207 protein-coding genes, 1 tRNA gene and 4 pseudogenes (2 of these 212 cut by a window edge) are annotated in these 227834 nt (G+C 64.6%); 103 read left to right on the top strand and 109 right to left on the bottom strand.

Translation table 11 applies throughout. The features are described from left to right. A protein-coding gene (locus MTX23_RS34455) for a [protein-PII] uridylyltransferase (protein WP_280974517.1) crosses the window boundary here: on the bottom strand, window positions 1–248 show its 5' portion. Its footprint begins 2545 nt before the window's first position; 248 of the gene's 2793 nt are visible here — the first part of the coding sequence; the start codon lies at window positions 246–248; its stop codon lies beyond the left edge, outside the window. Window positions 249–445: 197 nt separating this feature from the next. Here MTX23_RS34455 and MTX23_RS34450 point away from each other — a divergent pair. From MTX23_RS34450 to MTX23_RS34440, 3 genes and pseudogenes are all read left to right on the top strand, one after another. Next, window positions 446–694, top strand: a pseudogene (locus tag MTX23_RS34450) (aliphatic sulfonates ABC transporter substrate-binding protein); the annotation flags it as partial. Between the two features lie 54 nt (window positions 695–748). Beyond that, window positions 749–1258: an OsmC family protein gene (locus MTX23_RS34445; protein WP_280974516.1), complete on the top strand. Its 510-nt coding sequence runs from the start codon at window positions 749–751 to the stop codon at window positions 1256–1258. Between the two features lie 208 nt (window positions 1259–1466). After that, window positions 1467–2267 (top strand): hypothetical protein, encoded by an 801-nt coding sequence (locus MTX23_RS34440; RefSeq protein WP_280974515.1) that lies wholly within the window; start codon window positions 1467–1469, stop codon window positions 2265–2267. Between the two features lie 140 nt (window positions 2268–2407). Here MTX23_RS34440 and mutS read toward each other — a convergent pair whose 3' ends face one another. Then, window positions 2408–5134: a DNA mismatch repair protein MutS gene (mutS, locus tag MTX23_RS34435; protein ID WP_280974514.1), complete on the bottom strand. Its 2727-nt coding sequence runs from the start codon at window positions 5132–5134 to the stop codon at window positions 2408–2410. Window positions 5135–5348: 214 nt separating this feature from the next. On the opposite strand from mutS, the gene pcaF reads away from it, so the two are divergent. The 8 genes from pcaF to MTX23_RS34395 all read left to right on the top strand — a co-directional run bounded on the left by pcaF (window position 5349) and on the right by MTX23_RS34395 (window position 12135). Further along, complete coding sequence (gene pcaF / locus MTX23_RS34430) at window positions 5349–6557, top strand: 3-oxoadipyl-CoA thiolase (RefSeq protein WP_280974513.1); 1209 nt, start codon at window positions 5349–5351, stop codon at window positions 6555–6557. Between the two features lie 106 nt (window positions 6558–6663). Next, window positions 6664–7365, top strand: a complete 702-nt coding sequence (pcaH, locus tag MTX23_RS34425; RefSeq protein ID WP_280974512.1) for a protocatechuate 3,4-dioxygenase subunit beta — start codon at window positions 6664–6666, stop codon at window positions 7363–7365. Further along, window positions 7366–7968, top strand: a complete 603-nt coding sequence (pcaG, locus tag MTX23_RS34420) for a protocatechuate 3,4-dioxygenase subunit alpha (RefSeq protein ID WP_280974511.1) — start codon at window positions 7366–7368, stop codon at window positions 7966–7968. Between the two features lie 210 nt (window positions 7969–8178). Continuing rightward, a protein-coding gene (locus MTX23_RS34415) for an IS630 family transposase (protein ID WP_280971795.1) occupies window positions 8179–9245 on the top strand; the annotation gives its coding sequence in 2 pieces (ribosomal slippage) (window positions 8179–8665 and window positions 8665–9245; 1068 coding nt in all). Between the two features lie 35 nt (window positions 9246–9280). Next, the gene (locus MTX23_RS34410) at window positions 9281–9604 is read left to right on the top strand and encodes a metalloregulator ArsR/SmtB family transcription factor (protein ID WP_280974510.1); all 324 of its coding nucleotides are present in this window, start codon (window positions 9281–9283) and stop codon (window positions 9602–9604) included. Between the two features lie 10 nt (window positions 9605–9614). Further along, complete coding sequence (locus tag MTX23_RS34405; RefSeq protein ID WP_280974509.1) at window positions 9615–10079, top strand: SRPBCC domain-containing protein; 465 nt, start codon at window positions 9615–9617, stop codon at window positions 10077–10079. Between the two features lie 22 nt (window positions 10080–10101). Further along, window positions 10102–10947, top strand: a complete 846-nt coding sequence (locus MTX23_RS34400) for a shikimate dehydrogenase (RefSeq protein WP_280974508.1) — start codon at window positions 10102–10104, stop codon at window positions 10945–10947. A gap of 18 nt (window positions 10948–10965) precedes the next feature. Continuing rightward, complete coding sequence (locus MTX23_RS34395) at window positions 10966–12135, top strand: Gfo/Idh/MocA family oxidoreductase (RefSeq protein ID WP_280974507.1); 1170 nt, start codon at window positions 10966–10968, stop codon at window positions 12133–12135. A gap of 214 nt (window positions 12136–12349) precedes the next feature. Here MTX23_RS34395 and MTX23_RS34390 read toward each other — a convergent pair whose 3' ends face one another. From MTX23_RS34390 to MTX23_RS34375, 4 genes are all read right to left on the bottom strand, one after another. After that, complete coding sequence (locus MTX23_RS34390) at window positions 12350–13660, bottom strand: ABC transporter substrate-binding protein (RefSeq protein WP_280974506.1); 1311 nt, start codon at window positions 13658–13660, stop codon at window positions 12350–12352. A gap of 291 nt (window positions 13661–13951) precedes the next feature. Further along, entirely contained in the window at window positions 13952–15508 is a 1557-nt protein-coding gene (locus MTX23_RS34385) for an MDR family MFS transporter (RefSeq protein ID WP_280974505.1), read from the bottom strand. An 88-nt stretch (window positions 15509–15596) separates the two neighbouring features. Beyond that, window positions 15597–16760, bottom strand: a complete 1164-nt coding sequence (locus tag MTX23_RS34380; RefSeq protein WP_280974503.1) for an HlyD family secretion protein — start codon at window positions 16758–16760, stop codon at window positions 15597–15599. Beyond that, window positions 16753–17232 (bottom strand): MarR family transcriptional regulator, encoded by a 480-nt coding sequence (locus MTX23_RS34375; protein ID WP_280974502.1) that lies wholly within the window; start codon window positions 17230–17232, stop codon window positions 16753–16755. Before MTX23_RS34375 ends, MTX23_RS34380 begins: the two co-directional genes overlap by 8 nt. Before the next feature lie 158 nt (window positions 17233–17390). On the opposite strand from MTX23_RS34375, the gene MTX23_RS34370 reads away from it, so the two are divergent. From MTX23_RS34370 to MTX23_RS34360, 3 genes are all read left to right on the top strand, one after another. Further along, window positions 17391–17879, top strand: a complete 489-nt coding sequence (locus MTX23_RS34370) for a transcriptional repressor (protein WP_280974501.1) — start codon at window positions 17391–17393, stop codon at window positions 17877–17879. 252 nt (window positions 17880–18131) lie between these two features. Continuing rightward, window positions 18132–19088, top strand: a complete 957-nt coding sequence (locus MTX23_RS34365; protein ID WP_280974500.1) for a DMT family transporter — start codon at window positions 18132–18134, stop codon at window positions 19086–19088. 581 nt (window positions 19089–19669) lie between these two features. Beyond that, window positions 19670–20638 (top strand): IS481 family transposase, encoded by a 969-nt coding sequence (locus tag MTX23_RS34360; RefSeq protein ID WP_280972113.1) that lies wholly within the window; start codon window positions 19670–19672, stop codon window positions 20636–20638. Between the two features lie 415 nt (window positions 20639–21053). On the opposite strand, the gene MTX23_RS34355 is transcribed toward MTX23_RS34360, so the two are convergent. Further along, a complete protein-coding gene (locus MTX23_RS34355) occupies window positions 21054–21929 on the bottom strand; it encodes a sulfurtransferase (protein ID WP_280974499.1) in 876 nt (291 codons plus the stop codon). A 258-nt stretch (window positions 21930–22187) separates the two neighbouring features. On the opposite strand from MTX23_RS34355, the gene ispG reads away from it, so the two are divergent. The 3 genes from ispG to MTX23_RS34340 all read left to right on the top strand — a co-directional run bounded on the left by ispG (window position 22188) and on the right by MTX23_RS34340 (window position 25903). Continuing rightward, window positions 22188–23477 (top strand): flavodoxin-dependent (E)-4-hydroxy-3-methylbut-2-enyl-diphosphate synthase, encoded by a 1290-nt coding sequence (gene ispG / locus MTX23_RS34350; protein WP_280974498.1) that lies wholly within the window; start codon window positions 22188–22190, stop codon window positions 23475–23477. A gap of 135 nt (window positions 23478–23612) precedes the next feature. Next, window positions 23613–24506 carry a TauD/TfdA family dioxygenase gene (locus MTX23_RS34345; protein WP_280974496.1) on the top strand — a complete coding sequence of 298 codons (894 nt, stop codon included), beginning with the start codon at window positions 23613–23615 and terminating at the stop codon, window positions 24504–24506. Window positions 24507–24562: 56 nt separating this feature from the next. Beyond that, entirely contained in the window at window positions 24563–25903 is a 1341-nt protein-coding gene (locus tag MTX23_RS34340; protein ID WP_280974495.1) for a Rieske 2Fe-2S domain-containing protein, read from the top strand. A gap of 9 nt (window positions 25904–25912) precedes the next feature. On the opposite strand, the gene MTX23_RS34335 is transcribed toward MTX23_RS34340, so the two are convergent. From MTX23_RS34335 to MTX23_RS34320, 4 genes are all read right to left on the bottom strand, one after another. Then, on the bottom strand, window positions 25913–27520 hold the full coding sequence (locus tag MTX23_RS34335) for a Na+/H+ antiporter (RefSeq protein ID WP_280974494.1): 1608 nt from the start codon (window positions 27518–27520) through the stop codon (window positions 25913–25915). 153 nt (window positions 27521–27673) lie between these two features. Beyond that, entirely contained in the window at window positions 27674–28048 is a 375-nt protein-coding gene (locus tag MTX23_RS34330) for a nuclear transport factor 2 family protein (RefSeq protein WP_280974493.1), read from the bottom strand. Between the two features lie 185 nt (window positions 28049–28233). After that, window positions 28234–28914: a DUF1345 domain-containing protein gene (locus MTX23_RS34325; protein ID WP_280974492.1), complete on the bottom strand. Its 681-nt coding sequence runs from the start codon at window positions 28912–28914 to the stop codon at window positions 28234–28236. 8 nt (window positions 28915–28922) lie between these two features. Continuing rightward, window positions 28923–29843 carry a polyprenyl synthetase family protein gene (locus MTX23_RS34320; protein WP_280974491.1) on the bottom strand — a complete coding sequence of 307 codons (921 nt, stop codon included), beginning with the start codon at window positions 29841–29843 and terminating at the stop codon, window positions 28923–28925. A gap of 179 nt (window positions 29844–30022) precedes the next feature. On the opposite strand from MTX23_RS34320, the gene mtgA reads away from it, so the two are divergent. The 3 genes from mtgA (at window position 30023) to MTX23_RS34305 (ending at window position 31811) form a co-directional block, all read left to right on the top strand. Then, window positions 30023–30694, top strand: coding sequence for a monofunctional biosynthetic peptidoglycan transglycosylase (gene mtgA / locus MTX23_RS34315; protein WP_280978318.1), 672 nt, complete (start codon window positions 30023–30025; stop codon window positions 30692–30694). A gap of 155 nt (window positions 30695–30849) precedes the next feature. Continuing rightward, entirely contained in the window at window positions 30850–31035 is a 186-nt protein-coding gene (gene rpmF, locus MTX23_RS34310; protein ID WP_044536294.1) for a 50S ribosomal protein L32, read from the top strand. Between the two features lie 140 nt (window positions 31036–31175). Further along, window positions 31176–31811, top strand: a complete 636-nt coding sequence (locus MTX23_RS34305) for a hypothetical protein (protein WP_280974490.1) — start codon at window positions 31176–31178, stop codon at window positions 31809–31811. A 10-nt stretch (window positions 31812–31821) separates the two neighbouring features. Here MTX23_RS34305 and MTX23_RS34300 read toward each other — a convergent pair whose 3' ends face one another. Then, the gene (locus tag MTX23_RS34300; RefSeq protein WP_280974489.1) at window positions 31822–32106 is read right to left on the bottom strand and encodes a hypothetical protein; all 285 of its coding nucleotides are present in this window, start codon (window positions 32104–32106) and stop codon (window positions 31822–31824) included. A gap of 218 nt (window positions 32107–32324) precedes the next feature. On the opposite strand from MTX23_RS34300, the gene MTX23_RS34295 reads away from it, so the two are divergent. After that, window positions 32325–34016 (top strand): bifunctional diguanylate cyclase/phosphodiesterase, encoded by a 1692-nt coding sequence (locus tag MTX23_RS34295; RefSeq protein ID WP_280974488.1) that lies wholly within the window; start codon window positions 32325–32327, stop codon window positions 34014–34016. Window positions 34017–34200: 184 nt separating this feature from the next. Here the strand turns inward: MTX23_RS34295 and phaR are convergent, their stop codons facing one another. Beyond that, window positions 34201–34788, bottom strand: a complete 588-nt coding sequence (gene phaR, locus MTX23_RS34290) for a polyhydroxyalkanoate synthesis repressor PhaR (protein ID WP_280974487.1) — start codon at window positions 34786–34788, stop codon at window positions 34201–34203. A 314-nt stretch (window positions 34789–35102) separates the two neighbouring features. Between phaR and MTX23_RS34285 the strand changes: the two genes are divergently transcribed. From MTX23_RS34285 to MTX23_RS34275, 3 genes are all read left to right on the top strand, one after another. Further along, entirely contained in the window at window positions 35103–36281 is a 1179-nt protein-coding gene (locus tag MTX23_RS34285; RefSeq protein ID WP_280974486.1) for an acetyl-CoA C-acetyltransferase, read from the top strand. A gap of 171 nt (window positions 36282–36452) precedes the next feature. Then, complete coding sequence (gene phbB / locus MTX23_RS34280) at window positions 36453–37178, top strand: acetoacetyl-CoA reductase (protein ID WP_280974485.1); 726 nt, start codon at window positions 36453–36455, stop codon at window positions 37176–37178. Between the two features lie 172 nt (window positions 37179–37350). Beyond that, on the top strand, window positions 37351–38223 hold the full coding sequence (locus tag MTX23_RS34275) for an EamA family transporter (RefSeq protein WP_280974484.1): 873 nt from the start codon (window positions 37351–37353) through the stop codon (window positions 38221–38223). Between the two features lie 27 nt (window positions 38224–38250). Here the strand turns inward: MTX23_RS34275 and MTX23_RS34270 are convergent, their stop codons facing one another. Both MTX23_RS34270 and gloB read right to left on the bottom strand, forming a co-directional pair. After that, entirely contained in the window at window positions 38251–38685 is a 435-nt protein-coding gene (locus MTX23_RS34270; protein ID WP_280974483.1) for a cupin domain-containing protein, read from the bottom strand. Further along, on the bottom strand, window positions 38685–39452 hold the full coding sequence (gene gloB / locus MTX23_RS34265; protein WP_280974482.1) for a hydroxyacylglutathione hydrolase: 768 nt from the start codon (window positions 39450–39452) through the stop codon (window positions 38685–38687). The genes MTX23_RS34270 and gloB overlap by 1 nt, the downstream gene beginning before the upstream one ends. Before the next feature lie 231 nt (window positions 39453–39683). On the opposite strand from gloB, the gene MTX23_RS34260 reads away from it, so the two are divergent. Beyond that, entirely contained in the window at window positions 39684–40454 is a 771-nt protein-coding gene (locus MTX23_RS34260; RefSeq protein ID WP_280974481.1) for a methyltransferase domain-containing protein, read from the top strand. 136 nt (window positions 40455–40590) lie between these two features. On the opposite strand, the gene MTX23_RS34255 is transcribed toward MTX23_RS34260, so the two are convergent. Both MTX23_RS34255 and prmC read right to left on the bottom strand, forming a co-directional pair. Further along, window positions 40591–41283 carry a DUF4167 domain-containing protein gene (locus MTX23_RS34255; RefSeq protein ID WP_280974480.1) on the bottom strand — a complete coding sequence of 231 codons (693 nt, stop codon included), beginning with the start codon at window positions 41281–41283 and terminating at the stop codon, window positions 40591–40593. Between the two features lie 440 nt (window positions 41284–41723). After that, window positions 41724–42614, bottom strand: a complete 891-nt coding sequence (prmC, locus tag MTX23_RS34250) for a peptide chain release factor N(5)-glutamine methyltransferase (protein ID WP_280974479.1) — start codon at window positions 42612–42614, stop codon at window positions 41724–41726. Window positions 42615–42719: 105 nt separating this feature from the next. On the opposite strand from prmC, the gene MTX23_RS34245 reads away from it, so the two are divergent. After that, window positions 42720–43145 carry an HIT family protein gene (locus tag MTX23_RS34245; protein ID WP_280978317.1) on the top strand — a complete coding sequence of 142 codons (426 nt, stop codon included), beginning with the start codon at window positions 42720–42722 and terminating at the stop codon, window positions 43143–43145. 13 nt (window positions 43146–43158) lie between these two features. Here the strand turns inward: MTX23_RS34245 and MTX23_RS34240 are convergent, their stop codons facing one another. From MTX23_RS34240 to MTX23_RS34225, 4 genes are all read right to left on the bottom strand, one after another. Then, complete coding sequence (locus tag MTX23_RS34240) at window positions 43159–43857, bottom strand: ABC transporter ATP-binding protein (RefSeq protein ID WP_280974478.1); 699 nt, start codon at window positions 43855–43857, stop codon at window positions 43159–43161. Beyond that, entirely contained in the window at window positions 43854–45713 is a 1860-nt protein-coding gene (locus tag MTX23_RS34235; RefSeq protein ID WP_280974477.1) for a branched-chain amino acid ABC transporter ATP-binding protein/permease, read from the bottom strand. The genes MTX23_RS34240 and MTX23_RS34235 overlap by 4 nt, the downstream gene beginning before the upstream one ends. A 13-nt stretch (window positions 45714–45726) precedes the next feature. Continuing rightward, the gene (locus MTX23_RS34230; RefSeq protein ID WP_280974476.1) at window positions 45727–46602 is read right to left on the bottom strand and encodes a branched-chain amino acid ABC transporter permease; all 876 of its coding nucleotides are present in this window, start codon (window positions 46600–46602) and stop codon (window positions 45727–45729) included. Between the two features lie 113 nt (window positions 46603–46715). Then, window positions 46716–48071 (bottom strand): substrate-binding protein, encoded by a 1356-nt coding sequence (locus MTX23_RS34225; RefSeq protein WP_280974475.1) that lies wholly within the window; start codon window positions 48069–48071, stop codon window positions 46716–46718. 215 nt (window positions 48072–48286) lie between these two features. Between MTX23_RS34225 and MTX23_RS34220 the strand changes: the two genes are divergently transcribed. After that, window positions 48287–48772 (top strand): hypothetical protein, encoded by a 486-nt coding sequence (locus MTX23_RS34220; RefSeq protein WP_280974474.1) that lies wholly within the window; start codon window positions 48287–48289, stop codon window positions 48770–48772. Between the two features lie 244 nt (window positions 48773–49016). Further along, entirely contained in the window at window positions 49017–49487 is a 471-nt protein-coding gene (locus tag MTX23_RS34215) for a MarR family transcriptional regulator (RefSeq protein WP_280974473.1), read from the top strand. A gap of 33 nt (window positions 49488–49520) precedes the next feature. On the opposite strand, the gene prfA is transcribed toward MTX23_RS34215, so the two are convergent. The 3 genes from prfA to MTX23_RS34200 all read right to left on the bottom strand — a co-directional run bounded on the left by prfA (window position 49521) and on the right by MTX23_RS34200 (window position 54598). Beyond that, window positions 49521–50600 carry a peptide chain release factor 1 gene (prfA, locus tag MTX23_RS34210; RefSeq protein WP_280974472.1) on the bottom strand — a complete coding sequence of 360 codons (1080 nt, stop codon included), beginning with the start codon at window positions 50598–50600 and terminating at the stop codon, window positions 49521–49523. A 56-nt stretch (window positions 50601–50656) separates the two neighbouring features. Further along, complete coding sequence (gene ptsP / locus MTX23_RS34205; protein ID WP_280974471.1) at window positions 50657–52924, bottom strand: phosphoenolpyruvate--protein phosphotransferase; 2268 nt, start codon at window positions 52922–52924, stop codon at window positions 50657–50659. 417 nt (window positions 52925–53341) lie between these two features. Continuing rightward, window positions 53342–54598, bottom strand: coding sequence for an aspartate kinase (locus tag MTX23_RS34200; protein WP_280974470.1), 1257 nt, complete (start codon window positions 54596–54598; stop codon window positions 53342–53344). Window positions 54599–54771: 173 nt separating this feature from the next. Here MTX23_RS34200 and MTX23_RS34195 point away from each other — a divergent pair, with 173 nt between their 5' ends. The 3 genes from MTX23_RS34195 (at window position 54772) to MTX23_RS34185 (ending at window position 57067) form a co-directional block, all read left to right on the top strand. Continuing rightward, window positions 54772–55239, top strand: coding sequence for a PH domain-containing protein (locus tag MTX23_RS34195; RefSeq protein ID WP_280974469.1), 468 nt, complete (start codon window positions 54772–54774; stop codon window positions 55237–55239). A gap of 14 nt (window positions 55240–55253) precedes the next feature. Then, window positions 55254–56012 carry a bifunctional 2-polyprenyl-6-hydroxyphenol methylase/3-demethylubiquinol 3-O-methyltransferase UbiG gene (gene ubiG / locus MTX23_RS34190; protein ID WP_280974468.1) on the top strand — a complete coding sequence of 253 codons (759 nt, stop codon included), beginning with the start codon at window positions 55254–55256 and terminating at the stop codon, window positions 56010–56012. 155 nt (window positions 56013–56167) lie between these two features. Then, entirely contained in the window at window positions 56168–57067 is a 900-nt protein-coding gene (locus tag MTX23_RS34185) for a DMT family transporter (RefSeq protein WP_280974467.1), read from the top strand. Window positions 57068–57133: 66 nt separating this feature from the next. Here the strand turns inward: MTX23_RS34185 and MTX23_RS34180 are convergent, their stop codons facing one another. The 5 genes from MTX23_RS34180 to MTX23_RS34160 all read right to left on the bottom strand — a co-directional run bounded on the left by MTX23_RS34180 (window position 57134) and on the right by MTX23_RS34160 (window position 60200). Then, entirely contained in the window at window positions 57134–57574 is a 441-nt protein-coding gene (locus MTX23_RS34180; RefSeq protein ID WP_280974466.1) for an EamA family transporter, read from the bottom strand. Window positions 57575–57743: 169 nt separating this feature from the next. After that, window positions 57744–58214, bottom strand: coding sequence for a DUF1178 family protein (locus MTX23_RS34175; protein WP_280974465.1), 471 nt, complete (start codon window positions 58212–58214; stop codon window positions 57744–57746). Continuing rightward, complete coding sequence (locus MTX23_RS34170) at window positions 58211–59089, bottom strand: carbon-nitrogen hydrolase family protein (protein WP_280974464.1); 879 nt, start codon at window positions 59087–59089, stop codon at window positions 58211–58213. Before MTX23_RS34170 ends, MTX23_RS34175 begins: the two co-directional genes overlap by 4 nt. Continuing rightward, a complete protein-coding gene (grxC, locus tag MTX23_RS34165; protein ID WP_280974463.1) occupies window positions 59089–59361 on the bottom strand; it encodes a glutaredoxin 3 in 273 nt (90 codons plus the stop codon). The genes MTX23_RS34170 and grxC overlap by 1 nt, the downstream gene beginning before the upstream one ends. 29 nt (window positions 59362–59390) lie before the next feature. Beyond that, window positions 59391–60200: a ComF family protein gene (locus MTX23_RS34160; RefSeq protein WP_280974462.1), complete on the bottom strand. Its 810-nt coding sequence runs from the start codon at window positions 60198–60200 to the stop codon at window positions 59391–59393. Between the two features lie 76 nt (window positions 60201–60276). On the opposite strand from MTX23_RS34160, the gene MTX23_RS34155 reads away from it, so the two are divergent. Next, window positions 60277–61119, top strand: coding sequence for a methyltransferase domain-containing protein (locus MTX23_RS34155; protein ID WP_280974461.1), 843 nt, complete (start codon window positions 60277–60279; stop codon window positions 61117–61119). Window positions 61120–61327: 208 nt separating this feature from the next. Here MTX23_RS34155 and MTX23_RS34150 read toward each other — a convergent pair whose 3' ends face one another. Continuing rightward, a complete protein-coding gene (locus MTX23_RS34150; protein ID WP_280974460.1) occupies window positions 61328–61738 on the bottom strand; it encodes a (deoxy)nucleoside triphosphate pyrophosphohydrolase in 411 nt (136 codons plus the stop codon). 166 nt (window positions 61739–61904) lie between these two features. On the opposite strand from MTX23_RS34150, the gene MTX23_RS34145 reads away from it, so the two are divergent. After that, on the top strand, window positions 61905–63254 hold the full coding sequence (locus MTX23_RS34145) for a TadE/TadG family type IV pilus assembly protein (RefSeq protein ID WP_280974459.1): 1350 nt from the start codon (window positions 61905–61907) through the stop codon (window positions 63252–63254). Between the two features lie 181 nt (window positions 63255–63435). On the opposite strand, the gene argJ is transcribed toward MTX23_RS34145, so the two are convergent. After that, entirely contained in the window at window positions 63436–64677 is a 1242-nt protein-coding gene (gene argJ / locus MTX23_RS34140) for a bifunctional glutamate N-acetyltransferase/amino-acid acetyltransferase ArgJ (RefSeq protein WP_280974458.1), read from the bottom strand. A gap of 260 nt (window positions 64678–64937) precedes the next feature. Between argJ and MTX23_RS34135 the strand changes: the two genes are divergently transcribed. Next, window positions 64938–65966, top strand: a complete 1029-nt coding sequence (locus tag MTX23_RS34135) for an IS110 family transposase (RefSeq protein ID WP_280973967.1) — start codon at window positions 64938–64940, stop codon at window positions 65964–65966. A gap of 411 nt (window positions 65967–66377) precedes the next feature. Here the strand turns inward: MTX23_RS34135 and MTX23_RS34130 are convergent, their stop codons facing one another. Then, the gene (locus MTX23_RS34130) at window positions 66378–67313 is read right to left on the bottom strand and encodes a peptidylprolyl isomerase (protein WP_280974457.1); all 936 of its coding nucleotides are present in this window, start codon (window positions 67311–67313) and stop codon (window positions 66378–66380) included. A 343-nt stretch (window positions 67314–67656) separates the two neighbouring features. Here MTX23_RS34130 and secA point away from each other — a divergent pair, with 343 nt between their 5' ends. Further along, entirely contained in the window at window positions 67657–70524 is a 2868-nt protein-coding gene (secA, locus tag MTX23_RS34125; protein ID WP_280974455.1) for a preprotein translocase subunit SecA, read from the top strand. A 282-nt stretch (window positions 70525–70806) separates the two neighbouring features. Here secA and MTX23_RS34120 read toward each other — a convergent pair whose 3' ends face one another. Next, complete coding sequence (locus tag MTX23_RS34120; protein WP_280974454.1) at window positions 70807–71244, bottom strand: VOC family protein; 438 nt, start codon at window positions 71242–71244, stop codon at window positions 70807–70809. Window positions 71245–71506: 262 nt separating this feature from the next. Here MTX23_RS34120 and MTX23_RS34115 point away from each other — a divergent pair, with 262 nt between their 5' ends. Both MTX23_RS34115 and MTX23_RS34110 read left to right on the top strand, forming a co-directional pair. Continuing rightward, window positions 71507–71785: a metal/formaldehyde-sensitive transcriptional repressor gene (locus MTX23_RS34115; protein ID WP_280974453.1), complete on the top strand. Its 279-nt coding sequence runs from the start codon at window positions 71507–71509 to the stop codon at window positions 71783–71785. A gap of 4 nt (window positions 71786–71789) precedes the next feature. Continuing rightward, on the top strand, window positions 71790–72854 hold the full coding sequence (locus tag MTX23_RS34110) for a nickel/cobalt efflux transporter (RefSeq protein ID WP_280974452.1): 1065 nt from the start codon (window positions 71790–71792) through the stop codon (window positions 72852–72854). A gap of 38 nt (window positions 72855–72892) precedes the next feature. On the opposite strand, the gene MTX23_RS34105 is transcribed toward MTX23_RS34110, so the two are convergent. Further along, window positions 72893–73336, bottom strand: a complete 444-nt coding sequence (locus tag MTX23_RS34105) for a MarR family transcriptional regulator (protein WP_280974451.1) — start codon at window positions 73334–73336, stop codon at window positions 72893–72895. 182 nt (window positions 73337–73518) lie between these two features. Between MTX23_RS34105 and MTX23_RS34100 the strand changes: the two genes are divergently transcribed. The 8 genes from MTX23_RS34100 (at window position 73519) to MTX23_RS34065 (ending at window position 82384) form a co-directional block, all read left to right on the top strand. After that, window positions 73519–74703, top strand: a complete 1185-nt coding sequence (locus tag MTX23_RS34100) for a substrate-binding domain-containing protein (protein ID WP_280974450.1) — start codon at window positions 73519–73521, stop codon at window positions 74701–74703. Window positions 74704–74788: 85 nt separating this feature from the next. Continuing rightward, a complete protein-coding gene (locus MTX23_RS34095) occupies window positions 74789–75970 on the top strand; it encodes a substrate-binding domain-containing protein (protein ID WP_280974449.1) in 1182 nt (393 codons plus the stop codon). A 257-nt stretch (window positions 75971–76227) separates the two neighbouring features. Further along, on the top strand, window positions 76228–77742 hold the full coding sequence (locus MTX23_RS34090; RefSeq protein ID WP_280974448.1) for an amidase: 1515 nt from the start codon (window positions 76228–76230) through the stop codon (window positions 77740–77742). 42 nt (window positions 77743–77784) lie between these two features. Further along, window positions 77785–78642, top strand: a complete 858-nt coding sequence (locus MTX23_RS34085) for a branched-chain amino acid ABC transporter permease (protein ID WP_280974447.1) — start codon at window positions 77785–77787, stop codon at window positions 78640–78642. A 4-nt stretch (window positions 78643–78646) separates the two neighbouring features. Beyond that, the gene (locus MTX23_RS34080; RefSeq protein ID WP_280974446.1) at window positions 78647–79867 is read left to right on the top strand and encodes a substrate-binding protein; all 1221 of its coding nucleotides are present in this window, start codon (window positions 78647–78649) and stop codon (window positions 79865–79867) included. A gap of 7 nt (window positions 79868–79874) precedes the next feature. Then, window positions 79875–80969, top strand: a complete 1095-nt coding sequence (locus MTX23_RS34075) for a branched-chain amino acid ABC transporter permease (protein ID WP_280974445.1) — start codon at window positions 79875–79877, stop codon at window positions 80967–80969. Then, the gene (locus MTX23_RS34070; RefSeq protein WP_280974444.1) at window positions 80956–81690 is read left to right on the top strand and encodes an ABC transporter ATP-binding protein; all 735 of its coding nucleotides are present in this window, start codon (window positions 80956–80958) and stop codon (window positions 81688–81690) included. Before MTX23_RS34075 ends, MTX23_RS34070 begins: the two co-directional genes overlap by 14 nt. Further along, window positions 81683–82384, top strand: a complete 702-nt coding sequence (locus MTX23_RS34065) for an ABC transporter ATP-binding protein (protein WP_280974443.1) — start codon at window positions 81683–81685, stop codon at window positions 82382–82384. The genes MTX23_RS34070 and MTX23_RS34065 overlap by 8 nt, the downstream gene beginning before the upstream one ends. A 44-nt stretch (window positions 82385–82428) precedes the next feature. Here the strand turns inward: MTX23_RS34065 and MTX23_RS34060 are convergent, their stop codons facing one another. The 5 genes from MTX23_RS34060 to MTX23_RS34040 all read right to left on the bottom strand — a co-directional run bounded on the left by MTX23_RS34060 (window position 82429) and on the right by MTX23_RS34040 (window position 87956). Continuing rightward, window positions 82429–82827, bottom strand: a complete 399-nt coding sequence (locus tag MTX23_RS34060) for a nuclear transport factor 2 family protein (RefSeq protein ID WP_280974442.1) — start codon at window positions 82825–82827, stop codon at window positions 82429–82431. Between the two features lie 1139 nt (window positions 82828–83966). Beyond that, window positions 83967–85424 (bottom strand): murein L,D-transpeptidase family protein, encoded by a 1458-nt coding sequence (locus tag MTX23_RS34055; protein ID WP_280974441.1) that lies wholly within the window; start codon window positions 85422–85424, stop codon window positions 83967–83969. Between the two features lie 227 nt (window positions 85425–85651). Further along, on the bottom strand, window positions 85652–86614 hold the full coding sequence (locus MTX23_RS34050) for an acetyl-CoA carboxylase carboxyltransferase subunit alpha (RefSeq protein WP_280974440.1): 963 nt from the start codon (window positions 86612–86614) through the stop codon (window positions 85652–85654). Window positions 86615–86805: 191 nt separating this feature from the next. Continuing rightward, on the bottom strand, window positions 86806–87792 hold the full coding sequence (gene xerD / locus MTX23_RS34045) for a site-specific tyrosine recombinase XerD (protein ID WP_280974439.1): 987 nt from the start codon (window positions 87790–87792) through the stop codon (window positions 86806–86808). Between the two features lie 17 nt (window positions 87793–87809). Then, complete coding sequence (locus MTX23_RS34040) at window positions 87810–87956, bottom strand: histidine kinase (RefSeq protein ID WP_066509010.1); 147 nt, start codon at window positions 87954–87956, stop codon at window positions 87810–87812. 143 nt (window positions 87957–88099) lie between these two features. Between MTX23_RS34040 and MTX23_RS34035 the strand changes: the two genes are divergently transcribed. From MTX23_RS34035 to MTX23_RS34025, 3 genes are all read left to right on the top strand, one after another. Next, on the top strand, window positions 88100–88732 hold the full coding sequence (locus MTX23_RS34035; protein ID WP_280974437.1) for a shikimate kinase: 633 nt from the start codon (window positions 88100–88102) through the stop codon (window positions 88730–88732). After that, the gene (gene aroB, locus MTX23_RS34030; RefSeq protein WP_280974432.1) at window positions 88729–89874 is read left to right on the top strand and encodes a 3-dehydroquinate synthase; all 1146 of its coding nucleotides are present in this window, start codon (window positions 88729–88731) and stop codon (window positions 89872–89874) included. The genes MTX23_RS34035 and aroB overlap by 4 nt, the downstream gene beginning before the upstream one ends. Before the next feature lie 90 nt (window positions 89875–89964). Next, a complete protein-coding gene (locus tag MTX23_RS34025; protein WP_280974431.1) occupies window positions 89965–91275 on the top strand; it encodes an HlyC/CorC family transporter in 1311 nt (436 codons plus the stop codon). Window positions 91276–91403: 128 nt separating this feature from the next. Here the strand turns inward: MTX23_RS34025 and MTX23_RS34020 are convergent, their stop codons facing one another. Together MTX23_RS34020 and MTX23_RS34015 are read right to left on the bottom strand one after the other, a co-directional pair. Beyond that, entirely contained in the window at window positions 91404–91853 is a 450-nt protein-coding gene (locus MTX23_RS34020) for a hypothetical protein (protein ID WP_280974430.1), read from the bottom strand. Window positions 91854–91981: 128 nt separating this feature from the next. Further along, window positions 91982–92257: a BolA family protein gene (locus MTX23_RS34015; protein WP_280974429.1), complete on the bottom strand. Its 276-nt coding sequence runs from the start codon at window positions 92255–92257 to the stop codon at window positions 91982–91984. Window positions 92258–92365: 108 nt separating this feature from the next. Between MTX23_RS34015 and MTX23_RS34010 the strand changes: the two genes are divergently transcribed. Then, the gene (locus tag MTX23_RS34010; protein WP_280974428.1) at window positions 92366–93004 is read left to right on the top strand and encodes a DnaJ domain-containing protein; all 639 of its coding nucleotides are present in this window, start codon (window positions 92366–92368) and stop codon (window positions 93002–93004) included. Window positions 93005–93121: 117 nt separating this feature from the next. Here MTX23_RS34010 and MTX23_RS34005 read toward each other — a convergent pair whose 3' ends face one another. Further along, a complete protein-coding gene (locus MTX23_RS34005; protein WP_280974427.1) occupies window positions 93122–94216 on the bottom strand; it encodes a citrate synthase/methylcitrate synthase in 1095 nt (364 codons plus the stop codon). A 75-nt stretch (window positions 94217–94291) separates the two neighbouring features. Here MTX23_RS34005 and MTX23_RS34000 point away from each other — a divergent pair, with 75 nt between their 5' ends. Continuing rightward, a complete protein-coding gene (locus MTX23_RS34000; protein WP_280974426.1) occupies window positions 94292–95515 on the top strand; it encodes a citrate synthase family protein in 1224 nt (407 codons plus the stop codon). A 13-nt stretch (window positions 95516–95528) separates the two neighbouring features. On the opposite strand, the gene MTX23_RS33995 is transcribed toward MTX23_RS34000, so the two are convergent. Beyond that, the gene (locus tag MTX23_RS33995) at window positions 95529–96188 is read right to left on the bottom strand and encodes a DedA family protein (protein WP_280974424.1); all 660 of its coding nucleotides are present in this window, start codon (window positions 96186–96188) and stop codon (window positions 95529–95531) included. A 291-nt stretch (window positions 96189–96479) separates the two neighbouring features. Here MTX23_RS33995 and cobS point away from each other — a divergent pair, with 291 nt between their 5' ends. The 5 genes and pseudogenes from cobS to MTX23_RS33970 all read left to right on the top strand — a co-directional run. Continuing rightward, complete coding sequence (cobS, locus tag MTX23_RS33990; protein ID WP_280974423.1) at window positions 96480–97478, top strand: cobaltochelatase subunit CobS; 999 nt, start codon at window positions 96480–96482, stop codon at window positions 97476–97478. Window positions 97479–97619: 141 nt separating this feature from the next. After that, on the top strand, window positions 97620–99515 hold the full coding sequence (cobT, locus tag MTX23_RS33985) for a cobaltochelatase subunit CobT (protein ID WP_280974422.1): 1896 nt from the start codon (window positions 97620–97622) through the stop codon (window positions 99513–99515). 3 nt (window positions 99516–99518) lie between these two features. Then, window positions 99519–100592, top strand: a complete 1074-nt coding sequence (locus tag MTX23_RS33980) for an esterase-like activity of phytase family protein (protein WP_280974421.1) — start codon at window positions 99519–99521, stop codon at window positions 100590–100592. A 136-nt stretch (window positions 100593–100728) separates the two neighbouring features. Beyond that, complete coding sequence (locus MTX23_RS33975) at window positions 100729–101841, top strand: NADH:flavin oxidoreductase/NADH oxidase (protein ID WP_280974420.1); 1113 nt, start codon at window positions 100729–100731, stop codon at window positions 101839–101841. A gap of 81 nt (window positions 101842–101922) precedes the next feature. Next, a pseudogene (locus tag MTX23_RS33970) lies at window positions 101923–102087 on the top strand (alkane 1-monooxygenase); the annotation flags it as partial. Window positions 102088–102183: 96 nt separating this feature from the next. Here the strand turns inward: MTX23_RS33970 and MTX23_RS33965 are convergent. Together MTX23_RS33965 and MTX23_RS33960 are read right to left on the bottom strand one after the other, a co-directional pair. Continuing rightward, a complete protein-coding gene (locus tag MTX23_RS33965; protein ID WP_280974419.1) occupies window positions 102184–104451 on the bottom strand; it encodes a DUF2235 domain-containing protein in 2268 nt (755 codons plus the stop codon). Between the two features lie 101 nt (window positions 104452–104552). After that, window positions 104553–106235 carry a phospholipase D-like domain-containing protein gene (locus tag MTX23_RS33960; protein ID WP_280974418.1) on the bottom strand — a complete coding sequence of 561 codons (1683 nt, stop codon included), beginning with the start codon at window positions 106233–106235 and terminating at the stop codon, window positions 104553–104555. 271 nt (window positions 106236–106506) lie between these two features. On the opposite strand from MTX23_RS33960, the gene MTX23_RS33955 reads away from it, so the two are divergent. After that, complete coding sequence (locus MTX23_RS33955; protein ID WP_280974417.1) at window positions 106507–106926, top strand: hypothetical protein; 420 nt, start codon at window positions 106507–106509, stop codon at window positions 106924–106926. A 3-nt stretch (window positions 106927–106929) separates the two neighbouring features. On the opposite strand, the gene MTX23_RS33950 is transcribed toward MTX23_RS33955, so the two are convergent. Beyond that, complete coding sequence (locus MTX23_RS33950; protein WP_280974416.1) at window positions 106930–107439, bottom strand: TetR/AcrR family transcriptional regulator; 510 nt, start codon at window positions 107437–107439, stop codon at window positions 106930–106932. 160 nt (window positions 107440–107599) lie between these two features. On the opposite strand from MTX23_RS33950, the gene MTX23_RS33945 reads away from it, so the two are divergent. The 3 genes from MTX23_RS33945 (at window position 107600) to MTX23_RS33935 (ending at window position 112677) form a co-directional block, all read left to right on the top strand. Continuing rightward, window positions 107600–107857: a hypothetical protein gene (locus MTX23_RS33945; protein WP_280974415.1), complete on the top strand. Its 258-nt coding sequence runs from the start codon at window positions 107600–107602 to the stop codon at window positions 107855–107857. Between the two features lie 307 nt (window positions 107858–108164). Next, complete coding sequence (locus MTX23_RS33940) at window positions 108165–111653, top strand: acyl-[ACP]--phospholipid O-acyltransferase (protein WP_280974414.1); 3489 nt, start codon at window positions 108165–108167, stop codon at window positions 111651–111653. Between the two features lie 61 nt (window positions 111654–111714). Further along, a complete protein-coding gene (locus MTX23_RS33935) occupies window positions 111715–112677 on the top strand; it encodes an alpha/beta hydrolase (RefSeq protein ID WP_280974413.1) in 963 nt (320 codons plus the stop codon). A gap of 180 nt (window positions 112678–112857) precedes the next feature. On the opposite strand, the gene MTX23_RS33930 is transcribed toward MTX23_RS33935, so the two are convergent. From MTX23_RS33930 to rpmB, 6 genes and pseudogenes are all read right to left on the bottom strand, one after another. Beyond that, window positions 112858–114063: an ABC transporter substrate-binding protein gene (locus MTX23_RS33930; RefSeq protein WP_280974412.1), complete on the bottom strand. Its 1206-nt coding sequence runs from the start codon at window positions 114061–114063 to the stop codon at window positions 112858–112860. Between the two features lie 357 nt (window positions 114064–114420). Beyond that, complete coding sequence (locus MTX23_RS33925) at window positions 114421–114639, bottom strand: hypothetical protein (RefSeq protein WP_280974411.1); 219 nt, start codon at window positions 114637–114639, stop codon at window positions 114421–114423. A gap of 1306 nt (window positions 114640–115945) precedes the next feature. Continuing rightward, window positions 115946–116676, bottom strand: a pseudogene (locus MTX23_RS36510) (DUF3644 domain-containing protein). Between the two features lie 442 nt (window positions 116677–117118). Next, complete coding sequence (locus MTX23_RS33910; protein ID WP_280974408.1) at window positions 117119–118810, bottom strand: adenylosuccinate synthetase; 1692 nt, start codon at window positions 118808–118810, stop codon at window positions 117119–117121. A gap of 50 nt (window positions 118811–118860) precedes the next feature. Continuing rightward, complete coding sequence (locus MTX23_RS33905) at window positions 118861–119586, bottom strand: hypothetical protein (RefSeq protein WP_280974407.1); 726 nt, start codon at window positions 119584–119586, stop codon at window positions 118861–118863. Window positions 119587–119751: 165 nt separating this feature from the next. Further along, window positions 119752–120060, bottom strand: a complete 309-nt coding sequence (gene rpmB / locus MTX23_RS33900; protein WP_280974406.1) for a 50S ribosomal protein L28 — start codon at window positions 120058–120060, stop codon at window positions 119752–119754. Window positions 120061–120504: 444 nt separating this feature from the next. Between rpmB and MTX23_RS33895 the strand changes: the two genes are divergently transcribed. The 5 genes from MTX23_RS33895 (at window position 120505) to MTX23_RS33875 (ending at window position 127384) form a co-directional block, all read left to right on the top strand. Beyond that, window positions 120505–121290, top strand: a complete 786-nt coding sequence (locus MTX23_RS33895; protein ID WP_280978316.1) for a DUF3108 domain-containing protein — start codon at window positions 120505–120507, stop codon at window positions 121288–121290. Window positions 121291–121971: 681 nt separating this feature from the next. Then, a complete protein-coding gene (locus MTX23_RS33890; RefSeq protein ID WP_280974405.1) occupies window positions 121972–125427 on the top strand; it encodes a helicase-related protein in 3456 nt (1151 codons plus the stop codon). Between the two features lie 9 nt (window positions 125428–125436). Next, window positions 125437–125706, top strand: a complete 270-nt coding sequence (locus tag MTX23_RS33885) for an RNA-binding S4 domain-containing protein (RefSeq protein ID WP_280974404.1) — start codon at window positions 125437–125439, stop codon at window positions 125704–125706. A gap of 127 nt (window positions 125707–125833) precedes the next feature. Then, on the top strand, window positions 125834–126172 hold the full coding sequence (fdxA, locus tag MTX23_RS33880; protein ID WP_280974403.1) for a ferredoxin FdxA: 339 nt from the start codon (window positions 125834–125836) through the stop codon (window positions 126170–126172). Between the two features lie 399 nt (window positions 126173–126571). Beyond that, window positions 126572–127384 (top strand): CarD family transcriptional regulator, encoded by an 813-nt coding sequence (locus MTX23_RS33875; protein ID WP_280974402.1) that lies wholly within the window; start codon window positions 126572–126574, stop codon window positions 127382–127384. 202 nt (window positions 127385–127586) lie between these two features. Here the strand turns inward: MTX23_RS33875 and MTX23_RS33870 are convergent, their stop codons facing one another. The 3 genes from MTX23_RS33870 to MTX23_RS33860 form a co-directional block, all read right to left on the bottom strand. Next, the gene (locus MTX23_RS33870; protein ID WP_280974401.1) at window positions 127587–128006 is read right to left on the bottom strand and encodes a hypothetical protein; all 420 of its coding nucleotides are present in this window, start codon (window positions 128004–128006) and stop codon (window positions 127587–127589) included. Window positions 128007–128152: 146 nt separating this feature from the next. Further along, window positions 128153–129100: a retron St85 family RNA-directed DNA polymerase gene (locus tag MTX23_RS33865; protein WP_280974400.1), complete on the bottom strand. Its 948-nt coding sequence runs from the start codon at window positions 129098–129100 to the stop codon at window positions 128153–128155. Then, window positions 129097–130044 (bottom strand): retron St85 family effector protein, encoded by a 948-nt coding sequence (locus MTX23_RS33860; protein WP_280974399.1) that lies wholly within the window; start codon window positions 130042–130044, stop codon window positions 129097–129099. Before MTX23_RS33860 ends, MTX23_RS33865 begins: the two co-directional genes overlap by 4 nt. Before the next feature lie 397 nt (window positions 130045–130441). Between MTX23_RS33860 and MTX23_RS33855 the strand changes: the two genes are divergently transcribed. Further along, window positions 130442–130945, top strand: a complete 504-nt coding sequence (locus MTX23_RS33855) for a hypothetical protein (protein ID WP_280974398.1) — start codon at window positions 130442–130444, stop codon at window positions 130943–130945. A gap of 253 nt (window positions 130946–131198) precedes the next feature. On the opposite strand, the gene MTX23_RS33850 is transcribed toward MTX23_RS33855, so the two are convergent. From MTX23_RS33850 to cyoA, 7 genes are read right to left on the bottom strand one after another with little or no spacing between them, the layout of a single operon-like run. Next, complete coding sequence (locus tag MTX23_RS33850) at window positions 131199–131735, bottom strand: response regulator transcription factor (RefSeq protein ID WP_280974397.1); 537 nt, start codon at window positions 131733–131735, stop codon at window positions 131199–131201. Next, the gene (locus MTX23_RS33845; RefSeq protein ID WP_280990714.1) at window positions 131725–133080 is read right to left on the bottom strand and encodes an ATP-binding protein; all 1356 of its coding nucleotides are present in this window, start codon (window positions 133078–133080) and stop codon (window positions 131725–131727) included. The genes MTX23_RS33850 and MTX23_RS33845 overlap by 11 nt, the downstream gene beginning before the upstream one ends. A 7-nt stretch (window positions 133081–133087) precedes the next feature. Next, the gene (locus MTX23_RS33840) at window positions 133088–133906 is read right to left on the bottom strand and encodes an SURF1 family protein (RefSeq protein ID WP_280978315.1); all 819 of its coding nucleotides are present in this window, start codon (window positions 133904–133906) and stop codon (window positions 133088–133090) included. Window positions 133907–133908: 2 nt separating this feature from the next. Continuing rightward, window positions 133909–134301, bottom strand: a complete 393-nt coding sequence (gene cyoD / locus MTX23_RS33835; RefSeq protein ID WP_280974395.1) for a cytochrome o ubiquinol oxidase subunit IV — start codon at window positions 134299–134301, stop codon at window positions 133909–133911. Continuing rightward, complete coding sequence (gene cyoC / locus MTX23_RS33830) at window positions 134298–134927, bottom strand: cytochrome o ubiquinol oxidase subunit III (protein WP_280974394.1); 630 nt, start codon at window positions 134925–134927, stop codon at window positions 134298–134300. Before cyoC ends, cyoD begins: the two co-directional genes overlap by 4 nt. Further along, window positions 134924–136933 carry a cytochrome o ubiquinol oxidase subunit I gene (cyoB, locus tag MTX23_RS33825; protein ID WP_280974393.1) on the bottom strand — a complete coding sequence of 670 codons (2010 nt, stop codon included), beginning with the start codon at window positions 136931–136933 and terminating at the stop codon, window positions 134924–134926. The genes cyoC and cyoB overlap by 4 nt, the downstream gene beginning before the upstream one ends. Window positions 136934–136942: 9 nt before the next feature. Continuing rightward, a complete protein-coding gene (gene cyoA / locus MTX23_RS33820) occupies window positions 136943–138109 on the bottom strand; it encodes a ubiquinol oxidase subunit II (RefSeq protein ID WP_280974392.1) in 1167 nt (388 codons plus the stop codon). Window positions 138110–138299: 190 nt separating this feature from the next. Between cyoA and MTX23_RS33815 the strand changes: the two genes are divergently transcribed. Beyond that, complete coding sequence (locus tag MTX23_RS33815) at window positions 138300–139592, top strand: MFS transporter (RefSeq protein ID WP_280978314.1); 1293 nt, start codon at window positions 138300–138302, stop codon at window positions 139590–139592. Window positions 139593–139742: 150 nt separating this feature from the next. On the opposite strand, the gene MTX23_RS33810 is transcribed toward MTX23_RS33815, so the two are convergent. Both MTX23_RS33810 and MTX23_RS33805 read right to left on the bottom strand, forming a co-directional pair. Further along, the gene (locus tag MTX23_RS33810; RefSeq protein ID WP_280978313.1) at window positions 139743–141158 is read right to left on the bottom strand and encodes a M48 family metalloprotease; all 1416 of its coding nucleotides are present in this window, start codon (window positions 141156–141158) and stop codon (window positions 139743–139745) included. A gap of 141 nt (window positions 141159–141299) precedes the next feature. Further along, window positions 141300–142166, bottom strand: a complete 867-nt coding sequence (locus MTX23_RS33805; protein ID WP_280974391.1) for a thermonuclease family protein — start codon at window positions 142164–142166, stop codon at window positions 141300–141302. A 73-nt stretch (window positions 142167–142239) separates the two neighbouring features. Here MTX23_RS33805 and MTX23_RS33800 point away from each other — a divergent pair, with 73 nt between their 5' ends. From MTX23_RS33800 to MTX23_RS33785, 4 genes are all read left to right on the top strand, one after another. Next, entirely contained in the window at window positions 142240–143445 is a 1206-nt protein-coding gene (locus tag MTX23_RS33800; RefSeq protein WP_280974390.1) for an ABC transporter substrate-binding protein, read from the top strand. A 154-nt stretch (window positions 143446–143599) separates the two neighbouring features. Further along, the gene (locus MTX23_RS33795; protein ID WP_280974389.1) at window positions 143600–144394 is read left to right on the top strand and encodes an enoyl-CoA hydratase; all 795 of its coding nucleotides are present in this window, start codon (window positions 143600–143602) and stop codon (window positions 144392–144394) included. A gap of 3 nt (window positions 144395–144397) precedes the next feature. Then, complete coding sequence (locus tag MTX23_RS33790; RefSeq protein ID WP_280974388.1) at window positions 144398–145147, top strand: hypothetical protein; 750 nt, start codon at window positions 144398–144400, stop codon at window positions 145145–145147. A gap of 301 nt (window positions 145148–145448) precedes the next feature. Beyond that, the gene (locus tag MTX23_RS33785; RefSeq protein ID WP_280978312.1) at window positions 145449–147563 is read left to right on the top strand and encodes an acetate--CoA ligase family protein; all 2115 of its coding nucleotides are present in this window, start codon (window positions 145449–145451) and stop codon (window positions 147561–147563) included. Between the two features lie 160 nt (window positions 147564–147723). On the opposite strand, the gene MTX23_RS33780 is transcribed toward MTX23_RS33785, so the two are convergent. The 8 genes from MTX23_RS33780 to MTX23_RS33745 form a co-directional block, all read right to left on the bottom strand. Then, the gene (locus MTX23_RS33780) at window positions 147724–148524 is read right to left on the bottom strand and encodes an enoyl-CoA hydratase/isomerase family protein (protein WP_280974387.1); all 801 of its coding nucleotides are present in this window, start codon (window positions 148522–148524) and stop codon (window positions 147724–147726) included. A gap of 197 nt (window positions 148525–148721) precedes the next feature. After that, window positions 148722–149882 (bottom strand): acyl-CoA dehydrogenase family protein, encoded by a 1161-nt coding sequence (locus MTX23_RS33775; protein ID WP_280974386.1) that lies wholly within the window; start codon window positions 149880–149882, stop codon window positions 148722–148724. 23 nt (window positions 149883–149905) lie between these two features. Further along, complete coding sequence (locus MTX23_RS33770; RefSeq protein ID WP_280974385.1) at window positions 149906–150973, bottom strand: acyl-CoA dehydrogenase family protein; 1068 nt, start codon at window positions 150971–150973, stop codon at window positions 149906–149908. Beyond that, entirely contained in the window at window positions 150960–151199 is a 240-nt protein-coding gene (locus MTX23_RS33765) for a hypothetical protein (RefSeq protein WP_280974384.1), read from the bottom strand. The genes MTX23_RS33770 and MTX23_RS33765 overlap by 14 nt, the downstream gene beginning before the upstream one ends. 4 nt (window positions 151200–151203) lie before the next feature. Next, the gene (locus tag MTX23_RS33760; RefSeq protein ID WP_280974383.1) at window positions 151204–152040 is read right to left on the bottom strand and encodes a helix-turn-helix domain-containing protein; all 837 of its coding nucleotides are present in this window, start codon (window positions 152038–152040) and stop codon (window positions 151204–151206) included. A gap of 8 nt (window positions 152041–152048) precedes the next feature. Then, window positions 152049–153182: an NADH:flavin oxidoreductase/NADH oxidase gene (locus MTX23_RS33755; RefSeq protein ID WP_280974382.1), complete on the bottom strand. Its 1134-nt coding sequence runs from the start codon at window positions 153180–153182 to the stop codon at window positions 152049–152051. Window positions 153183–153226: 44 nt separating this feature from the next. Further along, on the bottom strand, window positions 153227–154441 hold the full coding sequence (locus tag MTX23_RS33750; protein WP_280974381.1) for an ABC transporter substrate-binding protein: 1215 nt from the start codon (window positions 154439–154441) through the stop codon (window positions 153227–153229). 15 nt (window positions 154442–154456) lie between these two features. Beyond that, window positions 154457–156085: an AMP-binding protein gene (locus tag MTX23_RS33745; protein WP_280974380.1), complete on the bottom strand. Its 1629-nt coding sequence runs from the start codon at window positions 156083–156085 to the stop codon at window positions 154457–154459. Between the two features lie 178 nt (window positions 156086–156263). On the opposite strand from MTX23_RS33745, the gene MTX23_RS33740 reads away from it, so the two are divergent. Together MTX23_RS33740 and MTX23_RS33735 are read left to right on the top strand one after the other, a co-directional pair. Next, on the top strand, window positions 156264–157028 hold the full coding sequence (locus tag MTX23_RS33740) for an N-acyl homoserine lactonase family protein (protein ID WP_280974379.1): 765 nt from the start codon (window positions 156264–156266) through the stop codon (window positions 157026–157028). An 89-nt stretch (window positions 157029–157117) separates the two neighbouring features. Then, window positions 157118–157900, top strand: coding sequence for an SDR family oxidoreductase (locus tag MTX23_RS33735; RefSeq protein ID WP_280974378.1), 783 nt, complete (start codon window positions 157118–157120; stop codon window positions 157898–157900). Between the two features lie 155 nt (window positions 157901–158055). Here the strand turns inward: MTX23_RS33735 and MTX23_RS33730 are convergent, their stop codons facing one another. Both MTX23_RS33730 and MTX23_RS33725 read right to left on the bottom strand, forming a co-directional pair. Then, the gene (locus MTX23_RS33730) at window positions 158056–158334 is read right to left on the bottom strand and encodes a GlsB/YeaQ/YmgE family stress response membrane protein (RefSeq protein WP_280974377.1); all 279 of its coding nucleotides are present in this window, start codon (window positions 158332–158334) and stop codon (window positions 158056–158058) included. A gap of 38 nt (window positions 158335–158372) precedes the next feature. Then, window positions 158373–158975: a YidB family protein gene (locus MTX23_RS33725; RefSeq protein WP_280974375.1), complete on the bottom strand. Its 603-nt coding sequence runs from the start codon at window positions 158973–158975 to the stop codon at window positions 158373–158375. A 151-nt stretch (window positions 158976–159126) separates the two neighbouring features. On the opposite strand from MTX23_RS33725, the gene MTX23_RS33720 reads away from it, so the two are divergent. Genes MTX23_RS33720 through MTX23_RS33710 form a run of 3 tightly spaced genes read left to right on the top strand, consistent with a single transcriptional unit; the run spans window position 159127 to window position 160851 of the window. Continuing rightward, window positions 159127–160131 (top strand): 2-dehydropantoate 2-reductase, encoded by a 1005-nt coding sequence (locus MTX23_RS33720; RefSeq protein WP_280978311.1) that lies wholly within the window; start codon window positions 159127–159129, stop codon window positions 160129–160131. Between the two features lie 47 nt (window positions 160132–160178). Continuing rightward, the gene (locus tag MTX23_RS33715) at window positions 160179–160385 is read left to right on the top strand and encodes a hypothetical protein (protein ID WP_280974374.1); all 207 of its coding nucleotides are present in this window, start codon (window positions 160179–160181) and stop codon (window positions 160383–160385) included. 43 nt (window positions 160386–160428) lie between these two features. After that, window positions 160429–160851 (top strand): CAP domain-containing protein, encoded by a 423-nt coding sequence (locus MTX23_RS33710; RefSeq protein ID WP_280990713.1) that lies wholly within the window; start codon window positions 160429–160431, stop codon window positions 160849–160851. Window positions 160852–160931: 80 nt separating this feature from the next. Here MTX23_RS33710 and MTX23_RS33705 read toward each other — a convergent pair whose 3' ends face one another. Both MTX23_RS33705 and MTX23_RS33700 read right to left on the bottom strand, forming a co-directional pair. Next, window positions 160932–161594, bottom strand: coding sequence for a hypothetical protein (locus tag MTX23_RS33705; RefSeq protein ID WP_280978310.1), 663 nt, complete (start codon window positions 161592–161594; stop codon window positions 160932–160934). Between the two features lie 275 nt (window positions 161595–161869). Beyond that, window positions 161870–162967 (bottom strand): hypothetical protein, encoded by a 1098-nt coding sequence (locus tag MTX23_RS33700; protein WP_280974372.1) that lies wholly within the window; start codon window positions 162965–162967, stop codon window positions 161870–161872. A gap of 291 nt (window positions 162968–163258) precedes the next feature. Here MTX23_RS33700 and MTX23_RS33695 point away from each other — a divergent pair, with 291 nt between their 5' ends. Next, window positions 163259–163396 (top strand): hypothetical protein, encoded by a 138-nt coding sequence (locus tag MTX23_RS33695; protein ID WP_280974371.1) that lies wholly within the window; start codon window positions 163259–163261, stop codon window positions 163394–163396. A gap of 136 nt (window positions 163397–163532) precedes the next feature. Next, window positions 163533–163609: transfer RNA gene (locus MTX23_RS33690), tRNA-Arg, on the top strand. 682 nt (window positions 163610–164291) lie between these two features. Here MTX23_RS33690 and MTX23_RS33685 read toward each other — a convergent pair. Continuing rightward, a complete protein-coding gene (locus MTX23_RS33685; protein ID WP_280974370.1) occupies window positions 164292–164693 on the bottom strand; it encodes a hypothetical protein in 402 nt (133 codons plus the stop codon). A gap of 679 nt (window positions 164694–165372) precedes the next feature. On the opposite strand from MTX23_RS33685, the gene MTX23_RS33680 reads away from it, so the two are divergent. Next, window positions 165373–165705, top strand: a complete 333-nt coding sequence (locus MTX23_RS33680; RefSeq protein ID WP_280974369.1) for a hypothetical protein — start codon at window positions 165373–165375, stop codon at window positions 165703–165705. A gap of 206 nt (window positions 165706–165911) precedes the next feature. Here MTX23_RS33680 and MTX23_RS33675 read toward each other — a convergent pair. Then, window positions 165912–166395: pseudogene (locus MTX23_RS33675) on the bottom strand (helix-turn-helix domain-containing protein). A 194-nt stretch (window positions 166396–166589) separates the two neighbouring features. Between MTX23_RS33675 and MTX23_RS33670 the strand changes: the two are divergent. Genes MTX23_RS33670 through MTX23_RS33620 form a run of 11 tightly spaced genes read left to right on the top strand, consistent with a single transcriptional unit; the run spans window position 166590 to window position 176553 of the window. Further along, window positions 166590–167228, top strand: coding sequence for a 2-hydroxychromene-2-carboxylate isomerase (locus tag MTX23_RS33670; protein ID WP_280974368.1), 639 nt, complete (start codon window positions 166590–166592; stop codon window positions 167226–167228). A gap of 46 nt (window positions 167229–167274) precedes the next feature. Next, entirely contained in the window at window positions 167275–167628 is a 354-nt protein-coding gene (locus MTX23_RS33665; protein ID WP_280974367.1) for a hypothetical protein, read from the top strand. 44 nt (window positions 167629–167672) lie between these two features. After that, window positions 167673–168410, top strand: a complete 738-nt coding sequence (locus tag MTX23_RS33660; RefSeq protein ID WP_280974366.1) for an SDR family oxidoreductase — start codon at window positions 167673–167675, stop codon at window positions 168408–168410. Between the two features lie 12 nt (window positions 168411–168422). Beyond that, window positions 168423–169604, top strand: a complete 1182-nt coding sequence (locus MTX23_RS33655) for an acyl-CoA dehydrogenase family protein (protein WP_280974365.1) — start codon at window positions 168423–168425, stop codon at window positions 169602–169604. Between the two features lie 23 nt (window positions 169605–169627). Further along, the gene (locus MTX23_RS33650; protein WP_280974364.1) at window positions 169628–170758 is read left to right on the top strand and encodes an acyl-CoA dehydrogenase family protein; all 1131 of its coding nucleotides are present in this window, start codon (window positions 169628–169630) and stop codon (window positions 170756–170758) included. An 11-nt stretch (window positions 170759–170769) separates the two neighbouring features. After that, window positions 170770–171957, top strand: a complete 1188-nt coding sequence (locus tag MTX23_RS33645) for an acetyl-CoA C-acyltransferase (RefSeq protein WP_280974363.1) — start codon at window positions 170770–170772, stop codon at window positions 171955–171957. A 21-nt stretch (window positions 171958–171978) separates the two neighbouring features. Continuing rightward, the gene (locus tag MTX23_RS33640; RefSeq protein ID WP_280974362.1) at window positions 171979–172989 is read left to right on the top strand and encodes a nitronate monooxygenase family protein; all 1011 of its coding nucleotides are present in this window, start codon (window positions 171979–171981) and stop codon (window positions 172987–172989) included. Between the two features lie 11 nt (window positions 172990–173000). Beyond that, entirely contained in the window at window positions 173001–173774 is a 774-nt protein-coding gene (locus MTX23_RS33635; protein WP_280974361.1) for an enoyl-CoA hydratase-related protein, read from the top strand. A gap of 41 nt (window positions 173775–173815) precedes the next feature. After that, the gene (locus MTX23_RS33630; RefSeq protein WP_280974360.1) at window positions 173816–174976 is read left to right on the top strand and encodes an iron-containing alcohol dehydrogenase; all 1161 of its coding nucleotides are present in this window, start codon (window positions 173816–173818) and stop codon (window positions 174974–174976) included. Between the two features lie 29 nt (window positions 174977–175005). Then, a complete protein-coding gene (locus MTX23_RS33625) occupies window positions 175006–175812 on the top strand; it encodes a glutathione S-transferase (protein ID WP_280974359.1) in 807 nt (268 codons plus the stop codon). A gap of 39 nt (window positions 175813–175851) precedes the next feature. Then, window positions 175852–176553 carry an SDR family NAD(P)-dependent oxidoreductase gene (locus MTX23_RS33620; RefSeq protein WP_280974358.1) on the top strand — a complete coding sequence of 234 codons (702 nt, stop codon included), beginning with the start codon at window positions 175852–175854 and terminating at the stop codon, window positions 176551–176553. A 213-nt stretch (window positions 176554–176766) separates the two neighbouring features. On the opposite strand, the gene MTX23_RS33615 is transcribed toward MTX23_RS33620, so the two are convergent. From MTX23_RS33615 to MTX23_RS33605, 3 genes are read right to left on the bottom strand one after another with little or no spacing between them, the layout of a single operon-like run. Continuing rightward, window positions 176767–177783 carry an ABC transporter substrate-binding protein gene (locus MTX23_RS33615; protein WP_280974357.1) on the bottom strand — a complete coding sequence of 339 codons (1017 nt, stop codon included), beginning with the start codon at window positions 177781–177783 and terminating at the stop codon, window positions 176767–176769. A 51-nt stretch (window positions 177784–177834) separates the two neighbouring features. Then, window positions 177835–178701: an ABC transporter permease gene (locus tag MTX23_RS33610; RefSeq protein WP_280974356.1), complete on the bottom strand. Its 867-nt coding sequence runs from the start codon at window positions 178699–178701 to the stop codon at window positions 177835–177837. Between the two features lie 15 nt (window positions 178702–178716). Next, a complete protein-coding gene (locus MTX23_RS33605) occupies window positions 178717–179496 on the bottom strand; it encodes an ABC transporter ATP-binding protein (protein WP_280974355.1) in 780 nt (259 codons plus the stop codon). Window positions 179497–179613: 117 nt separating this feature from the next. Between MTX23_RS33605 and MTX23_RS33600 the strand changes: the two genes are divergently transcribed. Together MTX23_RS33600 and MTX23_RS33595 are read left to right on the top strand one after the other, a co-directional pair. Then, window positions 179614–180279 carry a response regulator transcription factor gene (locus tag MTX23_RS33600; protein WP_280974354.1) on the top strand — a complete coding sequence of 222 codons (666 nt, stop codon included), beginning with the start codon at window positions 179614–179616 and terminating at the stop codon, window positions 180277–180279. A gap of 46 nt (window positions 180280–180325) precedes the next feature. Continuing rightward, window positions 180326–181627 (top strand): sensor histidine kinase, encoded by a 1302-nt coding sequence (locus MTX23_RS33595; RefSeq protein ID WP_280974353.1) that lies wholly within the window; start codon window positions 180326–180328, stop codon window positions 181625–181627. Between the two features lie 27 nt (window positions 181628–181654). Here MTX23_RS33595 and radC read toward each other — a convergent pair whose 3' ends face one another. Beyond that, window positions 181655–182368 (bottom strand): DNA repair protein RadC, encoded by a 714-nt coding sequence (gene radC, locus MTX23_RS33590; RefSeq protein ID WP_280974352.1) that lies wholly within the window; start codon window positions 182366–182368, stop codon window positions 181655–181657. A gap of 119 nt (window positions 182369–182487) precedes the next feature. Between radC and MTX23_RS33585 the strand changes: the two genes are divergently transcribed. After that, window positions 182488–183207: a DNA-3-methyladenine glycosylase I gene (locus MTX23_RS33585; protein WP_280974351.1), complete on the top strand. Its 720-nt coding sequence runs from the start codon at window positions 182488–182490 to the stop codon at window positions 183205–183207. A gap of 31 nt (window positions 183208–183238) precedes the next feature. Here the strand turns inward: MTX23_RS33585 and map are convergent, their stop codons facing one another. Continuing rightward, complete coding sequence (gene map / locus MTX23_RS33580; RefSeq protein WP_280974350.1) at window positions 183239–184063, bottom strand: type I methionyl aminopeptidase; 825 nt, start codon at window positions 184061–184063, stop codon at window positions 183239–183241. Window positions 184064–184277: 214 nt separating this feature from the next. Then, on the bottom strand, window positions 184278–185594 hold the full coding sequence (locus MTX23_RS33575) for a mechanosensitive ion channel domain-containing protein (protein WP_280974349.1): 1317 nt from the start codon (window positions 185592–185594) through the stop codon (window positions 184278–184280). A 219-nt stretch (window positions 185595–185813) separates the two neighbouring features. Between MTX23_RS33575 and MTX23_RS33570 the strand changes: the two genes are divergently transcribed. Beyond that, window positions 185814–187607: a potassium/proton antiporter gene (locus tag MTX23_RS33570; protein ID WP_280990747.1), complete on the top strand. Its 1794-nt coding sequence runs from the start codon at window positions 185814–185816 to the stop codon at window positions 187605–187607. A gap of 24 nt (window positions 187608–187631) precedes the next feature. Here MTX23_RS33570 and MTX23_RS33565 read toward each other — a convergent pair whose 3' ends face one another. The 6 genes from MTX23_RS33565 to mepA form a co-directional block, all read right to left on the bottom strand. Continuing rightward, window positions 187632–188834: a hypothetical protein gene (locus MTX23_RS33565; protein ID WP_280974347.1), complete on the bottom strand. Its 1203-nt coding sequence runs from the start codon at window positions 188832–188834 to the stop codon at window positions 187632–187634. A gap of 39 nt (window positions 188835–188873) precedes the next feature. Then, the gene (modC, locus tag MTX23_RS33560) at window positions 188874–189545 is read right to left on the bottom strand and encodes a molybdenum ABC transporter ATP-binding protein (RefSeq protein WP_280974346.1); all 672 of its coding nucleotides are present in this window, start codon (window positions 189543–189545) and stop codon (window positions 188874–188876) included. A 2-nt stretch (window positions 189546–189547) separates the two neighbouring features. After that, window positions 189548–190243, bottom strand: a complete 696-nt coding sequence (modB, locus tag MTX23_RS33555; protein WP_280974345.1) for a molybdate ABC transporter permease subunit — start codon at window positions 190241–190243, stop codon at window positions 189548–189550. Between the two features lie 162 nt (window positions 190244–190405). After that, window positions 190406–191191, bottom strand: a complete 786-nt coding sequence (modA, locus tag MTX23_RS33550) for a molybdate ABC transporter substrate-binding protein (RefSeq protein ID WP_280974344.1) — start codon at window positions 191189–191191, stop codon at window positions 190406–190408. A gap of 189 nt (window positions 191192–191380) precedes the next feature. Next, on the bottom strand, window positions 191381–191560 hold the full coding sequence (locus tag MTX23_RS33545; RefSeq protein WP_280978366.1) for a hypothetical protein: 180 nt from the start codon (window positions 191558–191560) through the stop codon (window positions 191381–191383). A gap of 34 nt (window positions 191561–191594) precedes the next feature. After that, the gene (gene mepA, locus MTX23_RS33540; RefSeq protein ID WP_280974343.1) at window positions 191595–192539 is read right to left on the bottom strand and encodes a penicillin-insensitive murein endopeptidase; all 945 of its coding nucleotides are present in this window, start codon (window positions 192537–192539) and stop codon (window positions 191595–191597) included. A gap of 95 nt (window positions 192540–192634) precedes the next feature. Here mepA and MTX23_RS33535 point away from each other — a divergent pair, with 95 nt between their 5' ends. After that, window positions 192635–192778 (top strand): hypothetical protein, encoded by a 144-nt coding sequence (locus tag MTX23_RS33535; RefSeq protein WP_280974342.1) that lies wholly within the window; start codon window positions 192635–192637, stop codon window positions 192776–192778. 287 nt (window positions 192779–193065) lie between these two features. After that, window positions 193066–194958, top strand: coding sequence for an EAL domain-containing protein (locus MTX23_RS33530; protein WP_280974341.1), 1893 nt, complete (start codon window positions 193066–193068; stop codon window positions 194956–194958). Between the two features lie 50 nt (window positions 194959–195008). Here the strand turns inward: MTX23_RS33530 and MTX23_RS33525 are convergent, their stop codons facing one another. Next, window positions 195009–196181, bottom strand: a complete 1173-nt coding sequence (locus tag MTX23_RS33525; RefSeq protein WP_280974340.1) for an acyl-CoA dehydrogenase family protein — start codon at window positions 196179–196181, stop codon at window positions 195009–195011. 261 nt (window positions 196182–196442) lie between these two features. Here MTX23_RS33525 and MTX23_RS33520 point away from each other — a divergent pair, with 261 nt between their 5' ends. After that, complete coding sequence (locus MTX23_RS33520; RefSeq protein WP_280974339.1) at window positions 196443–196889, top strand: isoprenylcysteine carboxylmethyltransferase family protein; 447 nt, start codon at window positions 196443–196445, stop codon at window positions 196887–196889. Window positions 196890–196919: 30 nt separating this feature from the next. On the opposite strand, the gene MTX23_RS33515 is transcribed toward MTX23_RS33520, so the two are convergent. Further along, on the bottom strand, window positions 196920–197252 hold the full coding sequence (locus tag MTX23_RS33515; RefSeq protein ID WP_280974338.1) for a hypothetical protein: 333 nt from the start codon (window positions 197250–197252) through the stop codon (window positions 196920–196922). A gap of 207 nt (window positions 197253–197459) precedes the next feature. Then, entirely contained in the window at window positions 197460–199271 is a 1812-nt protein-coding gene (gene lepA / locus MTX23_RS33510) for a translation elongation factor 4 (protein WP_280974337.1), read from the bottom strand. A 393-nt stretch (window positions 199272–199664) separates the two neighbouring features. Here lepA and MTX23_RS33505 point away from each other — a divergent pair, with 393 nt between their 5' ends. Beyond that, entirely contained in the window at window positions 199665–201263 is a 1599-nt protein-coding gene (locus tag MTX23_RS33505; RefSeq protein WP_280974336.1) for a glycosyltransferase family 39 protein, read from the top strand. A gap of 15 nt (window positions 201264–201278) precedes the next feature. Here the strand turns inward: MTX23_RS33505 and MTX23_RS33500 are convergent, their stop codons facing one another. From MTX23_RS33500 to MTX23_RS33480, 5 genes are all read right to left on the bottom strand, one after another. After that, window positions 201279–201605: an HPr family phosphocarrier protein gene (locus MTX23_RS33500; RefSeq protein WP_280974335.1), complete on the bottom strand. Its 327-nt coding sequence runs from the start codon at window positions 201603–201605 to the stop codon at window positions 201279–201281. Further along, a complete protein-coding gene (locus MTX23_RS33495; protein WP_021076632.1) occupies window positions 201602–202003 on the bottom strand; it encodes a PTS sugar transporter subunit IIA in 402 nt (133 codons plus the stop codon). The genes MTX23_RS33500 and MTX23_RS33495 overlap by 4 nt, the downstream gene beginning before the upstream one ends. 87 nt (window positions 202004–202090) lie before the next feature. Continuing rightward, a complete protein-coding gene (locus MTX23_RS33490) occupies window positions 202091–202657 on the bottom strand; it encodes an HPr kinase/phosphatase C-terminal domain-containing protein (RefSeq protein ID WP_280974332.1) in 567 nt (188 codons plus the stop codon). Beyond that, window positions 202654–204462 (bottom strand): sensor histidine kinase, encoded by a 1809-nt coding sequence (locus MTX23_RS33485; protein WP_280974331.1) that lies wholly within the window; start codon window positions 204460–204462, stop codon window positions 202654–202656. Before MTX23_RS33485 ends, MTX23_RS33490 begins: the two co-directional genes overlap by 4 nt. Window positions 204463–204576: 114 nt before the next feature. Then, window positions 204577–205278, bottom strand: coding sequence for a response regulator transcription factor (locus tag MTX23_RS33480; protein ID WP_139479670.1), 702 nt, complete (start codon window positions 205276–205278; stop codon window positions 204577–204579). 237 nt (window positions 205279–205515) lie between these two features. On the opposite strand from MTX23_RS33480, the gene MTX23_RS33475 reads away from it, so the two are divergent. Further along, on the top strand, window positions 205516–206250 hold the full coding sequence (locus tag MTX23_RS33475) for a DUF2470 domain-containing protein (RefSeq protein ID WP_280974330.1): 735 nt from the start codon (window positions 205516–205518) through the stop codon (window positions 206248–206250). 902 nt (window positions 206251–207152) lie between these two features. Beyond that, window positions 207153–208769, top strand: a complete 1617-nt coding sequence (locus tag MTX23_RS33470) for a phosphoenolpyruvate carboxykinase (RefSeq protein WP_280974329.1) — start codon at window positions 207153–207155, stop codon at window positions 208767–208769. A 192-nt stretch (window positions 208770–208961) separates the two neighbouring features. Here MTX23_RS33470 and rocF read toward each other — a convergent pair whose 3' ends face one another. The 3 genes from rocF to MTX23_RS33455 form a co-directional block, all read right to left on the bottom strand. Next, the gene (gene rocF / locus MTX23_RS33465) at window positions 208962–209939 is read right to left on the bottom strand and encodes an arginase (protein WP_280974328.1); all 978 of its coding nucleotides are present in this window, start codon (window positions 209937–209939) and stop codon (window positions 208962–208964) included. A gap of 184 nt (window positions 209940–210123) precedes the next feature. Further along, window positions 210124–210942 (bottom strand): thioesterase family protein, encoded by an 819-nt coding sequence (locus MTX23_RS33460; RefSeq protein ID WP_280974327.1) that lies wholly within the window; start codon window positions 210940–210942, stop codon window positions 210124–210126. Window positions 210943–211192: 250 nt separating this feature from the next. Next, on the bottom strand, window positions 211193–213703 hold the full coding sequence (locus tag MTX23_RS33455) for a glycogen/starch/alpha-glucan phosphorylase (RefSeq protein WP_280974326.1): 2511 nt from the start codon (window positions 213701–213703) through the stop codon (window positions 211193–211195). A gap of 317 nt (window positions 213704–214020) precedes the next feature. On the opposite strand from MTX23_RS33455, the gene MTX23_RS33450 reads away from it, so the two are divergent. Further along, the gene (locus MTX23_RS33450; protein WP_280974325.1) at window positions 214021–214236 is read left to right on the top strand and encodes a hypothetical protein; all 216 of its coding nucleotides are present in this window, start codon (window positions 214021–214023) and stop codon (window positions 214234–214236) included. A gap of 432 nt (window positions 214237–214668) precedes the next feature. Next, entirely contained in the window at window positions 214669–215100 is a 432-nt protein-coding gene (locus tag MTX23_RS33445; RefSeq protein ID WP_280974324.1) for a hypothetical protein, read from the top strand. A 64-nt stretch (window positions 215101–215164) separates the two neighbouring features. Here the strand turns inward: MTX23_RS33445 and MTX23_RS33440 are convergent, their stop codons facing one another. Together MTX23_RS33440 and pyrE are read right to left on the bottom strand one after the other, a co-directional pair. Next, window positions 215165–215941, bottom strand: coding sequence for a DUF2865 domain-containing protein (locus MTX23_RS33440; protein ID WP_280974323.1), 777 nt, complete (start codon window positions 215939–215941; stop codon window positions 215165–215167). Between the two features lie 209 nt (window positions 215942–216150). Then, window positions 216151–216714, bottom strand: coding sequence for an orotate phosphoribosyltransferase (gene pyrE / locus MTX23_RS33435; protein ID WP_280974322.1), 564 nt, complete (start codon window positions 216712–216714; stop codon window positions 216151–216153). 276 nt (window positions 216715–216990) lie between these two features. On the opposite strand from pyrE, the gene MTX23_RS33430 reads away from it, so the two are divergent. After that, window positions 216991–217617: a glutathione S-transferase family protein gene (locus tag MTX23_RS33430; protein ID WP_280974321.1), complete on the top strand. Its 627-nt coding sequence runs from the start codon at window positions 216991–216993 to the stop codon at window positions 217615–217617. A 118-nt stretch (window positions 217618–217735) separates the two neighbouring features. Here MTX23_RS33430 and MTX23_RS33425 read toward each other — a convergent pair whose 3' ends face one another. The 6 genes from MTX23_RS33425 to MTX23_RS33400 all read right to left on the bottom strand — a co-directional run bounded on the left by MTX23_RS33425 (window position 217736) and on the right by MTX23_RS33400 (window position 226597). Continuing rightward, window positions 217736–218371: a LysE family translocator gene (locus tag MTX23_RS33425; protein ID WP_280974320.1), complete on the bottom strand. Its 636-nt coding sequence runs from the start codon at window positions 218369–218371 to the stop codon at window positions 217736–217738. Window positions 218372–218508: 137 nt separating this feature from the next. Beyond that, a complete protein-coding gene (gene polA, locus MTX23_RS33420; protein WP_280974319.1) occupies window positions 218509–221559 on the bottom strand; it encodes a DNA polymerase I in 3051 nt (1016 codons plus the stop codon). A 251-nt stretch (window positions 221560–221810) separates the two neighbouring features. Further along, a complete protein-coding gene (locus MTX23_RS33415; RefSeq protein WP_280974318.1) occupies window positions 221811–222548 on the bottom strand; it encodes a response regulator in 738 nt (245 codons plus the stop codon). Then, a complete protein-coding gene (locus tag MTX23_RS33410; RefSeq protein WP_280974317.1) occupies window positions 222545–224293 on the bottom strand; it encodes a DUF3369 domain-containing protein in 1749 nt (582 codons plus the stop codon). Before MTX23_RS33410 ends, MTX23_RS33415 begins: the two co-directional genes overlap by 4 nt. Beyond that, window positions 224263–226254: a HAMP domain-containing sensor histidine kinase gene (locus MTX23_RS33405; protein WP_280978309.1), complete on the bottom strand. Its 1992-nt coding sequence runs from the start codon at window positions 226252–226254 to the stop codon at window positions 224263–224265. Before MTX23_RS33405 ends, MTX23_RS33410 begins: the two co-directional genes overlap by 31 nt. A 97-nt stretch (window positions 226255–226351) precedes the next feature. After that, window positions 226352–226597: a hypothetical protein gene (locus MTX23_RS33400; protein ID WP_280974316.1), complete on the bottom strand. Its 246-nt coding sequence runs from the start codon at window positions 226595–226597 to the stop codon at window positions 226352–226354. Window positions 226598–226856: 259 nt separating this feature from the next. Here MTX23_RS33400 and ugpB point away from each other — a divergent pair, with 259 nt between their 5' ends. Then, window positions 226857–227834, top strand: the 5' portion of a protein-coding gene (gene ugpB, locus MTX23_RS33395) for a sn-glycerol-3-phosphate ABC transporter substrate-binding protein UgpB (protein ID WP_280978308.1). The gene runs 261 nt beyond the window's last position; only the first 978 of its 1239 coding nucleotides appear in the window; the start codon lies at window positions 226857–226859; its stop codon lies beyond the right edge, outside the window.

The following is a 227834-nucleotide window of genomic DNA, read 5'->3' as shown; positions in this document are numbered from 1 at the left end:
ATGATCTCGTCCTGCACGAAGCAGAGCCGCTCGGCACAGCGGCGGCCGTGTCGGTCCTTCAACAGCAGCGCCTGCGCCGTGGCGCGCGCCGCGACCAGCTCGGCCTTGAGCAATTGCGCGATCGCGGCGCGGAACTGGTCCTCCCGGCCGGCATGCTTTTCGGCGAGTGCATTGACCGCCGCGGTGATCCGCGCAGTCTCGAAACGATCATCCGCTGCAGGGCGGACCTCTGCTACGACGCTGTCCATGCTTGCATCCGATAACGGACGGAGCGTTTGCTGTCACTGACCAAAGTATAAGGACTGCTGCTCCATGCTGTTTCAGTGGCGCTTCGAACAAGGTCGTTCTCGCGCCGCCTCGCAAAGGGTAGGGATTTTCTCGTTGACCGCAAGACTAACTCATTGAAATAAAAGAGTGTTTCTCTTATCAGGTCAGCAGACGTCGAATGTCATTGTTGTCCCGGCGCGCGCTGGCCGCGCTGTTCGCGGTCTCGGCGCTGCTTCCCGGCGCGGCCTAACGGCATCAGCATCGTCTGGGTGCAGTCGGCCGGGTCCAACAAGGCGCTCGAATTCCTCAATGCCGGCTCGATTTCGGCTCGACCGCGGGCTCGGCCGCGCTGGTGGCGAGGATCAACGGCAACCCGATCAGGTCGATCTATGTCTATTCGCGTCCCGAGCGGACCGCGCTGGTGACAGCGGCGCTCTAAGGCCTTACACCGGCATGAAGAAGAATAACCGGGAGCAGAACCATGGACTCCGCCGAACTCCGCGCAATGCAGGCCCCGATCAAGGAACGCTACAAGGCCGACCCGTCGGCCGCCGTGATCACGCTGAAGGCCAAGGGCTCAATCGATAACGAGAGTATTTCCTGCAAGGTCGAGACCGGCCGCGCGCTCGCGGTCGCCGGCCTCCACCCCGCAACCGGCGGCTCCGGGCTCGAGCTCTGCTCCGGCGACATGCTGCTGGAGGCGCTGGTCGCCTGCGCCGGCGTCACGCTGAAATCGGTCGCGACCGCCGTCGAGGTGCCGCTGAAAGTCGGCACCGTCTTCGCCGAGGGCGATCTCGATTTTCGCGGCACGCTCGGCGTCGACAAGGAGGCGCCGGTCGGCTTCCGCGAGATCCGCCTCCGCTTCGATGTCGGCACCGACGCGCCGCAGGACAAGCTCGACCTGCTGCTGAAGCTCACCGAACGCTATTGCGTGGTCTACCAGACCATCAAGAACGGCCCGAAGGTCATCGTCTCGCTGCAGCGGGTGTGAACTTCTTTATCTTCCTATTGGTCTGACCTCTTGCCCACCTCTGAAAGGGGAGTGGCAACGCGAATGAAATGAGCGCGGGGAGGGGGCCGCTCTCTCCGCGGCGGCACTGCCCGAGCGGAGAGAAGACCCCTCCCCGGATCGCATTCCGCGTTGCTCCATGCGATCCGACCCTCCCCTTCAGGGGATGGCGAGAAAACAAAAACAACGAATGTCGCCCGACCTCCATTTCCTTCTGATCCTCGTGCTGCGCATGGCCATCGCGGCGGCATTCGTGGTCAGCGCGTCCATCATCACGGAGCGTTCGGGACCGGTGATCGGCGCGCTGGTCGCGACCTTGCCGATCTCGGCGGGACCGTCCTACACCTTCCTTGCGCTCGATCATGACGCCACCTTCATCGCCGAGGGCGCGCTGTCGAGCCTGCCGGTCAACGCTGCGACGATCTATATGGGGCTGACCTACGCGGTGCTGGCGCAGCGCTTCAGCATGTGGATCAGCGCCGGCGCCGCGATCGCCCTGTGGCTCGTGCTCGCCACCATCATGCGCCAGTTCGAATGGTCGCTCGCCGGCGGGCTGATCATCAACGCGATCACCTTTGCGATCTGCATTCCGCTGCTGAAACCCTACAGGCATGTCGCCAAGATGCCGCTGATCGCGCGGCGCTGGTACGACATCCCGCTGCGCGCCGCACTGGTCGCAAGCCTGGTCGGGACCGTGGTCACGGCGTCGAGCTGGGTCGGTCCGCGCGTCACCGGCGTGATGGCGCTGTTTCCGATCGTGTTCTCCTCGATGATGCTGATCCTGCATCCGCGCATCGGCGGCCCGGCCACCGCCGCCGTGCTCGCCAACAGCGCCTGGGGCCTGATGGGCTTCGGCCTCGGGGTGGCCGTGCTGCATGTCGCGGTGCTGCAATTCGGCTCCGCGATCGGCCTCTGCTGCGCGCTCGCCACCTGCATCGCGTGGAATCTGGCGCTGTGGTGGAATGGACGGCGGAAGAAGGTACGAAGCTAGCCTCGCGTCATTGCGAGGAGCGAAGCGGCGAAGCAATCCGTCTATCAGCGTATGCGGATCGATGGATTGCTTCGCTTCGCTCGCAATGACGATTGAGAGGGCGTTGCCGGATTTCGCTTCGCTGCATCCGGGCTACGGAATTATCGCTTCGGCAATTTCGCCTGCAGCGCATAGAGCGCCTCCAGCGCCTCGCGCGGCGACATCTCGTCGGGATGCAGCGCCTTCACTGCTTCCACCAGCAAGTCGGCCTCGCTCGGCGGCGCGTCCTCAGTGGCGGCGCGGGAGGGCACGGCGAACAACGGCAGGTCGTCGACCAGCGCGCGCGCGGTCTGGCCGCGGTCCTGTGCTTCCAGTTTCGCCAGCACCGATTTGGCACGCGCGATCACGGCGGGCGGCAATCCTGCAAGCTTCGCGACCTGGATGCCGTAGGAGCGGTCTGCCGAGCCCGGCAGCACCTCGTGCAGGAACACGACGTCGCCCTGCCATTCCTTCACTCGCACCGTGGCATTGAACATCCGCGGCAGCTTGGCCGAGAGCGCGGTCAGCTCGTGGTAATGCGTCGCGAACAGCGTGCGGCAGCGGTTGCTCTCATGCAGATGCTCGATCGCGGCCCAGGCGATCGAGAGACCGTCGAAGGTCGCAGTCCCACGGCCGATCTCGTCGAGGATGACCAGCGACCGCTCGCTCGCCTGATTGAGGATCACGGCGGTCTCGACCATCTCGACCATGAAGGTCGAGCGCCCGCGCGCCAGATCATCGGCCGCACCGACACGCGAGAACAGGCGGTCGACGATGCCGAGCCGCGCGCGCGACGCCGGAACGAACGAGCCGATCTGCGCCAGCAGCGCGATCAGTGCGTTCTGGCGCAGGAAGGTCGACTTACCGGCCATGTTCGGACCGGTGATCAGCCAGAGCTGGCCGGATTTCTGTCCCGGCGCGGGGGACAGATCGCAGGCATTGGCGATGAACGGCTGGCCGTCGCGCTTCAGCGCCTGCTCGACCACCGGATGACGTCCACCCTCGATGGCGAAGCCGAGCGAGCCGTCGACGTCGGGCCGCACGTAATTATCGTCAACGGCGAGCTTGGCCAGCGCGGTCGCGACGTCGAGCATCGCAAAGGCATGCGCGGCGTTGCGCAGATCGTCGCTGGCGGCGAGCGCCATCGCGCTCAGGCGCTCGAAGATTTCCAGTTCGAGGTTGAGCGCGCGCTCGCCGGCGTTGGCGATCTTGGCTTCGGTCTCGCCGAGCTCCGACGTGGTGAAGCGGATCTGTCCGGCCAGGGTCTGGCGATGGATGAAGGTGGCGTTCAAGGGCGGCGCCAGCAGCTTGTCGCCGTGCTGCGCGGTGACCTCGACGAAATAGCCGAGCACATTGTTGTGCCGGATCTTCAGCGTCTTGATGCCGGTGTCCTCGGCGTAGCGTGCCTGCATCGCCGCGACCACGAGGCGCGAGGCATCGCGCAGGTTCCGGCTCTCGTCGAGCGCGGCTTCATAGCCCTCGCGGACGAAGCCGCCGTCGCGCTTGATCAGCGGCAGTTGCTCGCTCAGCGCTCGGGAAAACTCCTGCGCAAGATCACGCGATGGCCGGCGCAGCGCGGCCATCGCGGCCACGATCTCGGCCGGCGGATTGTCCGTCAGCGCGAGCAGCTCGAGGGCCTGGTCGGCGGCCAGGATGCCGTCGCGCAAGGCAGCGAGATCGCGCGGGCCGCCGCGGCCGACCGAGAGCCGCGCCAGTGCGCGCGACATGTCGGGCGCCGCACGCAGCACGGTTCTGACGTCTTCGCGCGCGGCAGAGTCGGCGACGAAGGCCGAGACGGCGTCGAGCCGCCGCGCGATCACGGCAACGTCGGTCAGCGGTGCGGCGAGGCGCTGCGCCAGCAGGCGCGAGCCCGCCGCAGTGACGGTGCAGTCGATCGCATCGAGCAGCGAGCCGCGACGTTCGCCGGCGAGCGTGCGCGTCAGCTCGAGATTGGCGCGGGTTGCGGGATCGATCGCCATCGTGGTGCCGGCGGCCTCGCGCGCCGGCGGCGACAGCGGTGGACGCTTCCCCACCTGGGTGCGGTCGATATAGGTGACCGCGGCGGCCGCGGCGGTTGCCTCCAGTCGCGACATCGCCGAGAGGCCGTCCATGGTCGCGACCGCGAAATAGTCGCACAGCCGCCGCTCGGCGGTGGCGCTGTCGAACACGTCGCGGGTCAGCGGCGTCACCGACGGCAGCTCGCGCAGGGTCGGCGCAAGCTCGGTGTCGCTATAAAGCGCATCGGTGACGATCGCCTCGTTCGGATTGATGCGCGCCAGCGTCGCCGCGAGTTCGGCGGTCGAGCACTCCGTCACCATGAATTCGGAGGTCGAGATGTCGATCCAGGCAAGCCCGAGCCGGTCGGCGCCGGCCGAACCGCGGGCACGGGCGATCGCGATCAGATAGTTGTTGGTGCGGGCGTCGAGCAGCGTGTCCTCGGTCAGGGTGCCCGGCGTCACCAGCCGCACCACGCCGCGGCGGACGACGCTCTTGTTGCCGCGGGCGCGCGCCGCCGCCGGATCCTCGGTCTGCTCGCACACCGCGACGCGATGGCCCGCGCCGATCAGGCGGTGCAGATAATCCTCCGCACGCTCGACCGGCACGCCGCACATCGGGATGTCCATGCCCTGATGCTTGCCGCGCTTGGTCAGGACGATGCCGAGCGCCTTCGAGGCGATCTCGGCATCCTCGAAGAACAGCTCGTAGAAGTCGCCCATCCGGTAGAACAGCAATAGGCCGGGATGGGCCGCCTTGATTTCCAGATACTGTTCCATCATCGGCGTGACGCGCGACGGCGCCTCGGCGGGGGTGGATTCAGGCGGGACCGGGATGGACTGTTGAATTGTCATGAGGGGGCGGAAACTACAGAATTTCGCCGCGCGGTCCTATCCGAGAGGATCGGGTTTTCCACCTTCTCCACGACCTCACATACGACAAGGCATCACGGGAATGCGCTGATGCCACGCAGCCGCGTCAATTGACCTTGCGCGGGCACGCTCCTAAAACTCACCTCAAGTTCCAGCCCATCCAGCGCCTAAGCCACGGCATTCAGGGAGAGATTCAATGCGTGATGTGTTCATTTGCGATGCCGTCCGGACTCCGATCGGCCGCTTTGGCGGTTCGCTTGCCAAGGTTCGCGCCGACGATCTCGCCGCGGCCCCGATCAAGGCGCTGATGGCGAAGCATCCGACGCTCGATTGGTCTGAGGTCGACGAAGTCTTTTTCGGCTGTGCCAACCAGGCCGGTGAGGACAATCGCAACGTCGCGCGCATGGCGCTGCTGCTTGCCGGGATGCCCGACTCGGTTCCCGGCCAGACCTTGAACCGCCTCTGCGCCTCCGGCCTCGATGCGGTCGGCGCCGCCGGCCGCGCCATCCGCGCCGGCGAGATCGATTTCGCGATCGCTGGTGGCGTCGAGTCGATGACGCGCGCGCCCTTCGTGATGGGCAAGGCAGCGGAAGCGTTCTCGCGCTCGGCCGACATCTACGACACCACGATCGGCTGGCGCTTTATCAATCCCCTGATGAAGGCGCAGTACGGCGTCGATGCGATGCCGGAGACCGGCGAGAATGTCGCGGAGGAGTTCCAGGTGTCGCGCGCGGATCAGGACGCGTTCGCGATCCGCTCGCAGCAGCGCGCAGGCGCGGCGATCGCATCGGGTTATTTCGCCGAGGAGATCATCCCGATCCAGGCGCCCGGCGGCAAGGCCGGTCCCATCACCGTCGACAAGGACGAGCATCCGCGCCCCGAGACCACGCTCGAAGGTCTTGCCAAGCTGAAACCGATCGTGCGCAATCCGGGCACGGTGACCGCGGGCAACGCATCCGGCGTCAACGACGGCGCGGCCGCGATGATCCTCGCCTCCGAGGCTGCGGTGAAGAAGCACGGCCTGACGCCGCGCGCAAAAATCCTTGGGCTCGCGTCGGCCGCGGTGCCGCCGCGCATCATGGGCATCGGTCCGGTGCCGGCGACCAAGAAGCTGGTCGAGCGGCTCGGCATCAAGGTCTCGGACTTCGATCTGATCGAGCTCAACGAAGCCTTCGCCTCGCAGGGCATCGCCTGCCTGCGTCAGCTTGGCGTCAAGGAAGATGCCGATTTCGTCAATCCGCATGGCGGCGCGATTGCGCTCGGCCATCCGCTCGGCATGAGCGGCGCGCGGCTGGCGCTGACTGCCGTGCACGGCATGGAGAAGCGGGGCGGGAAGCTTGCCTTGGCAACTATGTGCGTCGGCGTCGGCCAGGGCGTTGCGGTTGCGATCGAAAAGATCAACTAAACCAACATCTTGGAAGGGTTGAAAACAGCCCTTCCCCGAATTGGTTATGTCCTATAATGATCTTCGGCAGGGCTCGCTGGCATGCGAGCCCACGGAGGAATTCGCCATGACCCTTCAATATCCGCTGCAGTCGCTCGCAGCGCATCCGGCGCGGCTGTCACCGGCCTATCGCTCCACAATCAAGCGCGCGCCCTCGAAGCCGTTGATCCCGATGCGGCACACGCTTTCGGAATTGACCGGTCCGGTCTATGGTCATGAGACTGTGCGCGAGCACGACAACGACCTCACCATCCAGCACAAGGGCGAGCCGCTCGGCGAACGCATCATCGTGCACGGCTATGTGCTCGACGAGGATGGCCGCGGCGTGCCCAACACGCTGGTCGAGCTGTGGCAGGCCAATGCCTGCGGCCGCTACATCCACGTCGTCGACCAGCATCCGGCGCCGCTCGATCCGAACTTCACCGGCGCCGGCCGCACCCAGAGCGATGCCAAGGGCTACTACAAGTTTATCACCATCAAGCCCGGCGCCTATCCGTGGGGCAATCATCACAATGCCTGGCGGCCCGCCCACATCCACTTCTCGGTGTTCGGGCATTCCTTCGTCTCGCGTCTGGTGACGCAGATGTATTTTCCCGGCGACCCGCTGTTTCCGTTCGATCCGATCTTCAATTCGGTGACCGACGAAAAGGCGCGGGCGCGGATGATCTCGTCGTTCGATCTCGAGAACACCAAGCCGGAATGGGCGCTCTGCTACCGCTTCGATATCGTGCTGCGCGGGCGCAACGCCACGCCGATGGAGACCAGGTAAGTGTCGAACCAGCGTCCTGATGGCATCACCCCCTCGCAAACCGTCGGCCCTTATTTCAAGTACGGCCTGACGCCGAACGGCGAATACGAATGGAACGACGCCTTCGCCAACAATCTGCTGACGCCGGATGTTTCCGGCGAGCGCATCCGCATCGAGGGCAAGGTGTATGACGGCGACGGCGCCGTGATCCCGGACTGCATGTTGGAGATCTGGCAGGCCGATGCGCAGGGCCGCTTCTCCGATCCGCAGGACAAGCGCGCGCTGCCGAATTCTTCCTTCAAGGGCTTCGGCCGCTGCGGCACCGATGCGAGCGGCGCTTATGTCTTCGACACCATCAAGCCGGGCGTGGTGCCGGATCCCGACGGCAAGCCGCAGGCGCCGCACATCCTGCTCGCGGTGTATGCGCGCGGCATGCTGCTGCATCTCTACACGCGGATCTATTTCGACGACGAAGCCGGCAATGCCAGCGATCCCGTGCTGGCGCTAGTGCCGGCCGATCGTCGCACGACCCTGATCGCCAGGCGCAAGGCGGGTGCGGGCCATATCTACACGCTCGACATCCACCTGCAGGGCGACAACGAGACGGTGTTCTTCGACGTCTAGCGTCGATGGCGTCTGCCGTCGCGCCGTCGGCGGCGGCGCACACAAATCCAGCCCTAAGCGTTCCCCAAATCCGCTGCGCGCCTTCGCAGCGGATTTTGTTTGACATGCGCGATCTGTTATACCAACGGCCCCCGGATTTGACTCACATTTGGGATTTCCAAATCAGTGAGTTTCTGAATCGATGTTGCTGCGTAGACAGGAGCAATATCGATGGGGGCAGCGGTAGCGATTACGCGGCTTGATTTGACCGCGGGCGAGCTTCGGAAGGCGGCGCGCAGAGAGAAGAATAGTACGGTAGCGCGGCGGATATTGGCGCTTGCGCTTGTGCTGGAGGGCGCGGACCGCAAGAAGGCAGCCGAAAGTTGCGGGATGGATCGTCAGACCCTGCGGGACTGGGTGCATCGTTATAACGCCGAAGGCTTGGCGGGACTGCGGTCGCGCAAACCGACGGGACCGCGGTCGCGGCTGACGACAGAGCAGCAGGCCGAATTGGCCGCGTTGGTCGAGGCCGGTCCCGATCCTGAGCAGCATGGGGTCGTACGTTGGCGGCGGGTGGATTTGCGCGACGAGCTTGAGCGGCGGTTTGGCGTCAAACTGCACGAACGTTCGGTCGGCAAGGTTCTGGCCAAGCTCGGGTACCGCCGGCTCTCGGTGCGGCCGCGCCATCCGCAAGCCGATGAAGCGGCTCAGGAAGCGTTCAAAAAAACTTTGCTACGACCCTCACGACAACGCTCCCCGCTCACGCCCAAGGCAAGCCGATCGAAATCTGGTTCCAGGACGAGGCGCGGATCGGCCAGCAGGGCACGCTGACACGCGTGTGGGCCAAGCGTGGCTCACGGCCTCGCGCGCCGCGCGATCGACGTTACGATTGGGCTTATCTCTTCGGTGCCGCCTGTCCTCAACGGGGCGTCGCCGCGGGTCTTGTCATGCCGACGGCAAATGCAGAGGCGACGTCACTGCATTTGGAGGCAATCAGCCGCAAAGTTGCACCCGACGCACATGCCGTTCTCGTCTTCGACGGCGCCGGCTATCACAGTGCCGGCACCGTCCGAGCTCCGGAAAATATCACTCTGTTACAGCTGCCGCCTTATGCGCCCGAGCTCAATCCGATTGAAAACGTCTGGCAGTACCTGCGCGCCAACAAGCTCGCCATCACCGTCTTCGACGACTACGACGATATCGTCGCCAAGACCTGCGAAGCCTGGAACTTCTTCGCAAATGATCCAGGTCGCATCGCCTCAATCACAAGCCGCACTTGGGCAACAGTCAATCCTTAGGGCCATTGGTATTATATAGCAGATATGACATAAGCATGACTAACCTCGACGCCGCCTTCTCCGCGCTCGCCGACCCGACGCGCCGGGCGATCCTGGCGCGCCTCGCCTTGGGCGAGGCGACGGTCATGGAGCTGGTCGAGCCATTCGACATGACCCAGCCGGCGATCTCCCGTCATCTCAAGGTGCTCGAGCATGCCGGCCTGATCGTGCGGCGGATCGAGGGCACCAAGCGGCCATGCCGGCTGGCGCCGCAGGCGGTCGCCGAGATCGATCAATGGCTCGGAATGCTGCGGCGTGCGCTGGAAACCAATTACGACCGGCTGGACGGAGTGCTGGCCGCGATGAAGCCCGAAAAGTGAAAGGTCCCCCATGAGCAAGCTGACGCTGAAGACCGAAGGCGACCGTCATGTCGTCGTTGTCAGACGTTTCAAAGCCCCGCCCGAAGCGGTGTACCGCGCGCACACCGAGGCCGAGCTGCTGCAGAAGTGGCTGCTCGGCCCGGAGGGCTGGACCATGCCGGTTTGCATCAGCGATATCAGGCCCGGCGGCAAGATCCGCTACGAATGGACGGACGGCAAGGGCGGCGGATTTCACCTCACCGGCGAATATCTCGAGCTCGAGCCCTTCAGCCGCATTGTCCATGTCGAGCGCATGCACCTGCCCGATCCGACTCCGGACAATCATGTCGAGACCCGCTTCGAGCCCGACGGCAGCGGCACCTTGATGACGATGCGGATGACGCTGCCCGATGCCGAGACGCGCGCAGCGATGCTCGCGACCGGCATGGAGCATGGCATGGAAGCGAGCTATGCTCGGCTCGACGGCATGAGCTGAAAGCTTTCGCATTCGAGGGACGATGCGCGACCGCTTCCTCACAGGTCTGATTGGATATCCCATCGCGCATTCGGCCGCGCCCGCGATGCATGAGCAGGCGGCTAAAGCGCTCGGCGTTCACTGCCACTATCAGCTCATCCAAGTGGCGGCCGCCGGGCGGGACGATCTGCGCGCGATGCTCGACGGTGTCAGGCGGCTCGGCTTCGCCGGCGTCAACGTCACCTTTCCCTACAAGGAAGCCGTCGTCGATCTCTTGGATGAGTTGACGCCGGACGCGCGCGCGATCGGCGCGGTCAACACCATCGTCGTCGACGGCACGCGGCTGGTCGGGCACAACACCGACGCGACAGGCTTTGTACGCGCGATCGAACCGCTGCTCGCGGCCACGCCGCACGGCGCGATCGCGTTGATCGGGGCCGGCGGCGTCGGCAAGGCGATTGGCTTCGCGCTCGCCGGCCTCGGCGTTGGCGACATCAGGATCTTCGATGCCGAACCCGCCAAGGCCGCGCAGCTTGCCCGCCAATTGCAGGGCGGCGTCGCGGTTCGCAGCATCGCGGCCGCGGTCGAAGGTGCCGCCGGCCTGATCAATGCGACGCCCGTAGGCATGCTGCCGAGCCTTGCGTCGCCGGTGCCGGATGAGTTGCTGCATCAGGCGATGTGGGTCGCCGACGCGGTCTACACTCCGCTCTGGACGCCGCTGCTCACCGCGGCGAAGGCCAAAGGCGCCGCCGTGCTGACCGGCCGCGATCTCGCGATCAACGCGGCCGCAGATGCGTTCGCCCTGTTCACGGGGATGACGCCGTCGTCGGATGTCATGGGAATTGCGTTCGACGCCGTGATGGCGGCGCGCTACGCTTCGCCGGCGTGACGCACAGGGGGCATTCCCATGGCGAAAATCAGGATCGGTCTTGCCGGCAGCGGCTTCGTCTCGGAGCTGCACATGGTTGCCTACCGGCGCGTCTATGGCGTCGACGTCGAGGTGAGGGCGGTCGCGGCGCGCGGCGATCACGTCGTCGCGTTCGCCCGCAAGCATCAGATCCCGACCACCTATCGCAGCTTCGCCGAGCTCGTGGCCGACCGTGAGCTCGACGTCATCGACATCTGCACGCCGCCCAATTTGCACGCCGCGATGATCGTCGCGGCGATGCAGGCCGGCAAGCACGTGATCTGCGAGAAGCCGTTCAGCGGCTATTTCGGCCGGGACGGCGACAGAGAGCCGATCGGCAGGCATGTGCCGAAGGCTTTGATGTACCAGCGCGTGATGGAGGAGATGGAGACAACGCGCGCCGCGATCGAGCGAACCGGGAAGCTCTTCATGTATGCCGAGGACTGGATCTACGCACCCGCCGTGACCAAGACCGCGGAGATCATCCGCGCGACAGGCGACAAGATCCTGTTCATGAAGGGCGAGGAGAGCCATTCCGGCTCGCATGCCGCGCACGCCGCGCAATGGGCGACGACCGGCGGCGGCTCGCTGATCCGCATGGGCTGCCATCCGCTGTCGGCGGTGCTCTATCTCAAGCAGGTCGAGGCCCGCGCGCGCGGCGAAACGATCACGGTTGCGAGCGTCACCTGCGACGTCGGCAATGTCACCGCCGGCCTCAAGCCGGAGGAGCGCGCCTTCATCAAGGCCAATCCGGTCGACGTCGAGGATTGGGGCACGCTGACCTTGACCTTCTCCGACGGCACCAAGGCGACGGTGGTCTCCGGCGACATGATCATGGGCGGCGTGCGCAATCTGATCGAGACCTATACGTCAGGCGGCTCATTGTTCGCCAACATCACGCCGAACACGCAGCTGGTGAGCTACCAGGCCTCCGAGGAGAAGCTCGCGTCCGTCTACATCACCGAGAAGGTCGACCGCAAAACCGGCTGGCAATATGTCTGTCTCGAGGAGGAATGGACCCGCGGCTATTTGCAGGAGATCCAGGACTTCATGGAATGCGTCGCCACCGGCCGCCAGCCGCTCGCCGACCTCGCGCTGGCCTATGAGACGACGAAGGTGAACTACGCCGGCTATTGGGCGGCGGATGAGGGCAGGCGGGTGATGTTGTGAGGTGCGGCGAGCGAGATTGGCGGTAGCGCCGCTCTTTCCTTCTCCCCTTTGCGAGAAGGTGGCGCGCGTAAGCGCGCTGGGTGAGGGGTTGTCGCCGCATACGCAAATCGAGAGAGGGGTACGTACCCCTCACCCGGATCGCATCTTTCGATGCGATCCGACCTCTCCCACAAGGGGAGAGGTGACCGCCGATGCGGTTGCAATTTCGTCGCCCCTACGCCGCGTAGATCGAGCTCTTCGGCAGCGGGAACACCGGATCCTGCGTCCTTATGTTGGTCGGCCACACCACCGAGATGTGCTCGCCGGCGTTCTGCATCACGACCGGCGTCGAGCGCTCGTTCTGGCCGGCCAACGGCGTGCCCGGCGGATAGAACTTCACGCCATAGCCCTGGATGGTGCCGCCGGGCGGGATGTCGACGTCGAGCGCCGCCTTGCGGATCGCTTCCGGATCGAAGCCGCCATATTTCTCCTTGGCGACCGGCAGCACGTTGTTGAGCAGGATCCAGGTCTGGTTGAAGCCCATCGAGCAGTGCGGCGGCACATCGGTCGCGTTGGTCTTCGCCTTGTAACGCTCGACCATGATCTTGGTGAGATCGCCGACCCCCGGCGCCAGCTTGGCGGGATCGAGCAGCTGCGCCGGCACCGGATCGATGTTGCAGAAATTGTCGATGTCGGCGCCGAAGGTCGCGCGCAGCTTGTCGAGCTGGCTGTAGCCCGCGCCGGCGCCGAACAGCATCTTGAACTTCAGCCCGCTCTCGCGCGCCTGGCGCAGGAACAGGGTGATGTCGGGGTTGTAGCCGGCGTGCGAGATGATGTCCGCTTTCGCGCGCTTGAGCTTGGTCACCAGCACGGAGAGATCGGGCGCTGAGGCCGAATAGCCTTCCTTGAGCACGATTTGCAGCCCGGCTTGCTTCGCAAACGCCTCGTCGGCGGCGGCGACGCCGACCCCATAGGGGCCGTCCTCGTGGATCAGCGCGACCTTGACGTCCTTCGGCTCCATGCCGAGCTTGGCCTTGGTGTGCTCGGCGAGGAAGCCCGCAAAGGCCTGGCCGTACTGGTCGGAATGGATCTGCGCGCGGAAGACATATCGCAGGTTCCGGTCCTTGAAGACCGCGGTCGAAACTGCCGTCGTGATCCAGAGGATCTTCTTGTGCTGCTCGACCTTGGCGGCGAGCGGCACCGCATGCGCGCTGGAGTACACGCCCGCGATGATGTCGAGCTTCTCCTGGTTGATCAGCCGCTCGACCTCGTTGATCGCGACGTCGGCCTTGCTCTGTGAATCGACCTTGACGGTGGCGACCTTGAACTTGCCGCCGATGCCGCCCCGCTCGTTGCAGAGCTCGATCGCGATGTCGGTGCCAACAGATGAGGCGACGGAACCTCCCGCCGCGAATGGGCCGGTCATGTCATAGACCGAGCCGATGCGCACCGTTTCGGCCTGGGCCTGCGCGCGTGTCCAATCGAAGCTGAAGGCAGCGGCGGCGGCCGCAGACGTCTTCAGCAGCGTCCTGCGTGAAGTCGGCATGGTGTCCTCCCCATTGCAATCGTCATTCTTGACGGATTTTTGCTTGTTGTTTGAGAAGTATTGGGAGCGCGCGGCGGAAAGTCAACGCGATTGCGGTGCGTCCCGTCTCGTTCGTTAGGAGGAGCGTTGGGCTTGCTAAGCTGTCATCGCCGGGCTTGACCGGGCGATCCAGTAATCCAGAGACAGTTGTGATTGAACCGATAAGCCGCGGCGTACTGGATCGCCCGCCTTCGCGGGCGATGACACGGAAAAGGACGTCTGGCCGTGCGATCGGGGCGCGGACGACGGCGTCTACTCCATCACCGCCGCATGGTCCGACGGCCCGGACTGGTTGCGCAGCGTGGTCTTGGTCGAGCTGATCAGGATCGCCAGTGGCAGCGAAACCAGGATGAAGATCATCATCAGCTGGTAGTCGTGCGCGAAGGCGATGATCTCCGCCTGCAGCTTGACCATTACGTCGGCCAGCGCGCGTCCGGTGTTGGTGTTCAGGTTGAGCTTGGCGGCGACGTCGGGCATCTGCAGCGCGTGGTTGAACGGATTGATGTGCTCCGACAGGATCGCGTAGGTGCGGCGGCTGCCCTGGGTCAATTCGGCGGTGACCAGCGAAATGCCGATCGAGCTCGCCATGTTGCGCACCAGCGTCAGCATCGAAGTGCCGTCGGTGCGCAGATAAGCGGGCAGCGTCAGGAATGAGGCGGTGGAGAGCGGCACGAAGACGAGGCCGAAGCCGAAGCCTTGCACGATGTTCCAGGTCACGATCTCTGGCACACCGGTCTGGTCGGTCCAGCCGCTCATGTAGAATAGCGAGATCACGATCAGCGCGAGGCCGGCGATGATCAGCGTACGCGCCTCGATATACTTCATCAGGCGGCCGACGATCATCATCGCAACCAGGGTGCCGCTGCCGCGGGTCGCCAGCAGCAGTCCGGCGGTGATGATCGGATAGCCGATCACGTTCTGCAGGTAGGGCGAGGCCAGCGCCATGGTCGAATAGAGCGACAGCGAGATCACGATCATGAAGACGCTGCCGGTGACGAAGTTCTTGTCCTTGTACAGCGCGAACTGCACGAAGGGGCTCGAGGTCGTCAGCGAATGCGCGAAGAAGTAATAGAAGCCGACGCCGGAAATGATGAACTCGGCGATGATCTCGTTGGATTCGAACCAGTCGAGCTGCTCGCCGCGGTCGAGCGCGAGCTGCAGCGCGCCGACGCCGACCGCGAGCGCGATGAAGCCGAACCAGTCGAACCGCCGCGTCCGGTCCTGCTTGGTCTCGTCCATGAAGATGATCTGGCCGAGCACCGTCAGCAGCCCGAACGGCAGGTTGACGAAGAACACCCAGTGCCAGGAATAGGTTTCGGTGAGCCAGGCGCCGAGCGAGGGGCCCATGATCGGGCCCAGCATCACCCCCATGCCCCAGATCGCCATCGCGGTGGCGCGTTCCTGCAGCGAGTAGGAGTCGAGCATGACAGCCTGCGACAGCGGTACCAGCGCCGCGCCGAACACGCCCTGCAACAGGCGGAACAGCACCATCTGGTTGATGTCCTGCGCGAGCCCGCACAGCACCGAGGCGATGGTGAAGCCGGCCGAGCAGATGATGAAGATGCGCTTGCGCCCGAAGCGGTTGGCGATCCACCCCACCGGCGCGGTCATGATCGCGGCCGCGACGATGTAGGAGGTCAGCACCCAGTTGATCTGGTCCTGCGAGGCCGACAGCGAGCCCTGCATGTAGGGCAGCGCGACATTGGCGATGGTGGTGTCCAGCGCCTGCATGATCGTTGCCGTCATGGCGCAGACCGTCACCATGTTCCGGCGCAGGCCGGGGACGGCGGATGGCAACGGCTCGGTCATTCAGTTCAGTCCTGTTCGATAGCGGCGTAGACCACCTCTCCCACAAGGGGAGAGGTGAAGTGGCGTCAGCGAGCGATCCCGTCCCATCCTACTCCTGCTGGGCGGACGCCGGCGCGAGGCCGAGCAGGCCGGCCAGCGTGCGGCGGTGGTTGGTGTCGATCGTAGCGTAGACACTCATGCCCGCCTTCAGCTTTTTGACGAACGGATCGTCCTTGTCGAAATAGATCCGCACCGGCACGCGCTGCACCACCTTGACGAAGTTGCCGGTGGCGTTCTGCGGCGGCAGGATCGCGAACTGCGCGCCCGTACCGGGCGAGAGCGAGCCGACCGTGCCCTTGAACACGTGATTGGGGAAGGCGTCGACGTCGAGCGTGACCGGCTGGCCCACCGCGACATAGGTGAAGTCGCTTTCCTTCGGGTTGGCGTCGACCCAGGGGTTGTCGACGTCGATCACGGAGAACACCGGCGAGCCCGCGGCGACGAAGCGGCCGAGCTGGATCTGGTCGACCTGAGTCGCGACGCCGTCCATCGGCGCGCGCAGCACGGTGTGATCGAGGTTGCGCTGCGCGTCGTCGAGCTTCGCCTTGGCCGCGGCGTAGGGCGGGAATTGTTCGATCGGCAGGTCGACATTGCCGAGCAGTTGCGTCTTGGCATTGGAGATCTGCTGCCGGATGTACTGCGCGAGGCTCTCGGCGGTGACTTGCGCGTTCGCCGCATTGTCAAGGTCGAGCTGCGAGCCGAAATTCTGCTTCGCCAGCGTCGACTTGCGCTCGACGTCGCGCTTCTTCAATTCGATGCTCTGCTGGGCGAATTCGAGCATCTTGGTGTTGATCTTGATGTTGTCGACCAGGTTGTCGTAGGTCGTCCTGGTCTGGTCGAGCGCCGCCTTGGCCTGCGCGACCGCCAGGCGGTAAGGCACCGGATCGATCTCGAATAGCTCGTCGCCTTTCTTGACGTGCTGGCCTTCCTTCACGACGATCTTGTCGATCTTGCCGGAGATCTCCGGCGTGATCAGCACCTTCTGGGCGCCGACATAGGCGTCGTCGGTACCGACATAGCGGCCGCCATTGAGATAGAACACGATGCCGCCGATCACCGCCACGATCGGCAGCACCACCAGCAGCAGTGTGCGGCGACGGCGACGCAGGCGGGTCATCAGCCTGCGGCGCGGCTTGCGGGTGATCTGTTCGGGCGCGGGCGTTTCCGGATTGCTCTTCTGCTCGGGTGCCAGCTTGAGGACGGTTTCAGCCATAGCGCTGTTCCTTTCGGGAGGAGTCGCTGGCTGGGCTTTGGATGGCATTGCGAACGTTTTCCTTGATCGATTCGAGTTGGCTGAGCAGGCGATGCGCATCAGTGGGATTGATGCCCCCGAGCGCAGTCGTCGTGAGTTCGGAGCGGAGGCCGGCGAGCTTGCCGAGCAGGGGGCGCGCGGCCTTCCTCAGATAGAGGCGGTTGACGCGGCGGTCGTTTTCGTCGCCGCGGCGCTCGATCCAGCCACTGTCGCAGAGCTTGTCGATCAGCCGGGTCAGCGTGATCGGCTGGATATCGAGCTGCTCGGCGAGCTCGGTCTGCTTCAGGCCCTCATTGCGCTCCACCTTGGTCAGGACGGCCCATTGCGCGCGGGTGATGCCATAGCGCGCGGCCTCCTTGTCGGCGTAGACACGGATCAGCCGGAACACCTCGCCAAGCGTAAAAAGGAAATTGGTCTCCACGGACCCGGGCATGCTCCTGCCTCCATAAGCTTGGGATATAATAAGCTTGCTTATTAAATCTGCATGCCAGGTTAACGGAGGGCTGCTCCGCACTGCACACATGGCTGGAGGGGCGGGACGGCCGGCGCGGGCTTTGGGACCGGGCGCAAAAATGTTACGTTTCGGGCCAAATGAGCCTGGCCAAGCCGACATTCCCCGCGCCCGATCACGATCACGGCCGTTGCGCCGCTGACGCGATGACCCATGCCGAGCAGGTGTGCGCCCGCCGGGGGCAGAAATTCACCCCGATCCGTCGCCAGGTGCTGGGGGCGCTGCTGGCCAGCCACCGCCCGCTCGGCGCCTATGAGGTGATCGACGAGCTCGCCAAGTCGATGCCGCGGCCGGCGCCGATCACCGTCTACCGTGCGCTCGACTTCCTGATGGAGAACGGCCTCGTCCACCGCATCGAGAGCCGCAACGCCTTCCTCGCCTGCGCGCACGACCATGACGAGACCTCGATGGTGGCGTTCCTGATCTGCGACCATTGCGGCTCGGTCGGCGAAATCCCCGCCGCACCCGTCGCGCAAAGCCTCACCGCGGCGGCGCGGGCCTCGGGCTTCATCCCGAAACTGTCCGTCGTCGAGATCGCCGGCACCTGCGCGCATTGCCAGAAATCGTAGTGGCTATGCGATTTGGGCCAACAATCACCGCGAAGACGCTGCGCCCCCTCCCCCGCAAGCGGGGGAGGGATGGGGTGGGGGCTCTCTCCACAAGTCGCACTGTGGAGAGAGCCCCCACCCGCATCGCATCTAATGATGCGATGCGACCGCAGAGCGAGCTTCGCTCGTCTCGACCGCCGCAAGCGGGAGAGGTTAGTCAGCGATCCCAATAAGTCACAGAACAACACGGCATCAAGCCGGCCTCGAGGAAACGTGTCGACGCAAGCGATCATCACCAACGCCGCAAGACCAGTCACCGCCGGGCACGGGCTGCCGCCCGGCGCCATCGCGATCATGCTGATGCTGTGCGTGAGCTGGGGCTTCAATCAGCTCGCGGTCAAGCTCGCGCTGCCCGATGTGCCGCCGATGCTGCAGGCGATGATCCGCTCCGCCGGCGCGCTGCCCGTGATGCTGATCGTCGGCTGGATGCGCGGCGTGAAATTTTTCGAACGTGACGGCACGCTGCTGCCCGGCCTTGTCGCCGGGCTGATGTTCGGGGTCGAGTTCGTGCTGATCTTCACCGGGCTGGTCTTCACCTCGGCCTCGCGGGCATCGGTCTTCCTCTACACCGCGCCGTTCTTCGTCGCGCTCGGCTCGCACCAGTTCCTCGGTGAGCGGCTCAGCGCTGTGCAGTGGAGCGGGCTGGCGTTGAGCTTTGCCGGCGTCGCGCTCGCGATCGGCGTGCCGCAGCCCAATGTCGACGCCAAGGTGCTGCTCGGCGACCTCCTGGTGGTCGGCGGCGGCGTGCTGTGGGCGGCGACCACGCTGGTCGCCAAGGGCACCAACTTGCGCAAGGCCGCGCCGGAAAAGGCGCTCGGCTATCAGGCGGCGGTGTCGGTTCCGATCCTCGCGCTCGCCTCCTGGATCTCGGGCGAGCACATCACGCACATGCCGAGCACCTTGTCGATCTCGCTGCTCGTCTATCAGGCGATCTGGGTGGTGGGCTGCACCTTCGTGATCTGGTTTGCGATGGTGAAGACCTATTCGGCGAGCAAGCTCTCGGCCTTCACCTTCATCACGCCGCTGTTCGGCGTGGTCGCGGCCTATTTCATCATGCACGACACGCTGACCGCCGTGTTCGGCGTCGCCGCGCTGCTGGTGATTGCCGGGCTCTATCTCGTCAACAAGCCCGATCCGAAGGTGACGCCGGATCCGAACGTCCCGGCGTGAGTTCTCGCCCTCATTCTCGGCTCGGTCTTCCGCGTCCGCAGGATGACGGTGAGGTGAGCACACCTCTCAGGCTCCCTCTCCCCTTGCGGGAGAGGGTGGGGAGAGGGGTAAGCCGCGGGTGAGATGATCAATGAGGGCAGCGCCCTCGCAAATTGCGTTCGCTTGCCGTCATGACGAATGCGGAGAGGGCGTCGTGTGGCATCCCTCTCCCTAACCTCGAGAGCGAGCTTCAAACTCCCGCAAGGCGAGAGGGAACCCTTCCGCCGGTGCGTCCCTCACGCGCCAATCACTGAGTTGCCCGACGGCGCAAGACCCTTACGCAAAAATATTTCTGTTTTTCGGAAGCGCAACTCAGTGTATGAATAGCCCGTCTCACCCGCCTGAGGGGCGCTTCGCGATCGTCACGAGTGTTGCGGTGAGATGCGGTGGACGCCGACTGCGCGACTGACGAGCATGCGTGAGGCGGACGGTGAAGTCGTGCAGGCCTGACGCCCTAGTTGTGAGCTTTCAGGAGGTTGTCCATCTGGTCTGAACCGAGGAAGCTGAGGCTGCGACGCTTCAGGGTTCCCCGGAGAGACCAGATGAACATCCACAAGAATGCGCCTTTGACGCCAAAAGGTCGAGCGGCGATGGCGCGGAGCGTGATCGAGAGCGGCCTGACGAAGGCCGCCGCCGCGCGCCAATTCAATGTTACGGCGAAGACAGTCGCCAAATGGGTCAAGCGCTTCCGCGCAGAAGGCGTCGATGGTTTGCAGGATCGGTCCTCACGGCCGCATTCCTTGCCAAGCCAAACCCCGGCCGCCACATGCGCCGCTGTCGAGACGTTCCGCCGGCAGCGCCACACCGGCAAGCAGATCGCGCGCGAGGTCGGGGTCTCAGCAGCAACCGTCAGCCGGATCCTGCGCCGGCTCGGTTTGAACCGGCTGGCTGCGCTGGAGCCGGCTGAGCCGATCCGGCGCTATGAGCGCCAGCATCCTGGTGAGCTGATCCACATCGACATCAAAAAGCTCGGCAAGTTCAATCGGATCGGCCATCGGATCACCGGCGATCGACGTGGGGCGAGCAACCTGCGTTCTCGCCGTCAAGGACCAGGTTGGGAATACGTCCATGTTTGCATCGACGATGCGTCGCGGATCGCCTTCAGCCAGGTCATGAAGAACGCGCGAAAGGGCTGTGCCGTCGCCTTCCTCAAGGCGGCGGTGGCCTACTACGTGAGCCTGGGCGTGAAGGTCGAGCGCGTCATGACCGACAACGGCGCGTGCTACAAATCCGCCGCCTTCCGAAAGGCATGTCAGCGCCTCGGCCTCAAGCACATCCGCACCAAGCCCTATACGCCCAAAACCAATGGCAAGGCCGAACGCTTCATTCAGACCAGCCTGCGAGAATGGGCCTACGCGCAGGCCTACAACACCTCAACAGAAAGAGCCGCGGAGCTGCCACGATGGCTTCACCGCTACAACTGGCATCGTCCTCATGGCAGTATCGGCTCAAAGCCGCCGATCAGCAGGCTCGGATTAACCGGGAACAACCTCTTGAGGCTCCACACCTAGTGGCAGGTGTCTCCTCGCAAGATGCGGAACGCATCTTTGCGAAGACGGTGACAACAAAGCCCAGTCTCGCCGGGGCGAGCACGTATAAGCCGTAAACCATCGCGCAGGGAAAGCCGGAGTGTTTTCCGGTTTCACCTGTGGTCCTACCTCCCGAGCTTTCCATTTGCACGGGACCCATGGGTGCGATCGGCACCCGGCTTTCCCTGCGCCCTCTGATCAAGCGAGGGCGGAACGAGAAGCAAAACTCGGACAAATCATGTCGCGAGAACGCGGACGCACGTCATACACGGTCGTCATGCCCCGCGAAGGCGGGTCACCCAGTACGCCGCGGCCTCTCGGCTCAAGCCCCGGCGTCTCTGGAATACTGGGTCACCCGTCTTCGCGGGTGACGACGCCGGACGCTGCTGATCACGTACTACCCCGTCTCGATCGGCAGCGACTCGTCCTTGGCCCATTCGCCCATCGAGCCGTCATAGAGCGTGAGGTTGTGATAGCCGAGCCGATGCAGTTGCAGCAGGTCGACGGTTGCCGAGATGCCGCCGCCGCAATAGGCGATGACGCGCTTGTCCTTGGTGATGCCCTGGGCTGCGAACACAGCCTCGGCCTCCTTCAGCGGCGCGAAGGTCTTGTTCTTGGGATCGACCAAGGTCGCCGCCGGCACGCTGACGCTGCCGGGGATGCGGCCGGGCCGGCCGTAGCGGCTCGGCTCCAGACCTCTGAAGAATTGCGGGCCGAGCGCGTTGACGATCACGGTGTCGTGGTCGGCGGTGGCAGCGAGCACGTCGTGCTTGCCGACGAACAGGTCCGGCTTGGGCCGGGCCGTGAAGGTGGCGGGCGGATAGCCGCCGGCAAGCCCGGTCTCGATGTCGCGCCCTTCCGCGGTCCATTTGTCGATGCCGCCGTCAAGCACCGAGGCGCGCTCGAAACCCAGCGCGCGCAGCATCCACCAGAAGCGGGTTGCCCACATCGCGGTGCCGATGGAATAGAGCACCACGCGGCTATTGGCCGAGATGCCGTGGCGGCCGAACGCGGCCTCGAGCTGCGCGACCGGCGGCATCATGAAGCGCAGCGCGGTATGCGCATCGGAGAATTCGGCCTGCAAATCGAGGAAGTTCGCCCCCGGAATATGCCCGGCCTCGAAGGTCTGCCGGCCCGAGACCACGATATAGGGGACGCCGCTGCCCGCAGGCGCCGGCTCCAGATAGGTGGTGCAGTCGAACAGGCGCAGCTCGGGGCGGGTGAGGATGTCGGCGAGTTCCGCCGTGGTGATCAGCTCGTTATGGTCGGCCATGTCACGTCCTCCCGGCATGCTTTAAGGGAATGCTAAGATGCGCCGGATCACATGAAAAGCCGCGACTTTGCCCTTTGAATCACCCCAATCCGGCCCAATATAGCCGACCATGCAGGACGCCGCTGCATGGCTTGCCTTCGGCCCAATCGGTGTCATAAGCTATTGAATTCACAACGGAAACATGATCTTCGGCTGCGCGATTGCGAAAGCCCACCGTCCCCTTGGTGAATGTCACCAAAACCTGATATTCGAGGCGCCATGAACAAGCCCGAGATTTTGCCGCAAGACGACGTCGCAGGCCCCCAGCCGCGGCACCAAACCACCCAGGTTATGGTCGGTAACGTTGCCGTCGGCGGCGGCGCGCCGATCGTGGTGCAGTCGATGACCAACACCGACACCGCCGATGTCGAGGGCACCATTGCCCAGGTCGCAGCGCTCAGCCGCGCCGGCTCGGAGATGGTCCGCATCACCGTCGACCGCGAGGAGGCTGCGGCCGCGGTTCCGCACATCCGCGACGGCCTGCGCAAGCGCGGCATCACGACGCCGCTGATCGGCGACTTCCACTATATCGGCCACAAGCTGCTCGCTGAATATCCCGCCTGTGCCGAGGCGCTCGACAAGTACCGGATCAATCCGGGCAACGTCGGCTTCAAGAACAAGCGCGACACGCAGTTCGCCGACATCATCGAGATCGCCAACAAGAACAACAAGCCGGTGCGCATCGGCGCCAATTGGGGCTCGCTCGACCAGGAGCTGCTCACCAAGCTGATGGACGAGAACACGGCCTCGCCGAACCCGCGCGATGCCCGCGCGGTGACCCGCGAGGCGATGGTGCAGTCGGCGCTGTTGTCGGCGGCCCGCGCCCAAGAGCTCGGCATGCCCAAGAACAAGATGATCCTGTCGGCGAAGGTTTCCGCCGTGCAGGATCTGATCGCGGTCTATCGGGAGCTGGCGCGCCGCTCTGACTATGCGATCCATCTCGGCCTCACCGAGGCCGGCATGGGCTCGAAGGGCATCGTCGCTTCCTCGGCCGCGCTCGGCATCCTTTTGCAGCAGGGCATCGGCGACACCATCCGCATCTCGCTGACGCCGGAGCCGGGCGGCGATCGCACGCTGGAGGTGCAGGTCGCGCAGGAATTGCTGCAGACCATGGGCTTCCGCACCTTCGTGCCGCTGGTTGCGGCCTGCCCGGGCTGCGGCCGCACCACCTCGACCACGTTCCAGGAGCTGGCGCGCTCGATCCAGGATTTCATCCGCGACGAGATGCCGACCTGGAAGACGAAATATCCCGGCGTCGAGCAGCTCAACGTCGCAGTCATGGGCTGCATCGTCAACGGCCCCGGCGAATCCAAGCATGCCAATATCGGCATCTCGCTGCCGGGCACCGGCGAAGCGCCGGCCGCGCCTGTGTTCGTCGACGGCAAGAAGTTCCGCACCCTGCGCGGCCCGACCATCGCCGCCGAGTTCAAGGCGCTGGTGATCGACTACATCGACCAGCGCTACGGCAACGGCGCCAAGCTGCCGGAGACGGCGGGCGCCGCGGAATAAATTGCGGTGGCGGTAGCCCGGGTGGAGCGAAGCGAAACCCGGGGCACTGCTGCCATGCATGGGCTGATCCCGGATTGCGCTTCGCTCCGTCCGGGCTACGATGTTTCGTAATCAAGAAACATCGGGAGAACGCCCATGAGCTCACTGTCCGGCAAGCAGGGCCCGCGTTACCGGCACCTCGCTGACGAATCCGAGCCCTACGAGACCATCGGCGTCGAGAAATTGACGCCGATCATCGGCGCGGAGATTTCCGGCGTCGATATCGGCAAGCTCGTCGACGGCGATGCGCGCTCCAACCGCCAGATGGACGAGATCCATCGCGCGCTCGCCGAAAACCTCGTCATCTTCTTCCGCGACCAGCACATCACCCCGGCCCAGCATCTCGCCTTCGGCCGCAAGTTCGGCGAGCTGCACGTGCACCCCGCCGCGCCCAACGAGGGCGATCCGGCGCTGATGAAGATCTATGCCGACAAGGATTCGCCGCGCGCCAATGGCGAAGGCTGGCACACCGACGTGTCCTGCGATCTCGAGCCGCCGATGGGCTCGATCCTCTACATCAAGCAGTGCCCGCCGCGCGGCGGCGACACGCTGTTCGCCAACATGTATGCCGCCTATGAGGCGCTGTCGGACCGCATGAAAGCCTATCTCGACGGACTCACCGCGCTGCATGACGGCGAGCAGACCTATCGCGGGCTCTATGCGAACTATGGCGTCGCCGACAAGCAGAGCTATCCGCGCGCCGAGCATCCTGTGGTTCGCACCCATCCGGTGACGGGCAAGAAGGCGCTCTATGTCAACCGCGGCTTCACCCGGTTCATCATCGGCATCCCCCGCGACGAGAGCGACGCTGTTCTGGCCTATCTCTACCAGCATGCGGAGAACCCGCTGTTCCAGTGCCGCTTCCGCTGGACCGAGAACGCGATCGCGTTCTGGGACAACCGCTGCGCTCAGCACCGCGCGATGTGGGACTACTGGCCGCATACCCGCTCCGGCACGCGCGTGACCGTGAAGGGAGAACGGCCGGTGTGAGCCGTTACGCCATCTACGAAGCCAGAAAGGCAACGAGACATCCGGGGAGGTCGTCCATGCTTCGTGCCGAAGACAACAAATTCCTCACCGAGGCAGGTGCGGGAACGGGGATGGGCGAGTTGCTGCGCCGGTTCTGGATTCCGGTGCTGCTCTCGGAAGAACTCCCGGAGCCGGATGGCGACCCGAAGAAGATCGTGGTGCTCGGCGAGGAATTGCTCGCCTTCCGCGACAGCCGCGGCGTGGTCGGCGTCATCGATCAGTACTGTCCGCATCGGGGCGCCAATCTCTGGCTCGGCCGCAACGAGGAATGCGGCATCCGCTGCGTCTATCACGGCTGGAAGTTCGACACCGACGGCGCTTGCGTCGACATGCCGACGTCGTATCCGGACCTCAACGCCAAGGACCTGATCCGCATCAAGTCCTATCCGGTTCGCGAATGGGGCGACATGATCTGGGCCTATATGGGCCCCGCCGATCAAATGCCGGAACTGCCGGCGCTGGAGATGGCGCTGCTGCCGCCGTCGCACCGCTTCGTCAGCAAGAAGTGGCAGGACTGCAACTGGGTGCAGGCTCTGGAGGGCTCGATCGACACCGCGCATTTCACCTTCGCGCATCTCTCCTTCGAGAAGGAGGAGAACGAGATCCTCGACATCAAGCGGCACTTCGTGAATCCGCTGACGCGGGTCGCGACTGACCACATGCGCTGGATCGCCGAGGATCCGCGCCCGGTGATCAAGATCAACCCGCATGATGCCGGCCTCACCGTTGCCGGCGGGCGGCTCACGGGAAGCGACAACATCTATTGGCGCATCGCCCAGTTCCTGATGCCGATCCATTCCTACGCACCGAGCTCGATGCCGGGCGAGAACATCTTCGGCCAGAGCTTCGTGCCGGTCACCGACACCAATTGCTGGATCTACACCTACGCATGGAATCCGCACCGGCCGCTGACCGAGGCGGAGCGCGACGGTTACCGCAACGGCAATGGCGTGATGGCGGTGGTCGACGAGAACTACGTGCCGCTGCGCAACAAGTCGAACAACTATCTGATCGACCGCAAGCTGCAACGGACCAGGAGCTACACCGGTATCAAGGGCGTCTCCGAGCAGGACGCCGCAGTGCAGGACAGCCAGGGGCCGATCGCCGACCGCACCCGCGAGCATCTCGGGCCGACCGATCTCGGCATCATGCACTTCCGCAAGCTGGTACTGGATGCCGCCCGCGCGCTGCAGCAGGGCGAGGCGCCGCCACACGTCAAGCGCCAGGACCGTTACACCGTGCGCTCCGGCGCCTGCGTCACCAGCAAGACGAAGGATCTCGCCGCCGTGATGATCGAACGCTTCGGCCATCCCGCAGGCTTCGTCGGCGGCCCCGGGCAGAACGCGGCAGCGGAGTAGGCGCGAGCGCTACAGCGGAATCCGCCGATACTCGCGGTTGGAGAGGCTCGCTTCCTCAAGGTCGAGGTCGCGCTCGATCCGGCGGCGTGTCTCGTCGGTGATCTTGCCGTCGCGCAGCAGCGCATGGATGAACTTGCGCTCGGAGGAGATCAGCTCGCGCGTCAGCTCCGTGCCGGTCGCGGAGGCGTCGTGCTTGTCCGGGTCGAGGGAGTCGGGCAACTGGCTAAGGCGGATCTCGTGCCGCGAGCGCAACAACTTCACCACCTCATCCGACAATTCGCGATCGTCGGTGATGGCATCGAGCGACTTCAGCGCAGCCGCCAGCGCGTCGCGCCGTGCCGCGATCTCCTGTTCGTGCTCGGCGAGATGCTCGCTGCGGCCGTCCCTGGCGAGGCCGAGCCAGCGCACCACCGGCGGCAAGCCGAGGCCGAGCCCGACCAGCGTCACGAAGATCACGCCGAAAGCGACGAACAGGATCAGGTCGCGGTAGGGGAAGGGATCGCCATTCGGAAGCGCCAGGGGCAGAGCCAGCGCCGCGGCGAGCGACACCGCGCCGCGCACGCCGGTGAAGGCGACCACGAAGACCGCCCGCCAAGACGGCAGCGGATCGCGCTCGCGCACGCGCCGGCTGATCCAGCGCGGGAGGTAGGTGCCGGGGAACACCCAGAGGAAGCGCGCGACGATCACGATGACGGCGACCAGCGCGGTGGCCGCGAGGATGTCGTGCAGCGGAAACGCCTTCGATCGCTCGAACAGCGAGCGCATCTGGAAACCGGTCAGCAGGAACAGCAGGCCCTCGATCAGGTAGATGACGAGGTCCCAGAAGAAGATGCCTTGCAGGCGCGTCGCGGCCGAGATCAGCAGTGGCCCGTTCCAGCTCATATAGAGCCCGCAGGCGACGGTGGCGATCACGCCGGAGCCGCCGAAATGCTCCGGAATCCAGTAGGCGATGTAGGGCGTGATCAGCGACAGCGTGATCTCGACTTGGGGATCGCGGGCCCGGCGGCGTGCGCGCAGGCTGAGCCAGCCAACGGCCGCGCCGAACAGGATCTCGCCGGCGACGATGATGAGGAACGTACCGGTCGCCTTCGGAAGCGAGAACAGCCCGGTCGAGATCGCCGCCACCGCGAAGCGATAGAGGATCAGCGCGGTCGCGTCGTTGGCGAGGCCTTCGCCCTCGAGCACGACCAGGATGCGCCGCGGCATGCCGAGCTTGCGCGCGATCGCGAGCGGCGCGACCACGTCCGGCGGCGCGACGATGGCGCCAAGCAGGAAGCCGACGCTCCAAGGCAGGCCGATCAGATAGTGCGTTGCGGCCGCGACCATGAAAGCCGTGAAGATCACGCAGCCGACCGACAACAGGATGATCGGGCGCAGATTGGCCTTGAACTCGCGCCAGCTCATCGCGACGCTCGCCGAATAGATCAGCGGCGGCAGCACGACCAGCAGCACCAGCTCCGGCGGCAGTTCCACCGACGGCATGCCCGGCACGAAGGCGAGCACGACGCCGACCAGCAGCAGCAGGATCGCCGGGGCAACATTGACCCGGCGCGCCAGCAGCGCGGTTCCCGCCAGCAGACCCAGCAGGGTGAGAAAGATCTGAAACTTGGCTTCCATAAGAGGCTCAATTCGCCCGGAAACCAGCGCCAGTCAATGCGGATCGGCCGGCCGCGGGTCGCCCGAGCCGGTCACAAGGTCGTCGTACGACAGCTGTCAAAGGGAGCCGTACGGCTTACGGGCGATCCGAAGTGGCGGGCGAAACGCCGGCGATCACTCCCGGAGGTCGTAGCGGTAGGATTTCGAGACGATCTGCCAGCCATCGGCGAGCTTCATCGCCACCAGATAGTCGGTGAAGTAGCGCGGCGGCAGCTGGCAGCGAACCTTGATGAAGGCGGTCTTGTCGTCGGAGCGATCGATGGTGACGATGAAGTCCTCGCGCGGCTTGCCTTCCGCCTTCGCCGACGGCCGCTTGCGCACGCGCTCAAGCCAGTCCGGCACGGTCAGCACCTGCAGCTCGCCTTTCTCGACCCAGCGGAGGTCGGCAGACGGATGGAAAATGGTGCCGAGCTTGTCGGCGCTGCCTTCGTAGAGGCCGTCGAAATAGGTCTGCACGACATCTTCGACGCTCGATCGATCTTGGCTCATGGGTTAGTCCTCCCGGCAGGAATTGGCGCTGACAGGATTTAGCCATGAACCACTGAATTGCACCATCTCCGCCGGCAGACCATGTGCGATGTCTAGCTGTGCCGTCTTGTCAGGCCCGGCTGCCATCTCGGTATCGCGGCGGCGGCCCCAGTCTCGGGTCGGCAATGTCGAGGTTTGCAATTAGACTAGATCGCGCTCGCCGCGATGTTCACCATCAAGGCCAGCAGTGCGGTGTTGAACACGAACGAGATGATGCCGTGTACGGTCGCGGTGCGGCGGATGATCCTGTCGGTGATGCCGACATCGGAGACTTGCGCGGTCATGCCTATCACGAACGAGAAATAGACGAAGTCCCAATAGTCGGCCTCGACATGCTCGTCGCCGCTCGGGAACTGCAGGCCGCCGGGTGTCTTGCCGCGATAGAAGTCGTGGGCGTAGTGCAGCGCGAACGCGGTGTGAACCACTGTCCATGACAGGGCGATGGTGACGACCGCAACCGCGATCGCCGCCGGATTGTCCTTCGCCGCGCCGAGCTCGGAGACGATGGCGGCCAGGCTGGCAAACGCGCCAAGGGCCGTCAGCAACAGGATCAGGAACCGCCCATCGTCCTGTACGATCGCATTGCGCTTGATGTGGCCGACGTCGCAGCGCAGCATCATGACATAGGCGAGCACGAGATAGAGCGCGGCGAAGGCGTCCCAGCCGGCGAGCAGGCGCGTGACGGTGCGCGCCGATTCCGGCACCAGCAGCGCCACCAGGATGCCGAAGGCGACCGAGACGAAGGTGCGCGGCCGGCCCACGATAACGCGGACCGGCAGCGGCAGCTTGCGGAAACGAACAAGGCGGGCCTCGAACTCCCTGCTCATTTCGTCGGCTAGTTCTTGCGCTCGGCGACGAAGCGCGACGTCGCCCGCAGCACGTCGCCCCTGGCGCCGAACACCGACAGTGCGGCATCGGCACGTGCAACGAGGTCGCGCACGCGCTGTTTCGCGCCATCGATGCCGAGCTGGGTGACGAAGGTGGTCTTGCCGAGCGCGGCATCCGCGCCGGCCGGCTTGCCGAGTGCTGCCGAGTCGCCCTCGACGTCGAGCAGGTCGTCGGCGATCTGGAAGGCCTCGCCGAGTGCTTTGCCGTAATCGTCGAGCGCCTGGTATTCCTTCTGCGAGGACTGGCCGAGGATCGCTCCGGAGATGCAACCGAAGCGCAACAGCGCGCCGGTCTTCATCTGCTGCAGGCGGGCGACGTCGACCGGTTCGCGGTCGCCGAAGCGGCCTTCGCCAGCGAGGTCGAGGATCTGGCCGCCGGCCATGCCGCCGATGCCGGAGGCGCGCGCCAGCGCGCGGGTCAGGAGCAGGCGGACCGTGGCGTCCTTATGGATCGCGTCGCGGGTGACGATGTCGAAGGCGATGGTGAGCAGCGCGTCGCCGGCGAGGATCGCGGTCGCGTCGTCATAGGCCTTGTGCAGGGTCGGACGGCCACGGCGCAGGTCGGAATTGTCCATCGCCGGCAGATCGTCGTGGATCAGCGAATAGCAATGGATGCATTCGAGCGCCGCTCCGGCCATCAGGGCCGACTCCCGGGGCACCCCAAACACCGCCGCGCTCTCGACCACCAGGAACGGCCGGAGCCGTTTGCCGCCGCCGAGGCTGGAATAACGCATCGCCTCGATCAGCCGCTTCGGACGCACGATCTCGTCGGATTCCGTCGCGTCAGACAGCAATTGCGCGAGCAGGGCTTCGGTATCCTCCGCGGTCTGGTCCAGCCGCTTGGCAAACTCTGCAGTACCGGTCGTCATTAAGAATTGCTCCAGATCGATTTTCGGGCGGACAATCGTTGATGGCACCGGCTTCGTCAATTCCACCCTGCGACGGAATGCGCCTTAAAAGTGCTGGAAAAACCGTGAATTATCATGCGGACGTCGGGTGCCCGGCCCTGTTCTGGCGGGTGGACCGCGTCCCCGCCGGGACCCTTGTTTTGCGCATCGTCCGAATTCTATTGCTGCTTTTGCTGGCCCTGCTGTTGCTGCCGTACCTGGTGACGCCGTTCTACCGCACCGGCCACCCGGTCTCGGCCCTGATGGCGTGGCGGACGCTGAAGGGCGCGCCGGTCACGCGGCATTGGATCGATCTTGGTGCAATTTCACCCTATCTGCCGCGTTCCGTGGTCGGCTCGGAGGACGCCCATTTCTGCACCCACCGCGGCATCGACTGGGGCGCGCTGCGTGAGGTGATCGACGACGCCGAGGACGGCGAGGTGGCGCGCGGCGGATCGACCATCACCCAGCAGGTCGCCAAGAACCTGTTCCTCTGGTCCGGTCGCAGCGTGATCCGCAAGGGCCTGGAATTGCCGCTCGCGCTCTGGATCGATTTCGTGCTGCCCAAGCAGCGGATCCTGGAAATCTACCTCAACATCGCCGAAATGGGGCCGTCCGGGCAGTTTGGTGCCGAAGCCGGTGCACAATACGCCTTCGGGAGGTCGGCGGCCGCCCTGTCGCCGCGCGAGGCGGCGCTTTTGGCAGCAATCCTGCCGAATCCGGTTAAAAGAAGTGCCCGGAACCCGGGCCCCGGGGTACGCCGGCTGTCCGGCACCTATATGGCGCGGGCCAATAAGGTTGGGCGCTGCTGGCGCGAAAATCGCGGCACTTAAGCCGATTTCGGGCGCATTTTGCGTTATCCCACCCTAGATTTACGCGGTCCCTTCCTCTATAAGCGCGGCCTTACCGGCATCGCAGCTTGCGCTCTCAGCGCTGTGCCGTCCGCATTTCGGACGATGCCTCCGCAACACCCCTAGAGGACACCGTTATGGCCGTTCCCAGAAGAAAAACCTCGCCGTCGCGCCGTGGCATGCGCCGTTCGGCCGACGCGCTCAAGACCCCGACCTATGTCGAGGACAAGGACTCCGGCGAACTGCGTCGTCCGCACCACCTCGACCTGAAGACCGGCATGTACAAGGGCCGCCAGGTCCTGAAGGCCAAGAAAGAGTCCTGATCGGACGTCCGGCCTGCGCTGCAATGCTTGCGGCGCTGCGCCTGAATTCGGCCAACGAGTGCGGTCAAGACGGGCGCGTCTGCGGCGAGGCTGATGCATCGCCGTAGTGCTTGGTTCTCCCTGAATAAGGCGCAAGCCCGATGGTCGGTTTTCCGCTGCTCCTGATTCCGCTCGCGGTCTACAACATCATCGTTTTCCTGATGCCCGGCGTGTCCTTCACGGACCCGCTGATCAGGCTGACGTTGATGTCGGGCGAGGAATGGCAGATCACGCTGAGCGACATGCTGCTCGCCGCCGGCGTGCTGCTGTTGCTGCTCGAGGTCATCAAGGCCGCCCGCCCCGGCGCGAAATATCTCACCGATCATCTGCTCTCGCTGATCGTGTTCGGCGCCGCGGCCGCCGAGTTCGTGCTCTGGCCGAAATTCGGCACCTCGACCTACTTCCTGCTCGCGCTGCTTGCGCTGGTCGATTTCATCTCGGGAATTGCGCTGCGCACGCGCCGCCGCGCGCAGGCCGTGCCTGCGGCACCAAGCGCCCATGCCAGCAGGTCCGAGCCGGTGCCGAGCGACACGCTGCAACCCCAGCCTGAGCCGGCCGCTGCGCCCGCACCTGCCGCTGCACCTGCGCCTGGTGCGCCGCCGCCCGCCGCGCCAGTTCCCCCTGCGGCATCGGTCGCGGAATCCGTGCTGCTCGATCAGGCCGCGCCAAAGCCCTCGGTCGCCTCACCGGATCTGCAGCCCGGCAACCAGCCGCCGTCAGATACGCCGAAGCCCTGAAGATTAATCGCTAGATGATCTGCCGGGTCCGCCGCGCGACGCTGCGGCGTTCGCGCAGATGCGGATCGTACGCGCTCTGTGCGTCGGCCAGTGATCCCCGCCGGAGCCTGCGGGTCTGCGGTTCGCGCTCGGCGGTCGCGAGCAACTGGGCGACGAAAGAGGGATCGGCATTGATGAGCGGCACCTTGGGCGCCCAATGGGTCGTCCCGGTCAGCGGGACCAATGCCGTGCAGGGCGCCTTGCGATCGCTCGCGACCTCATCCTCCTCGACATCAGATTGATCGATATCGAACATTGCAACAGGCCCGGGTTAACCGTCACATTTTGGGACATTGCGTCCCTCTGCACCCTTATCACGGCAAGGACCATGCCGAATATGCCGCATCCGTTCCGCGGCGCCGTCAAATGTGGTTTCCGGATTATTTATCAACTTCACCTAGCGTTGGATTTGCCGGAACCACTATCTTTGGGACGTAGAATCACCGCGTGCTGTTCCGAATCGAGGCAAGCCCGATGCCCTCTGTCCCGCCAGCTGCCAGCATCCTCGCCTCGCTCGGCCAGGCAACATTCGCTTGGGATTTGGCGACCGACGCGCTTGCGTGGAGCGACAATGTCGCGGCGGTTTTCCCTGACATACCCGAGGCGGCATTCGCCAGCGGCGCGGAGTTCGCCAGACTGATCGAGCCATCGCCCTCCCTGCGCCGCGAGGCGCTCGGCCTGGCCGCGCCGGCACCAAGCGGCGAAGCGATTCCCTATCGGATCGAATACGGCGTGCGCGCCGTAACCTCCGCGCCCGTGATCTGGATCGAGGAAACCGGCGTCTGGTTTGCGGGCGCCGACGGCCGGCCGGAGCGCGCGCAGGGCATCGTTCGCATCAACAACGAGCGCCACGCCCGCGACGAGCAGCTTCTCAAATTGTCGCGTCACGATCCGCTGACCAACGAGCTCAACCGCACTCATCTGATCGCCTCGCTCGCCGAGACGATCGAGGAGTGTGCGCGCTTCCGCACCTCCTGCGCCTTCATGCTGATCGGCATCGATCATCTGGCGCGGGTCAATGACGCCTTCGGCTTCGACGTCGCGGATGCTGTCATCGCCGAGGTCGCGAAGCGGATTCGCGCGCGGCTGCGCAGCGGCGACATGCTCGGCCGTTTCTCCGGCAACAAGGTCGGTCTGATCCTGCGCAACTGCACGGTCGACGACACCAATGTGGCCGCCGAACGGTTCCTGGCCGCGGTGCGCGACGACGTGGTGCCGACCAAGTCCGGCCCGGTGTCGGTGACGGCCTCGATCGGCGCCGTCACCATCCCGCGGCATGCGAGGTCGGCGGAGGAGGCGGTCAACCGCGCCCAGGAGACGCTGGAGTCCGCCAAGAGCCGCCGGGCCGGATCGTTCGCGATGTGGAAGCCGAATGTCGAGCGCGACGCCCAGCGTCGCGCCAACATCCGCGTCACCGATGAGATCGTCACCGCGCTGAACGAGCGGCGGATCGTGATCGGGTTCGAGCCCGTGGTCGAGGTGCACTCGCGGCAGCCCGCGTTCTATGAATGCCTGGTCCGCATGGAGCAGGAGGACGGCCAGGCGCTGCTCGCGCCTGACATCGTGCCGGTTGCCGAGCGGCTCGGCCTGATCCGGCTGGTCGATCACCGCGTGCTGGAGCTGGCGATTGCCGAACTCGCCGCCGCGCCCGGCGTGCAGCTCAGCCTCAACATCTCGCCCGACACCACGATGGATCCGGACTGGTGGACCACGATCGAATCGCTGATGCGTGCGCATCCCGGCGTCGGCGAGCGGCTGATCGTCGAGATCACCGAGACGGTCGCGATCCAGGACATCGACCACGTCCGCGGCTTCGTCACGCGGCTGAAGAATTTCGGCAGCCGGATCGCGATCGACGATTTCGGCGCGGGCTACACCTCGTTCCGCAACCTGCGCAAGCTCGGTGTCGATCTCGTGAAGATCGACGGCGCCTTCGTGCAGAACATCGTGCACTCGGCCGACGATCGCGCCTTTGTGCAGACGCTGATCGACTTGGCGCGGCGGCTTCAGATCAAGACGGTCGCCGAGTGGGTGCAGGACGAAGAAGCCGCCGTGATGCTTCGCGAGTGGGGCTGCGACTTCATCCAGGGCCGCCTGATCGGCCTCGCGTCACCGGACCGGCCTTGGAGCGGGCCGCCCGAGAAGGCAGTGCCGGCGGCGGGGTAGTTCGAAGTGCCGCTACAAGACCCGTCATCCCCGCGCAACGGCTTCGCCGTTGTCGCTGGAGGAGCCGCGCAGCGGCGTCTCGAAGGATGCACGGCCCGGCCGGTGGCGGTCGTGCTTCGAGACGGCTGTTTCGCAGCCTCCTCAGCGCGACGGACCACAAAGCGCGGAATGCGCGACGAAACGCCTACTCGTCCTTCTTCGGCTGCGACATGCGCTCGAGGCGTTCCTGCATGTCCTTCATCTGGCGGCGAAGGTCGTCGATGTTGCTCTCATCGGGCGCAGGCTCCGGCACCTTCTCCGGCTCCGCATTCGTGCGTTGCGGCACGAACGGCTTGAACATCGAGAAGGTCTGCTGGAACAGCTCCATGTTGCGGCGGACCTGTTCTTCCAGCGGCGCAAACGGTGTGCCGCTCAAGGCACCCGCGATCTGCTTGCGGAACTTCTCCTGCTCTTTCGTCAGCGTTTCGAGCGACTGTTCGAGATATTTCGGCACCACCATCTGCATGCTGTCGCCATAGAAGCGTATCAGCTGGCGGAGGAACGTGGTCGGCAGCAGGTTCTGCCCGGCCTTGTTTTCCTGCTCGAAGATGATTTGCGCGAGCACCGAGCGGGTGATGTCGTCGCCTGTCTTGGCGTCGTAGACGAGGAAATCCTCGCCTTCCTTCACCATCGCGGCGAGATCCTCGAGTGTCACGTAAGTGCTCGTACCGGTATTATAGAGCCGCCGGTTCGCGTATTTCTTGATCGTAGTCGGTTGTTCAGATTTTGCCATGGGCTCACACTTCAAACACCGAAGGATCCGGAACCCGGCAGCACCGCCGCAGGGCTAAATGCAACGCATCGCAGCAAAGGTAAGCATTTTCAAAGCGCTTCGGCTACCGTTTTGTGCGGCACGGTTAATCTCAAAGCATAGGGATTGCTCAGGAAACTGCCAAGGGCGTCAATTTGAATGCGTCGCGGCGCGAATTCGGCCACACTCCGATTGACATGCCTCAACGAGGTTTACAGGATGGGTAGCTAAGAGACAGGCCCGCCAACCGGCCGCCCGCCGTCGAAAAAACCCAGCTACAACCACAGGAGATGTCCATGTCAGACGATGTCGTCATCGTCAGCGCCGCCCGCACCCCGGTCGGCAGCTTCAACGGCGCGTTCGCCACCACCCCCGCCCACGACCTCGGCGCGATCGCCATCAAGGCGGCGCTGGAGCGCGCGGGCGTCGAGCCCGGGCAGGTCTCCGAAGTCATCATGGGCCAGATCCTCACCGCCGCGCAGGGCCAGAATCCGGCCCGCCAGGCCTCGATCTCGGCCGGCATCCCGGTGGAGAGCCCGGCCTGGGGCGTCAACCAGCTCTGCGGCTCGGGCCTGCGCTCGGTCGCCCTCGGCTACCAGGCACTGGTCAATGGCGACTCCTCGATCGTCGTCGCCGGCGGCCAGGAGTCCATGAGCATGGCCCCCCACGCGCAATATCTGCGCGGCGGCGTCAAGATGGGCGGCCTCGAACTGGTCGACACCATGATCAAGGATGGGCTGTGGGATGCCTTCAACGGCTACCACATGGGCAACACCGCCGAGAACGTCGCCAAGCAGTACCAGATCACCCGTTCGCAGCAGGACGAGTTCGCCGTCGGCTCGCAGAACAAGGCCGAGGCCGCGCAGAAGGCGGGCCGGTTCAAGGACGAGATCATTCCGGTCACCATCAAGACCCGCAAGGGTGATGTCGTCGTCGACACCGACGAGTATCCACGCCATGGCGCCACGCTGGACGCGATGGGCAAGCTGCGGCCCGCCTTCGAAAAGGACGGCACCGTGACCGCCGGCAACGCCTCGGGCATCAACGATGGTGCCGCCGCCGTGGTGCTGATGACCGCCAAGGAGGCGGCGCGGCAGGGCAAGAAGCCGCTCGCCCGCATCGTCTCCTGGGGCCAGGCCGGCGTCGACCCCAAGATCATGGGCACCGGCCCGATCCCCGCCTCGCGCGCCGCGCTGAAGAAGGCCGGCTGGAACATTGCCGACCTCGACCTGATCGAGGCCAACGAGGCGTTCGCCGCGCAGGCCTGCGCGGTCAACAAGGACCTCGGCTGGGATACCGCCAAGGTCAACGTCAACGGCGGCGCGATTGCGATCGGTCACCCGATCGGTGCGTCAGGCGCGCGCGTGCTGGTGACCTTGCTGCATGAGATGCAGAAGCGCGATGCCAAGAAGGGCCTCGCGACGCTCTGCATCGGCGGCGGCATGGGCATCGCCATGTGCGTTGCACGCGACTGAACAAAAGGCAGCGGGGCGGGTTAGGTGATGAAAAGATCATCTGTCAACCGCGGCGCGAGCTGATAAATAAGATGCCCGGCCACGCGCCGGGCATTTTTGTTTTGTACGTGAGTGAGTGCAAAAAAGCCGGAGTCATTCCGGCTGTAAAAGACGGCCAAGGAGGAGTCGGACATGGCACGTGTTGCATTGGTGACGGGCGGAACGCGGGGCATCGGAGCTGCGATCAGCAAGGCTCTGAAGGCGGCGGACTACAAGGTGGCGGCGACTTACGGCGGCAATGATGCGGCTGCGGAGAAGTTCAAGGCCGAAACCGGCATCCCCGTGTTCAAATGGGATGTTGCCTCGTTCGACGCCTGCGCGGACGGCGTGAAGAAGGTCGAGGCCGAGCTCGGTTCGGTCGATGTGCTGGTCAACAATGCCGGCATCACCCGCGACACCGCCTTCCACAAGATGACGCTCGAGCAGTGGAATGCCGTCATCAACACCAATCTCGGCTCGCTGTTCAACATGACGCGCCAGGTGATCGAGGGCATGCGCGCCCGCAAGTTCGGCCGTATCATCTCGATCTCCTCGATCAACGGCCAGAAGGGCCAGTTCGGCCAGGTCAATTATTCCGCGGCGAAGGCCGGTGACATCGGCTTCACCAAGGCGCTCGCGATCGAAAACGCCAAGGGCGGCATCACGGTCAACGTGATCGCTCCGGGCTACATCAACACCGAGATGGTGCAGGCGGTGCCGAAGGACGTGCTGGAGAAGAACGTGATTCCGCAGATCCCGGTCAATCGCCTCGGCGAGCCGGAGGAGATCGCGCGCGCGGTCGTATTCCTGGCCGCTGACGATGCCGGGTTCATCACCGGCTCGACGCTGACCATCAATGGTGGTCAATATCACGCGTGACGCGCGAAGCGTCGTCGCGTCGCAGGCGTTATCAATCAAGTCATGGTGCCCGGCCTTGTGCCGGGCATCAACGTCTTTACAAGGGTGTTCCGAACGATGACGTGGATGGCCGCGGCAACTTGAGCGAAGAGATGTTCTGCGCTCGTGCCCGGCCGTGCCGGATCTTGCCCTGATGTCGACTCGTACCGCCACCCTTGCTGGACTGACCGCCATCCTGATGTGGTCGCTCTTGTCGGTCATGACGGTTGCGACCGGGCAGATTCCGGCCTTCCAACTCGCTGCGATGACCTTCGCGATCGGGGCGGCGGTGGCGTTCGCAAGCTTCCTGTTTCGTCCGTCCGCCTTCGCCGCATTGAAGCAGCCGCCGGTCGCCTGGGCCGTCGGCGTCGGCGGCCTGTTCGGCTATCACGCGCTGTATTTCCTGGCGCTGCGCTTCGCGCCGCCGGCGGAAGCAGGCCTGCTCAATTATCTCTGGCCGCTCCTGATCGTGCTGTTCTCCTCGCTGCTGCCGGGTGAGCGGCTCGCGGTCCATCACATCGTCGGGGCGGTGCTGGGCCTGGTCGGCACGGTGCTGCTGTTCGCCGGCAATACCGGGAGCTTCGCGCAGAGCCAGATTCCGGGTTTCGCGGCCGCCTTTGTCGCCGCCTTCGTCTGGGCGACTTACTCGGTGATGTCGCGCCGGCTGAAGGCGGTGCCGACCGATGCGGTGGCCGGCTTCTGCCTCGCCACCGCGATGCTTGCCGCGCTCGTGCATATGATGGCGGAGACCTCGGTGTGGCCCGCGACGCCGCTGCAATGGCTCGCCGTCGTCGGACTTGGCATCGGCCCGGTGGGTGCTGCGTTCTTCGCCTGGGACATCGGCATGAAGCGCGGCGACATCCGCGTGCTTGGCGCTGCATCCTATGCCACGCCGCTATTGTCGACCGCCTTCCTGATCCTCGCGGGCTTCGCCAGACCGAGCGCCAACATCGCCATCGCTGCGATCCTGATCGCGGGCGGTGGTCTGATCGCGGCCAAGGACATGGTGTTGAGAAAGAGGACGTAGGATGGGTAGAGCTTCGCTCTACCCATCCTACGAAGAGGGCTCCCAGCCCTTCGGCGCCAGCTCGAAAATCGCAAACTCGAATCCCGGCGCCACGGTGCAGCCGACCAGCGTCCAGTCTCCGGTGCTTTCCGCGGCCTGCCAGGCACCCGCCGGCACGATAGCCTGCGGCCGTTCGCCGCTGCTGACGTCGGGACCGAGCGTGACCCTGTGCCGGCGGCACCCCTCATGGGCGATCTGCAGGATCAGCGGCGCACCAGCGTAGTAGTGCCAGACCTCGACCGCGTCGATCCGATGCCAGTGCGAGCGCTCGCCGCGCGCGAGCAGGAAGTAGATCGCGGTCGAGCAGGCGCGTCCGCTGCCGTCGCAGCGCTTGTCGCGAAACGTCTCGCGATAATGTCCGCCTTCCGGATGCGGCTTCAGCTCGAGCTGCGCGATGATCTCGGCCGCCGAGGGCTGCGACATCAGGATTTGTTCTTGCGCTCGCGGAGCTCACCGAACACTTCGGCCGGGTCGGCGCCCTTCATGCGGAGCTTCGCCGCGACCGAAGGCTCGTCGGCCCGCAGGAACACGTTGGCCTTCTTCTCGTCGCCGAGCAGCACGGGAATCGTCGGCTTGTTCTCGGCGCGCAGTTTCGTGACCTCCGCGGCGCGGGCCTGCAGCGCCGGATTGTCCGGCTCCACCGTCAGTGCGAACTTGACGTTGGAGGCGGTGTACTCATGGCCGCAATAGAGCCGGAAGTCGTCCGGCAGCGAGCGCAGCTTCTGCAGCGAATCCCACATCATGGGGTAATTGCCTTCGAACACCCGGCCGCATCCGATCGAGAACAGCGTGTCGGCAGCGAACACCGCCTTCTCGCCGTCGAACACGTAGGAGATGTGGTCGAGCGTGTGGCCGGGCGTCTCCACCACGCGCGCCAGCAGGCTGCCGACCTTGATCACGTCGGCATTGGCGGCGCGCAGGTCGACATTGGCGATCTTCGCCGACTTGTCATGCGGGGCGACGACGCGGCAGCCGTATTTCTGCTTCAGCTCGGCGACGCCGCCGACATGGTCGCCATGGTGATGGGTGATCAGGATGTCGGTCAGCGTCCAGCCCTCACGCTCCAGCGCCTTGATGATGGGTGCGGCCTCCGGCGCGTCGATCGACGCCGTGGCCTTGGTCGCGGGGTCGTGGACCAGGTAACCGAAATTGTCGGTGAGGCAGGTAAAGGTACGAATTTCGGCGGCCATGATATCTCCACGAAGTGCTTGGGCGAGGACGCCCGAGCATGATCCGCCTGGGACCGGACCATGCTCTGACGTCTCTCTAGCTGAGCCTGATCCTATCGAAAAAACCGGTTCCCACTTTTTCGGATCATGCTCTAACACGCCAAATATAGGGGTGAAATACGGCGTTAACGCTCCTGCGGCAACGCAATTTTCCGCGCGCCGCGGCCGCAAGCGGCATGTTAGGTTGGACTCATGGACGTCATAGACCTCCGCGACTTCTATTCGCAGCGCCTCGGCATCGTGGCCCGGCAGCTGATCAACCGCGGCATCCGTGAACGCTGGCCCAATGCGGAAGGGCAGCGCGTGCTCGGGCTCGGCTATCCGACGCCCTATCTCGGCCTGTTTCGCGAGTCCTGCGAGCGCTGCATCGCCTTCATGCCGGCGGCCCAGGGTGTGCTGAAATGGCCGACCGGGCGGCCCGCGCTCGCGACCCTGATCGATGAATTCTCGATGCCGCTGCAGGATGCCGCGGTCGACCGCGTGCTGCTGGTGCACGCGCTGGAGATGTCCGACGATCCGGAGCGGCTGTTGCGCGAGGTCTGGCGGGTGCTGGCGCCGTCCGGGCGGCTGATCGCCGTGATCCCGAATCGCCGCGGCGTATGGACGCGCACCGACAACACGCCGTTCGGCCATGGTCGCCCGTATTCGCGCGCGCAGATCACGCAACTGTTGCGGCAGACCTGGTTCACGCCGACGGCATGGGGCGAGGCGCTGTTCATGCCGCCGGTGCAGGGCGGTTGGTTCCTGCGCTCGGCGATGGCATGGGAGCGCGTCGGCGCGGCACTGTCGCTGCCGTTCGCCGGCGTGCATATCGTCGAGGCCAGCAAGCAGGTCTATCGCGCGATTCCCGCGCACCGCGAGCGCACGCGGCTGATCCCGTCGCTGCAGCCGGTGCTGGTGCCGTCGTCGACGGCGACGCGCGGACAAGGCGTTTTCGAGCGAAACGGACGCCGGATCGTGTGAAGAAAACGCACGAGCCCGGAGCTTTGGTTCTGATTCAGTCAGAACCGAGAATGCGCGGGCAACAGCAAAGGCGCAAAAGCAAAGGGCGGGCCGCCTCACGCGTTGCCCGCCCTTTTCTCAAGATTGATCCGAAGCCTTAATCGTTGCCCGGATTGATATCATCGCTCGGCGCCGGCTGCGCGGCCATCTCGGGACGCGGGCCGTGCGGCCGACGGCGGCGGCGCGGGAAGCGTTCGCCACGCTCGCTGCGTTCCCCGCCGCCATTGCCTTCATAGGTGCCGCTGGCCGGCGGCTGTGGGCTTCCGGTGATGAAGGAGGGCAAGCGATCGACACCGCCGGCATCGGCCATCACGGGTTGCGGCTGGCTCTGCGGCTGCGGCTGATATTCGCGCGGCTGCTGCTGGTCGCGCTGGTAGGGCTGCTGGCCGTTGTCGCGCATATAGGGCTGCGGCTGCGGCACGAAGCCCGGCTCCTGACCAAAGCTCGAGTAGCCGTCGTCGTCGCCGTCCTCGGACAGCGTCACTTCGGCGTCGGGGCGCGGCTGCTGCTGGTTCTGCCGGAACTGCTCCTGAGCGGCCGCGATGATCCGGTAATAGTGCTCGGCATGCTGGTAGTAGTTTTCGGCGGCCACGGGGTCGCCGGAGGAGCGCGCGTCGCGGGCAAGTTGGACATATTTCTCGGCCACGTGGGAGGCCGTGCCGCGGATCTTGATGTCGGGTCCGTTCGATTCATACACCCGTGTCAGGGGATTCTGGCCGCGCCGGTTATTGTTGTTGTTATTGTTATTGTTCCGGTTGCGCATCCGCTTGTTATTCTGACCGTTTCTCATCTGTCGCCTTTTATTCCAGCCCTGAAGTTATTGCCGTCCATTGCTACGTTCGATTCGGTGCGCGCTCACGCGCACGGAATCGCACTACCGTTCGAAATTGGCTTCGATTTGCCGACCATCGCGTTCAGCAAAGACGCGTTCCCCAACCGCCGACGACCTCGCCGGCGACCAAATCATTCCGCCCGTCGAGACAGGCGCAGTTCTCTTGCGTAAGTCTTCAAGCGCAATAACAGGCTTTCGTTCGCTTGGCGGTCGAGAGCAGCACGGCTCAGGCTCTTGCGCTCTATGTGACCTGCGTTCTTGGAACCTTTCAATCGGCGGGTTCCCGTCGAGAACCCTGGTCATCACCCGTAGGCTACGGGGCCAGCACCGATGTTATGCCCGGAACGTAGTCGTTCCCGGGGGATATTCCAAGAGGTTTTTTGCGTTCAAATAGGACTTTATCGGGGCAGTCGCCGGGCCGAAACCGCCCGTGGGATGCCCCCGAGATCGGCCCTGGGCAGTCCTGTTGGGGATAATCCCGATGCCGTCATCAGGGCTTCAACGTCGTCGCTCTGGCCGAGACCGACTTCCACAACCAGAACGCCACGTGACGTCAAAAGACCCGTGGATTGCGCAATCAACGCGCGGTAGGCATCGAGCCCGTCCGTGCCGCCATCAAGCGCCGCACGCGGATCATGGTCACGCACTTCGGCGGCGAGACCTTCAATGTCGGTTGTGCGGATATAGGGCGGGTTGGACACGATCAAATCGAACGCGCCTGTGAGACCACTGCTGTAGTCACACATAATCCACGTTGCGCGATCCGCAAGTCCGAGCTCCGCGGCGTTCCGGCTCGCCGTCCGCAGCGCCTCCGTCGAGATATCGGTTCCGAAGCCGCGCGCATGCGGCAGTTCCGAGAGCAGCGCCAGCAGGATCGCGCCGGAGCCCGTGCCGAGATCGGCGATCCGCAGCGCGCGATCGGTCGCGCCGTCGGCGCGCAACAACTCCAGCGCGCGCTCGACCACCGTTTCGGTGTCGGGCCGCGGCACCAGCGTGGCAGCCGAGAGCTTGAGCGGTAGTCCCCAGAACTCCTTCATGCCGAGAATACGGGCAACCGGTTCGCCGGCGAGGCGGCGTTGCGCGAAGGCTTCGAGGCGATCCGATTCGTCCGGCGTGATCGCGCGGCCTGCCGCCGTGATCATGCCGGTCAGATCGAGGCCGAGCGCGGCGCCGACCAGGAGCCGTGCATCGAGCTCGGCGGAGCCGTTGCCGGCGGCCTTGAGGCGCGCGGAGAGCGCGCGCCTGATGATCTCGACGGTCTGGCTGCCATTGTCAGCGGGTTCGCTCATCGCGCGTTGTTAGCCGATGGTCGACGCGGCGTCGATATCACTTGCGCCGTGCGCGGCCGGCGCGCACGGTTGATGTCTGAACGACCCGATCCGGAAGCAACGACCATGACGCCCTATGATGACCAGAACATCTTCGCCAAGATCCTGCGCGGCGAGATCCCGAGCTTCAAGGTCTATGAAAACGACCGGACCTTCGCCTTCCTCGACATCATGCCGCGCTCGCCGGGGCATACGCTGGTGATCCCGAAAGCACGAGCGCGCGGAATCCTCGATATCGCGGAAGATGACCTTGCGGAGGTCGCCCGGTCGGCGAGACGGATCGCCATCGCCGCGATGAAAGCGTTCCATGCGGACGGCATCATCATCCAGCAATTCAGCGAACCCGCCAGCGGCCAGGTGGTCCTTCACCTGCATATGCATGTGATGCCGGTCAAGGACGGCGTGGCGCTGCTGCCGCCCCAGACCCGCAAGGAAGACATGGACGTGCTTGCCGATCATGCCCGGTGGATGATCGCCGCGCTCGGAAACTGAGCTGGACTGTGGCCTAGACCCCGAGATAGCGCTGCAGCACGTCGGGCTGCGCCTTGATCTCCTCCGCGGGTCCCTCATGGACGATATGTCCATTGTTGATGATGTAGATGCGCTCCGCGAGCGCGAGTGTGGCGGCCAGGTTCTGCTCCACCAGCACGATGGTCTGTCCGGTCTCGGCAAGCTCGCGGCATGCCTTCATCAGGTCGCGCACGATGACCGGCGCCAGCCCCTCGAACGGCTCGTCGAGCAGGATGATCTTCGGGTCGCGCACCAGCGCGCGGGCAATCGCCAGCATTTGCTGTTCGCCGCCCGACAGGTCGGTGCCGCGATTGCCCCGGCGCTCCCTGAGCCGCGGAAACATCTCGTAGATGCGGTCGAGCGGCCAGCGCTGCGAGGCGGTCAGCCCGGCGATGACGAGATTCTCCTCGACGCTGAGGCTGCCGAAGATGCGGCGTTCCTCATGGACCAGCTGCATGCCGGCCTGCGCGATCCTGTGGCTCTTCCTGCCGGCGACCTCGGCGCCGTCGAACATCACCGAACCGCTGCGCGGCGTCACCACGCCCATCAAGCTCTTCAGCGTCGTGCTCTTGCCGGCGCCGTTGCGGCCGAGCAGCGCCACCACCTCGTTGCGCTCGACGCGCAGCGAGACGTCGAACAGGATATGAGAATCCCCGTAATAGCTGTTCAGTCCGTTAACCTCGAGCAGGCTCATGCGGCGAGCTCTCCATGCACGCCGCCGAGATAGGCCTCCTGGACGGTCGAGTTGTTCTTGATCTCTTCGGGCGTTCCTTCGACCAGGACGCGGCCTTCCTGCAGCACGGTCACGCGCTCGGCGAGCTCGAACAGCGCGTCCATGTCGTGGTCGATGATGATCATCGTCCGGCCCCGGCTGATCGACTTCAGCAGCTTGACGGTCTCGACGCGCTCGCGCGGGCTCATGCCGGCCAGCGGTTCGTCGAGCAGCAGCAGGCTCGGCGACGTCGCGAGCGCCAGTCCGATCTCGAGCCGGCGCTTTTCGCCATAAGCGAGCTCGGACACCGGCGTGTCCGGCCTCGCCGCGAGATTGACTAGCTCGAGCGTGTGCTGCACCTGCTCGGACAGGCCGGGAATGCTGTCGATGCTGCGGAACAGATCGAGCCGGAACTTACCGCGAAGCGCCGACAGGGCCGCGATCACCAGGTTCTCGCGGACGGTCAGTCCGGCGAACAGCTGGTTGACCTGGTAGCTCTTGGTCAGGCCAAGCTGACACACGTCGGTGACGTTCATTCCGGTGATGTCGCGGCCCTCGAACATGATGGTGCCCGAGGTCGGGTGAACCTCGCAGGTCAGCATCTTGAAGAAGGTCGACTTGCCGGCGCCGTTCGGGCCGATGATGCCGCGCAGCTCGCCATGATTGACCGTGAAATCGATATTGCTGTTGGCGACCAGTCCGCCGTAGCGCTTGGTCAGGCCCCTGGCCTGCAGGATCGGTCCGGACGGATCGGCGGCGGCGCCGTGTCGCGCCGGCATGGGTGCGGCTGTGATCTGCCGGGCGGGGCTGGCTTCGGCGGTCACCGCGCTGTCCAGCGGCGCGCTCTCGTCCGGCGCCTTGCCGCGCCGTCCGGTCAGGAGCCCGTAGAGATCCACGAGGCCGCCGACGATGCCGCGGCGCAGGAAGCACACCAGTAGCACGAAGACGATGCCGAGCACGAGCTTCCAGGCGGCGCCCAGCCCGAGCGTGGCCTGCAGGAAATCCTGCAGCGATAGCCAGACGGCGGCGCCGACCAGCGGCCCAAACAGGGTGCCGCGACCGCCAATCGCCGTCTGCATCACGAGCTGCCCTGAGGTGTCGAAGGTGAAGGCATCGGGCGGCATGAAGGCCTGCAGCACGCCCAACAGGCCGCCGGCAAATCCTGCATAGGCGGCGGCGATCACGAAGGCGGTCAGCTTGTAGCCGTGGATGTTGTGGCCGACCGCCGTCGCCCGCAGCGGGTTGTCGCGGATGGCGCTGAAGATGGCGCCGACCGGCGAGCGGACGATGCGCAGCGCAATCGCGACGCCGATGAAGTAGCACAGCGCCAGGAACTGGTAGAGCGACCAGCCGGTGGTGAAATGCAGCGTGGTGAAGCCGAGATTGAAGCTCGGGGTCGGCACGCCCGGCAGCCCGTTTTCGCCGCCGGTGAAGTCCGACAGCGGATTGAACTCGACGAAGAAGAACACCTCCGCGATCGCGACCGTGATCATGGCGAAGTAGATGCCGGTCCGGCGCAACGCGATCAGGCCGATCAGATAGCCGGTGGCGGCGGCCGCGATCATGCCGATGATGAGCGCAAGCACGACATTCGGGAAGCCGGCCTGGGTCAACAGATACGCCGCGACGAAGCCGCCGGTGCCGTAGAACGCGGATTGGCCGAACGACAACAGGCCGGTGAAGCCGAACAGGATATCGAAGCCGAGGCCGAACAGGCCCCAGACCAGAATCCGGTTCACCGTGTTCGGCGCAAATCCGAGCAGCGGCAGCACGAAAGGCGCGGCGATCAGGCCGATGGCCGTCAGGGTCTCGATCAGGAAGGGGCGCTGTTTCAGCATTGTTGATCCGTCGTCATTCGCGGCCCTGCGTGCCGAGCAGGCCGTGCGGTCGCAGCACGAGCACGAGCGTCATCGCCGCGAACAGCATGACATAGGCGTAGCCTGGGTTGAACATCGAGGTGATGCTGATGATCTCGCCGGCGATCAGGCCGCCGAGGATCGCGCCGGGAAACGAGCCGACGCCGCCGATCACCACCACCACGAAGGTCTCGACCAGGATGTCGTCGCCGACGCCCGGCGTGAGCGAGACCACCGGCGCATTGATGATGCCGGCAAAGCCCGCGGCCATCGCGCCGATGCCGAACACGATCATGAAGACGCGGTAGACGTTGATGCCGAGCGAATCGACCATCACCGAATCCTCGATGCCGGCGCGCACGATCATCCCGAGCCGCGTGCGGTAGAGGACCAGGAACAGCGCGCCGAGCGCGACCGCGACGATGCCGACGACCGCGAGGCGATAGGTCGGATAGAACAGGAAGCCGAGCGAGGTGATGCCCTGCAGCGCCGCCGGCGGTGGCACGACCTGCGACTGGCTGCTGAAGATCAGCCGCACGATCTCGACGAAGCAGATGCCGAGCCCGAACGTGACCAGGAGCTGGTCCTCATGCGGACGGTGATAGAAGTGGCGGATGATGACGCGCTCCATCACCACGCCGAGCACCATCACGAACAGCGATCCCGCGATGACCGCGAGGATGAACGAGCCCGTATAGGTGTAGGCCACGTATCCGGCATAGCCGCCGATCATGAACATCGCCCCGTGGGCGAGATTGAGCACTCCGAGCGTGCCGTAGATGATGGTTAGACCGGAGCTGATCAGTGCCAGCAGCGCGCCGAGCGCGAGGCCGTTGAACAGTTGCGAGACGAAATTCGGCCAGTTGATCATGGCGACACTTCACATGGCCTGCTCAGCGGATGTGTGCCGTCGCAAGCGTTCCGACACAAAACAACGCCGCGGGCGAGTAACTCCGCCCACGGCGCCTAAGTTCCCACGCTTAATCAGGTGTAGTCGCCGAGATGGCAGCCGAATGCGTCCGGCTTCTGCATCAACCCCTCGCCGGGTACGATCTCGATGACCTCGTAATAGTCCTCCTTGTTCTTCATGTCCTTTTCCATCTTGCCCCGGACGATGATGACCGGGCGGACGCACTGGTGATCTTCCGCGCGATAATGGACATCGCCGACCAGCGACGGGAGGGTCTCGCCCTTCTCGTAGGCCTTGATCACGTCGGGCGGATAGAAGCTGCCGGCCTCCTCGACCATGCGGGCCCAGTGCGCGAAGCTGACATAGGCGTTCTCCGCGCCCCACTCCGGCTTGTAGCCGTACTTCTTGTCGAACGCATCGTTGAACATCTTGGCGAGTGGATACTTGTCCTCGATCGTCCACCAGTAGTCGGTCGCGGCATAGACGCCCTGCATCAGGCCGCCGGTCTCGCGGGCGATGAACGGCACCTGGTAGGGCACCACGAGCTTCATCTTGTCGAGCACGCCGAACTGCTTGGCCTGCTGCGTCGACAGCACGGCGTCATGGCCCCAGTTGACGTTGATCAGCACGTCCGCGCCGGAGTTCGCGACGTTAAGCAGATATGACGAGTAGTCGGGCGCGCCGAGCGGCGACACCTGGTTGGTGCTGGTGGTCCAGCCCGCCTGGGCGAGGTAGTCCTGCATCGATTTGGTAACGGTGTGGCCGTAGGTGTAGTCCGGCGTCAGGTAGGCGGCCTTCTTGTTCTTGCCGAACTGCTTGATCAGCACCGGCGCAATCGCCGCCGCCGCGGTCTGACCGAAGAAATCCTGGCGGAAGCCGTAGCGCACGCAGTCCTTGCCGGTGGTGTCGTTCGAGCCCGAGATGCCGCAGACGAAGATTACCTTCTCGCGCTGAGCCAGCTTGTTGAGCGCCACCGCAACCGCGCTGGAGGTGCCGCCGGTGATCATCACGGCCTTGTTCTCGGTGATGAAGCGCTGCTGTGCCTGCACGGCTTCGTTCGGCTTCGCTGCGGAGTCCGCGACGCCGTACTTCAATTCCTTGCCGAGCACGCCCTTGGTGGTCTTCGGCGAGATCTTCTTGATCAGCTCGTGCCCGCTGTTGATGTGCTCGATCGCGAGCTCATAGCCCTTGAGCTCGTCCTCGCCCTGTACTGCATAGGTGCCGGTGCGCGGCACCGAGATTCCGATGAAGACCGAAGAACCGGATGAGCCGGCGGGATAGGTCCCGATCGCCGGATGATCCGCGGCCAATGCCGGTGCGGTAACAGAAGCCGGAAGCACCGTGCCGCCGATCAAGCCCGCGCCGGCCTGCAACAGGGTACGACGCGAAACGTTCAATCCTCCGCCCGGCCGAAACTCCTTGGTGCTCATCGCTTAATATCCTCCAAAGACATGATTATTGGCGCGCATAATCCCCTCGCCGGATCGGTCGACCCACGGCGAAATGCGCCGGCTGCGATGGAGCAGCCCGTTTAGCCTAGCATTGTCCTCCCACACATTTAGTCAATGTCACTTTCGTCGAACTATATCGGTCAACGATATATCGATGATTTACCAATCAGCAGTCGGTCCTGTAATGAGGAGACATGATCGAAGAAACGTCAGAACGGAAGGAAGGTCCCGGAGGCGGCGTCGCTGCGGACCACGGCACCGCGGAGCCGTGCGGCTTGAGCGTTCGTGCGATGAACGTGCTGAAGGAACTGGCGGTCGAGCTCAGAGGCGAGGTGCCGCCGAAGACGGGATGGTCGCCGTCGGACGATCTGCTCCGCGCGCTGACGGCCCGGCATCTTGCGACCGCGCGCAATTGCGGGCCGCAAACGACGCGCGAGATCGTCGATTGGGCGCAGGCGCGCGGGATCTCGATTCCGTCGCCGCACCACACCGGCAAATCGCTGTCGGTGGTGTGGGGCGACCTGATCGAGCGTGCGTCAGCCGGACGTCTCACCAGGAGCGAGATCACCGAAGCGCTGGAGAAATCGATCCGCCGCAGGAGCCCGCGCATTCCCGTCGCCTTCCAGATCGTGCTGCTGAAGATCCTGAGTTCGAGCTACGATCAGTGGCCGCAGCCTTGATGGCGTGCGGAGCGGGCCGAGCTGACGGCTGGAGCATTTTCGGTTCTGATTGAATTCGGAACCGAAGCTCTAGATTTTTGTTTTGACGTGCTTTCTTCACACGAACCAATGTCCACTTCGCTCGAAAACGCTCTAAGTCGTTGAAAACGTGAGCTGCGACAGTGGGCGGGATGGTCTGTTCCGCTTCGTCTTGCTAGCGTCATCCTGTTACCGTCAATCGGCAGGCAGCCAGCACAGGGATGACATGCCTCCATCGAAGCACCGACAAGCGCCGGCCGGAACGACGACGCGCAGTGCTGCAGCCGGGGCGGTCGATTATGAGGCGCTGGCGCGTTTCCGATACCGGCTGCGGGCGTTCCTCGCATTCAGCGAGAATGCGGCGCGGAAGGCCGGACTGACGCCGCAGCAGCATCAGGCGTTGCTCGGCATCAAGGGGTTTGTCCATCCCGGTCCCGCGACCGTCGGCGATATCGCGCGGTTCCTGTTGATCCGGCACCACTCCGCCGTCGAGCTGATGAATCGCATGGCGAAGCTCGGGCTGATCAGCCGCGTTTCCGACCCCACGGATGCCAGGCGCGTTCAGCTCAAGCTGACCAAGAAGGGGGAGCGGAAGCTGCAATCGCTCTCCAAGAAGAATGTCGAGGAGCTTCGGCGTGCCGCGAGCCCGGCGTTGCATCGCTTGCTGAAGTCGTCTCCGCCGCCCGGCGAGCCGTGAACGGCGCTGCCTTCGGCCATCCGGAGGGGCCCGTTACGCCGCCGCGCCCTGCGCTGCGAGTTGCGCGGCCTGATGCTCCGTCGTCAGCGCGTCGATCAGTTCGCCGAGCGCTTCGCCCGAGATGACCTGCGGCAGCTTGTAGAGCGTCAGATTGATGCGGTGGTCGGTGACGCGTCCCTGCGGGAAGTTGTAGGTGCGGATGCGCTCAGAGCGGTCGCCGGAGCCGACCTTCTCCTTGCGGTCGGCCGAGCGCGCGGCTTCGACCCGCTGGCGCTCGGCATCATAGATGCGCGAGCGCAGGATGTTCATCGCCGACGCCCGGTTCTTGTGCTGCGAGCGGCTGTCCTGCATCATCACCACGATCCCGGTCGGGATGTGGGTGATGCGGATCGCCGATTCGGTCTTGTTGACGTGCTGGCCGCCCGCGCCCTGCGCGCGCATGGTCTCGATCCGCAGGTCCTCGTTCTTGATGTCGACATCGACGTCCTCGACCTCCGGGAGCACGGCAACGGTCGCGGCCGAGGTGTGGATGCGGCCCTGCGTCTCGGTGTCGGGCACGCGCTGCACGCGATGCACGCCGGACTCGAATTTCAGCTTCGCGAATGCGCCGCGGCCCTGCACCTCGGCGATGATTTCCTTGTAGCCGCCGACGGTGCCTTCGCTCGCCGAGATCACCTCGACCTTCCAGCCCTGCAGGTTGGCGAAGCGCTCATACATCCGGAACAGGTCGCCCGCGAACAGCGAGGCTTCGTCGCCGCCGGTGCCGGCGCGGATTTCCAGCATCACGTTGCGGTCGTCCATGGCGTCCTTGGGCAACAGCGCGATGCGGATCTTCTGCTCGAGCTCGCCGATGCGTACTTGCAGCGTTTCCAGCTCGGCTTCCGCCATGTTGCGCATCTCGGGATCGGTCGTGGCATCCGCCAGCAGCGCCTCGGCGCCGGCAAGCTCCGATCGCGCGGTGCGATAGGCCTTGACCGCATCGATCAGCGGATTGAGCTCGGACAATTCGCGCGTGATCGCAACGTAGCGCTCGGAATTCACCTGGCCCAGCAGCTCGGCCTCGAGCGAAGCGTGGTGGGCGAGCAGGATATCGAGTTTGGCTTCGGGTAACATGGGCGATTCTCGGAAATTGCGGACGGCGGAAGCGGGCTGACGCGACGAGAGCGTCGCTACAAGATCAGCCCCTCGGCCTCGGCAAACTTCGTCAGCGCCTCGCGGATCGATACGCTGCCGGACGGCGCATCGAGCAGCGGATTGATCATCGCTTCGACCTTCTTGGAGTCGAGGTCGAGGATCATCGCCTTCACCGGGCCATGCGCGGTTGCCGACAGCGACAGCGAGCGGTAACCGAGCGCGATCAGCGCCAGCGCGCCGATCGGCTTCGACGCCATCTCGCCGCACAGCGAGGCGGCTTTCTTCGCAGCTTTGGCCTTGCGCACGATGTCGCGCAGCGCGCGCAGGATCGGCGCAGACAGGATGTCGAAGCGCTCCGAGACCTTGGCGTTGCCGCGGTCGACCGCGAACAGGAACTGGAACAGGTCGTTCGAACCGACCGAGACGAAATCGACCCGCTTGAGCAGCTCGTCGAGCTGATAGAGCAGGGCCGGCACCTCCACCATGGTGCCGACATCGACGCGCTCAGGCAGCGAATGGCCGTGCTGGCGCAGATAGGTCAGCTCGCGCTCGACGATCGCCTTGGCCTGGTCGAACTCGGCGACGTCCGAGATCATCGGGAACATGATCTTCAGCGCGCGGCCGCCGCCCGCGCGCAGCAGTGCACGGATCTGGCCGCGCAGCAGGCCGGGGCGGTCGAGGCCGAGTCGGATCGCGCGCCAGCCAAGCGCGGGATTTTCCTCGATCACCGTCTCCATATAGGGCAGCGCCTTGTCGCCGCCAATGTCGAGCGTGCGGAAGGTGACGGGCTTCGCGCCCGCGGCGTCGAGCACGGTGCGGTAAAGCGCGAGCTGGTCGGTCGAGCGCGGCAGGGTCGGGCTCACCATGAACTGCAATTCGGTGCGGAATAGCCCGATGCCGGCGCTGCCGGTGTCGTCGATATGCGGCAGGTCGATGGTCAGGCCGGCATTGATCAGCAGTTCGATTCTCTGGCCGTCCTTGGTCACGCAGGGCTTGTCGCGCAGCGCAGAATACTGCGCCTGCCGCCGCGCCCGGAAGCGCACGCGTTCGGCGTAAGCGGATTCGATCTCGGTCGAGGGGCGCACATAGATCTCGCCCGAGATACCGTCGACGATAATGGCATCGCCTGGATCGGCGATGCCGGGCGCGTTCGGCACCTCGCCGACCGCGGGGATGCCGAGCGCGCGCGCCACGATCGAGACGTGAGAGTTCGCGGTGCCTTCCTCGAGCACGAGGCCGCGCAGCCGCTTGCGGTCATAATCGAGCAGCGCCGCGGGGCCCATTGCGCGCGCGATCAGGATGGCGTTGTCGGGCAACTGTTCGCGCGACGGCGCGTGATCCTGCCCGACCAGCTGGCGCATCAGGCGATGGCCGAGGTCCTCGAGGTCGTGCAGGCGGTCGCGCAGATAGGGGTCGGTCGAGCGCAGCATGCGCGCGCGGGTGTCGGATTGCACACGTTCGACGGCGGCCTCAGCGGTCAGGCCGGTGGCCACCGCTTCATGCAGCTTGTGCGACCAGCCCTGGTCGTTGGCGAACATGCGGTAGGCTTCCAGCACCTCGCGATGCTCGCCGCCCTCGGCGACATCGCCGCGCTCGAGCAAGCGGTCGAGGTCGGAGCGCAGCTTGAGCAGCGCCGCGTCGAGCCGCTTGATCTCCTTCGGCAGGTCCTCGGCAATGTAATTGGTGATGACGACGCGCGGCTCGTGTAACACGACATGGCCGAGCGCGATGCCGTCCGAGAGGACCGCGCCGGTCTTGTGCAGCGAGTGCCGCGCCGCCGGTTCCAGGCCGGGCTGTGCGAGCGAGGCGAGCTCCCCGGAGGCGATCATCTCCGCCAGCACCATGGCGGTGGTCTGCAGCGCCTCGACCTCTTCCTCGACATAGGTGCGCTTGGCGCGGTTCTGCACCACCAGCACGCCGAGCGTGTTGCCGGCGCGCAGGATCGGCACGCCGAGGAACGAGTGGTAGATCTCTTCGCCGGTCTCCGGGCGGTAGGAGAAGGCCGGATGGCTCTGCGCGTCGGAGAGATTCAGCGGCGTCGCCTCGCTGGCGACGAGGCCGACCAGACCCTCATGCGCGCTGAGCACGGTGCGGTGCACAGCGTCGCGATTCAGGCCTTCGGTGGCATAGAGTTCGAGCGTGTTGTCGACACGCAGCACGTAGCAGGAGCAGACCTCGGCCACCATGTTGGCCGCGATCAGCACCACGATCTTGTCGAGGCGTTCCTGTGCGGAGACTTGCTCCGCCATGGTCTCGCGGAGCCGTCTCAACAGGACGCGGGGGCCTCCCGACGCGCTCCGCATATGCTTCAATTCCTCCCACGAGGCCAGCGAGCGGGATCGTCAGCCGCTGGCGCAAAATTCGCCAAAAACAACAATTTTAGTCATTCGGCGTCGCCGCAAGTGCCGGTCCCGCCGAATCGGGATAGCCAAAACTGTGGCACAGTTTGGGGCAGCCCACCTGATTGGCCGTATAGCCAATCGAGGCTTGCTTTGCCAAGCAAAACGCCTGCCAGTGGCAAATAACGTCTGCGTCAGGCCAATGCTGCGCCCGCTAAGAGAAATTCTAACTCCGGGGCGCGGTTGCTGGAGTGCGGCTGTTCCGACCGCGGCCCAGCCCTCTCCTCATGCCGGGCACTGCCCTGAATCCATCAGATCGCGCATACCGTACTGATATGGATTCCAGGCTCCCGCGGAGCGACGTGGACGGCCGGTGGGCGCCTACGTCTGATCCAGCCCGTACAGCGTGTGCAGGGTACGCACCGCGAGTTCGGTGTAGGCGGCATCGATCAGGACCGAGAACTTGATCTCGGATGTGGTGATGGCGCGGATGTTGATGTTGCGATCGGCGAGCGCCTTGAAGGCCTTCGCGGCGACACCGGCGTGGCTGCGCATGCCGCTGCCGATTACCGAGACCTTGGCGACGTCGGTCGCGGTGTCGAGCCGCGCGTAGCCGATCTTCGCCTTTGCGGACGCGATCGTATCCTTCGCGCGGTTGTAGTCGGCGGCCGGAACGGTGAAAGTGAGGTCGGTGGTCTTGCCGTCCTCGGACACGTTCTGCACGATCATGTCGACGTTGATATTGGCATCCGCGAGCGGACCGAAGATCGCGGCGGCGACGCCGGGCTTGTCCTCGACCTGGCGCACTGAAATCTGGGCTTCGTCCTTCGAGAAGGCGATGCCGGTGACGACGTGCATTTCCATGATTTCCTCCTCGCTGCAGATCAGCGTGCCCGGCGGCTGGTTGGCGTGCGGGTCGATATCCTCAGGCTTGTCGAAGCTGGACCGGACGAAGATCGGCATGTTGTGTACCATGCCGAGCTCCACCGAGCGGACCTGCAGCACCTTGGCGCCCTGTGAGGCCAGTTCCAGCATGTCTTCGAATGCGATCCTGTCGAGCCGGCGCGCCTTAGGCACCACCCGCGGATCGGTGGTATAGACGCCGTCGACATCGGTATAAATGTCGCAGCGGTCGGCATGCAGCGCGGCGGCGATCGCCACCGCCGAGGTGTCCGAGCCGCCGCGGCCCAGCGTGGTGATGCGGCCGGTCTGCGGATTGATGCCCTGGAAGCCGGCGATCACGGCGACTTCCTTGCGCTCCCTGAAGCGGGTGATGATCTCGGCACCGTCGATATCGAGGATGCGCGCCGAGGCGTGTGCGTCCGAGGTCTTGATCGGGATCTGCCAGCCTTGCCAGGAGCGCGCCTGGATGCCGAGGCCCTGCAGCACGATCGCGAGCAGCCCGGAGGTGACCTGTTCGCCGGAGGCGACCACCGCATCATATTCGCGCGCATCGTGCATGGGAGAGGCGTCGGTGCACCAGGCGACCAGCTCGTTGGTCTTGCCTGACATTGCCGAGACGACGACGGCGACCTCATGGCCTGCGTCGACCTCACGCTTCACATGCTGCGCGACGTTGCGGATTCGATCGATATTGGCGACGGACGTACCGCCGAATTTCATCACGAGGCGGCCCATGACGACGCGTCTATTCCTTTAAGAGGATAAGTGGGGTAACCCGCGCCCAAAACCGCAAGCGCGGGGACCGAAAGGCGCGTATACATACCGACGCGCCCGGGGGCAAGCCGGTTCCTGGGGGCGCGTCGGCCGGTTGCGGGCTGTGGCGCAGAGGTGACTCGAAGGCGGATCGGATGGGACGTTACATCGACGAAATCCTGCAGCCAGGCGAAAAGGTGCTGTATTCGACCAATGCGCATTGGATCTTCTATTGGCCGGCCATCGTCGCCTGGATCGTGGCGCTGGTGCTTGCGATCCTGTCGCGGATGACGACCGTGGACGGTCTGGTCCTGCTCTGCCTGGCGGCGGCGGCCGTGGTCGCGGTCGCGGCGCTGTACTGGACCGCCGCGGCCTGGTTCCATCGCTGGACCACGGAAACCGATGTCACCAATTTCCGCGTCGTGCACAAAACCGGCTTCATCAAGCGGCGCACCTTCGAGATGAGCCTCGACAAGGTCGAGAGCGTCGACGTCAACCAGAGCATCCTCGGGCGTATCCTCAACTATGGTGACGTGACCATCCGAGGCGTCGGCGAGGGCGTCGAGACGATCAAGACCATCGCGTCGCCGCTGGCGTTCCGCAGTTCGATCACGGCGCGATAGGGGCGCGCGCAATCATGGCCATGCAGACAAGTCTTTCCTCATCCTCCGCCAGCTCGGTCGATCCGGCCGAGGTCGCGAAATTCTCGAAGCTGTCGGACGAATGGTGGGATCCGCACGGCAAGATGGCGCCGCTGCACAAGATCAACCCGCTGCGCCTGACCTATATCCGCGACGCGGCGTGCCGCAAATTCGAGCGCAACGTCAAGAGCCTGAGCTGCCTGTCGGGCCTGCGCATGCTCGACATCGGCTGCGGCGCCGGGCTGTTGTGCGAGCCGTTCACGCGGCTCGGCGCGCAGGTGATCGGCATCGATCCATCCGCCACCAACATCGCCGCAGCGAAGCTGCATGCCGACAAGGGGCATCTGTCGATCGATTACCGCTGCACCACGGTGGAGGAGATGGACGCGCGCGAGCGCTTCGACATCGTTCTGGCGATGGAGGTGGTCGAGCACGTCACCGACGTCGGCGCCTTCCTCAAGCGCTGCACCGCGATGCTCAAGCCCGGCGGGCTGATGGTGGTCTCGACGCTGAACCGCAACTGGAAGAGCTTTGCGCTGGCGATCGTCGGCGCCGAATATGTGCTGCGCTGGCTGCCGCGCGGCACCCACGACTGGAGCAAGTTCGTCACCCCCGCCGAGCTCGAGCGCTATCTCGCCGACAACGGCCTCACCGTCACCGAGCAGGCCGGTGTGGTCTACAATCCGCTCGCCGACAAATGGAGCATCTCGACCGATATGGACGTGAACTACATGGTGGTGGCGGAGGAGGTTTGAGGCTGCTGGCTATGTTTGGCGGTGCCGTCTCCACACAGGCGACACTGCGTTTGTGGACGCTCCGCAGCCCTGTCATGCGCTGGCTCGGTTGACCGCGTGAGCTCCAATCGGCACGGTGGACCCATACTCCCGCCGGCCCCGATTCCCTTTCGCTTATGTTGACGATCTCCTCGCTCTGGATTCCGTTCACGATCGTCGCCGCGTTCGGGCAGGTGGCGCGCAATGCGATGCAGCGGCACTTGACGGGGCCGCTCGGGACCTGGGGCGCGACCAACATCCGCTTTCTGTTTGGGCTGCCGTTTTCGGTGGTGTTTTTCGCGCTCGCCATCATTGCGACCGGCGATCACGTGCCGTGGCCGCAGGCCGCGTTCTGGCCGTGGCTCGTGGTCGGCGCGCTGAGCCAGATCGTCGGCACCGGCTTCATGCTGCTGGCGATGAACGACCGCTCCTTCGTGGTGACCACGGCCTACATGAAGACCGAGGCGATCCAGACCGCGATCTTCGGCTTCATCTTCCTCGGCGATCATCTGACGACGGCCAAGGTGATCGCGATCGTAATCGCGACCATAGGCGTCGTCATCACGGCGCTGCGGCCCGGCGGCCAGAAGGGGTTTGCGGATCTGCGCCCGACCGCGCTCGGCCTCGGCGCCGCCGCGGTGTTCGCGCTGTCGGCGGTGAGCTTCCGCGGCGCCATCATCACGGTGCCGGGCGTCTCCTTCGTGACGGCGGCGTCCTGTACGCTGATGTGGAGCCTGTTCGTCCAGACGCTGATCCTGTCGGTCTATCTGCTGCTCCGTGCGCCCGAGGTGCTGAGGAAAATCCTCGGCCTGTGGCGGCCCTCGATGTTCGCCGGCTTCATGGGCGCGTTCTCCTCGCAATTCTGGTTCCTGGCCTTCGCGCTCACCGCGGCAGCCAATGTGCGCACGCTGGCCTTGATCGAGGTGCTGTTCGCGCAGGGCGTGGCGTATGTCTCGCTCAAGCAGCCGTTCTCGCTGCGCGAGCTCGCCGGCATCGTCCTGATCGTGATCGGCGTTGCGCTGTTGATTGCCGCTTAGAGATTCTTGTTTTGACGCGCTTTGTTCACGCGAACCGGTATCCACTTCGCTTGAAAACGCTATGTGTCAGCCCTTCGCCGCGATCAGGACCGCGCCTGTCGAGATCAGCGCAATGCCGATCCAGCCGTAGAGCGAGGGCCGCTCGCCGAGGAAGACGACGCCGAACAGCGCCACCAGCACCACGCTCAGCTTGTCGATCGGCGCGACCAGCGTTGCAGGCCCGAGCTTGAGCGCGCGGAAATAGCACAGCCATGACGCACCGGTGCCGAGCCCGGAGAGCAGCAGGAACAGCCAGCTCTTGCCCGAGATCGGTCCCGGATGGGTGAATTGCCCGGTCGCGAACAGGATTGCCGACAGCGTGATGAGCACGAGCACGGTGCGGATCAGGGTGGCGAGATCGGAGTTGATGCCCTCGACGCCGACCTTGGCGAAAATCGCGGTCAGCGCGGCGAACACAGCGGAGAAGAAGGCCCAGACCTGCCAAGTGGAGAGGGTGTCGGGAGGCATTTGCGTCGTTCAGGCGGTTTGGCCCCACCCGTCATTGCGAGCGAAGCGAAGCAATCCATGATGCAACACGCTCGAAGCTGGATTGCTTCGCCGCTGAGTTTATCGTTGGGCCGGCCGAGAGCCGGACCCGTTGGCTCCTCGCAATGACGAGGATAGAGGTAGTTCGCGCCTAGTTCCTGTCTTCTGGCAGCGTCGGCAGCGGTGAGACCTCGACACCTTCGTCGATCAGCGCGCGCGCCTCTTCAGGCGACGCTTCGCCATAGATCGGCCGATGCTCGATATCGCCGTAATGCATCTTGCGCGCTTCGTTGGGGAAGCGGTCGCCGACATTGTCGGCGTTCTTCACGATGTGGTCGCGCAGTTCCTTCAGCTTGGCGCGCAGCTCGCGCTCCTGCGCCATTATCAGCGACGCCGGCTCGCTGGCGGTTGTTTCCGTCGGCGCGGCCGGCGCTGGCTGAGCCGGCTCGCGGCCCTTCTTGCTGATGATCTGCGGCGCCATGATCGCGCGCTCGACCTTGGCCGAGCCGCAGGACGGGCAGTTGATCAGGTGGCGCCGCTCCTGCGATTCATAGGCCGACGAGCTTTGGAACCAGCTCTCGAACTGATGGCCACGCTCGCAGCGCAGGGTGTAGCGGATCATGCCGAGCCCCGGACGAGGTGCAGATGCTCCGGACCGGCCTTGGGGTCGGCGATGCCGAAGCGCCGGCCGTGTTGCAACGAGGGAATGGCCTTGCGCGCGGTCTCGACCTTGGCCGGATCGATCGTGGCGAGGAACACGCCGGGCTCGGCGCCGCCCTCGGCGAGGATCTCACCCCAGGGATCGACGATCAGCGAATGCCCGAACGTCTCGCGCTTGTTCTCGTGCAGGCCGGCTTGCGCAGCGGCGAACACGAAGCAGCCGGTCTCGATGGCGCGGGCGCGGAGCAGGGTGTGCCAGTGCGCTTCGCCGGTCTTGCGGGTGAAGGCGGAGGGCACGGTGAGGAACGAGGCGCCGGCTTCGGCCAGCGCGCGGTAGAGCGCCGGGAAGCGTACGTCGTAGCAGATCGTCAGCCCGATCCGGCCCCACGGCAGGTCCGAGATCACGGCGGTTTCGCCCGGCTGGTAATTGGCCGATTCGCGATAGCTCTCGCCGCCCGGCAGATCGATGTCGAACATGTGGATCTTGTCGTAGCTCGCGAGCACATTGCCCTCGGGCCCGATCAGGAACGAGCGGTTCACCGCCTTCTCGGGCGAGTATCGCAGCGCCAGCGAGCCGATATGCAGGTGAATCTTCAGCTCGGCGGCGAGCTCGCGATAGGCCTGCAGCGACTTGTCGTCCTCTTCGCTTGCCAGGTGCTCGAACAGCGCCTTGCGGTTCAGCTGCATCATGTTGCTGACTTCGGGCGTGAGCACATAGTCGGCGCCCTGCGCCGCCGCCTCGCGGATCAGCCGCATGCCCTGCTCCAGGCTCGGTTCGGGCAGGAGGCCGGTGCGCATCTGCACCATCGCGGCGGTGAAGGTGTTGTCTGTGCTCATCAGGCGCCGCCTCCGTTGGCCAGAAGACCGTCGAGCTTGCCCTCGCGGTCGAGCGCGTAGAGCTCGTCGCAGCCGCCGACATGGGTCTTGCCGATGAAAATCTGCGGGAAGGTCGAACCGGCGCCGGCGCGGCCGTACATCTGGTCGCGGTAGGCCGGGTTGCTGGCGATGTTGAATTCGGTGAACGCGGCGTTCTTGCGCGTCAAAAGCGATTTGGCCGCGGTGCAATAACCGCAGCCCGGGCGGGTGTAGATTTCAATGGCAGCGGTCATGATGCGCTCGGTTGAACCAGAATGTGGGATTATATGGGAGCGCGGTGGCTATCGACAACCCGGGCGAATACCAGCACGTCGACCTGCGCGGCTTTGGCGCGCAGCAGAGCCCGCGCGCAGGCGGTCACCGTGGCGCCGGAGGTCAGCACGTCGTCGATCAGGATGACGCGGCGGCCCTGGATGTCAGCCTTGCGCTCGTCGGCCACCTTGAATGCGCCCTGGACATTGCTGGCGCGTTGCGCACGCGACAGCCCGATCTGCTGCTCGGTGGCGCGGATGCGCCGCAGCGCCCCGGAGGCCATCCGGACGCCGCTCTGGCGCGAGATCACCTTGGCAAGAGCGGCGGACTGGTTGTAGCGGCGGCTCCAGCCGCGCTGCCAATGCAGGGGAACCGGAACCAGCACATCGGCATCGCCCAGCAATTCCTTGCCCGCTCGCGCCATCCAGCGCCCCATGGTGGGAGCAAGATCGGTGCGGTCCTGGTATTTCAGCGCATGCACCAGCGTGCGCGCGACATCGTCATAGCGTACCGCGGCGCGGGCTCTGCTGTAGGCCGGCGGATTGGCGATCGCCTCCATCGACAACAGCTCGGGCCCGGGGTCATAGACGAAGGGAATGCCGAGCCGCGGACAATAAGGCGGCGCGATGAACGACAATTTGGCCCAGCATTCCGCGCAGACACCCTCGCCGGCGACCGGCTCGCGGCAGGACACGCAGAGCGTCGGCAGCGCGATGTCGAGCACTAGCCGCGCCGTCTGCACGCAGGCGCCGCCGGCCGCGCCGAGCGCGCTGCGCAGATGGCTTGCAACGGAGCGTGGGGGTGATGCCTCGGCGTCCATGCGGTGAGGCTAGCGTCGGAGTGGCAAAGGCTCAACCCGCATTGCCTGCGGCCGCGGTCCGGCGTAACCAGCCGGCATGGCACCGAACCCGACGACCGCTCCCATCCTGTTCGACCGCGCGCTGCTCGGCGCGCGGCTTATGCGCGCGCGGCGCGATGGCGCAGTGACGTTTTTGCTCGAGCGCGCCGCTGAGGACATGGCGGATCGGGTGCAGGCGGTGTCGCGCAGCTTTTCCGCTGCGGCGGATGTGTGGACGCCGGGTGACGGCCTTGCGGAGGCGTTGCGCGGGCGCGTCAGTTCGATCAGGCAGGTCGAATTTGCGCCGGAGGAGGCGCTGCCGCTGGCGCCCGAATCGCTCGACCTCGCCGTCTCCGCGCTGGCCTTCCAGTTCGTCAACGACCTGCCCGGCGTGCTGGCGCAGATCCGCCGCGCGTTGAAGCCGGACGGGCTGCTGCTCGCGGCGATGCTCGGCGGCGACACGCTGACCGAGCTGCGGCAGAGCTTTGCCGCGGCGGAGGTGGAATGCGAGGGCGGCGTCTCGCCGCGCGTCGCGCCGTTCGCCGATTTGCGGGACATTGGCGCGCTGCTGCAGCGCGCCGGCTTTGCCCTGCCGGTCACCGATGTCGACCGCGTCGTGGTGCGCTACGCGAGCGCGTTTGCGCTGATGCAGGATTTGAGGCGCATGGGCGCGACCAATATCTTGCGCGAGCGCCGCCGCACTCCGACCCGCCGCGCCACCATGCTGCGCATGGCGCAGATCTATGCCGAACGCTTTGCCGACGCCGACGGCCGCATCCGCGCCACCTTCGACATCGTCTGGCTGTCCGGCTGGGCGCCGCATGAAAGCCAGCCGAAGCCGCTGAAGCCGGGCTCGGCAAAGGCGAGCCTGGAGGCCGCAGTGAAGCGGGTGAAGCGTTAGGGACGCAAGATGCAAGGGCTCCCTCTCCCGCTTGCGGGGGAGGGTTGGGGTGGGGGTGTCGCCGCGTGTTACAGCCTTTGTGTGGAGAAAGCCCCCACCCGGATCGCACCTTTCAGATGCGATCCGACCTCCCCCGCAAGCGGGAGAGGTGCAGTGGCCCACCGCTCGACTGATTCAAACTAACTTCACCCCCAAGGGGGGAGGAAGACTACAGCAACAGATCGATCAGATGCGGCAGCAGCGGGATATCCGCGGGCGGCATCGGGTAGTCGCGGAGCTTGCTGGCGCGCACCCAGGCGAGGTTCTGGCCCTCGCGCGGCACCACCATGCCTTCCCAGCGCCGGCAGATGTAGAGCGGCATCAAGAGGTGGAAGGTCTCGTAGGCGTGGCTGGCAAAGGTCAGCGGCGCGAGGCACGGCTCGCTCACGGTGATGCCGATTTCCTCATGCAGCTCGCGAGTCAAAGTCTGTTCCGGCCGCTCGCCGGGCTCGATCTTGCCGCCCGGAAATTCCCACAGGCCGGCCAGCGCCTTGCCTTCGGGGCGCTGCGCCAGCAGCACACGCTTGTCGGCATCGACAAGCGCGCAGGCGACGACGAGGGTGAGCTTGATATCGGCCATGCGGTGTGATGGTTCGGTTGCGATCTTCAAGCTTTCATTAACCAGCAACGCTCTGCGGGCCAAACGATTTGTTTCCGCTCTTTTTTCTGCGGCCGCGATAAGCTCGCCTTAATTCCGTACCGGCTACGTGAGGGTCCCTCCGCGTTTCCCCCCGTCCACAGAATCCATGCGCATCTTGATCCGGACCCTCAGCCGTTTCCGCCGCGACCGCTCGGGCAACATTGCAATCATCTTCGGCCTTGCCCTGGTCCCGATACTCGTCGCCGTCGGATGTGCGGTCGACTATTCCCGCGCCAACCAGATCCGCAGCAAATTGCTGTCCGCGGCCGATGCGGCGAGCGTCGGAGCGATCGCCAAGGCCTCGCCCGGCTTCATCGCCGCCGGCGCCATGACGTCGGACGGGCCGATCCCGGCGGCCGTCGACGACGCCACCAAGATCTTCAACGGCAACGTGTTCAATCAGAACGGCTTCACGCTCGGCAGCGTGACGCCGACCGTGACCAAGGCCGGCGGCGTCCTTACCTCGACGGTCCAGTTCGCAGCCGATGTCCCGACCATGTTTCTCGGCCTGATCGGCCGCAAGACGGTCAGGGTGACGGGCACGTCGACCGCGACCGCCAACATGCCGCTCTATGTCGATTTCTACCTGCTGCTCGACAATTCGCCGTCGATGGGCGTCGGTGCGACGCCGGCGGACGTGGCGGCGCTGGTCACGGCCACCACCGGCAACAAGTTCAAGCCGAACGACCAGTGCGCATTCGCCTGCCACGACTACACCGATCCCAACAACTACTACAATCTCGCCAAGAAGCTCGGCGTGACGACGCGGATCGACGTGCTGCGCAGCGCGACCCAGCAGTTGATGGACACTGCGGCCGCGACTCAGACCTATTCGAACCAGTTTCGCATGGCGATCTACGACTTCGGGGCGTCCTCGGCGACCTACGGGCTGCGCAGCCTGTTCTCGCTGTCGTCGAGCCTGTCGAGCGCGAAGTCGGCGGCCGGCAACATCGACCTGATGGGCGTCTACGGCAACAACGATTCCTACACTCAGGACAAGGACAGCCAGTTCACCACGATCTTTCCGCAGATCAACAATGCGATTGCCAATCCGGGCGCGGGCACGGCGTCGGCGCCGCTCAAATATCTGTTCTTCGTGTCCGACGGCGTGGCCGATGAACCCAATTCCGCCTGCCTCAAGCCGATCACGGGCACTAACCGCTGCCAGTCGCCGATCAATCCGGCGCTGTGCACTGCGCTCAAGAACCGCGGCATCAAGATCGCGGTGCTCTACACCACCTATCTCGCGCTGCCGACCAACAACTGGTACATGACCTGGATCGACCCGTTCAACCAAGGGCCCTACGGCCCTTCGCCGAACAGCCAGATCGCCCAGAACATGCAGAGCTGCGCCTCGCCCGGGCTCTATTTCGAGGTCAGCCCGACCCAGGGCATCGCGGCGGCGATGAACGCATTGTTTCAGAAGGCCGTCGCCGATGCGCGGATCTCGAGCTGACGCGCCGCCTCGCCTCGCTTGCGGGGAGAGGTCGATCGCATCGCAAGATGCGATCGGGTGAGGGGGAGTCTCCACGAGTTCATCGATCGCCGCATTCGCGGTGAGAGCCGTCAACCCAACCCTCCAAGAGCGAGCTGCGCTCGTTTCGACCCCGCGAAGGGCGGGGAGAGGGAGGAGAGACTTACGACCGATAGTCGCCGTTGATCGCGACATATTCCTTGGTGAGATCGCAGGTCAGCACGCGGTCGCGGCCCTTGCCGAGGCCGAGCGCGACCTTGATCTGGATCTTCGGCGCCTTCATCGCCTCCGACACCTCGGTTTCGTTGTAGGACGGATCGCGCGCGCCGCTCTTGGCGACGCGGATGCCGTTGAAGGAGATCGACAGCTTGTCGCGGTTGGCGGGTTCGCCGGCCTTGCCGACCGCCATCACCACGCGGCCCCAATTGGCGTCCTCGCCGGCGATCGCGGTCTTCACCAGCGGCGAGTTGGCGATCGACATCGCGATCCTGCGGGCCGACGGTTTGGTCGTCGCGCCCTCGACCACGATCTCGACCAGCTTGCGGGCGCCTTCGCCGTCGCGCGCCACCTGTTCTGACAGGTTGGCGAGCACGCCGTGGAACGCCTTGGTGAACGCCTTCAGGCGCGGGTCGCTGGCGCGGGTGATCTTCGGCGCGCCGTCGGCTGCCGCGGCGCCGGTCGCGAAGGCGAGCAGCGTGTCAGAGGTCGAGGTGTCGCCGTCGATGGTGACGGCATTGAAGGTGTCCTCGACGCCGGTCTTGAGCAGCGCTTGCAGCACGGCGGCCGACAGCGGCGCGTCGGTGAAGATGAACGACAGCATGGTCGCCATATCGGGCATGATCATGCCGGCGCCCTTGGCCATGCCGTTGATCGTCACCTTGGCCTTGCCGAGCTTCACGGTCGCGGTGGCGACCTTCGGGAAGGTGTCGGTGGTCATGATCGCCTTTGCCGCGTCCATCCAGTGATCCGGCGTGGCGGTCTCGGCGAGCTTGGCCAGCACGCCGTCGAACTTGGTCGCGTCGAGCGGCTCACCGATCACGCCGGTGGAGGCCAGGAACACTTCGCCGGTCGAGCAACCGACCGCCTTCGCCGCGATCTGCGCGGTCAGCGCGGTGGACTGCTTGCCGGTCTTGCCGGTGAAGGCGTTGGCATTGCCGGAATTGACCACGACGGCGCGCGCCTTGCCGCCTTTCAGCTTGGCGCGACACCATTCGACCGGCGCCGACGGGCATTTCGACTTGGTGAAGACGCCCGCCACCGTGCTGCCCTCATCGAGCAGCGCCAGCAGCACGTCGGTGCGCCCCTTGTAGCGGATGCCGGCGGCCGCGGTCGCAAGCTTCACGCCTGGAATCACGGGCATGTCGGGAACATCAGTCGGGGCGAGTGGAGAGACGGCGGTGGACATGGGAAGGCTTCCGGCTACGGGGAGGGAAGCGCTCCTTATCATTTCGCTCGTCGCAGCGGGAGAGGGCGGACGCAGGTGTCATCAATCGTTCAAGAATCCGTAGATGGGGTAACGGGCCGACGGATATAGCCGCCCGGTCGCGACGGCGCGATGTGGAAGCGCGCTCGCGTGCGGCTTTTCGGGCAGGCGGTCGTCCCTCAAACTGATGGTGTTCAAACGGAGTCGGGCGAGCCCGCTCCAAGCATCATTAAGGGACGACCATGTACCACTATGCAGGAATCGACGTGTCTTTGGAAAGCTCGAGCGTTTGCGTTGTCGATGGCGCGGGCAAGATTTTGCGGGAGGCGAAGGTTGCCAGCGAGCCGGAAGCGCTGATCGCCTGGTTCCGATCGCTGGGCCAGGCGATGGAGCGGATCGGACTGGAGGCCGGTCCGTTGTCGCAATGGCTGTCCACGGCGCTGCGCGCGGCCGGGCTTGCCGTCGAGCTGCTGGAGACCCGGCACGTCCGCGATGCCTTCAAGGCGATGCCGGTGAAGTCGGACCGCAACGATGCCCGCGGCATCGCCCAACTGATGCGGCTCGGCTGGTTCCGGCCGGTCCACTGCAAGTCGATTGAAGCGCAGGAGACGCGGGCGGTTCTGACGGCCCGCAAGCTGCTGCAGTCGAAGCTGCGCGACATCGAGAACAGCGTACGTGGCGTGCTGCGGGGCTTTGGCCTGAAGGTCGGCAAGACCACCGAGCGCACGTTCGCCAACCGGATCCGGGAGCTCGTCGCCGGCCACCCCGGACTTGAGCTGGTGGCGCAGGCCCTGCTCGAAGCCCATGCCGTGTTGCTGCGCGAGTTCAATGGCCTGGACAGACACACCCAGAAGCTCGCCAGATCGCATCCCCCGGCCCGGCTTCTGATGACAACGCCGGCCGTCGGCCCGATCGTGGCGCTCACCTATGCCGCCGCGATCGACGATCCGATCAGGTTCCGTTCCTCGAAGGCGACCGGCGCGCATTTTGGGCTCACCCCGAAGAAGTATCAGTCGGGGCAAACCGACTACACTGCCCGCATCAGCAAGATCGGCGACGCGTCGGTGCGGGAGGCGCTGTACCAGGCCGCCCACGTCATGCTGACCAAGCCGGTCAGGAACTGCTCGGCGCTGAAGAGCTGGGCCATGCGGCTTGCCAAACGTGCGGGCATGCGCAAGGCCAAGGTGGCGCTGGCGCGCAAGCTCGCAGTCATCCTGCATCGGATGCTGGCTGATGCGAAACCCTTCAATCCGATGGCCCACGCAACCTAAGGAAGGAGCCTCAACCGATCTGGGCAGGCCACGACACCAGGCCTTCCCCGAGCGAAGTCCCTTTGCCGGGACGACGGATCCGGTCAGGCCGCCATCCGGGAAGTCGGTTCACAACCACGCTTCCGTAGATTGGCCGGCCGGCTCCTCAATGCACCCCATCAGGCGACGGCCACTGCGCCGATCCCGTACAGAAGCAAGTGCCCGGCAAGTGGACCACGCAAAAAGGGATTGACTAACCAAGGCCCGTTACAGAAGCCCGGATGGAGCGAAGCGCAATCCGGGGCAGCCGTAGCCGTTGATGGGTCTGTCCCGGATTACGCTGCGCTCCATCCGGCTACGAGGCGGCCCAAAAAGCAAATGGCCGGGACAAGCCCGGCCATCGCAATTGCAACGCGGTGAGCGTCCCGAAGCTTACTTCTTCGCCGGCGGCGCCATCTTGTTGTCGGCGGGCTTCGGCGCATCCTTGGCGGCGTCCGCCGGCTTCGCAGCGTCGTCGGGCTTGGCGGTTTCCGTGCGCTCGACCTTGGCGGTCTCACGCAGCTTGGCGACATAGTCGGCCTGGGCCTTGCGGGTCACGTAGGTCTCGATCTGGCCCTTCACCTGGTTGAAGTCGGGCGCCTTGCGGTTCCGCTTCTCCTCGACCTTGATGATGTGCCAGCCGAACTGCGACTTCACCGGATCGGAGATCTTGCCCGGCTCGAGCGAGAAGGCGACCGCGGAGAATTCCGGCACCATCTGCTCCTTGGTGAAGAAGCCGAGGTCGCCGCCGTCGGAGGCGCCGGGGTCCTTGGACTTCTTCTTGGCGAGTTCGGCGAAGTCCGCGCCCTTGTCGAGCTCGGCCTTGATCGCCTTGGCCTCATCCTCGGTCTCGACCAGGATGTGGCGAGCGTGCACCTCCTGCTCGCCGGAGATCTGCTTGGCGGCCTCGTCATAGACCTTCTTCATGGCCTCGTCGGTGGTCGCGGCCTTGCCCTCGGTGGCGAGCAGGCTGTCCATCAGCAGGCGGTTGCGGGCGAAGGCGAGGCGCTTCTTGAACTCGTCGCTGTTCTCGACCTTCTTGTCCTCGGCGGCCTTGGCCACGATCTTCATGTCGATCAGGAAGGACAGCACGTTGTCCTTGCGGGTCGCGGGGTCCATCTGCTGCAGGCTCGGGCCCAGTTCCTCCTCGGCGAGCGCCACGTCGCTGGCGCGAATCTCGGAACCGTTCACCTTCGCGAGCACCGGGTCGGAGTCGGCGGCCCGGGCCGGAAGGCCGGCGGCCAGGAGTGCGACAAGACAGCCCGTCGCGGCCAGGGTGGCCAGGCCGAGGCGCAGGCCAGTTTTCGTTTCCGGGAGCGAGGTGGTCATACAATATCCTTGTCTCAAAGGTGGGAAGCTTGAGCGGGGCGGACACTCGCCCAATCGTGCGTCGTTGGCAACGCGAAAGTCGGGCAAAATGATGAATTCCTTGACATCTTGCCAGCGTTGACAACCCACCGACCGGGCCATATCTCTGACCCATCGTGTCAACGGCGATAGCGCTTATTTTGCTGCGTTTTTGGCCGTTGAACCTTGGATGGCCTGTTTCCCACTCAATTGGCGGATCAGTCCCCGGTTCGGGGCTCGACCCGCAGCGCGTCACGGTGAGTTGACAGGCGATTCGGTGGACCATTTCTGGCTATAACGCAAGACCGAAGAACAGGAATTACGCATGATCGGCGCGCTCGCCCGCAAGTTTTTCGGCTCCGCCAACGACCGTCGGGTCAAGGGATATCAAGCCCGCGTCAACGCCATCAACGCTTTGGAGCCCGAGCTCGTCAAACTGTCCGACGAGCAGCTGAAGGCCCGCACCACCGAATTCAAGCAGCAGCTTGCCAACGGCAAGACGCTGGACGACATCCTGGTTCCGGTGTTCGCGACCGTGCGCGAGGCGGCCAAGCGGACGCTCGGCCAGCGCCATTTCGACGTCCAGCTGATCGGCGGCATGGTGCTGCACGAGGGCGACATCGCCGAGATGAAGACCGGTGAAGGCAAGACGCTGGTCGCAACCCTTGCGGTCTACCTCAACGCGCTCGCCGGCAAGGGCGTCCACGTCGTCACCGTCAACGACTACCTCGCCCGCCGCGACTCCGGCTGGATGGGCCAGATCTATTCGTTCCTCGGGCTGACCACTGGTGTGATCGTGCACGGCCTCGACGATGCCGAGCGCAAGGCGGCCTACGGCTGCGACATCACCTACGGCACCAATAACGAATACGGCTTCGACTATCTGCGCGACAACATGAAGTACCGCCTGGACGACATGGTCCAGCGCGGGCACTATTACGCGATCGTCGACGAAGTGGACTCGATCCTGATCGACGAGGCGCGCACGCCGCTGATCATCTCCGGCCCGCTCGACGACCGCTCCGAGTTCTACAACACCATCGATTCCTTCTTCCCCAAGCTCGACAAGTCCGACTACGAGGTTGACGAGAAGCAGCGCACCGTGACGCTGACCGAAGGCGGCATGGAGAAGATCGAGACCCTGCTGCGCGACGCCGGCCAGCTCAAGGGCGATTCGCTCTATGACGTCGAGAACGTCTCCGTCGTGCACCACATCAACCAGGCGCTGCGTGCGCATACGCTGTTCACGCGCGACAAGGACTACATCGTCCGCGACGGCGAGGTCGTGATCATCGACGAGTTCACCGGCCGCATGATGCCGGGCCGCCGCTACTCCGAAGGCCTGCACCAGGCGCTGGAGGCGAAGGAGCACCAGCCGGTGCAGCCGGAGAACCAGACGCTCGCCTCGATCACTTTCCAGAACTATTTCCGGATGTACGAGAAGCTGTCGGGCATGACCGGCACGGCCGCGACCGAGGCCGACGAATTGTTCGACATCTACAAGCTCGAGGTGGTGGAGATCCCGACCAACCTGCCGGTCGCGCGCCTCGACGAGGACGACGAGGTCTACCGCACGCAGGGGGAAAAATATGCCGCGATCCTCGCCGAGATCGAACGCGCCAACAAGCGGATGCAGCCGGTGCTGGTCGGCACGGCGTCGATCGAGAAGTCGGAAGTGCTCGCCGAGTACCTGAAGAAGCACGGCTACAAGCAGATCGACTTCACCTCCCAATCCGGCATGGAGAAGCTCTATGTCGCCGCGCGCGCCGGCAAGCCGGCCAAGCTGTTCGCGGTGCTGAACGCGCGCTTCCACGAGCAGGAAGCCTATATCGTGGCGGAAGCCGGCGTGCCGGGCGCGATCACGATCGCGACCAACATGGCCGGCCGCGGCACCGACATCAAGCTCGGCGGCTCGCTCGAGATGCGGATCCAGCAGGAGACCGCCGGGATCACCGACGAGGCCGAGAAGGCCACCAGGATCGAGCAGATCAAGGCCGACATCGAGCGCTTCCGCGAGATCGTGCTGAAGGCGGAGGAAGACGTCGAGGTCGAGGCCGCCAAGGGTTCCAAGCCGGCCAAGACCGTGAAGAAGCCGGGCGGCCTCTATATCATCGGCTCCGAACGTCACGAATCTCGCCGCATCGACAACCAGCTGCGCGGCCGCTCCGGCCGTCAAGGCGATCCCGGCCGCTCGAAATTCTTCCTGTCGCTGGAAGACGATCTGATGCGCATCTTCGGCTCCGACCGGCTTGACAGCATGCTGCAGCGGCTCGGCCTGCAGGAAGGCGAGGCCATCATCCATCCCTGGATCAACAAGGCACTCGAGAAGGCGCAGCAGAAGGTCGAGGCGCGCAACTTCGACATCCGCAAGAACCTGCTCAAGTTCGACAACGTCCAGAATGACCAGCGCAAGGTGATCTTCGATCAGCGCGTCGAACTGATGAGGGAGGACAGCGTCGCCGAGACGGTGGCCGACATGCGCCATGCCTTCGTCGAGGACGTCGTCGCCAAGCACATCCCCGAGCATGCCTATGCCGAGCAGTGGGACACCGCTGGGCTGAAGGACGAGCTCAAGCGCGTGCTCGATGTCGACCTGCCGGTCGACGAATGGGCCAAGGAAGAGGGCATCGCCGACGAGGAGCTGCTCACGCGCATCGAGAAGCATGTCGACGAGCACATGGCGGCCAAGGTCGCGCAGTGGGGCCCCGACGTGATGCGTTACGTCGAGAAGACCATCCTGTTGCAGACGCTGGACCATCTCTGGCGCGAGCATCTGATCATGCTCGATCATTTGCGTCAGGTGATCGGCCTGCGCGGCTACGGCCAGCGCGACCCGTTGCAGGAATACAAGACCGAGGCGTTCAACCTCTTCCAGGAGATGAGTGCGCATTTGCGCGAGGCGGTCACCGCGCAGTTGATGCGGGTCGAGATCGTGCCGCCGGAAGAGCCGCCGCAGCCGCTGCCGGCCATGGAAGTGCACAAGCTCGATCCGAACACCGGCGAGGACGAGATGGCGTTTGCGCAGGCCAATTTCGCCCAAGCCAATTTCGCCCAGGCCTCGCTGGTGCCGAAGACCCCGGCCGCCGACCGCGATCCGAACAACCCGGCAAGCTGGGGCAAGGTCGGCCGCAACGAGGATTGCCCCTGCGGCAGCGGCAAGAAGTTCAAGCACTGCCACGGGCGGTACGCGTAAAGCTCGATAATCCCTGATCGAGATCGGTCGCGAGTCGATGTCGCCTCTCCCGCTTGCGGGAAAGGCGGTCGCATATCCTGATTATGTTCGGCGTTCGGTGTCGGCGGTTTGGTTAGTCCACCCACAAACTCGTCATGCCCGGGCTTGTCCTGGGCATCCACGTCTTTGGTTCCAACGTGAAGAAAGACGTGGATGGCCGGGACATAGGCGAGCGGAAGCGCCGTCCTTCAGACGGCTGTGCCCGGCCATGACGACGCGGAAACGTCAGCGCAGATTTCCTGATCAGCCCGCGAACGCCCTGTCGAGATCGGCGATGATGATCTTCTTCATCTTCATCATGGCCTGCATCGCGCGATCGGCCGCCTTGCGGTCGGGGTCGCCGAGGTAGCGGCCGAGCGCGGTGGGCACGACCTGCCAGGACAGGCCGAATCTGTCCTTCAGCCATCCGCAGTTGGATTGCTGGCCGCCATCGGCGGTGAGTCTGGTCCAGAAATAGTCCACCTGCTCCTGCGTCTCGACGCTGATGAAGAACGACACCGCCTCGTTGAACTTGAATTTCGGGCCGCCGTTCAGCGCGTGGAAGCGCTGCCCCTCGAGCTCGAAGCTCGCCATGAAGTCGTTGACGGTCTCGATCCTGGCGTTGGGAAACACCGATTTGTAGAAGGCCACGACCTCGCGGACGTTGCTGTCGAGCCAGAGGAACGGCGTGATCGAAGTCATGAATGATGGTCCTCGTTAACTGGATCAGGTGGGCCGGAACCTTCGCGCGGGAGGCGGGAAGGCGGCGCCTGCGGACGGGGCCCAAGGCGGGCAGGTGGCTCCGTTCGTGCGCGCTTGTCCGAGGACGAACCGGCCGGCGCGCTCCCGACAGGAAGCCGGGCCTTTTTGATGGTGCGGACCGTCGTGTTGATGGCGCCGCCCCGGGGGATGCAAGTGGATTGTCGCTTGACCCATATAGGGTACCCCCCTATATTAGGCTATCATGACGCACACCATCAAGCACAAGTCGAAGCTGATCGGCCGGATCAGGCGTATCAAGGGGCAGATCGAGGCGGTCGAGCGCGCGCTCGAATCCGAGCTCGGCTGCGCCGACGTGCTGATGCTCGTCGCCTCGGTCCGCGGCGCGGTGAACGGCCTGACGGCCGAGCTGCTCGAGGAGCACATTCGTCATCACGTCGTCGATCCCGCGCACGAGCAGGATCCTGCGAAGGCGCAAGGCGCGGCTGACCTGATCGACGTCGTCCGCACCTATCTGAAGTGACGCGATGACCGGCCTTTCCGAACTCCTGCAGCAGGGCTCCGCCCATGCCTGGCTGTTCGTGCCGAGCGCGATTCTGCTCGGCGCGTTGCACGGCATGGAGCCGGGCCATTCCAAGACGATGATGGCGGCGTTCATCATCGCGATACGCGGCACCGTGCTGCAGGCCGCCCTGCTCGGCCTGTCGGCCGCGATCTCGCACACAGCGATCGTATGGGCGGTGGCGCTCGGCGGCCTGTATTTCGGGCGGCAATGGAACGGCGAGCAGAGCGAGGCCTATTTCCAGGTCGCGTCAGCGGTCGTGATCATCGGCATCGCCGCCTGGATAGCCTGGCGAACCTGGCGCGAGCAGAACGGCGAAGACGACCACCATCACCACCATGATGAAACGCAGCGCATCGAGCTCGGCGATGCCGTGCTGACGCTTGCGATCTTCGAGGACGGCGTCCCGCCGCGCTGGCGCATCGAAGCCGAGCGGGGCGCACTGCCATCGCCCGAAGAAGTCATGGTGCAGACGGAACGGCCCGACAGGACCAAGCAGTCGTTCGCGTTCGCCGCCAAGCAGGGCTTCCTCGAAAGCATCGACGAGATTCCCGAACCGCACGCGTTCCAGATGCGATTGTCGCTGCGCGGACGCACCGATGCATTCGAGGCGACCTATGAAGAGCATAACCATTCGCACATGAACCTGGGCGACGAGGACGACGCGCACGCCCGCGAGCATGCGGCCGACATCCGCAAGCGCTTTGCCGGGCGAACCGTGACGACGTGGCAGATCGTGCTGTTCGGCCTGACCGGCGGCCTGATCCCGTGCCCGGCGGCGATCACGGTGCTGTTGCTCTGCATCCAGCTCAAGCAGCTCAGCCTCGGCTTCACGCTGGTGCTGTGCTTCGGGATCGGGCTTGCGATCACGATGGTCTCGGCCGGCGTGCTTGCCGCGTTGAGCATGCGGCACATCGAGCGGCGCTGGACCGGCTTCAGCCGGTTCGCGCGCCACGCGCCTTACGCATCGGCGGTGCTGATCGTGTTCGTCGGATTCTACACCGGATGGTTGGGCTGGAGCGCGATCTAGCGCGTCGCGCGCTCAGCCGACGCAACTAGCGGGCGGCGTCAGTTGGCGCTGCCGATCAGGTTTTCCAGCAGGCGCTTGAGCTCGTTGGTCGACTTGCCGCCGTAGCTCTCGACGATGTGCTCCTCCTGGCTCATGGCCAGCGAGTTCAGCCGGCGGCTCAGCGCTTTGCCGCGGTCGGAGACGAACATCAGCACCTTGCGGCGATCCTTGGGATCCTGGACACGGTAGACCAGGGCATCCGACACCATGCGGTCGATCATCTTGGTCAGGGTCGGATGGTTGAGCAGCACCGCCTCGGCGAGCTCGCCCATCGAATGCCCGTTGCCGTCGGACAGAACCTTCAGGATCCGCCACTGCTCGACCGGCACGCCTTCCTTGCTCAGGCGCGTCTCCAACTGCCGGTTGATCTCCCTGTTCGCTTGCGCGAGCAGGTAGGCGAGATGTTCGGTGATCGGGGAATTTTCTTTCGGCGGTTTGGCCACGGCTACGATCTGGGATCCTGACCCGGTTGAATGAATGTCCGGCAACGCATGCCATTTCTATATGCACTTCAATTGTTGAATATTCAATATTTTCACCTAGGATATTCCCCCAACCAAAGGGGCGGTAGCCGCGGACCGCCCCGCTGGCTGCGTTGCGTCGTGCTTCCCAGACAGGAGTTGGCGTGGTTTCGACGGTTGCTTTCCAGGCATATGGCGGTCTGCCCGTCGCGCCGCCGCTGCTGTTCAGGGATCCGTCGTCATGCGCGGCCGAGCTCGACCTGTCGACCACCAGGCAAGGCTCATCCCGACGCCGCAGCGCGCACAGCAAGCTCAAGGTCGGCAATTTCATCACTTTCTCCGGCTCGCCCGGAATCTGGGGCCCGAGCTCCACCAACAGCGTCCTGCTCGCGGTCGCCGAGATCAACAAGCGCGGCGGCATTCTCGGCCGCGAGATCGAACTGTCGATGTACGATGCCGGCGGCTCGATCGAGGAGGTGGCGCGCCGCGCCAACGCTGCGATCCTCTTCGACGAGGTCGACCTGATCATGGGGTCGCATATCAGCGCGGTCCGCGTCGCCTTGCGCAAGGTCACCCGCAACCGCGTCCCCTATGTCTATACGCCGGTCTATGAAGGCGGCGAACGGACGCCGGGCGTGATGGCGATCGGCGAGACCCCGCGCTGGCAGATGCGGCCGGCGATTCACTGGCTCGCGGATGTCAAGAAGGCGTCGCGCTGGTACCTGATCGGCAGCGACTATGTCTGGCCCTGGCAGTCGCATCGCGCGGTGAAGGCCTATATCGCCGAGTCCGGCGGCCAGGTCGTCGGCGAGGAATTCGTCCCGCTCGGCGAGGACCATCATGAGCCGCATCTGGCGCGCATCCGCGCGGCGCAGCCGGACGTCGTGCTGATCTCGCTGATCGGAACCGACAGCATCACCTTCAACCGTGCCTTCGCCGAAGCCGGGCTCGCTGCCACCACGCTCAGATTCGCCGGGGCGATGGACGAGACCGTGCTGCTCGGCATCGGCGCCGACAACACCGAGAACCTGTTTTGTGCCTCCGGCTATTTCGCCTGCGTCGGCTCGCGCGCCAATGACGACTTCATGGATCGTTATCGCGGGATGTTCGGCCCGCACGCGCCGCCGATCGGCTCGGTCGGGCAGTCCAATTACGAGGGCCTGCGCTTCCTGGAGGCGGCGGCTGAACGCGCCGGAACTCTGGCGATGCGGCCGTTGTCCGCGGCCGCGCGCAACGTGGTCTATCGCGGTGCACGCGGGCCGGTCACCATCCGCAATGGCCGCGCCGAAATGCCGATGTATCTCGCCGAGGCCGACGGTCTCGATTTCAGGCTGGTCAAGGCGATCTGAAAGACTGCATCATGGCCCGCAAGAGGGCGAGTGCCGCGGTCGCCGGCGGAACGTCCCGGGCCCCTGACGCCAGACAGGAGTGGGAGTGCACGCGACGGTCAATTTCCAGGCGCGCAGCGGCCTTGCCGCTCCGCCGTCCCTGCTGCTGCGGAACCTGTCGGCGCCGGCCGATCGGGCGATGTCGCCGGGCGATCGCGCCGTGTTCCGGCAGCGCGGGGCCGACAGGCGGCTTCGCGTCGGCGGCTTCATCTGCTGCACCGGCTCGCCCGGGGTCTGGGGGCCGTCCGCGATCTGCAGCGCGCAGCTTGCCGTCGCCGAGATCAACAAGCGCGGCGGCATCCTCGGCCGCGAGGTCGAGCTCTCGATCTATGACGCCGGCGGAACGCTGGACGAGGTGATCGACCGCGCCGAGCAGGCGATCGCCTTCGACGGCATCGACCTCATGATGGGGCTGCACACCAGCGCGGTGCGGGTCGCGCTGCGCAAGGTGACGCGCAACCGCGTGCCCTATGTCTACACGCCGCTCTATGAAGGCGGCGAGCGGACGACGGGCGTGATGGCGATCGGCGAGACGCCGCGCTGGCAGATGCGGCCGGCGATCCACTGGCTCGCCGAGGCCAAGAAGGCGTCGCGCTGGTATCTGATCGGCAGCGATTATGTCTGGCCGTGGCAGTCGCATCGCGCGGTGAAGGCCTATATCGCCGAATCCGGCGGCCATGTGGTCGGCGAGGAGTTTGTTCCGGTCGGTGAGGACAACCATGCGCCGCATCTGGCGCGAATCCGCGCGGCACGGCCCGACGTCGTGCTGATCTCGCTGATCGGAACCGACAGCATCACCTTCAACCGCGCCTTCGGCGAATGCGGCCTCGGCGCCACCACGCTGCGCCTGGCCGGTGCAATGGACGAGACCGTGCTGCTCGGCATCGGCGCCGACAATTCCGAGGGCCTGTTCTGCGCCTCCGGCTATTTTCCGTCGGTCGGCTCGCGCGCCAACGACGACTTCATGGATCGCTACCGCGCGATGTTCGGTCCCTACGCGCCGCCGATCGGCTCGGTCGGCCAGTCCAATTATGAAGGGCTGCGCTTCCTCGAGGCCGTGGCCAACCACGCCGGCTCGCTGTCCATGGCGCCGTTCTTCGCGGCCTCGCGCAACATTGTCTATGGCGGCGCGCGCGGGCCGGTTATCATCCGTGATGGCCGTGCCGAAATGCCGATGTATCTTGCCGAGGCCGACGGTCTCGACTTCAAGGTGATCCGGACGGTCTGAATTTCTTACCTCTCCCGCTTGCGGGGGAGGTCGTATTGCAGCGCAGTTGCAATACGGGTGGGGGCCTCTCCACGGAATAACTCGCGGCGACACCCCACCCCAACCCTCCCCCGCAAGCGGGAGAGGGAGCTACGAAATAATACTTGAAAAGGAAAATATTTCCGTTTTGAATAGTGCGGCGGGGTGGACGGTTCGCGCGCAACCAGCGCGCCACACGCCTCGCGCCCAGGGGAATCAAGAAGCCTAAGGAGAGCGCCGTGACCGTCGTCCTTCCCACGCCAATGCAACTTCGCGCCGTCGCCGAGCAATGCGGCCTGTCACTGACCGATGAGGACGTGGCCTCGTTCCGCGGCCTGATGCAGGGCTCGATCGATGCCTACAATCTCGTCGCCGCGATGCCGGACGAACTGCCGGAGGTGAAATACCCGCGCACGCCGGGCTATCGCCCGTCGCCCGAGGAAAACCCGCGCAACGCCTGGTACCGCAAGGCGACGGTGAAGGGCGCGTCCTCCGGCAAGCTCAAGGGCAAGACGGTGGCGCTGAAGGACAACATCATGCTGGCCGGCGTGCCCATGACGAACGGCTCGTCGACCCTGGAAGGCTACATCCCCGATTTCGACGCCACCATCGTCACCCGCATGCTCGATGCCGGCGCGGAGATCGCCGGCAAGACTCACTGTGAACACTTCTGCCTGTCCGGCGGCAGCCACACCGGCTCCTACGGGCCGGTGCACAATCCGCACAAGATGGGCTATTCGGCCGGCGGCTCGTCGTCAGGCTCGGGCGTCGTTGTCGCGCTCGGCGAGGTCGACATGGCGATCGGCGGCGACCAGGGCGGCTCGATCCGCATGCCGTCCTCGTTCTGCGGCACCTACGGCATGAAGCCGACCTGGGGGCTCGTGCCCTACACCGGCATCATGCCGATCGAGATCTTCGTCGACCACACCGGCCCGATGACCGCGACGGTGGAAGACAACGCGCTGCTGCTCGAAGTCATCGCCGGCGACGACGGTTACGATCCGCGCATCAAGGCGCCGAAGGTCGAGCAGTACACCAAGGCGCTGGGCGCCGGCGTCAAGGGCATGAAGATCGGCATCCTCAAGGAAGGCTTTGAGCAGCCGAATGCGGAGGCCGCGGTGAGTGAAAGCGTCCAGGAGGCAGCCAAGCGCTTCAAGGATCTCGGCGCCTCGGTCGACACCGTGTCTATCCCGATGCACATGATGGGTCCCGCGATCTGGACGCCGATCGGCACCGAAGGCCTGACCCAGACCATGATGTTCGGCGACGGCTACGGCCTCAGCCGCCCCGACCTCTATTCGACCTCGCTGATGGATTTCCATCGGGGCTGGCGCCGCCAGGCCGACTCGCTGTCGGAGACCGCCAAACTGTTCATGATGCTCGGCACCTACATCAACAACAATTTCGGCCCGCGGTTCTACGGCAAGGCCCTCAACATCTCGCGGCGGCTGACCGCGGCCTACGACAAGGCATTCAAGGATTACGACCTGCTGCTGCTGCCGACCACGCCGATGAAGGCGACGCCGCTGCCGGCACCCAATGCCAGCCGCGAGGAGTATGTCGCCCGCGCGCTCGAGATGATCTCCAACACCGCGCCGTTCGACATCACCCATCACCCCGCGATGTCGCTGCCCTGCGGCATGGTCGACGGGCTGCCGGTCGGGCTGATGCTGGTCGGCCGCATGTTCGAGGAGCAGACCATCTACCGCGCCGCGCATGCCTTCGAGCAGAGCGACGACTGGAAGACGATGTGAGGCGCCGCTTGTCGCAGTCAAAGGCCGGATGGATCGGACACCATGGCTAGCAGCTTTGCCGCGGCGTTCGAGATCGTGAGCTTCGGCGCGATCATCGTGCTGGTCGTGCTGGGGCTCGGCATCATCGCCAGCATGATGGGCATCTTCAACTTCGCGCAGGGCGAGTTCGTCCTGCTCGGAGCCTATGTCACCTATCTGGCATCCGCTCACGGCGCGCCGGTGTGGGCCGGCATGGTCGCCGCGCCCTTCGTCGTTGGCGCGCTCGGCTTCGTGCTGGAGGCGCTGATCATCAGGCGCTTCTACGCCGCGCCGATCGTGGCGATGCTCGGCACCTATGCGCTCGGCCTGATCATCCGCGAGGCCGTGCGCGGGCTGATCGGCGGCTTCTACCTCACGGTGCCGGAGCCGATCGGCGGCTCGATCGACCTCGGCTCGGTGCACATCTCGACCTGGCGCTTCACCATCATCGTGGTCACCCTCGTGGTGATGGGCGCCTGCTATCTCTTGCTGGCGCGCACCTCGTTCGGGTTACGAGTGCGCGCCACGCTGGAGAACCCGGCGCTGGCACGGGCATCCGGGATCTCCACGCCGCTGATCTACGGCGCCACCTTCGCATTCGGCGCGGCGCTGGCGGGGCTCGCCGGCGCGCTGATCGTGCCGGTGTTCAGCCTGTTCGCCGATCTCGGCATCCGCTTCCTGATCCAGGGCTTCGTCGCCGTCATGGTCGGCGGGGTCGGCTCCTTCATCGGACCGGTCGCCGGCGCCGGCGTCATCGGCACGCTCAGCGCCGCGCTGCCATGGATCATGTCGCCCGTGGTCGCCGACGTGCTCGTCTTCGTGCTCGCAATTGCCTTCATCAAGTTCAGGCCGCAGGGCCTCATCTCGGGAAAAGGGGTCTAGTCAGATGTCCATGGATCGCAGCCATCTCACCCGCCGCCGTTTCATGAGCAATTTCGCCTTCGCCACCGGCGCCATCGCGACCGGCGTCGGAAGCTGGGTGGTCAGGCCGGACTGGGCCAACGCCGCAGAGGGCCCGATCAAGGTCGGCATCGCGACCGACCTCACCGGCCCGATCGCCTATGCCGGCAACGCCGATGCCAACGTCGCCAAGATGGTGATCAAGGAGATCAACGCGGCCGGCGGCCTGCTCGGCCGGCCGCTCGAGCTCTATATCGAGGATACCGCGTCGAACGAGTCGGTCGCGGTCGGCAACGTCCGCAAGCTGATCCAGCGCGACAAGGTCGACATGGTGCTGGGCGGCATCACCTCGTCGATGCGCAACGCGATCAAGGATCCGATCGTGGCGCGCGGCAAGACGCTCTACATCTATCCGCAGCTCTACGAGGGCAAAGAGTGCACGCCCTATCTGTTCTGCACCGGGCCGACGCCGGCGCAGCAATGCGACGAGTTCATTCCCTGGCTGATCAAGAACGGCGGCAAGAAGTTCGCGCTGCCGAGCGCCAATTATGTCTGGCCGCACACGCTCAACATCTATGCCCGCAAGGTGATCGAGGCCAACGGCGGCGAGGTGGTGTTCGAGGAGTACTACCCGCTCGACCAGGTCGACTTCTCCGCGACAGTCAACCGCATCGTCTCCAACAAGGTCGACGTCGTCTTCAACACCGTGATCCCGCCGGGCGTCGGTCCGTTCTTCAAGCAACTCTATGAAGCGGGCTTCCTCAAGAGCGGCGGCCGGCTCGCCTGCGTCTACTATGACGAGAACACGCTCAACATAAACCAGGCCAACGAGATCGAGGGGCTGGCGAGCTGTCTCGATTATTTCAAGGTGCTGACCAAGGACGATCCGGTCAGCGCGAGGATCCAGGCGGCCTATGAGAAGGACTTTCCGGGCAACTTCCTGTTCGCCGCCGGCAGCGCCGCGACCGGAACCTATCGCGGCCTCAAACTCTGGGAGGCGGCGGTCAAGGAGGCGGGCAAGGTCGATCGCGAATCCGTTGCGGCGGCGCTCGATCACGCCAAGATCGCCGAGGGGCCCGGAGGACCCGCCGAGATGGTGCCAGGCAAGCGCCACTGCAAGATGAAGATGTATACTGCCGTCGCCAAGAACGGGACCTATGAGGTCGTGGCGCACAGCAACGGCCTCGTCGACCCCAAGGAATGCTGAGCGGCAGATGGCAGCAGCAAAGCAAGCCGTCGCCCGCCTCAGCGAGGGACCGGATGTCGTGACGGGCGAGAGTGCACCGGCCGCAGGCGCGCCGGCGGGACGTGGCGCGGCAGGACGGCAGGTGCTGCCGATCTTGGAAGGGCTGGTGCTGCTGATCGCACTGCTCCTGCCGCTGGTCCTGCAGGATTACCTGACGGTGTTCGCCACCCGCGTGATCATCCTCGCGCTGTTCGCGCTGTCGTTCGATCTGGTGTGGGGTTACGCCGGCATCATGAGCTTTGGCCAGGCGCTGTTCTTCGGCGCGGCCGGCTACGGCGTGGCGCTGATGGCGCGCGATCTCAACATCACCTCGATCTTCCTGATCCTGCCGGCCGGGACGCTGATCGGGCTCACCGCGGCGCTGCTGCTCGGCGGTTTCCTGCTGCTCGGGCGATATCCGGCGAGCGTGATCTTCGTCTCGCTCGGCACGCTCACCGGCTCCTACGCGGCCGACCGGCTGGCGCGCGGCTGGTACTATCTCGGCGGCCAGAACGGCATCCCGTCGATCCCGTCGCTGTCGCTCGGCTCGACCGACATCTCGGAAGGCCCGGTCTATTACTATCTGGCGCTCGGCATCCTCGCCGTCGTCTATCTCCTGTGCCGCTTCCTGGTTCGTTCGCAATTCGGGCTGGCGCTCGCGGGCTTGCGAGAGAACGAGCAGCGCATCGCCTTCTTCGGCTACAAGGCGCAGCATCTGAAGGCGATCGTGTTCGCGATCGGCGGCGCCATCGCAGGGCTCGCCGGCAGCCTCTATGCCTTCCACGAGGGCTTCGTCTGGCCCAACATCCTGGGCGTCGTGTTCTCGACCCAGGTCGTACTCTACGTCCTGTTCGGCGGCTCCGGCACGCTCATCGGTGCCGTCATCGGCACCGTGATCATCGAGGGCGTCAGCTTCTGGCTGTCGGACAATTACCGCGATATCTGGCCGATCATCCTCGGCGTGCTGCTGCTGCTCGTGATCATGTTCCGCCCGCTCGGGCTGATCTCCTTCGTGCTCGGCGAGCGCGAGCGGGTCGGCCGTTTCGGGAAGGCGCCGAAGGAGACGCGCAATGCCGCTCCTTGAGGCGTCAGGCATCAGCAAGGTGTTCGGCAAGCTCACCGCGCTCGACGATGCCGGCCTGACCGTGAGCGAGAACGAGTTTCACGGCCTGATCGGCCCGAACGGCTCGGGCAAGAGCACGCTGATGAAATGCGTCGCCGGCGCTGAGGTGCCGACCGCGGGCAAGGTCAGCTTCATCAATGCCGACATCACGGCGTTCACCCCGACCGAGCGTGCCCGTGCCGGGATGAGCCTCAAGTTCCAGATCACGTCCGTGCTGCCGACTCTGACGCTCTACGACAACATCCTGCTGGCGCTGCAGGCGCAGTCGTCGCTGGTCGATCTGGTGTTCTCGCGGACGCGCCGGCGGCTGCACGACCAGGTGATGACGTTGCTGCAGCAGTTTCGTCTCGCCGATCGCGCCTATCACGCCGCCGCGACCCTGTCGCACGGCCAGCAGCAATGGCTCGAGATCGCGATGGCACTCGCCGGCCGGCCGCGGCTGTTGCTGCTGGACGAGCCGACCGGCGGCATGAGCCTCGAGGAGCGCCGCGTCACCGGTGAGCTGTTGCAGCCGATCAAGCAGCATTGCTCGCTCGTCATCGTCGAACACGATCTGGATTTCATCCGCGACATCTGTGACCGCCTGACCGTGCTCGACCAGGGCAAGGTGCTGGCGACGGGAACGGTCGCGGAGATCCAGAGCAACAAGAGCGTCCAGGAGATCTATCTGCGCCGTGCCTGACCAGTCATTCCTCGATATCAGGCATCTCGACGCCGGCTATGGCCGGAGCCAGGTGCTGTTCGACGTCAATATCGACATCCCCTGGCGCGGTGGCGTCGCCGTGCTCGGCCGCAACGGCGCCGGCAAGACCACGCTGATGAAGACCATCGTCGGCGAGCTTTCGAGCTCGAAGGGCGAATTGTTCTTCGACGGCCGCGACATCACCCGCCGCCGCACCGAGGAGCGTGTGCGCTCGGGCATCGGCTATGTGCCGCAGGAGCATTCGGTGTTCGCGCGGCTGTCGGTGCGCGACAACCTCGCGGTCGGCTCGCTGTTCAACCCGGATGCGCGCGCGGTCGACCGCGTGCTGGCGATTTTCCCGAAGCTCGGTCAGCGCCTCGACCAGCCGGCCGGCACGCTGTCCGGCGGCGAGCGCAAGATGCTGGCGATCGGCCGCGCCATGCTCGGCAATCCCAAGCTGTTGTTGCTGGACGAGCCGACCGAAGGCGTCTGGATCGGCGTGATCGAGGAGATCACCGATCGGCTGATCGAGCTCGCCAGGGAAATCTCCGTCGTCATCGTCGAGCAGCACCTCGATCTCGCGCTGCGCGTCGCCGACTACGCCTATGTGCTGGACCGCGGTCGCGTTGCGCTGCAGGGCGCAGCGAGCGAGGTGCGCAGCAATCCCGAGCTGCTGCGCTATCTCGCGCCGTAGCGCGGCGTCGCCGCAATGACGCCTCAAGCTCATCGCGTCGCGCTTCAATGCGACGACGAGGTCCCGCCCACGCGCTCGACCAGGTGCGCCCGTGAGGGCGAAGGGGCAAATGCATCGGCGAAATACTGCGTTTCGTGGGCGACCAGTCCGTCGCGGAATTCCATGATGCTCACCACGTAGGATGGCCTGTCGTCATAGGTGAGGATGTATTCCGTCACCCAGAGGTCGCCGCCGCCGATCATGCGCTGGATCGTGAAGCGTTTCCTGTTCGGCTGGACTGTCCGGCTCTCCTGGATGTTGCGCCGGCCATGGATCCGCTCGCCCGATTGCGGATAATCAAGCACCGCATCCTCGCGGTAGATTTCATGTTCGCGCTCGAAGTCGCTAGCGTCCGAAGCATCCCAATGGCGCTGCAGCGCCATCCGCACGGCTTGATCATCCATTGCAATCTCCCGGCTGTGCTTCCGGCAGCATTTCACGACCGTTCATGCAGAATCGGCAAGGGCAATCTGAACTTGAAAGATGGTCCATGCAGCGAGGTCGATCGCTCGTTCCTTACTCCGGCTCCCTTCGTCATCCCGGGGCTCGCTAAGCGAGAACTACGATGCGCAATTGCGCATCTGAGAATCCATGGATAAATGGCTTCTAGGCTCGACGCTACGCGTCGCCCGGAATGACAGTGAGGTGAGCACGCTGTTCAGGCTCCCTCCCCCTTGCGGGGGAGGGGTGGGGAGAGGGGTAAGCCCCGGGCGAGATGATCGTGGGAGCTTCGCTTTCCCAACTTTGATCGCATGTCGTTAATCGCACATTGAGAGCGCGCGTCGTGTGACACCCTCTCCCTAACCCTCCCCGCAAGGGGGGAGGGAACCCTTCGGCCGGTGGCTTCCTGACACGCCAATCACTGAGTTGCCCGACGTGGCAAGTCCTCACCGCAAAAATATTTCTGTTTTCCAGAAGTGAAATTCAGTGTATGAATAGCCTGTCTCACCCGCTTGAGGGGCGCTTCGCGATCGTCACGAGTGTTGGGTCGAGATGCGGTGGACGCCGAGCGTGTGACTGACGAGCATACGCAAAGCGGACGGTGAAGTCGTGTGGTCTCGACGCCCCAGTGGCAGGTGTCTCCTCGCACGGCGCCGATGCGCTTTGCGAGGACGGTGACAAAAAAGCCAAGTCTCGCCGGGGAGAGCACGAAGTAAGCCGTAAACCATCGCGCAGGGAAAGCCGGAGTGTTTCCGGTTTCACCTGTGGTCCTACCCCCGGTGCTTTTTTTGTTGCACCGGGCCCATGGGTGCGATCGGCACCCGGCTTTCCCTGCGCCCTCTGTTCAAGAGAGGGAGGACGAAGATGCAAAGCTCGGGCGAAACCCGCCGCGAGAATGCGGACTCACATCTCCTCAGTCGTCATGCCCGCGTATGCGGACATCCAGTACGCTGCGGCCTCTCGGCTCAAGCACTGGCGTCTCTGGAATACTGGGTCACCCGCCTTCGCGGGTGACGACACCGGAAAATCGGCTGTTTGAAATGTGAATCGAGCGTTTCAGCGCGCCGCTTCCTTCGCGAACGGAGCAGGCAAAACGCCGCGCTTACTTCACCGCCGAGAAGCGGTTGTCGAACGAGCTCGACTGCACCACCGGCGCGGAGCCCGCGAGCTGGGTGCTGGCGGTTGCTGCCGGCGCCGGTGCTGCGGCGGCGGTATTGGTGACCGAGGGCTTCAGCGCCGGCTTGGCGGCCTGCCTGGTCTCGTGCTTCACCTCATGCTTGGGCGCCACGCGAACCACCGATTGCGGCTTCGCTTCGGCGACCTTCGGCTTCGCGGGCGCGGGCGGTCGCGCCGCGGTCGCCTGGGATGCGTCGGCGGTGCCGCCGATGCCGACCTTGCGGGCGAAGCTCGAGAAGATGCCTTCGGACTCGCCGGCGGTTGCAACGCGCGTCGATGCCGTGGCCGATGTCGTTGCCACCACAGGTTCGTCCTGCTGGGGCGCGAGATTCGGCTTCGGCGGGTTGACCGTTCCGGGGATCGTGCCGGGCGCACGCGACAGCGCCAGCGATTGTAGGCTCTGGCTGTCGCCGCCGTCGGAGAGACCGGTGCTTCCTTCCGGAATCTTCGAGGCGAAGATCTTGTTCATGCCGCCGTCGATGCCGGTGTTGAGGCGCGCCACCGGCGTGCCCTTGGCGATCAGCCTGGCCATCTCGGCGTCGTCGCGCTGCTCCTTCTCGCGCACGGCGCTCGCGATTTCGTCGGGGATCACATAGGCCGGGCACTTGGCGGAGGCCTCGAACACCGGATCGCGCGTCGCGTTCGGCGGCCGCGCAGCGTCGAAGACGTATTTCTTCTCGCAGAAGTCGACCTTCGGCTCCCGTTTCGTCACCTCGAAATGATCATTGCCGACCTTGATCATCTTCCAGAACGGCATGTTCGGGTTGTTGCGGTGCCTGGCCATGTTGGCCGCCGTCATCCGGAACGGATAGGCTTGAAACTGGAAAGCCTTCTGGCCGCCGAAGAAGGATTCGCGTCCGAGCGCATAGATCTCCGCGATCTGCTCGTCGGTCATCGCGTAGCAGCCGCGCGAAGAGCAGTCGCCATGCACCATCAGCTCCGAGCCGGTGCGGCCAAGCGCGCGGTCGAAGGCGTTGGGATAGCCGGTGTTGAACGAGAGGTAATAGGCCGACTGCGGGTTCATCTGACTCGGACTGATCGAGTAGAACCCCTCCGGCGCCTGACGGTCGCCTTCGCGAATCTTCGGGCCGAGATCGCCGGACCAGCGGCAGATCGGATAGGTCTTGAGCAGCGCGAAGTCGCCGGAACGGGTCTGCTTCCAGACCTCGAGCTCGGCTTCCTGCTTGAACAGGCGGATCAGGATCGGCGACTGCAGATCCATGTCCTTTTCGGCGATGGCGGCGACGAGCTTTGGCGGGACCGGCTGGTTGGCTTTGGCGTTGTTGGCGAGCGAGATCTGGTCGCTGTTACAGCCGGCGAGCAGCACGCTCGCCGCGAGGGCTGCGGATGCCAACAGCGCGCGAACGAGCGTGCGATGAATCAAGTCCAAGCTCCACACCCACCGGGCGATTTTCGCGACCCCAACACGGCGAATATGCCCTGAAGCCATTGTCTAAAATATTAGCCTTCGGTCCCCCTGCTCGCAACCTGAACGGGGGTCACCTGCCTGCAACGTAACAGGCATGGTTCAAGGAACGTTAAACACCCGCGTCCGGCCCAATTGCGGCCAAAATGGGTGATTCGGAGAAAAATCCGCTGAATTCGGGTGGGCTAACCGAGCTTCCGGCCGATATCGAGGAATTTCTGCCGCCGCTGCTTGCGCACCGCATCAGGATCAAGATTTCGTAGGTCGTTGAAGGCCTGGGCGATCGCATCGCCCGTGGTTGCGATCATCGCAGCGGGATCGCGGTGGGCGCCGCCGGCAGGCTCCTTGATGATCTGGTCGATCACGCCGAAGCGCAGCATGTCCTGGGCGGTGATCTTCATGCTGTTGGCGGCTTCCTGCGCCTTGGTGCCGTCGCGCCACAGGATCGAGGAAGCCGCCTCCGGCGAGATCACGCTGTAGATCGCGTGCTCGAGCATCAGGACGCGGTTGGCGGTGGTGATCGCAATCGCGCCGCCCGACATGCCTTCGCCGGTGACGATCGCGACATTGGGCACGCCGAGCGAGAGGCACGCATCCGTCGAGCGTGCGATCGCCTCGGCCTGTCCGCGCTCCTCGGCGCCGATGCCGGGATAGGCTCCGGCGGAATCGACGATCGACAGCACGGGGATGCCGAAACGGTCGGCCATCTCCATCAGCCGTACGGCCTTGCGGTAGCCTTCGGGGCGCGCCATGCCGAAATTGTGCTTGATGCGGCTCTCGGTAGTGGCGCCCTTCTCCTGGCCGACCACGCAGATGCTCTCGCCGCGGAAGCGGCCGAAGCCGCCGATCAGGGCCTCATCGTCGGCGAATTTGCGGTCGCCGGCCATCGGCGTGAATTCTGATATCAGCGCGCCGACGAAGTCGGTGAAATGCGGGCGCTGCGGATGGCGCGCCACCAGTGTCTTCTGCCACGGCGTCAGATTGGCGTAGAGCTCGGTCAGCGCCTGCGCCGCCTTGTCCTCGATCCGCGCGACCTCGTCGCCGATGTCGCTGCCCGAGGCGGCAAGCGCGCGCAACTCGTCGATCTTGGATTCAAGCTCGGCGACGGGTTTTTCGAAGTCGAGATAGCTGCGCATCGGGTCGGGCATCAACTCAATATAAAGAGGAACGGTGCGAGGGGCGAAGCGTTCCGGTGTGGGATAGAGAAGCTTTGTAACTTCAAATGGTTAACGCGCATCCGGGTTGAACGCGCGCGCCAAGTCGCGGGCAGGTGACGCTCTTTCCGCGCAGATGCCGCCGAAGTCAAGGCGGATGACGCGAAGGTATCCGCGTCCGAAGGCTACTTCTCCGCCAGCGGATGCAGGTCGCGGACCATGCTCTTCAGCCGCTCCTCGACCACATGGGTGTAGATCTGGGTGGTCGAGATGTCGGTGTGTCCGAGCAAGGTCTGCACGATGCGCAGGTCCGCGCCATTATGCAGCAGGTGGCTGGCAAAGGCGTGACGGAGCACATGCGGGGAGACCAGTCGCGGCGCGAGGCCGGATGCGGCGGCGAGCTCCTTCAGGTCGCGGGCAAAATGCTGCCGCGTCAGATGGCCGCTCTCGCCGGAGGACGGAAACAGCCATTTCGACGGCGCGGCCTTCTTCTTCTCCGGCTGCATCACCTGCAGCGCCGCGAGATAATCCGCCATCGCCTGGCGCGAGGCGTCGTTGAGCGGCACCAGCCGTTCCTTGTTGCCCTTGCCGCGCACCACGATCATCCGCGCGTCGCGCCGCGCGGCAGAGACCGGCAGCGACACCAGCTCCGAGACCCGCAGACCGGTGGCGTAGAGCACCTCGAGCAGGCAGTGCAGCCGCAGTGCGCGCAGCCGCTGCGCCGGCGAGGCGTCGGTCTGCGTCAGCTCCTTGGCGCGTGTCAGCATGCGGTCGACGTCCGGGATCGACAACACCTTGGGCAGGCCGCGGCCGCGCTTCGGGCCTGACAGGATGGCGGCGGGATCGTCGCCGCGGATCCGCTCGTTGAGCAGAAAGCGGCAGAGGTGCCGCATTGCCGACAGCCGCCGCGCCACGCTCGACGACTTGAAGCCGCGGGTGTCGAGGTCGGCGAGATAGGCGCGGAGCGTCTCGGTATCCGCCCTGGCGAAACTGCCGCCGGCACGGGTGAGGAATTCGGAGAAGTCGGTGAGGTCGCGCCGGTAGGCGTCGAGCGTGTTGGGGCCGGCGCCCTGTTCCGCTGCGAGCATGTCGAGGAACAGCGCGATCAGGTTGGCATCGGAGGCCTTGGCGGGAACCCTGGCAGCAGTCTTGGGAGCAATTCTGGAGCGCATGCCAGGAATCATAGCGCCTATTTCTTGAGGAACTTATCCGGTGGGATGGTCACCGTCATTTCCCGCGGCTTCGGATGCACAAAATTCGCCAGCGCGAAGATGATGCCGTAGCCGATCCCGAAAATCACGGCGACGACCGTCAGGAAGCGGAACAGGCTGGGCATGGAGGCGGCTCGGGCGGCAAATTAACCAATGAAATCATCCAACATGTTCCCCGCGCGGTTGCAAGAGTCGCTGGTAACGGTATCGCCGGGGGTAGTATAGGTGGCTGGAATTCCGGCAATTCGACCGCTAACCGAGCTTTTTGATGTCCGAGATCGCCGCACCGGCACAAGTCCCCCCGACCCTGGAGGCCGACATCGCGGCCGCGCTGGGATCGCGGTCGATCGTGCTGGTCGGCATGATGGGGGCGGGCAAATCGACCATCGGGCGGCGGGTGGCCGCGCGCCTGCGGCTGCCCTTCACCGACGCCGACACCGAGATCGAGACCGCAGCCGGCATGACGATCCCGGAGATTTTCGAGACCCACGGAGAAGCCTATTTCCGCGACGGCGAGGCGCGGGTGATCGCGCGGATCCTCGACCACGGCCCGGTCGTGCTGGCGACCGGCGGCGGCGCCTTCACGCGCGAGGAGACCCGCAACCGGATCAGCGACAAGGCGATCTCGATCTGGCTCAAGGCCGATCCCGATGTCATCATGCGCCGGGTTCGCCGCCGTGCCGACCGCCCGTTGCTGCAGACCGCCGACCCCGAGGCAACCGTCAACCGTCTGCTCGGCGAACGCGAGCCGTTCTACCGGGATGCCGACCTGACGATCGCCTCGCGCGACGTGCCGCATGACCGCATCGTCGAGGAATGCCTGGAGGCTCTGCACGCGCATCTGTGCGGCAGCCGTCCGGCCACAGACCCAACGCAGGATGGATTGAACACCAACTCATGACCGCGCCCCTGAAACATTCCGCTTCCGTTACCGTCGACGTCGCGCTCGGCGACCGCGCCTATGACATCGTCATCGGCCGCGATGTGCTGGCCTCGCTCGGCGCGCGGGTCGCGGCGCTGCGGCCCGGCGTGCGTACTGCCATCGTCACCGACCGCACCGTCGCCAGGCATTGGCTGGAGCCGACCGAGGCCTCGCTCGCTGCCGCGGGCGTCCCGTCGTCGCCAATCATCGTCGAGGAAGGCGAGGGCTCGAAGAGCTATGCCGGGCTGTCGCAGGTCAGCGAAGCGCTGATCTCGGCCAAGATCGAGCGCAACGATCTCGTCATCGCGCTCGGCGGCGGCGTGGTCGGCGACCTCGCCGGTTTCGCGGCGGCAATCCTGCGCCGCGGCGTCGATTTCGTGCAGGTGCCGACATCGCTGCTTGCGCAGGTCGATTCCTCGGTCGGCGGCAAGACCGGCATCAACTCGCCGCAGGGCAAGAACCTGATCGGCGCCTTCCACCAGCCAGTGCTGGTCATCGCCGACACCGCGGTGCTCGACACGCTGTCGCCGCGCCAGTTCCGCGCCGGTTACGCCGAGGTCGCCAAATACGGCATCCTCGGCGACGACGCCTTCTTCGCCTGGCTGGAAAAGAACCACGCCGACATCTTCTCGGGAGGTGCCGCTCGCGAGCACGCGATCGCGACCTCGTGCCGCGCCAAGGCGGCGATCGTCTCCCGCGACGAGCGCGAGACCGGCGAGCGCGCGCTGCTCAATCTCGGCCACACTTTCGGCCATGCGCTGGAGGCCGCGACCGGCTTCTCCGATCGCCTGTTCCACGGCGAGGGCGTCTCGGTCGGCATGGTGCTCGCGGCGCAGTTTTCCGCGCAGCTCGGCATGATCTCGCCCGAGGATGCGACACGGATCGAGCGTCATCTTTCCGCGGTAGGACTGCCGACGCGCCTGCAGGACATCGCGGGCTTTGCGCAGGAGGGGCTTGCCGATGCCGACGCGTTATTGGCGCTGATGGCGCAGGACAAGAAGGTCAAGCGCGGCAAGCTGACCTTCATCCTGCTGGAAGCCGTCGGCCGCGCGGTGATCGCGAACAATGTCGAGCCGGCGCTGGTGCGCGATTTCCTGCAGGCCAAGCTGGCGAAGCACTAGAGCATGATGTGAACCGGGCGGCCGCGTCGGCGACAAGCGGACACGGATCTTCCGGGAGGTCTTGCTCAAAACACTGTTCGGTGAAGCAAGTTGGACTGGATAGCCTTCTCCATCGTGATTTGCTGCCTGCTGGTGTCCGCCTTCTTCTCGGCGAGCGAGACCGCGCTGACGGGCGCCTCGCGCGCCAGCATGTTGCGGCTCTCGAAACAGGGCAACGGCGAGGCTACCGTCGTCTCCAGCCTGATCGCGATGCGCGAGCGGATGATCGGTGCGCTGCTGCTCGGCAACAATATCGCCAATATCGGCGCCTCAGCGCTCGCAACCGGCATCTTCACCGCATGGTTCGGCGACGTCGGCGTGCTCTATGCCACCGGTGTCATGACGGTGCTGGTGGTAATCTTCGCGGAAGTGCTGCCCAAGACCGTCGCCATCAATGCGCCGGACCGGGTGTCGCTGCTGGTCGCGCGCCCGATGCGGCTCACGGTCTTGGTGCTCGGTCCGCTCCTGACCGTCATCGAGGGCATCGTCCGCGCGCTGATGAAGCTGTTCGGCATCAAGATCGGTGCGCATCAGGCCATCCTGTCGCCGACCGAGCGGCTGCGCGGCGCGGTCGATCTGCTGCATCACGAAGGCAAGGTCGAGAAGCTGGACCGCGACATGTTCGGAGGCCTGTTGGACCTGCGCGAGCTGCAGGTCTCCGACGTGATGGTTCACCGCACCGAGATGACCACGATCAACGCCGACCTGCCGCCCGAGGAACTGGTGCGCGAGGTACTGGCGACCGAGTACACCCGCATCCCGCTGTGGCGGGAGAAGCCGGAGAACATCATCGGCGTGCTGCACGCCAAGGATCTGCTGCGCGCCATCCGCGCCAACGACGGCGACACATCCGCGATCGATGCCTCGGCCATTGCGCTGCCGCCCTGGTTCGTGCCGGAGATGCGGCCGGTCTCCGAGCAGTTGAAGGCATTCCGTCGCCGCAAGACCCACTTCGCCCTCGTGGTCGACGAGTATGGCGAGGTCGAGGGCATGGTGACGCTGGAGGACATCCTTGAGGAGATCGTCGGCGACATCTCCGACGAGCACGACGTCGTGGTGGCCGGCGTGCGCGCCCAGCTGGACGGCTCGGTCATGGTCGACGGTTCGGTGCCGATTCGCGACCTCAACCGTGCGATGGACTGGCACCTGCCGGACGAAGAGGCGACCACCGTCGCCGGCCTCGTGATCCACGAAGCGCGGTCGATCCCCGAGCGCGGCCAGAGCTTCACCTTCCACGGCTTCCGCTTCCGTGTCCTCCGCCGCGAGCGCAACCGCATCACCGCGCTGCGCATCGTCCCAATTCCGCGCGAGGCGGGCGAGCTCGACGAGAAGAAGCCGAAGCGGGCCGGGACGGCGTTCTAGTTCGGCAGAGCGTGCGGGGCTGGTGCAGATCCATCACCGTCATGCTGAGGAGCGCGCATTGCGCGCGTCTCCAGCGACAAAGGCGAAGCCTTTGCGCGGGGATGACGGGTCTGGTGAGGGTTGCCGGATTACTCGATGTCGATCGAGATGCCCGAAAGCTTCCACGCGCCGTCGGAGGGGATGAAGCCGAGCTGATACTTCACCTGCTTGGGCGTGGTATCGAAATGGCCCTTCAGTTGCAGCACGCCCCTGTCGTCGATCTTGGCATCCTGGTCCAGGATGATCGGCTTGGCGACGATCGCGTCGAACACGGCGTGCTTGTCGACCAGGTCCTTGAAGATCGTCTTCAGCTTGTCCGGCGGAAACTGGTCGCGGAACGGCTTCGAGATCTTGGCGTGGAACACGGTGAAATTGTCGGCCGCCACCGCGTCGTTGAGTGATACCAGGATACTTTTGATCAGCACTTCCTGGACGAACGGGCTCGGCATATCCAGCGCCGATGCCGGACGCGTCGCGCAGATCAGGAGCAGGCCGGCAGCGGCTGCGATCGACTGGAAGCGTAGCCAGTGAGGGATCATCGAGCGGCCCTTCAATCGGCGGCGATGCGATCCGCAAATTGCCTGCTCGGATATGGAGCAGGTCCATCGCCGGGAGTATCCATCCTCACTAGATGAAAACCGCTGCGGCGTCCCGGGGCAAGTGTGAACTAGCGCCGGTTTTCCCCGGGGGCGCTCGCATGGATCGCCAGGGCGTGCACGGAGGCGGAAAGTTCCTGCGCCAGCGCCGCATTTATCATGCGATGGCGTTCGACCCGGCTCTTCCCTTCGAAGGCCGGCGACACAATATAAAGCCTGAAATGCGTCTCGCCGCCTGGCCGATGGCCGGCATGGCCTTCATGCAGATGTGATTCATCGACGACGTCGAGGCTTTCCGGCAAGAAAGCTTCACGCAACTTGTTTATGATAGAGTCTTTCGTGCTCATGGCGGCGGAGTTAGGTTCGCGACGGCTTTTCGTCAATGGTGCAGCGGGAAACGAGGTCTGCGCAATGTCAAGACTTGAAGAATTGTGCATTGCGTAGTCAAAGACAGCATGCCGATCGATTCATCAAAATTCTTCGACTCCATTCGCATCAAGCCGACCAGGGTGAGTGCGAAGCGCCAGGCGCAGGCTGGCCAAGAGGCGGTCACTTGCGAGTGGGCGGGGTGCCAGAACAAGGGCGCGCACCGCGCCCCGAAGGGCCGTGAGAATTCGCGCGAGTATTGGCACTTCTGTCTCGATCACGTCCGTGAGTACAATCAGTCCTACAATTTCTTCCAGGGCATGAATCCGGAGGACGTCGCGCGCTACCAGAAGGACGCGCTGACCGGCCATCGTCCGACCTGGAAGATGGGAGCCAACAGCGGCGGCAAGAAGGGCGAAGGCGATTTCGACGCCGTGTCCGATCCGTTCCACATGTTCTCCGAGCTCAACGGCCGCGGCCGCTGGCGGCCCGGTCCGGGCGCGCAGGCCAAGCCTGAGATGCGCAAGGTCATGAACGCAGAGCGCAAGGCGCTGCAGGTGATGGGACTCGGCGCCGAGGCGACGCTCGAGGACGTCAAGGCGAAGTACAAGGCGCTGGTGAAGCAGCACCATCCCGACGCCAATGGCGGTGACCGCTCCACCGAAGATCGCCTGATCGAGATCATCAAGGCGTACAACTATTTGAAGACCGTGGTGCGCGAGGCCTGAGCCGCCGCGCGCAGCCCGGATGGAGCGCAGCGTAATCCGGGACTCCTGCATGTGCGGCCGCACCGTTCCCGGATTGTGCGGCGCTCCGTCCGGGCTACGGTGTTTTCCAATAGGCTCTCAGCCCTTCGGCATCGCCCCGACATAGGACGAGCTCGGCCGGATCAGCCGGCCGGTGCGCCGCTGCTCCAGAGCGTGGGCGGTCCAGCCGGCGGCGCGGGCCACAGCGAAGATCGGTGTGAACGCCTGTCGCGGGATGTCCAGCGCATCGAGCAGGATCGCGGTGAAGAACTCGACATTGGTCTCGAGCGGCCGGTCCGGATTCTTATTCCGCAGCGCCTGGCGAATATAGACCTCGACCTCACCGGCGAACGGCAGGTCGGCGCCGTCGGCTTCCAGCCGTTCGATCGCAACCTTCAGCACATCGGCGCGTGGATCGCGCACACGATACACGCGATGACCAAATCCCATCAGCCGCTCGCCGCGCGCTAGCGCGTCGTCGACCCATGGCTTGATGCGTTCGCGCGTGCCGATCGCATCCAGCATCTCCAGCACCGGCTCCGGCGCGCCGCCATGCAGCGGGCCCGTTAACGCGCAATAGCCGCCGGTGATCGCCGCGAACAGATCGGCCTGCGTCGAGGCGATCACGCGCGTGGTGAAGGTCGAGGCGTTCATGCCGTGATCGCAGGCAGTGACGAAATAGGCATCGAGCGCCGCGACCTCGCGCGGTTCGACCTTGCGGTTGAGCAGCATGTGCAGCGTGTCGGCGGCGTGGCTGACATTCGGGTTCGGCGCGATCGGATCGTGACCCTTGGCGCGCTGCACCAGCGCGCCCGCGATCACCGGGAAGGCGCCCACGATGGTCGCCTCATGCTCAAGCCCGTTCTCGCCGCGCAAACCTGCGATCGCGGCGCGGAAGCCGTCGACGATCGACATGCCGCGGGTCGCCGGCAGCAGGTCCGGCAGGCGGGCGAAGGCGCGTTCGCGGGCGGCACCGAGGCTGGCACGGACATTGGCTTCGCTGAGTGCCTTGCCGGTGGCGCCGTTCCAAAGGCGCGCGGCGACGCCCTCGAAGCTCGATTTGCCCGCGAGGTCGGCGACGTGGGCACCGGCGATGATCAATTCGCCGCGCTCGCCGTCGACATGGCTCAGCACGGTCTCGGCGGCGGGAACGCCGTCCAGACCGATCTGGCTCTTGGTGAGATGCATATTCATGGCCCGATCTCCTGTTTCACACTCAGAAAGTCAGGGCTCTCGACGTATTGATCAATCTTGATTATATAAATCAATATGAAAAAATCTGCTGAACTATACCTCTCCGCCCGGGAAGCTGCTGCTGAACTCGCGATCTCGCCGGCCACCCTCTACGCCTATGTCAGCCGCGGCCTGATCCGCTCCGAGCCGTCGCCGGATTCGCGCAGTCACCGCTACCGCGCCGAGGACATCAGGGATTTGAAGGAGCGCCGCGCGCCGTCGCCGGAGCCGCGGGGGTTGCGCAATTTCGACGTGGACCTGCCGGTGATGGATTCGGCGATCGCGACCATCACCGAGCAGGGCCCGATCTATCGCGGCGTCAACTGCGTCGATCTCGCCGAGCGCGACACGCTGGAGCACACCGCGACGCTGCTATGGGACGTCACCGACGTCGATCCGTTCGCGCCCGACAACTGCCCGCACGTCTCGGACGAAATGCGTATGATTGCAGAGGCCGCGCGTCGCGCGGCGCCGATCGACCGGACCGTCGCGGTGCTGGCGCTCGCGACAAGCGCCGATCCCGGAGCCTTCACCCGCGCCCCAGACGGCCGCGCGCTGGTTGGTGCCCGGATCTTGCGGCTCCTCGTCGCGACCATGCTGAACGCGAGAACATCGGCAGAGCCTTTGCATCAGCAGGTGGCCCGGGTCTGGACGCCCGACAACAAACACGCGCCCGATCTGATCCGCCGCGCGCTGGTGCTGCTCGCCGACCACGAACTGAATGCCTCGACCTTCACCGCGCGCTGTGCGGCGTCGACCGGCCTCAATCTCTACGACGCTGTCATCGCGGGTCTCGTGGCGCTCAAGGGTCCGAAACATGGCGGCGCCGGCGTGCTGGCCTCTCATCTGGTCAGGACGCTGATCGACAACGACGTCGCCCCGGTGATCCGCGAGCGTGTCGCGCTCGGCGAACGCTTCGCGGGCTTCGGCCACGGCGTCTACAAGAAGGGCGACCCGCGCGCGATCTCGCTGCTCGATGCACTGACCCGCGCCGGCGCGCCGCGCAAGTTCACGAAGGAGGTGCCGGAGCGGATCGCGGAGGCGACCGGCGAGTTCGTGAACATCGATTATGCGCTGGCCGTGCTGGTGCATTCCTTACGGATGCCCGCCGGCAGCGAGCTTGCGCTGTTTGCGATGTCCCGCAGCGTCGGCTGGATCGCGCATGCCAGCGAACAATTGCAGCATGGCAAGCTGATCAGGCCTCGCGCGCGCTATGTCGGCCCGGCCCCCGGGCGGAGCGGTACGACGAATAGCCTTTAGATACTCAAGATACTTATTTGGACCGTGCCGGTTCGATCAGGCCGCCGCCGTGCCGGCGACGGATGGTCCAGACCGCCAGCGTGATGATCAAGGCGCAGCCTACCACCGCAAATATCCAGAGATGCTTGCCGACATGTCCATGATGCGGCAGACCGGCATAGTCGTGCAGCGCGGTGATGGCGAGCACGCCGGGCAGCACATGCGCCGGCGCCCAGAGCAGGATTGCCGGGATGTTGACGGCGTAGAAGCGCGCTGGCGGCATATCGAGCGCCCCTGCCGTGATCGGGACGAAGGCGCGGATCGGTGGCACGAAGCGGGCAAAGAACACCGCGAGCACGCCCCAACGGTTGAAGAAGGCCTCGCTTTGCGCAACGACCCGCGGATAATTGTTCAGCGGCCAGGACGAGAGGATTTCGCGCTGGCTGCGGTAGCCGATCAGATAGGCGGTGCCGTCGCCGAGTGCCGCGCCGGCTGCGGCGGCCGCGAGCACCGGCCACAATTTCAGATCGCCGCCGGGCACCAGCCCGCTGAGAGCGAGGATGATGGTCGAGCCCGGCACCAGCGAGCCCGCCACCGGGACGGCCTCCAGCAGGGCAGCCAGAAACAGCGTCAGATAGGCAAGCCACGCATGGGCTGAAACGAACGTGATCAGAGGGTCGAGGAAAGAAGTCACAAAAATCCTGTGGTAGCCGTCACATCAATGCAGACCTAACAACTCCCTGCCGGGGGCGAAAGTGCCCGGCGGGACGGGGCGCCGCGGTGATGCGGCGAAAGTACGGCGTGATTCGCAGGGCAGCCTTCCAAAAACCGAACGCCGCCCTATCTTCATGATAGGACAACGGAACTTTGATTGGCCCCCGGGCTTCTGCCAGCCGTTGCTCTCTGCTAGGCTTGTCCGAAGCACCCAATCCGCAGCCAAATGCTTAAATCTGGTTTCGGGACTGCCCGGGACCTCGGAGGATGAATGACGACCGCCGTCCAGACCAAAACGCAGGAACCCGTCGGCTTGCCCGACATGAAGGTGTCGGTCCGGCAGGTCTTCGGGATCGATAGCGACCTGGAAGTTCCCGCTTATTCGGAAGTCGATCCGCACGTGCCGGAATCCGATCCGGACTACCGCTTCGACCGCGCCACCACGCTCGCGATCCTCGCCGGTTTCGCCAAGAACCGCCGTGTGATGGTCACCGGCTATCACGGCACCGGCAAGTCGACCCATATCGAGCAGGTCGCGGCCCGCCTCAACTGGCCCTGCGTGCGCGTCAACCTGGACAGCCACATCAGCCGTATCGATCTCGTCGGCAAGGACGCGATCGTGGTCAAGGAGGGCAAGCAGGTCACCGAGTTCCGCGACGGCATCCTGCCCTGGGCCCTGCAGCACAACATCGCGCTGGTGTTCGACGAATACGACGCCGGCCGTCCGGACGTGATGTTCGTGATCCAGCGCGTGCTGGAAGTCTCGGGCCGCCTGACGCTGCTCGACCAGAACAAGGTCATCAAGCCGCATCCGTCGTTCCGCCTGTTCGCGACCGCCAACACGGTCGGCCTCGGCGACACCTCGGGCCTCTATCACGGCACGCAGCAGATCAACCAGGGCCAGATGGACCGCTGGTCGATCGTCACCACGCTGAACTACCTCGCCCATGACGAGGAAGTGGAAATCGTGCTGGCGAAGGCGCGCCACTACCGCACGCAGGAAGGCCGCGACATCGTCAACAAGATGGTGCGGTTGGCGGACCTCACCCGCAACGCGTTCGCCAATGGCGACCTGTCCACGGTGATGAGCCCGCGCACAGTGATCACCTGGGCGGAGAATGCGGACATCTTCAACGACATCGGCTTCGCGTTCCGCGTCACCTTCCTCAACAAGTGTGACGAGCTGGAGCGGCCGCTGGTCGCAGAGTTCTACCAGCGCTGCTTCAACGTCGAGCTACCGGAATCCTCCGTCAACGTGGCGCTCAGCTGATCCATGCCAACAGTCTCCGTCGAGCGCACGCTTACTCGGACAAAGGTGGCGCTTGGCGGATGGCTCGCTGCGGACGGCGAGACGGTGACGTTGGATTGAGGGGTATCGCGGCATAACGCGCCATTGGTTGACGAAATCGCTATGACAACCTCCAATATCAAATTCCGTCCCGGTTCGAAGGAAGCGCCGACCGAGCCGTTCAAGCGCTCGGTCACCGCGTGTCTGCGCGCCATTGCCAAGAAGCCCGAACTCGAGGTCAGCTTCGCCGCCGAACGCCCGGGACTTGCGCCCGGCAAGGCGCGGCTGCCGGAGCCGGCGCGCAAGATGACCAAGCGTGATGCCGCGATCGTGCGTGGACATGCCGATTCGATCGCGCTGAAGATCGCTTGTCACGATCCCAAGGTGCATCGCAAGCTGATGCCCGGCAATCCGCAGGCGCGCGGGGTGTTCGAGGCGGTCGAGCAGGCACGCGTTGAGGCGATCGGCTCGCGGCGGATGGCCGGCGTGGCGAAGAACCTCACCGCGATGCTCGACGATCATTTCCATCGCGGCAAGTATGACGAGATCACCGATCGCGCGGACGCGCCCCTGTCCGACGCGCTGGCGATGCTGGTGCGCGAGCGCCTCACGGGCCTCGCCCCGCCCGCGGCGGCCAAGAAGATGGTCGATCTCTGGCGCCCGGTGCTTGAGGATAAGATCGGCACGCGACTCGACAAGCTGAGCCGCTTCACTGAGGACCAGGCCAGGTTCGGCGACCTCGTGCATGACCTGTTGTCGGCGCTTGATCTCGGTGACGAACGCGACATGGACACCGACGAGGACGACGAGGACGAGAATTCGGACGGCGACAACGATCAGTCCGGCGCCGAAGGCTCGCCCGATTCCGACGCCGCGCAGGAGATGAGCGCCGACCAGGCTCAGGCAACCGCAGAAGAGATGAGCGAAAGCGCGATGGAAAGCGCGCAAGCCTCCACCAGCGACACGTACGACGACGGCGAACTTGGCGATGACGAAACGCCGGGTGAGGCGACGCGGCCGAACGCGCGCGGCCAAAACGAGCCGCGCGGTCCGGAATATCATGCCTTCGCACCGAAGTTCGACGAGGTGATCGCGGCCGAAGATCTCTGCGATCACGACGAGCTCGAGCGGTTGCGCTCCTATCTCGACAAGCAGCTCGCGCATCTGCAGGGCATCGTGGCGCGGCTCGCCAACCGCCTGCAGCGCCGCCTGATGGCGCAGCAAAACCGTGCCTGGGAGTTCGATCTCGAGGAGGGCATCCTCGATCCCGCCCGGCTGTCGCGCGTCGTGACCGATCCCTATCACCCGCTGTCCTTCATGCATGAGAAGGAGGCGACGTTCCGCGACACCGTGGTGACGCTGCTCTTGGACAACTCCGGCTCGATGCGCGGCCGTCCGATCACCGTCGCCGCCACTTGCGCCGACATCCTGGCGCGCACGCTGGAGCGTTGCGGCGTCAAGGTCGAGATCCTGGGCTTCACCACGCGCGCCTGGAAGGGCGGGCAATCGCGCGAGGCATGGCTTGCCGCCGGCAAGCCGGCCAATCCCGGCCGTCTCAACGACCTCCGCCACATCATCTACAAATCGGCGGACGCGCCGTGGCGGCGCGCGCGCAAGAATCTCGGCCTGATGATGCGCGAGGGCCTCCTGAAGGAAAACATCGACGGCGAGGCGCTGGACTGGGCGCACAAGCGCCTGCTCGCACGCCCCGAGCAGCGCCGCATCTTGATGATGATCTCCGACGGCGCGCCGGTCGACGACTCCACGCTGTCGGTCAATCCCGGCAACTATCTCGAGCGGCACTTGCGCCACATCATCGAGGAGATCGAGACCCGCTCGCCGGTCGAGCTAATCGCGATCGGCATCGGGCACGACGTTACGCGCTATTATCGCCGTGCTGTCACCATCGTGGACGCCGAAGAACTCGGCGGCGCCATCACCGAAAAGCTGGCCGAGCTGTTCAGTGAGACCCACGGCGCCGCCCCCGCGCAGGGTACCCGACGCCGGCTCCACTCGTGAGACATGCGCCCACCCCCTGACCGCCGCCGCTTCCTGCAGGATGTGGCGGCGGCGCTATTGACCGCCGCGCTCCCAAGCCTCGCGCAGGCGCAGAGCGCGACGCAGGCGCCGCCGAAGCGGGCCGCCAAGCCGAGCCCGTATTCCGTCAGCGAGCCAGTCTCGATCGAGGTCAAGGCGCGGCCGCTGCCCTCGTTCGATATCCGCGATCGTGCGCGGACGCGGTTCGGCGCGCTGGAATATCGCAGTGGCCTGATCCTGACCTCGCCGTTTCCCGGCTTCGGCGGGCTGTCCGGCCTGCGGCTCGATCCCAAGGGGGAGCGCTTCATCGCGATCAGCGACAAGGGAAGCTGGTTCACCGGCCGCATCGTCTATCGCGGCCGGGAGATGGTCGGGCTCGACGACGTCGAGGCCGCACCGCTGCTCGGCCCCGACGGCAAGCCGATCACGTCCCGCAACTGGTACGATTCGGAATCGATCGCGCTCGACGGCTCCGTGGTCTATGTCGGGCTCGAGCGCGTCAACCAGGTGCTGCGCTACGATTTCGCCGAGGGCTTTACCCGTGCGCCCGGCGAGGTGGTGCCGACGCCGCCGGCTGTGCGCAAACTTCCCCTCAACAAGGGACTTGAGGCGCTGGTCTTCGTGCCCAAGGGGCTGCCGATTGCCGGCACGTTGATCGCGTTCTCCGAACGCGGGCTCGATCCGAGTGGCAATCTCATGGCCTTTCTTATCGGCGGCAAGACGCCCGGCCAGTTCAGCGTACGGCGCACCGAGAGTTTCGACATCAGCGACGCGGTCTTGCTGCCGTCGGGCGATTTGTTGATCCTGGAGCGGAAATTCTCCTGGATCGGGGGCGTCGGCATCCGCATCCGCCGGCTCGCGCTGTCGGAGATTGTGCCCGGCGCCGTCGTCGACGGTCCGGCGATCTTCAATGCCGATCTCGGCAACGAGATCGACAACATGGAAGGTATCGACGCCCATGTGACGGCGGACGGCGAGACCGTGTTGACCATGGTCTCCGACGACAATTTCTCGCCGATCCAGCGCAACCTGCTGCTGCAGTTCACCCTGATGGAATGAGGTGCCCCCGCAAGGGGATCTCCGCTACCGCATTGCTGATCTGCGCCCGGGCCGTTCGGCGCGCCGGACAGTTGGTGATCGCGCGTGCCGTCTCTATCTTAAGGCGCGCGTTCTCCTTAAGTCCGGATGTCCTTGCATGAGCACCCTGTTCACCCCGATCGAGTTGCGTGGCCTGAAACTGCCAAACCGCATCATGGTCTCGCCGATGTGCCAGTATTCGGCGGTCGACGGCTCGGCCACCGATTGGCATTTCACGCACATCAACATGCTGGCGCTGTCGGGCGCCGCGATGTTCTGCATCGAGGCCACCCATGTCGAGGAGATCGGGCGGATCACGCCGGCGTGCCTCGGCCTGTACAGCGACGCCAACGAGGCGGCGCTGAAGCCGATCCTGGCCTCGGTGCGCAAGCATTCGAAGGCCGCGGTCGCCATGCAGCTTGCCCACGCCGGCCGCAAGGCGTCGAGCCGTCGTCCCTGGGAGGGCGGGCAATTGATCCCGATTGCGGAAGGCGGCTGGCAGACGGTGGGACCATCGGCTGTCCCGCACAAGGACGGCGAGGCGCCGCCGCTGGCGCTGGATGAAGCCGGCCTGAAGCGCATCCGCGATGCGTTTGTAGCAGCTGCCAGGCGCGCCGAGCGACTCGGCATCGAAGCGCTCGAGCTGCACAGCGCGCACGGCTATCTCTTGCACCAGTTTTTGTCGCCGATCGCCAACAAGCGCACCGACCAGTATGGCGGCTCGCTTGAAAACCGGATGCGCTTCCCGCTGGAAGTGTTCGATGCGGTGCGCGCCGCGTTTCCGGACCGCAAGCCGGTCGGCGTGCGGTTGTCGGCGACCGATTGGGTCGAGGGCGGCTGGGACGTCGCGCAGACCATCGCGTACGCCAGGGAATTGCAGAAGCGCGGCGTCGACTGGGTCGATGTCTCCTCCGGTGGTGTCTCGCCGTTGCAGAAGATCCCGCTCGCTCCTGGCTATCAGGTGCCGGCGGCGCAGGCGGTGAGGGAAGCGACCGGCGTCGCCACGATGGCGGTCGGCCTGATCGCGGAAGCGAAGCAGGCGGAAGAGATCGTCGCCTCCGGCAAGGCCGACATGGTCGCGCTTGCCCGCGCCATGCTCTACGACCCGCGCTGGGGCTGGCACGCCGCCGCTGAGCTCGGCGGCGAGGTGAGCGCGCCGCCGCAATACTGGCGCTCGCAACCCTCGACGCAGAAGGCGTTGTTCGGCAAGACCACGTTCGGGGCAAGGTAAGTTGGCCGCGTCGTCATTCCGGGATGGTGCGTCAGCACCCGAACCGGAATCTCGAGATTCCGGGTTCGATGCTGCGCATCGCTCGAGAAGATCTACCGGGAGGTCGGCGGCTTCGGCGTGCTGCTGGTGTTCGGCTTCGACTACAAGCACAAGCCGGAAGCCTGGCGGCGCTCGCTCGATCTGCTCAAGAACGAGGTGATGCCGCGGCCGAAGCATCTCGACGCTTCGCTCGGACGCGCGGCGTAACCCTAAGAGCGGTGAGGCAGAGCGCGGGGCGGCGTTGTTACCCCGCGCGTTATATTCGTCGTCCAGCGACACTGACACAACGCGGGCTGCACCACGTCAGAGCAACTTCACCGTTACCTTCGCTTTACCCTTGTGATCGCGATAGAACCAATTGGAGAGCCACGGCAATCCGAGGACGGCCTCGTTGACAAAGAGGAAGATCTCGCCACTGCGGTCGGCCGTGAACCTTGCCTTGTAGACTTGCGGGTCGGTGCTCGGCACAGGCGCCGGATCCAGAAAATACTCGTCGACTCCGGTTTCTCCGACGCGCGCGTTCAGCCTGTACCATGGCCGGAACAGGATGCGCCGCAAGAAGATCGTCGCGTATCCGCGCCAGCGCTTTGAACGCTCGATGGTCGAGGTCCGGTATCCGACCGGTGTGACCGTGCGTTCGCCGTCCTCCCAGGGATCCGTCATGGTGATCGCGATTTCGTACTTGAAACCGGTGCGCACCTTGAGCCCGGTCGGCGCGCAGATCGCGGTGGTGTTGAAGTCGGCGGCGTCCTGCGGAACGCCCGTGTCGACGGCGACAAGCTTGTCGGCCGCTGTCCCCTGGCAGAATGCGCCCATCGAGTCCGCTGCGTTGAACAGAAAATGGCTGAGCAACGTTGCGCCGAACCAGACAATGGCGACGGCGAGCAGGAACGGCACGACGTGTCGTTTCCCGACATTGAGGATCCACTGATAGATCGCGCTGGTGCGGAACTTGTAGATCGAATCATGCATGAGCCCGGAGAGTGGAGCCGGGTTCACGCGATCATGCCAGATGATCCGCATCCTGTCGCTGATCGTTGCGCTGAGCGAGTTGCCCACTGCCATCAGCACGACAACAGCGATGATCCCGCCGGCGAACCATTCCGGATTGCCTGCGTACCAATCGGTCCACCAATGAAACGAATTGGGCAGGAACGATTCGACGAAGCGCACCAACTCGGAAATCATCCTGAAGGAGGAGTTGAATTCGTGCTCCTTGTGCTGGTTGTGGAACAGCCAGAACGCCGCCAGGTGCAGCGATGCCGCCAGCGTGGCGAAGTACGCGATCCGGCGCATCCAGACGTAGTTCCAAAGCCTCTCCTGGGCCGCATGACGTGCCGGCGCGCCAGCCGGCGTTTCGAACGTTCCGGCGCCCAGAGGTGTGATCTGGCCGCTCCGGGAGACGATAACATAGTTGGGCGGCAGCCCGATCGGAGCGTAGGCATTGCAGCCGCTATCGATCCGCTCGAACACGCTTTCGTGGATCTTGGGCGTTGGCACGCTGACGCCGACGTAAGGATCGTTGCAGAGATCGGCGACCTTGCGCGGACCGTATCGGTAGTAGGCGCCGAGCCCCGCGCGCGAATCGTACAGCCGGCCGTCCTTGTCCTCGGATGACCTGATCGATTTGATCGCGTCGGGATCGGCAACGGGCGCGCTCTTGAAGACGAGACCGCGCTTGACGGCTTCGTCGACCAGCCATGCCAAAGGCACGAACGCGACGGCATCGTCCGGATAGCCGCCACCAACATTGGCATGCATGCCCACGAACCATACCTGGACGAGGCGCTCGCCATCGATGGTGGGCGGCACGGGTGGTGCGGGCTGTCCTGGCTCCTGCTCGGTCCAAAGCACCGGATGAAAGGTCGTGCGCTCGTCGTCGAGCGCCAGCGCGTGCCGCGCCCAATTGACGCGTGGGCTGAGAATGCGGTTCGGCAGTTCGAGCGGCCACACCCAATTGCTGATGCCGCGCGTCATCTCGTCGATGGGCAGGCCGTAAGCCGCGACGGTATCCCAGATGCCGATGAACTCGATCGTCGGGATCAGCTTCCGCGCGACCCTTGCATACGGCTTGTTGCCCTGAAGGCGGTCAAGCACCGGCACGAGGACGTAGTCGCGAATGGCCCGGAATAGCACCTCGATGCGCCATACCGAGTGGTAACCCTTGGCGCGATAGGCGCGGTAGGCCTTCACCGCTCCGTCGTGCAGCTCGGATTCGGTCTCGGCGACGATCAGGCCCTGATCGAGGATCAGCGCGGCGAGCACGCGCACGGTGAATGCACCACGGCTGAATCCGAACAGGAAGATCTTCGAATGGTTCTGATGGTCGTAGTTGCGGCAGATAAACTTGTACGCGTCCAGGATATTGCGCTTGAGGCCGTAGCCGAAGGCGCCGCCCAGAATGGCGAGCGGAACGAAAGACGACGTGCCGACGCCGTCGTCATATTTGGCGGCCTGGCTGTTGCTCTGCAGGTCGAGCGCCTGAAAGATCCGCCAGACATTGGTGCGCCAGACGCTGGAGGCGGCATTGCCGGTACCATCAGACAGAATGATGATCTTGGGACTGGCCATTGAAATGCACTCGTTGAAAAGAACTGAACGAACAGGTCGTTGTGGGACGGCCACGCCGTCCCGCGTTTCGTGTCATGAGCCGAGCGCGGCGATGTCCACGGCTACGTCGTGCCGAGCCAGAACCGCGTCTCGGTTCCCGCCCAGCCTTTGCCGATGCGGCTGCTCAACCAGGTATCGCTGCGCTTCAGTCCCTTGTCCTTCTGGCCTTCAGCCGTATTGCGCCAGGCTTGCCAGCGATACTGGCTGTAGATGCTGACGATGCGCGCGGCATAGGTCAGCGCCAGCTGCGAATCGCCGCGGATGATGATGAGGTTGTCGTCGTTCTTGGTGCTGGCGCGGTCGCTGAAATTGTGTGAGCCCGTCATGACGACCGGGTTCTTGCCTGCGGGGTCGAGCACGATCACCTTGCTGTGCACGGCGATCATGAACTTGCCCGTGTTCGTGATCTCGCGTTCCCACCAGTCCGCGGTCTTGTCGATTCCGGCCGGCCGGATCACGTCGGCGATCTGTTTGCCCTTGAAGACCTGCTGCTGACCGTCGCTGGTCAAGAGTTGCAGTTGATCCTTCGGGCTGTCCTTGCCCTGCGCCGGGAAATTGTTGAGCACGCCGCGCACATAGAGGCTCTTGTCCTGCGCCTTCTCCAGGATCGGGCCTAGCAGGCCGTTGTTGCCCGGATTGAGCATCAGGCACACCGCGCCATGCTCGGCGTCCTCGATCATCCTGGTGGCCTCCTTGAGGTCACCGCTCTTGGTGGTCGGCGTGAACCAGACGCTGATATCAGAGTTGCCGATCGTGAACGGCCACTCCCGATCACCCGCCGTCGCCAGCGCCTTCGGAGACTTGCTGCCGTCCGCGTAGATCATCTTCCAATGATCATGATAAGCGGCGGCGATCTTGTCGTCGGTGATCTCGAGCCCGTTGTTGTTCTGGGTGCAGAGCCCGGTACGCGTCCAGTTGGTGCTGCCGGTCCAGACCACCTGCGGCTTTTGCGCGCCGTCGCAGAACACCGCGAACTTGTTGTGGGCGTAGCGGCTCGGCGCGATCTTGCGGCGAACGATGTCGACGCCGGCCTTCTTCAGCACTCCGGCGTTCTTCTCGGTGTCCTTCGCCGTGGCGTCGGACTTGCCGGTGCTGTTGCCGAGCACGACATGGGCCTTGCCCTTCAGCGCACTTAGCGCGGCGATCAGTTCGGGGTCGTTGAGCTCGTAAAGCGCGAGATAGACGTCGCGCTTCTTCGCCTTCGCATCGGCCAGCAGCGCGAGCAGGCGGGCACCGAGCTGTCCCTTGAGGAAGTCGCGGATCTTGTTGCCCTTGGTGGAGATCGCCTTGTCCAGCGTCTGCGCCGGTTTGCGGTCCTGACCGATCGCACGCGACAGCCATTGCGCCGAGATCGTGCCGCGGTTGAACCACGGCTTCAGCGGGCCCGACGGCATAGCGGAGACATAATCGGTCCATGTCGACGGCGCGTTGGCCGCGGGCTTGACCTTGCTGTCACCGTCCTTGAGGACCGGGACCACACCGTAGCGAACCGGCGCATCACTTGGGGCAAGGAAATCGGTCCAGTTCGTCTTCTGCACCGGCCATTCTGTGCTCGGCCGATGCTCGCCGTTCTTGTGGCCTTGCGCCTGATCCTCGAATCCGACCCAGGTGTCGACAACGCTGTCGCTCTTGCCCTTCTGCTGGCGATACAGCGCGAAGCCGAGGCAGTTCGGGATCATGGCCGACACCTCCCAGACCACGAAGATGCCGTCAGTGGTTGGAAAAGCCTGAATTCTTGCAATCACGGTGATGCCTCCGAATCGCTGTCGAGAAATATCCGGTCAATATGAATTGGACGCGTCGGCTCCTTCGGAGATCCTTGGCCTCGTATCGGTCGCGTTGCTGCACCGCTAGCAAAGGAAGTATGGCGGTTAATCTGCAACCCTGTCTGTAGGCTGGATCACAGATTGATGACGTGCCGGTTGGGGCGAAGTCGCGCTCATGTGAGCCACTCGCGCCTTTCAAGGCCGGGAAAAACGGCCTAACCTGTTAGCTGCAACCGGTGAGGGCAGCACCATGCGAGCCCGCGTACGGAAATTCGCACATATCCTGGAACGTCTCGGCCTTGCCATGGCAGGAGCAGCGAGCGGCCTGTTCGTGGCGGTCCATGTCGGGTCGAGCGTCTCGGCGCTGACCTCTCAGGCGTTCCTGCTCATCATGATGCTCTGCGGCGCCGTCGGCTTCTATCTCGGCATCGACACGCCGCAGCTCGCCTTTCGTCCCTTGGACGGCAAGACGCCGCGCAAGATCGATGCGGCGGAGTTCCTCAGCGCGGTCGGGACCTTCCTCGCGACGCTGGTCGCATTCTTCTCGGTCGGCGTGATCGTGCTGCGCGGCGAGCCCGATTTTGCCTGGACCGCCGCCGTCATGGTCGGTTGGGTGCTCGGCGTTGCCATGCAGATTGTCGCCGGCACGATTGCGCGCAGGCGCGCGTGAACGTCAGTCGCGCGCCAGGCCGAGCCCTGCGAGATGCGTGTCGATGAATTGCGCGAGCCGCTCGCGCAGCTGCGCAGGCGGCACCGCGACCATGCGCTCCTCGAGCCCCAGTGAAATGATGCCGTGAACCGCGGAGAACATCATCCGCGATAGCAGCGCCACATCCTCGGAATCGCGATCGGGCAACAGCCGCGCCAGCGGCGCGTGCATCAGCGCGAACGCATCCATCACCATCGTAAGGATATCTTCCGGGAACGGCCGGTCGCCCTCCATGCGGTGCTCGAACAGGGAACGCAACAGATTGGCGCGCTCGGTCGCGAAGCCGAGATAGGCATCGGCGAGCCCGTGCAGCTGGCGGAGGGGATCGTCGGCCGGAATTGTCTTGAGCCGGGCGGTTAGCGCCTGAACCGTCTCGCGGTTCACCGTGAGGATCAGGCCGTCGAAGTCGCCGAACTCGTTATAGACGCTGCCGATGGAGCAGCCGGCGGCTTCGGCAACATCGCGAACCTTCAATGATCTCAGACCCTTAGTGGCGATCAAGCGGCGTGCGATGTCAATCAGCAAAGCGCGCCGCTGAATCCTTTTGCGCTCTCGTCGAGATCTTCTTGAACAATGTTCATTTTCGCACTATCAAGGTTGAGCGTTGCTCAAGTTTACATCGGAGACCACTCAAATGCAGACGCTAGCACTTCAACTGACCACCACCTTCGCCGACGATGCGATCGGGTTCGCGAAGGGCCTTGGCCGCATCGTCGTCCACCTCGCGACCGCACCGGTCGAGCGTATCGCCCGCGCCTGCGACGTGGCAGGGGTTCTGGAGCAGCGGTGCGCCCGACCGCGCGCGCTGAGCGGCGCGTCGTCGAGCGGCCACGGCCGCAATCCGCGCAAGCGCTCGCTGTCGCCGTTCGCCGGCTTGAGCGAATTGACGTGAGCACAACGCACAGCCGCCGGCGACCCGGCAATTGTCATCGAATTCTCAACAAAGCACTCACCATGTCCCCGCACACCCCTGTCTCCCCCGGTCGGTCGTACGCCCGCGAAAGGTCTCGTACATCCCTGCCGGGCAATGTCGCGGCGTCCCGGCCCGGCGCGGGTGATTTTGCGCCGGTTCGAACCGATACGTTGCGAAGCAGACTAAAGATCGCGGCATCCGCCTCATTCCCACATCGCTAGCCATCCCCTGACACGCCTGCTTGCAGACCCTTCGGCGCCCCACGCCCGAACACAAGGAAACGGTCATGATAAAGCAACTGATGTCGTCCCGCCGCTTCGCGCCGCTGTTCTGGGCCCAGTTCTGCTCGGCATTGAACGACAACGTGCTGAAGAACGCGCTGGTCATCATCCTGCTTTACGGCGCGACCACAGGCCAGGGCCCGACTCTGGTCACGATCGCCGGTGCCGTCTTCATCTTTCCGTTCTTCGTGCTGTCGGCGCTCGGCGGCGAACTTGCGGACAAATACGTCAAGTCGGTCGTCGCGCGCCGCCTGAAATTCTTCGAGATCTTCGCCGCGGCCTTCGCGGCCACCGGTTTCTTCATGCATTCGATCCCGCTGCTGTTCGTCGCGCTGGCGCTGTTCGGCGTGGTCGCCGCGCTGTTCGGGCCGGTGAAATACGCCATCCTGCCGGATCAGCTTTCGGTGTCGGAACTCGCCACCGGCAACGCGCTGGTCGAGGGCGCGACCTTCATGGCGATCCTGATCGGCACCATCGCCGGCGGCCTGTTCGTCGCGGAGGCGAGCCACATGGGCTGGATCTGCACCGCCGTGGTCGGCCTCTCGGGGCTGTCCTGGGGCTTTGCGTCGCGCATTCCGGTGACGCAGCCCTCCGCGCCTGATCTGCCGATCACGGCCAATCCCTGGACCTCGACGGTGCGGCTGTTGAAATCGCTCTATGCCGAGCCGCGGCTGTGGGACGGCATGCTGATCGTGTCCTGGTTCTGGATGGTCGGCGCGATCGTGCTGTCGCTGCTGCCCGCGCTGATCAAGGAGGGTGTCGGCGGCACCGAGGGCGTCGTCACGCTGTGCCTTGCGATCTTCGCGATCGGCATCGCCGCCGGCTCCCTGTTCGCCGCGCAGCTCAGCCATGTCAGGCCGAATCTCGCGCTGGTGCCGATCGGTGCCATCGTGATGGGCGTGGTCGGGCTCGACCTCGCCTGGGCGATCGCCACCACCTCGCTTGGTAAGGACGTCACTGCGGCCGCGTTTGCGACCTCGCTCAGTGGCTTGCGGATGCTCGTCGATTTCTTCCTGTTCGCCTTCGGCGGCGGCCTGTTCGTGGTGCCGTCCTTCGCCGCGGTGCAGGCCTGGACTGCGCCGTCCGAGCGCGCCCGCATCATCGCCGCCGGCAATATCCTGCAGGCCGGCTTCATGGTCGCTGGCGCCCTGTTCGTGGCGCTGCTGCAGGCCGCAGGGCTTGCGATCGCCTGGATCTTCTTCGGCCTCGCCATAGCGAGCTTCGGCACCGTGTGGTTCGTGCTCGGCAAGTGGGGCAAGGAAGGCGTGCGCGATTTCGGCGCGCTGTTGTTCCGCGCGCTGTTCCGCCTCGAAGTGCGCGGCATGGAGAACCTGCCGCCGGCGGGCACGCGCATGCTGATCGCGCCCAACCATGTCAGCCTGGTCGATGGTCCGCTGCTGCACGCCATGCTGCCGATCGACGCGAGCTTCGCCGTCGACACCGGCATCTCCAAGGCCTGGTGGGCCAGGCCGTTCCTGAAGATGATCAAGCACTACACGATGGATCCGACCAAGCCGCTGGCCGCGCGCGACCTGATCAAGCTGGTCGCCGCCGGCGAGCCGGTCGTGATCTTCCCCGAGGGACGGATCACCGTCTCCGGCTCGCTGATGAAGGTCTATGACGGCACCGCGATGATCGCCGACAAGGCCGATGCGGTCGTCGTCCCGGTCCGCATCGAGGGCGCGCAGCGCTCGCATCTCAGCTATCTCAGGAACGGCGAGATCAAGCGCTCCTGGTTCCCCAAGGTGACGATCTCGATCCTGCCGCCGGTGAAGCTGCCGATCGATCAGTCGTTGAAGGGTAAGGCACGCCGGAATGCCGCCGGCGCCGCGCTGCAGGACGTGATGATCGACGCCATGGTCAAGAATGCGATGCTCGACCAGACGCTGTTCGAAGGCCTCGGCCACGCCTACCGCGATCGCGACACCGGAAAGCCGATCATCGAGGACGCGCTCGGCACCAGGCTGACCTACCGCAAGCTGATCCTCGGCGCGCAGGTGCTGAGCCGCAAGCTCGACCAGGGCACCTCGGTTGGCGAGAATGTCGGCGTGCTGCTGCCGAACTCGGCCGGCGTCGCGGTCGTATTCATGGCGCTGCAGAGCATCGGCCGCGTGCCGGCGATGCTGAATTTCTCGGCGGGCCCGGTCAATGTGCTGGCCGCGATGAAGGCCGCGCAGGTGAAGACCGTGCTGACCTCGAAGGCGTTCATCGAGAAGGGCAAGCTCGACAAGCTGATCGCCGCGATCGCCGAGCAGGCCCGCGTGGTCTATCTCGAGGACGTCAAGGCAGGCATCGGCTTGGTCGACAAGCTGCAGGGCTTTCGCGCCGGCACCGCGCCGCGCGTCGCCCGCAAGGCGAACGATCCCGCGGTCGTGCTGTTCACCTCGGGTTCGGAAGGCACGCCGAAAGGCGTCGTGCTCTCCCACCGCAACATCCTCGCCAACGCGGCGCAGGCGCTGGCGCGGGTCGATGCCAATGCCAATGACAAGGTGTTCAACGTGCTGCCGGTGTTCCACTCGTTTGGTCTGACCGGCGGCATGATGATGCCGATCCTCGGCGGCATCCCGATCTTCATGTATCCGTCGCCGCTGCATTACCGGATCGTGCCCGAGCTGATCTACCAGACCGGCGCGACCATCCTGTTCGGCACCGACACCTTCCTCACCGGCTATGCGCGCTCGGCGCACGCCTATGACTTCCGCACGCTGCGGCTGGTGATCGCCGGGGCCGAAGCGGTGAAGGAGCGCACGCGGCAGATCTACATGGAGCGTTATGGCATCCGCATCCTCGAGGGCTACGGCGTCACCGAAACCGCGCCGGTGCTGGCGATGAACACGCCGATGGCGAACCGCCAGGGCACCGTCGGCCGCATCTCGCCGCTGATGCAATACCGGCTCGATCCGGTCCCCGGCATCGAGGAAGGCGGCCGCCTGTCGGTGCGTGGCCCGAACGTCATGCTCGGCTACCTCCGCGCGGAAAATCCCGGCGTGCTCGAGCAGCTCGCCGAGGGCTGGCACGACACCGGCGACATCGTCACGGTCGACGCGCAGGGCTTCATCGCCATCAAGGGCCGCGCCAAGCGCTTCGCCAAAATCGCCGGCGAAATGGTCTCGCTGTCGGCGGTCGAGTCCATGGCGGCCGCGCTGTGGCCGCAGGCGGCCTCGATTGCGGTGTCGATTCCTGACGCGCGCAAAGGTGAACGCATCGTGCTGCTCACCACGCAGCAGGATGCCGACCGCGCCGCGATGCAGCGCCAGGCGAAAGCGACCGGCGCCTCCGAGCTCGCCGTGCCTGCCGACATCCGCGTCGTCGACAAGGTGCCGCTGCTCGGCACCGGCAAGACCGACTATGTCGGCGCCACTGCGCTCGCCAAGGAGCTCGCGGAGCAACTTGCTGCGGCCGCACCTGCAGCGCAGGCCGAACCGTCTCATTCCGCGCCGCGGGATGAGCCGGCCCAGATTGAGCCGGAGCCGTTGCAGCAGCACGTCGCATGAGTATTGTGCTTTCCGGGAGCATGTTGTCAGATGAGCCAACTGCTCCTGAGAAAGCATCCTCATGCCCCTCCCGCTCGATCCCGTCATTGAGACGATCATTCCGCTGCTGCCGCTGCGCGATCCCGCGACCATGACGCCAAAGGGCGCGCGCGATTCGTTGCGGGCGCTGGCCGATGCGCGGGCTGCGGTGCCACCGCCGCCGGTCGATGTGGCGCGCGACATTGAGGTGCAGGGCGCCGCCGGCAAGCTCGCCGCGCGGCTCTATCGCAACGGCAGCGGACGCGCGCCGACCGTGATCTTCTTCCACGGCGGCGGCTGGGTCGCCGGCGATCTCGAGACGCATGATCGCCAGGCGCGCAACCTGGTGATCGAGACCGGCGCCGTGGTGATCTCGGTCGATTACCGCCGCCCGCCGGAGACGCGCTTCCCCGGCGCGTTCGACGATGCATTCGCTTCCATCCGCGACGTGATCGCGCGTCTCGGCGAATTCGGCGGCGATCCGCAGCGCATCGGCGTCGCCGGCGATTCCGCGGGCGGCAATCTTGCCGCTACCACTGCGCTCGCCTGCCGCGATGCCGGCATCAAGCTTGCCGGGCAGCTCTTGGTCTATCCCGTCACCGATGTCGTCGGCAATTTCGCCGACGCGGCGGAGAACGCCAGGTATCCGTCGCGCACCGAGAATGCGGAGGGCTACTTCCTGTCGCGCGCGGTGATGGAGTGGTTCTGCGGGCACTATCTCGCCGACAAGGCTGACGGCACCGACTGGCGCGTCTCGCCGCTGCGCGCCAAAAGCCTCGCCAGCGTCGCGCCGGCCGTGGTCACGACAGCCTGGTTCGATCCGCTGCGTGACGAGGGCCACGCCTACGCCAAGGCGCTTAAGGCCGCCGGCGTGCCGGTGACGTATCATTCCGGCGAAGGCCTCATCCACGGCTATTTCGGCCTCGGCGACGCCTCGGAGGCTGCGCGCGCCGAAGCGCGACGCGCGCGGGCCGATTTCAAGGTGCTGTTGGAGAAGGGGGTGTAACTCTCCAGTCGTCCCGGCGAAGGCCGGGACCCATAACCACCACAGCCTGTTGTTGCAACGGGCTGTGGCCCCAGCGTCGCGCCACACCATCCGGTCGGGGTAATGGGTCCCGGCTCCCGTGCGCAATTGCGCACTAGGCCGGGACGACGATGTGGAGAGGCCAGCCTTAAATCGCTCCCCTCAATCACTCCCGATCGTGTCGCCGAATAGCTCCCAGGTCTCGCCGTTGAACTTCTGCAACCGCATCGCCTGAATCGGGAAGTAGTCGGTCGGCGAGGTCTTGATCTTGATGCCGGGCAAGAGCATCGGCAGCGTGGTGTCGAGGTTGGCGGCCTGCTTCATGATGTTCTCATGGGTGAGGTCGTCGCCGCACTGCTTCAGCACCTGCACGGTCGCCTCCGCCACCACATAGCCGTAGACGATCAGCTGGTCCTGCAGATTGCCTTCGGGGAAGTACGTCTTCATGAAGTCCTGCCAGGCGATGACGTCCGGATCCGTCTTCCACTGCGGATCGTTGGGATCCTTCAGCGAGTAGGACGAGATGATGCCCTTGGAGTATTCGAAGCCGGCCGGCTTCAGCACCGAGGACACCGAGGTCGAGGTCGCCGCGAGGAAGAACATGTCGGGCTTCCAGCCGATCTCGCCGATCTTCTTGATCGCCTGCGCCGCCTGCTTGGGGATCGCGTGCATGAACAGCACGTTGGCGCCGGAGGATTTCAGCTTCACGATCTGGCTGTCGACCGTCGGATCGGTCGATTCATAGGTCGCTTCCGCCACCACCATTTTCGCGGTGTTCTCCGGCCCCAGCCCCTTCTTGAAGCCGTTGCCGTAGTCCTTGCCGGCGTCGTCGTTCTGGTAGAACAGCGCGATTTTGGCGTCCGGCTTGTTGGCCAGCACATATTTCGCATAGACCGCGGTCTCGGCCTGGTACGACGGCTGGAAGCCGATCGTCCACGGATAATGCGCGTAGTCGCCCCACAGCGTGGCGCCGGCGCCGACGAACAGCTGCGGCACCTTCTTGTCGTTGAGATATTTGCGCACGGCCAGGCCGGTCGGCGTGCCCAGCGGGTTGAGGATCGCGGCGACCTCCTCCTGCTCCACCAGCTTGCGGGTCTGCTCCACGGTCTTCGGCGGCGAGTAGCCGTCGTCGAGCGTGATCAGATTGATCTTGCGCCCGTTCACGCCGCCCCGGTCGTTGATCATCCTGAAATAGGCGGCCTGCGTTTTCGCGATCACGCTGTAGGCCGATGCCGCGCCCGAGAATGGCGAGGTCTGGCCGAGCTTGATCTCGGTGTCGCTGGCGCCGGTGCCGTATTTCTTTTCCGCAGCCTGCGCCTGTGCCGCTAGCGCAATCGCCGCCGCGACCGTGATGGCCTTCCACATCATTCGAGAGCCTCCCTTTGCGTTTATTGTTGTTCGCAAGGGAGAGCTTACGCAGCCCGCACGCGCCAGGCTTGTGGCGAGAAGCTGGAGCAGGGATGCGAAAATGCGGCCGCAACGCAGCGGGTTACCGTTGTCTCGCGAAGCGGAGACAGTGGTCATAGAGGCTTGCCGCGATGTGGAATCGCGCTTCTTACCTCGCCCCGCCTGCGGGAGGGGTCGGATCGCATCGCAGATGCGATCCGGGTGAGGGGGTACAGGTCTATCGGCAATCTCGTGTGTGGAGAGAAGCCCCTCACCCTGACCCTCCAAGAGCGAGCTTCGCTCGTCCCGACTCCGCGAAGAGCGGGGAGAGGGAAAGCTCTACCGAACGCTGCCCGTGGTTTCGGGATCGGTCGGCAGCACGATGGCGCCGGCGCGGTTGGCGGCGGCGGTGGTGATCATGCCGGGGTCGCCCACGCTGACATTGCGGGGCGGGTTGAATTCGAGGAGAAACAGCGCGGCCGTGGCCAGCACCGCCACGGCGGCGGCCGCGAGCGCAGGCACCAGTCTTCCGCGCGTCTCGGATGCGCGAACTTGCATTTACCAAATCCTTTGCGTGGGTCGTCTTTCGGCTACGATCTAGGTGGGGCCCGGCTTCTTCCCAAGGGTGCGGCGCACGCGCCTCACGATGAGTTGTGCCGACCGTGATCCTCTTCACGGTCCCGCAGGGTTGCGGAGAGTGCCGCGCCGAATCGCGAGCGTGGTTGAGCGTCTGGTTAGACGACAATCATATGAAAGAGATCGTAACGTTTTGCATGCGCCTCATGCGATCGTGATGCGCCTCCTTATCTTTGAAATCTTCTTTGTCTGAAGGCGTTTTTCGTTAAGTCTTCTTTCACCGGATGCCCTTCCGAGCAGTCGCGCGATCGTCCATGGCAGGAACTGTCAGCAGCGAAGTTCGGCGCGGGCGAAGGTGTCCCGCCGTCTTGTCGCCGAAGCCTTCGGCGAAGGCGGAAGCCTCTCGCGAAGTCGGAAAGACAATCCATCTCTCAGCGGCTCACGCGATGGATTGCTTTACTCCGCGTGCGACGACTCGAAGCAAATTCTCCTTCGCCTGCTCCATCATCGCGCGCGCTCGCCGCGACGCGCAGGTCGGATCGATTCACATGTCAGACAGCAGAGCGATGAGCGCGCGTAGTCTCGCGGCCTGATCGGCCCGAGCTTTGCGGCAGATGGACCCTCGCGTTGAAGCAGAGGGCGCAGGGAACGCCGGGTGCCAGCACGCACCCATGGGCCCCGTGCAACAAAAAAGCACGGGGGGTAGGACCACAGGTACGGCCGGGCGATCCCGGCGTTCCCCGCGCGGATGGTTTTACGGCTTATACGTGCTCTCCCCGGCGAGACTGGGCTTGCTTGTCACCGTCTTCACAAGACGCGTTAGCGTTTTGTGAAAAGACACCAGCCACTAGGGCGTCAGGACCACACGCTTTCACCGTCCGCGAGAAGCTGCGCTCGTCAGGCGCGCCCACAGCGTCCACCGCATCCCGCACCCAACGTCCGTGACGATCGCGATACGCCCCTCTCAGAGGAGGCGGGACGCGCGATTTGTAATGCTGAGTTGGGGTGTCGGGGAAGAGGAATATTTTCGTAGCGGGGACTGGACAGGGTGTGTCGCGTTGACATTGCTGGTGAAATTCGATTTTTGGCGCACCGCGATTATTGTTGTGGCAAATGAGCCGCGCTAGATGACATCAGACGCTTTGGCCGGACCACCCAATTCACCCACCAGCAACTCAATCCATTTATCGTTGTAAGTGTAGTCGTTGTGAGCAGCGTGATAAATACAGAAGTCCCTGTTAGTTTTGTCTGGGGTCTTCGAGCCTGACGGAGGTCGCACCTTGTGAGTTTACCACGCGGATGTGTGGTCACTCATGTTGAAGATCTTTCCAGTTGCCTTCCTAACTATCTTGACGACGTCACCAGGCTTATACCGGTACAAATCATCGGCGATCTTGAATTTCTGTAGGACGTTTTGGATGGTCTTGCCTTCAGCGGAATCGGGACTCACAAATTGAATGTGAGCTTTTCCCTTGGACGCGCTGTCGAAGGTGTACACGACCCTAAATTGATACTCCAAGTCATCAAGGTCCTCCGCGCTCACATCCTTCTTGAGTAGAGCATCGAGGGCGGTAATATTTGGCGGAAGATCGTAGGCGGAGATTTGGGCCATCTGTTCCAACTCTAGCTTGCCAAATTGCAAAGCAACCGCCAACTCGTGTTGTAAACTGAGGCGTGAGCCAAACCAATCCACTAACGTCTTGTCGAAATTCAAACAGCATGCTTGAAACAGAGATAGCCATTTGATGTCGCTGCGTCCAGCATCTTGTGTTCGACATCGTCACGAATGGTCTTTAGAGCCAAGAGATTTCTCTTGATGCCTTTGGATAACGTGTTGTCCGGACGTGACAGCATGTAGCTCAAAGCAAATGTCGTTCCGTCCGTATTTGTTGGCGAGATACCTAAACGTTCGTAGCGCTCGTGCAGCAAGTACGTCCACGCGATGTTAGCGAGGACGGCGAAGACCTCCGTCTTGAAGCGGTACAGTCCACTGTTAAAGATTGTAGCTGCAAGGGCCATAGCTTCTCGGGCGCGAATGAGGCGTTCATCACCGTAAAGATTGAGCCCGGTAACAGGGTCGAAGCTTCTTTTCTTCCTACGAAAGAGGGCAACCTCTTCAGCTGAAGCGGGCGTGATGTCCGCGTTCTTCTTTACTCCAGCAATGCGGCCAAAATTTATGGTGGCGCTACGCTCGTAGTTCACGAGCGTAAGGATGTCTTGGTTGCGCATCCCTTCGGCCAAGAGGGCTTTGATTACTCTCTTTTCCTCATCCGTAAGAGCAGTTGGAGCTTTCTTCGGGATTTTTGCCAAGTGTGTGCTCCGTACAGGATGCAAACGCCGTCGATCGTGTGCTCTTTGTGGCTCGGCTTCACGATTTAGAGGCGAGGCATGAGAACGCGTCTTTTATGAGATAGATATTCAGCTTGTTGGTTTTATCATTCATGGCTCGGCTTGCCTGCTGCTACTTGTTGTGCAGCCGAGAGTTGGTGCGCCACGTGCGCCTATCAATGACACTACGTAGGTCGATCTTCTGTTCTTCATCGCGCGGAAAACGCGTGTTGATAAGTGAAACGGGCGCCTGAGAAACGCGCTCTAGTTCTTCAATAAATTTGATCGTATCGATGTGTAGCTGTTCAAAGCGGCGAGCGTCCTTGTTGATCACGTTCAAGTAGTCAGCAAATGTGAGTACGATGTCGGTGGGCGCATTCAAGACGCATGCGTTGCGGAATTGATCCCACTCGAACCAACCTACTCGACGTGGTCGTTTGGTAGTCGAAGTAATCTCCAACTTGGTAATCTCATCGGCGTCTAGCCCCGCCTGTGTCGCTACTTCGGCAAACGTGACTTCATGTTTGAGCGGACCCGAGGTTTCTTTCCCGCCATCCGGGTTGCCTACCCGGATTGGAGTTGGGCGTACCACCATCAATATGCGGCGAACGCGAGAGGGTGAGATTCCCGCTTCTGCTAAGCAACCCGCTACATTTGTATCGCGCGAGGTTACATAAGGATAAGGGCCGTGAAAGATACTCAATCCGCTACCTTGAGTGCCTTCCAGTAGGATCGATTGTCCCTCTCGATAAGCTGTCTCAAGGTGCGCAACGATCGCGCCGCGATATGGAGGCTTATCGCCGACGAACGGTTCGAGTTCTGGGACATCGCGGGCCAATCGAACTGCACCCCGCTTTCCTCTGAGAAGAATTCTTCGAGCCGCCGCAGCGCCACTGCCTCTTCCCGTTGATGCGATGCTCTTTTTAAGTTCCTCTTCGCTCGAGAAATCACTCTTCTCAATGATCATCGCTTGCGGATCGATAAAGAGCCGATCAGGTGTCACCTTACACTCGGCGATCTCCTTCAGGAGGGCCTCGGCGTAGATGGTCATTCCTGGGCCTAATAAGAGCTTAGCGTTCGTATCGCGGGCACCCGATGGCAATTGGTGATATGTGTAAACCCCAGACGAACTCGAGACCGTATGTCCCGCGTTCGGCCCTCCGACGCGTACGAGAATGTCGTAGTCGTTAGCTAGATATGCGGCGATATGGCCTTTGCCTTCGCTGCCGTACATTCCTCCAACAACGACGTCTACGCACCGTATGTCTGGACCACTATACAGACCAAGCCGTGCAGCCACTCTCACCAACGTATCGGCGCTGTCTGTGCGGGCTGTATTAATGCGGACATCTGCGTCATTCTTGAATTCTTCGATGTCGTTTTCATTCTTAATGAGGTCGGCATCCGTGTATGACTGATCCGTCTCCCCCGGTCGTTCAGCGTTCTTCTTCCTGTAGCGCTGCTCTAGGAATTTTTTGGGGGCCCACAAGTGCACGTGAATGACGCTGAAACTGTGGTCCGTCCGGAAATGCTGCAGTTGATCCCATGTTCGTACGTTGTCGACGACGATAGGATGGTTGCGTGTTAGATGTCCTGCCTCTTTAGCGACTTCATTAAAGAGCCAAGAATGATTCGTTTTCTTGTCGAGTTCATCGCCGAGGAGTTGGAGAGCTAAACGATCGGTGGGCCGGCCATCCGCCACCGCCTTTGATTTTAGAATGCTGCTAGTACTGACCGAGTGATATCCAAATTCTTCTCTTAGCCGCTGGGCAAGTTCTGACTTTCCGGTGCAAATATGGCCGCTAATTAGGACAACTTGGCGCATCCTCGCTTCATCTCCATCATAAAAATGTTCGCTGCGATCCGTTTTTGCTCCTAGCGCAGCCTATCGAACTCAAGTCCGTTACCGCGCCAGTCTGGATCGGCAATTGCTTGAGCAATGAAATCGTCGACTGATTTTCCATGTTTCTTGCTGCGCGGATAATTACCGGGTGGTTCGGATAACTCCGCGCGCCAAGCGCGCTCAATCTGCGAAAGAACAGTACGCGCGATTTTTAGATCCTCTTCAGAATAACAAAGCACGGTGGTGTCGTTGGGGAGGAACAGATCACCGTGGATGAGAACCTCGATCATCGTACCCAGAGGCAGGTGCTTTTTCAGCATTGCCATCTGATCGTCAGTAGTTCTTGCAATGGGTATTTGGTGACCTGGGTAGTAGCGCCCATTGGTGTTTGATTCTGGTGCGCCGCATTTCTCTCCGCGCCTTAGGTAGCGAGTCATAGCGACGTTGAACCGACAAAGGCTAAAACCAGCCGCTTCGATCGATCGGGCCGGCACGCTCAAGGCCAGATGAGGGAAGCCTGCTCCGAGCTTCGCCTTTAGTATTCGTGGTTGATGATCGAGAGTGAGGTGGGCGTATTCGCCGAACCCTCTCGCGACGTCTTGGCCGTGCGACATTGAGCGCAGATGCGTTGACTTAAAGCCTGCCGCATAGAGGGAAGGCTTGCTCAGGATTGCACAGGAGCGCCCAATGAAGGGCAGGTAGTGTAGAGGTGTATAGTGCTGAACGGATTGAATTCCGTTAGCTAACAAAGCGCCCATAGTAGTCTTGAAATCCGATCGACAATTTAAAGTAGCATGCAAGCACGATCCAGAAACTGCGTCAAACAAGCGCCAGTCGCACAAACAAAAACGGCCGGGTCATCCGACCCGGCCGTTCAAAACTCTCTCCGCTGCTTTCCTCTGGAGCGATGTGTCGCAGCCAGCTCAGCTCGCCTTCTTCACCGGCGCCGGCTTGCCGACCTTCTTCTCGATCGCGCGCTTGAGTTCGAGGGCGCGGGGCGAGAGCGCCTCGGCCTTGGCCTTCAGCAGATAGGCGTCGAGGCCGCCATTGTGGTCGACGCTCTTGATCGCGCTGGTCGAGACGCGCAGGCGCACGTTGCGGCCGAGCGCCTCCGAGATGAAGGTGATGTTGGCCAGGTTCGGCAGGAAGCGCCGCTTGGTCTTGATGTTCGAGTGGCTCACCTTGTGGCCCACCTGGGGGCCCTTGGCCGTCAGTTCGCAGCGCCGGGACATTTTACAAAATCCTTTTCCATCCCCGCCTCTCCATCAGGCGTGCAATCACACGGCCCGCGCGGGGGTTTTGAATTCGCGTCCATTTTCCAGGAACCGCGGGTGTATAGGGGGAGATCGCGAAAGCGTCAAGATTATATCGCCGCATGGGCGCCCCGGAAATTGCCGGTTCATAAGCCGTTCCAGCCACTTAACGGCGGAGATGGCAACCATATAAAGGGCGTATTCGGCTGCAATTCTGGTTCCATAAGGACGCGCGCGGGTTTGACGAGGCGTGTTCGGGGCGCAAGACGGCGTCCCCTTTTGCGGAACACGCGTTGTCTGGCCAATTCGACTGCCTAAATGACACGATCGAGCGCCGATAGCAGGACCGTCAGGTAAGTGACTACCCCGATTGCCATTTTGCCGCCCTCCGGGTGGCTGCTCGGCCTGTTGGCCGGCGCATTCATGCTGTTCGGTCCGGAGGCTGCGAAGGCCCAGGGGCGGCTCGATGCGCAGTATGAGGCGACGCTTGCCGGTATCCCGGTCGGCAAAGGCTCCTGGACCGTCGAAATCGGCGACGACACGTTCTCCGCCTCGGCCCAGGGTGGGACCGCGGGGCTTCTGAAGGCGTTCGCCGGCGGCACCGGCAGCGGCGCCTCGCAGGGGCGCGTCGTCAACGGCGCGCTGGTGGCGAATTCCTACACCGCGACCACCACCACCTCGAAGAAGTCAGAGACGATCCGGATGGTGCTCGCCAACGGCAACGTCAAGGATTCCACCATCGAGCCGGTGCCGCCTGTCGATGCCGATCGCATCCCGGTCACCGACGCGCACAAGAAGGGCGTGTTCGATCCGATGACCGGCTCGATGCTGCGCGTGCCCGGGAATAGCGAGCTGATGAGCCCGGATAGCTGCCGCACCGCCGCCGGCGTGTTCGACGGCCGCATGCGCTACGATCTCAAGCTGGATTACAAGCGCGTGGTGACGGTGAAGGCCGAGCGCGGCTATCACGGCCCGGCGCTGGTCTGCGCGATCTATTTCGTGCCGATCTCGGGCTACATCCCCGATCGCCCCGTGATCAAATATCTCGCCGCTCAGCGCAACATCGAGATCACGCTGGTGCCGATCGCAGGCACGCGCATCCTGGTGCCGTTCCGCATGACCATCCCGACCCCGCTCGGGCCTGCGATGCTGGAAGCCACCTCGTTCGTCACGTCAGCCGCGCCGCCGCGCGTGGCGAAGACGCAGTAGCGGCGGGCAAAACATCTCGTCATTGCCGGGCTTGACCCGGCAATCCATCGTTTCGAGAGAGGTCTTTGGGTTGATGGATGCCCGGGTCAAGCCAAGGACGAGCCCGGCCATGACGAGTGACGAGAAGCGGCGGGAATGCTTTCCCCTTCACCCAACGGGAGAGGGTTCCTCGCCCCAGGCATGCAGCAAACGTCGCCGGAATCCGGTTGACTCTTGCCCGATTCTGATTCGACTCGGCGATATCAGGAATTTAGGGGACTCAGCACCTTTACCAGCCGCTTGTGGAGCCCAGATAAACTTGATCTAGTGCCGCCGCCCGAAGGTCACCCGAGATGTTGCGGTGAACGTTTCAGGCCTGGAGGGGAGTCAGCGATTCGGGCGCGATTCGTTCTCAACTCGTTCCGAAGCTTAAGTTTGGCGCGAAAAGCGTCGCATTGTGAGACAGATTTTGCGAAACACGCTGCCAGACCGTCACCCCCGCGCAACGGCTCCGCCGTTGTCGCTGGAGGAGGCCGCGCAGCGGCCGTCTCGAAGGGCGACAGCCCCGCTTCGTCCGCGAGAGGAAAGTCCGATCAAAACGTGCGCATAGATCTCGGCCGTGCATCCTTCGAGACGCGCTACGCGCTCCTCAGGATGACGGAACGGCTATAACGCCACCAGTTCAAGAAACACCTGCAACAGATGGCTTTCTCATCCTCGTTCGGAAATGACCGCGTGCCCGGCGCTGGCGTCACCGCCGTCCTTGGGCCGACCAACACCGGCAAGACGCATCTGGCGATCGAGCGGATGCTGGCGCACTCGTCGGGCGTGATCGGCCTGCCGCTGCGGCTGTTGGCGCGTGAGGTCTACAACAAGATCGCCGATCGCGCGGGCGAGGAGAGCGTCGCGCTCATCACCGGCGAGGAGAAGATCAAGCCGAAATCGCCGCGCTTCTGGGTCTCGACTGTCGAGGCGATGCCGCGCGATCTCGATGTCTCTTTTCTTGCGGTCGACGAGATCCAGATCGCCGCCGATCTCGAGCGCGGGCATGTCTTCACCGATCGCATCCTCAATCGCCGCGGCCGCGACGAGACGCTGCTGCTGGGGGCTGCGACGATGCGGCCGATCATCGAGCGGCTGCTGCCTGGCGCCTCCATCGTGACGCGGCCCCGATTGTCGCAGCTCGAATTCGCCGGCGATCGCAAGATCACGCGGCAGCCGAGAAGAACGGCAATTGTCGCGTTCTCGGCCGACGAGGTCTATGCGATCGCCGAGTTGATCCGCCGCCAGCATGGCGGCGCCGCGGTGGTGCTCGGCTCGCTCAGCCCGCGCACACGCAATGCGCAAGTCGCGATGTTCCAGAGCGGCGACGTCGATTATCTCGTCGCCACCGATGCGATCGGCATGGGGCTCAATCTCGACGTCGATCACGTCGCCTTTGCCTCCGACCGCAAGTATGACGGCTATCAGTTCCGCCGCCTGACGCCGGCCGAATTCGCGCAGATCGCGGGCCGCGCCGGCCGCGCCACGCGCAACGGCACCTTCGGTACCACCGGGCGCTGCGCGCCGTTCGAGCCGGAACTGGTGAACGCGCTGCAGAACCACACCTTTGATGCCGTGAAGATGCTGCAATGGCGCAACGCCAGGCTCGATTTCGCCTCGCTCGGCGCATTGCAGGTGTCGCTGACGCTGCCGCCCGGCCACGAGACGCTGACGCGGGCACCGGTCGCGGAGGACCAGCGCGTGCTCGACCATGTCGCACGCGACGCCGAGGTGCGCGATATGGCGCATGGGGCGGCCGCCGTGGAGCGGCTGTGGGAGGCCTGCCAGGTCCCGGACTACCGTAAAGTGTCGCCGGCCGCCCATGCCGAACTCGTGACCACGCTGTACGGCTTCCTGATGCAAAAGGGGCGTATCCCTGACGCATGGTTCGCCGCCCAGGTCGACCAGGCCGACCGCATCGACGGCGATATCGACACGTTGTCGGGCCGAATCGCGCAGATTCGCACCTGGACCTTCGTCGCCAACCGGCCGGACTGGCTGTATGACCCGGAGCATTGGCAGGGGATCACGCGCGAGCTCGAAAATAAATTATCCGATGCCCTGCATGAACGGCTCACGGAGCGTTTCGTTGACAGGCGGACCAGTGTATTGATGCGCCGCCTGCGGGAGAACTCAGTTTTGAATACGGAAATTGGCAAAACCGGCGAAGTGATCGTGGAAGGTCATGTGATCGGCCGGCTCGATGGATTCACCTTTGCGCCCGATGCCGCGGAAGCCGGCTCTGACGCCAAGGCCCTGCAGGCCGCCGCCCAGCAGGTGCTGGCGCGCGAGATCGACGGGCGTGCCGAGAAACTGGGCGCCGCCCCCGACGAGCAGTTCGTGCTGACCTCCGACGGCACTATCCGCTGGACCGGCGATGCGGTGGCCAAGCTGGTCGCCGCCGAGGACGCGCTGCATCCGCGCCTGCGCATCATTTCCGACGAGCGGCTGACCGGCGCCTCGCGCGAAGCGGTGCAGAACCGGCTCGACCTCTGGCTCAAGACCCATATCGAGAAGCTGCTCGGGCCGCTGTTCGAGCTCTCCAAGGCCGAGGATCTGCAGGGCATTGCCCGCGGCATCGCCTTCCAGCTCGTGGAGGCGCTCGGCGTGCTCGAGCGTGCGAAGATCTCGGCCGAGATGAAGGATCTCGACCAGCCGTCGCGCGCCACCTTGCGCAAATACGGCGTGCGGTTCGGCGCCTACCACATCTATTTCCCGCAGCTCTTGAAGCCCGCGGCGCGCTCGCTGGCCTCGCTGCTGTGGGCCGAGAAGCAGAACAATGTCGACATGGGCGCGCTGTCGAACGTGCAGCATCTGGCGTCGAGCGGCCGCACCTCGTTCCCGGTCGACAAGGCCTTGCCGCGCGATGCCTATCGCGTGCTCGGCTATCGCCAGTGCGGCGAGCGCGCGGTGCGCGTCGACATCCTGGAGCGGCTCGCCGATCTGATCCGCCCGGCGCTGGCCTGGCGCGAGACCTCGCCGGGCGAGAAGCCCGCCGGCGCGTTCGACGGCCGCGGCTTTGTCGTGACCCAGGCGATGACCTCGCTGACCGGTTCGGCAGGCGAGGATTTCGCCTCGATCCTGCGCGCGCTCGGCTACCGCATGGATCGCCGTCCGCCGCTGCCGCCGAAGCCCGTCGAACCCGCACCGGCCGAGAGCACCGAGGCGGCCGCCGCCGAGACGCCGGCGGAGGCAACCACGGACGTCACCGCCGATGCGCCGGTCGAGGTCAGCGCAGACATTGCCACCGAGACGCCGGTCGAGGCCAGCGCCGAAGCGCCGGAGGCGGATGCCGCCAGCGATCAGCCGGTGTCCGGCGATCCCGCGCCGTCGGCCGCGCTGCTGCCCGAAGTCGGCTTCGCGCCCGCCACGGATGAAGCGACCCCGGCTGCCGCCGAGGCGCAGCCCGAGGCCGTCGCCCAAGCCGCGCCGGAACCTGTGGCACCGGCCGAAGCGCCTGGCGCTGATGCCGCGGCCGAGCCCGCCGCGTCCGATGCCCCCACCGAGACGGCAACCGCCGAAGCGGCGCCGGCCGAGGCTGCACCGGCAGAGGCTGCCGCCGCCGCGCCCGAGACGCCGGCGGAGCCGCAACTGGTCGAGGTCTGGCGTCCCGGTGGTCGGCCCGACGAGCGCCGTCCGCATCATCGGGGTCACGACCGCAACCGCGGCCGTCACCAGGGCAAGTCTGCCGAGGGCGGTGCACAGGCCGCCGAAGGCGGCAAGCGCGAGCAGCACCGCAGGCCGCGCCGTCACCAGGATTTCCGCACGCCGCGCCCCGGAGCACCCGCCGATGCGTCGGCGACGCCTGCCGATGGCGCACAGGCCCGCGACAATCGCGAGGGCCGCGACCAGCGCCGCGAGCGCTTCGAGGGCAAGGGGCGCGATCGCGACAACGAGCGCCGCCGCGACAAGTTCGGCGGCGACCGCAAGGGCGAGCGCGGCGATCGGGACCGCGGCGGCCGCGATTTCGGCCGCGACAAGCGCGACGGCGGGCCGTCGCATCGGCCCTATGCGTCAAGCGCGCCGCGCGAGCGCGACCGGCCGATCGATCCGAACTCGCCATTCGCAAAGCTCGCCGCGCTGAAGGAACAGCTCGCCAGCAATCGCAAGGAATAATCCAAGCCTTTGGACCGACAGCGCCTCGACAAATGGCTGTGGCACGCGCGGGTGGTGAAGGCCCGCACCAGCGCGGCCGCGCTCGTCGAGTCCGGGCACGTCCGCATCAACGGCGTGCGCGAGACATCGCCGGGGCATGCGGTCAAGCTTGGCGACGTCGTCACCGTCGCGCTCGATAACAGCGTCCGCGTCCTGAAAGTCGCAGGCTTTGCCGAGCGGCGCGGCGACGCCACGTCGGCACGCGTGCTCTATGACGATTTGCAAGCCGGCAAGGAGTAGTTATCTAGGGGGCAGCAATTTGGATTTGCGCCGGAACGCCTTTCGCTTTTGGAGCCGATTCCCTTGCGGCTGCGGTATTCCTGCGCTAGGCAACCCCTGAAAAAGTTGACCGTTTTCGGAGTTTTGGATGACCTACGTCGTCACTGAAGCCTGCATCAAGTGCAAATATACCGACTGCGTTGAGGTCTGCCCCGTCGACTGTTTCTACGAGGGCGAGAACATGCTGGTCATTCATCCCGAGGAATGCATCGATTGCGGCGTGTGCGAGCCGGAGTGCCCGGCCGACGCCATCAAGCCGGACACCGAGCCGGGCCTGGAGAAATGGCTCGAGGTCAACCGCGATTACGCCAAGAGCTGGCCGAACATCACCCAGAAGAAGGACGCGCCCGAAGACGCCAAGGAGTGGGAAGGCAAAGAGGGCAAGTTCGAGAAATATTTTTCTCCGAACCCGGGAACCGGTGACTGATTCGCTGATCCTACCCCGGTAAGGGCGGGTTCCGGACCCTGCACGGCCTGCCGATTTAACCCTATTGACGGACATATGACCGCAAGGTCCCGCCTTGTGTCCGGAATCGGGCGTAAATCATTGATTTTTGCGGAAAATGTGCTATATCGACCACATTACAGGCCAAGAACCCGCTGCCATGCGTATCCTGTGGCTTCGAGGTTCCCGCAACTCGAACAGGGGCGTGGCAGTTTCCGCGCGCAGGCTGTGTCACAGAAAACGCGTAAAAAGAGTGCTTCAAAGACGACCAAGAAAGCCGCTGTTGTTGCTCGCAGCGCACTCAAGGGCCATGCCAAGGCGCCTGTGAAGGATGCCAGGAAGGCTTCGGCCGCAAAGTCCTCAAAGAACAAAAGAAGCGTGATGCCAGAAAAGACTGCCAAGACTGCCGCGAAAGCGGCAGCTGCGAAGACCAGTGCCGCCGCGAAGGTCGCCCCCAAGCCTGCCGCCGCGCACAAGCCGGCCGCTGCGCACAAGCCGGCTGCTCCGAAGGCTGCCGCTCCCGCCGCTGCTCCGAAGGCTGCCGCCAAGCCGGCCGCCGCACCGCGCGCGGAAGAGAAGAAGGTCGTGACCCAGCGTCAGGGCTTCAAGGCCAATGAATTCGTCGTCTATCCGGCTCACGGTGTCGGCCAGATCCTGGCCATCGAGGAGCAGGAGATCGCGGGCGCCAAGCTCGAGCTGTTCGTGATCAATTTCATGAAGGACAAGATGACGCTGCGCGTTCCGACGGCGAAGGTCGCCAATGTCGGCATGCGCAAGCTGTCGGAGCCGGCGCTGGTCAAGAAGGCGCTGGAGACGCTGAAGGGCCGCGCCCGCGTCAAGCGCACCATGTGGTCGCGCCGCGCCCAGGAATACGAAGCGAAGATCAATTCGGGCGACATCGTCGCGATCGCTGAGGTGGTCCGCGATCTCTATCGCTCGGAATCGCAGCCCGAGCAGTCCTATTCCGAACGCCAGCTCTATGAAGCGGCGCTCGACCGCCTGTCGCGCGAAATCGCCGTGGTGCAGCACTCGACCGAGACCGAGGCGGTCAAGGAAATCGAGAGCCAGCTCGCGAAGAGCCCGCGCCGCGGCGCCAAGGCCGAAGCTGCGGAAGGCGACGCCGAGGGCGACGCCGACGGGGACGATCTCGACTCCGATGGCGACGACACCGCGGTAGCCGACGAGGCCGCGTAAGCAGCGCTTGCCGGAATTCAGACGGAAGGCCCGGTCGAAAGACCGGGCCGTTTGTTTTGGACGGCAAGGGCCAGTTGTATGTGATGAGGTCGGCCGCGCTTCCACCTCTCCCCTTGTGGGAGAGGTCGGATTGCATCGTCAGATGCAATCCGGGTGAAGGGTTCAGGTCTGTCCGTGAACGAGCGTCCCTTGAGAGACTCGCTCAGTACGACCGCTGCTTGATGCCCCAGCGACCGCCCTCCGATGTCACGATCCAGAGGTTGCGATGATGGCTTGCGATCGATCCGTCGGCGCGGTCGCGGGTGTATTCCACCAGCAGATGAACCTTGCGCGAGCTGACCAGCACGGGGTCCTTGCGCTGATAGGTGCTCTTCGCCCATCCGGTGGTGCGCGCCAGGTCGTCGAAGAATGACGCCGGCAACTGGCCCGCCTGCTCCCAGATCACGACCCGCTCGCCGGACAGGATAATGTGCGGGAAATGCAGCAGCGCGTCCAGGCCGGCGAGATCGCGGGCATTGAAACGGTCGGTGAAATCATCGATGCAGCGGATCGCCTCCGCGATGACAGTTGCGTCATCGGCAGCATCGGAGCGAGGCTGGAAGAGGCTATAGGCATTGCTCATGCACCGCTGTATACCGGCAGCGACGCGGTTGGCAACAATGGTTCGGTCGCAACACTCCAGCCGACTGTATGCCGACATTGCTGGTTCTTGATCCAGCGATGCCGCGTTGCCAATCTTCGCACGGATATTAAGTCGAATTCCTGTCTTTATCGCATCGAGCGCGGAACGATAGCTGACTTTAGTCCTCCAAGCAGGTCGCTCCCGTATCTTGACTCTAGCTTTGCTAGAAAAGTCGGTTCGACATCGTGCACGAATGCAAGAAGGCCTGCGAGCTCCGCGCGTTGCTGCAGCGTGAGCTTCCCACAAAGCTCGTAGTGCAGAGCGGCGCGAATCTTTCGCTTTCGATCATGCCCGAGTGAAACGTGCTTGTCGTTGGTGAGAACAAGGCCTGTCACGAGGCGCTTGTACTTAGTCGTTGCCACCACGGTTTTCTTCGCATTCAATGTCAAAATAGGCGACGTAATCTCCCGTAGTTTCCGGCGTAGCCCTTTCTCGACACCGGTTAGAAAGCCTGTTCTTTTAGCGGAAAACGTCAGGTCGTCGGCATAGCGTGTATATGTAACCCTGTCAGAGCTCACCATTTCAGTGATCTGCGTGTCGAAATCGTTCATAAGAACGTTGGAGAGCGCAGGAGATGAGGGTGCGCCAATAGCGAGCCTAAGTCGTTGGCTACCTACAGATCGATGGAAGAAAATATTCGTGCTGATCCAAACGTCGTTCGGATCATCGAATAACGATCTCTGATGACAATAAACTTGCCAATCGCGAGAGGTTATTGATGGAAAGAAATCCTTGAAATCGAACTTTAGGATTGGCCCATTCTGTGCGTGAGCAGCCGCGTTGGCCTTGATGGAAACACCGGGTCTGTAAGCAGTGGCAGCGGGATGAACGGGGAGTTCGTTAAGGAAGTTTCCAACTAAGATCCTTTGAAGAGCTTTGAGCTCGCGAGCAGGCTGAGAGATGAGCCTGTCTCCTCCGTTCCGCTTAGGAATTGAGTAAGTCTTGTACCGTACCGGGGCGTTTCTGACGATTCTCAAAACGTCGTACTCACTTAGTCCGGTTCCGGACACTAGAATGGGAAGGAGCTTACTCATAGAGAGCCTCCCCCGACTACTTGTGTAATGGCATTGTATCTGGGGGCGTCGTTTGCTTTCCAATGTTCACGGATCAGCCAACGACGTCGTTTCCTGTTCTTGATTTGAGCGGACTCCTTGGCAGGCAACGTTGCGGCGTTCTCCTTTGTCGCCACAGCTACAAAGTAGTCGCTTGATCCCTTGGAGACCTCCTTAATCCAACCCGCGGCCTTTGCGCAGTAGAGGTATCGATTTATTTCGGTGACCTCTCGCGGCACGTTGAGAACGCGAAGCACCTCTGAAATTTCCGTGACGCTTAATGCGCCATATTCTTGAACCAAGCCTACTATCAATTTTATGACGTGCCCCGAGCGCTGAGGGTCAAAAGTCGATGGCTCACGCGGCTTTTCGAGCCGGATAGTTAGAGGACTCACGAGCAGTGCCTTCAGAGCATCTTTATCTACGTGAGCTGCCGAGTTTCCTCGCATCCCTACTTCACTATCTCCAATTACAAAAATCGATTCGCGGCCGTGCTTGTTCTCTATCCAGCGAAGCGGGCCGAGCCTTACGAAGGAGTGATCCTGCCAGTGCTTATCGCGCACTATCACAAATAGACGTGAGGCGATCTCAGAAATCACCGCGAACGCGCCAAGCTCGGCTAAACTACCTTCGCTTTCGCAGAACAAGATGATTAGCTCAACGATCTGAGCAAAGTCAGTCTCGAATTGAAGTATGTCATCATATTTCGCGAAGAACAGAAAATCGGCCGTGATATCTTCCGCCTGAACCAATTCGCGGTCGCGAAAAATGGGGTTGTCTACGATCTTCAGAAACGCGTCGCGGAGAGATAGCGGTGTCTGTTCGGAAATATCTGACGTCTGGCCGCCACAGAGAAAAACAACGTCAGACGGCGCCTGGACGTGGATTTTCTCCGCGTCCAGGTCTGTTGCATAGAGTAGCGACAACTTAGCTTACCTTAAAAGCCCCAAACGAGAGCGACAGGCTATCGAGCGGAGCGTCCCCTTGGGGCGATAGCGTGTTGCTATCGTTTGGGGCACCAAACGCAGACAATAAGATGAGGTCTAGCGAAGCGCCGGACCAAGCACGTGCGAGTGCTTCGCGCGTAAGCTATTTATTAACTAGAGCGAATCGCGTACATGGTCAATCTCGCCACCATAGATTGATTTGCTTAATTAACAGGTTTGTTCAAAAGCAGCAGCTTTACCCGCATCGTCGCGATCGCCGAAAGGCTCGCTACATCTACCGCTCGAATCGCGGCTGAACAGTCGTCGTGCAGCACTCGACTGAGACCTCGCCGGTCAAGGAGATCGGCAGCCAACCCATCGCGAATCAGAACTTGAAATGAATCAGCAACGCATCTTCTGGGATGAATTGGTAACGTCACGCCGTGACGCGCGATACGTAGATCTATATCTTGCTCGAACGGAGCTCATCGATCGGTGTTTGAAGGGGTTCATAGCGATCGCCGCCAGCTCATCGATTGCAGGTTGGGCCATCATCAAGGAGTATTCGTTTGTCTGGGCAGCTGTGGTTGCAGGTTCGCAAGTTCTCCAGGTCGTTAAGGAATACCTCCCCTATAAGACCCGCTTAAGAGCGCTGACAGTCCTATCCCAGGACCTCAACGCGATCAGTTTGTCCGCCGAAAATCATTGGTATAAAGTCTGTACCGGGACGCTGTACGACGACGACATCCACGATCTCCGCTTTGATTTGAAACAACGCAAACTTGCGGCTTTGCAGAAAGCGTTTCCCAGTGCGGGCCTTCCACAAAATAAGAAGCTCGAAGAACGGGCTGAACGGGAAACGCTGGATTACTTCGCAATCTACACACGGGAGGAAACATGAGCGACAAAGCCAAACCACCTCATCCCACGACGCATAAAATAATCGGAGACCATAGGGGGGCGGTGCTGCCATCAAAGCCTGTGAAGGCACCTATGCCGCCGGTGCAACCGACGCGAGGGAGTCGCCCGCCGACGCCGCTAAAGCCGACAAAAAAGTGATCCAATGAAGCCCATCGTGACGATCTTAATGTTGCGAACTCCACCAACATGGGACGTCCGTGTGGTGAGTACTGCAAGCGGGCGATGCCTACGAGCTACTTCACCCGCTGCTTCTCGAGCTTGCGCGCCAGCGTGCGGCGGTGCATGCCGAGGCGGCGGGCGGTTTCGGAGATGTTGAAATCGGTCTCGATCAGCGTCTGGTGGATGCGCTCCCATTCCAGCGTCTTGATCGAGGTGGGGCGCGCGCCGACCTCGATGCCGGCATTGCCGGCCGCTTTCTGGAACGCGGCCTCGATGTCGTCGGTGTTGGATGGCTTTGCCAGATAGTGGCAGGCGCCGAGCTTGATGGCTTCGACCGCGGTGGCGATGCTGGCGAAGCCCGTCAGCACGACGATCAGCATCTCCGGATCATGCGCATGCAGCGCTTCCACGCAGGCGAGGCCTGAGGCGCCGCCGGCGAGCTTGAGGTCAACGACAGCATAACCGGGCGATTGCTGCTCCAGCAGCCCGCGGACCTCGTCGAGCGAGGCCGCGACGACGACGCCGTAGCCGCGGCGCTCGAACGAACGTCTGAGCGTGCGGGCAAAGCCGGTATCGTCCTCGACGATCAGAAGCTGGCGTTCATCCGTCAAGCTCGTCTCCGATCACTAGCGTCGAGAGCGGAAGCTCGAGCCGGACCGCGGCGCCGACATCGGGCCGGTTGCGCACCGTCACCACGCCGCCAAGCTTGCGCACGACGTTGACCACCAGGAACAGGCCGAGGCCGCTGCCGGGGCTGCCCTTGGTCGACTGGTAGGGCTTGCCGACATGCGGAAGCACCTCGCGCGAGAAGCCCGGGCCGCGGTCGATCACCGACAGCACCAGCGAGTCGTCCTTCCGCTCCGCCATCAGTTCGATCCAGTCGCGCGAGACCTCGGCGGCATTGTCCAGCACGTTGAAGATCGCCTGCTTGAGTGCGATGTCGGAGACGATCGGCAGATCGGCACCGAACGCATTGCGGAAGTACAGGGTGGCCGAGGGCCGCGTCGTCCGCCATTCGTCCACCAGCGCCGTCAGGAAGGCCGCGACCGTTGTCGGTGAGGAGCCTTCGCCGCGCGCTTCGCCGGCCGACAGCAGGATGCCCGTCACGATCGTCTTGCAGCGCTGCAGCGATGTCTCCATCTCGCCGAGGTCCTGCGACAGCTCGGGGTCGGAGGCGAGCGCCGGCATCCGGCGCCAGTCGCTCAGGATGACCGAAAGCGACGCGAGCGGCGTGCCGAGCTCGTGTGCGGCTCCGGACGCCAGCAGGCCCATCCGCACGATATGATCCTGCTCGGCGGCATGCTGGCGCATCGCGGCCAGCCGCGCGTCGCGGTCGCGCAGGTTGCGGTTGATCCGGGTCACGAACACCACGAGCAGCACCGCGTCGAGCACGAGGCCGATGAATGTGCCGGCGATGTAGCGGCTGAACGCATCGCCAAATCCTTCCTGCGGCAGCGCCAGCGGCTCGTAATAGCCGGTAAGCCAAGCGTAGCTCATGCAGACCAGCGCCACCAGCGACCAGGTCGACGGCGCGTCGAGCAGTACCGCGCCGAGCGTCACCTGCAGCAGATAGAGCGAAGTGAAAGGATTGGTGGCGCCGCCGCTGAGATAGAGCAGGGTTGTCAGCGCGGCCACGTCGAGCGTCAGCGCGATCAGTAGCTCGCGATTGTTGATGTCGGCGCGGTAGCGCACCCAGACCAGGCTGACGAGATTGAGCGCCACCAGGCCGCAGATCACGGCGGCCATCGGCAAGAGCGGCAGCGCGATGCCCATCCAGAGCTGGACGAAGGCGACGGTGACGATCTGGCCGATCACCGCCGTCCAGCGCAGCTGGATCAGCAGCGCCATGTTCTTGCGGTTGGTCGCGGCGTCGGTCGGGGAAGGCGCGGTGAGGTCGAACTGCAGGCCGGTCGGCACGCTTCCGGCAGGCGGCGTCACGGCTGTCCCTGCCGCCATTTCGTCGTCATGCAGATCCGATGTGCGCTCGAGCATCTGGGCCTGGGTTGCGAGACAGGTTTCGGGCTGCGCCGATCAGGCGGCGCACGGCGGCCCGTCGTGGATCGGAGCCGCCAGCGCGACCCCTGCCGCGTACGGCGCGCAGGAGTGCACCTGCCAGCATAAAGGCGAGCGCGAACCATGTCAGCGCGTAAATCAGGTGGCTGTTGTGAAACCGCACGACGGTGAGCCCGCCGACCGGGTAACCGCCGGGGTTCGGGGTGGCGTCGGCGTCGATAAAGAAGGGCGCGACCTGCGACAAGCCATGCGTGGCCGCAATCGCGGCGACGTCGCGCGAGTACCAGCGGCCGGCCGCGGCGTCGTTGCTGCGCAGGAAACCGCCCTTCGGTTCCGACATCCGCAGCAGGCCGGTGACGCTCACCGCGCCCTGTGGATCGCCCTCGCGCCGTGTCGCGGGATCGCGCTTCTCGGCCGGGACGAAACCGCGGTTGACCAGCACGGTGGTTCCGTCGGCGGTTCGCAGCGGGGTCAGCACCCAGAAGCCGGGACCGTCGACGGTCACGGCCTGGACCAGGGCCTCGTCCGCGTTCAAGAAGGTGCCGGTCACGGTGACGCGGCGGTATTCGTCGCTGGCGGCGGTCACTGCCGGCCACGATGAGGGGGCCGGCAGCCGAGCGGGCGCGGCATGAATGCGCTGCTCGACCCGCTCGATCAAAGCCAGCTTCCAGGTCCTGCGCTCGATCTGCCAGACGCCGAGCGCGGTCAGCAGCACCACGCCCAGCATGCCGAGCGTGAAGAGCAACAAAGAGGGCCTGGAAGACCGCATCGTCACGGCATCTGGCTCATGTCGTGCATCGGCATCATGTTGATGTTGAGGTGATGCATGACCCACAGCGAGCCAGTCAGTGCGATCACCACCATGATGACCGTGAAGATCAGAGCCATCATGGTCCAGCCGTTCTCGGAACGGGTGTTCATGTGCAGGAAGTAGACCATGTGCACCACGATCTGCACCGCGGCGAGCAGCAGCACGATCAGCGCGGTCACCTGCTTGTCCGCGATTGCTCCGGTCATCACCAGCCAGAACGGCACCGCGGTGAGGACGACGGAGAGGCCGAAGCCGATCAGGTAGCTCGAGAGCGTGCCATGCGCCGCCGTATCATGGGCGTGGTGGCCGTGATCGCCGGCTTCGGATGGCAGGGCGTGAGAGTCTGATGTCATCGCAGCATTCCCAGGAGGTAGACGAAGGTGAAGACGCCGATCCAGACCACGTCCAGGAAGTGCCAGAACATGGAGAGGCACATCAGGCGGCGCCGGTTGGCCTCGATCAGGCCGAAACGCGCGACCTGCACCATCAGCGTGGTCAGCCAGACCAGGCCGAAGGTGACGTGCAGGCCGTGGGTGCCGACCAGCGTGAAGAAGGACGACAGGAAGGCGCTGCGCTGCGGGGTCGCGCCCTCATGGATCATGTGGGCGAACTCGGTGAGCTCAATGCCGAGGAACGCGAGGCCGAACAGCCCGGTGATGGCAAGCCAGGCCTGCGTCGCGCCGATCTTCGACTTCTCCATCGTCAGCATGGCGAAGCCATAGGTGATCGAGGAGAGCAGCAGCATCGTCGTGTTGAGCGCGACGAGCTTGAGGTCGAACAAATCCTTCGGCGCAGGACCTGCGGCGTAGTTGCCGCCGAGCACGCCGAAGGTCGCGAACAGGATCGCGAAGATGAGGCAGTCGCTCATCAGGTAGATCCAGAAGCCCAGCATGGTGCTGGCGCCTTCCGGATGCGCGTGCTCGTCGATGACGTGAAAGACCGGTTCGGAATTCTGCGTGGAGACGGTTGCTACAGTCATGACTTGGCTCCCGCGGCAAGCAAATGCGTCCGCGCATCTTCGACCCGACCCACTTCATCCGCCGGGATGTTGAAGTCGCGGTGATAGTTGAAGGTGTGGCCGATCGCGACCGCGAGCAGCGCGACGAAGCTGACGGCAGCAAGCCACCAGATGTACCAGATCAGGCCGAATCCCATCGCCGTCGCGAGGCCGGCGAGGATGATGCCGGTTCCGGTGTTGGAGGGCATGTGGATCGGCTTGAAGCCGGACAGCGGACGCTTGTAGCCGCGGCGCTTCATGTCCCACCACGCGTCGTTGTCGTAGACAACGGGCGTGAAGGCGAAGTTGTAGCTCGGCGGCGGCGACGAGGTGGCCCATTCCAACGTGCGCCCGTTCCAGGGATCGCCGGTGACGTCGCGGAGCTGCTCGCGCTTCATGATGCTGACCGCGAACTGCAGCAGCATCGAGAGGATGCCGAGCAGGATCAGGAAGGCGCCGATGCCCGCGATGATGAACCAGATCTGCAGGGACGGATCGTCGAACACGCGGAGGCGACGGGTGACGCCCATCAGGCCGAGCACGTAGAGCGGCATGAAGGCGACATAGAAGCCCGATACCCAGAACCAGAACGACAGCTTGCCCCAGAACGGATCGAGCTTGAAGCCGAACGCCTTCGGGAACCAGTAGTTGATGCCGGCGAACAGGCCGAACAGCACGCCGCCGATGATCACGTTGTGGAAGTGCGCGACCAGGAACAGGCTGTTATGCAGCACGAAGTCGGCCGGCGGCACCGCGAGCAGCACGCCGGTCATGCCGCCGATCACGAAGGTCAGCATGAACGCCACCGTCCACATCATCGGCAGCTCGAAGCGGATCCGGCCGCGATACATCGTGAACAGCCAGTTGAACATCTTCGCGCCCGTCGGGATCGAGATGATCATGGTGGTGATGCCGAAGAACGAGTTCACGCTGGCGCCGGAGCCCATCGTGAAGAAGTGGTGCAGCCAGACCAGGTAGGACAGGATGGTGATGACGACGGTGGCGTAGACCATCGAGGTGTAGCCGAACAGCCGCTTGCCCGAGAACGTCGCGGTCACCTCGGAGAAGATGCCGAACGCCGGCAGCACCAGGATGTAGACCTCGGGATGGCCCCAGATCCAGATCAGGTTCACGTACATCATCGGGCTGCCGCCGAAGTCGTTCGTGAAGAAGTTGGTGCCGACATAGCGGTCGAGCGACAGCAGCACCAGCACCGCCGTCAGCACCGGGAAGGAGGCGACGATCAGGACGTTGGTGCAGAGCGAGGTCCAGGTGAAGACGGGCATCTTCATCATCGTCATGCCCGGGGCGCGCAGCTTGACGATGGTGCAGATCAGGTTGATGCCCGATAGCGTCGTGCCGACGCCGGCGACCTGTAGTCCCCATATGTAATAGTCGACGCCGACGTCGGGACTGTAGCCGATGTTCGACAGCGGCGGATAGGCGAGCCAGCCGGTGCGGGCGAATTCGCCGACGAACAGCGAGGCCATCACCAGCACCGCGCCGCCGACCGTCATCCAGAAGCTGAAATTGTTCAGGAACGGGAAGGAGACGTCGCGGGCGCCGATCTGCAGCGGCATCACGTAGTTCATCAGGCCCGTCACCAGCGGCATCGCCACGAAGAAGATCATGATCACGCCGTGCGCGGTGAAGACCTGATCGTAGTGGTGCGCGGGGAGGTAGCCCTCCGAGCCGTTGAAGGCGATCGCCTGCTGCAGCCGCATCATCAGGGCGTCGGCGAAGCCGCGCAGCAGCATCACGATGCCGAGGATCATGTACATGATGCCGATGCGCTTGTGGTCGACGGTGGTGAACCACTCGCGCCACAGATAGCCCCACAGCCGGAAATAGGTGACGGCAGCGAACAGCGCGAGGCCGCCGGTGGCGACCACGGCGAAGGTGCCGACCAGGATCGGCTCGTGCAGCGGCAGCGCGTCCAGATTGAGGCGGCCGAAGATCGCCTTGATCATTTCAGGATTGTTGAGCATGCGGCCCTCTTAGGACTCTGATTTCGGACGCTGGCCGAGCAGCAGCGACGTCGATGACGGATGGGCGGGAGAGAATGGCGGGCGCTTCATGCCGACGCCGCGCAGCGGGGTCATGTCCGACGGCGCGAAAATCTCGCGCGACGGCGTATCCTTCAGCTCGTCGATCGAGCAGATGCCGGCGACGAAGGTCGGCTCGTTGCCGAGCGGCGCGCCGCGCCTTGCGTATTTGTCGTAGGTCAGCGGCAGCGTGTTGTTGAGACCTTCGCGACCGAGGCCGCCCTTGGCGTCGATCGCCATCATCTCGCTGACGCACATCTTGCCGGCCTCGACGCACAGGTTGAGGATCGCCTTGTAGAGATCGCGATCGACCGAGCCGTAGAGGCGCACCGGCTCGTTGGAGCTCGGGCGCTCGAGCTGCAGGTAGTCGCTGCGGCCGAGCATGTTGCTGCTGGCCTTGGCGTTGGCGATCCACTTGTCGAAGTCGGAGGCCGAGAGGCTCTTGAACGCGAAGTGCATGCCGGAGAAGCCGGCGCCGCTGTAATTGGCGGAGAAGCCTCTGAAGGTGCCCTGCTGGTTGGCGACCGCGTGCAGCTTCGTCTCCATGCCGGGCATGGCGTAGATCTGGCCAGCCAGTGCCGGGATGTAGAAGGAGTTCATCACGGAGGACGCCGTGATGCGGAAGCGGATCGGGCGGTCGACCGGAGCGGCGAGCTCGTTGACGGCGGCGACGCCGTAGTCGGGGTAAATGAACAGCCACTTCCAGTCGAGCGCGACGACCTCGACATTGAGCGGCGAGTCCTTGCGCTCGATCGGCTTGCCGGCGTCGATGCGGCCGAGCGTGCGGTAGGGATCGAGCAGATGGGTGCCCATCCAGGTCAGCGCGCCCAGGCAAACGATGATGAGCAGCGGCGCCGACCAGATCACGAGCTCGAGCTGGGTGGAATGATCCCATTCCGGCTCGTAGGGCACGGCGGTGTTGGACTGGCGGTAGCGCCAGGCAAAGAACACCGTCAGCGCCATCACCGGCAGGACGATCAGCAGCATCAGGACGGTGGAGATGACGACGAGGTCGCGCTGCTGGGCGGCGACGTCGCCGGCAGGCGCCAGGACGACGAAATCGCACCCGCCAAGCAGGGCCGCAAACGGCAATAAGGCCAATAATTTCAAGGCGCGCACAGCTTACCCCGCTGGAATTTTATGAGTTCCGCCAAGGGGTAGCTGCGATGCAACAGAACGGACATTGGACAATTTGTCCAATGTTGCACTGCGGGATGCGGCGCGAAACAGTCGGATGGACCGCGAGGCAAAGTCTGCCCGCGGCCTCACTCCAAGGACGGTTTACGGCGCGATGGCACAGGCCCCAGCAATGGCTCACGGCAACCCGGCGACATCATCAGGTCACGGGCATGCGAAACCCGGCGAAATCGCCATCGGCGTCATCATCGGGCGCACATCGGAATTCTTCGACTTCTTTGTCTACGCGATCGCCTCGGTGATCGTGTTTCCGAAGCTGGTGTTTCCGTTCGTCAACGAGCTGACCGGCACCCTCTATTCCTTCGGGCTGTTTGCCCTGGCCTTCGCCGCGCGTCCGCTCGGCACCATCATCTTCATGGCGGTCGACCGCCGCCACGGCAAGGGCGCCAAGCTCGTCATCGCGCTGTTCCTGCTCGGCACCGCCACGGTGGCGATCGCGTTTCTGCCCGGCTACAACGAGATCGGCGTGGCGGCGATCTGGCTGCTCGCCGCGGCGCGGGCCGCGCAGGGCATCGCCTGGGGCGGCGCCTGGGACGGCCTGGCCTCGCTGCTCGCGATGAATGCGCCGGCGCGTCATCGCGGCTGGTTCGCGATGGTGCCGCAGCTCGGGGCCCCGCTCGGGCTGATCGTGGCGAGCGCGCTGTTCGCCTTCTTTGCCGGCAACCTGTCGGCGGACGATTTCTTCGACTGGGGCTGGCGCTATCCGTTCTTCGTCGCCTTCGCCATCAACGTCGTGGCGCTGTTCGCGCGGCTGCGCATGGTGGCGACGGATGAATATTCCGAGCTGTTCGAAAGCCGCGATTTGCAGCCGGCGCGCGTCACCGAAACGGTCACGCAGGAGGGCCGCCACATCCTGCTCGGGGCGTTCGCGCCGCTGGCGAGCTTCGCGCTATTCCACATGGTGACCGTGTTCCCGCTGTCCTGGGTGTTCCTGTTCACCAGGGAAAGCCCGGTGCGCTTCCTGATCATCGAGATGATCGGCGCCATGGTCGGCGTCGCTGCGATCGTGGCGTCCGGCATGATCGCCGACCGCGTCGGACGCAAGCCGCTGCTGATCGGCTCGGCGATCGCGATCGCCGTGTATAGCGGCTTCGCCCCGCAACTGCTCGATGCCGGTCCGCTCGGCGAGACGGTCTACATGGTACTCGGCTTCGTGCTGCTCGGCCTCTCCTTCGGCCAGTCTTCGGGCGCGATCGCCTCCAGCTTCGCGCGGGCCTATCGCTACACGGCCTCGGCGCTGACGTCGGATTTGGCCTGGCTGTTCGGCGCCGGCTTCGCCCCGCTCGCGGCGCTGTTGCTGGCAACCCATTTCGGGCTGATCTCGGCAGGCGCCTACCTGCTGTCGGGCGCGGTCTGGACGCTGCTCGCGCTGTGGCTGAGCGGACTGCGCGAGGCGGAAGGCTGAACTTGTAGTCCGGATGAAGCCAACGGGCCGCGCGAACGCGCGCCCGATGACAGGCTCGGCGAAATCCGGGGCCGCTCTCGCCGCGGATGACCCCGTCCCGGATCGCGCTGCGCGCCCTCCGGGCTACGGAGGCTCAATCCTTCGGACGTCTCAATCCACCACGATCTTGACGCGGTCGCGCGGCTTCACCTGCGCGTGAGCGTCGAGCCCGTTCAGCACGCGGAAGCGCTCGGTCGGGTGATCGACGCCGGCCATGCGGTGCGACAGCGATTCCACGGTATCGCCCGGCTGCACGTTGATGACCTTGATGCGCAGCGGACGCGCGGCCTGGATCTCCTCGAGCGTCAGGCGGCGGAACGAGTTGACGGTCTCGCGCGCGTTGCGCTCGCTCTCGGTGGTCTTCTGCTTGGCGGCGAAGATGAAGCGGTAGACGTCGGTGCCGAAGCGCAGCGCATAGACCTTGAACTGCCACTGGTCGCCATGCGCGGTGGCCGACGCCGCCGGGAAGCCGTTGATGTTGAGGTCTTCGGTCGAGGATTTCTCGACGCCTTCCATCCAGCCGGAATTGAGATAGTCGCCGAGCGACTGCTCGGCCGGCACCCGCACGACGTCGAAGCGCATCGCCTGGCTGCCGCCCTCGCGCACGCCGATCACGGCCTGCGCGGTGTTGTCGAGCGTGAAGGTGTCGGGCGCCGTGAAGGTGAAGCCGAGCTTGGGATGCAGGAAGCGGCGGCCGCGCACGAAACCTTCGCTCGGGTCCTCGCCGTAGACGATGTTGTCGATCGCGGCGAGATAGGTCTCGCGATCGCGGTCGTTGTTCTCGGGCGAGGTGTATTGCCGCGCGATCGCCTGCGCATTGGCGACGCGCTCGGGCGTGGCCGGATGCGACGACAGGAAGTCCTGCGCGCGCGGATCGAGCGCAGTCCTGCCGATCTTGAGCGCGGCGTTGCGCTCCATCGCGGTCAGGAAGCGCGCCGCGCCGTAGGGATCGAAATGCGCGCGTGCGGAGATCCCGACGCCGATGCCGTCGGCCTCGAATTCCTGCTGCCGCGAGAAGCTCGCCATCGTCAGTTTGGTCTTGGCCAGCGCCAGCGCGGTGAGATCGGGATCGTTGCTCATGTCGGTGACGACGCGCGTCACCACGGCAGCCTGCCGCGCCTGGTCCTCGCGGATCGAGGCGTGCTTGGCCAGCACATGCGCCATCTCATGGCTGAGCACGGAGGAGAGCTCGGACGTGTCGCTGGCGAGCGCGATCAGCCCGCGCGTGACATAGAGCTGGCCGGTCGGCAGCGCGAAAGCGTTCACCGCGCCGGAATTGAGGATGGTGACCTTGTAAGTCTGGTCGGGCCGCTCGGAGGCCGCGACCAGCCGGTCGACGATCTTGCTGATCAGCGCCTCGAGCTTCGGATCGTCATAGGCGCCTCCATAGGAGGACAGGATGCGCTCATGCTCGTGCTCGGTCGCGGGCGTCTGCTGCACCACGCGGTTCGGCTTCACCGGGACGGCCGCCGCTGCGGCGGGCGCCACCTGCTCGAACCGGCCGACATTGCTGCAGGCTGCGAGCATCATCGCGGCGCAGACGAGCAGCGGCGCAGCCGAAAGGCGCCGGCCTGTCAGTCCCTCACGCCGTCCTGCACGCTCTGTCAAATCTACAACTCACAATTGTCGAGTGAATCGGCCAGGATACGGTCCATACGGACACATTCCCTAGTTCCGGCCGAGCACTTCAATCTGCCCCACCCGGAGCAATTCGATACGTGGGCCACGTCGCGCTTCCACCCAGCCTCGGACGCGAATCCTTCGATTTTCGAGGGACTTGGGCGAGAGCCCGGCCGCCTCAAACGCAGGGACTATGCGCTTTGAAATAGTCGCCGCAAAGTCCCGTGTCCAGTTTCGGCCGAAATTCAGATAGGTCGTCGCCCCAGCCTGCCGTACCGACAAAACCCGGCCCTCGACCACGGTAAAGCGCCCGATCCCGGCCAAAATATCGCCCGGACTTTCGGCGTTTTTTATGACGCTGGCCTCGCCCCAGGTTCCCGATCGGGCCTGCCGGGCCTCGGCCTCCGTGGCCATCAGCGCAGCCGCGCAGTCCCTGTCGGCAACCTCGGGTGAAACCAGAGCAAGGCCCTGCCGCAGCAACTCGCTCTGCACGGGTGTTTCGGCGCCGGCGAGAAAGGCGTAGGCCGGCTGGCGGCCGTAGCGGTCCGGCATGTCGTCGCCGCCGTGCAAGGTCACGTCGCGGCCGACCAGCAGTCCGGACAAGGCTGCGCGGGCCTTCACCGCGTCCGCCACCTCGATGCCGGCCAGCTTGACCTCGCGGCCGTCATCGAGGCGGAAGCTGCGCGCATCGACGATCGCGGCAACCCGGCCCTCGCCCTGGGTCTCGAAATTGCATCCCGCCGCATGGCCTCTGCCGCAAACAAACAGCGCCGCACACACGATGAGCGCGCTGCGAACGGGCGTCGGCCGAATCCGTATCGACAATATCTGCATCGGTTGATCTTCGCACATTTCAGCCATTCCGTTCAGCGGAAAACGCGTTGTGCTTCCGCGGCTTGCCGCTGTGAATGGCATGCGGCATGATCCCGCGCGAATGAAACGGACCGGCCGCGATGGAATGCGGCGCGGGCTTCAAGGGAGGCTTTTGATGAGACGAGTTTTGGCCGGCGTGCTGGCCTGCGTGCTTGCGATTTCGGCGAATGCGTCGATGGCGCAGGACAAGCCTCCGCTGAAACTCGGCGGCATCCTCGACATGTCGAGCCTCTATGCCGATATCACCGGCTCCGGCAGCGAAACCGCCGCCAAGATGGCGGTGGAGGATTTCGGCGGCGAGGTGCTCGGCCGCAAGATCGAGGTCGTCGTCGCCGATCATCTCAACAAGGCCGATCTCGCCGCCAACATCGCCCGCGACATGATCGACAACCAGCACGTCGAGATGATCTTCGACGTCGCGGCGTCCGCGACTGCGCTCGCCGCGGCCGAGATCGCGAAAGCGCGCGGCAAGATCATCATGTTCAATGGGCCCGGCTCGATCCGCCTCACCAATGAGGCCTGCGGTCCCTATACCGTGCACTATGTGTTCGACACCTTCGCGCAGGGCAACGTCACCGGGCTCGCCGCGGTGAAATCTGGCCTCGACACCTGGTTCTTCCTGACCGCGGACTACGCGTTCGGCCAGGACCTGGAGAAGGACACCTCCAACGTGGTGGTGAAGTCGGGCGGCAAGGTGCTGGGCAGCGTCCGGCATCCGATCAACACCTCGGATTTCTCGTCCTTCCTACTGCAGGCGCAGGCCTCGAAGGCCAAGGTGATCGGGCTCGCCAATGCCGGCGGCGACACCATCAACGCGATCAAGCAGGCCGCGGAGTTCGGCATCACCAAGGGCGGACAGAAGCTGTCGCCGCTGCTTGCCTTCGTGACCGACATCGACAGTGTCGGGCTCGAGACCGCGCAAGGCCTGCTGCTTGCCGAAGCCTTCTATTGGGACCTCAACGACGACACCCGCGCATTCTCGAAGCGCTTCATGGAACGCACCAAGCGGGTGCCGACCTCGGCGCAGGCCGGCGTCTACTCCTCCGTGCTGCATTACCTGCAGGCGGTGAAGGCCGCGGGCACTACCGATTCGGCTGCCGTCATGAAGCTGATGAAGGAGACCCCGATCAACGACATGTTCGCCAAGAACGGCAAGATCCGCGAGGACGGCCGCATGGTGCACGACATGTACCTGTTCGAGGTCAAGAAGCCGTCGGAGTCCAAGGGCCGCTGGGATGACTACAAGCTGCTCGCGACCGTGCCGGGCGACCAGGCATTCCAATCGCTGGCAGAGTCGCGCTGTCCGCTGGTGAAGAAGTGACGGAGTGACGAAGTCACGTAGTCATTCCGGAGCGCGCGAAGCGCGAATCCGGAATCTCGAGGTTCTCGGTGCGCAATTGCGCACCTGGGGTCTGGTGCTTGCGCACCACCCCGGAACGACGGGGCAAACCAACAACAACGAAAGGCAAAACGCCATGAGCGACAATCAGATGGTCCTGCAATCCCTCGACCAGGGCCTGCTCACGATCACGATGAATCGGCCTGAGCGGCGCAACGCGCTCAATCCCGACATGACGCGCGGGCTGGTCGAAGCCGCGCGGCGTGCGCAGGACGATCCCGAGGTGCGCGCGGTGCTGATCAAGGGCGCCGGCGGCACGTTCTGCGTCGGCGGCGACGTCAAGTCGATGGCGGAAGGCCGCGCGCCGCTGCCGTTCGAGACCAAGATGGCGAACCTGCGCCGCGGCATGGAGGTCTCGCGCATCCTGCACCAGATGCCGAAGCCGGTGGTGGCGCAGCTCGACGGTGCGGCGGCCGGCGCCGGGCTTTCGATCGCGCTGTCCTGTGATCTCCGCGTCGCCAGCGCCTCCTGCAAGATCACAACCGCCTTCGCCAAGGTCGGATTCTCCGGCGATTACGGCGGCACCTATTTCCTCACCAAGATGCTCGGCAGCGCCAAGGCGCGCGAGCTCTATCTGATGTCGCCGGTGCTCTCGGCGCAGGAGGCCTTTAACCTTGGCATGGTGAGCAAGGTGGTGCCCGATGCCGAAATCGATGCAGCGGCGCTCGAGGTTGCGCGGTCGCTGGCGCAGGGGCCGTCGGTCGCGCTCGGCTACATCAAGCGCAACATCAACAATGCCGAGACGATGACGCTGGAAGCCTGCTTCGACGGCGAGGCGATCCATCATTCGCGCGCCGGCGAGACCGCCGACCACAAGGAAGCGGCCAAGGCCTTCGTCGAGAAGCGCAAGCCCACCTTCCAGGGGCAGTAAGCGATGGCCGACTATATGCGGCTGCGGCAGATCTGCCTTGTGGCGCCGCAGCTCGAGCCCGTGGTCTCGGACATCTCCGCGATCATGGGCCTCGATGTCTGTTACCGTGACGGTAACGTGGCGAAATACGGCCTGGAGAATGCGCTGCTGCCGGTCGACACCATCCTTCTCGAGGTGGTCGCGCCGTTCCAGCCGGGCACGGCGGCCGGTCGCTTCATCGAGAAGACCGGCGGCCGTGGCGGCTATATGGCGATCTTCGCCTGCGAGGATCCCGACGCGCGCGGCGCCAAGGCCAATGCGATGGGCGTGCGCACCGCCAACGTGATCACGCACGCGCCCTATCATGGCGTGCAATTGCACCCGCGTGATTGCCGCGCTGCCTTCATCGAGTTCAACCACACCGACGGCAGCGACGACATTCTCGGTCCGTATCCGCCCGCCGGTCCGGACTGGCAGAAGTCGATCCGCAAGGACACGACCTTGGCGTTGACCGAGGTCGAGATGCAGAGCCCCGAGCCGCAGGCGCTGGCGGAGCATTGGGGCAGGATCATCGGCATCCCCGCGACCGGCACGACGCTGAAGCTACCGAACAGCACCTTCCGTTTCGTCAAGGGCGACAGCGAGATCATGAGCGGATTGACGTTCAAGGTCGCGAACAGGGCGAAGGTGCTGGATGTGGCGAAGGCGAGGGGCTGCGCGGTGTCGGGCGATGAGTTCCTGCTCTGCGGTGTGGCGTTTAAGCTGACGGGCTAGTTGGTCGCCATTGCGAGAAGCTCGCGACAAAATTGCGGAGCAATTTTGCGCTGAAGCGACGAAGCAATCCACTCTGCCCCAAGCCCACAAATGGATTGCCTCGCTTCGCTCGCAATGACGGAAGACTGTAGCTGCGCTCCATCCCGGATACGCTCATTCGCGCACGACGAGGGTGGGATTCGTCATCTGCCAGACCCGTCATCCTGAGGAGCGTGCAGCGAGCGCCTCAGGATGACGTGGAGAGATTGAGCTGATGGCAGCGATCCAATATCGTGAGCACAACAACAATCGGAACGCCCCCATGCCGCATCCGCTCGATTCCTTCTTCGCACCAAAGAGCATCGCGCTGATCGGCGCCTCGCGCGATCACGAGAAGATTCCGGGGCGGTTGCTCGCGATGCTGCGCAAGAACGGCTATCCGGGGAACCTCTATCCGATCAATCCGAACTATGACGAGATCGACGGGCTGAAATGCTTCAAGTCGATCGCCGACATCGGCGCGCCGATCGATCTTGCCGTTATCGTCATTCCTGCCCGCACGGTGTTGGCGGCGCTGGAACAGTGCGCGGCCGTGGGCGTCAAGAACGCCGTCATCATCTCCTCCGGCTTTGCCGAGGAGGGCGGCGACAGCGCGGCGATGCAGGATGCGATCGTGGCGCTGGCGCGGAAGACCGGCATGCGGATCTCCGGCCCGAACGCTGAAGGCTTCTACAGTCAGGTGCAGAAGGTCGCCGCCACCTTCAGCCCGACCGTCGACGTCAAGCCGGATTCCCCGGCGCTGGTTGCGAGCAGGCGGCGGATCGGCATCGTCGCACAGAGCGGCGGCATCGGCTTTGCGATCTATCATCGCGCCAAGGCGCTAGGGATCGCGCTCAGCTACGTCGTCAGCGCCGGCAATGAGAGCGATCTCGGCGCCGGCGAGTTCCTCGACTACATGGTGCAGGATGCATCCACCGACGTGATCCTGCTGTTCATCGAGGGCATCCGTGACGTCGACAAGTTTATGGCCGCTGCAAAGCGAGCGGCGGAGCTCAGGAAACCCGTGATCGTGACCAAGGTCGGCCGCTCCGGCGCCGGCGAGCGCGCGGCCGCCTCGCACACCGCGAGCATGGCCGGATGGTCGGCGGCCTATGACGCGGTGTTCGCCAAATACGGATTCATCGTCTCCAACGATCTCGACGAATCCGTCACGATCGCCGCGGTGCTGGCGACCAATCCGCTGCCGAAGGGCGATCGCGTTGCGGTGCTGACCGTCTCCGGCGGCGCCGGCATCTGGGGTGCCGACACCGTGTCGATGCAAGGCCTGCGCGTGCCCGAGCTCTCGGCTGATGTCCAGGGCCAGATCAAGCAGTGGATGCCGTCCTATGGCGCGGCGGGCAATCCGGTCGACGTGACCGCGCAGGGCGTCTCCAGCGGCGGCTTGCAGAGGAGCATCGAGCTGTTCGATGTCTCAGATGAAGTCGACGCGACGCTGGTCGTGCTGTCGCTGTCGAGCGAGACGCGGATGCCGTTCAAGGAGGCCGAGCTGAAGCCCGTGATCGCGGCGCAGCGAAAGCCGGTGGTGTTCTATTCCTACACGCTGCCGTCGCAATTTGCGCGGCAGGAGCTCGCAAAGTCCGGCGTTGTGGTGCTCTCGGGGCTGACGCATGTCGGCGTCGCGATGCGGCGTCTCGCCGACTATGCGAAGTTCAGACTGGCGCCCGAGGTGGAAAGCGCGGCGTCGCCGCCGCGCGATCTTTCGGCACATCTGACGTCGAAGACGTTGTCCGAATTCGACAGCAAGTCGCTGCTGCGCGCTGCCGGCATCGCTCTACCGGACGAGGTGCTGGTCACCGAGCGCGACGGGCTCGACGCCGCGATCGCACGTTCCGGGTTTCCGCTTGCGATGAAGATCCAGTCGCCCGACATCCCGCACAAGAGCGAGGTCGGCGGTGTCCGCGTCAACATCAGGGCCAAGGGTGAGGCGTTCACGGCCTATCGCGACATGCTGGAGAGCGTGCAGACGCACCGGCCGCAGGCCGCAATCCAGGGCGTGCTGGTCGGGCCGATGGCGAAGAGGGGCGTCGAGATCATTGTCGGCACGATGATCGACAAGACGTTCGGACCGATGGTGATGGTCGGCCTCGGCGGCATCACGACGGAGCTGTTCAAGGATGTGCTCTATCGTCCGGCGCCGGTGAGCGCGGCGGAGGCGTCGGCGATGCTGGAGACGCTGAAGGCCGTGCCGCTGCTGCAGGGATTCCGGGGCGCGCCGAAGGCTGATGTCGCAGCGCTAGCGCGATTGATTTCGGAGATTTCAGTGCTTGCAGCCCGGCTCGCAGGTGAGATCGCGGAGATCGAAGTCAATCCGGTGCTGGTGCATCCGGAAGGGCAGGGCGTCACCATCGTCGATGCGCTGGTGGTGCCGAGAAAGTAGTGACTTTCCCCTCACGTCGCCCCGGCGAAGGCCGGGGCCCATAACCACCGAATTGAATTGTGAGAGAAGCCGACGCCGCTTGTACCCTTTCCGCGGTCCGCGGCGTATGGGTCCCGGCTTTCGCCGGGACGACCGTGTTGAGAGAGCCGCGTTTGCGCGCTTACCGCCCCTTGAAGTTGGCGATGCGGCGCTCGGCGGTTGCCTTGACGCCTTCCTTGAAGTCCTCGGTGGCGCGCAGCTTGGTCTGCTCGACCAGCTCGTGGTTGGTCGCGGCGAGCACGCGGTCGGCGAGGCCGGCACGCATCGTGGCACGGGTGGACACGAGCCCGAGCGGCGAGCACTCAGCGATCTCCTGCGCGAGCTTCATCGCGGCAGCCCGCACCTGGTCCTGCGGCACCAGCACGTTGGCGAGGCCCCAGCGATAGGCCTCTTCGCCCGTGACGCGGCGGCTGGTGTAGAACATCAGCTCGGCATTGTTCTTGCCGATCAACTCCGGCAGCGTGGCGGTGAGGCCGAAACCGGGATGGAAGCCGAGCTTGGTGAAGTTCGCCGAGAAACGCGTCTCGGGGCAGGCGACGCGGAAGTCGGCCGAGACGGCAAGCCCGAGCCCGCCGCCGATCGCGGCGCCATGCACGGCCGCGACAATCGGCTTCTTGTTGCGGAAGATGCGCACCGCCTGAACGTAGAGATGGTTGATCGGCAGGTTTGAGGCCGGATCGGTCTTGGCGCGCTCCTCCTGCTCCTGGCGGGCGGGGTCGCCGAAATTGGCGCCGGCGCAGAACGCCTTGCCTTGCGCTGCGAGCACCGAAGCACGGATCTCGATATTGTTGTCGAATTCCTCCAGCGCATCGGCGATCTGGTTGATCAGCGAGACGTCGAAGAAGTTCAGCGGCGGCTTGCGGATTTCGATCAGGCCGACATGGCCGTGGGTCTCGACGCCGATATCAGTGTACTTGGTCATCTGTTGTCTCCGTAAGGCTTCAATCTCTCGGCGCAGAGATCTTCACCTCTCCCAAGGGGAGAGGTCGATTTGCGCCAGCAAATCGGGTGAGGGGGTGTGCTCTCTCGATGGACCGTGATCCCTCACCCGGCACTGCGCGCCGACCTCTCCCTGAGAGGTGAAGTGCGCAGGCGGTGAGATCGTCGGTGCCATCGGCGTTAGCGCAGGCCCAGTCCGCGGGCGATGATGCCGCGCAGCACCTCGGTGGTGCCGCCCTGGATCGTCAGCTTGGGCGCGGTCTTGATGGCGAAATCGAGCTGCTTTTCCAGCGTCTCGCGATTGGTGGCGGTCTCCTCGACGAAGGCCGCAAGATCGCGGACGCGATGCGGCAGCTGCTGCTCCCACACCGTGCCGATGTCCTTCACGATCGAGGCTTCGACCACCGGCTCCTTGCCGGCCTGCAACATGCCGGCGACCGACACCGACATGCGGCGCATCGTGTGCACCTGCGCCACCAGGCGTCCGATGCCTTCCGCGCTGCGGGTGTCCGGATTCTTGCCGACGGCGCGCACCAGTTCGGTCAGCACGTAGTAGGTCTCAAGGAAGCGTTCGGGGCCGCTGCGTTCATAGGCGAGCTCGCTGGTCGCCTGTTTCCAGGCGCCATCGATCTCGCCGAGCACATGATCGTCGGGCACGAAGTAGTCGGTGAACACCACCTCGTTGAATTCGCGCTGTCCGGTGATCTGGCCGATCGGGTTCACCTGGATGCCCGGCTGCTTCATCTTGACCAGGAACTGGGTCAGGCCGTGGCGCCGGTTCTCCTTGGTCGGCGGTGAGGTGCGGAACAGCGCGATCATGTAATCGGCGATGTGCGCCGACGAGGTCCAGATCTTGGTGCCGTTGATCAGATAGCCGCCGTCGGTCTTGGTCGCGCGCGTCTTCGCCGCGAACAGGTCGGAGCCGGAGTTCGGCTCGCTCATGCCGATGGCGAAGCAGAGCTCGCCGCGGCAGATCCGCGGCAGGATGTCCATCTTGATGTGCTCGGGCGCGTATTTGAGCAGGACCGGGCCGCTCTGGCGGTCGGCGACGAAGAAGCGCCGGGTCGGCGCGTTCGCCACCCGCATCTCCTCGGTGACCACATAGCGTTCGAGGAACGAACGCTCCTGGCCGCCATATTTCTTCGGCCAGGTCATGCCGAGCCAGCCCTTGGCGCCGACGCGGCGGGAGAACTCGGGCGCGTCATTGTCCTCACGGTTGGGCGCGTGGGGATCGAAGGTGCCGGCGGCGATTTCCTCGGCGAGGAAGGCGCGCACCTCCTTGCGGAGCTGCTCGCACTTTTCCGGCAGGCGGATCGGATCGAAACGAAGGGCTGCAGTCATGTGATGCCTCTAATGTCCGGATCTCAGCGCGAGGCCACCAGCGGCCACAATTCGTCGGCGCCACGGTCGGCGACGCGCTTGCCGAGCTCGACCGCCCAGTAGCTCTCCGAGCCGAAATCGTCGCGCCAGGCGAGCGCACGCAGCGAGTAGCGGTGCAGGATATGCTCGACGGTGAAGCCGATCGCGCCGTGCACCTGATGCGCGATGCCGCCGCCCTTTTCCGCCGCTTCCGAGCAGCGGATCTTTGCGGACGCCGCTTCGAGGAACACCGCGTCATTGTCCAGCGACGTCGCGTTGACGATGGTGTCGGCTGCCGAGGTCGCCGCGGCCAGCGCCGCGGCGGACTCGCCGGCGAGACGGGCGAGGTTGTGCTGCACGGCCTGGAATTTCGAGATCTTCTTCTCGAAGGCGACGCGCTCGTTGGAATAGCGCACCGAGATATCCAGCAGCGATTCCAGTGCGCCGGCGATCTGCAGGCTCCGTACCACGCCGCCCATCAGCATCAGCGTGGTCTGGTCAAAACCCTTCGGGGCCGGCTTGATTGAGATCGGCTGCACCTTGTCGAGCGTGACAGTATCGCTGTGATCGCCGCCGAGGCCGATGCCGGCTTCGATCCGGCATTTCGCGGCGTCGACCAGCGCGATCGACACGCCGCCGTTGCCGTGCGCCAGCACCGCGACATGCTTTGCCTCCTTCGCGAACGGCACACCGCGGGCGCGGCCGGAGAGGCTGCCGTCGGCATTGAGCGTGATGCGGTCCTTCGGGCTTGCCGGCACCACGGTCATCTCGCCTTCAGGGGAGGCGATCTTCGCCTGCGTCAGCAGCCAGCCCGCCAGCATTGTTTCGGCCAGCGGAACAGCGATCGCATGCCGCCCGGCGACGTTGAGGACGCTGAAGCCTTCGGCGAGGCTGGCGCCGGAACCGCCGAGATCGTCCGGCACCCAGGAGAGCGGCAGGCCGGCTTCCGTCAGCGCCTGCCACAGCGGCGCTTTCCATGCGCCCTGCTTGTCGTGATTGATGGTTTGGGCATCTGCGAGATCGGCGAAGATCTTTTCCGCGGTCTCGGCGACGATGTTCTCACTCTCCGCCACAGCGTTCCTCTTGTTGATTGGCTTGGGTCCGGCCGCTCGGCAGACCCTGCTTGCGATGTTGTCTTGCGCTCAATGATGCGGAAAAGCCATAGCCGTGACAAGCGCTGCCCGCAGGGCCGCTTGCGCTGATGGCATGAAGCCGGACGATCCGCATGAATTCCGCATAGTGGACTTTGGGTCGTTTCGGTTTGGATGCCACGCGCGGCAACAGGTTGGTCGGCGGCATCTGTTTAGTCCGCCAGATGAAACTGGATCGCCTTCCGCATCAGCTCGGCGAGTTCGGTCTCCTGGGCGACCAACGCGTCGGTCAGCCCGGCGACGCACAGCACCAGCGGCTCGTTCGATTCCGCGATCGGCGGCAGGTTCATGGCAACGACGCCGGCGCCCGGCGTGACCAGACCGAGCGAGAAGGCATGCCCCTTGGCGCGGACCTTTTTCAGCTCCAGCAGCAAGGCCTTGATGTCGATCTGGCGATCGGGCTGCGTCTCGTTGTCGTTGATCAGGCGCACAAGGCGGCGGACTTCGCGGTCCGGATAGGCCGACAGCAGAGCGTAGCCCGATCCGGATCGGGCCAGCGGCCGCAGCGTGCCGGATTTGACATACAGGCGCATCGGCAGCTTGGCCTGAATGACATGAACGTATTGCGCGGTGAGGCCGTTGCGCACCGCGACCATGATGGTCTCCCCGGTCTTCGCGGAGAGGTCCTCCATCAAATTGATCAGGCGTCCCTTGGTGAACAGCGCCGGGCTCAGCCAGTGCCCCAGCATCGAAACCCGCGGCGTCGGGATATAGGTCCGGCGGCTGGTGTCGTAGTGCAGATAGCCGAAGGCGGTCATCGTCCGCATCAGCGCCGAGGTGCTGGACTGCGGAAACTTCAGCGCGTTCGCCACCTCGATTGCCGACGCGGCGCGCTGATGCTCCTCGAAGAACTCGAGCACGTCGAACACGCGCCGTGCCGACTTGACCGAATTCTCCATCTTCGGAAGATCGCGCGAGGTATCGCCGGCGCCGTCGAAAGACCGCGGGCCGGCCGCGGGGCCGGCGCTCGCCACATCTTTCTTCGCCATCGGCATCGCTATCGTCCCTGCTGCGCCACCCGCCGCTTCAGCCACCAGCCATATTGCTCCGGCCAATGTGACCACTCCGGATCGCAGCCTAGCGCGAGCGCCATCTGGGCGGGCCAGTTCGGATTCCACAGCAGTTCGCGGCCGAGCGCAATAAGCGTCGCCTTGCCGTCCCGTAAAATGGCTTCCGCGTAGTCGGCCTCGCGGATCAGTCCGACCGCGACCGTCGGCATGCCGGCTTCCTTCTGGATGCGTTCGGCGAAGGGCACCTGGAAGCCCGGCGTTCGCGACACCAGCGAGTTGCCGCGCGGCAGCTTCATCCCGCCCGACGAGCAGTCCACCACGTCGATCCCGATCGCCTTCAGCTCGGTCGCAAACGCGATCGAGTCCTCGATCGACCAGCCGATATCGACGCCGTCGACCGACGAGATGCGCACGAAGGCCGGTAGATGGTCGGGCCATTCCTCGCGCATGATCCGTGCGATGCGTAGCGGCAGACGCATGCGGTTCTCCCGCGACCCGCCGTATTTGTCGTTGCGGTTGTTCGCCAGCGGCGACAGGAAGGAATGCATCAGATAGCCGTGTGCGCAGTGCAGCTCGACGATGTCGTAGCCGGCGGCCCTGGCGCGGCGAAAGGCCTGGCGGAAGTCGTCCACCACGCCATCGATCTCCTCGGCGGTCAGCATGTGCGGCGCCGGCCAGCTGTCGTCGAAGGGAATGCTGCTCGATGCCGCGATCTTCCACGGCTCTTCGCCGCGCGCCTTGATGTCGGCCTCACTGAGCGGGCCGCCGCCTTCCCATGGTCGCTGCGAGGATCCCTTCCTGCCGCTATGCGCGATCTGGATCGCCGCCTTGGCATCGAAGCGGTGGATCAGCGCGGCGAGGGTGGCGTGGCCCGCGACCTGAGCGTCGTTCCAGATGCCGAGGCATCCGTGGGTGATGCGTCCCTGCACGCTCACCGAGCTCTGCTCGACGAAGACGAGGCCGGCGCCCCCGGCCGCGAGCTTGCCGATATGCGCGGTGTGCCAGTCGGTGGCGTGGCCGCCGCGCGCCGAATAGGTCGCCATCGGCGACACCATGATCCGGTTCTTCAGTTCGAGGTCGCGCAGTCGCAGCGGGGTAAAGAGCAGCGGCAGTTCGGTCATGCGATGTCCAGCCTTGCCCGTGGGTTGCGGGTTGGTGAGAGCGATCATTTCTTCAGCAGCGGACAGGCGCTCTCCTCGGGCGTCGCAAACGCCTCCTTGCCCGGAATCACCTGCACCAGCTTCTCGTAGTCCCAGGCGCCCTTGGACTCCGCGGGCGATTTCACCTGCACCAGATACATGTCGTGGATGAGCTGGCCGTCTTCTCGCAGGAAGGCATTGCGGGCAAAGAAGTCGTCGATCGGCATGTCCTTCATCTGGGCGATCACCTTGGGGCCATCGTCGGTCCCCGATTTCTCGATCGCCTTGAGGTAGGTCATGACCGCGGAGTAGAGGCCGGCCTGCACCATCGTCGGCCGCTTCTTGGTCTTGGCCATGAAGCGCGCGGCGAAGTCGCGGGTCTTGTCGTCGAGGTCCCAGTAGAAGGCGGTTGCGAGCTGCAGCCCCTGGGCGGCCTGCAGGCCGATCGCATGGATGTCGCTGGTCTGCATCAGGAAGGCTGCCAGCTTCTGCTTCTGGGCAAGCCCGAATTCCTGCGCCTGCCGGATCGAGTTGGCGAGATCGCCGCCGGTGTTGGCGAAAGCGATCACGTCCGCGTTCGAGCTCTGGGCCTGCAGCAGATAGGACGAGAAATCCATGCTGTTGAGCGGATGCCGCACCTCGCCGGCGATGGTGCCGCCGAGCTTCTCCACCGTCTTGGCGGCGTCGTTGCGCAACGCGTGGCCGAAGGCGTAGTCGACCGTGACGAAGTACCAGCTCTTGGCGCCGCCCTTGGCGAGGGCGCGCGCGGTGCTGTTGGCGAGCGCGTAGGTATTGTAGGTCCACTGCACCGAATTCGGCGAGCAACTCTTTCCGGTCAGATCGGAGGAGCCGGCCGACGACACCAGCATCGCCTTGTTCTTCTGCTTGGTGAGTTCGAGCACGGCGAACGCCACGGCGGAATTGGCAAAGTCGACGATGACGTCGACATTCTCCTGCTCATACCAGCGCCGCGCGATGCCGGCGCCGACATCGGCCTTGTTCTGGTGATCGGCATCGACCATTGTGATCGGCTTGCCCAGAACCTTGCCGCCAAAATCCGCGATCGCCATCCGCACCGCTTCGACCGATCCGGGTCCGGTCGCGTCGGCGTAGAGTCCGGCCTGGTCGGTCAGCACGCCGATCTTCACCATGCCGTCGGAGATTTGCGCGTGGGACGGGGCGGCGAAGGCGGCCGACAGGATCGCGGCGCTTGCGGTGATCCCTCGGTAAGTCGATGTCATTGCTGTTCGTTTCCTCTAGTTGCGTTGTCTTATGGCGCTGGTTTTGTCTTGCCGCAGGTCGATCATGCCTGGATGCGACCGTGGGTCCTTGTCCGCGCCGAGCAGCGTGTGTTTCTGGATCTTGTTGGTCGAGGTCAGCGGCAACTCCGCGACGAAGGCGACCCAGGCCGGCAGCTTGAATGGCGCGAGGCGCTCGCGGCAGAGGCGGAAAATCTCCTGTGCCAGCGTGGGAGAGGCATCGACTCCGTCATGGAGCACGATGAAGGCTGCGACTTCCTCGTCACGGATCGGATCGCGCGCGGCGACGACCGCTGCCTGCTTGACCAGTCGAGACGTCGTCAGCACGGCCTCGACCTCGGCCGCGGAAATGTTCTCGCCGGCGCGCCGCACCAGGTGCTTCAGGCGGTCGACGAACACGAAGGCGCCGTCATCGTGCTGCCAGGCGCTGTCGCCGGTGTGGAACCAGCCGCCGCGCCACGCCTGCTCGGTGGCCTCCGGGTCCTTCAGATAGCCCGAGAAGAAGCCGCGCCGCGGCGTTGCGTCGGAGTGGCGCACGCAGAGTTCGCCAATCATGCCTTTCGGCACCGCATTGCCGTCGGCATCCAGAATCGTCATCTCGAGGCCGGGCTCGCTGCGGCCGATGGTGTTGGTCTCGAGATGTCGCGGCTCGACCGTGTTGAACGGGCTGCGTCCGGTCTCCGTCATGCCCCAGCCCTCGACGAAGGGAATGCCGAAGCGCGCGCGGGCGCTCGCGCGCTGCTCGGGATTGGCACCGACGCCCATCGAAAAGCGCAGCGCGTGGGCTTTCTCGTCCGGCGTCTCGGGCTGGGCGAGCAGGGCCGCGACGATCACGCCGAGATAATGCAGCACCGTTGCCCGGCAGGTGACGATGTCGCGCCAGGCGAACTTTGCATTGAAACGCTCCGGCAGGATCAGGCAGCCACCGGTCAGCATCATCGCCATCGTCGTCAGCGTGAGGCCGGCTATGTGGAACAGCGGGAGCGGACTGTACAGGCGCTCGGTACCGACGTGATAGGTCGCCTCGCCGCCGCGGCTTGCGTACCAGCGGCCGGCGCCGACCACGTATTCGTTGGTGAGAATGCATCCCTTTGGCCGCGCCGTCGTGCCGGAGGTGTAGAGCAGCGCGGCCTCGGTGTCGCTTCCGGGATCGTCGGCGCGCGGCGGCGGCCGCTTCGCCAGCGGGATTCGCGTCACGCTCACGCCGAGATCGTCGCCCGACACCGCAAGCAGTGGCACCGCGCCGCCCAGCGCTTTCTGCAATTCCTTCTGATCAGGCAGCGTGACGATCAGATCAGGCTCGGCATGCGCGATCAGATATTCGATTTCCGCTGCGCGGTAAGCTGGATTGATCGGAACGATCGAGACGCCGAGGCCGTTGAGCGCCAGCCAATGCACGATGAAATCAGGCCGGTTCTCCAGCAACAGGCAGGCGCGGTGTCCGTGGTCGAAGCCGGCCGCGCGGTACTGATCGCGCAGCGCACAGGCCTGCCGCGCAATGTCGCCATAGGACAGCTCGATGCCATCGGGAAAATAGGCGCGATCGGGACGCGCGGGAATGCAAAGGAAGGATCTGAACGCCGCAGCATCGGCAGCCGCAGCGAACACGCTGAACACGGTGTACATCGTGGCGTCGTTTCCCTCGGGTGGCCGCGAGTCGATGTCAACGATGCCGGTCGACGAGAGCTGCTTCGTTGAGCGCGTTGCCGCGATCGCGGCGTTGCGCGGAAGCTATAAGGGAGATTAATCTGCTGTCAAATCCATTATGAGTTTCCATAAAACTCATATGTAGTTTGAGATGGACATGATGAAGATGCATATGTTGTCGGGCGGCCGGCTCAGGATGGCGAAGCGAACCTATCTGCCCGACGCCGCGCGTGGTGAGATGTTCGAGCTTCCGGTGTCATGCGCGCTCATCCGGCACGCTCAAGGCAATGTGCTGTTCGATACCGGATGTCATCCCGACGTCGCGACCGATCCCGAAGGTCGGCTCGGCACGCTCGCCAAGTACATGAATCCGATCATGCCGGCGGGCGACCATGTGCTGACCAGTCTCAAGGCGGTCGGCCTTGGCCCCGACGACATCGATGTCGTGATCTGCTCCCACCTGCACACCGATCATTGCGGCTGCAACGCCTTCTTCAAGAGGGCGATGATCTTCGTCCACGCACTGGAGATCGAAGCCGCGAACGGGCCTGACGCGTTCGATCGCGGATACATCAAGGCGGATTGGGATCATCCGCTGAAGATGGAAATCTTCGACCGGCAGATGGATGTATTCGGCGACGGCAAGCTGACCCTGATCCCGCTGCCCGGACACTCGAAGGGAACGACCGGCGCGCTGGTCAAGCTCGACAAGAGCGGTGAATTCCTGCTCGCTTCCGACGCGCTCAGCGTGCGCGCCAATCTCGACCAGCGAACGTCACCGCGGAATAGCCTGGATGTCGAGCAGTTCCTGAAATCGCTCGACGAGATCGCGAAGCTCGAGGCCGCCGGCGTCAAGATCATCTGCGGCCATGACGATGCGCAGTGGGCGAGCCTGCAAAAGGGCCCGGACGCCTACACATAAGCTCCCGCGCGGTTTGCAGATGTCTTTCCGCACGATATGGTACGCCACCGCCGGAATTCATCTGGCTCACAACAACAAGGAAAACGCAGATGTCGAAGGAAGGCTTGTGCGCGATCGTGACGGGATCTGCATCGGGACTCGGTGCCGCGACCGCGCAAATCCTCGCCACGGACGGCGCGCGCATCATCATCAACTATTCCAACAGCAAGGCGGAGGCTGAGGCGACCGCGGAAGCCTGCCGCAAGCAGGGCGCCGAGGTGCTGGTGGTGCAGGGCGACGTCTCGCGCGATGAGGACTGCAAGAAGATTGCCGCCGCGGCGCAAGGCTGGGGGCGGGTCGACGTGCTCATCAACAATGCCGGCACCACCAAGCATGTGCCGCATCACGATCTCGACGGGCTGTCGGCGGAAGACTTCCAGCGCATCTATGCCGTCAACACCATCGGCCCGTTCCAGATGGTCCGCGCCGCGCGTAGCCTGCTTGAGGCCGGCGCGAAGGCCTCGGGCCGGCCGTCGGCGGTGGTGAACGTCTCCTCGATCGCCGGCATTTCCGGCGGTGGTTCGTCGGTCGCCTATGCCGCGAGCAAGGGCGCGCTCAACACCATGACGCAGTCGCTGGCGCGCGCGCTGGCGCCCCTGATCCGCGTCAACACGGTTTGCCCGGGGTATATCGATACGCCGTGGTTCACCAAGGGCCGCGGCGAGGCGGGCGCCAAGCAGGTACGCGACGCCGTGGTGGCGCGGGTGCCGCTGAAGGTCGCGTCAACGGCGGAGGATATCGCCAACCTGGTCTGCTTCCTGGCAAGCCCGGCGTCGAGCAACATGACCGGTGAGTTCGTTCGCATGGACGCCGGCATGCATTTGATTCAGTGAAGCGTCTCTGTGGATGGCCGGGCTTAGCCGAAGGACGGCGTCGCTTCCGCTCGCCTATGCCCGACCATCCATCGTCCCGCTGAGCCGTTGCAAAGACGTAAATGCCCGGGACAAGCCCGGGCATGACGTTGTCGAAGCGGTCTTCGCGCCTGCTCTTATTTGTTGCCGGGATCGGAGACCACGCCCGCCGCGACCAGCCGGTTCCAGATGAACAGCACCACCAGCGCGCCGATCGTGGCAGTGATGAAGCCGGCGCCCTGCTCGGGACCGTAATGGCCGATCGCCTGACCGACCCAGGTCGCGAGAAACGCACCGGCGATGCCGAGTACTGTGGTGAGAGTGAAGCCGCTCGGATTGTTCGGTCCCGGCGACAGGAATCGCGCGATGATCCCTGCGACAAAGCCGACGATGATGACCCAGATGATGCCGCCCATGTCAGTGGTCCTCCTCGAATCGAAGCAAACCGCCGCCGTCACAGCCTGCCGTGCAGCTCGTCGCCGCTCGGCAGCCGCCCGTCCGGTGTCAGGTGATTGATCACGTCGGGCAGATACTGGCTCAGGCCCTGCAGCAGATCGTCGCGCGACATGCCGCTTTGCGACGCCAGCGAATCGATCTGGTCGGCGCCGAGCGCGTTGGCGAGATCGCCGGGCGAGATCGGCTTGTTGGGGCCGTTGCTGACCCAGGAATTGGCGGTGTCGCCATGACCCTTCTGCTGAAGCTGGTTGAGCAGATCGCCGAGGCCGCCGCTCAAAACCGTGCCGGCCGCGCCGCCTGCGAGCAATCCGCCGAGGCCGCCCTTGAGGATGTCAGAGAGTCCGCCGCCGGACCCGCCGGGAAGGCCCGCAGTCACGTTGCCGGGGAGCGGCGGAGCCTGTGACGGCGTCGGCGCCGGCGCTGCGGTACCCGGCTGGTTGCTGCCGGTGAAATGCTTGACGGCTTTCCAGGCAAGCAGCGCCAGGATGGCCATCGTCATCGGCGACATTCCGCCACCGCTGGAGCTGTCGGATTGTGTGCTTGGCGCGCTTGGACCGCGGGGGCCGTTCTGCATGCCGTCGAGTACGTCGAGTAAACCCATGATTGTCTCCTGCAGCAACCGTGCCCCGCGGCAGAAACATAACGGCCGCTCGTGACGGTTACAAGGCAGCGCCTTGGCAACCGGCGGCGGGGTCAATAGGCAGCCAATGCCAGGTCTGCTATCGAGCTTTGATGAACGGATGTTCGGCGAGATGAACAACGACCGGCCGATCGGCATTGCGGGCGCCGGCAGCATCGGCTGCTTCGTCGGCGGCATGCTGGCGGCGTCCGGCCGCCGCGTCGCGCTGCTGGCGCGGCCGCGCGTGGTTCAGGAAATCACGGCCCGCGGCTTGCGGGTCACCGATGTTGATGGCTCCGAGCAGGTTGTCGCAGCGGACCGCCTCACGCTGTCGGACGATCCGTCGATCTTGCGCGATGCGCAGGTGGTGCTGGTCACGGTGAAGAGCGCCGATACGCGCCAGATGGCCGACCTGATCGCGCGCCATGCACCGCCCGATGCGGTGGCGGTCAGCCTGCAAAACGGCGTCGGCAATGTGCCGCTGCTGCGCGAGCGGCTGCCGGGCCGGAGCGTGCTCGGCGGCATGGTGCCGTTCAACGTGGTCGCGCTCGGCGATGGCCGCTTCCATCGCTCGACCTCGGGCGACATCGTGATCGCCCGTGACGACGCCGACACAGCCGCACGCCTGTCGGTGCCGGGCCTTGCGATCCGCGCGACCTCCGACATCGACGGCGTGCAGTGGGGCAAGCTGATCGTCAATCTCAACAATGCGCTGAACGCGCTCTCCAACATTCCGCTGCGCCAGCAGCTCGCGCAACGCGACTGGCGGCGCCTGCTCGCCGATCAGATGGCGGAGGGAATGGCCGCCGTGCGCGCCGAAGGCATCACGCCGGTGTCGCCGACGCCGCTGCCTTCGAGCTGGATGCCGCCTTTGCTGCGGCTGCCGGACCCGCTGTTTAACATGCTGCTCGGCCGCACCATGAAGATCGATCCCGCGGCGCGGTCCTCGATGTGGGAGGATCTGCAACGCGGCCGCCGCACCGAGATCGACTATCTCCAGGGCGTGATCACCGCCATCGCCGATCGTCGCGGGTTGGACGTGCCGTTGTCGCGCCGCGTCATTCAACTGATCCGGACAGCGGAGGCCGACGGCAAGGGCTCGCCGGGGCTGACGCCGCAGCAGATCCGCGCGGCGTAGAGTTGTGATGGCGGCGGTGGCACGCCGCGTGTCTGGAGGAGGATGTCATGAAACCGGTTTGCATCGTGCTTGTCGCGCTTGCGGCGTTCGCTGCGTGGTCTGCGCGGGCCGCGCCACCGACCGTGACCCCGTCGCCGGGCTATGACGCGCGGCTGCAGGAGCAGCGTGCGCGGATGGCGGCATCAAGCGAGCGGCCCGTGCCCGCTGCCAGGCACATCGCGCCGCGGCACCACAAGCACAGCCACAGGCACTGATCCTCTGTAGTTCTCAGCGACCTCTTGAAAGAGACGTTCCGAGATGAAGTTGTTCGTTTTCGTGCTTGGCTTTGTGCTGGGCCTGACCACCGCTGCAAGCGCGGCCGACTACGCCGGCGCCATCAGCGCCTATCGGCGCGCTCACGGCATGTCCAGGGTGAGGCTCGACGCGAGGCTGAATGCGATGGCGTTGCGGCAGGCACGGACGATGTCGGCGACCGGCTCGGTGAACCATTCCGCGGGTGGCAGCTTCTTCTCGCGCATTGCGCCGTTGAAGAAGCAGCGCGCGGCCGAGAACATCGGCGCCGGCTTCATCGCCTTCGCCGAGATGCTGAGGCAGTGGCAAAGCTCGGCCGGCGACCGCGAGAACCTGTTGATGCCCGGCGCAAAGCGCGTCGGGGTCGCGTTCGTCGACAATGCGAAGTCGCCGTACCGCAGGTTCTGGGCGATGGTGATCAGCAATTGATGCCGCGGCGTCAGGTCGCGGTTCGCGCCAGGGAGACCCTCGGCTGCGCTGCTGCATACGGGGATAATGACGAGGCGATGTCAGCTTCGCTTCGCCGGCCGTCCCGGTGGCGATGGCTGAAAAGTGAACAGCTTCTTGAGATCATCGAGGCTTTGCGACAGTCGCGGCCATTCGCACGAAAATGAGTTCTTGGCGCAGTGCGCAGCCCTGATGCGCGCGGCCTGCTTGACCGGGCTTGCGACCGGGACGGGCACGCGCACCGGTTCGCTGCGCATCGTGACCTGGATCCGTTTGTGCTGCGCTTGTTGCTGTGGCGGTTGTTGTTGCTGCTGCTCTTGCTGCAGCTTTTCCTCTTGCTGAAGCTGCTTGGCGTTGAACGCTGCGACGATGTTCGAGCGGCGCTGCTTCTCGAGATAGACGGTATATTCCTGGTCGATCTTCTTCTGCTCGTCCGGCGTCGGATTGGGACCCGCGATGTCGAAGCTGCGGTCCTGCATGAAGTCGTAATAAGTGTAACCGCCGCCGGGCTTGCGGCGTCCGGCAAACTTGGCGTTGCACTCGCCGAGCTGCGCGGTCTTGTCTTCCTTCGTCTTCGCCTTCTCGGCGATATCGGCGCAATCCTCGAAGTCCTTCGGCCCGCTGCGCCACCACTGCGCATGCGCGGTCACTGGCGCCAGCTCAAGGCAGGCGGTCACTGCGGCAATGGCAAACGCCGATGAACGGCTCGCAGTCACGAACGAAATCCCGGTGCAAATCAGCAGTCACGATTTGCGCCAATTTTTGCCATTTTGAGGCAGCTTGTCACGCTGGTTGTAGATGGATTCCAGTTCGCATCCAGGTGTGACGGATGGGGCACAACGATCAAAATTGACGTGCATTCTCAATATGAAGGCGGGTTCCCTTGTGTATTTCGTCATGCCGCCTTCACAGTGACGAGGAACTTTGAGACCTCGCTTCGCAAGGTCTCGGATCGCCGCGAGAGTTCGCGCGCGCGGCAAAGCCGCGCCCGGCGGCGCGCTCACTTCACCCTGTGCAGCAGCGCGACGAGCTCCGCCTGCCGGTGCGTGCCGGTCTTCTGGAAGATCGACTTGAGCTGGTTGCGGGCGGTGGCGAGCGCAACGCCGGCCTCCCGTGCTGCGTCCTCGACCGAATCGCCGCGGGCGAGCCGTGCGGCGAGGCGTGCCTGCGCCGGCGTCAGCTCGAAGGTCGCAGCCAGCAGCGCCTGATCGAAGGCGACGCTGCCTTCGAGATCGCGGATCAGGAGGATCGCGCGCGCCCCGAGGAACGGCGAGCGTGCCGCGGGGGGCACCGGCTGCATCTGGATCACGATCGGCCGCCTGTCGAGCCGGCGGACCACGATCGGCGAGGACGGCACCGTGAGCAGGTCCGAGGTGTGGTCGAGCTGATCGATCAGCCGGGTCAGGTCGGCATTGGCCTGCCGGTCGCGGAGCGTCAGGCGGTTGTTGCGGATCGCAAAGTCGTCGCCGAGGCAGGCGTCCGCCTGGCCGTTCGTGCCGATGACGACGCCGGAGCGGCCGACCGCGATCGCCGCGACCTGGATCAGGCCGAGCGCGCTGGTGATGCCCGAGATCGCGGAGCGGCCGACGACGGTCGACAGCGTCGCGGCCTCCGTCAGCCGTGCCGACAGCCGTGACAGCGCCTTGACCTCGTCGGCATCGAACATGCCTTGCTTCGGCGAGCGCTGGATGGTCAGCCCCCACAGCGCCGGGCCGGCGCGGAAGCCGACGGCGGCAAACCATTTCAGGCCGAACTCGCCGAGACTGGCGTAGAGCGGATCGCGCAGCATCTCGCGCTCGGACCCGAACAGATCGGCGTCGGTGACGACATCGGCGCCACCGAGCAGCCGCGGCACCCCGCGCGCCGCGCGGATGTCGGTGAGGTGCAGGTTGTTGGGGAAGTAGACCCTGGTGAAATAGTCGTCGACCGATTCGGTGCGCGGGATGTCCTCGGTGCGGACGTCGCTCTGCAGCATCGCGGCGCCGGTCGCGCCGACGGCAGCGCAGACCTCGTCCATGAAGGTCGGCCAACGCGCAGGATCGAGAACCAACTCTCCGAGGCGCGCGGTCACATCGTCAAGCTTGCGCAGGTCGACCAAGGCGCACCCTCCGACCGATGCCAAAACCCTTCGTTTCGCCAGTCAAACCTACCGCGCGTGTATACGCACGGTACCGTGCTTAAGAAAACCGGCGCCGCCGAACTTGCAAGCAAAATCGACGCCGCGAATGTAGCTGCCGCGCGATATCCTGGAAGCCCGGCGCAACGTGACCGAGGTCACGCAGACGCCCGGCCACGGTCCGCGATCGCTGTCGATCCGGCTCAACGATCAGGCTGCTTGACGATTTTGGTGTGACGCGCGGGATTGGCGAGATCACCAAAGGCCTGCGCCATGCACCAGAACTACGCGCTCGACATCGTCAGCCTGCGCTTCGGCTCGATCAAGGACGAGGCGATCGAGTACCTGCCGGCCCGCGGCGCCGCGACCGCGGTTGGGTCGTCATCGAAGCCGGCCGGGCAGGCGGCGTAGGAACCGGTTCGCGGACGGCGTCCGCAACGCGCGCGGTTGAAATACCTTCGACTTCATGCATGCCGGGTCGGCGCAGGCTGGCGATCCGGCGGCGGCTCTGCTATGGGAGGGCCACGCCCGCGGACAGCGGGCTCGCGGTCCCGTAGCTCAGCCGGATAGAGCGGCGGTTTCCTAAACCGTAGGTCGGAAGTTCGAGTCTTCCCGGGATCGCCAGCACCATTCGCAGAGCAGGGCCGGCGATCATCGCGCGCCTCCATCCTGCGCTGCTCTCGATCCCGGCGGACCTTCAAGGCCTTGTGCAGAAGATCGCGTGTCCGTTGATCGACCTGAAGCTCTCTGTGGCGTCGATCTCCAGCGCTTCACGTAGTTTGGCAAGAACCTCGAAGCAGTTTCACCTCGTCAGCCATCATGATTTCTCCCGTTATGGCGCGGCCAAGTCGGGGCGCCGCCTAGAGACGCAACCAGCTGCGGACAACGGGCGGCGCGCCTTGCAGGTGCGCAACCTCCAATCACTAATGTGCAAAAGCAAAGGCTGCGCCCGCTGTGACAAGTGCCCTTTGTCACTGCCAACGCTGGCGGCATCTGTGCTGCTATGGGGTGTCCGGGAAATTGCCCGTGCCCGGAGACTGAACCAGCGCCGCCCGCGCGATCATACTCCGCTGGGGCGGCGCTGAGCGTTTGCGGTGGTTTCGCGGCGCGCCACCGCGGCATGTGACTTTCGGCACTTTGCGTATCGCATCGCCAGTGGGCGACTTTGGATACGCCAGCGCGAGGCAAGCGCGGCCTCGGGCCCAGTCCACACTACCCCAGGGGTTCGGGGCCGCGCCCTCCCGTTGCCACAAAAAGGCCCGCCAATAACGGCGGGCCTCGTCGCGGGTCTTTTGTTGGCTAGAGCTCAATACGGATAAGGCGCCCACGGATCGGTTACGATCACGTCCGTGGCCGGATACCAATAGCACTCGACATCGACGCCGGTGTCGAAGCAGTATCCGTAATAGTCCGTCACTTGCGCAAGTTTGATCGGACCGTTCGCGGCAACCTGCGTCGTGTCGGCACCCGCCATCTTCTTGCTCGACTTCACTTTCTGCACCGGCAGGCTGCCGGCGCTCATTCCCACGACCTTGTCATTGCTCACTTCCGCAACGACAGGGTTGTTGCCGATCTTGCCGATTTCATGCTTCCCGTTCTTGTGAATCTTCTCGCCAAGAAGGTTATGGCCATTGTTGTGATGGGCATTCTTGGCCGCGGCCAGTCCGGCCGTGGCCAAGAGACTCGCGCCGACGACGAATGCCGTCATCGTCCGACGATTGAACATGCAGCTTCTCCTCGTAGTCACTCTGTGAAACCAGCCCGCGATCAATCTGGTGAGGCCGCATGAACCGCCGCTGAACAAGCAAAATGCACGTGCGGTGACTCCGACTGTCTGTAAGACTGGTGTCAGCTTGAGGCTCTATTCCACTTTTCCGATCCGGGACGGCCGCCGAATCGTTTGGCGGCCGATCAAGAAGAAGGGGTGGATCAAGTGAAAAAGGTGTTGGTGATCGCGGCTGCGTTAGTCGCTGTAACGTCGGCGGCCCATGCGCGTGGTCCGGGAGCGGGCTTTGGTGGTGGCGCATCCAGCTTCTCGCCGGGTCATTCATTCCAGAGCAGCGGATCTGTTGCAGGTAGCAGCGGCGCGTCTGGTTATTCGCCTGGCCGTCAAATGCAGTCCAATGGATCGGTGACCGGCCATCCGGGAGCCTCGGGCTACGCACCCGGCAAACTCAAGCGCTAAGGCAAGAGGCACAGAGGCCGCCGCAACCGGCGGCCTCGTTCTTCCTGGTGGGGCGAGGCGTCTGCCCCGAACGAGCTGACGGCGCCTGAGTGACCTCGGCCCCGTCCAGTGCCCTCGAGATGAACGACCGACAACAGCATGTTCAGCATGGCTTCAAGGCAGGCGACATAGAACGTGGGCGCAATCCTAATGGAGGCGACACATGTCTTCGCTCACGAAAGCCCTTCCCAGTGGTCTCGCTGCGCTCGCCGTGGCGGCTACGCTGTTCGCCGGCTCCGCGCCGGCTCAGGCACGTGACGGCCGAAACGCCGCATTGATCGGCGGCCTGATCGTCGGCGGCCTCATTGGCGGCGCACTGGCGTCAGAGGCGCAGGCCTACCCGTCCTATCCGTCGTACCAGGGCTACAGCGAATATCCGACATACCGCCGCTCCTATAGCGGCTATGACGATGGCTATTACGCGCCTCGATACCGGTATCGCGATTACGACGACGACTACCGCAGCGTGTCGGGTTGGGACTCCGACGACGATTGAACAGGCGGTCGGGCGGTCCAAGGTCCACCGTTCTTATCGGTTCGGCCGGGATCGCCTCGCAAAACGGCCCGCCATGCTGGCGGGCCCTTGTCATCGGCGTGGTGTTGCAGGCTTCGCGCAGCCACAGCCTGATTGACGCAATCCGCATACTCCTCAAACAATCCGGCGGCGGCGCCGTTGAGCCCAGCCCGGCTTCGACAAAGCGATCATTCGCGGTGTGCCTGCGCGGGCGAGGACCGTCGCGCGCCCGGGCCGGGACGCACGTGCACGGCTTTCGCTGACAGTGGCTCGCCGCATTCCGAGCAGACCATGACGGGGTCGAACATGTGGCCGCAGGTCTTGTGTTGGTGCAGCATCGGCCGGCCGCGCGAGTCGACCATGTGGATGTTGCCCCAGTGCACGATCGACATGATGATCGGATAGAGATCGAGGCCTTTCTGCGTCAGCATGTATTCGTAGCGCTTCGGGGCTTCCTGATACGGAATCCTGCGCAGCACGCCGAAGCGCACCAGCTTCCTCAGCCGGTCGGCGAGCAAATGGCGGGTGATCCCCCAGCGACGCCTGGAAGTCATCGAACCTGCGGATGCGCAGGAAACATTCGCGCAGGATCAAGAGGCTCCAGCGGTCCCCGATCACAGCCACGGTGCGGGCAAGTGGGCACGGCTCCTTCTCGAGGGCGTCCCATTTCATCGGCATCTCCAGCGATCTGCGATGGGCGGCGCGAATAAATTCTAAATCGGAACTGATATAATTTCAATAAGATGCTCCACAGAGGCAATTGGATGATAAATATCATATTGACAGTTCGAAAATAGAACTTAAGGTCACAGTCAGGATCAACCCGGCGGCGCGCAATTGCCGTCAGTCGAAGGGAAAGGCGTTCCATGGCTGCTCCGCTCAAGGTCGAGTTCCACTTCGATTTCGGAAGTCCCAACGCCTATCTCGCCGAGCTCGTGCTGCCGGAGATCGAGCGGCGCACCGGCGTCAAGTTCGACTACATCCCGGTGCTGCTCGGTGGCGTGTACAAGGCGACCGGCAACATGTCGCCGGCTGACTCCCTGCGCGGGATCAAGAACAAGCCCGAATACAACGCGCTCGAAACCGAGCGCTTCCTGCGGCGTCACAACATCACGGCGTTCAAGTCGAACCCGTTCTTTCCGGTGAATACGCTGGCGTTGATGCGTGGCGCGGTGGCCGCGCAGTTCGAGGGCGTGTTCGAAGCCTATTTCCACGCCGCCTATCATCACATGTGGGTCGAGCCCAAGAAGATGGACGACCCGCAGATCTTCCGCGAGGCCTTCCTGTCCTCGGGGCTCGACATCGACCGCCTCATCGCCCGCGCGCAGCAGGACGACGTCAAGAAGAAGCTGATCGAGAACACCAGCGACGCGGTGGCGCGCGGCTCGTTCGGGTCGCCGACCTTCTACGTCGGTGACGAGATCTTCTTCGGCAAGGACAAATTGCGCGAGGTCGAGGAAGAGATCGTCGCGCAGCTGGTCATGGAGCGGCGCAAGACCGCTTGATCGGACCAAACAAACAAGCCCCAAAGGCTATCGCAGGGAGGTTTCGGTGCTGGCGACGGCGCAGGTGAGGGAAGGAAGTGTTGCAGGCTTGCCGAACCGTATCCACGAGGTGATGGATCGGTATGTCGCGACGACGCGGGATCATCCGCCGCTGATCGACGATCGCGCCAGGCTGACCTACCGCGAGCTGGATCGGGACGTGAGCGCCGTGGTCGACGCGCTGCGTGCGCTCGGCATTCGTCCCCTGCCGCTGCTCAACGGCTACGGTATCACCGAATGCTCGCAACTCACCTCGTACAAGCGGCCGTCGGAGATTATCCTGATGGACGCGCTGCCCGCGACGTCGACGGGCAAGCTGTTGAAACACAAACTGGCGGAGTCGCTGCGCAGCCCGCGCTGACGCGTCCGAACAGCAACTCACGCAAACAAAGGCCGGAGAACACCATGCAGAAGAGAAACAGGACGGTCGCCGTCATCGGTGCCGGCGACTTCATCGGCGGCGAGATCGCCAAGAAATTCGCCTCCGAAGGCTTCACGATCTTCGCCGGCCGCCGCAACGGCGACAAGCTGGCGCCGCTCGTCAAGGACATCGAGGCCGCCGGCGGCGAAATCCACGGCCGCTCGCTCGATGCGCGCAAGGAGGAGGAGATCATCTCCTTCCTCAACGACGCTGACAAGCACGCGCCACTGGAGGTCTGCATCTTCAACATCGGCGCCAACGTCAATTTCCCGATTCTCGAGACCACCGAGCGCGTGTTCCGCAAGGTCTGGGAGATGGCCTGCTATTCCGGCTTCCTGGCCGGGCGTGAGGCGGCGCGGCTGATGCTGCCGCGCGGGCAGGGCAACATCTTCTTCACCGGCGCGACCGCGTCGCTGCGCGGCGGCAGTGGCTATGCCGCCTTCGCCAGCGCCAAGTTCGGCCTGCGCGCGGTGGCGCAGGCGATGGCGCGCGAGTTGGGTCCGAAGAACATCCACGTCGCGCACCTCATTATCGACTCCGGCGTCGATACCGAATGGGTGCGGCAGCGCCGGATCGAGGCGCTCGGCCCCAACGCGCTCGACAATCCCGACGTCCTGATGCCACCGGCTTCCGTCGCGGGCGCCTACTGGCAGCTTTACCAGCAGCCGAAGAGCGCATGGACCTTCGAGCTGGAAATCCGTCCCTTCGGCGAGAAGTGGTAAGGAGCAGGTCCCATGGAGCTCGCGCTATCTCCTGAAGATGCGGCGTTCCGCGACGAGGTTCGCGCCTTCATCAAGGACAATTATCCGGCGGAGATGCGCGTCCCCAATCCGGAGACCGACCTTTCCAAGGAGCAGATGCTGCTGTGGCATCGCATCCTGCACAGGAAGGGCTGGATCGCGCCGCTCTGGCCCAAGGAATATGGCGGGCCCGGCTGGTCGATCACGCGCCGTTTCATCCTCGAGCAGGAGACGACTCGCGCCGGCACGCTGCCGCCTTTGGCGTTCAGCGTCACTATGGTCGGCCCCGTCATCTATACGTTCGGCAACGCGGCGCAGAAGGCGAAATTCTTGCCGCGTATTCTCTCCGGCGAGGATTGGTGGTGCCAGGGCTATTCGGAGCCGGGATCGGGGTCGGATCTCGCGACCGTCCGCACCAAGGCGGTACGCGACGGCGACCACTACATCGTCAACGGCCACAAGACCTGGACCACGCTGGCGCAGCACGCCGACTGGATCTTCTGCCTGGTCCGCACCGATCCGGCGGCCAAGCCGCAATCCGGCATCTCGTTCCTGCTGATCGACATGAAGTCGCCGGGTGTCACCGTGCGGCCGATCATCACCATCGACGGCTCGCACGAGGTCAATGACGTCTTCCTCGAAAACGTCCGCGTGCCGGTCGAGAATCTGATCGGCGAGGAGAACAAGGGCTGGACCTACGCCAAGTTCCTGCTCGGCAATGAGCGCACCAGCATGGCCGGCATCGGCCGCTCGACGCGCTACATCGAACGGCTGAAGAAGATCGTGAAGGCCGAGATTCCGGCAGACGATCCGGCCTATCTGGAATTCATCCGGGACATCGCCCGCGTCGAGCTCGACGTGCTGGCGCTGGAGGCGACCGAGCTGCGCGTCGTGGCGCAAATGGCGCGCGGCATCGACCCCGGGCCGGCGGCTTCGCTGTTCAAGATCCGCGGCACCGAGATCTTCCAGAACATCACCGAACTGACCCATCGCGCGATCGGCAATTATGGCCTGGCGATCCGCGAGCATCCGGTCAGCGCCAACCATTTCATGCCGGGCCCGGACTACGGCCACACCGCGTCGGAAAAATATCTCAACGCGCGCAAGCTCTCGATCTACGGCGGATCGAACGAGATCCAGCGCAACATCATCGCCAAGGCCGTGCTCGGTCTCTAGCAACAGCGCAACAAGAGGATCGGATGGATATCCAGTTCACGGAAGAGCAGGAATTGTTGCGGTCCAGCGTCCAGCGGCTGCTGCGCGACCAGTATCATTTCGATGCACGGCGCAAGATCGTCGCGAGTGAGGACGGCTTCAGCCGCAAGCAGTGGGGCGCCTTCGCCGAGCTCGGCCTGCTCGCCGCGCCGTTCTCGGAAGCCGTCGGCGGACTCGGCGGCGGAGTGCTGTCGACCATGATCATCATGCAGGAATTCGGCCGTCATCTCGTGGTCGAGCCGTTCGTCGAGACGGTCGTGCTGGCCGGCGGCTTGATCGAGCAGGCGGGCTCCGAGGAACAGAAGCTGGGCTTCCTTCCCGAGATCATCGCGGGAAACGAGATCTGGACCCTGGCATGGACCGAGAAGGGCTCGCGCTTCGATCTCGCCACCGTCACCACCGCGGCGCGCCGGGACGGCGACGGCTATGTCCTGACCGGCGAGAAGACGGCGGTCATCGCGGCGCCCTGGGCGGATCATCTGATCGTCTCCGCCCGCACCTCGGGTCATCGCCACGATCGCGGCGGCGTCAGCCTGTTCGTGGTCGATCGCCGCGCCACCGACCTCGATCTCAAGAGCTTCAAGACCATCGACGGCCGGCGCGCCGCCGAGATCAGCCTGCGCGAGGTGCGCGGCCAGCTCCTGGGCCGCGAGGGCGACGGCGTCGCCGCGCTCGAGGCCTGCCGCGACCGGGCGATCGGCGCGCTGTGCGCCGAGCTGGTCGGGGCGATGGGTGAGCTGAACGCCGCGACCTTGGACTATTCCAAGACGCGAAAGCAGTTCGGCGTCACGATCGGCTCCTTCCAGGTGTTGCAGCATCGGATGGTCGACATGTTCATCGCTCATCAGGAGGGGGTGTCCCTGATGCAGCATCTCAATCTCAGCCTCAACGCAGGCGAAGCCGGCCTCTCGCGGCTCGCCTCGGGCGCCAAATCGAAGATCGGCTATGCCGGCAAGTTCGTCGCCGACCAGGCGGTGCAGATCCACGGCGGCATGGGCATGACCGACGAGCTCAATGTCGGCCACTACTTCAAGCGCATCTCGTCCATCAACATCCAGTTCGGCGATCCCGCCTATCACGTGCTGCGCTATGCGCAGCTCGACGCGGCGGCTTAAGGAGACCTAGCATGACAGCAGAGGCAGTTATCGTTTCCACCGCGCGCACCGGCGTGGGCAAGGCCTATCGCGGTGCGCTCAACAACACCGATGGCCCGACCTTGGCCGGCCATGTGATGGCGGAGGCGGTGAAGCGCGCCGGCATCGCGCCGGGCGAGGTCGAGGACGTGGTGATGGGCTGTGCGATGCAGCAGGGCACCATGGTGATGAACGTGGCGCGCAAGGGCGCGATCCGCGCCGGGCTTCCGGTCACGGTCGCCGGCACCACCATCGATCGGCAATGCGCCTCCGGCCTGCAGGCGATCGCGGTTGCCGCGCGCTCGGTGATATCAGACGGCGTCGAGATCGCGATCGGCGGCGGCATCGAATCGATCAGCCTGGTGCAGAACGAGTACATGAACAAATTCCGCGCCGTCGACGACGAGCTGATGGCGATGAAGCCGGACATGTACATGTCGATGTTGGAGACGGCGGAGGTCGTCGCCGAGCGTTACGGAATCGGCCGCGACAGGCAGGATGAATACAGCCTGGAGTGCCAGCGCCGGGTCGGCGCCGCGCTGCAGGGCGGCCGCTTCAGCGACGAGATCGTGCCGATCACCACCAAAATGGCCATGGTCGACAAGGACACCAAGCAGGTCAGCTATCAGCAGGTGACGCTGTCGCAGGACGAGGGGCCGCGTCCCGATACGACCGCGGAGGGGCTTGCCAAGATCAAGCCGGTGTTCGAGGGCAAGACCATCAGCGCCGGCAACGCCAGCCAGCTCTCGGACGGTGCGTCGGCCTGCGTGATCATGAGCGACAAGATCGCGGCCAGGAAGGGCCTGAAGCCGCTCGGCATCTTCCGCGGCTTCGTCGCCGCCGGCGTCGAGCCGGACGAGATGGGCGTCGGCCCGGTCGCCGCGATCCCGCGGTTGTTGCAGCGGCACAATCTCAAGATCGACGACATCGATCTCTGGGAGCTCAACGAGGCCTATGCGGTGCAGGTGATCTATTGCCGCGACAAGCTCGGCATCGATCCGGACAAGCTGAACGTCAATGGCGGCTCGATCGCGATCGGCCATCCCTACGGCATGACCGGCGCGCGGCTCACCGGCCACCTCCTGATCGAGGGCCGGCGGCGCAAGGCAAAAAACGGCGTGGTGACCATGTGCATCGGTGGCGGCATGGGCGCGGCGGGTCTGTTCGAAATCGTCCACTGATCGGAAACGCAGGAGATATTCGTGAAGACAGCGATCACTGAACTGTTCGGCATCCAGCATCCGATCATCCAGGGCGGCATGCATTATGTCGGCTTCGCCGAGATGGCGGCCGCGGTGTCCAACGCCGGCGGCCTCGGCATCATCACCGGCCTGACGCAGAAGACGCCGGAACTGCTGGCGAAGGAGATCGCGCGCTGCCGCGACATGACCGACCAGCCGTTCGGCGTCAACCTCACCTTCCTGCCGAGCTTCACCGCGCCGCCCTATCCGGAATACATCGCCGCGATCCGCGAAGGCGGCGTCAAGGCGGTGGAGACCGCAGGCCGTAGCCCCGAGCAGTATATGCCGGCGTTGAAGGCCGCAGGCATCAAGGTGATCCACAAATGCACCTCGGTGCGGCATTCGCTGAAGGCCGAGAAGATCGGCTGCGACGCGGTCAGCGTCGACGGCTTCGAATGCGGCGGCCATCCCGGCGAGGACGACATCCCGAACATGATCCTGCTGCCGCGCGCGGCGGAGGAGCTGAAGATCCCGTTCGTCGCCTCCGGCGGCATGGCGGATGCGCGCAGCCTGGTTGCGGCGCTGGCGATGGGCGCGGCGGGCATGAACATGGGCACGCGCTTTATCGCCACCAAGGAAGCGCCGGTTCATCCCAATGTGAAGCAGGCGCTGGTCGAGGCCAACGAGCTCGACACCCGCCTCGTCATGCGCGCGCTGCGCAACACCGAGCGGGTGCTGAAGAACAAGGGCGTCGACGAGCTGCTCGAGATCGAGCGCGAGAAGGGCGCCAAGTTGAAGATCGAGGACATCCACGAGCAGGTCGCGGGCGTCTATCCCAGGGTGATGATCGACGGCGACATGGACGCCGGCGCCTGGAGCTGCGGCATGGTGGTCGGCCTGATCCACGACATCCCGACAGTCAAGGAGCTGATCGACCGCATCATGGCTGAAGCCGAGCAGATCATCCGCCAGCGGCTGACCGGTTTCCTCGACGGCATCGTCGAGACCACGCCGGCCCGCGCCGTGGCGTGACGGAGGACGCCATGACGGGGCACGTCAAAGTCGAGATTGCCGATGGTGTCATGACGCTGACGCTGCAGCGTCCGGAGAAGAAGAACGCGCTGACAGGCGCCATGTATAACGCCCTGTCTGATGCGCTCAAGCGGGCGGAGGCGGATGCCTCCGTCCGCGTGATCCTGTTCCAGGGCGATGGCGACAGCTTCACCGCGGGCAACGATCTTGCCGATTTCGCCAGCCAGGCGCGCGGCGAAAGCACGGTCGATAGCCCCGCCCATCGCTTCGTCGAGACCATCAGCAAGGTCGGCAAGCCGCTCGTCGCCGCCGTGCAGGGCAATGCCGTCGGCGTCGGCACCACCATGCTGCTGCACTGCGATCTGGTCTATCTCGCCGACAATGCGCGGCTGATCACGCCGTTCGTCAATCTCGCGCTGGTGCCGGAAGCGGCATCGAGCTGGCTGCTGCCGTTGCGGATCGGACATGCGCGCGCCTACGCGATGTTTGCGCTCGGCGATCCGATGGATGCGGCGGGTGCGGTGGCATCTGGCCTCGCCAATGCCGTGGCGCCGCAAGCCGAGCTGCGCAAGAAGGCGTATGACGCCGCGATCGCGCTGACTACGCGGCCCGCGGGGTCGCTCAGCCTGACCAAGAGACTGATGCGTGAGCACCAGCGCATCGCGGCGCAAATCGCCGCGGAAGCAGCCGTGTTCAAGGAGCGGCTGACGACGCCGGAGGCGCGCGAGGCCTTCGCCGCTTTCGCCGAACGGCGTCCGCCGGACTTTTCCAAACTGTCGGCCTGATTGATTGGACTAATCACGGACACATCGAGGGAGTGAAGAGCATGCAGGTCACGGGCAGCCATCAATACCCCACCATGGAATCCGTGATCTACGGCAAGCCGGCGGCCGAAGCGTTGCGCGAGGAGGCCGAGCGGCTCGGCGCGACGCGCGTGTACTTGATTGCTAGCCGCACGCTCAACACGACAACCGACGAGATCGAGAAGATTCGCAAAGGCCTCGGCGATCGCCATGCCGAGACCTTCGACGGCGTGCCGCAGCACACAACCCGGGACGTGGTGGTGCGGATTGCACGGCAGGCCAAGGAGGCCAAGGCCGATCTGATCGTCGCGATCGGCGGCGGCTCGGTGGTCGATGCGGCGAAAATCGTGCTGATGTGCATGGAGCACGAGATCTTCGCGCCGGAAGGGCTCGACGGCTTCGAGACCACGCCCGAGCGCCGCTTCGGCGCATTCCGGACCCCGAAGGTGCGCATGATAGCGATCCCCAGCACGCTGTCGGGCGGCGAATACAATTCGGGCACGCTGATCACCGACACCAGGCGCAAGCTGAAGCAGATCTTCAATCATCCCCTGATGATGCCGCGCAGCATCATCCTCGATCCTGCGATCACCAAGTACACGCCGGAGAAACTCTGGCTGGGCTCCGGCACGCGGGCGATGGATCACGGCATCGAGGCGATCTGCTCCTCCCGTCCCAACGTGCTTGTCGATGCCGTGTGTCAGCAGGGGCTGCGCTATCTGCACGATGGCCTGCTGCGCACCAAGGCTAACCCTGACGATGAGGCCGCGCGGCTGAACTGCCAGTTGGGCTCGTGGCTGTCGGCCTTCGGCTTGCAGTCGCGGGTGCCGATGGGCGCGAGCCATGCCATCGGCCATGTGCTCGGCGGCACCTGCGATGTGCCGCATTACTTCTGCACGGCGGTGATGATGCCGAGCGTGCTCAAATACAACCGCCCCGCGACGGAAGCCGCGCAGCAATCGATCGCCGCCGCGCTCGGTGCGCCCGAGCGCGACGCCGGCGAGGCGTTCGCGGCGTTCATCGCCGAGCTTGGCCTGCCGCGGCGGCTCGCCGATGTCGGCGTCGCCGAGGATCGCTTCGAGTTGATCGGCAAGAACGCGATGCTCTCGATCTTCACCCGGGCGAACCCGCAGCCGATCCGCGAGCCCAGCGACGTCGTCAAGATCCTCAAGCTGGCCGCTTGAAGCGGCCGTCGCATCCGGAGCAATCCACGATGGCCGACCTGCGCATCTTCTCCTACCTTCCCAATCCGCGCGTCTGGAAAGCAACCATCGCCGCCCGCTTTTGCGGCGTGGACGTCGAGGTCAGAGGGGCGTCCGGCGAGGAACTGCGCGACTGGCTGTGGGACTATGATGCGCGTCCGCTGGCAGAAGCGGAACGGCAATCGCTCGCCTCCCTGACGCGCACCGGCCGAGTCGGGTTGACTAGCGCGCAGCTCTTCAAGACCGACGCGTTCATGGAGGCGCAGCCGTTCGGCAACGTGCCGGCCGCGTTCGGGCGCGATGGCACGGTCGGCATCTTTGAGTCGAACAGCATCATGCGCGCGGTGGCGCGGCTCGGCGAGGCGGCGTTCCCGCTCTACGGCCGCGACGCTTATGAAGCGTCCCGCATCGACAGCTTTCTCGATGTCAGCCTGGTCTTCGCGCGGGACTCGCAAATCTACCTGCTGGCGCTGGCGGACGGCTCCGTCGATGCGGCGATTCACGCGCGCGCCAAGCAGGGCTTTGCGATCTACGCCTCGGGGTTGGAGCAGGCGCTGTCTCCACGGTGCGACGCGCTGGTGGACGACAGCCTCTCGCTGGCCGACATCTGCTTCGCGGCCGAGCTTGCGCTGTTCATGAACGAGCATGCGCGGGCCGTGCAGTTGAACGAGCGCGGGTTGGACAAGATCCTGCACGCCGATGTCGAAAACGATTATCCGCGGGTGTTCGCCCACTTTGCCCGATTGATCGCGCACCAGCATTTCAAGCCGGATCTCGGACCTTATGTCGAGAAATTGTTGTCAAAGGCGGCCGCCTGACCGTCAGGATTGCCGCTTGCAACGCGGAGGGTTGATCGCATGACCACGCCGGTTTGCCTGATTACTGGTGTCGGACCTGGCACGGGCTCGGCACTCGCGAGGAGATTTGCCGAGGGCGGCTATCGCGTGGCGCTGCTCGCCAGGAACGAGGAGCGGCTGGCCGCGCTCGCGAAGGAACTGCCGAACGCCAGGGCCTATCGCTGCGACGTGTCCGATCCGGCGCAGATCGATGCGGTGGCATCAGCGGTCGAGCGTGATCTCGGCAGTCCCGGCATCGTCATTCACAATGCCGTCGGTGGTGCGTTCGGCACCTTCCGGGAGATCGAGCCGGCGATCTTGAACCGGAACTTCCAGGTCAACACGATGGGGCTGTTGTACCTCGCCAGGCGATTTGCCCCGGCGATGATCGGCGCCGGCAAGGGCGCCATCGTCGCGACCGGCAACACGTCGGCCTTGCGAGGCAAGGCCGGCTTCGCAGGTTTCGCGCCGACCAAGGCGGCGCAGCGGATCCTGGCCGAAGCGATGGCGCGCGATCTGGGGCCGCAAGGGGTTCATGTCGCCTATGTGGTCGTCGATGCCGTGATCGATCTCGAGTGGACGCGGAAGCGCTGGCCGGAGCGGCCGGACGAATTCTTCATCAAGCCGCGGGCGATCGCGGACGAGATCTGGCACGTCGTTCATCAGGACCGCAGCGCCTGGTCGTTCAATGTCGAATTGCGGCCGTTCGGCGAAGCCTGGTAGCCGCTCGCGCTATCTTCGCATCGATCAGGTCGAGTGGAGCGGCAACGGAGGTTCACCTCTCCCCGTTGGGGAGAGGTGAACCGAGTCTGTGGCGAACCGATTCCATCCTGACTCATCTTGCTCTAAGGATCGCGCCACAAACTCGATGTCGTCCCGGCTTTCGCCGGGACGACGAATGGAGAGAGACGCGAAAGCGTCCTTTCCGGCGGTATTTCAGCTTCCGGGCCGACCGGCGAGTTGCGGCACGAACATGTCGCTCCACTTCGCCGGCTTCACCTTGATCGAGCCCGCCTTGTGCATGAACTCGGCGAATTGCATCACGCCTTCCGGTGTCGCGGTGAAGCGCGCATCCTTGTCCTCGATCATCTGCTGGACCTCCGCGGCGTCAACCTTGACCTTCGAGTTCTTGGCGTAGATCTCGGCGGCGAGTTTCTTGTCCTTGGCGATGAGCGCAGTGGCGTCGTCCATCGCCTCGATGAAGGCCTGGGTCATCTTGGGATTGGCGTCGACGAACTTCTTCGGCGCGAAGGTGACGTCGAGCGTGAGATTGCCGAGATAGTCGACCGAGTTGAGCACACGGTGGATGCCGGGGCTCTTGGCTTCCAGGTACTGGAAGGGGGGCGAGGTGAAATGTGCCTTGACCTCGGTTTTGCCGCCGACGAGGGCGGCGAGCGCTTCGGGATGCGGCAGGCTGATCGTCATCGGATCCATCTTGGCGTAGTTGGCAGCGCCGAATTCCTTGGCGGCGATCATTTGCAGCACGACGGCGGCGAGCGAGGTCTTGATGCCGGGCAGCGCGATCTTGTCGGTCGGGGTGAAGTCCTTGAGCGACTTCAGCTCCGGCTTGTTCGCCATCAGCCAAAGCGAGGTCGAGCTCATGCCCGAGACGCCGACGACCTCGACGCCGGGGATGCCCTTGGCCTTGGCCCAGAGCGTGACGAAGCCCGGCGCGCCGGTGCCGGCGAAATCGAGCGTGCCGGCCATCATCGCGTCGTTGATGACGTTGCCGCCGTCAAGCATCAGCCAGGTCACCTTGATGTCGCCGAGCCCGGCGGCCTTGGCGCGTTTCTCCAGGAACTGCTGGTCCTGCATCACGATCAGCGGCAGATAGAGGATGCCGAAGCCCTTGGAGATGCGCACTTCGCTGACCTCGGCGCGGGCCGGGGCGCCAAGCGCCGCCGCGAGCACGGCGGCCGCCGCGAGCGAGCGGACGATGTTCTTCAATGTCATGTATTTCCTCCTTCTTGGAATGCTGGCCATTCGGCCTGGTTACAGTTGTCGTCAGTGCTGCATGCCCCAGCGACGGATCGTCCTGCGCTCGATATTGGCGAAGACGATATTCTCGACGAAGAGGCCAATCAGGATCACGGTGAAGAGGCCGGCGAAGACGTTCGCCGTCTCGAGCTGGTTGCGGTTCTCGTAGATGAACCAGCCCAGCCCGCCCGAGCCCGACGAGACACCGAAGACGAGTTCGGCGGCGATCAAAGTGCGCCAGGCGAAGGCCCAGCCGACCTTGAGGCCGGTCAGGATCGCCGGGAAGGCTGCCGGGATCAGGATAAGGCGCACCAGCTTCAGGCCGCGCAGACCGTAGTTCTGCCCGACCATCCGCAGCGTGTTCGAGACCGAGCGGAAGCCGGCATGGGTGTTGAGCGCGATCGCCCACAGCACCGAATGCACCAGCACGAAGATGATGCTGCCGGTGCCCAGCCCGAACCAGATCAGCGCCAGCGGCAACAGCGCGATGGCCGGCAGCGGATTGAACATCGAGGTCAGCGTCTCGAGCAGGTCGGCGCCGATCCGCGAGCCGATCGCCAGCGTCGTGAGCAGCGCCGCCAGGGCGATGCCGATGCCATAGCCGATGACGAGCGTCTGCAACGAGACCAGCATGCGCTGCGGGATGACGCCGCTTGCGACGTTGCTGACGAAGGCCTCGACGGTTTGGCCAAAGGTCGGGAACAGCAGCGGGTTGCCGAGCCAGCGGCCATAGATCTCCCAGGCCAGGGCGAGGACGACAAGGATTGCCGTCTTGCGCACGAAGCCGAGGCGATAGATGCGCTCGGCCGGGCTGAGCGTCTTGGCGACGACGGGGGCGTCGCCCGACTGGACTTCGCGGATGATTTCCGGACGGAAGCTGACGAGATCGGTCATGACGGTCGCCTCGGCTCAATGGCTCGCGAAGAGCATGTCGTTGATACGGGTTTCGAGCGCGGCTTGCTTGCCGGTACCCATCTCCGCCGGGGGCACGCTGTTGAGCTCGGCCTTGACCTCGCCCGGATGCGGCGAGAGCAGCAGGATGCGGGTGCCGACGCGGATCGCCTCCTCGATCGAATGGGTCACAAAGAGCACGGTGAAGTGCGTGTCTTCCCACAGCCGCAGCAATTCGTCCTGCATCTTGCGCCGCGTCAACGCGTCCAGCGCGGCGAACGGCTCGTCCATCAGCAGAACGTCAGGTTCCATCGCCATGCCGCGGGCGATAGCGACGCGCTGCTTCATGCCGCCGGAGAGCGTGTGCGGATAGCTGTCGATGAACTTGGTCAGGCCAACCTTGTCGATGTACGAGCGCGCCCGTTCTTCAGCCTCTGTTTGGCCGGCGCGGCCGGAGGCGGTCAGGGCGAACACGACGTTCTCGCGCACCGTCTTCCAGGGCAGGAGCTGATCGAACTCCTGGAACACCATCATTCGGTCGGGACCCGGCCCGGACACCTTGCGCCTTTTCAGGCTGATCTCGCCCTCGACGGGGGTGAGATAGCCGCCGATCGCCTTCAGCAGGGTCGACTTGCCGCAGCCGGACGGTCCGAGCAGCACGAAGCGGTCGGACGGATAGACATCGAAGGAGACCCGGCGCGTCGCGGTCACCACGGCGTCAGGCGTCTTGTACTGGAGCGTCACACCCGCTACGGAAAGCAGCGGCGACGCGGATGCGGCATCAGATGGCGCGAGCATGTGGCCCTCCCTTGTGTTGTGCCTCGTGTTATGTCCTTGCGCACTTATGGGCGCTTGGGAGATGAGATAGCGTGGCTCACTGACGCGAAACTGACTCAGGACGCCGGAGGCTCCCGTTTGCGGGTACTCGTTGTCGAAGACACCGTTGATATCGCCGAGGCCGTGGTCATGCGCCTCGAGAAAGTCGGGCACGCCGTGGACTGGGAGCGGGACGGCCTGACCGCCGCCGAGCTGCTTGAAGTGCAACCCTACGATCTCGTGATCCTCGACCTGACGCTGCCGGGACAGGACGGAATTGCGGTCCTGAAGGGCATGCGCAGCCGCAAGCTCGCGACGCCGGTGCTGGTGCTGACCGCCCGGTCCGCCGTCGACGAACGGATTGGCGCACTCGACCTCGGCGCCGACGACTATCTGATCAAGCCCTTCGACTATGGCGAGCTCGAAGCGCGCGCCCGCGCTCTGCTGCGTCGCAGCGCAGGCCAGCCCGACAATCTGCTGCGCGTCGGGCCGCTGGTCATCGACCGTGCCGGCCGCGTCGCGACCGTCGCCGACAGGCCGCTTAATCTGACCAGACGGGAGCTGACGGTTCTCGAAATCCTGGCGGCGCGGCCCGAGCGCATCGTTCCCAAGGAAGAACTCGTCGAGCAGCTCTTCAATTTCGATCAGGAGGCGAGCCCCAACGCTGTCGAGCAATTCGTGGCAAGGCTGCGACGCAAGCTCGGCGATGCGCCGATCGAGATTCGCACCCTGCGCGGGCTAGGCTATCAACTTGCGGCACTCTGACCTGCGTTACTCGCTGCGTGTCCGGATCATCGCCGTCCTGTCGGCGGTGCTGGCGCTCGGCGCGGTGATCCTCGGCTTCGCCGGCTGGCGTTCGGCCTCCATCGCCGCGCAACAAGCCTATGACCGCATGCTGAGCGGCGGGGCGATCCAGATCGCCGAGAACGTCTATGTGCAGGGCGGCGTCGTGACGCTCGAGCCGCCCGTATCCACCATCGCGGCGCTGGCGGCCTACGATCTCGTCTTTTACAAGGTCGTTGACCCGCGCGGTGTCGTCGTCGCCGGCTACGAGGACCTCGCCTCGGAAGCCGGGCCCGAGCAGATGCGCAATGGTGTGGTGATCGAGGACGGACTCTATCAGGAGCAGCCTGTTCGCATCGCCACGGTGGCCAAGCAGATCGAAGATCCTGCCGTAGGCGGCTGGGTGACAATCGTGCTGGCTCAGACCACCGAAGCCCGGCGCGCCCTGGCGCGTGATCTTACATTGAAGGCGCTCGGCGTCATCGCGGCCATGAGTGCACTCGCGCTGCTGGCGACGGGCTATGCAGTCACGTTCGCCCTGAAGCCGCTCACGCGCATCGAGCGCGAGATCGTTGGACGCCGCCCGGATGATCTGCGGCCGCTTCAGACCGAGCCGCCCATCGAGATCCGCAATCTTGTGCACGCGATCGATGACTTCATGCGGCGGCTCTCGGATCGCATCACGGTGATGCAACGCTTCATTGCCGATGCCGCGCATCAGATACGTACGCCGCTGGCGGCGCTCGACGCCCAGGTCGAAATCCTGTCGGCGACGCCTCCGTCGCGGCAAAAGGCCGTCACGGTGGCGCGCATTCGGGAGCGGACGACCGAGCTGGGCCGGCTCACCGGCCAGCTGCTCGATCACGCCATGGTCATTCACCGGGCTGACGTCGTCGCCATGACGCCCATAGACCTCAACGTGTTGGCAAGGGGCGTTCTGGCCGCGGCGGTTCCGTTGTCCCTGACGCGCGAGGTCGATATCGCTTTCGTGCCGGCCGAGCCGACGCCAATCGTGAATGGCGACGCGGTCAGCCTGCGCGAAGCGCTGGGCAATCTCATCGACAACGCGTTGAAGCATGGCGCTCGCAGCAGGCTCGTCGTTTCCGTTGGCGCCGATGACGGCAGGGCATGGATCGAAGTCGCCGACAATGGTGATGGATTTGCCGTTCCGCCAGGCGATGTCATCCGGCCGTTCGCGAAGGGACCGGATTCCACCGGCTCCGGTCTCGGCCTTGCCATTGCGGCCGAGGTCGCTCGTGCCCACAAGGGAGAAATTGCCATCTTCCGCGAGGGAGCGATGACGCGCGTTCGTCTGCTGCTCGCGACATAGGCGCGACAGTTCAGTTGCGTTCGGTGTTTAAATCAGCCGCATCCCTTTCAAGCTCGCATGTCCGTTCTTGCCGACAATGATGTGGTCGTGCACCGCGATCCCGAGCGGCCTTGCGATCTCGACGATCGCCTTGGTCATCTGGATGTCGGCCTGCGACGGCGTCGGGTCGCCGCTCGGATGGTTGTGCACCAGGATCAGCGCGGTCGCCGACAGTTCCAGCGCGCGCTTGATCACCTCGCGCGGATAGACCGGCGTGTGGTCGACGGTGCCGGTCTGCTGCACCTCGTCGGCGATCAGCTGGTTGCGCTTGTCCAGGAAAAGCAGGCGAAACTGCTCCTTGTCGGCAAAGGCCATGCTGGAGCGGCAGTAGTCGATCACATCGTTCCACGACGACAGCGCGACGCTGCGCCTGATCTCGCCCTTCGCGATCCGGTCCGCCGCGGCGGCGATCAGCTTGAGCTGGTTGATCGAGGCGTCCTTGACGCCGTCGACCTCGCGCAGCCGCGCCACCGGCGCATGCACGACCTCGGCGAACGAGCCGAACTTCTTCAACAGCGCCTTGGCAAGCGGCTTGGTGTCGCGGCGTGGGACGGCGGCAAACAGCGCCATCTCCAGCAGCTCGTAGTCGCTCAGCGCCGCCGGCCCTGCCGCGTAGAAGCGCTCGCGCAGCCGTTCGCGATGGCCGTGATAATGCGGCGTCTCGTCGGATTCGGTCTGGCTGTCGGCGGGCTTGGCGGGCATCGGCCACAACCATGCCGTGCCCGCCGGGTTTTGCAAGTGCTGATGCCAATCCCGGTTTGCCTCGGCCGAACCGCTGAACTACCGTTCGCCCGCCTAGAAATGTCGGGAGAGGTGTTGGCGTGACATCGTTCAAGGTGATCCGGGCACGGGCCGAGAAGCGCAAGGGCGGCGCGAAGGCGCTGGAGAAGGTGCTGCCACAGGTGGCGATGCCGAAGGCGCTGGCCAAGCTCGGCGACGACCGCGCGCTCGCCGAAATGACCAGGCGCGTGTTCTGCGCCGGCTTTGCCTGGAGCGTGATCGATGCCAAATGGCCGAGGTTCGAGGAAGCCTTCCTTGGCTTTCAGCCAGCCAAGCTCGCCTTCAAGCCCGATGAATTCTGGGAGAAGCTCACGAGCGACGCCAGGATCGTGCGCAACGGCGCCAAGATCATGTCGGTACGCGACAACGGCCGCTTCGTGCAGGAGATCGCGCGCGAGCACGGCAGCTTCGGCAAGTTCCTCGCCGCCTGGCCGTCATCGGATGAGGTCGGGCTATTGGACCTGCTGGCCAAGCGCGGTAGCCGACTCGGTGGCAATACCGGGCAGATGCTGCTGCGCTTCCTCGGCTGGGACGGCTTTGTTACCTCACGCGACGTCGTCGCCTGCCTGCGCGAGGCCGGCCTCGACATCGCCGAGGAGGTCAAGTCGAAGCGCGATCTCGCCAGGGTGCAGGCGCAGTTCAATGCCTGGGCGGAGGAGACCGGCTTGCCCTACACCCACATCTCGCGCATCTGCGCGATGTCGATCGGAGAAAATTATACGCCGGAGGAGATCATCGCGCGGACGCGGAGCGACACTTGATTGCGCCGCCGCCGATTACACCGCCACCCAATTACACTGCGACCCAGGGCTTCTCGCCGTGACGCTCGGACAGTGTGAAGATCTCGACGCCGTCGGCGGTGACACCGACCGAGTGCTCGAACTGCGCCGACAGCGAACGGTCGCGGGTCACCGCGGTCCAGCCGTCGGAGAGGATCTTCACATGCGGCTTGCCGAGATTGATCATCGGCTCGATGGTGAAGAACATGCCGGGCCTCAGCGTCACGCCTTCGCCCGGGCGGCCGATATGGATGATGTTCGGTTCGTCGTGGAACAGGCGGCCGAGACCATGGCCGCAGAAGTCGCGCACCACGCTCATGCCCTGCGGCTCGACATAGCTCTGGATGGCGTGGCCGATGTCGCCGGTGGTGGCGCCGGGCTTGACCGCGGCAATGCCGCGCATCATCGCCTCGTAGGTCACCTCGATCAGCCGCTCGGCCTTCCGCGCGATGCCGCCGATCGCATACATTCGGCTGGAATCGCCATACCAGCCGTCGACGATGAACGTGACGTCGATGTTGACGATGTCGCCTTCCTTCAGCGGGCGGTCGCTGGGCATGCCGTGGCAGACCACGTGATTGATCGAGGTGCAGGTCGAGTAGCGATAGCCGCGATACATCAGCGTCGCCGGATAGGCGCCGTGGTCGAAAGCGAACTTGCGGACGAACTCGTCGATGACGGAGGTCGGGACGCCCGGCCTGACGATGTCGGTGAGCTCATCGAGGCACTTCGACACCAGTGCGCCCGCCTTGCGCATGCCGACAAAACCGGTCTGCCCGTGCAGCTTGATTTGTCCGGTCTTGCGCAGGGAGGTGTCGGTGGCGTCGATATAGCTCATGGGCGGGTCGGTTCTGGAGGCAAGGGGCTGATTTCTGGCCCTAATTTAATGATCGGGGCGGCCGGTGCAAGCCAAGGTTGGACATGGGGCGATGCCCAAACGCCCGATTTCCGGGCAAGAGCCGGATCCGACGGCCCGCCCCGGCGCAAAGTCGCAACCGGTTTGCCCTCGCGACAAACGCGGAACGCGATTGCGCGGAGATCGGGGCCGGAAGCTAGCTGGAAACCTCCACCACGCTCTCGACCGGGAGCGCGCCGCCACGGACGCGAAGTTCCCGCACCGGGTAGGGCACGTGGATGCCGCGACCCTTGAAGGCGTCCCACAGCGCCAGCATCACGTCGCTCTTTACCCTGTCCATGCCGTCGGGATCGGCGATCCAGAAGGTCAGCGAGAATTTCATGCCGAACTCGGCGAATTCGGTCAGGATGCAGCTCGGCGGCTTGCCCTTGATGGCGCGCTCATGGGCTGCAGCGGTGTCGATCGCAAGTTGGCAGACCAGCTTGGGATCGGCGTCGTAATTGGTGGCGAAGGCGATCTTCACGAGCGTGTTCTTGTCGGTATAGGTCCAGTTGGTGACCTTCTGCGTCACCAGATCCTCGTTCGGGATCAGGAACTCGCGGCCGTCGCCGGCGGCGACCGAGATGTAGCGCGTCTTCATCGCGCTGATCTTGCCCGAGCTGTCGCCGATGGTGACGAGGTCGCCCGGCTTCACCGATTTGTCGACCAGCAGGATCAGCCCGCTGATGAAATTGGCGACGATCTTCTGCAGACCGAGACCGATGCCGACGCCGGCCGCGCCGGTGAACACGGCAAGCGCCGAGAGGTTGATGCCGACCGCGTCGAGCGCGATGGCGACCGCCATCACCATCAGCCCGATGCGGATGATCTTGACCAGCAGCACCTGGATCGACGGCGTCAGGTCGGTGGCGCGGTTGATGCGGCTCTCGGCGAAATTGCTGGCGATGTTGGTCAGCCACAGCGCCACGATCAAAACCGCGCCGGCCTTGATCAGCAGCAGCGGCGTCAGCCTGAGGCCGCCGACCACGACGCCGACCGAATCCAGCGTGTCAGCGGCCCAGTTGAGCTCGCCGATGATGCTCAGCGCGGCGACCACCCAGGCCGCGACCGAGACCAGCTTGACGATGAAGGCGTTGTCGATCACCGACGTCACCAGGCGGATGACCAGCCACGCCAGCGCCAGCTTGGCGGAGACCGCGATCAGGTAGCTGCGGCTCGGCCAGGTCGTGTGCCACATCACGATCCGCGAGATGATCATCAGGACCGCGAACACGGCGGTGGAGGCGCTCGCCACCATCACGCGCGCGAAGTGCCGGAGCGGCAGCGGCCAGCGCATCGCCAGCGACGACATCTCGACCCGCGCGTGAATCGCGGTGTCGGCGGCGTAGGAAATCCCCGCGGCCGCGAGGATGATGCCGAACTGAAGGTAGAACCAGGGCGAGGCGATCTCGGCCCCGACCGAGCGCGCCGCCATTTGGATCGATTCCAGGACGTCCTTGAGGCTCATGTCCATCGGCAAAATCTCAACTCAAGTGCGGGTCAGGCAAATGTGATTCGATTGGCCGGTAGAATCCCACAATGGCGGGCATGCGACCATCGATACAACACAGTGTCGAGGCGACCTGAGGCTGCAATACCGGGCACAATGCCGCTGATGACAGAAAATGGGTTGGCGTCCAAGTGTGGCGACGATAAGGATGCAATTGCAAGTATTTGATCCCACTGAAGGCGCATGGCTTCCCTCGACGCGGTCAGCATAGCAATCCTGCTCGGCGCCGTTCTGGTGATGGCCGGCATCCTGTCGAGCCTGCTGGCATTGCGGTTCGGCGCCCCCCTGCTTCTGGTGTTCCTGCTGGTCGGCATGCTGGCCGGGGATTCCGGGCCTGGCCACCTCCAGTTCGACGACGTCCGCACCACCTACCTGGTCGGCTCAGTGGCGCTGGCGCTGATCCTGTTCGACGGCGGGTTGAAGACGCGATTTGCCAGCATCCGCACGGTGCTGGCGCCCTCGATAATGCTGGCGACCGCGGGCGTGCTGCTGACCGCGCTGGTCACGGCGCCGGTCGCCCGCTATGTGCTCGACCTCAACTGGATCGAGTCGCTCCTGGTCGGCGCCGTCGTCGCCTCGACCGACGCCGCGGCGGTGTTCCTTTTGGTGCACACCCAGGGCCTGCGCCTGCGTCCCCGCGTCGGTGCGACGCTGGAGGCCGAATCCGGCACCAACGACCCGTTCGCGATCTTCCTCACCCTGATGCTGGTCGAGTTCATCTCGTTCGGCCAGAGCTCGGCGTCGCATATCGCGATGGAGTTCATCCAGGAGGCGGTGCTCGGCGCCGTCATCGGGGTGATCGGCGGCCGGCTGGTGGTGCTGGCGCTGAACTATGTGGCGTTGCCGCAAGGCCTGCACGCGCCGTTCGTCACCACCGCCGCGCTGGTGATCTTCGGTGGCTCGCAGATCGTGCATGCCTCGGGGTTTCTTGCCGTCTACCTCGCCGGCATCATCATCGGCAACCGGCCGACCCGCGCGCATAATTCCGTGGTGACGTTCCTCGACGCCGCGACCTGGCTGGCGCAGATCGTGATGTTCGTGCTGCTCGGCCTCTTGGTGTCGCCGCATCGCCTGGTCGCGAGTGCAGGCGGGGCGGTGCTGGTGGCGTTCGCGCTGATGCTGGTGGCGCGGCCGCTGGCGGTGCTGGTCTGCCTTGCGCCGTTCAAGTTCAACTGGCGGGAGAAGGTGTTCATCGCCTGGACCGGGCTGCGCGGCGCAGTCGCGATCTTCCTGGCCTCGATCCCGATGCTGGTCGGCCTGTCCAAGGCCTATCTTTATTTCGACGTCGCCTTCGTCGTCGTCATCATCTCGCTGTTGCTGCAGGGCTGGACGCTGGCACCGGCGGCGCGGCGGCTGCATGTCGCGCTGCCGCGTACCGAGCGCGGCCCGCGCCGCGTCGAACTGGATCTGCCCGGCCAGCTCGAGCAGCAGCTGGTCGGTTATCCGGTCCGGCCGAAGAGCCTGTATTTCCGCCGCGGCCTGATCCCGTCCTGGTCGAAGCCGACGCTAGTGATCCGCGACGAGCGGATCCTGACGCCGACCGAGGCCGATCCCGTCGAGCCCGGCGACTACCTCTATCTGCTGGCGCCGCCGGAGCGCGCCGAGGCGCTCGATCGCTTCTTCGTCGACATGCCGCCGTCGACCGCACCCGACCCGCATCTGCTGGGCGACTTCATGGTCTCGGGTGAGCACACGCTCGGCGAGCTCGCCGAGATCTACGGCATCAAGGTCGATGAAAACCAGGCCAAACTGACGCTGGCGGATTACTTCGACATCAATCTCGACCGCGCGCCGAAGGAGGGCGCCGAGCTCGCGCTGGATGCGATTGTCCTGGTGGCGCGCAATATCAGCGGCGGCCGCGTCAATGTCGTCGGCCTGCGTCTGCCGGAAGAAGAGGAGGAGGCCGTGCCGCAGACGCGGATGCAGACCGTCCGGCGCAAGCTTGCGGATATCTGGGCGTCGGTGGCGGGGGTCTGAGGCTCGAGGGGGCGGAGACGCAGCTTACGTCTTGCGCAGGAAATTCGAATCCGGCGCGAACTTCTTGATCATGTCCGACAGGTCGTCGTCGGCCGGCGGGGGCGGCGGCTCCTTCGAGGCGGGGTTCGGCTTGGTCGGGTCGGTGAGCTTCTCGCCGGAAATCTCGGCCAGCGCCGCGAGCAGGGTCGCGTCGACATCGCTGGCCGGCGCGCCTGCCTGGGGCGGGACAGGCGGCGGCGCAGCAGGCGTGCCATCCGGCTCGCGCTTCGCGGGTGCGGGTGAACCCTCCGGCGCCCCCGGCCTTGGCGGATCGGCCCGTTTGGCGGACGCCTCGGTGACAGCGGCGATCAGCGACGCTTCGACATCGGCGGATGGGTTGGACGATGGGAGCGGCGGCAGCCGGCCGGGCTGCCCGTGCCTCGGCACCCGCGCGAACTCCGGCTCCCGCCGGGTCACGGGCGCCGGCCGGCTCGCCGCATCGCCGCCGGGCCTGGACGGATCGGCCCGTCCGGCGGTCCGGGCGGAGGCCTCCTCGACCGCGGCGATCAGGGACGCCTCGAGCGCGTCGGCCGGATTGGCCGGCATCGGTGGCGGTGCGGTGCCCGGCTTCGCGTCCCCGGACGCCCTCACGGCCTGGGCCTCGGAGCGAGGTAGCGGCGGCTGCGATCCCCGTGCCGGCGCAGGCGGCGGCACCGGCTGACCGCCGCTCGCCCGTGCGATGATGCCGTCGACGATGCCGCCGAGCCGGTTCTTGTCGGGAGAAGCGAGATAGTTGGTCGCCAGCTCGTCGACATATTGCGGGCCGTAATCGGCAAGGACCTTGGCGAGGCGGGCAATATCGGGTTCGCTCGCCACCAGCCGGTCCCACGCCTCGCGGTCATAGGGTGCATCCCCGGTCTTGGCGGGCCGCGCCATCCGGCGGAGCTGCCGCGGCAGGCCGTCGCGCTGGACGACGGGCTCGAAGATCGGCGGCTGCAGACCGGCGCCGACAGGCGGCGGGGTGAACCCCACGGCGGGCGCGGCCACCGCCAAACTGGCGCGGTGCCGGCCGCGCTCGGCGACCTGCAGCGAAATCAGGCCGAGGCCCATCAGCAGGAAACCGACGGCCGCCCACGCGACCGTCACACACAGCGCCAGGCCGATCAGCATCAACATCCAGCCAGTCAATCGCACGATGCGTCTTTCCCTATGCGTCCGGTCCGACGCCAAGGGACGTCTGGCGGACAAGCTGGGCCATCTTATGCCGGCTTTCGGTGAAACGGCCAGCTACGACGTCGTCGTCAGCACCTTGGCACCGCCGAACGCGGTCACCTGGCCGCGGCGCAGCATCACGATCTGGGTGGCGAGCTGGCGCAGCTCGGCGGCGTCGTGGCTGACATAGACCATGGGTATGCCGGCCTCGTCCCGCAGCCGCACCAGGTAGGGCAGGATCTCGAGCTTGCGGCCCTCGTCGAGCGCACCCAGCGGCTCGTCCAGCAGCAGGAGCCGCGGCTTCGAGAGCAGCGCCCGGCCGAGCGCGACCCGCTGGCGCTCGCCGCCGGAGAGTCTTCCGGGACGGCGGTCGAGCAGCGCGCCGATGTCGAGCAGCTCGACCACCCGCTTGCGCTGCGCGGGATCGTCGGCGAGTCCGTTCATGCGGCGGCCGTAATCAAGATTTTGCCGGACATCGAGGTGCGGAAACAACCGCGCGTCCTGGAAGACGTAGCCGATGCGGCGGCGATAGGTCGGGACGTGGATGCCGGCCGAGGTGTCGTCGACGGTTTCGCCGTCGATCACGATGGTGCCGCGGTCGGGGCGCAACAGCCCGGCAATGGTATTGATCAGCGAGGTCTTGCCGGAGCCGGAGGCGCCGAACAGCCCGGTGACGCGGCCCTCGCTGGCGAACGACGCCGCAAGCGTGAACTCGCCGAGCTGCTTGGTGATGTCGACGCGCAGCATCGCTATTGTCCGTGCAGGCGTGCGGTGGCGCGGCGCGCGAACCGCTCCGCGGCGACGAGTGCGCCCATCGCGATCACGATCGAGATGATCACGAGCCGCCCGGCGGCGCGGTCGCCCTCCGGCGTCTGGATCAGCGAATAGACCGCCGACGAAATGGTCTGGGTTTCGCCGGGGATGTTGGAGACAAAGGTGATCGTCGCGCCGAACTCGCCGATCGCCTTGGCGAAGCCGAGCACCATGCCGGCAAGCACGCCCGGCAACGCGAGCGGCAGCGTCACCGTCGCGAACACGCGCCAGGGCGCGGCGCCGAGCGTCTCGGCCGCCTGCTCGAGGCGCCGGTCGATTGCCTCGATCGAGAGCCGGATCGGTCGCACCAGCAGCGGAAACGACATCACGCCGCAGGCCAGCGCCGCGCCGGTCCAGCGGAAGGCGAAGACGATGCCGAGATGGTCGGCCAGCCAGGCGCCGACCAGGCCGCGCCGACCGAAGGTCAGCAGCAGCAGATAGCCGGTGACGACCGGCGGCAGCACCAGCGGCAGGTGCACGGCGGCATCGAGGATGGATTTGCCCCAGAAATCGCGCCGTGCCAGCAGCCAGGCGAGCGCGATTCCGAACGGGGTCGCCACCAGCGTTGCGATGACGGCGACCCTGAGCGAGAGCAGGATCGCCGTCCACTCGGTTGGCGAAATCTCAAACACTAGTGTCTGTCCCCGAAGTTCGTATGCAAGTGCGGCTCCTCTGTTACGAACTTCGGGAACAGACACTAGCAAGATTCGATTTGCCAGTGCCGCTGATCGATTTGAAGCTCCTCATCGTAGTCGCGGCAATCACTGGAGGAGCTTCAAATCGGCGGCGCTGGATCAGGTCGTCGGGCTGATCAGGAACTTGAAGCCGTACTTCTCGAGGATCGTCTTCGCCGCGGACGAGCGCAGGAAGGCGAGATAGTCGGAGGTCTCCGGCTTCGCATTTGTGGTCGCCGCCACCGGATAGATGATGGCGGGGTGGGTGCCGGCCGGGAAGGTGCCGACGATCTTGACGCCCGGCTCGACCTTGGCGTCGGTCGAATAGACGATGCCGAGCACGGCCTCACCGCGCGCCACCAGCGTCAACGCGGCGCGCACGCTTTCGGCCATCGCGAATTTCGGCTCCGCCGCCTGCCACGCGCCGAGCTTCTCCAGCGCCGCCTTGGCGTATTTGCCGACCGGCACGGCCTTGACATCACCCGTCGCGATCTTGCCGTCGCCTGCAAGCTTGGCAAGGTCGAAGCCCGGGGCGATGTTGACATTGTCGATCTTGGAATCCTTCGGCGCGATCAGCACGATCGAGTTGCCGAGCAGGTTGACCCGGGTCGGCTCGTTGATGGTCTTCTGCTTGATCGCATAGTCCATCCAGTCGGTATCGGCGGAGACGAACACGTCAGCCGGCGCGCCCTGCTCGATCTGCTTGGCGAGCGCCGAGCTTGCGGCATAGCTGGCGTTGATCTTGACGCCGGTCTTCGCGATATAGGCCGCGTCGATGTCGTCGAGCGCATTCTTCATCGAGGCCGCGGCGAAGACGGTGAGTGTCTTGTCGTCGGCTGAGGCAGGCGAATGCATCGCACCGAGCAGGATGACGAAGGCGGTGAAGAGACCGGCAATACGTGACATAGGAAGCGCTCCGTGCGACCTCGCGCGCGAACGAGCACGCGCAAATCAGGCGTTGGGTGGATTCTGGGTCGCGATCGGCGGAAGCGCTGTTCCGCTGCTCTCCGGAGGACTTACGGTCATCAGGGATATCGCGCTGCAAACATAGCAGGCTGAGGCTTACGGTAAAGGCGCTCTTTGTCCAATATCGTCCTATTCACTCGGCTGGATCGCGATCGAAATCGAGTTCGCCCCGGCGCCGCTGACCTGCAGCACGAAGGGGCTCGCGGAGAGCTCATACTTCATGGTCTTGCGGACAAATGACGAGAGATCAGCCGCCCTGATCCGCGATGTGAACGCGCTTGCGGCGCGTGACGGCGGATCATAACGCATCTGCAGCCTGCCGGAACAGCGTCTGACAAAGATGTTATTGCTTGGCGTCCGGCGCGTTCAGCACCGCTTTGCAGTCTGCCGGCAGCTGCGCCAGCGTCATCGGCGGGCGCGGCTTCGGCGGTTTCGGCGGGGGTTTCGGATGCAGCACCGAGTCCTTGAACCAGAAGGCGAGGTCGGAGGGCTTGCAGCCTTCGTCCCCGGACTGCGACGGCTGTCCCTTGCATTCGGGGCTTCCGGGCGGGCATCGCATCCGGATGTGGAAATGGTAGTCGTGACCCCACCACGGCCTGATCTTCGACAACCAGCTACGATCGCCCTTGGCTTCGCGGCACAGTGCCTTCTTGATCGCTGCGTTGACGAAGATGCGCTGCACGGCCGGCTCCTGCGCCGCGTCGCGGAGCACGAGCACATGACCGGGCGTGAAGACGCGTGGATCAACGTCGATGCGGTCGTCGCGCACCATCATGACCGCCGACATCTCCTCGCGCTCTTCGCGCGACAATCTGTGATCGGGCATCGGCGTCAGCCAGATGTCGGCATCGAGCCCGATCTGGTGGCTGGCGTGGCCAGAGAGCGCGGGGCCGCCGCGTGGCTGGCCGATGTCGCCGACCAGGATGCCGGGCCAGCCCGCGTCCTTGTGCGCCTTCGCCGCAAGCCGCTTCAATAGCGCGATCATCGCCGGGTGGCCCCAGTAGCGGTTGCGCGACAGCCGCATCACCTGCCAGGTGTCGCCGTTCAGCGGCATCTTCACGGCGCCGGCGAGACAGCCCTTCGCATAGGAGCCGATCGACTGCGTCGGCATCGCGGCCGGCAGGACCTTGCGTGCGAACAATTCCTTCGCCCCGATCTTCGGATCCTTGGGGTTGGCGAGCGGCGGCAGCGGCTTGGGGTCGAGCGAGCCCTTGTCCTGCGACCAGGCGGAACTGGTGGCGACGAGGGCGGAGAGCAGGAGCGGGATCAGAAGCAGGCGGGGTGTCATTCAGATCACTCTGTCCACGCAAGGCTAGCATGGATTTGCCGTGTGAGGACGGCGCTTTCATCGCAATTGCTTGATCGCCCACAGCCGAGATCAGCATGGATGAGATTGCAGCCGCGATGACTGCTTTAGCTTCGGCACTCTCTTCGGCGCGGGCCGATGTTGTCGTTCATATCGACAAGCCGCCGCCGCGCTGGAACGCGCATCCCAAGAGAGCGCATCGCGCCTTAACTCCACGATAACCGTGTTGCGCGCTGACACATATTCGTGCGCTTCGGGAAATTTCAGCGCATCGATTATGCAATCGCACGTTCGTTTACGCATTCCTCACCATGCCTCGGCACTTCCACCTAGCGAACCCGCAGCGACATTGATTGCATAGCGTTGTGTACTCGCGCGATGCGCGTATTCGCCTTCAAGGCGGCAGGCCGCGGGCTCGCGCCCTACGCCGTTCCTCGTCAATAGACACCAATTTTTCAGATGCTTATCGCAAAAACCTTGCCGAGCTGGAATGCGCGTGGGGCGTGCGATGCCGATAATGCGGCCGAAAAAAATCAAGAAACCGAAGCAGGCTGCAATGCACCGTCGCCCTGGCCGCCAGGCCAAGCCTGCGCCGAACCTGCCGGGCAGTTCGCAGCGTGCCGCCGCCGAAATCGGCGAGTTGGTGCGCCAGCGCGCGCAGGCCGAGGCGGCGACCGCGGAGGCGCGCAAGTCCAACGAGCGGCTGCGCGTCGACATCACTGAACTGAAGCAGCGCGAAGCATCGTTCCGCCTGCTGTTCGAGGGGAACCCGGTGCCAATGATCCTGTGCGCGCTCGACGGTGAACGGATTCTCAGCGTCAACGATGCGGCGGTCGCCCATTACGGCTATGCCCGCGCCGAGTTCGAGAAGCTCTCGATCCGGAGCCTGCAGGCGTTCGATCCCGAACTGCCCTGGGCTGCCGGGCGCAGCACCGATGAACAGGCCGCGCGGACCTGGAAGCACGTTCGCGCCGACGGCACGCTGATCGATCTTGCGATCTATTCGCGCCAGTTGATGCACGGCGACCAGCCGGCCATGCTGCTCGCGCTGATGGACATGACCGAGCGCAAGCGTGCCGAGGCGCGGCTCGCCTTCATGGCGCAGCATGACAGCCTGACCGGCCTGCCGAACCGCAATCTGTTGCGGCAGCAGATGGACGACATGCTGCAGCACACCCGCCGCAGCTCGGACAATGTCGCGGTGCTGATGCTCGGGCTCGACAATTTCAAGGCGGTCAACGACACGCTCGGCCATGGCGTCGGCGACAAGCTGTTGCGTGGCGTGGCCAAGCGGTTGCGCTCGACCTTGCGCGAGGAGGATGCGCTGGCCCGACTCAATTCCGACGAGTTCACGATCGTGCAGAGCGGCGTGGTCCGGCCCGAGGACGCGGTCTTGCTGGCCAAGCGCATCCTGGATGCGATCGGCGAGCCTTATCTGCTCGAGGGGCATTCGGTGGTGATCGGCGCCAGCATCGGCATCGCGATGTCGCCCGGCGACGGCGAGGATTCGGAAAAGCTGCTGAAGAGCGCCGATATGGCGCTGTCGCGGGCCAAGAGCGAATTCCGCGGCACCTTCTCCTTCTTCGAGGCGGAGATGGATGCGCGCGCCCAGAGCCGGCGCAAGATCGAGATCGATCTGCGCGACGCGATCCAGAACGAGGGCCTGCAGCCGTATTACCAGCCACTGGTCGATCTCGCGAGCGGACGCATCACCGGCTTCGAGGCGCTGGTGCGCTGGCCGCATCCGGAGCGCGGCATGATCTCGCCCGGCGAGTTCATACCGGTGGCGGAGGAGACCGGGCTGATCAACCCGCTGGGCGGGCTGATGCTGCACCGCGCCTGCATGGACGCGGCGCAGTGGCCGGATGACGTCCGCGTCGCGGTCAACCTCTCGCCGCTGCAGTTCCGCACCGGTAACCTGTTGTCGCTCGTCACCGATGTGTTGAAGCGATCCGGTCTGCCGGCGCGGCGGCTCGAACTCGAGATCACCGAGACGCTGCTGCTCGAAAAGAGCAGCCAGGTGCTGGCCACGCTGCATGCGCTGCGCGCGCTCGGCGTGCGCATGTCGATGGACGATTTCGGCACCGGCTATTCGAGCCTGAGCTATCTGCGCAGCTTCCCGTTCGACAAGATCAAGATCGACCAGTCGTTCGTGCGCGACCTCGGCGCGAACCGCGACGCGCAGGCGATCGTGCGCTCGATCGTCAGCCTCGGCATGGGGCTCGGCGTCACCATCACGGCGGAGGGCGTCGAGACCGAGGCCGAGCTGAGCTGCCTGCGCGCCGAAGGTTGCCACGAGGGCCAGGGTTTTCTGTTCAGCCGCGCCCGGCCGAACGCCGAGGTCGTCAGCCTGCTGCAGGCCCAGCGCGGGGCGGAAACGAGATCGGCGCTGGTGGCGTAGGGGCTAGCGCCCATCGCTTCATTGCGAGGAGCGAAGCGACGAACGCATGGCTAACGCGCCGATGGCGGCGCGGCCAGATTGGCCAACAGGATCGCCTTGCCGGCGTCCTCATATTGCGTGTCGCGTGCCTGGACCTGCTGTGCGATCGCATGCATGTCGCGGAAGCGCCGCTCGAACGGATTACTTGCGAACACTGCGGTGGCGCCGGCCATGTGATAGGCGGTGTCGACCACGGCCGCCGATTGATGGATGGTCCAGGTCGAGGCGATGCGGATCGCGACGCGATGCGCCTCGGTCAGGGGATCGCCGTGCGCGAGGTCCCGCCAGACGTCGTTTGCCGTCGAATACAGATAGGCGCGCGCGGCGCGCAGGCTCGCTTCGGTGCGGCCGATCAGGCCCTGCACGGCGTTGTTGTCGCGCATCGCCTTCAGCCCTTGCGGCGTCTTGCCGCCTGCAAGCTCGGTCGCCGCGTCCAGCATGGCGCGCGCAACGCCGAGCGAGGTGGCGGCAAAGCCCATGCTGAACACCATGTTGGTGGAGAGCTTGTACAGCGGTCCCTGTTCGCGAAGGGCGGTGGGATCGTCGCGCAGTGCGGCGAATTTCTCGGGGATGAAGAGATTCTCGACCGAGTAGGAATCGGTGCCGGTGCCTTTCAGCCCGATCACGTCCCAGACGTCGTGCAGGGTGGCCGACGACACCGGGAACAGGATGGTGCGGATTTCCGGCGAGCCGTCCGGCTTCCTGCGCTGCGAGCCGTCGGCCTCGACGACGCGGACATGGGCGCCGAGCCAGCTTGCCTGCCGTGAGCCGGAGGCAAAGTCCCAACGTGCGCTGGCGCGGTAGCCGCCGGGCTCGGCGTGGACCTCGTGCGCGATCGCGCCCCAGGCCAGGATGCCGGGCGCGGTGTTGAATATCTCATTGGCGGCGTCGGGATCGAGATAAGCCGCGGTGATGGCGCAGACGCTGCACTGGCCGAGGCACCAGGCCGTGGAGGCGTCGGCCTTGGCGATCTCCTCCTGCATCTGCATGAACGCGTCCAGTGCCGCCTCGGCGCCGCCAAAACTCTTCGGCAGCAGCGCGCGGTAGAGCCCGTTCTCGACAAGTGCGGACGTAACGGCCGGTGTCAGCCGCCGCGTGCGTTCGATCTCGTCGGCTTCGCTTGATATCAGCGATGCCAGCGCGCGTGCCCGCTCGACGAGGTCGAAACCCTGCGGCTTGTTCATGCGTGTCCTCAGCCCTTTTCGCGTTCTTGTTGGGCGGGTGCGCGATGGTGGCCCATCCCGAGGGCGAGGGCAAGGCGGGATGACACCGTCGCAGATCAGCCATCGAAGTCTTGTCGGTGCGAGTTGCGTCACGATAGGCTGAATGGACCGTCGCAATGGACTCAGGGCGAACATGTTTTTGTGATAGGAGCCGCTGCAGCCGCAGCTGAAATGCCGGTTCTGCATCTATTGGTTCTGCATCTATTCCAGTGAGGTCCGGCCATGCTCAAGCTCCCTCCGCCGATCTGGACGTTGATCTATCTCCTGCTTGGCGTGACGCTGAGCTGGTCGCTCGATTGGCCGAGGCTGCCCGGCCTGCCGCTTCCGCTGTTCGGACTTGCGTTGGTGGTCATCGCGTTCGGTCCGCCGGTGTGGGCTTTCGTCCTGTTCCGACGTGAGGGCACCGAAATCGAACCGACGTCGCCGACCAACCGGAAACTGGTGACCAGCGGTCCCTACCAGTTCACGCGCAACCCGATGTACCTGGGTCTCGTGCTGCTGGCCCTGGGCATTGCGATACGGGTTGGAGCGTGGCCGATGTTGATTGCGCCGGTCGGCGTATTCGCGACGGCCAATTGGGTGCACATTCCCTTCGAGGAAGCCAAGATGCGCCGCCAGTTCGGAGCGGCCTATGACGATTATGTCGCCCGGGTGCGGCGCTGGATCTAAGGATGGCCGCGCGAACGCTCCACGCGCCTTCTATCCACAATTCCAGGCCCGGCCGATCGGCGTCCAGGTCCAGCACGGGCCGAAGCTGCCGCCATTGTAGCGTCCGCGATAGAAGCCGGGCCGGCCGAAATAGTGCCAATCACCGCCATACCAGTACTGCGGCGCATAGTCCGGGTAGCCGCGGGCGGCGCCGCGCGGACCCAGCACCGGAATGGTGGGATTGGGCGGCTGCCGGTACCCGGGCAGGAAGCCATAGCCATGCCAGCGCGTGCTGCCATGCCGCTTCTTCGACGACGCGGCCGAGCTCAGGTCCGGCTGCAATAATGCGAGGATGACGACAAGGAGGGACAGGATGCGCAACATGATCGAAGCTTAGTCGGACCGCCGTGCGATGGCGATTCAAATCATGGTGCGTTTTGTTGCTGAGACAACGATGGACATCATGCGCGCTTCCGGCAGCACGTCGGCCTTCCACCTCCGGCTACTTTGCATGGGGTTGTTTTCGAGATTTTCGGTGAAGGCGGGACTGGCGCGGTTGTTGTCAAGCTGGCGACAGTCCGTGACGGTGCCTCAGCTATCCACCTTGAGCGCGGCGATGAAGGCTTCCTGCGGGATGTCGACCTTGCCGAACTGCCGCATCTTCTTCTTGCCTTCCTTCTGCTTTTCCAGAAGCTTGCGCTTGCGCGTGATGTCGCCGCCGTAGCACTTCGCGGTGACGTCCTTGCGCAGCGCCCGCACGGTTTCGCGCGCGATCACCTTGCCGCCGATCGCCGCCTGGATCGGAATCTGGAACATGTGCGGCGGGATCAGCTCCTTCATCTTCTCGACCATGGCGCGGCCGCGGCCTTCCGCGCGGGTGCGATGCACCAGCATCGAGAGCGCGTCGACCGGCTCGGCGTTGACCAGGATCTGCATCTTCACCAGATCGGCCGGCTTGTAGTCGGTCAGGTGATAGTCGAACGACGCGTAGCCCTTGGAGACCGATTTCAGGCGGTCGTAGAAATCGAACACCACCTCGTTGAGCGGCAGGTCGTATTTCACCATCGCGCGGGTGCCGACGTAAGTCAGCTCCTTTTGCGAGCCGCGGCGGTCCTGGCACAGTTTCAGCACGCTGCCGAGATATTCGTCGGGGGTGAGGATAGTGGCCTCGATCCAGGGCTCGTCGATCTCGGCGATCTTGACCACGTCGGGCATGTCGACGGGATTGTGGATCTCGAGCTCGCTGCCGTCGGTCAGCTTCATCTTGTAGATGACGCTCGGCGCGGTCGCGATCAGGTTGAGGTCGAACTCGCGCGACAGCCGCTCCTGGATGATCTCCAGATGCAACAAGCCGAGGAAGCCGCAGCGGAAGCCGAAGCCGAGCGCGGCGGAGGTTTCCATCTCGTAGGAGAAGCTCGCGTCATTGAGCCGCAGCTTGCCCATCGCCGCGCGCAGCGTCTCGAAGTCGTTGGCGTCGACCGGAAACAGGCCGCAGAACACGACCGGGATCGCCGGCTTGAAGCCCGGCAGCATCTCGCTGATCGGCTTCCGGTCGTCGGTGATGGTGTCGCCGACGCGGGTGTCGGCGACTTCCTTGATCGCCGCGGTGATGAAGCCGATCTCGCCGGGGCCGAGCTCGTCGACCTGCTCCATCTTCGGAGTGAAGAAGCCGACGCGTTCGATGTCGTAGGCGGCGCCGGTGCCCATCATGCGGATGCGCTGACCCTTCTTCATCACGCCGTCGACCACGCGGATCAGCACGACCACGCCGAGATAGACGTCGTACCAGCTGTCGACCAGGAGCGCCTTCAGCGTCGCGTCGCGGTCGCCCTTCGGCGGCGGCAGGCGGGTGACGATCGCCTCCAGCACCTCGGGCACGCCGAGCCCGGTCTTGGCCGAGATCATCACGGCGTCGGACGCATCGATGCCGATCACGTCCTCGATCTGCTGCTTCACCTTCTCCGGTTCGGCGGCCGGCAGGTCGACCTTGTTCAGGACCGGCACGATCTCGTGGTTGTTGTCGAGCGCCTGGTAGACGTTGGCGAGCGTCTGCGCCTCGACGCCCTGGCTGGCGTCGACCACCAGCAGGGAACCCTCGCAGGCCGCCAGCGACCGCGAGACCTCGTAGGCGAAGTCGACATGGCCGGGCGTGTCCATCAGGTTGAAGACGTAATCCTTGCCGTCCTTGGCGCGGTAGTTCAGCCGGACGGTCTGCGCCTTGATGGTGATGCCGCGCTCGCGCTCGATGTCCATGGAATCGAGCACCTGCTCCTTGCCCGCCATTTCGCGATCCGACAGCCCGCCCGTCATCTGGATCAGGCGGTCGGCCAGGGTCGATTTGCCATGGTCGATATGGGCGACGATGGAGAAGTTGCGGATGTTGGAAATCGGGGCGGTTGTCATGGGGCGCGGGATAGCATCCGCACCCCCCAAGCGGCAACCATATTGCGGTATTTTGCAGCGGTGTGACGGCGAATCGCCGGGCGGCGTCGTGATCGATTTCCGGGCATGTTTCGGTCGGGTCTGATGCTCCGGACCTTTCGATGCGCTGGACCTTGTCTCCGCCGCCGGACTGCTTGCTCCGCGGTTCGTTCCGCGGGCGGCAGCCGAAAAGCGCGTGGCGCTGGTCGTCGGCTGAGAGCGCCGTTCACGCCAAGCTGATTTCACTGGCGGCAAAAACGCGCTAAAGCGCGGTGAAATCCGAACGAGATATCATCGCGCTTTCGTCTCCTGTTGGGCATGATCTTTTCGGAACACCGCTTCGCACTTGTCCGGATCATGCCGTAGGCACTGACTATGTCGACTGCCGCCTATCTCCCCGCCGCGCGGCGCGCGAACCGCCGGCTGACAATCCGCCGCCTGGCCGCATGGCTGGTGTCGCGGGCCACGGATCCCAAGACCGGCCTGTGGCTCGTGATCAGCTTCGCGCTCGTCCACGCGGTGCTGTGGACGGAGATCCTCATCAAGCTCAAGGCCGCACAGGACGTCCACATGGACGTTGCGGAAGCCTATGCCTGGGGCCAGCGCTTCCTGCTCGGCTATGGCAAGCACCCGCCGCTGTCGGGCTGGATCGCCGGCGTCTGGTTCAAGTTCTTCCCGGTCGCCAACTGGTCGACCTACGCGCTTGCGATGGCGACCGTAAGTTTCGCGATGGTGGTCTGCTGGCTGATCGCGCTGCGCGTCGTCGACCGCCGCCGCGCGTTCTTCACGGTGGTGATGCTCGCGCTGTATCCGATCTTCAATTTCAAGGGCTTCAAGTACAACGCCGATCTGGCGCAGCTCGTGCCGTTGCCGCTTCTCGTGCTGGCCTATCTGAACGCGTTCGAGAAGCGGAGCGTGAGATCCGGTCTGTTGCTCGGCTTCGCCGGCGCGCTGGCGCTGATGACCAAATACTGGGTGCTGACCATGATCGGCGCGATCGGCCTTGCCGCGCTGATCCACCCGCAGCGGCTGCAGTTCCTGCGTTCGCCGGCGCCCTGGGTTGGGATCGGCACGATGGTCGTGCTGATGATCCCGCATCTGGTCTGGCTGGAGGAGGTGGATTTCCTGCCGCTCACCTATGCCGGCGACGTCTACGCGCTGTCGAGCCGCGCGCTCAACGTCCAGCTCGTGCTCGGCTATATCGGGCACAATCTCGGGCTGCTCGCCGCACCGGCCCTGCTCGGCCTGCTGGCGCTGTCGCTGAGCTCACTGTCGTGGCGGCTCGTGCGGATCTGGTCGGACCGGCCGAATCCGGAGCTCAACCGCGCGCAGGCGCTCAACGTCTGGATCGTCCAGTCCATCGTCGCGATCGGGCCGCCGCTCGGCGCGCTGGCATTCACGGTCTACATGAAGACCGATTGGGGCATCCCGCTGTTCTTCCTGGTGCCGCTCGCGCTGGTCGCGATCCCCCGCGTGCGGATGCCGCGCATGGCGCTGTTCACCGTCACCGCGATCTGGCTCGTGATCACGGTCGCCATGCTGTTCGCCGCGCCGAGCATCGCGACGCAGGAGATGGCGTCGAGCCACAACACAGCCTCGACCTATGCCGCGCGCTCGGAGCTCGCGCGCGAACTGACCGAGACCTGGCAGGCCAAATTCCATTCGCGCTGGGCCGTCGTCGCCGCCCGCTCCGATATCAGCGAGCCGATGACGTTCTACAGCCCCGATCATCCGGCCGCGATCACGCCCGGCGAGGTATCGTCCGGATTGACCTCACTCGAGGAAGCCAAGCGTTACGGTTTCATCGGCGTCTGCGACACCACCGATCCGGTCTTCCTGAAGCCGTGCGAAGCGTGGATGGCGGAGCATGCCAAGGCTGCCGAGCCGCTGGTGATGACCACGCAGCGGTTCTTCCATGGCCATCCCGGCCCGTCGACGGTGTGGAAGGTCTATCTGGTGCCGCCGGCGAAGTAGCGGCGCCAACGCGGCCTACGCGCCTTCTTCGTTGAATTTGCTAGCGACGAGTTCGGCGATGGCGTCGAGCACAGTCTGCGCTTCGGGGCCCTTCGCGGAGACGATCACCGTTGTGCCGGGCCCGGCCGCGAGCATCATCAGGCCCATGATCGAGGTGCCGCCGACGGTCTCGCTGCCGCGCGTAACCCAAACCTCGGCGTTGAAGCGCTCGACCATCTGGACGAATTTGGCGGAGGCGCGCGCATGCAGGCCGCGCTTGTTGACGATCAGGAGTTCACGGGAGATGGCGCCCGCTGGCACGCTCGGGCCGACGTCGTTTGCGCCCGAGGTCTCGTCGCTCATTTGCCGGCAAGGACGCGGCTGGCGATGGTGACGTATTTGCGGCCGGCTTCCTGGGCCATCGCGATCGCATCGGGCAACGAGCGCTCCTCGCGAACCTTGGCAAGCTTGACCAGCATGGGAAGATTGATGCCTGCGAGCACTTCCACCTTAGGGCGGCTCATGCAGGAGATCGCAAGGTTCGACGGCGTGCCGCCGAACATGTCGGTAAGGATCGCGACGCCGTCGCCGCTGTCGACGCGATTCACCGCTTCGATGATATCGCTTCGACAGAGATCGGAATCGTCCTCCGCCCCGATCGTAATCGCTTCAATTTGTTTCTGCGGACCCATCACGTGTTCGAGCGCCGCTCTGAACTCGTCGGCAAGGCGCCCATGGGTCACCAGCACTAGACCAATCATCGGAAACTCCTCGTGGGCGCTCTTTGGTGCACCGCACGAACGCGCCACTTTGACCATCCAGAGGCCCTGCGCAAGAGGGCATCTTGGCTAGTCTCCCTGTTCCTGGCGGTAGAGAGGGGAGGCTGCGCCGACCAAATCGGACGCGATAGTGGATGTGATATGGTTACCAATTTCCTTTCCACAATCGGCCGCAAGATTACCGGGATATGAACTCTCGGTTGTCGTCAGCGCGGCGACAACCAGCGGCAGGGGTTGGACGCCGATGCCGACCGGGATTCTCGGTAATGAAACACCATTTAGGCAAGTCTTCAGGGCCTCCGGCGGCGGCAGCCGTTCCGCGTCGTCGGCCGCGAGGTCGACCACAAGCCCCACCCGGGCCTCGGCGACAAAGTCGCAGCGGCGGATTCCGAGGCCACGGATCTCGATCAGGCCGGCCAGCTCCCGTGCCGGGCGAACCCACAATTGTTCGTCGGCTGTGTCGAGATGGACACGGTCGTCACCCACCAAAATGGCCGTCGGAACCTGTCCGGAGCGGCCGGCAAGAATCAGGTCGAACGCCAGGCGGGACTTGCCGGCGCCTGACGGCCCCCGGATCAGCACGGCACGCTCGCCGACGAGAACGGCGGACGCATGCACGCTGACATTGCGGCTCATAGTATCGGCAGCCTGACCACGAAGCGCGCGCCGGCGACCGTGGGCTTGCCGTCCTCACCGGCCGGGCCCAGGCGATTTTCCGCCCAGATGCGCCCGCCATGCGCTTCGATGATCTGCTTGGAGATCGAGAGTCCAAGGCCGGAGTTCTGGCCAAAGCCCTGGTGCGGCCGGTCGGTGTAGAAGCGCTCGAAGATCCGCTCCAGCGCGTCCTGGCCGATGCCGGGCCCGTCGTCGTCGACGACGATCTCGACCTCGTTGCGGATGCGCCGGCAGACGATGCGCACCTTGTCGCCGGGCTTGGAGAAGGACTGCGCGTTCGACAGCAGGTTCGAGATCACCTGGCCAAGCCGCGAATCATGGCCCGGCACCGAGAATGTGTCGGTCGGTCCGCGGCCATCGAAGCGGGCCTCCACTGCGACGTCGTGGCCGAGCCGTGTCTCGTTGGCGACGCCGGTCAGCGTCGTCAGCAGCCGGCGCAGATCGACCTGCGCCATGTCCTGCCGTTGCAACTCGGCATCGAGCCGGCTGGCGTCCGAGATGTCGGAAATCAGGCGATCGAGCCGCCTGACGTCGTGCTCGATCACGGCGAGCAGCCGCGCGCGGCTGCTGTCGTTGCGTGCCAGCGGCAGCGTCTCCACCGCTGAGCGCAGCGACGTCAGCGGATTCTTGAGTTCATGCGCGACATCGGCAGCGAACATCTCGATCGCCTCGATGCGGCTGTAGAGCGCGTTGGTCATGTCGCGCAGCGCGCCGGAGAGGTGGCCGATCTCGTCGCGGCGCCCGGTGAAATCGGGAATCTCGACGCGGGTCTGGATGCGGTGGCGGACGCGCTCGGCGCCGTCGGCGAGGCGCCGCACCGGACCTGCGATCGTGCTTGCCAGCAGGAGCGACAGCATGATCATGACCGCGGAGGCGACGCCGCCGACCTTCAGGATGGCGAGGCGTTCGGACATCACCATCTGGTCGATGTCGTCGCCCTGGGTGGTCAGCATCAGCGCGCCGCGCACGGCGCGGAAGTGCTGCACGGGGACCGCGACCGAGACCACGACGGCACCGCGCTCGGTGACGCGGACCATGCTGCTGTTCAATCCCTCGAGCGACTGTGCGACTTCGGGATAGCCCTTGCCGCCTTCGGGACCGAGCTCGCGGTAAATCGGCAGGTCGCCGCGGTTGAACCAGGTCTTGATCGAGATCTTGGCTCTCTCGTACAGCGACGGCTTCTCCGATGGCGGCGGCAGCTCCATGCGCAGCACGTCGCCGCGCGCGAACAGGTTGCGGCTGTCGAGGATCAGTCCGCCGTCACGGTCGAAGATGCGGGCCCGCGTCTTGGTCGGCGCGATCAGGCGGCGCAGGATCGGCGCGACGCGCTCGGGATTGATCGGGAAGTCCGCCGATTCATCCGGCTGGCCAAAACTCTCGCCGGGCTTCAGGTCGAGCAGGCGATCGGGATCGATGGTGACGGTGTTGCCTTCGACGGTCGCCGACGCGGCGATCGCCTCCGAGATGATCTCGGCATAGACCATGAGGCTCTGCGTCCGCGCCTCGATCAGGCCGGCGCGGAACTGCGAGAGATACAGGATGCTGGCGACCAGCGCGACAAGTCCGGCCAGGTTGAGCGAGACGATGCGGCGCGTCAGGCTCGAGAACGACAGCGCAAAGAAAAACTGGCCGGCACGGCGCAGCCAGCCGAGCGGGCGCCGCCAGCCTTTCTCCTGCGCCACGTCGTCAGCTACTGCATCATGTTCGAGGAGCTGTGACGCGTCCTCGGTGTTCAGTCCCTGCTCGGGCTGCGTTCGATCAAGCACTGGCAAAGCTGCCGTTTGGTGTGGATGTCGTCCCGCGAAGCACGCAATCGCCCGCGCAACTTTACCCCAGCCGCGCGGGCCCTGTCAGTTAACAAAGCACTCTGAAAGCGCAGATCAGGCTTCCTTGAAGCGATAGCCGACGCCATACAGCGTCTCGATCATCTCGAACTCGTCGTCCACCACCTTGAACTTCTTGCGCAGCCGCTTGATGTGGCTGTCGATGGTACGGTCGTCCACATAGACCTGGTCGTCATAGGCGGCGTCCATCAGCGCGTTGCGGCTCTTCACCACGCCGGGACGGGTGGCGAGCGCCTGCAGGATCAGGAATTCGGTCACGGTCAGCGTCACCGGCTCGTTCTTCCAGGTGCAGGTGTGACGCTCCGGGTCCATCCGCAGCAGGCCGCGGTCGAGTGCGCGCGCGTCCGGCTCCTTCGGCGGGGCGGTCGGATCCTTGGGCTGGCCGCGGCGGAGCACGGCCTTGACGCGCTCGACCAGCAGGCGCTGGGAGAACGGCTTGCGGATGAAATCGTCGGCACCCATTTTCAGGCCGAACAATTCATCGATCTCCTCGTCCTTGGAAGTGAGGAAAATCACCGGCAGGTCGGACTTCTGCCGCAACCGTCGCAGCGTCTCCATGCCGTCCATGCGCGGCATCTTGATGTCGAGGATCGCAAGATCGGGCGGCGAGGTGCGAAAACCATCCAGCGCCGATGCACCGTCCGTATAGGTCATGATGCGATAGCCTTCGGCTTCGAGCGCGATCGAAACGGAAGTGAGAATGTTGCGGTCGTCGTCGACCAAGGCGATTGTGGGCATGTGCTGCTTTCACAATGAGAGTGGCTTAAGCGACGGGCATTCCAGCGACGCGCCGTACAATAGGGCTTCGAACGCGGTCAACGAGCAATGCAAGCTGGGCTGAAGTGTGACCGAGTTCCGCAAAAACGCTTCTGCGGCCCACGCGTTGGACCCCATATAGCACCCTGAGACCGTGAGGAAAGGCCCTTTTTCGCTCAGAAATCGGCCAGTTCCGCAATAAAATGACCTGGTAAAGCCATGCAACCGCCCCCCGATTTCAACCCCGCTCACCTGGTCCGCTCGCTGCTTCGACGCAGCCGCCAGGGGGCGCTCGCCACTCTGATGGCCGGCAGCGGCGATCCCTATTGCTCGCTGGTCAATCTGGCGGCCCATCCGGACAGCTCGCCCATCCTGCTGATCTCGCGGCTGGCGCTGCATACCAAGAACATCCTGGCCGACGGCCGGGTCTCGCTCATGCTGGATGAGCGTGCCGAAGGCGATCCGCTGGAAGGGGCGCGGATCATGCTGGCGGGGCGGGCAGAGGAGGCGGCCGAGGCCGAAACGCCACTGCTGCGCCGGCGCTATCTTGGCGCCCACCCCTCCGCCGAAGCTTTTGTAGACTTTAAGGATTTTGCGTTCTTTCGGATCCGGCCCACCGCCGCCCATCTGGTGGCCGGATTCGGCCGGATCATCGATCTGAAGCCGGGGCAGTTCCTCACCGATCTCAGCGATGCAGCTCCCCTGCTGGAGGCAGAGGCGGGCGCGGTGGCGCATATGAATGAAGATCACCGCGAGGCCATGAATCTCTATGCCACGCGCCTACTTGGGGCAGCGAGCGCGAATTGGACCTGCACCGGCTGCGATCCCGACGGCATGGACATGCAGGCGGACCGCAAGACGCTGCGGCTCGACTTCCCCGAAAGGGTCACGACCAGCGCGGAGTTGCGCAAGATGCTGGTCCGCCTCGCCGGCGAGGCTCGCGCCAAGGGATAATTCAAAAGGGATAATCCAAAAGATCGCCGGTCGAGGCCAGCCGCGTTGCCGTTGTCGCGACGAGGCAGGGTCTCGCACGGCCGCGGCTCTCTGTGTGTTTGGCGAGACCGAGCGAGACATTGGGTGATGCGGGCGGTAGCCGTGGGAGCCTGACAGCGCGATCATTTTGCGCAGGCGGATCGTCATCGCCAGCGAATCGAACGCGACCGAAGAAAATCATGGCATCGCTGCCGGAAGATTCGATCGCGACCTGTGGAGCACCGTGACGCGCGCGGTCCGCTGATTGCGGTATCATCTACGGCGCTGCGCGGTCTCGCCGCAGGCGGTGAGATGTATTGCGGAACCTTTTGCCGCAGTTGTGCATTACATCACTTCAGCTTCGGCGATGGCTCGTTGGCCATGAGTGAAGTTGCGCGACTGAAGCTCGGTGCCGATCGGGTGGTGCCCGTGCAACGCTATAGTGGACGACATGCGCGACTTTGCGTCAGATCCTGCCGAAGTGTCTCGACGATACATCGTCGCCGTGACGAAATGCATACCCGGCATTCTCGGTACTGTTCGCATTGATCGGAGCGGGCGCGCTCCAAGCGATGGCACCATTTGTGCATTGCAATGCCGTGATTTCAGGGAAAGCAGCGACCAAACCTCGCGCGACTCCCGTGAAATCGACAGAAAAGCGAAAGCGAAGCGAAACAGTCCCGTGCTGCGGCATATGCGTCAAATGATCTGCCTGCCTTGGAATCAACCAAAACCCGGTCGACTAGCTTGGCAAGCCCGGCGATCCCCACTATTAGGTCGCCGGACCGGAGCCGGAAGGCTATATTCAACAGGCGGTCACCGCGGCGGGGCGCGTTTGGTGACATTCGCGCGAACAAGGATACGCGGGTTCGAGGAGGTTCTTCGTGCAAGAGACGGGCGTGCATAACGGTGCCTTCGGCGCCGACAAATTCGGCTTAAAAAATCTCAAGGGCGTGCACTGGAATTACGGCGCGCCCCAGCTCTATGAGCATGCGCTGCGCAACGGCGAAGCGGTGCTCTCTGCCGATGGCGCGCTCTGCGCGGACACCGGCGTGTTCACCGGCCGCAGCCCGAAGGACAAGTTCACGGTCCGCGACGATCTGACCGACAAGAGCATGTGGTGGGCTGGCAACCAGTCGATCACGTCGGAGCAGTTCGCTGCGCTCTATGCCGACTTCCTCAAGCACGCTGAAGGCATGACGCTGTTCGCGCAGGATCTCTATGGCGGCGCCGATCCGAAGCATCGCATCAAGACGCGCGTCTTCACCGAGCTTGCCTGGCACTCGCTGTTCATCCGCACGCTCCTGATCCGCCCCGCGACGTCGGAGCTGGCGAGCTTCGTTCCCGAACTCACCATCATCGACCTGCCGAGCTTCCGCGCCGATCCAAAGCGCCACGGCGTGCGCTCGGAGAACGTCGTCGCGATCGATTTCGCCCGCAAGATCGTCCTGATCGGCGGCTCGCAATATGCCGGCGAAATGAAGAAGAGCGTGTTCACCACGCTGAACTATTATTTGCCCGAGAAGGGCGTGATGCCGATGCACTGCTCGGCCAATGTCGGTCCCGACGGCGACACTGCGATCTTCTTCGGCCTGTCCGGCACCGGCAAGACCACGCTCTCCGCCGATCCGAAGCGCACGCTGATTGGTGATGACGAGCACGGCTGGAGCGAGGACGGCATCTTCAATTTCGAAGGCGGCTGCTATGCCAAGTGCATCAAGCTGTCGGGCGAAGCCGAGCCGGAAATCTACGCCGCCAGCAAGCGCTTCGGTGCAGTGCTGGAGAACGTCGTGCTCGGTGCGAACGACCGCGTGCCCGATTTCGACGATGGCTCCAAGACCGAGAACACCCGCTCGGCCTATCCGCTCGATTTCATTCCGAACGCCTCGCGCACCGGCTGCGCGCCGCACCCGAAGAACGTGGTGATGCTGGCCGCCGACGCTTTCGGCGTGATGCCGCCGATCGCCAAGCTGACGCCGGCACAGGCAATGTATCACTTCCTGTCCGGCTACACCGCGAAGGTCGCCGGCACCGAGCGCGGTCTCGGCAACGAGCCGCAGCCGGAATTCTCCACCTGCTTCGGCTCGCCGTTCCTACCACGCGATCCGTCCGTGTATGGCAACATGCTGCGCGAGCTGATCGCCAAGCACAATGTCGATTGCTGGCTGGTCAACACCGGCTGGACCGGCGGCAAGTACGGCACCGGTCGCCGCATGCCGATCAAGGTGACGCGTGCGCTGCTGACTGCCGCGTTGAACGGCTCGCTGCGCAACGCCGATTTCCGCACCGACCGGTATTTTGGCTTCGCGGTCCCGACCTCGCTGCCGGGCGTCGAGCCGCACATCCTCGATCCGATCAAGACCTGGGCCGACAAGGCCGAGTTCGACAAGACCGCGCGTGCGCTCGTCGGCATGTTCCAGAAGAACTTTACCAAGTTCGAAGCGCAGGTCGACGCCGAAGTCCGCGCCGCCGCACCGGAAGTGAAGCTTGCGGCGGAGTAATTCTCGCGCGCGTTGATCCGCGATTTGAAAAAGGTGGCCCTCGTGGCCGCCTTTTTTATTTTGGAGAGATGCTTAGCGAACGGGAATATTCCCTGGTCTGTCACCCCCCGCGCAACGGCTTCGCCGTTGTCGCTGGAGGAGCGCGCGTGCCGCGCTCCTCGGGATCGCGGGATTGGCAGATTGCGCGTTTCGCTATTCGCCCATCTCCGGCAACACCGCGTTGCTCGGCGTCTGGCGGTCGGTGATCTGCAGGCCGAACAGGCTGCCGATCAATTCGACTGCGACGCGCGCGGTGCGGCCGCGCTCGTCGAGGAAGGGATTGAGCTCGACGATGTCGAGCGATCGCACCAGGCCGGAATCGTGCAGCAGCTCCATGATCAGATGCGCCTCGCGATAGGTCGCGCCGCCGGGCACCGTGGTGCCGACGCCGGGCGCCACCGCCGGATCGAGGAAGTCGACGTCGAACGAGACGTGCAGTACACCGTTCTTCGCCTTGACGCGCTCGATCACGCGGCGGGTCAGCACGGCGACGCCGAACTCGTCGATCTGACGCATGTCGGCGATCGACACGTTCCGCTGCCGCAGCAATTTGCGCTCCAGCGGATCGACCGAGCGCGTGCCGATCAGGTCGAGCTGATCGGGCGGTATCGAGGCGCGCGGCAGCCCGCCGAGCAGGTTGTCGAGCCCGTCCTCGCCGCACAGGAAAGCCGCCGACATGCCGTGCATGTTGCCGGTGATGGTGGTGGCCGGCGTGTTGTAGTCGGCATGCGCATCAACCCACAGTGCGAACAGCGGCCGGCCCTTTTCCTGCCAGTAGCGCGCGACGCCATTGATCGAACCCATCGACAATGAGTGATCGCCGCCCATGAAGATCGGAATCGCGCCGGAATGCGCCAGCCAGTAGGCGCGTTCGGAGAGCGCGCGGGTCCAGGTCTTCACCTCGTCGTAGAACTTGGTGTTTGCCGGCGCCGGGCCATCGGCGACGACAGCCGGGATCGCCAGGTTGCCGTGGTCGTCAACGGAAAAGCCGAGCTGCTCGAGCAGGCGCGCGATCCCCGCCGTGCGCAGCGCATCCGGTCCCATCAGCGGACCGGCCTGCGCCGCGCCGATCTCGATGGGAACGCCAAGCAGCGCGATGCGCGAGGGTCTGGAATTGTCGGCTTCGGACATGCGGCAATGCTCCCAAAGGCGAGAAACAGAAGCGACGCGCCAATGTTCCCTCAACCCCTGAAATAGGCAATCCGATCGTAACAGACCAATGTGGATATTTGCCTTCGGTTGAGGCTCCGATTGAATCAGAGCCGGAGCCGGCGTTTCCTCACGCGAATCGGTGTCCGCGTCGCTCGAAAACGACCTAGGCCTTGAAATAGGCGATCTGCGTCGTGGTCGCGAGCAGGCGGCCGGAGGGCGACCACAATTCGCCGTGCTGGTCGCCGTAGCTTTTGTGGAAAGTCTTGGCGTCGGCGGCCGCGAGCACGCGGGTGGTGTCCTCTGCGTCGAGGTCGGCCGCGTCGACATGGAAATAGGTCGTCAGCGACACCGTGCCGAACGGCACCAGCTCGTGCCGCGCGTGGAAGACGCGGCCGAAGAAAGCATCCGACATCGACATCAGCGACAGCGCATCGACCTTGCGCGGGGCGCGGTCGGCGATCCAGAGCTTCGAATAGGCGCTCGACGGTTGCTTCGGTGCGGCGCTGCCGAGCTCCGGCTCGCCCTCGACGAAGCGGAAGTCGTATTGATTGGCCCAGGTCATCGCGAGCTTGGGATAGGGCCGCAGCTGCTCGAACGGCGTCGCACCCGGAAAGGCGGCCGGCTGGTGCGACCATGACGGACGGCGCTCGGCAAACACCGCGCTCGCCAGCGTTGCGACCCCGCCGCCGCCCTGGGTCATTTCGACCGACCAATGCTGGCTCGAGCGGTTGGCCTTCACCAGGCGAACGTCGAGATCGAACGTGCCTTCCGCAACCGGCGCGCAATAGTTCACGGTGAGCGCCAGCGGATCGCCTGCGCGCTGCGGATGCTGCATCAGCGCCCGCAGGATCGTCGCCGCGGTGCAGCCGCCGAACGGCCCGACGAACGCCCAGTAATCCGGGCTGGTGCGCCCCTGCCAACGACTGTCGCCGGCGGTAACTGCGGTGGCTTCATCGAAAAGGTGCGGGGTCTTGGTGAGCATCAAATCCTCTGCAACTCATTGCTGCCGTCATTGCGAGGAGCTCGCGACAAAATTGCAAAGCAATCTTGCGCTGAAGCGACGAAGCAATCCATCGATCCGCATAGGTGGTGCGATGGATCGCTTCGCTGAGCCTGTCATCCGGCGGCGCCTCGCGCCGACGGGGTAGCTCGCAATGACGCAGAACATCAATATCTCGACAAACGCGCCGAACTCAATGACGTCGGACGTAATCGATTTCCGTGCCCCGGGATTATCCCTTGGCCTCGCGCTGAGTGCCGATCTGCGGCGGCGCGCTCGGGTGCACAGGCACGTGCCAGATGTCCTCGGCATATTCGCGGATGGTGCGGTCGGAGGAGAACCAGGCCATGCGCGCGACATTGAGAATCGAGGCGCGGGTCCAGGCCGGGATCACTTGCCAGCGTGCGTCGATGCCGCGTTGCGCATTGTAGTAGGAATCGAAATCGGCCGAGACCATGTAGTGGTCGAGGTAACGCAGCGCGTGGCCGATCGAGGCGAAGCGGCCGGGATCACCGGGCGAGAACTCGCCGCTCTCGATGGCGCGGATCGCGCGCTCCAGCCGCGGCGATTTGCGGATCACGTCGCTGGCGTCCAGTCCCTGCTTGCGGCGGACCATGACGTCACCGGCCTCCATGCCGAAGATCGCGATGTTCTCCGGCCCGACCCAGTCGCGGATCTCGATATTGGCGCCGTCGAGCGTGCCGATCGTCAGCGCGCCGTTCAGCGCGAGCTTCATGTTGCCGGTGCCGGAGGCCTCCATGCCGGCGGTCGAGATCTGCTCGGAGAGATCGGCGGCCGGGATGATTACCTCGGCGAGGCTGACATTGTAGTCGGCGAGGAAGGCGACCTTGAGCTTGCCGCCGAGTGAAGCGTCGTTGTTGACGATCTCGGCGACGTCGTTGATCAGCTTGATGATCAGCTTGGCGTAGCGATAGCTCGCCGCTGCCTTGCCGGCGAAGATCTTCACCCGCGGCACCCAGTCGCGCTGCGGCTCGTCCTTCATCGCGTGGTAGAGCGCGATCGTCTCCAGGATGTTGAGCAGTTGCCGCTTGTATTCGTGGATGCGCTTGATCTGCACGTCGAACAGCGCTGACGGATCGACCTTGACATTGTTGCGTTCGCCGATCAGCCGCGCCAGCGCCAGCTTGTTGTGGTGCTTGACGTCGCGGAAACGCCGCTGGAACTCGAGGTCACTGCTGTGCTCCTCGATCCGTTCGAGCAGCGAGAAGTCGTCGAGCACGGCTTCGCCGCAAGTCTCGCGCAACAGCGCGGTCAAGCTCGGATTGGCGAGCATCAACCAGCGGCGGAAGGTGATGCCGTTGGTCTTGTTGGTGATGCGTTGGGGATAGAGATGATGCAGATCGTGGAACACGGTCTCCTTCATCAGGTCGGAATGCATCGCCGAGACGCCGTTGATACGGTGCGAGCCGACGAAGGCGAGCTGGCCCATCCGCACCCGGCGTCCGCTCTTCTCGTCGATCAGCGACACCGAGGCGCGATATTCGATGTCGCCGGGGCAACGCTCGTCGGCGAGCGCGAGATGCTGCACGTTGATCCGATAGATGATCTCGAGATGCCGCGGCAACAGCCGTTCGAACAGCTCGACCGGCCAGGTCTCCAGTGCCTCCGGCAGCAGCGTGTGGTTGGTATAGGACAGCGTGGCGACGGTGATCTTCCAGGCCTCGTCCCAGCGGAAATTGTGCAGGTCGACCAGGATCCGCATCAACTCCGCCACCGCGAGGCTCGGATGGGTGTCGTTGAGTTGCACCGCGGCCTTCTGCGCGAGATTGCGCAAGCCGCCGTCGGATGCGAGATGCCGCTTCACGAGATCCTGCAGCGAGGCCGAGACGAAGAAATATTCCTGCCGCAGCCTGAGCTCACGCCCTGCGGCGCTTTCGTCGTTCGGATAGAGGAACTTGCAGATCGCTTCCGCGCGCGCCTGCTCGGCGCTTGCGGACACGTAGTCGCCGGTGTTGAAGACGTCGAGCTCCAGCGGATCGGGCGCGTGCGCCGACCACAGGCGCAGCGCGTTGACGTGCTCGCCGCGCCAGCCGACGATCGGCGTGTCGTAGGCCATCGCCTCGACCGTCTCCGCCGGGTGCCAGGTGGCGCGATCGCGGCCGCGGTCGTCGACATGCTCGACATGACCACCGAAATGAACGTTGTAGACCACTTCCGGCCGCTGGAACTCCCAGGGGTTGCCGAAGCCAAGCCACTCGTCGGGGTATTCCTGTTGCCAGCCGTGGTTGATGATCTGGCGGAACAGGCCGAAATCGTAGCGGATGCCGTAGCCGGTGGCGGGGATTGCGAGCGTCGCCATGCTCTCCATGAAGCACGCGGCGAGGCGGCCCAGGCCGCCATTGCCGAGCGCGGCGTCCGGCTCGCATTTGCGCAACTCGGCGAGGTCGACGCCGAGATCGCCGAGCGCGGCTTCGAACAGCGGCAACAGACCCATATTGTTCAGCGCATCGGTGAACAGGCGGCCGATCAGGAACTCGAGCGAGAGATAGTAGACACGCTTGGCGCCGGCGTCGTAGCTCTCCTTTTCGGCGCTCAGCCAGCGATGCACGATGCGGTCGCGCAGCGCCAGCGCCGCGGCCTTGTACCAGTCGCGCCTGGTCGCCGCGTTGGCGTCCTTGCCGATCGCAAGCCGGAGCTTGGCGAGAATCGCGCTCTTGATTTCGGCCAATGCCAGTTCGTCGACCGGCTGATTCAGTGCCGGGTAGTTTGTTTGTTCCTGCAACGCGCTAATCCCCGCCGTTCAGACTTCCGGATCATGACGCAGTTGCATGCGTCACGATCTCATCTCCTTGTTTGAGCGTGGTCGTTTCGGAAACCGGTTCCACTTGCTCTGACCATGCTCCAACACAATGATACGCACGTTGCACCGCAATCGAAACTGTCGACAGCCTGTCGTGCACCGCGCTGACGTGATTTTATGCAAGGACCGGGCCGATCCGGGAACCCTTCGAACCTGCCATCACCGGTGTTACGATTGCCCTCAAAGCGACATTTGGCGAAATTTTAACGGAGGATGCGCGATGAGGCTATTGATCGAGATTGCAGCCGCAACCTTGCTCGTTATTTGCATCACTGACACGAGGCGCGGCCTACGCAGCAGGCAAGATCGGCCGCAGCGCCGACGGCCTGACCTGCAGCTTCAGCGTGGTGCCGAACGCCACCCCGGCCGCCCGCTGCGCCGCGATCAAGCGGCAATGCGGGGGCAAGTTCTACGCGAATGCATGCGGCGACAAACTGCTGTCGGCTGCGAGCTGAGCCGCTCGCGCGGGCCGCAAGGCGGCCCGTCCATTTGCGCGCGGCGGCCCGCGTCAAACACGCTTTATTTCCAAGCTGGCGGCGCGCGCCGCGCATATCGGGAACACCGTGGTGATACGGATTTCCAAGGCTTAACGAGCGCTTTACAAAATCAACTGCCGCGTGGGGCAGGCACATTTCACATCGAAGCAATTTTCAGGGCCGGGCCGCTGACATCGTTCAGCGGCCCTAATTGCTTTTGGGGCAGAGACTTCATGCGCGACCGCTCCTTTATGGAGCGACGACGGCCGACGCAAATCGTCGCCCGGGGCGACGTCTGTCGATGGCATCGGAACAAATTAAGAACATTTTAGCAAGTCTTTGATATATCATTGTGATTCGGCGCCTGTGCCGACACAATATCTATGGTCTATCAGCCTCCGCGAGGACTACATGTCCACCATCGCCTTTGATCAGTTCGCCCTCACCCGCATTGCGGATTTCGCCCGCTCGCTGTCGCGGCTGCATCAGGCCTCGCGGCGCCACTGGGTCGACGACGACCAGCTCGACCGCGAGTTCAACGCGGTCTGCATGTCGATCTGGGGCTACACCACGGACGATTTCAGCGACGATCTGTTCTCGCTCGAGGATCACGCCTGGCTCGATTCGCTTGACGAGGCGCACGCGCGCATCTTCGCCGCCGAGCAGGGCTACGATCTCGTCGACGATCACGGGATGCTGACGGACTGGTGGGGCTATTGCTGGATGATCCTCGCCGAGAAGCGCGGCATCCTCACCCCGGAGAACCGCGCCGCCGCGCGCGCGGCGATCGAGGACAAATATCTCGCCGCGCCGAACGTGATCGGCGTGATCGTCGGGCGGTAGCGCTGGTCGGGTCGATGTTCCGGCTTCGATGCTCCGCATGGCCCCGGAATGACGGCGTGAGCCGTCAGTTCGCTTGCGCCCGCTTGGCGGGCTTCGGCACCGCCGAGGACGGGGCCGAGGGCGCGGCGTCGCGGCTGGTTTCCGGCGGCGCGTCGCTGGCGACATCGGCGCTGACCGGCGCGACCTTCATTTCACCGAGCCGGGTGCGGACCGCTGCCGTCAGCCCGGGATAGGACGCGACCGGCGTGAAGTCGAACGCCTGGTCGTTGCCGACGCGGATGCCGGTATAGGCGACAAGTCCGTCGGCGGTGGCGACTACGTCGCCGGCACGCAACGAGGCGTCGAGTGTGAGGTCGACCGGCGCAAGGCCGGCCGGATCGCGGCCGTTGCAGGTGCAGTCGGCGCGCAGCGCCTTGCGATAGGCGTAGGCGTTCTCGCTGTCGGCGTAGCGCTCGCCCGCGGTCGACGAGGCGCTGTCGATATTGCTGCCGTAGTAAACCTTGGTTGGGCTCGCCGGGCAGAAGGCCTGGCAGAGCTGCACCGGCGTGGCGTTACCGCGCATGGTCAGCGGGAAATACTTGCCGTCGCAGCTGCGCACGCAGAAGGCCGGCCCCGATCCGGCGACGCGCGGCGCGGACACCGGCGCGGGCGGCCGTTCAGCCTGCTGGTTGAGGCCGAACGGGTCGGCAAAGAAATTAGCTTGCGGCGAGGCCTGGCGCGCCTGTTGCTTTTGCCCACCGCCGAAGAAGAAGTCGAGCAGGCCCTCGGCTGATACGCGAGCAGGCATGCACATGGTGACGCCCGCCAGCGTCGCGGTCACAAGCATCACGCGACGCTGCATGCGCCGATCATTCAATCCTGTACGCAACGCTCGCTCCACCCAACAGAAAGCGCCGTGGCGATCGCTGCTCCGGCACGATTCACCCTAGTGTGGGATGGTAAACGAGCGATTGATTGTGGTGAATCTACGGAGGGAAGCAGCGTGCGGCTGGTTCCATTCGTCATGGCCGGGTCAAACCCGGGCACGACGATAGAGGATGTGGTGAGAACTCAGCCCCTTAGAAACTCGCCTGCCGTGTACAGCGCGCGGAACGGCAGTCCGGCTTCTGCAAAGGTTTCGGTTGCGCCTTCCTCGCGGTCGACCATGGTGAAGACCAGCGCGACCTCGCCGCCGGCCTCGCGCACGGCTTCCACCGCCTTCAGCGCCGAGCCGCCGGTCGTGGTGACGTCCTCGACGATCACGATGCGCTTGCCTTGAAGCGTCTCGCCCTTGGCGAGCCCTTCCACTGAGAGCCGCGCGCCATGCTCCTTCGGCTTCTTGCGCACGAAGAAGGCCGCGATCGGATGGCCCTTCAACCAGGAGAGCTGTGCGATGGCGCCGGCGAGCGGCACCGCGCCCATCTCGAGGCCACCGACAAAATCGAGCTTGTCGTCCTTCAGCGCCTCATAGGTGAGCTCGGCGAGTAGCGCCGCGCCTTCGGGGTCGAGCATCGTCGGCTTCAGGTTGAAATAGAAATCGCTCTTGCGGCCCGAGGCCAGCGTGATCTCGCCGCGTCCAAACGAACGCTTGCGGATGATCTCGGCGAGGCGGGCACGGGAGGCTGATTTCGACAAGGCTTTTTCCTACGGGTTCGAGGCGGGCGGCAATCTATCGGCGCTTTCCGCCACATTCCAGCGCCGAAATTACGCCGTCAACAGCGCCCGCGCGGCGATTTTCGGCGGACACATGTGCGGAAAGCGCGGGTTGTGCCGGCTTTCGGTTCCCCGTAAGCAGGCGCCAAAGCTGAGATCATGATGCGATGGCATCATGATCTCATCTCATTGATCGAGCATGATCTTTAGGAAAGTCGGCGTCCACTTTTCCGGATCATGCTCGCGAGGGAAGCGAAAATGACCATCGAACTCTACACCTGGAACACGCCGAATGGCCGCAAGATTTCGGTGGCGCTGGAGGAAATGGGCCAGCCCTACAAGGTGATCCCGGTGAACATCACCAAGGGCGAGCAGATGACGCCCGCCTTCCTCGAAATCAGCCCAAACAACAAGATCCCGGCGATCGTCGACCCCGATGGTCCCGGCGGCAAGCGCGTCAGCATCTTCGAGTCAGGCGCGATCCTGCTTTATCTCGGCGAGAAGACCGGCAAGTTCCTGCCCAAATCGCTGGCGGAGCGGATTCCGGTCTATGAGTGGCTGATGTGGCAGATGGGCGGGTTCGGCCCGATGCCGGGTCAGGTCCATCACTTCATTGCGCTGGAGAACGAGCAGGACCACGCTTATGGCCTCAAGCGCTTCATGGCCGAGACGCGGCGGCTCTATGGAGTGCTGGATCGACGGCTTGCGGGGCGCGAATTCGTCGCCGGCGATCTCTCGGTTGCCGATTTCGCGATCCTCGGCTGGGCCTGGCGTCACCCGCGCCATAAGGTGGATCTGGCCGATTTCCCCAACGTCAAGCGCTGGTACGACGCGCTGATGGCCCGCCCTGCGACGAAGCGGGGCATGGAAGCGAAGCTGGATTGAGGGACTGCGTCGTTGCCGGGGCTTGACCCGGCAATCCATCTTCTTCGCAAGCGAGCCTCGATGTCTGCTACCGCAGACGATGGATGCGCGGGTCAAGCCCGCGCATGACGAGCGCGGATCACGCCCGTCGCGCCTCGAGCGCCATCTTCACCGCGAGCCCCGTCAGCACGGTGCTCATCAGCCAGCGCTGCACGAGGAGCCAGGTCGGGCGCGTGCCGAGGAACACCGCGATCGAGCCCGCGGCAAGCGCGATCATCGCGTTGACGCTGACACTGATCGCGATCTGGATCGAGCCGAGCGCGAGCGACTGCGTCAGCACGCTGCCGCCGGCGGGATCGATGAACTGCGGCAGCAGCGCGAGATAGAGCATCGCGATCTTCGGGTTGAGCAAATTGGTGACGAAGCCCATCGCGAACAGCTTGCGCGGGCCGTCGATCTTCAGAGTCTTGACCTGGAACGGCGAGCGGCCGCCGGGCCTCACGGCCTGCCATGCCAGCCACAGCAGATAGGCCACGCCGGCCAAGCGCAGCGCGTCATAGGCATAGGGGATCGCGAACAACAGCGCGGTGATGCCGAATGCCGCGCACAGCATGTAGAACACAAAGCCGAGCGCCACGCCGCCGAGCGAGACGATGCCGGCCGCGGGCCCCTGCGTGACCGAGCGCGAGATCAGGTAGATCATGTTCGGTCCCGGCGTCAGCACCATGCCGAGGCAGATGAGCGCAAAGCCGAGCAACGCGGATGTATGGGGCATGACGGGGACTCGTGAGGGATGCACGCACTTCTAGCGTGCCGTCCGCTGCGCGGCCATCCTGGAATTGCTCTCGGAGCAATGTAGCGGAGGCGCTGATCTGCTACCTCGCCCCGCAAGCGGGGCGAGGTAGGGTTTCTTCAATGCGCCTCGTCCCAGTTGGTCGCAGCGCGCGCGTCGACCTGCAGCGGCAGCGACAGGGCCACCGCCGGGAAGGGCGCGTCCTGCATCACCTTCTGCACCACCGGCAGCGTGGCCGCGACCTCGTCATCGGGCACCTCGAAGATCAATTCGTCATGCACCTGCAGCAGCATCTGTGCCGACAGCTTCTTCTCGGCGAGTGCGTCCTCGATCCGGATCATGGCGCGGCGGATGATGTCGGCCGCGGTGCCTTGCAGGCGGGCGTTGATCGCGGCGCGCTCATTGAAGGCGCGCACCGAGGCGTTCGAAGCCTTGATGTCGGGGTAGTAGCATTTGCGGCCGAACAGCGTCGTGACATAGCCGTTGCGGCGGCAGAAATCCTTGGTCTCGTCCATGTAGGCGCGGATACCCGGAAAGCGCTCGAAATACTTCTTGATGTAGGCGGAGGCCTCCTCGCGGGCGATGCCGAGCTGGTTGGCAAGCCCGAAGGCCGAGATGCCGTAGATGATGCCGAAATTGATCGCCTTCGCGCGGCGGCGCACCTCGCTCGGCATGTCCTTGATCGGCACGCCGAACATTTCGGACGCGGTCATCGCGTGAATGTCGAGGCCGTCGCGGAACGCCTGGCGCAGCACCGGCACGTCGGCGATCTCGGCGAGCAGCCGCAATTCGATCTGGGAATAATCCGCCGACACCAGCTTGTTGCCGGGGGTGGCGATGAAGGCGCGGCGGATCTTGCGGCCGTCCTCGGTGCGAACCGGGATGTTCTGCAGGTTCGGCTCGTTCGACGACAGCCGGCCCGTTGTCGTCGCCGCCAGCGCGTAGGTCGTGTGCACGCGGTGAGTCTGCGGGTTGACGTAGTTCGGCAGCGCGTCGGTGTAGGTCGATTTCAGCTTCGAGACCTGCCGCCACTCCAAAATCTTCTTCGGGAATTCGTGGCCCTGCTCGGCAAGCTCGTCGAGCACCTGCGCGGTGGTCGACCATGCGCCGGTCTTGGTCTTGCTGCCGCCGGGCAATCCCATCTTGCCGAAGATGATGTCGCCGATCTGCTTCGGGCTGCCGACATTGACCGGCTCGCCTGCGATCTCCTGGATCTCGGCCTCGACGCGTGCGGCAGTCTGGGCGAAATCGCCCGACAGCCGCGACAGCACCTGGCGGTCGATCGAGATGCCACGCCGCTCCATCCGCGCCAGCACTGACACCAGCGGCCGCTCCAGCGTCTCGTAGACCGTCAGCATCCGCTCGGCGATCAGGCGGGGCTTCAGCACGCGCCACAAGCGCAGCGTCACGTCGGCGCTTTCGGCCGAATACTCCGCGGCCTTGTCGATCGCGATCTGATCGAAGGTCAGCTTGCCCTTGCCGCTGCCGACGAGCCCGCCATAGTTGACGACGGCATGGCCGAACCAGCGCTCGGCCAGCGCCTCCAGCGCATGCGAGCCGCGGCCGGCATCGAGTGCGTAGGACATCAACTGCGCATCATCATAGTTGCGCAGCGTGATGCCGTGCTGCGCCAGCAGCACCGTGGCGAACTTGACGTTGAAGCCGACCTTCTGGATGCCCGCCGATTCCAGGAGCGGCTTCAGCGCATCCAGCGCCTCGGCGGTCTTGAGCTGGCCCGGCGCAAGCCCCGCGTCGAACAGGCCTGCGCCGCCGCCGGGCTGCTTGTGGCCGAGCGGCACATAGCAGGCCTCGTTGGGCGCCAGCGCCAATGCGAGTCCGGAGAGCTCAGCCTGCATCGGGTCGATCGATTCGGACATCGCCTCCACGGCGAAATGGCCGGTGTCGTGCACGCGCGCGAGAAACGCCTGCAGTTGATCGAGCGTGCCAATCGCCTGGTAGGCCTTGCGATCGAAGCCGATCTTGCGGATCGCCTCGCCGCGGGTCTCTGCGAGCGTGGCCGGCGTGCCCTTCAGGCTGGAGGCCTTGTCGTCCCGGGCGCCGGTCGGCTTGGTGCGCTCTTTCGCCGTTGGGGCCGTGCGCCCGGCAGCCTCCTGTCCGGGCCCGGGCGTCGGCTTCACGTCCGAGGGCGGCAGCGGTGAGAACACGCTCGCGCCGCTCCTGTTGCCGGGATCGGCCTCGACGTCGGCCGGGTCGATCTGCGAATAGTCGGCGACACGGCGGGTGAGGGTGGAGAACTCCATCGCCTTGAGGAAGGCAATCAGCTTGCGCGCGTCGGGCTCGTGCACCGCAAGATCGTCCAGCGGCACTTCGAGATCGACCTTGTCGTCGAGCAGCACGAGCTGGCGCGAGATCCGCGCCTTCTCGGCATTCTCGAGCAGCGCCTCGCGCCGCTTCGGCTGCTTGATCTCGGTGGCGCGGAACAGCAACTGATCGAGGTCGCCGTATTCGATGATGAGCTGCGCCGCGGTCTTGACGCCGATGCCGGGAACGCCAGGCACGTTGTCGGTGGAGTCGCCGGCGAGCGCCTGCACCTCGACCACCTTCTCCGGCGGCACGCCGAACTTCTCGATCACCTCTTCGCGGCCGATGCGGCGATCCTTCATCGTGTCGTACATCACGACCTTGTCGTTGACGAGCTGCATCAGGTCCTTGTCGGAGGACACGATTGTCGTGGTCGCGCCGCGCTCGCTGGCCTGCCGCGCATAGGTCGCGATCAAATCGTCGGCCTCGAAGCCGATCTGCTCGAGGCAGGGCAGCTCAAAGGCGCGCACCGCCTCGCGGATCAGCGCGAATTGCGGGATCAGGTCGTCCGGCGCCGGCGGCCGGTGCGCCTTGTACTCGGCATAAAGCTTGTTGCGGAAGGTGATCTCCGACTTGTCGAACACGATCGCCAGATGGGTCGGCCGGTTGTCCTCCGGCATGTCGCGCAGCAGCTTCCACAGCATGTTGCAGAAGCCGAGCACGGCATTGACCTGCAGCCCGTCGGATTTGCGGTTCAGCGGCGGCAGTGCGTGATAGGCGCGGAAGATGTAGGACGAGCCGTCGACCAGGAAGACGTGGTCGCCCTTCGCCGTCGCCTTGGCGGCAACGGGCTTTGGCGCGGTCTTGGAAGCGGGCTTGGCGGGGGCTTTGGGGGCTGTTTTCGGCATGGCCGAAATTTAGGGATTTTTGCGCGAATTGACAGCCTTTGGTGTGTGGATTCTGGGTGTGCCGCACAGCCAATTGTCGTCCTGGCGAAGGCCCGGACCCATTACCGGGTGGTTGTTGTTGGGGCTTCGCTGGGGCCCCAGCTTTGTCAAGCTGAGGCAGTCGTGGTTATGGATCCTGGCTTTCGCCAGCACGACATCAAAAGGCGCGGCTGGCTTTCGACGGGACGACGAGCAAATTACGGACGAGAAAACTAAGCCTTATCGCCGGTCGGTGAGAACAGATAGCCGCCGCCCCGGATGGTTCGGATCACAGACGGCTTGGTCGGATCGAACTCGATCTTGCGGCGGATGCGCATGATGCGCAGGTCGACGGCGCGATCGAAGGCTTCGGCATCGCGCGCATTGGCGAGTTCCAGCAGCCGCTCGCGCGACAGCACGCGCTTGGGATTGGCCGCGAACACCTTCAGCAGGCCGAATTCGGACGCCGTCAGCGGGTGCTCATTTCCCTCGTCGTCGCGCAGCGCCTGGGCCTCGAGATCGAGCCATTTGGTGCCGAACCGCACCAGATGCTCCTTTTGGGCCTTCGCGCTCGCCGGCTCCGGCGCGGCCGTCTTCGCAGGCCCGCTTCGCCGCAGCACCGAGCGGATGCGCGCCATCAGCTCGCGCAATTCGCAGGGCTTGGCGACATAGTCGTCGGCGCCGAGCTCGAGCCCGACCACACGGTCGATCGGGCTGGCAGTGGCTGTCAGCATGATGACGGGGACGTTGATGCGGCTCTTGAGGTCGCGGATGATCGACAGCCCGTCTTCCTCGGGCATATTGAGGTCCAGCACGACGAGATCAGGCGTGCTGGTCTCGATCTCCTTGCGCAGGCTCTTGCCGCCATCGCACAGCGTCACGCCGAAGCCGTGCATCTTGAGGTAATCGCCGACCATTTCACGGGCCGGCGCCTCGTCGTCGACAATGAAGATATGCGGTGTCTGGCTCATGATGTCTCTGTCGCCGGCAATGTAACCGTAAAGGTCGATCCTTGTCCGGGGCCTGGGCTCTGCGCGGTCACATGGCCGCCATGCATGTCGATGATGCGCTTGACGATCGAGAGCCCCAGGCCGGTCGAACTCTCGCCCGCGGTCGGCTTGGCCGACAGCCGCTGGAACCGGCCGAACAGCCGGCCGAGGTCCTCCGGGCTGAGGCCGGGGCCCTGGTCGGCGATGCGGATCACGGTGTTGTCGCCCTCGTGGCTGATCGTGACCGTGATCTTGCCGCCGATCGGCGAATATTTGATGGCGTTGCTGACGAGGTTGTCGATCGCCTCGCGGATCCGGTCGGCGTCGCACATCGTGACGAGTTGCGGCGGCCCCGAGACCGAGATGCTCTGCTGCTTGTTGACCGCCGAAGGCTGGTTCGCCTCCGTCACCTCGTTGACGAGGGCTGCGACGTCGACCGGCTCGCGGCGGATGGTGATGTCGAAGGCATCCGCCATCGCATCCGAGATCAGATGGTCGACCATCGAGGTCAGCCGCCTGGTAGCGTCCCTGATATGCTCGACCTGCGCGGTGACGTTTTCCTTGGGCGAGCCGGCGCCGATCAATTCCGTCAGCATCTCGGTGCGACCGAGGATCACGCCGAGCGGATTCTTCAGGTCATGGGCCACGGTGCCGAGGATCTCGTTCTTGAAGCCGTTGGCGCGCTGCAGCCGCAGCCACTGCGCCGACAGCCGCCGGTTGGCCTGCATCAGCGCGCGGGTGCGCTGCGCGACGCGGTCTTCGAGCTGGGTGTTGGCCTCGTGCAGTTGTTGATAGAGGATCACGTTGTCGAATGCGATCGACAGCCGGCTCGAAAAGATCTCGACCAGCGCGCGGTCGGTGTCGGAGAGCTGGCGCTCCGCCTGCAAAAGCACCACGACCTCGCGGCCGCTGCCGGTGCGCGAATAGAGCACGCTGCGGTGATCGGCGAATTCGTTCTTGCGGCGCTGGAAGGCCGCTTCCACCATCTCGCGCAAGTCGGGGTCGAGCGCCTTCGAAGAGGTGGTGCCGATGAAGCGGCTGTAGCAACCGGAGCAGGCCAGCACCGAGAAATCGTCGGCCGCGGCATTGCCGTTGTCGCGCAGCACCAGGATGCCGGCGCAGTCGACATTGAGCAGCGAGGCGAGCTGGGTCAGCACGCCTTCGGCCAGTCGCTGCATCGACTTGAAATCGTACAGCGTCGAGGCGGCGTCGATGATGATCTCGAGCCCGCGCCGCGTCTGCACCATGCGCTCGAGCTGCTGGTAGCTGCGCAGCGCGGCGGTCAGCGAGGTGAACAGCTTGTCGGCGGTGAGCTCGGTCTTCGCCTTGTAGTCGTTGATGTCGTACTGCACGATGACGCGCCGTTCCGGCGCCTGTCCGGGCTGGCCGGTGCGCAGGATGATGCGGACGGTCTCGTTCTTGATCTCGTTGCGGATGTATTCGACGAGCTCGAGGCCGGCGACGTCGGTCTCCATGATGACGTCGAGCAGGACGGCGGCGACGTCGGGGTTGTCCCGCATCAGCGTGCGACCTTCGGCAGCCGAGTAGGCCGAGAGGATTTCCAGCGTCGCGCCGTTCAGATTGTAGTCGCTGAGCGCGAAGCGGGTGCCCTCATGCACCGCTTGATCGTCGTCGATGACGGCGATCTTCCATTTGCGCGCCGGCGAATCCTCCAGGGGACTCTCGGTATCGTCGATCAGGTGGAGGACATCGTCCTGTTCGGCCATTGACTGGTTCCGTCGGCTGCTGCGTCAGTGATAGTGGGCACGCCCTTGGCGATCCTCGGCATGATAATGCGAAAAGTGGTGCCTTGTCCCACCCTTGACTCCAGCATCATGCGTCCGCCGAGCTGCTGGGTGACGAGGTTGTAGACGATGTGCAGGCCAAGACCCGTGCCGCCCTCGTTGCGGCGCGTCGTGAAGAACGGGTCGAACGCCTGCCGCTGCACGTCGGGCGTCATGCCGGCTCCGTCGTCGGCAAAGATGATCTCGATATCGTCGGCCCCGCGTGCCCGCGCCGAGATCGAGATCGCGCCGGAGCGGCCGTCCGCGAAGGCATGATTGACGGCGTTGAGGAAAAGATTGGTTAAGATTTGCCCATAAGCGCCGGGGTAGCCGTCGATCAGCAGGCCTTCGGGCACATCGACCGTCAGCGTGACGGCGGCCTTCTTCAGCACCGGCCGCAGGCTCGCGACGATCTGGTCGGTTGATTCGGTTAAGTTGAACTGGCGCGGCTCGGCGTGCGACCGGTCGACGGCAACCTGCTTGAAGGACTGGATCAGCTCGCCGGCGCGCTGCAAATTGGCGACGAGCTGCTGCGATGCATCGCGCGAGGTGCGGACGAATTCGTCGAGCTTCGAGCGGCGCAGCGGCCCGCTCTTCAGCTCGCTTTCGAACATTTCGGCGCGCCGGGCGAAGCTCGAAGCGACCGTGAGGCTGATGCCGATCGGATTGTTGACCTCGTGCGCGACGCCGGCGACGAGGCCGCCGAGGGCCGCGAGGCGCTCGGCATCGATCAGGTTCTGCTGTGCGGCGTTGAGTTCGAGCAGCGCGCTCTCGGCCTTTTCCTTGGCGGTGCGCAGCTCGTCCTCGGTCTTGCGCTTGGCGATGGCGTTCTCGCGGAACACCTCGACGGCGCGGGCCATCGCGCCGACCTCGTCCTTGGCCGATGCCCCCTGCACCGGCCGGTCGAGATCACCCGAGGTGATGGCGCGCATCGACGCCATGATCTGCGCCAGCGGCAGCCGGATCGACAGCGCGATCATCACGCCGGCGGACATGATGACGCCGAGGAAGATCACGGCGATCGACAGCACCCTGCGCGAGATGGATGACAGTGTCCTGTCGAAGGTCTCCTGCGCCTTCTGCTCGCGCTGGCGCATCTTGGCCGAGAGGTCGTCGATTGCGCCGATCGCGTCGGCCTGGCTGGCGTCGATGGTGTTGCGCAGCAGCTCGGTGCGGTTGGCGAGTTGCTCGCTCAGCCTGGCGAGACCGTCGCGCAACTCCGCTGTCTTGACCTTGAGCCGCGCCAGCGCCATGCGCTGCAAGTCGTTCTCCGCAAGATCGGTCATGATCGGGATCGTCTTCTCGATCGTGTCGGTGTTGCGGCGGGCTTCCTCGGCCGATTCCGGAGCGAGCGACAGATAGTAGGTGTTGGCAGCGACCAGGAGCGACGTGAACGCTTCGCGGGACTTGCCGAGCGCCGGCCAGATCTGCGCGTCGCGATGGCCGGTCGCGCCCTCGATGATCGAATAGAGGCCCGCCATGTCCCTGGTCGGCGCCAGCACCTGCTCGTTATAGGTCTTGGAGATCTTGGCCTGCACGGCGCGCAATTCGCCGAAGCCGTCGAGGAAGCGGCTGGTGACACGTTCAAGCTCCTCGACCGACCCCGACAGCATCGGGTCGGTCGAGGCGCGCGTCGTCAGCGTGCCGAGCACGGCCTCGCGCAGCAGCAGGATCTCCGCGAACAGGTCTGGGCTTGGCTGATTGATGTAGCGATGGATCAGGTTTTGCAGGCGGCTCGTCTCGCTTTCGAGATTGGCCAGGATCCTGTCGGATTTCCGCACCTGGCGGACATCCTCCCAGGCCGAGCCGAGCACCTTGGAGCCGTTCCAGATCAGCACCGCGAGCACGATCACGACGGCGGAGTTGAGCAGCGCGATCGAGAGGATGCGCCAGCGGATCGGCACCGACCGCAGCAACTGGACGATACGGAAACGACCCTGCGGGCCGAAGCCCGGCGGCGATCCTGCATTCCTGTCTTGTTGCGGCGCCGCCAAGTTTCGGTCACTCCACCTTGCGGATGCGTTCGATCAGCGCGGCTGCCGCGGGATCGTGCTCGGCATTGGCATCGACGCCGGCCACCGCAGCCTCGAACGGCTTACGGTCGAAATCGGTCACGATCTTGACGCCGGAGTCCTCCGCCTGCACGCGGAATTCGCGCGCAAGCGCATGCGCCGAATCCGCCATTGGCAACAGCGCGACGACGAGCGTCATGGTCCGCGAACGGCAGGCGCGGCGGTACACAGGCAACAATTCCCCTTGTGATCTGTGTCCAGGGCGGGAAGAAAAGGTTCAACACATTTAGCAGAAGGCCGGTGGTTCGCCCATTGGCCAAATCGTTAATTCCGCGCTGCAACCACGAGCATAGATTGAAACCGCCGACGTGGCGGCTTATGACGGCACGTCGCCACCGGGAACGGTCATCGTGAAGTTCGGCTGGAAAGTTCTGCAGCTCGCCGCCGCAGCGGCCCTTCTGCTTGTGTCGCCGGCGCAAGCCAAGACCGATATCATGTGGTGGCACGCGATGTCGGGCGAGCTCGGCAAGCAGGTCGAGAAGCTCGCCGCCGATTTCAACGCTTCGCAATCCGATTACCGGATCGTGCCGGCTTACAAGGGCAACTATACCGAGACCGTCACCGCCGCGATCTTTGCATTCCGCTCGCGCAGCCAGCCGGCGATCGTTCAGGTCAACGAGATCGCCACCGCCACCATGATGGCGGCGCGCGGTGCCATCTATCCGGTATTCGAGCTGATGCGCGATCAGTCGGAGGCGTTCACGCCATCGGACTACCTGCCTGCGGTCGCCGGCTATTACGCCGATGTCGACGGCAACATGCTGTCGTTCCCGTTCAATGCCTCGACGCCGATCCTCTACTACAACAAGGACATGTTCCGCTCGGCCGGGCTGGATCCGGACGTGGCGCCGAAGACCTGGCCCGACGTCGGCATCGCGGCGAAGCGGCTGCGCGCGGCGGGCATGATGTGTGGGGTGACGACGTCATGGCCGTCATGGATCAACATCGAGAATTTTTCCGCCTTCCACAATCTGCCGATCGCAACCCGGACCAACGGCTTCGGCGGGCTGGACGCGCAGCTGATCTTCAACAACCCGATCGTGGTGCGTCACATCACGCAGCTCGCGGAGTGGCAGACGACGAAGATCTTCGACTATAGCGGCCGCGGGCAGGCGGCGGAGCCGCGGTTCCAGAAGGGCGAATGCGGCATCTTCATCGGCTCGTCGGGCACGCGCGCCGACATCAAGGCCAATTCGAAGTTCGAGATCGGCTACGGCATGATGCCGTATTATCCCGATGTCCAGGGCGCGCCGCAGAACTCGATCATCGGCGGCGCCACGCTATGGGTGCTGCGCGACCGTCCGCCCGCCGAATATGCCGGGGTAGCGAGGTTCTTCGCCTATCTGTCGCGGCCCGAGGTGCAGGCCGCCTGGCACCAGAACACCGGCTATCTGCCGATCACCCGCGCCGCG

The organism is Bradyrhizobium sp. ISRA436 (assembly GCF_029910015.1).
Lineage (GTDB): Bacteria > Pseudomonadota > Alphaproteobacteria > Rhizobiales > Xanthobacteraceae > Bradyrhizobium.
The sequence above is the reverse complement of the archived record's forward strand: the minus strand, read 5'-3'. Positions and strand labels throughout refer to the sequence as shown.

What these genes read in the sequence shown, in the direction of transcription:
- MTX23_RS34050 (WP_280974440.1), bottom strand. Translation starts at nt 86,614, where the DNA reads ATGCCCGACCCGATGCGCAGCTATCTCGACTTCGAAAAACCCGTCGCC.
- MTX23_RS33530 (WP_280974341.1), top strand. Translation starts at nt 193,066, where the DNA reads ATGCCGATAATGCGGCCGAAAAAAATCAAGAAACCGAAGCAGGCTGCA.
- MTX23_RS33710 (WP_280990713.1), top strand. Translation starts at nt 160,429, where the DNA reads ATGAAGTTGTTCGTTTTCGTGCTTGGCTTTGTGCTGGGCCTGACCACC.
- MTX23_RS34320 (WP_280974491.1), bottom strand. Translation starts at nt 29,843, where the DNA reads ATGACGACCGGTACTGCAGAGTTTGCCAAGCGGCTGGACCAGACCGCG.
- MTX23_RS34000 (WP_280974426.1), top strand. Translation starts at nt 94,292, where the DNA reads ATGAAAAAATCTGCTGAACTATACCTCTCCGCCCGGGAAGCTGCTGCT.
- MTX23_RS34185 (WP_280974467.1), top strand. Translation starts at nt 56,168, where the DNA reads ATGTTGACGATCTCCTCGCTCTGGATTCCGTTCACGATCGTCGCCGCG.
- MTX23_RS34370 (WP_280974501.1), top strand. Translation starts at nt 17,391, where the DNA reads ATGAGCCTGGCCAAGCCGACATTCCCCGCGCCCGATCACGATCACGGC.
- cyoD (WP_280974395.1), bottom strand. Translation starts at nt 134,301, where the DNA reads ATGACATCAGACTCTCACGCCCTGCCATCCGAAGCCGGCGATCACGGC.
- ptsP (WP_280974471.1), bottom strand. Translation starts at nt 52,924, where the DNA reads ATGCGGAGCGCGTCGGGAGGCCCCCGCGTCCTGTTGAGACGGCTCCGC.
- MTX23_RS33870 (WP_280974401.1), bottom strand. Translation starts at nt 128,006, where the DNA reads ATGAGCAATGCCTATAGCCTCTTCCAGCCTCGCTCCGATGCTGCCGAT.
- MTX23_RS33930 (WP_280974412.1), bottom strand. Translation starts at nt 114,063, where the DNA reads ATGATGTGGAAGGCCATCACGGTCGCGGCGGCGATTGCGCTAGCGGCA.
- ispG (WP_280974498.1), top strand. Translation starts at nt 22,188, where the DNA reads ATGAACAAGCCCGAGATTTTGCCGCAAGACGACGTCGCAGGCCCCCAG.
- MTX23_RS33680 (WP_280974369.1), top strand. Translation starts at nt 165,373, where the DNA reads ATGTCTTCGCTCACGAAAGCCCTTCCCAGTGGTCTCGCTGCGCTCGCC.
- aroB (WP_280974432.1), top strand. Translation starts at nt 88,729, where the DNA reads ATGACCGCGCCCCTGAAACATTCCGCTTCCGTTACCGTCGACGTCGCG.
- MTX23_RS33625 (WP_280974359.1), top strand. Translation starts at nt 175,006, where the DNA reads ATGGCCGACCTGCGCATCTTCTCCTACCTTCCCAATCCGCGCGTCTGG.
- MTX23_RS33645 (WP_280974363.1), top strand. Translation starts at nt 170,770, where the DNA reads ATGACAGCAGAGGCAGTTATCGTTTCCACCGCGCGCACCGGCGTGGGC.
- MTX23_RS33575 (WP_280974349.1), bottom strand. Translation starts at nt 185,594, where the DNA reads ATGGACATGAGCCTCAAGGACGTCCTGGAATCGATCCAAATGGCGGCG.
- MTX23_RS33630 (WP_280974360.1), top strand. Translation starts at nt 173,816, where the DNA reads ATGCAGGTCACGGGCAGCCATCAATACCCCACCATGGAATCCGTGATC.
- cyoC (WP_280974394.1), bottom strand. Translation starts at nt 134,927, where the DNA reads ATGACTGTAGCAACCGTCTCCACGCAGAATTCCGAACCGGTCTTTCAC.
- phbB (WP_280974485.1), top strand. Translation starts at nt 36,453, where the DNA reads ATGGCACGTGTTGCATTGGTGACGGGCGGAACGCGGGGCATCGGAGCT.
- MTX23_RS34330 (WP_280974493.1), bottom strand. Translation starts at nt 28,048, where the DNA reads ATGAGCCAAGATCGATCGAGCGTCGAAGATGTCGTGCAGACCTATTTC.
- cobS (WP_280974423.1), top strand. Translation starts at nt 96,480, where the DNA reads ATGACGACCGCCGTCCAGACCAAAACGCAGGAACCCGTCGGCTTGCCC.
- MTX23_RS34285 (WP_280974486.1), top strand. Translation starts at nt 35,103, where the DNA reads ATGTCAGACGATGTCGTCATCGTCAGCGCCGCCCGCACCCCGGTCGGC.
- grxC (WP_280974463.1), bottom strand. Translation starts at nt 59,361, where the DNA reads ATGACCGCTGCCATTGAAATCTACACCCGCCCGGGCTGCGGTTATTGC.
- MTX23_RS33780 (WP_280974387.1), bottom strand. Translation starts at nt 148,524, where the DNA reads ATGACCAAGTACACTGATATCGGCGTCGAGACCCACGGCCATGTCGGC.
- MTX23_RS34335 (WP_280974494.1), bottom strand. Translation starts at nt 27,520, where the DNA reads ATGGAAGCCAAGTTTCAGATCTTTCTCACCCTGCTGGGTCTGCTGGCG.
- MTX23_RS33635 (WP_280974361.1), top strand. Translation starts at nt 173,001, where the DNA reads ATGACGGGGCACGTCAAAGTCGAGATTGCCGATGGTGTCATGACGCTG.
- lepA (WP_280974337.1), bottom strand. Translation starts at nt 199,271, where the DNA reads ATGACAACCGCCCCGATTTCCAACATCCGCAACTTCTCCATCGTCGCC.
- cyoB (WP_280974393.1), bottom strand. Translation starts at nt 136,933, where the DNA reads ATGCTCAACAATCCTGAAATGATCAAGGCGATCTTCGGCCGCCTCAAT.
- MTX23_RS33480 (WP_139479670.1), bottom strand. Translation starts at nt 205,278, where the DNA reads ATGCCCACAATCGCCTTGGTCGACGACGACCGCAACATTCTCACTTCC.
- mutS (WP_280974514.1), bottom strand. Translation starts at nt 5,134, where the DNA reads ATGACAATTCAACAGTCCATCCCGGTCCCGCCTGAATCCACCCCCGCC.
- MTX23_RS33795 (WP_280974389.1), top strand. Translation starts at nt 143,600, where the DNA reads ATGAGCGACAATCAGATGGTCCTGCAATCCCTCGACCAGGGCCTGCTC.
- MTX23_RS33845 (WP_280990714.1), bottom strand. Translation starts at nt 133,080, where the DNA reads ATGGCGGCAGGGACAGCCGTGACGCCGCCTGCCGGAAGCGTGCCGACC.
- MTX23_RS33745 (WP_280974380.1), bottom strand. Translation starts at nt 156,085, where the DNA reads ATGTACACCGTGTTCAGCGTGTTCGCTGCGGCTGCCGATGCTGCGGCG.
- MTX23_RS34005 (WP_280974427.1), bottom strand. Translation starts at nt 94,216, where the DNA reads ATGAATATGCATCTCACCAAGAGCCAGATCGGTCTGGACGGCGTTCCC.
- MTX23_RS33750 (WP_280974381.1), bottom strand. Translation starts at nt 154,441, where the DNA reads ATGACATCGACTTACCGAGGGATCACCGCAAGCGCCGCGATCCTGTCG.
- MTX23_RS34085 (WP_280974447.1), top strand. Translation starts at nt 77,785, where the DNA reads ATGGCTAGCAGCTTTGCCGCGGCGTTCGAGATCGTGAGCTTCGGCGCG.
- MTX23_RS33940 (WP_280974414.1), top strand. Translation starts at nt 108,165, where the DNA reads ATGATAAAGCAACTGATGTCGTCCCGCCGCTTCGCGCCGCTGTTCTGG.
- MTX23_RS34010 (WP_280974428.1), top strand. Translation starts at nt 92,366, where the DNA reads ATGCCGATCGATTCATCAAAATTCTTCGACTCCATTCGCATCAAGCCG.
- MTX23_RS33525 (WP_280974340.1), bottom strand. Translation starts at nt 196,181, where the DNA reads ATGAACAAGCCGCAGGGTTTCGACCTCGTCGAGCGGGCACGCGCGCTG.
- MTX23_RS33440 (WP_280974323.1), bottom strand. Translation starts at nt 215,941, where the DNA reads ATGCAGCGTCGCGTGATGCTTGTGACCGCGACGCTGGCGGGCGTCACC.
- MTX23_RS34275 (WP_280974484.1), top strand. Translation starts at nt 37,351, where the DNA reads ATGTCGACTCGTACCGCCACCCTTGCTGGACTGACCGCCATCCTGATG.
- MTX23_RS33925 (WP_280974411.1), bottom strand. Translation starts at nt 114,639, where the DNA reads ATGCAAGTTCGCGCATCCGAGACGCGCGGAAGACTGGTGCCTGCGCTC.
- MTX23_RS33695 (WP_280974371.1), top strand. Translation starts at nt 163,259, where the DNA reads ATGCACCAGAACTACGCGCTCGACATCGTCAGCCTGCGCTTCGGCTCG.
- MTX23_RS33910 (WP_280974408.1), bottom strand. Translation starts at nt 118,810, where the DNA reads ATGCGCCAAGTTGTCCTAATTAGCGGCCATATTTGCACCGGAAAGTCA.
- MTX23_RS33685 (WP_280974370.1), bottom strand. Translation starts at nt 164,693, where the DNA reads ATGACGGCATTCGTCGTCGGCGCGAGTCTCTTGGCCACGGCCGGACTG.
- MTX23_RS33445 (WP_280974324.1), top strand. Translation starts at nt 214,669, where the DNA reads ATGTCCACCATCGCCTTTGATCAGTTCGCCCTCACCCGCATTGCGGAT.
- MTX23_RS34180 (WP_280974466.1), bottom strand. Translation starts at nt 57,574, where the DNA reads ATGCCTCCCGACACCCTCTCCACTTGGCAGGTCTGGGCCTTCTTCTCC.
- MTX23_RS34355 (WP_280974499.1), bottom strand. Translation starts at nt 21,929, where the DNA reads ATGGCCGACCATAACGAGCTGATCACCACGGCGGAACTCGCCGACATC.
- rpmF (WP_044536294.1), top strand. Translation starts at nt 30,850, where the DNA reads ATGGCCGTTCCCAGAAGAAAAACCTCGCCGTCGCGCCGTGGCATGCGC.
- MTX23_RS33410 (WP_280974317.1), bottom strand. Translation starts at nt 224,293, where the DNA reads ATGGCCGAACAGGACGATGTCCTCCACCTGATCGACGATACCGAGAGT.
- MTX23_RS34340 (WP_280974495.1), top strand. Translation starts at nt 24,563, where the DNA reads ATGCTTCGTGCCGAAGACAACAAATTCCTCACCGAGGCAGGTGCGGGA.
- fdxA (WP_280974403.1), top strand. Translation starts at nt 125,834, where the DNA reads ATGACCTACGTCGTCACTGAAGCCTGCATCAAGTGCAAATATACCGAC.
- MTX23_RS33945 (WP_280974415.1), top strand. Translation starts at nt 107,600, where the DNA reads ATGCAGACGCTAGCACTTCAACTGACCACCACCTTCGCCGACGATGCG.
- MTX23_RS34395 (WP_280974507.1), top strand. Translation starts at nt 10,966, where the DNA reads ATGGCGAAAATCAGGATCGGTCTTGCCGGCAGCGGCTTCGTCTCGGAG.
- MTX23_RS34195 (WP_280974469.1), top strand. Translation starts at nt 54,772, where the DNA reads ATGGGACGTTACATCGACGAAATCCTGCAGCCAGGCGAAAAGGTGCTG.
- cobT (WP_280974422.1), top strand. Translation starts at nt 97,620, where the DNA reads ATGACAACCTCCAATATCAAATTCCGTCCCGGTTCGAAGGAAGCGCCG.
- MTX23_RS33815 (WP_280978314.1), top strand. Translation starts at nt 138,300, where the DNA reads ATGGCTCACGGCAACCCGGCGACATCATCAGGTCACGGGCATGCGAAA.
- MTX23_RS33725 (WP_280974375.1), bottom strand. Translation starts at nt 158,975, where the DNA reads ATGGGTTTACTCGACGTACTCGACGGCATGCAGAACGGCCCCCGCGGT.
- MTX23_RS33535 (WP_280974342.1), top strand. Translation starts at nt 192,635, where the DNA reads ATGGATGAGATTGCAGCCGCGATGACTGCTTTAGCTTCGGCACTCTCT.
- MTX23_RS33655 (WP_280974365.1), top strand. Translation starts at nt 168,423, where the DNA reads ATGGAGCTCGCGCTATCTCCTGAAGATGCGGCGTTCCGCGACGAGGTT.
- MTX23_RS33720 (WP_280978311.1), top strand. Translation starts at nt 159,127, where the DNA reads ATGAACAACGACCGGCCGATCGGCATTGCGGGCGCCGGCAGCATCGGC.
- MTX23_RS33790 (WP_280974388.1), top strand. Translation starts at nt 144,398, where the DNA reads ATGGCCGACTATATGCGGCTGCGGCAGATCTGCCTTGTGGCGCCGCAG.
- secA (WP_280974455.1), top strand. Translation starts at nt 67,657, where the DNA reads ATGATCGGCGCGCTCGCCCGCAAGTTTTTCGGCTCCGCCAACGACCGT.
- MTX23_RS34360 (WP_280972113.1), top strand. Translation starts at nt 19,670, where the DNA reads ATGAACATCCACAAGAATGCGCCTTTGACGCCAAAAGGTCGAGCGGCG.
- map (WP_280974350.1), bottom strand. Translation starts at nt 184,063, where the DNA reads ATGAGCTATATCGACGCCACCGACACCTCCCTGCGCAAGACCGGACAA.
- MTX23_RS33570 (WP_280990747.1), top strand. Translation starts at nt 185,814, where the DNA reads ATGGCTTCCCTCGACGCGGTCAGCATAGCAATCCTGCTCGGCGCCGTT.
- MTX23_RS34385 (WP_280974505.1), bottom strand. Translation starts at nt 15,508, where the DNA reads ATGACCGAGCCGTTGCCATCCGCCGTCCCCGGCCTGCGCCGGAACATG.
- MTX23_RS34040 (WP_066509010.1), bottom strand. Translation starts at nt 87,956, where the DNA reads ATGCCCAGCCTGTTCCGCTTCCTGACGGTCGTCGCCGTGATTTTCGGG.
- MTX23_RS34225 (WP_280974475.1), bottom strand. Translation starts at nt 48,071, where the DNA reads ATGAGCACCAAGGAGTTTCGGCCGGGCGGAGGATTGAACGTTTCGCGT.
- gloB (WP_280974482.1), bottom strand. Translation starts at nt 39,452, where the DNA reads ATGGCCGCCGAAATTCGTACCTTTACCTGCCTCACCGACAATTTCGGT.
- MTX23_RS33765 (WP_280974384.1), bottom strand. Translation starts at nt 151,199, where the DNA reads ATGCCGCCGACCAACCTGTTGCCGCGCGTGGCATCCAAACCGAAACGA.
- MTX23_RS34325 (WP_280974492.1), bottom strand. Translation starts at nt 28,914, where the DNA reads ATGAGCAGGGAGTTCGAGGCCCGCCTTGTTCGTTTCCGCAAGCTGCCG.
- MTX23_RS34410 (WP_280974510.1), top strand. Translation starts at nt 9,281, where the DNA reads ATGACTAACCTCGACGCCGCCTTCTCCGCGCTCGCCGACCCGACGCGC.
- modA (WP_280974344.1), bottom strand. Translation starts at nt 191,191, where the DNA reads ATGTCACGTATTGCCGGTCTCTTCACCGCCTTCGTCATCCTGCTCGGT.
- MTX23_RS33855 (WP_280974398.1), top strand. Translation starts at nt 130,442, where the DNA reads ATGAATCAGCAACGCATCTTCTGGGATGAATTGGTAACGTCACGCCGT.
- MTX23_RS33875 (WP_280974402.1), top strand. Translation starts at nt 126,572, where the DNA reads ATGCCAGAAAAGACTGCCAAGACTGCCGCGAAAGCGGCAGCTGCGAAG.
- MTX23_RS33980 (WP_280974421.1), top strand. Translation starts at nt 99,519, where the DNA reads ATGCGCCCACCCCCTGACCGCCGCCGCTTCCTGCAGGATGTGGCGGCG.
- MTX23_RS33785 (WP_280978312.1), top strand. Translation starts at nt 145,449, where the DNA reads ATGCCGCATCCGCTCGATTCCTTCTTCGCACCAAAGAGCATCGCGCTG.
- MTX23_RS33740 (WP_280974379.1), top strand. Translation starts at nt 156,264, where the DNA reads ATGATGAAGATGCATATGTTGTCGGGCGGCCGGCTCAGGATGGCGAAG.
- MTX23_RS33415 (WP_280974318.1), bottom strand. Translation starts at nt 222,548, where the DNA reads ATGAGCCAGACACCGCATATCTTCATTGTCGACGACGAGGCGCCGGCC.
- MTX23_RS34080 (WP_280974446.1), top strand. Translation starts at nt 78,647, where the DNA reads ATGTCCATGGATCGCAGCCATCTCACCCGCCGCCGTTTCATGAGCAAT.
- MTX23_RS34175 (WP_280974465.1), bottom strand. Translation starts at nt 58,214, where the DNA reads ATGATCCGCTACACCCTGCGCTGCGAGCGTGGCCATCAGTTCGAGAGC.
- MTX23_RS34135 (WP_280973967.1), top strand. Translation starts at nt 64,938, where the DNA reads ATGTACCACTATGCAGGAATCGACGTGTCTTTGGAAAGCTCGAGCGTT.
- MTX23_RS33800 (WP_280974390.1), top strand. Translation starts at nt 142,240, where the DNA reads ATGAGACGAGTTTTGGCCGGCGTGCTGGCCTGCGTGCTTGCGATTTCG.
- MTX23_RS33905 (WP_280974407.1), bottom strand. Translation starts at nt 119,586, where the DNA reads ATGGGCGCTTTGTTAGCTAACGGAATTCAATCCGTTCAGCACTATACA.
- MTX23_RS34200 (WP_280974470.1), bottom strand. Translation starts at nt 54,598, where the DNA reads ATGGGCCGCCTCGTGATGAAATTCGGCGGTACGTCCGTCGCCAATATC.
- pcaF (WP_280974513.1), top strand. Translation starts at nt 5,349, where the DNA reads ATGCGTGATGTGTTCATTTGCGATGCCGTCCGGACTCCGATCGGCCGC.
- MTX23_RS34300 (WP_280974489.1), bottom strand. Translation starts at nt 32,106, where the DNA reads ATGTTCGATATCGATCAATCTGATGTCGAGGAGGATGAGGTCGCGAGC.
- prmC (WP_280974479.1), bottom strand. Translation starts at nt 42,614, where the DNA reads ATGAGCGAACCCGCTGACAATGGCAGCCAGACCGTCGAGATCATCAGG.
- MTX23_RS33775 (WP_280974386.1), bottom strand. Translation starts at nt 149,882, where the DNA reads ATGACTGCAGCCCTTCGTTTCGATCCGATCCGCCTGCCGGAAAAGTGC.
- MTX23_RS34150 (WP_280974460.1), bottom strand. Translation starts at nt 61,738, where the DNA reads ATGGCCGATATCAAGCTCACCCTCGTCGTCGCCTGCGCGCTTGTCGAT.
- MTX23_RS34115 (WP_280974453.1), top strand. Translation starts at nt 71,507, where the DNA reads ATGACGCACACCATCAAGCACAAGTCGAAGCTGATCGGCCGGATCAGG.
- MTX23_RS34070 (WP_280974444.1), top strand. Translation starts at nt 80,956, where the DNA reads ATGCCGCTCCTTGAGGCGTCAGGCATCAGCAAGGTGTTCGGCAAGCTC.
- MTX23_RS34015 (WP_280974429.1), bottom strand. Translation starts at nt 92,257, where the DNA reads ATGAGCACGAAAGACTCTATCATAAACAAGTTGCGTGAAGCTTTCTTG.
- ubiG (WP_280974468.1), top strand. Translation starts at nt 55,254, where the DNA reads ATGGCCATGCAGACAAGTCTTTCCTCATCCTCCGCCAGCTCGGTCGAT.
- MTX23_RS33840 (WP_280978315.1), bottom strand. Translation starts at nt 133,906, where the DNA reads ATGCGGTCTTCCAGGCCCTCTTTGTTGCTCTTCACGCTCGGCATGCTG.
- MTX23_RS34230 (WP_280974476.1), bottom strand. Translation starts at nt 46,602, where the DNA reads ATGATCAACTGGCCGAATTTCGTCTCGCAACTGTTCAACGGCCTCGCG.
- MTX23_RS34170 (WP_280974464.1), bottom strand. Translation starts at nt 59,089, where the DNA reads ATGAGCACAGACAACACCTTCACCGCCGCGATGGTGCAGATGCGCACC.
- MTX23_RS34220 (WP_280974474.1), top strand. Translation starts at nt 48,287, where the DNA reads ATGATCGAAGAAACGTCAGAACGGAAGGAAGGTCCCGGAGGCGGCGTC.
- MTX23_RS33805 (WP_280974391.1), bottom strand. Translation starts at nt 142,166, where the DNA reads ATGCCATTCACAGCGGCAAGCCGCGGAAGCACAACGCGTTTTCCGCTG.
- MTX23_RS33895 (WP_280978316.1), top strand. Translation starts at nt 120,505, where the DNA reads ATGCTGTTCGGTCCGGAGGCTGCGAAGGCCCAGGGGCGGCTCGATGCG.
- MTX23_RS34405 (WP_280974509.1), top strand. Translation starts at nt 9,615, where the DNA reads ATGAGCAAGCTGACGCTGAAGACCGAAGGCGACCGTCATGTCGTCGTT.
- MTX23_RS34020 (WP_280974430.1), bottom strand. Translation starts at nt 91,853, where the DNA reads ATGATCCCTCACTGGCTACGCTTCCAGTCGATCGCAGCCGCTGCCGGC.
- pcaH (WP_280974512.1), top strand. Translation starts at nt 6,664, where the DNA reads ATGACCCTTCAATATCCGCTGCAGTCGCTCGCAGCGCATCCGGCGCGG.
- MTX23_RS33460 (WP_280974327.1), bottom strand. Translation starts at nt 210,942, where the DNA reads ATGCTCACCAAGACCCCGCACCTTTTCGATGAAGCCACCGCAGTTACC.
- MTX23_RS34445 (WP_280974516.1), top strand. Translation starts at nt 749, where the DNA reads ATGGACTCCGCCGAACTCCGCGCAATGCAGGCCCCGATCAAGGAACGC.
- MTX23_RS34295 (WP_280974488.1), top strand. Translation starts at nt 32,325, where the DNA reads ATGCCCTCTGTCCCGCCAGCTGCCAGCATCCTCGCCTCGCTCGGCCAG.
- MTX23_RS33730 (WP_280974377.1), bottom strand. Translation starts at nt 158,334, where the DNA reads ATGGGCGGCATCATCTGGGTCATCATCGTCGGCTTTGTCGCAGGGATC.
- prfA (WP_280974472.1), bottom strand. Translation starts at nt 50,600, where the DNA reads ATGTTACCCGAAGCCAAACTCGATATCCTGCTCGCCCACCACGCTTCG.
- MTX23_RS33605 (WP_280974355.1), bottom strand. Translation starts at nt 179,496, where the DNA reads ATGCTCGCGCCATCTGATGCCGCATCCGCGTCGCCGCTGCTTTCCGTA.
- MTX23_RS34130 (WP_280974457.1), bottom strand. Translation starts at nt 67,313, where the DNA reads ATGACCACCTCGCTCCCGGAAACGAAAACTGGCCTGCGCCTCGGCCTG.
- mepA (WP_280974343.1), bottom strand. Translation starts at nt 192,539, where the DNA reads ATGACACCCCGCCTGCTTCTGATCCCGCTCCTGCTCTCCGCCCTCGTC.
- MTX23_RS34270 (WP_280974483.1), bottom strand. Translation starts at nt 38,685, where the DNA reads ATGTCGCAGCCCTCGGCGGCCGAGATCATCGCGCAGCTCGAGCTGAAG.
- MTX23_RS33425 (WP_280974320.1), bottom strand. Translation starts at nt 218,371, where the DNA reads ATGCCCCATACATCCGCGTTGCTCGGCTTTGCGCTCATCTGCCTCGGC.
- rocF (WP_280974328.1), bottom strand. Translation starts at nt 209,939, where the DNA reads ATGTCCGAAGCCGACAATTCCAGACCCTCGCGCATCGCGCTGCTTGGC.
- MTX23_RS33520 (WP_280974339.1), top strand. Translation starts at nt 196,443, where the DNA reads ATGCTCAAGCTCCCTCCGCCGATCTGGACGTTGATCTATCTCCTGCTT.
- MTX23_RS34380 (WP_280974503.1), bottom strand. Translation starts at nt 16,760, where the DNA reads ATGGCTGAAACCGTCCTCAAGCTGGCACCCGAGCAGAAGAGCAATCCG.
- MTX23_RS34245 (WP_280978317.1), top strand. Translation starts at nt 42,720, where the DNA reads ATGACGCCCTATGATGACCAGAACATCTTCGCCAAGATCCTGCGCGGC.
- MTX23_RS33735 (WP_280974378.1), top strand. Translation starts at nt 157,118, where the DNA reads ATGTCGAAGGAAGGCTTGTGCGCGATCGTGACGGGATCTGCATCGGGA.
- MTX23_RS34160 (WP_280974462.1), bottom strand. Translation starts at nt 60,200, where the DNA reads ATGGACGCCGAGGCATCACCCCCACGCTCCGTTGCAAGCCATCTGCGC.
- polA (WP_280974319.1), bottom strand. Translation starts at nt 221,559, where the DNA reads ATGCCGAAAACAGCCCCCAAAGCCCCCGCCAAGCCCGCTTCCAAGACC.
- xerD (WP_280974439.1), bottom strand. Translation starts at nt 87,792, where the DNA reads ATGCGCTCCAGAATTGCTCCCAAGACTGCTGCCAGGGTTCCCGCCAAG.
- MTX23_RS33495 (WP_021076632.1), bottom strand. Translation starts at nt 202,003, where the DNA reads ATGATTGGTCTAGTGCTGGTGACCCATGGGCGCCTTGCCGACGAGTTC.
- MTX23_RS33955 (WP_280974417.1), top strand. Translation starts at nt 106,507, where the DNA reads ATGCGAGCCCGCGTACGGAAATTCGCACATATCCTGGAACGTCTCGGC.
- MTX23_RS33670 (WP_280974368.1), top strand. Translation starts at nt 166,590, where the DNA reads ATGGCTGCTCCGCTCAAGGTCGAGTTCCACTTCGATTTCGGAAGTCCC.
- argJ (WP_280974458.1), bottom strand. Translation starts at nt 64,677, where the DNA reads ATGTCCACCGCCGTCTCTCCACTCGCCCCGACTGATGTTCCCGACATG.
- MTX23_RS33515 (WP_280974338.1), bottom strand. Translation starts at nt 197,252, where the DNA reads ATGTTGCGCATCCTGTCCCTCCTTGTCGTCATCCTCGCATTATTGCAG.
- MTX23_RS33620 (WP_280974358.1), top strand. Translation starts at nt 175,852, where the DNA reads ATGACCACGCCGGTTTGCCTGATTACTGGTGTCGGACCTGGCACGGGC.
- MTX23_RS33760 (WP_280974383.1), bottom strand. Translation starts at nt 152,040, where the DNA reads ATGGCGAAGAAAGATGTGGCGAGCGCCGGCCCCGCGGCCGGCCCGCGG.
- MTX23_RS34075 (WP_280974445.1), top strand. Translation starts at nt 79,875, where the DNA reads ATGGCAGCAGCAAAGCAAGCCGTCGCCCGCCTCAGCGAGGGACCGGAT.
- rpmB (WP_280974406.1), bottom strand. Translation starts at nt 120,060, where the DNA reads ATGTCCCGGCGCTGCGAACTGACGGCCAAGGGCCCCCAGGTGGGCCAC.
- MTX23_RS34110 (WP_280974452.1), top strand. Translation starts at nt 71,790, where the DNA reads ATGACCGGCCTTTCCGAACTCCTGCAGCAGGGCTCCGCCCATGCCTGG.
- MTX23_RS33475 (WP_280974330.1), top strand. Translation starts at nt 205,516, where the DNA reads ATGCAACCGCCCCCCGATTTCAACCCCGCTCACCTGGTCCGCTCGCTG.
- modC (WP_280974346.1), bottom strand. Translation starts at nt 189,545, where the DNA reads ATGCTGCGCGTCGACATCACCAAGCAGCTCGGCGAGTTCACGCTTGCG.
- MTX23_RS34155 (WP_280974461.1), top strand. Translation starts at nt 60,277, where the DNA reads ATGGCACCGAACCCGACGACCGCTCCCATCCTGTTCGACCGCGCGCTG.
- MTX23_RS33610 (WP_280974356.1), bottom strand. Translation starts at nt 178,701, where the DNA reads ATGACCGATCTCGTCAGCTTCCGTCCGGAAATCATCCGCGAAGTCCAG.
- MTX23_RS34375 (WP_280974502.1), bottom strand. Translation starts at nt 17,232, where the DNA reads ATGCCCGGGTCCGTGGAGACCAATTTCCTTTTTACGCTTGGCGAGGTG.
- MTX23_RS34255 (WP_280974480.1), bottom strand. Translation starts at nt 41,283, where the DNA reads ATGAGAAACGGTCAGAATAACAAGCGGATGCGCAACCGGAACAATAAC.
- MTX23_RS33615 (WP_280974357.1), bottom strand. Translation starts at nt 177,783, where the DNA reads ATGACATTGAAGAACATCGTCCGCTCGCTCGCGGCGGCCGCCGTGCTC.
- MTX23_RS34035 (WP_280974437.1), top strand. Translation starts at nt 88,100, where the DNA reads ATGTCCGAGATCGCCGCACCGGCACAAGTCCCCCCGACCCTGGAGGCC.
- MTX23_RS33715 (WP_280974374.1), top strand. Translation starts at nt 160,179, where the DNA reads ATGAAACCGGTTTGCATCGTGCTTGTCGCGCTTGCGGCGTTCGCTGCG.
- MTX23_RS34060 (WP_280974442.1), bottom strand. Translation starts at nt 82,827, where the DNA reads ATGGATGATCAAGCCGTGCGGATGGCGCTGCAGCGCCATTGGGATGCT.
- MTX23_RS34120 (WP_280974454.1), bottom strand. Translation starts at nt 71,244, where the DNA reads ATGACTTCGATCACGCCGTTCCTCTGGCTCGACAGCAACGTCCGCGAG.
- MTX23_RS34390 (WP_280974506.1), bottom strand. Translation starts at nt 13,660, where the DNA reads ATGCCGACTTCACGCAGGACGCTGCTGAAGACGTCTGCGGCCGCCGCC.
- MTX23_RS33865 (WP_280974400.1), bottom strand. Translation starts at nt 129,100, where the DNA reads ATGAGTAAGCTCCTTCCCATTCTAGTGTCCGGAACCGGACTAAGTGAG.
- MTX23_RS33755 (WP_280974382.1), bottom strand. Translation starts at nt 153,182, where the DNA reads ATGACCGAACTGCCGCTGCTCTTTACCCCGCTGCGACTGCGCGACCTC.
- radC (WP_280974352.1), bottom strand. Translation starts at nt 182,368, where the DNA reads ATGCCCGCCAAGCCCGCCGACAGCCAGACCGAATCCGACGAGACGCCG.
- MTX23_RS33545 (WP_280978366.1), bottom strand. Translation starts at nt 191,560, where the DNA reads ATGCGTTATGATCCGCCGTCACGCGCCGCAAGCGCGTTCACATCGCGG.
- MTX23_RS34260 (WP_280974481.1), top strand. Translation starts at nt 39,684, where the DNA reads ATGGACGTCATAGACCTCCGCGACTTCTATTCGCAGCGCCTCGGCATC.
- MTX23_RS33975 (WP_280974420.1), top strand. Translation starts at nt 100,729, where the DNA reads ATGAGCACCCTGTTCACCCCGATCGAGTTGCGTGGCCTGAAACTGCCA.
- MTX23_RS34240 (WP_280974478.1), bottom strand. Translation starts at nt 43,857, where the DNA reads ATGAGCCTGCTCGAGGTTAACGGACTGAACAGCTATTACGGGGATTCT.
- MTX23_RS33890 (WP_280974405.1), top strand. Translation starts at nt 121,972, where the DNA reads ATGGCTTTCTCATCCTCGTTCGGAAATGACCGCGTGCCCGGCGCTGGC.
- MTX23_RS34440 (WP_280974515.1), top strand. Translation starts at nt 1,467, where the DNA reads ATGTCGCCCGACCTCCATTTCCTTCTGATCCTCGTGCTGCGCATGGCC.
- MTX23_RS34400 (WP_280974508.1), top strand. Translation starts at nt 10,102, where the DNA reads ATGCGCGACCGCTTCCTCACAGGTCTGATTGGATATCCCATCGCGCAT.
- MTX23_RS33810 (WP_280978313.1), bottom strand. Translation starts at nt 141,158, where the DNA reads ATGCTCGCAGCCTGCAGCAATGTCGGCCGGTTCGAGCAGGTGGCGCCC.
- MTX23_RS34235 (WP_280974477.1), bottom strand. Translation starts at nt 45,713, where the DNA reads ATGCTGAAACAGCGCCCCTTCCTGATCGAGACCCTGACGGCCATCGGC.
- MTX23_RS33430 (WP_280974321.1), top strand. Translation starts at nt 216,991, where the DNA reads ATGACCATCGAACTCTACACCTGGAACACGCCGAATGGCCGCAAGATT.
- phaR (WP_280974487.1), bottom strand. Translation starts at nt 34,788, where the DNA reads ATGGCAAAATCTGAACAACCGACTACGATCAAGAAATACGCGAACCGG.
- MTX23_RS34215 (WP_280974473.1), top strand. Translation starts at nt 49,017, where the DNA reads ATGCCTCCATCGAAGCACCGACAAGCGCCGGCCGGAACGACGACGCGC.
- MTX23_RS33500 (WP_280974335.1), bottom strand. Translation starts at nt 201,605, where the DNA reads ATGAGCGACGAGACCTCGGGCGCAAACGACGTCGGCCCGAGCGTGCCA.
- MTX23_RS33490 (WP_280974332.1), bottom strand. Translation starts at nt 202,657, where the DNA reads ATGAGCCGCAATGTCAGCGTGCATGCGTCCGCCGTTCTCGTCGGCGAG.
- MTX23_RS33660 (WP_280974366.1), top strand. Translation starts at nt 167,673, where the DNA reads ATGCAGAAGAGAAACAGGACGGTCGCCGTCATCGGTGCCGGCGACTTC.
- MTX23_RS34305 (WP_280974490.1), top strand. Translation starts at nt 31,176, where the DNA reads ATGGTCGGTTTTCCGCTGCTCCTGATTCCGCTCGCGGTCTACAACATC.
- MTX23_RS33965 (WP_280974419.1), bottom strand. Translation starts at nt 104,451, where the DNA reads ATGGCCAGTCCCAAGATCATCATTCTGTCTGATGGTACCGGCAATGCC.
- MTX23_RS34145 (WP_280974459.1), top strand. Translation starts at nt 61,905, where the DNA reads ATGCGCATCTTGATCCGGACCCTCAGCCGTTTCCGCCGCGACCGCTCG.
- MTX23_RS34345 (WP_280974496.1), top strand. Translation starts at nt 23,613, where the DNA reads ATGAGCTCACTGTCCGGCAAGCAGGGCCCGCGTTACCGGCACCTCGCT.
- MTX23_RS33505 (WP_280974336.1), top strand. Translation starts at nt 199,665, where the DNA reads ATGTCGACTGCCGCCTATCTCCCCGCCGCGCGGCGCGCGAACCGCCGG.
- MTX23_RS33935 (WP_280974413.1), top strand. Translation starts at nt 111,715, where the DNA reads ATGCCCCTCCCGCTCGATCCCGTCATTGAGACGATCATTCCGCTGCTG.
- MTX23_RS33650 (WP_280974364.1), top strand. Translation starts at nt 169,628, where the DNA reads ATGGATATCCAGTTCACGGAAGAGCAGGAATTGTTGCGGTCCAGCGTC.